Genomic DNA, 220,765 nt, shown 5'->3' with positions numbered 1-220,765 from the left:
TCGCCCTGGTGCCCCAGGATCCCGTCGTGTTCTCCGGGACCGTCACCGAGAACATCCGCTACGGCCGCCCGGAGGCCGGGGAGGCGGAGGTCCGGCGCGCGGCCGAGCTCGCCAACGCGCACGGGTTCGTCTCGGCCCTGCCGCAGGGCTACGCGACCCAGGTGGGCGAGCGCGGCGTGACCCTCTCGGGCGGCCAGCGGCAGCGCATCGCCATCGCCCGGGCGATCCTCAAGGACGCGCCGATCCTGCTCCTCGACGAGGCCACCTCGGCCCTGGACGCCGAGTCCGAGCGCGCCGTCCAGGCCGCCCTCGCCACGCTGATGCAGGGCCGCACCACCCTGGTGATCGCCCACCGGCTCGCCACGATCCGCGCCGCGGACCGCATCCTGGTCCTCGACGACGGCCGCATCGTCGAGACCGGAACCCACGAGAGCCTGCTGGCCCAGGGCGCGCTCTACGCCCAGCTCGCCAACCTGCAGTTCACCGACGCGCTGGACGAGACGGCGCGGGGCAAGGAGCCCCGCAGCCGGGGCGAGCGTCTTCCGGTCGCCGAGTAGCCGGACCGCTCCGGGAGCGGCCCGCGGCGGCGTCCGGCCGCGCGACGGATCGCCGGCGCTGACTTACCGCGCCGTGCGCGGATCAGTGCGCGGACGCGGGCGCCAGCTGGCGCGGCCCCCGGAGGCCGGTGTCCTGCGCCCGCTCCGCCGCGGCCTGGATCTGGCCGACCTGCGCCACGATCGTGTCGGTCGCCCGCGCCATCTGCCCGGCCAGGTCCCTGACCTCGGCGGCCGCGACCGCGAAGCCCCGCCCCTCCCCGCCATCGCGGGCCGCCTCGATCGCGGCCCGCAGCGCCATCAGGCTGGTCTGACCGGCGATGCCTGCGAGGAGGCCGGTCGCCGCGTCGGCCGCCGCCGCGGCCGAAGCCGCATCGTCCGCGATCAGGGCATTCGCGCGCAGACCCGCCAGCCCGTCCTCGAAGACCCGCACGGCCGCGGCGATGGCGCCGGCCTCGTCCCGGGGCTCACGGTCCGCTCCGGACCGAACCGGGTTCAGGGACAGGTTGGGCTTCGACATCGATACGGTCTCCCTGGATCGGCCGCACCATGAAGCGTCAAGGATAACGATGGGTTAATCCAGCAGAGCAGGACCGCCACCGAGAGAAACCGGCAGGCCCCTCACGCATTGCGGCCTATTCCTGCTGGACGCGGACAGTCGAAGCCGCCGAAACACATGTGGATGCTGTCTTCACCGGCGCGACAACGCGAGCGAGCGCAGCGAAATGATCGGAGGTCCGGTCCAAGGACGTCACGCGCTCCGACACGCCCCCCCGCGCGCCGCGACGGCCCGACAGCCCTAGCGCTCGGTCAGCTTCATCTCGATCCGGCGGTTGCGGGCGTAGGCCTCCTCGGTCGCGCCGGCTTCGAGGGGCTGGAACTCGCCGAAGGCGCCCGCCAGGAGGTGCTGCGGCGGGATCCCCTTGCCGGCGAGGAACTGCACCACCGCGATGGCGCGCGCCGCCGAGAGCGACCAGTTCGACGGGAACTGAGACGTGCTGATCGGGCGCGCGTCGGTGTGACCGTCGACGCGGAGCACCCAGGGCAGATCCGCCGGGATCTGCTTGGCGAGTTCCGAGACCGCGCCGGCGATGCGGTCCAGTTCCGGCCCGGCCTCGGGCTTGAGGGTCGCGGAGCCGGCCGGGAACAGCACCTCGGATTGCAGCACGAAGCGGTCGCCGACCACGCGGATGTCGGGCCGGTTGCCGAGGATCTGGCGCAGGCGGCCGAAGAAGTCGGACCGGTATCGGGCCAGTTCCTGAACCTTCTGCGCGAGGGCGACGTTCAGCCGGCTGCCCAGCTCGGCGATCCGGGCCTGGGATTCCCTGTCGCGGCTCTCAGAGGCCGCGAGGGCGTCCTCCAGGGCTGCGAGCTGCCGGCGCATGGCGCTGATCTGCTCGTTGAGCAGGTCGATCTGGGACTGCGCCCGCCGTGTCGCGCCGCGCTCCGTCTCCAGCTGCTTGTCGAGGGTGCCCGCCGCGCCCTGGCTGACCGTCGCGGCCTCGGCCTGCACCTTGGCCCGGTCGCGCTCGGCCTCGACGCCGGCGAGCGTCGTGCGGAGGTTGCGCACCTCGTCCTCCTGGTTGCGGCGGTTCGTCCGCTCCAGGGCCAGGAGGTCGGTGAGGTCGGCGATCTGGCGGTTGAGCTTGGCCAGGGTCTCGTCCCGGCCGGTCAGCTCCTGCGACAGGAAGAACTGCCCGACCACGAAGACCGTGAGCAGGAAGACCACCGAGAGGAGCAGCGTCGCCAGCGCGTCGACGTAGCCGGGCCAGACGTTGAGCGTCCGCCGGGTCCGGGTCGCCGTGGAGGCCACTAGACGCGCTCCCGGCCCAGCCGGTCGAGCACCTGCTTCAGCTCGCGCTCGCGGCTCGCCTGCGCCTCCACCCAGTCGCGGATCATCTGCTGCTCGGCGCGCATGTGCTGGACGAGGCCCTGGATGCCCTCGGCGAGGTTGGTCATCGCCTGCGTCGCCGCGCGGCTGCCGCCGCCCTCGGCCACCAGGGCACTCAGGCGGTCGACCGCCTCCTTCAGCTCTTGAGTCCCGGCGGCCGGCCTGGCACCGGCCGCCGCCGCGACCGGCGCCGCCTCCTGGGAAGCCGCGCCGGACATCAACCAGTCCTGCAGTTCGTTGTGGAACCGGGCATGAGCCTGGCCCGCCTGCAATTCCAGGAAGCCGGTGATCAGCGACGAGGCGAGGCCGAACAGCGAGGCCGAGAACGCCAGACCGATGCCCGAGAGCGGCACCGCGAGGCCGGATTTCAGCTCGTCGAACATGACGCCGGCATCGCCGCCGCCGCGCATGCCCTTGATGACGCCGCCGACCGCCGACAGCGTGTCGATGAGGCCCCAGAAGGTGCCGAGCAGGCCGAGCAGGATCAGGATCCCGGCGATGTAGCGCAGGATCTCGCGGCCCTCGTCGAGGCGCACCGCGATCGTGTCGAGATAGCCGGTCGTGCCGGGCAGGGTCGTCCCGCCGGCCCGCGCGGCGATCATCGGCGCCATCGGCGCCAGCAGGGCGGGCGGCCGCTTGACCTGCGCGCCGTTGGCGACGGCGTTGACGTAGGCGGTCTCGCGGAACAGCCGGACGACCTGCCCGAAGGCGATCAGGACGGCGATCAGCAGAACACCGAGGATCAGCCCGTTGAGCCCGGGATTGGCCAGGAAGGCCGGTGTGATCTGCCGGAACAGGATGAAGGCGAGGAAGCCTACGAGGATCAGGAAGATGACCATGCGCCCGAGATAGATCCCGGGCTGTGCCAGCGGCCCATTCTTGTCGTCGCCGGTTTGTCGGGCGGCCATCGATCGTTCTAGCCTGATCTCACCACGCGGCAGCCGGCCATCGGCGCCCCTCCGAGGCACTGTGGGGGTAGGCCCGCACGCGATCAAGTCTCGGGAAGGTCACCGCGGAGCTATGCCCAGGCCGATCGAGACCAGTCGCGCACAAAAGGCTTAGCTGCGCGCGACCGACTTACGCCGAACCGGCATCCGCCGGGCCGAACAGGGCGCTAATCCCAGAAATGCGGCGCTGTCTCCTCGAGATTCGGTCCCAGCCGGAGGGCCGCGACCCGCGTGGCGAGGCCGCGCGCGTCCGTCTCCACCGCGATGCCGCACAGGGTCCCCTCGCCGACGGCGACCTCCCAGCGGGAGCCCGGCGTCTTCTGGATCATGCGGCGGATCGGCTCGTCCTTCTGCATGCCGATCACCGAATCGTAATCGCCGCACATGCCGGCATCCGACATGTAGGCGGTGCCGCCGGGCAGGATCCGGTGATCCGCCGTGGGCGTGTGCGTGTGCGTCCCGACGACGAGGCTCGCCCGGCCGTCGAGATAGTGGCCGAAGGCCTGCTTCTCGCTCGTCGCCTCGGCGTGGACGTCGACGATGACCGCGTCCGCCGCCGCGCCGAGGGGGCAGGCGGTGAGCTCGCGCTCGACCGCCGCGAAGGGGTCATCCATCGCGTCGAGGAAGACGCGGCCCATCACGTTGACCACGAGCACGCGGGCGCCGCCCTGGGTCTCCACCACCGTGGCGCCGCGGCCCGGCGTGCCGGGCGGATAGTTCGCCGGCCGCACGAGGCGCGGCTGGCGGGCGATGAACACCATCGCCTCGCGCTGGTCGAAACTGTGGTTGCCGAGGGTGACCGCGTCGGCGCCGGCCTGGATCAGCTCGTCGCAGATGGTCTCGGAGATGCCGAAGCCTCCGGCCGCGTTCTCGCCGTTGACCACCACGCAGTCGAGGCGCCAGCGCTCCCGGAGGCGCGGCAGGTGCTCGCACACCACGGTGCGGCCCGAACGCCCGACGACGTCGCCGAGGAAGAGCAGGCGCATGGGTCAGGCGGTCCTGTCGCAGCGGATCACGCCGTCTTCGGTGATCACGAACTGGAGGGGGCGGTCGTGCGGCTCGGCCGGCACGCGCCCCACCTCCTGGGCGGCGAAGCCGATGCCGACGGTCAGGACGGGGCGTGTCCGGGACAGGCGCGCGATCGCGCCGTCGTAGTAGCCCCGGCCGTAACCGATGCGCTGCCCGGTCCGGTCGAAGGCGGCGAGCGGCACGATCAGCGCGTCGGGCTCCACCGGCGGCAGCGACGGGTCGGGCTCGCTGAGGCCGAACCGGCCGGCGACGAGGGCGTCGCCGGCGCGCCATTCCCGGAACACCAGGCCGTCCGGCGTGACGTGCGGCAGGGCCACGGCCTGGCCGCGGGCGCGTAGGCCCTCGGCGGCGGGCCGGGGATCGACCTCGCTGCGGATCGGCCAGAAGGCGCCCACCAGTCTGGCCCGGGCGAGCTCCGGCAGCGCGAGGAGCGCGTCCCCGATCGCCGTCGAGGCCGCCTGACGGGCCGCCGGATCGAGGGCGTCGCGGGCGGCGAGGGCCGCGGCGCGGAGTTCCGCCTTGCGGGCGGCGTCGGGAGCCTCGGCGCCGGTTCTGGGAGGGGTCGGGTGCGGAGCCACGTGAGCCGTTGGAGGATCGATCCCGGGAAACCTACAGCGTAGGTGGGCGCCGTGTTGGCCAGGTCCAGGGACGAGGCCAGGGACAGCTCCCGAGGGAGTCGATAAGGCCCCGGGGATAGTGCTCCTGACGAACTCTGCAGCCCCGCCCACGTCATGTAGCGGTCCCGGCGCGATCCCGCCAGGGCCGCGCGCACCAAAATCCGCGGGCTCGCCGTCAGGCCGGCTCGTCCGCGGTCCCGGCGGCCCGCGCCCGGGCCACCGCCAGGATCTCGCTGCGGCCCTCCGGGTCGGCGATCGACTGCCACAGGCCGATCAGCTCGCTGAGCTCGGCCATCGGCCGCGGTGCCGGCGCTCCGAAGAAGGCGGCGATCGGGACGCCGGTCGCGGCCGCGATCCGACGCAGGCGGGCATTGACGGCGCGCCGGCCGCCACCCCGGTCCTCGACGCTGATCGCTTCCATGGCAGAGCACCTGAACAAGAATTGAGGCCGCAGCTAGGGGCGATTGTCGCGTCTCGGACGAGCCAATACAATTTATCCAATCGGAGAATAGGGCAGCCCGAGAGCGTTATCCACGCCGATGACTCGCCGGATCCGTCGAACCCCGGGATCGGTGCGGCGCGGGCCCTCGGCAGGCCTGCGCGATGCGGCGACGCGTCCGCGTCGCGCGGTGTCGACATCCTGTAGCAACACGCCGACCTCGATGACGGACGCGTTTGCGCGGGCCCGCCGCGCGGGGGTTGTTTACCACGCTCCCAGTCATCCGGGCCGCCGCGGCGCGGATCGCGGCCTCGATACATTGTCAGCAGGCTGCGCGACTCTTGCAGTAGGGAAGGCGCCCGCGAGGGACCGACCAGGATTGAGACGACGGTGACCGATCGTGGCACAGATCGACCATAACATCGCTGTCGCGACGTGGCTCGGCCCGGTGCAGCCGGCGCATCCCGAGCGTCCGGGCCCGAACCGTCCCGACACCACGGCCGAACTGGGCGACCTGTGGCGGATCCTGTGGCGGCGCAAGCGGCTGGTCTTCGGGACGGCGCTGCTGCTCGGCCTCCTCGCCCTGGCCTACGCGCTGATCACGCCCTCGCTCTACACCGCCACGGCGCAGATCCTGATCGATCCCCGCGACCGCCAGGTCGTCTCGAACGACGTCAATCCGGCCGGACTGTCGCCGGACGGCGGCATCGCCCAGGTCGAGAGCCAGGTGAAGGTGATCGAGTCGGACGCCGTGCTGGGGCGCGCGGTCGATCAGGTCGGACTCGCGACCACGCCGGGCTTCGGCGCGCCGCGGGACGGCGTCGTGACGCGGGCCCTCGGCGAGCTCCGCGCGCTGGTGGCCGGGCCGAAGGCGGAGCGGCCCGTCGACGCCCGCGGCCGGGCGCTGGACCAGCTGCGGCGGCGCCTCGCGGTCAAGCGCGCCGACAAGGTCTTCGTCATCGACTTGGTGGTCACCACGCCGGATCCCGATCTCTCGGCGCGGATCGTCAACGCCATCGCGAACGCCTACCTGACGGACCAGACCGACGCCCGCTCGGACGCCGCCAAGCGCGCCGCGGGCGAGCTGCGCGGCCGCCTCGACGAGCTGCGGAGCGCCGTCAACGCCGCCGACAAGAAGCTCGAGGATTACAAGGCGCGCAACGGCCTGATCGCGTCGAGCGGCCGGCTCGTGAACGAGCAGCAGCTCACCGACCTGAACGCGCGGCTGGTCGCCGCGCGGGCGCGGACCGCCGACGCCAAGGCGCGTCTGCAGGGGATCCGGGAGGCCCGCGGGCAGGCGATCGGGTCCGGAGCGATGCCGGAGGCGGTCCAGTCCTCGGTGATCGAGCGCCTGCGCGGGCAGTACGCGGAGCTCGCCGCCAAGGAGGCCGACCTGCGCACCAATCTCGGCGAGCGCCACCCGTTCATCGCCGCCGTGCGCGCGCAGATGCAGGACGTCCGCCGGCTGATCGACGCCGAGCTGAACCGCATCGCGGGCGCGGCCGAGACCGAGGCCCAGCGCGCCCAGGCGAACGAGCGGACCCTCGCGGCGGAGCTGGAGCGCCTGCAGCGGCAGTCGGCGGTGAACGCACAGTCGTCGGTGCAGCAGCGCGAGCTCGAGCGCGAGGTCGACGCGGCGCGCTCCGTCTACAACGCCTTCCTCGTGCGCGCCCGGGAGATCAAGGAACAGACCAGCATCGACAGCTCGAACGCCCGGATCATCACCACGGCGCGGCCGCCGCAGGATCCGAGCTGGCCGCCGCGGCTGATCCTGGTCGCCGCCGCCCTCGCGGGCGGCCTCGGCCTCGGCGCCGGCCTCGCGCTGACGCGGGAATATCTCGCGCCGACCGTGCTCTCGCCGCGGCAGCTGGAGCGGCTGTCGAACGCCCCCGTGGTGGCCGTGCTGCCCGGGCTGCGGCCGCGGGGCGCGAGCGCGAGCGCCGCGAGCCTCACCCTCGACCACCTGGCCGCGACCTCCGGCATGAGCGGCCACGCGCTGGCGCTGCTCGTCACTTCGGGGGAATCCGACGAGGCGGAGCGCCAAGCGGTGATCGCGCTCCTCGCCGCGGTCGCCGTCGCGCGCGGCGACCGCGTCCTGCGCGTCGACGCCGACCTGCGGGCCGACGGCTCCGGCACCGGCGGCCTCCTCGACGTGCTCCGCGGCGAGCAGAGCCTCAACGCCGTGACCCGGACGGACCCGGCCTCCGGCGCCCGCCGGGTCGGGCTCGGCGACACCGAGAAGCCCCTGCGCGACGCCCTGACGCCCGCCAATGTCGAGCGCTTCATCGCGGGCGTGAAGGGACGCTTCGACCTCGTGCTCGTCGACGGCGGCGTGCTGACCGAGAACCTGCGGCTCGGCCCCCTGGCGGCGGCCGCCGACCGGCTGCTGCTCGTCGCCTGCAACGGCGCGACGCGCCAGCGCGACCTGATCGACCTCGTCGACACGTCGGAGGCGCTGGGCCGACCGATCTCCGGCTCCCTGCTCCTGACGCGGCGCAAGGCATGAGGACCCTCCGGCAGACCGGCTTCGCGCGCCGCCACGATCCGGTGGCGCGCACGGGTCCGGTGCTGCGCGCCCTGCTGCGGGCGGAATCGGTGGCCCTGTCGGTCTGGGCCCTGCTCCTCGTCGGGGTCTCGGGCGGCCTCCTGTGGGTGCTCGGCCTCAATTACGAGGGGATCACCGGCTCGGCCGCCTCGAAGATCCACCCCGCCACCTACCTGGCGGTCGTCCTGATCGGCTGGACCCTGGTGCGCGCGGGCAATCCGGTGATCCCGGTGGCCGGGGCGCTCAACCGGCGGCCGGCCAGCGTGCTCCTGGCCGCCTGCGGCGTGCTGCTCCTCGCGCTGATCGCGGCCCGGGGCGGCGCGGGCCTCGCCGGCTCCATCGACACCTTCGTGCTCGCCGGCCTCGTCCCGATCCTCCTGATGGACCGGGACGCCGCCACGCTCGGGCGGCTGGAGACGATCTTCCACCTCGTGATGCTCGCCAACGCCCTGCTCGGCCTGTTCGAGCTCGCGAGCGGCCAGCGCTTCTTCCCCTACCGGTTCGACGGCGTGGCGTTCGAGTCCGACACGCGGTCGGCGGCCCTCCAGGGCCACCCGCTGGCCAACGCGACCATGACGGCGTGCTACATCCTGGCGCTGGCCAAGGGCGGCGGTCGCCTCGCGCCGATGCCGCGCGCCGCCATGATCGTCCTCCAGCTCGTCGCCCTGGTCACGTTCGGAGGACGCTCGGCCACCGTCACGACGCTGATCCTCGGCGGCGCTGTCGGGCTGGTGGCCCTGAACCGCACCCTGCGCACCGGCCGCGTCCCGCTGGCGGCGGCGGCCTGCGCGTGCTTCGCCCTCACCCTGCTGCCGGTTCTGGTCGCCGTCCTGGCCGCGGCCGGGTTCTTCGACACCCTGCTGGACCGGTTCGTCTCGGACGGCGGCAGCGCGCAGGCCCGGGTCGACATGCTCACGGTGTTCGACGCGATCCCGTTCCGGCAGCTCCTGCTCGCGCCCGACTTCCTGCAGGTGAACACGCTGCGCCGGATCTACGGCCTGGAATGGGGCATCGAGAACTCGATCATCTCGGCCGTGCTCTACCACGGCATCCTGGTCACGGGGGTGCTGGTGATCGCGGTGGCGCTCTACCTCGCGGAGATCGCGCGGGATTGCCGGCGCGGCGTCTGGCTGCCGATCCTGGCCTTCGTGATCCTCGTGAACACCTTCGAGGGCCTCGCCGGCAAGACCACCCTGCTCGCCAAGTTCGCCCTGATGCTGATCGTCCTGTTCCCGCCTCTGCCGCGCCGCGGGCGCGGCTGAGAGCGGGCGGGCTTCGGCCCGATCGACCGCGCTCTCACGGCCGGGTCTTCAGCCCGAGGGCGGGGATCAGGGCGGGGTCGGCGACGTGCGCGTCGTCCATGAGACCGAGGCCGTCGAACAGGTTCCAGAACGACCACGCGAACCCGTTCGCCTCCGCCGCCAGCCGCACGTCCCGGATGTAGGCGGCCCGGTCCGGCGCCCGGGACGCCGTGAAGCGGGCGTCGGTGCGCAGGGCGCCGAACTCGCCCATCAGTACCTGCCCGCGCGGGATCCCGTAGAGGTCCGCCCAGGTGGCCACCGGCGCCATCGCGTCGGCGATGTAGGCCGGGCCGGGCGCGGCCTCGAAATATTCGTGCAGCTTCGCCTCGATCAGCGCGCGGTCGCGCGCCTTCTCGGCCCGGGGCACCGTGCGGTCCGCGTCCATGCGCGCTTGCACCGCCGCGAGCGCCTCGCGCAGCGTGCCGCGGCTCCCGGGCCAGGGCACGGCGGTGAGCCAGCGGTAGAACGGCTCCTCGGTGAGCCAGGTCGCCCCCTGGTGGGAGAACAGGTACGGCTCGTAGAAGTGGAACGTGTAGAGGAGCGGCGCGAACCGCGCGAGCGCGGCCGGGTCCAGGGCCGTCAGGCCGGCGACGAGGCTGCCGCAGGAGCCGGTCGCCACGAGGGTGAGCGCCGGCGCGGCCGCGCGCGCCGCCGCCAGGAGCCCGTCCTGCACCCGATTCCAGGCGCGCGCGCCGCAGGCCTGCGGCGGCTCGTTCACCGGCTCCAGGGCCAGGCGGTCCGTGCCCTTCCGCGCGCACAGGCGCGCGAGGTCTCCGACGAGGTCGCGATAGGCGGCGAAGAGCGGCGCCCGGTCCGAGTCGTAGAACGCGCCCGGCGTGTAGTGGTGGGTCGCGGCGTTCGCCTGGACATTGACCAGGACGCGCAGCCCGGCCGCCAGGGCCGCGTCGACGGCCTCCGACAGGGTGCCGAGGAGTTCGGCGCGCCGGGCCCCGGTGAAGGCCACGAACGGCCCGGGATCTAGGGGCAGCCGCACGAAGTCGAAGCCGAACCCGGCGATCCGGGCGAGGTCGTCGCGGGTGGGTATTGGCCGGCCGGCCTGGAAGGGCGGCCACGCGTAGTCGGTCCGCGGCGGCGGGTACTCGGTGGTCAGCGAGAACCAGGGCCAGAGGGCGATGCCTCGGCGCAGGGCGATCGGCGCGGGACTGCCCTGGACGGGTCGGACGCCCGCGCCCGCCGCGAGGGCGCCGGCGAGCACCGACCGCCGGCTGGGGCCTACCATCTCGGACCGGCCGGGGCGGCGACGGGCGCGACCGCGGTGGCGCGCGCCGCGCGGTCCGGTGCCGGCGGGTAGCCGCCGACACGGCGCAGCGCGTCCTCGTAGGAGGCCAGCACGGCGTCCCAGCGGAACTGCTCGGCGCGCGCCCGCGCCGCCGCGCGGGCCGCCGCGACCGCGGCCCCGTCGGAGAGCACGCGCTCGATGGCCGCCGCGCAGCTGTCCGGATCCGAGAAATAGAGTTGCGCGTCCCCGGCCGTGCCCCGGTTGAACGGATTGTCGTGGGCGACCACGGCGTTGCCCGCCCAGAGCGCCTCGACCAGCGACGGGTTGGTGCCGCCCACCGTGTGGCCGTGGAGATAGGCCCGCGCGTGGACCCGCAGGGCCTGGACCTGCTCGGGCTCGTAGATGGCGCCGGGGAACAGCACCTCCGGCGAGGCGGCCGCCTCCACGGCGCGATGGTACGGGTTGCCGACCCTCAGCGTGCCGAGCACCACGAGCCGCACGCCGCGGGCCCGGCGCGAGAAGGCCTCGACGAGCGTCAGGATGTTGTTGTCCGGCTCGATGCGGGCGATCGAGACGAGGTAGCGGTCCGGCGCGAGGCCGAGGGGCGGCGGCCCGACATCGGCCGCCGGGGGATCGCCGCCGTACGGGATGGTCGCGATGGCGCCGCGCGGCCTGCGACGGGCGAGGTGGTCGGCGATGACGGGATGGTCGGCCACCAGCCGCTGCGAGGACCACGCGGCGATCCACTCGCTGACGTAGAAGAAGGCGCGCACGGGCAGCGACCATTTCGGACGGCGCCACTCGATCCCGTCCATGTTGGTCAGGATCCGTCCGCCCCGCGCCCGCAGGTAGGGCAGGAACGCGGCACCGTTGTAGCCGAGCACGAGGCAGACGCCGCCGCGGGTCGCGGCGTCGTGGGCGCAGATGGCGTCGAAGGCGAGCGTCGCGACGGGACCGCGCAGGCCGATCTCTACGGTGATCAGCTCGACACCGTTCCAGGCGCTCCGCACGATGCGGTCCCGCACCGTCTCGACGTCCCTCTGGCAGTACACGCCGACCTGCCAGCCGCGCTCGACCAAGTAGAGCGCGAGACGTTCCGCGAAAGTCTCGAAGCCACCGTGGGCGGCCGGGATACCGCGCGTGCCGAGAATAAGTAGTTTCGGTGCGCGGTCAGGCATGAAACTTCCTTTCCAATGTGTCGGCCCTATTGTAGATCCGAAGGATACGATCCCGGCGACCGGCCTCTACAACTGCTAGTTGTTTATTTAATACAGAAATCATCTTATGGTAGATAACTTCGGACTGAGAGCGGCGCGCGACAGCGATCGTGCTGCCGCGCCCGCGCTGCGGGCCATCGGCAACGCCGCGGCGGCGCTTCGGATCACGTGTGTCCACCAGGGATTCGAGCTGTACGGCTCGGATCGCTGCTTCATCGAGACCGTCCGCACGATCCGGGCCGCCCATCCGGATGCGCGGATCGACGTCGTGCTGCCGCGAAGCGGCCCGATCGTGGCCGCCCTGGAGCCCTTCGCCAGCGAGATCGTGATCGCCCCGCTCTGGATCCTGCGGCGCAAGAACCTGGCGCGCCTCGTAACCCTGGGTCTGATGGCTCTGCCCATCGCGATGATCCGTGCGTGGCGCCGCATCCGCGCGAGCGACCTCGTCTACATCAACACCACCGTGGTGGCCGACTACCTGCTGGCCGCCCGGCTGGCCCCCGGGCGGAGCATCGTCCACGTCCACGAGATCCCCGAAGGCACCGTGCTGAAAGTCCTGCGCGGGCTGATCCGCTGGAGCGGCGCCAACGTGGTGTTCAACTCGCGCGCCACCGAGCGGGCCTACGCCCTGCCCCGCGGGGCGACCGCCCGGGTCGTCTACAACGGGATCGCGGGTCCCGCCGAGCCGAATCAGAACACCTACGACGGCTCCCGCCCGCTCCGCGTGCTGATGCTCGGCCGGATCAGCCGGATCAAGGGCCAGGACGTCCTCGTGGAGGCGCTGGCCTCCCTGCCCGAGCCCGTGCGCCGGCGGATCGCGCTGCGCATCGTCGGCAGCGCCTTCGAGGACGAGGCCCGCGAGCGGGCCCTGGTCGGGCGGATCGCCGAGGCGGGGCTCGCCGCGCAGGTCACGCTCGAGCCGTTCGTGGCCGATCCCGCCGCCCTCTACCGCTGGGCCGACGTGGTCACGATGCCGTCGCAGCGGCCCGAATCCCTCGGCCGCGTGGCGATCGAGGCGATGTCCTACGGCGTGCCGCCGCTCGTCACGGCGATCGGCGGCCTGCCCGAGGTCGTAGAGGACGGGAAGACCGGCTGGGTCGTCCCGCCGGGCGGCCCGGAACCGATCGCCGCCGTTCTCGCGGACCTGGTCGCCGACCCGGCGCGCTGGCGCGACTTCGGCCGGGCGGCCCGGGCGCGCTACCTGAGCCTGTTCTCGGAGGCCTCGGCGGCGGAGGGTATCGAGGCTGCGGTCCGGACGACGCTGCGCCGCCCGACCACGGAGGCGTCGCGCGTCGCCGACGTGCCGGCGCGACCGGCAGCCTAGGAGTCGGGGCCTTCCGGCCGGACCGCCGACGATCCGGCGGCGACGCCTGTCCGAGAGCCGGGCCCCGAGCATGACCGGGCTGACTCCCTGCGGGATCGCCCCCTCCGCGGCCGAGCGCCGCGGCCGCGCGTGCCGCCACGAGCGCGCGACGACGGGTTCATCGGCGTCCGCCTCGGCAGCCTCGGTCCGGAAGACCCCGGAGCGCCGCTCGCGACGGAGCGGAAACCGACCCGTGTCGCGGGCGTCACCCTGTGGACGATCAGCGGCGCGAGGATGCAATGCGGGCCCGCCTGACCGATGAGGCGTGCGGCGCGGGCAACCGAACCCGGGCAGGACGAGGAGCGAGGACGGGGAGCGACATGGCGGCCAAGCTCGCAGTTCAGGAGATTGCGGATGCCCTGGACTGGGACCGGCGGGTCTGGGCCTGCCCGGGCGCCAACATCTATTGCGGGACGTCCTGGGGCACCTACAAGGCGCGGCGCGGCCTCGAGGTGCGGCGCGCGGTCGTGTCCGGCGACGGCGCGGACCTCGCCTTCGTCCAGTGGCAGACGCGCCGCAAGGGGCCGGCGCGGTTCGTCCATGTCCAGGGCGGCCCGCTGCTGACCGCGGCGGGCGCGCACCGGGCGGAGGCGGTGTTCGCCGCGTTCATCGACCATCTCGCGCTCGGCCGGCTCGACGTGCTCGCGGTGGATTATGAGCAGTTCGAGAGCCGCGACGCGACGCTGGCGCTGCTGATGCACGGGTTCGCCCCGGTGATCGGCGCGCACGACCACACCCTCGAGCTCGACCTGACCCAGGATCTCGACGCCATCCAGGCCGGCATGGAGCCGCGCTGGCGCAAGGCCCTGCGCAAGGCCGAGCGCAACGTCGAGGTGACGACGCATTTCCTCGAGGACAGGGCCGAGCGCCTCGAAGCCTTCGACGACTTCACCGCGATGTTCGCGGCCCTGCGCGAGCGCAAGGGCTTCGCCACCACGCTGCAGCCGCAGGCCTACCGCGACATCGCGGCCGAGGACGAGCACCTGCTGTTCCTCGACGTCCGCGAGAAGGGACAGCGCGTCCTCGTGCGCATCGCGCACCTTTCGGACACACGCTGCACGGATTTCTACACGGCCTCGAACGACCGGGCCCGCGCGACGGGCGCCGCGACCCTCGCGGTCTGGCGCTTCGTGGAGCGGGCAAAGGCGGAGGGCTGCCGGGTCTTCGATTTCGGCGGCATCGACCCGGCGGCGAACCGCCCCGTCTTCGAGTTCAAGCGCGGCCTGTGCACCGACGTGGTCCAGCACAACCCGCTCTGGGTCTACAGCCGGACGCCGGCGCTGCGGAAACTGGCGCCGGTCCTGCTGGCGCTGCGCTGAGCGGCGGGCCGGCCGCTCACAGGGCGCCGAGGGGCCGCGCCGGTCCCGGGTGCCGCGCCAGCGTCCGGAAGGCCGAGACCGACCAGACCAGCGTCGCCACTTCGGAGGCCAGCAGGCCGACGAGCGCGGTGGCGGGCGGCAGCAGCAGCAGCGCCGGCACCATCACGGCCATGCCGAGGGCGGCGCTCGCCACCGCCCCCGCCGTGATGGTCCGGAACGCCGCCGAGGCCTCGAGGTAGGCGCGCGGGATCGCGTAGAGCAGCGACACGGTCACCACCGCCCAGACGCCGAGCCCGATCCAGCCCATCGGCTGCGCGGCGAACCGTCCCTTGAACAGGATGTCCTCGACGAGCGGCAGGGCCGCGGCCATGACCGCCCCGTAGGCGAGACAGGCGCTGCCGAGCAGGATCCCGTTGCGGACGACGAGCCGGCGGGCGGCCTCGACCTGCCCGGCCGCGAGCAGCCGGCTGATCTCCGGCAGGATCATGTTCAGCAGCGCGCTCGCGGGGATGCGCAGCGGCGCGTAGAGCACGATCGTGGCGGCGATCGGCGCGTAGGCGGCCGGACCGGCCAGGAGGGCCAGCAGCAGCGTCAGGCCCTGTCCCTGCACGGTCAGGCTGGTGACGCCGGCGAGCGACCACGCCAGCGTCCGCCAGATCGCCCGGTAGCGGGCGCGCGCCCGCGCGTGCAGCGAGAAGCGGATCCGCTCGCGCAGCGCCGCGTAGGCCACGGCGATCGCGGTCGCGTGGGCGAGCGCGATCGCCGTGAAGGCTCGATCGAGAAGGGCCGTGCCCTCTCCGTTCAGCCAGCGCGCGACGAGGAGACCGCCGCAGACCGCGTAGACCAGGTCGCTCAGGCCGGCGATCCGGGGCCGGCCGCGGGCGAGGAGAACGATCCGCAGGTAGCTGCGGAAGGCGTAGAGGCCCACGAAGGCCCCGGCCGCGAGGGCGCCGAGGCCGATCACCGGGATCAGGACGAGGCCGACGGCGGCCGCCATGATGCCGGAGACCAGCACCGCGCCCGAGCCGAACATCACGTCGTAGCCGAGCGCCGCCGGCCGGCCCAGGCTCCGGGCGACGTGGATCGTCGCCGGGACCGCCACCAGCGCGCGGATGTAGGTGATGCCGACCGCCCCGACCGCGAAGACGATGGCGAACAGGCCGTAATCGTGCGCGCCGAGCGCGCGCACCAGCAGGATGTTCAGGAGGAAGTGGAACAGGCTCTGGGTCAGCTCGCCCGACAGGATCACGGCGAACCGCCCCGAGAGGACGGCGCGCATCGGTCCGGGCAGACGGAGGCGGCCGGCGCCCGGGATCCGGAGCCGATCACCGGGACGCGGTATGGAGTCGGTCATGTGGGGGTGGACGGTCTCCGTGTGGGCGCGGGCCGTGCCCGGGCACCTGCGCCGGGGATCGGCCGGCGGCGCAGCATCCTCGTTCCTCCGGCCCGGCGCCCGTGCCGGAGCGTCCGTTTCCGGACCGTCTCAGGTGCTCCCCTGGCAGGCCTCGGACAGTGCGGCAAGGCATCGCGCGAGGTCGTCCCCGTCCGTCCACACGTGCGGACTGATGCGCAGGGCGCCGGAACGCTCGCTCACGTAGACCCGGTCCCGCTGCAGGCGATCGACCAGGCCCGTCGGCAGGCCCGCGGGCGGCCGCAGACCGAGGATGTGGGGTGCCCGCAGGGAGGCCGGCGGCGGCGTCAGGCCGAGGCCGGCGACCCCGTCCGCCAAGCGGTCGGTCAGCCCCCGCAGCCGGGCGGCGACCGCCGGCACACCCCACTCGGCGATCTGCTCCAGCCCGGTCACCGCCATGAACAGCGCCACCGGATCGTTCAGCTCGCCCCGGTCGTAGCGGCGCGCGCCGACGGCCGGCGGCCGGTTCCCGATATTCTCCTCGATGGCCGCCCCGTCCTGCCGGTGCGGCGCGGCGTACAGGAAGGCGAGGCCGTAGGGTCCGAGCGCCCATTTGTAGGTCGGGAAGGCCAGAAAGTCGGGGCGCCAGCGGGCGACGTCGACGGGCACGGCGCCCGCGGCCTGCGTGGCGTCGATCACCAGGGCCGCGCCGGCATGATGGACCAGGGGGGCGAGCCGATCGAGGTCGATCAGGCTGCCGTCGGTCCAGTGCAACGGGGTCAGGGTGGCGAGGGCGAGCGGCGGGGCGTCCGGCCGGGCGATCGCGGCCGCGACCGCCGCGGTCCAGTCGCCGTCCGGCGGGCGCGGAACCTCCTCCACCACCAGACCCTGCCGCTCGGCGAGCCGGTCGAAGGCGAAGCGCAGGGACGGGAACTCGTCGGCCACGCGGAGCAGGCGCCCGCCCGGCCTCACGGTCAGGTTGCGGGCGGCCACCGCCATGGCGTGGCTGACCGCGCCGACGATCGCGATGTCGTCCGCGGTGGCGCCGATCAATCGCGCCGCCGCCGCGCGCGCTCGCTCGGCCCAGGGCGGGATCGCCGTGCGGGGATGGTCCCAGGGGCGGCTCTTGACCAGGATCCCCGCCTCGCCCGCCGCGCGCACGGCCCGCGGCAGCGGCGACCACGCGGCGGCGTCGAGGTAGCAGACGTCGGCGGGCATCTCGAAGAGGTGGCGCTGGCACGGGAGCGCCGCGGCGACGGATTCGGTGAACGCCATGATGCGCGAGCCTAGAGGATCGGATCCGCCGGGACCACGGCCCAGGCTTGATCGCGCGGCGCCGATGCCGCAAGTCGCCGTGTCCCAGTCCGCGAGGCCGCCCGTGCCGACCCGCTCGCCTCACTCCGATCCGGCAGCGCCATGGGCCGCCTGAGCCCCGACTGCTTCGACGCCGCCACCGCGCCGATGCGGGTCGCCGACGCGGTCGCTCTGATCCGGGCGCGACTCCCGATCCTGTCCGGGACCGAGACAGTCCCGCTCGCGGATGCGGACGGCCGGGTCCTCGCGGACGATGTGATCGCGCCCCTCGATCTGCCTCCCTTCGACAACGCCGCGGTGGACGGCTACGCCCTGCGCGCCGCCGATCTCGCGGCCGGCGGCGAGACGCGCCTGCCCGTCGGCGGACGCGTGCCGGCCGGCCATCCGGCGGGCGATCCCGGTCCGGGCGCGGCCGTGCGCATCTTCACCGGGGCGCCGGTGCCCGCGGGGACCGACACCGTCGTCATGCAGGAGGACGTCCGGATCGACGACGGCAGCGTCATCCTGCCTGGAGGACTCGTGTCGGGCGCCAATCGTCGGCGGGCCGGCGAGGACGTCGCCCGCGGCAGCACGGCGCTCCGCGCCGGGACGCGCCTCGGGCCGCAGCACATCGTACTCGCGGCCGCCTGTGGCCTGGCCGCGCTGCCGCTGCGGACGCCCCTGACGGTCGCGCTCTTCTCGACCGGCGACGAGCTGACACCGCCCGGCCAGTCCCTGCCGCCGGCCGGGATTTTCGACGCCAACCGGCCGATGCTCGCCGCGCTCCTGAGACGCCTCGGCGCCGTCCCCGTCGATCTCGGCATCCTCCGCGACGAGCCCGGACCGCTGCGGGCGCGCATCGCGGAGGCGGCGGCGTCCCACGACCTGATCCTGACCTCGGGAGGCGCCTCGGTGGGCGAGGAGGACCATGTCCGCGCCGCGATCGAGGCTTCGGGGCGACTGACCTTCTGGCGGTTGGCGATCAAGCCCGGCCGCCCGGTCGCGCTCGGAACCGTGGCCGGCACGCCCGTCATCGGGCTGCCGGGCAACCCGGCCGCCGCCTACGTGACCGCCCTGGCGGTGCTCGGTCCCCTGGTGCTCCATCTCTCCGGCGCGCGCGACACGGCGCCCGAGCTGGCGATCCGCAGCGGCTTCGCCCGCGAGAAGCGCCCCGGCCGGCGCGAATACCTGCGCGTCTGCCTCCGGGCCGGCCGGGACGGCCTGCCCGAGGCCGTGCCGGCGCCCGGCGGCGCGCTGTCCAGTCTCGCGGGCAGCGACGGGCTGGTGGAACTCGCCGAGGATCTGACCGCGATCCGCCCGGGCGACGCCCTGCCCTATCGACCGCACGGTGCGGTCGGCGCCGGCAGCTGAGCTGTTGTTCCGGGCCGCGAGCCTGTAGAGCCTCGGGACACATCGCCACGACCCGACCGAGACCCCGTGACCCTGCTCGCCGATCGCGCCCCCGCCAAGGTCAACCTGACGCTCCACGTCCTCGGCCGACGCGTCGGCGACGGCTACCACGTGCTCGAGAGCCTCGTCGCCTTCGCGGGCACCGCCGACCGCCTCACCCTGGATCCCGACGCCCCGCTGGGCCTGACCGTCAGCGGCCCCACCGCCGGCCCTGCCGGTCCGACGGACGACAACCTCGTCCTGCGGGCCGCCCGGGGTCTCGCCGCACGGGTGCCGGGCTTGCGCGCGGGTGCCTTCCATCTGGTGAAGCGCCTGCCGGTCGCGGCGGGGATCGGCGGCGGCTCCTCCGACGCCGCCGCGGCCCTGCGCCTGCTGGCGCGCCTCAACGGGCTGCCCCTCGACCACGCGGCCGTCGGCGCGGTGGCGCGGGAGACCGGCGCCGACGTACCGGTCTGCCTCGACCCGCGGGCCCGGATGATGCGCGGCGCGGGCGAGGAGATCGGGGCGGCCCTCGGGCTCGAACCGCTGCCCGCGGTGCTGATCAATCCCGGCGTGCCGGTGCCCACCGCCCCGGTCTTCAGGGCTCTGGGCCTGAGCGTCGGCCAGGATCTCGCGGGCGCACCGCATCCGACGATCCCGCAGGCCACGGCGACCGACACGCTGCTCCAGGCCCTGGCCGAGGCCCGCAACGATCTGGAAGCGCCGGCCCTGACCGTGGCGCCGGTGATCGGTGACGCGCTGGCAGCCCTCCGCGCCCAGGGCTGCCGCCTCGCGCGGATGTCGGGCTCCGGCGCGACCGTGTTCGCGCTGTTCGCCGACCGGCGCGCGGCCGTCCGGGCCGCTGCCGCCCTGCGCGCCGCCCATCCGGGATGGTGGGTGGCGCCGACCTTCCTGCGCTGACCCGGCCCGCGGGCGGCGCTCAGCCGGGCGCGGCCTCGTAGACCGTGACGACGCCGCCCGCCTCCGGCACCATCACGCGCCAGCGGCTCGACCGTGGCAGGTCGCCGGGATCGATCGCGGTGGCCCGGCCGCTCCCGACAGAGAAGGTCGCGAGCCGGCCGTCCCCGTCGTGTCCGCGCAGATACGCGCGGCCGTCGCCGAGGTGGAGCGCGGCCGGAGCGGCGGTGAGGCCGAAGGCGATGACCGCGAGGGCGCCGCTCGGCGCCAGGACGGCGCCCCGCAGCGCCAGCACGTCGGCCCCGGAGGCGATCTCGGACTCGACCCGCAGGTGGCCGTCGACGGCGTGACGGCGGTTCAGCAGCAGGGCTTGCCGGCGTCCCTCACGCAGGACGACGAGGGCGAGATCCGGCCCGTCCCGGCCGGCGATCAGGTAGAAGCTGCCCGGCGCGAGCCGATCGAGGCGGGTGGTCCGGCCGGGACGGTGCGGGTCCAGGGTCATGCTTCCATCCGTGCGCGCCTTTCACCCCGCCCCTTCCGGTAGAACGCGCGGCGCTCGGCTTCGGCCCGCACCACCGTGGCGCGCACCTGGAGCAGGTCCTTGCGGGTCAGGAGCCCGACGAGGCCGCCGGTGCGCGGATCGGTGACCGGCAGGCGCCCCTGCCCGGCCGACAGCATGACGTCGAGGGCGTGCGAGACCACGTCGCCCGGATGGACGACGGCGAGATCGGCGTCCGAGACGCGCTCGCCGAGGGTGCCCTCCTCGGCCGCGCCGTCGCGCTCCTCCAGGGTCCAGCGGAGGGCGTCGTTGCGCGAGACGAGGCCGACGGGCCGGCCCGCGCCGTCGACCACCGGGTAGGCGTGGTGGGCGCCGGTCTCGATCGCCGCGAGGGCCTCGGCCAGGGGCAGGTCCGCGTCCAGGGTCTCGACCGTGCGGGTCATCACCGCCTCGACCCGGGCGAGATCGTAGGGATCGATCCCGTATTCCCGGGTCACGTGCTGCCCGCGCCGGGCGATCTTCTCGGTCAGGATCGATCGCTTGAGGAGGAGCACGGTCACCGCGTAGGCCGCCACGGTGGCGGCGAGCAGCGGCGCCAGGGCGGCGACGTCGCCGGTCACCTCGACGGCGAAGACGACGCCGGTCAGCGGCGCCGGCAGGGTGCCGCCGAGCATCGCCGCCATGCCGATGAGCGCCCAGAAACCGTGGGCGCCGGGCAGGAGGACGCCGATCAGCCAGCCGACGGCGCCGCCGAGGATCAGCAGCGGCGCGAGCACGCCTCCGGACGTGCCCGACGACAGGGCGGCGAGCCAGATCGCCGCCTTGACCACGAGGATCAGCACGACGGCGCTCGCCAGCATGTGGCCGGAGAGCAGGTCGTGGATGACGTCGTAGCCGACGCCGAGCGCCCGCGGCTCCACGAGGCCGCCCAGCCCGACCACGACGGCGCCGATGGCGGGCCACCACATCCAGTGCAGGGGAAGCCGCCCGAAGCCGTCCTCCAGCGCGTAGAGGGCCCGGGTCAGCCCCCCCGAGATGAGGCCGCAGGCTATGCCGAGCAGCGCGCAGGCGGGCAGCCCCCACCAGGGCAGGACCGGATTGTCGGCGAAGGGAAAGAGCGGGCCGGCGCCGAACAGGGCCGGCCGCCAGCAGGCCGCGGTGACAGCCCCGACGGTCACCGGTACGAGGCTCCGCGGCCGCCACTCGAACAGCAGAACCTCGACGGCGAGCAGCACGGCCGCCACGGGCGTCCCGAAGATGGCGGTCATGCCCGCCGCCGCGCCCGCCACCAGCAGCGTCTTCCGCTCGGCGGCGCTGAGATGGAAGAACTGGGCGAAGAGCGAGCCGACCGCGCCGCCCGTCACGATGATCGGCCCCTCGGCGCCGAACGGGCCGCCGGTGCCGATCGCCACCGCCGAGGAGAGCGGCTTGAGCACGGCGACCCTGGGCGACATCCGGCTGCCGCCGACCAGGATCGCCTCCATCGCCTCCGGGATCCCGTGGCCGCGGATCTTCTCCGAGCCGTAGCGCGCCATGGCGCCGACGATCAGCGCCCCGATCACCGGGATCGCCACCATCGAGGGCCCCGGCGCCGCGCCGGCCAGGGAGGTCAGGGCGGTGTCGAGCCGGCCGTACCACGCGAGGTTGGTCACGAGGCCGATCAGCGTGAGCAGGATCCAGGCGGTGCCGCTCGCGGCGGTCCCGGTGACGACCGCCATGCCGGCCAGCGTCAGGACCCGCCGGTCCGCGCTGAAATCCCCCAGTGCCCGGCGCGACGGGCTGCCCTCCCCGCTCCCGCTCCCAGTCCCGCCGATCATCGGGGCCTCCTTCCTTCGCGGCGGCTTTTATGTCGTAATCCGATATATCTTGCAACGGCGCGGCCATTGCGAGCCGGGACCAGCCCGTCGATACGGGGCACCGTCGGCGGCTCGAGGGACACACCACGGAGGCGATCATGGAGGCCGATGCCCCGGGACCGGAGGCGCTGTCGCGGGAGCAGTACGCGGCGCTCGCGGATTTCCGCTTCCGTCTCCGCCGCTTCCTGGCGTTCAGCGAGGCGGCGGCGGCCCGGGCGGGCCTGCCGCCGCAGCAGCATCAGGCCCTGCTGACGCTGGCGGGCCATGCCGGGCGCGCGCCGGCGACGGTCGGCCTGCTGGCCGAGCAGCTGCTGATCGCTCCGCACAGCGCGGCCGAGCTGGTGTCCCGCATGGTGGAGGCCGGCCTGCTGACCAAGACGCGGGCCGTCGAGGACAGGCGGCGGAGCGAGCTGTCCCTCACGCCGCGCGCCGAGGCCCTGCTGCGCACCCTGACGGACGCGCATCTCGCGGAGCTGCGCGACCTCGCCCCCGCCCTCGCCGAAGCCCTCGGGCCCGTGACGCGTTGAGGCCGACGCGGGTCGTCGGGCCGGCGCGGATCGGTGGCTGTCGACGCGGGAGCCCCGAGATCCCGCCTCAGCGCGCCCGCGCCACGCAGAACTCAACGGCCCCGATCAGCGCCGCCTTGACGGGCCCGTCCGGGAAGATGTCGAGGGCGGCCCGGGCCTCGGCGCCGTAATGGTGGGCGCGGGCCACGGTCTCCTCCAGGGCGCCGTGGCGCTGCAGGAGGTCGAGGGCGGTCTCCAGGTCGGTCTCGCCGATCTCGCCCTGCTGCAGGGTGCGCCGCCAGAAGCCGCGCTCGCCCTCGCTGGCCCGGCGATAGGCCAGGACGATCGGCAGGGTGATCTTGCCCTCGCGGAAATCGTCGCCGACGTTCTTGCCGAGCTCGGCCGAGGTGCCGCCGTAGTCGAGCACGTCGTCGATCAGCTGGAAGGCGATGCCGAGATTCATCCCGTAGGATCGGGCCGCCGCCTGCTCGGCCTCGGGTCGCCCGGCGAGCACCGGCCCGACCTCGCAGGCGGCGGCGAACAGCTCGGCGGTCTTGCCGCGGATCACCGCCAGATAGGCGGCCTCGTCGGTCTCCAGGTTCTTGGCGTTGGTGAGCTGCATCACCTCGCCCTCGGCGATCACCGTGGCGGCGGCCGAGAGGATGTCGAGCGCCCGCAGCGAGCCGACCTCGACCATCATCCGGAAGGCTTGGCCGAGCAGGAAGTCGCCGACCAGCACGGAGGCCTCGTTACCCCACTTGATCCGGGCGGCGACGCGGCCGCGGCGCATGTCGCTCTCGTCGACCACGTCGTCGTGGAGGAGCGTGGCGGTGTGCATGAACTCGACGCTGGCGGCGAGCTTGACGTCGCCGTCGGTGGCGCCCGCGTAGCCGCAGAGCCGGGCGCAGGCCAGCGTCAGGATCGGCCGCAGGCGCTTGCCGCCGGAGGCGATCAGGTGGTTGGCGACCTCGGGGATCATCGCCACGTCCGATCCCGTCCGCGACAGGATCGTGGTGTTGACCCGCGCCATGCCGTCGGCCACCAGCGCGACGAGGTCGTTGAGCCCCGCCTCCGCCTCGGGCTTCGGATTCTCGATGGAGAGGGCCATACCCAAGATCCGTGACCTCCAGACCGGTCGCCCCTCAGGGGGCGGGCGATCCCTTCGCACGCGCCCCGCGGCGCCGCAACATCGTCGCCGGCCGGATATGGGGTGTCGCCAGCGCGGATCTCACGCGACGAAACCGCCGATCCCCGCCCGTTCCGGAGCCGAGCCGCGATGATCGAGCTGATCCGCGCCAACGACGTCGTGCTGATCGGGTTCGCCCGGTCGATCCTCGAGGCGGCCGAGATCCCGGTCCTCGTGGCCGACAGCCACATGAGCCTGATGGAGGGGTCGATCGGCGTCTTCGGCCAGCGCCTCCTGGTGCCGCGCGACCACGAGGCCCAGGCCCGCCGCCTGCTGACGGATGCCGGCATCGCCCACGAGTTGCGCCAACCGTGACGGCCGAGGCCGACAGCGGCGCCGATCCCTTCCTCGGCGGGCTCCTGCGCCTGCACCAGCCGCCGCGGGGGGCGCACCGCGCCGGGACCGACGCGGTGCTGCTCGCCCGGCTGCTCGCGCCGCGGGCCGGGGACCGGCTCTGCGATGTCGGCGCCGGGACCGGCGCCGTCGGCCTCGCCTGCGCGGCCCTGGCGCCCGGCCTCCGGCCGACCCTGGTCGAGCGCGACCCGGCGCTCGCCGGGCAGGCCCGTGCCAACGCGACCCTCAACGGCATCGACGCGCGGGTCCTGGTCGCCGACGTGCTCGCGTCCGCGGCGGAACGCCGCGCCGCCGGTCTGCTGCCGGACAGTTTCGACGTCGTGCTCACCAACCCGCCGTTCTTCGCGGCCGGCGCTCACCGCGCCTCGCCGCACCCGGGCCGCGCCGCCGCCCACACCTTCGCGGGCGGCGATCTCGACAGCTGGATCCGCGCCTGCACGGCGGTCCTGCGGGCGGGCGGGCGTCTCGGGCTCATCCACCGGGCGGACACCCTCCCGGCCTGCCTCGACGCCCTCAGGGGCCGCTACGGCGGGCTGGCGATCCGCCCCGTCCATCCCCGGGGCGACGCGCCGGCGATCCGCGTCCTGATCGCGGCGACCCGCGGGAGCCGGGCCGCCCCGACCCTGCTGCCGCCCCTCGTGCTGCACGGCCCCGACGGCAGGTTCACGGACGAGGCCGAGGCGCTCCATCGCGGCGCGCCCTGGCCGACGCCCTGAGAGCGCGCCTCACGCCGCGAGGGCGACGGGCTCGGCGTCGCGGATGCCGAGGAACCGCTCGACTTCCGGAAGATCCGGGAAGGCGAGGAATTCCGGGCGCAGCGGCTCGGGCAGACCCTCGAAGTTGAGACCCGGGAACGTGTCGGGATGCGGGTAGAGCTGCCAGGCCGCGCCGGGCTCGACCGGGGGGAACAGGATCGCGACCTTCTCGGCGCCGAGGCGGACGATCCGCGTCGGGCTGTACGACAGCGTCTCGATGCTCCAGCCGTGATGGGAATCCCGGCGGGCCTTCATGGTGCGGCGGCTCGTCGCGCGATGCATGGCGGTCTCCTTCGGTGGGGGTGGAAGCGGGATCAGGCGGCGCTGCGGCGTCCGGCGCGCTTCGGCCAGCCCAGCGCCACGAGGCGGGCCTTGGCGTAGTCGCGCACCTCGTCGCGGGTGCCGGGCGGCATCGTCGCCAGGACGGCCTGGGTGGCGCCGTCCAGCATCAGGTCGGTGACCGCGTTGATGGTCTCGGCCTCGTCGATGCGGCGCTTGAGGTCGCCCTCGGCCTCGGTCACCTCGTCGAAGGCGGGCGCCTCCTCGAAATCCTCGTCGACGGCCCGGACCGGGACCTGATGGGCCCGGAACTCGTCGGCCTCCTCCTCGGAGTAGACGAGGCCGTGCAGCTCGATGAGCTTGAGGATGACGCGGTCCTTCCCGCGCTTCTCGGCCATGGCGTAGACGTAGGCCGCCTGCTTGCCCGAGACGCGGTAGTTCACGTTGACCAGCGCCTCGCCCATGGACCACTCGACCCGCTCGGTCCCGGGCTTCGCGCCGGGCAGCCGGCCGGTCACCAGGATCACGGCCTCGTCGCGCTCGGCCCGGATGACGGTCGGCGGCTCGAACACGATGCCGGCCTGGGCGGCGATGCGCTCCAGGGTCTTGTGGTAGATGACGGCGGTCCCCTGGACGCGCCAGACGTTGCCCCCGAAGGGCTCGCCGTAGCGGACGAGGATGTCGGCGATCTGCTTGTCGGCGGTTCGCATGGGGCGCTCGGTCCGTCAGGGTGAGGTCGCGTCGTCCACAGCTTTTATCGGGGACGCTCTTTCGTTCTCTTTTTGTTCACATCTATATGCGCAATCCGCCCGCGATGCGCAAGGCTCGGACGCGAAAAGCTGCGGCCGCGGACGTGCGTCATCGTCGGACATGTGCGGGCGTGGCGCGGGTCCCAACCCCTGCGGGAGAGCGGGCGCGTCGCGGATGTCTCAGGAAGACGGCTGGTCGTCGGCGCAGTCGTACAGCAGCTTCTCGGATCCGAAGGCCCGACGGGTTGCGGCCCGGCGCACGATGCCATTCCGGCGACCCCGCCGCCTGCGCCGCCGACCCGCATTGTTGCTGCACCGCACCCTAGGCTAGACCGCTTCCACGATGTCCGAGACAGCTGCCGCGATGACGCCTTCCCTCTGGACCCGCCTGTCGAACCCCAGCCACTTCATGCGGTGGTCGGGGGCGCTGGTGCCGTGGCTGACGGTCCTGTCCCTCGGCGTCCTGACGCTGGGCCTGTACCAGACCTTCTTCGTGGTGCCGCCCGACTACCAGCAGGGCGAGACCGTGCGGATCATGTACATCCACGTGCCGGCGGCGTGGCTCGGCGTGTTCTTCTACGGCGCGATGAGCGTGTCGGCGATCGGCACCCTGGTGTGGCGCCACCCGCTCGCCGACGTCGCTCAGCGGGCGGCCGCGCCGATCGGGGCCGCCTTCACGCTGATCTGCCTCGTGACCGGCTCGCTGTGGGGCAAGCCCATGTGGGGCACCTACTGGGTCTGGGACGCGCGCCTGACCTCCATGCTGATCCTGCTGCTGATCTACTGCGGCATCATCGCCCTGTGGCGGACCCTGGAGGATCCGAACCGCGCGGCGCGCGCCGTGGCGATCCTGACGCTCGTCGGCGCCGTGAACCTGCCGATCATCAAGTTCTCGGTGAACTGGTGGTCGACCCTGCACCAGCCGGCCTCGATCCTGCGCATGGGCGGCTCGACCATCGACCCCTCGATGCTCCACCCGCTGCTGGTCATGATCGGCGCCGCGACCCTCGGCGGCATGACGCTGCACCTCTACGCGATGCGCACCGAGATCATGCGCCGCCGGGTGCGGACGCTGACGATCCGCGAGGCCGAGCGCCTCGACCGCGCCCAGCCGCGCCTCACCCCGACACCGGCCGCGATGCCGGTCGGGCAGCCGGTCTAGGAGGACCGCGATGGATCTCGGGTCTCACGGCGGCTTCATCCTGGCCGCCTACGCCTTCACGGCCTTGGTGATGGTCGCCCTGGTGGGCAACGCCCTGCGCGACCGCCGCGCGCAGCGCCGCGCCCTCAAGGGGTTCGGCGAGGACCGGCGATGACCGCCCCCCTCGACGACACCGCCGGCCGGACGCCACCGGTCCGCCGCTCGCTGCTGCTGATCCTGCCGGCGCTCGTCTTCGCGGCGCTCGCCGCCGTGCTGTTCCTGCGCCTGCGCTCCGGCGCCGACCCGGCCGCCCTGCCCTCCGCGATGATCGGCAAGCCGGTGCCGCGCTTCGACCTGCCCGCCGTGCCGGGACTGACCGCCAACGGCGCGCCCGTACCCGGGCTGTCGAGCGCGGACCTCAAGGGCCAGATCACGGTGCTCAACGTCTTCGCCTCGTGGTGCGCGCCCTGCCAGGTGGAGCACCCGATGCTGATGCGGCTGGCGAAGGAACCCGGCATCCGGCTCGTCGGCATCGACTACAAGGAGCCGACGCCCGAGGCCGGCCAGCGCTTCCTGACCCGGCACGGCGTTCCGTTCAGCGCGGTGGGCGCCGATGCCGGCGGCCGCGCGGCGATCGATTTCGGCGTCTACGGCGTGCCCGAGACCTTCATCATCGGGCCCGACGGCGTGATCCGCGACAAGCTGGTCGGCATCCTCACGCCGGAGAATTTTTCCAGCGTGCTCGCGCGGATCCGCGCTGCCGGGAAGGTGGCGGCGGCGCAGTAGGCATCACGCCTCAGGCTGCGCCTTCTTGCGCTCGTAGCGGGTGAGCAGCGGCGTCTGCGCGAGGGCGAACAGCACGGTGATCGGCATGATGCCGAACACCTTGAAGTTGACCCAGAAATCCTCCGTCTGGGTCCGCCAGACCAGCTCGTTGAGCGCGGCCAGCACGAAGAAGAACACGCCCCAGCGGAAGGTGAGCTTGCGCCAGCCCTCCTCGGTGAGGCTGAACATCGAGTCGAGCACCACCGACAGCAGCGAGCGCCCGAAGACGAGGCCGCCGAGCAGCACGGTGCCGAACAGGGCGTTCACGATGGTCGGCTTGACCATGATGAAGGTCTTGTCCTGCAGCGCCAGGGTCAGGCCGCCGAACACCACCACCACCACGCCGGACACGAGTGGCATGATCGGCAGGCGCCGCACCATCACGTAGTGGATCGCCAGTGCCACCACGGTCGCCGCGATGAACACGCCCGTGGCCACGAACAGCTTCTGGTCCGGAGCGACGCCGAACTTCTCGGAATAGGCGTTGCCGAGGAAGAACAGCACCAGCGGCCCGAGTTCCAGCGCCAGCTTCACGAGCGGCGGCAGGTGGCGGTGCGGGGGGACGGATTCGATCTGCATACGCTCGGTTGGCTCGGCTGCGGCGCCCACGGTCGGCCGGGGGCGTCGGACGGGATTCGCCGGGGTGTGTGGAACGCGGAGCGCGCGATGTCCATGACATCGCGCACCCAGGAGCGGCGGCCGCCCGCGTGCTAGTCCTTCTCCAGTCCGGCGATCGCCCGGGCGAAGTCGCGGGCCGCGAAGGGCTCCAGGTCCTCCACGCCCTCGCCGACGCCGATGAAGTGCACCGGCAGGCCGAACTTCGCCGCCAGCGCCACCAGGATGCCGCCCCGGGCAGTGCCGTCGAGCTTGGTCATCACCAGCCCCGAGACCGGCGCCGCCTGCGAGAACAGCTCCACCTGGCTGAGCGCGTTCTGGCCGACCGTGGCGTCGAGGACGAGGAGCGTCGCGTGCGGCGCATCCGGATCCTGCTTGCGCAGCACGCGGACGATCTTCTCCAGCTCCGCCATCAGGCCGGCCTTGTTCTGGAGCCGGCCGGCGGTGTCGATCAGCAGCACGTCGGTGCCGGCCGCGCCCGCCTGCTTGAGGGCGTCGAAGGCGAGGCCCGCCGCGTCCGCGCCCTGCGCGCCGCTCACCACCGGCGTGCCGGTGCGCGCCCCCCAGACCTTGAGCTGGTCGATTGCCGCCGCGCGGAAGGTGTCGCCGGCCGCGAGCATCACGGTGCGCCCCTCCGCCCGCAGCTTCGAGGCGAGCTTGCCGAGCGTCGTGGTCTTGCCGGCGCCGTTCACGCCGACCGTCAGGATCACGAACGGCTTCCGGGCGGCGTCGATCGTCAGCGGCACCGCCACCGGCTCCAGCGCCCGCTCCACCTCCGCGGCCAGGATCGCCCGGACCTCGTCGGGCGAGATGCCCTTCTCGTAGCGGCCCTTGCCGACGGCCTCCGAGACCCGCATCGCGGTCTCCAGGCCGAAATCGGCCTGGATCAGCGCGTCCTCCAAGTCCTCCAGGGTCGTGGCGTCGAGCTTGCGCTTGGTGAACAGGCCGGTGACGCGGTCGGAGAGGGCCGACGAGGTCCGCTTCATCCCCGAGGTGAGACGGCTCCACCAGCCCTTGGCCTCCGGCTCGCGCTCCGGCCCGGCGCCGGCGTCGTGGGCGAGGGCCGCGGCGCTGTCGACAGGCTGGATGTCGGGCTGGACGTCGGGTTGAATCCCGGGCTGCATCGCGGCGGCCGGCTCGACCACCGGCGCCCGGTTCACGTCGCCGGTGTCGACCGGGTCGGCGCCGTGCGCGGGGTCGTCGCCGGCGGTGCCGGCCGGCGGGCGCTCCGCGTCGCCCTCCACGGGCAGCAGGTCCGCGCCCTCGACCGCGTCCGGGACCGGCTCCCCGGACTCCTCGGGCGGCAGCGGGACGTGCGCGACATCCTCGGCGGCGGTGGCGAAGTCCGGCTCCCCCTCGGAGGGCGAGGCCGCCCCGGCCGGCAGGTCGGCCTCGGGCTTGTCCTCGGGCCGGTCCTCGCCTCTGTCCTCGGGCGCGGGCTGGCCTTTGCGCCCGAACAGGCGTCCGAACCAGCCGGGCTTCTCCTCGCTCGCCATGAAATCGCGTCCTCGCCCCACCTTGCCCCGCCGACACCGACCCTCTAGCCGATCCGGATGTCCAACGCCTTCGACATAGGCGCGCGCCTCCTCTACCGCGATGCCCTGCTCCTCGTCATCGACAAGCCGGCGGGTTTGCCGGTCCATCCGGGCCCGCGGGGCGGCGAGACGCTCACCGACCACCTCGACGCCCTCCGGTTCGGCCTGCCCCGCCGCCCCGAGGCCGCGCACCGGCTCGACCGCGACACCTCCGGCTGCCTCGCGCTGGGCCGCCACGCCAAGGCGCTGGCGCGGCTGGGGAAGCTGTTCTCCGGCAGCGCCGTCGAGAAGACCTACTGGGCGATCGTGGCGGGCGGGCCCGCCGGGGAGGAAGGCAGCATCGACCTGCCGCTGGCCCGCCGCTCGGACGATCCGCGCTCGTGGTGGATGAAGGCCGACCCGGCGGGCGACCCGTCGCTGACGCACTGGCGGGTGCTCGGCCGCGCCGGGGGGCGGACCTGGCTGGAATTGAAGCCGGTCACCGGCCGGACCCACCAGCTCCGGGTCCACTGCGCCGCCTCCGGCTGGCCGATCCTGGGCGACGCGGTCTACGGCGGGGCGCCCCGCGGGAGCGCGCTGCACCTCCACGCCCGGGCGCTGTCGATCCCGCTCTACCCGAAGCGCGACGCCATCGCCGTCACGGCGCCGCCGCCCCCGCACATCGCCGAGGCCGTGGCGGCGATGCCGGCGTGAGCCGCGGGCGCTAGGCGCCGATGAGCCGCGCGCCGTCGTGCCCGGCGACGGCGACGTCGTGGAACGTCCCCGCTTCGGGGACGCCCGGAAGCCGAACCGCGGTGAAATCCGCGCTTCGCCCGACGCCGCCGCGCTCCGCCAGCACGGTGAGGCGGCGGCCGACCTGGGCGTCGAGATGCCGGCGCAGGGCGTCGGCGCCGGCCGCCCGCAGCCGCGCCGCCCGCGCGCGGATCGCCTCGGGGGCAACCGGCGGCATGCGCGCGGCCGGTGTCCCGGGGCGCGGCGAGTACGGGAAGACGTGCAGGTGCGTCAGGCCGCACGCCGCCACGAGGTCGAGGGAGCGGTCGAACTGCGCCTCGGTCTCGGTCGGGAAGCCGGCGATCAGGTCGGCGCCGAACACCGTGTCGGGCCGCAGCCGCCGCACGGTCTCGCAGAAGCGGATCGCGTCGACGCGCAGGTGCCGGCGCCTCATGCGCTTGAGGATCAGGTCGTCGCCGGCCTGCAGCGACAGGTGCAGGTGCGGCATGAGCCGCTCCTCCTCGGCGATCGCCGCGAGCAGCGCGTCGTCGGCCTCGACGGAATCGATGGAGGACAGGCGCAGGCGCGCGAGGTCGGGCACCGCCCGGAGGATCGCGCGCGCGAGGCCGCCGAGGGACGGGGCCGTGCCGGGGAGGTCGCGACCGTAGGCGGTGAGGTCGACGCCGGTCAGCACCACCTCGCGCCCGCCCCGCGCCACGATCGTCTCGACCTGCGCGATCACGTCCGCCTCCGGCACCGAGCGGGAGACGCCCCGCCCGAACGGGATCACGCAGAAGGTGCAGCGGTGGTCGCAGCCGTTCTGCACGGGCACGAAGGCGCGGGTGTGCCCGGCGACCGCCTCGACCCGCGTCGGCTCGGCCGCCCGCGCCGCCATGACGGCGCCCGGGCCGGTCGCGGCCGCCGACCAGCCCTCCGGCCGCAGCTTCTCGGCGTTGCCGACGAGGCGCGCGACCTCCGGCATGGCCGCGTAGGCCTCCGTCTCGACCTCGGCGCCGCAGCCGGTGACGACGATCTCGGCGCCGGGCCGCTCCCGGGCGATGCGCCGGATCGCCTTGCGGGCCTGCCGCCCGGCCTCGGCGGTCACCGCGCAGGTGTTCACCACCACCCGGTCGCGCCCGTCCGCCGCCGCGTGGGCCCGCAGGGCCTCGGACTCGACGGTGTTGAGGCGGCAGCCGAAGGTGAGGGTCTCGACCGCCATCAGGCCGCGCTGTCGAACAGCTCCGGCGCCAGGGTCCCCTCGGCGACGAGCGCGACCGGGCCGGTCATCAGGACGTGGTCGTCGGCCCGCCACTCGACGAACAGCTCGCCGCCCGGCAGTGCGACGCTGGCCTGCCGGCCGATCATCCGCAGGCGCGAGGCGGCCACCACGGTGGCGCAGGCGGCCGTGCCGCAGGCGAGCGTCAGCCCGGCCCCCCGCTCCCAGACGCGGAGCTTGATCGTCTCGCGGCCCGTCACCTGCGCCACCGAGATGTTGGCGCGCTCCGGGAACAGCGGGTGGTTCTCCAGCATCGGGCCGATCCGGGCGAGATCGAAGCTGTCCGGATCCTGCTCCACGAAGAACACCGCGTGCGGGTTGCCCATGTTCACGGCGCCCGGCGAGTGCAGGATCGGATCGTCGATCGGGCCGATCTGCAGCTCGATCCGCCGGGTGTCGGGGAACGGCTCGGACAGGGGGATCTCGTCCCAGGCGAGCCGCGGCCGGCCCATATCCACGGTGAAGGCCCGCTCCGAGACGCGGCGCACCCCGAGCAGGCCCGCCCGGGTCTCCAGGACGAGCCGGCCGCCCTCGGCCGGCCGGGCCATGGCCGGGTCGTCGAGCATCGCGTAGGCGACGCAGCGCGTGCCGTTGCCGCAGGCGCCCGATTCCGAGCCGTCGGTGTTGTAGATGCGCATGAACGCGTCCGTGCCCGGGCTCACGGGATCGTGCAGGACCATCAGCTGATCGAAGGTCGAGCCGGGATCCTGCGCGATCGCCCGCGCCTCCTCGGGCCGCACCTTCGCGGCGGAGCCGCGCAGGTCCAGCACCACGATCGCGTTGCCGGCGCCGTGCATCTTCAGGAAGCGTCTGTGGGCGAGTGCGCTCATGCGGTCCCGCGGTTGGAGGAAGGCGCGGGCTATATCGCAAAAGCCGCCGCCCGGCGCGAGGGGTGCCGCGGCGTGGCAGATGCGCCGCACCCGCGGCTCTCGTCCGCTGCGCCCTCGCGGGCCGTCCCGATCGCCATTAGGTTACGCCGCGGGAGCCCGCGCGATCATCCGCGGGCCTCGACCGGAGCGCCCACCGTGATCCGCCTTCGTCCGCTCGTCGCCCTCTCGGCCGCCCTCGTGCTCGCGTCGGGCGGCCCGATCGCCGCGCAGCAGCAGCCCGCGCCGCCGCCCTCCACGGCGCCCGCGCCGGCCCAGACGAACCCGCTGCCGACCACGACGGCGCCGAACCCGGTCGCCGATCCGGACAAGAGCGCGGCCCCGGCGCCCCAGCAATCGGTGGCGCCCCCGCCCGCGGGCCAGTCCGCGGTGGGAACGCCCCCGGGCACGAGCCCGGGAACGCCGGCGCGGCCGACGCTCATCGACAAGGCCGGCGAGCCCGGCGACGTCGACGAGGTCACCCTGCCGGCCAAGCCCGTCGCGATCCTGTCCGGCAAGACCAAGTGGGAGGAGGCCGTGCCGAACCTGAAGCAGGCTTTCGCGCGGATCGAGGCCGACCTCGCCAAGCTCGGCGTCGCGCCGACCGGGCGGCCGCTCGCGGTCTTCACGCGCACCGACGACGACGGCTTCGAGTTCGAGGCGATGATCCCGGTGGCGGCCGCGCCGAGCCCGGCACCCGCCGAGACCGACGGCCTGCGCTTCGGCACGACGCCCTCCGGCAAGGCGTTGCGCTTCGCCCACAAGGGGTCCTACGAGTCGATCGACAGCACCTACGAGACGCTGACCGCCTACCTCGACGCCAAGGACATCGTGGTGCAGGACCGGTTCGTGGAGGAGTACGCCACCGACCTCAAGGACAGCACCGACGACAACCTCGACGTGAACATCTACGCGCTGGTGAAGTAGGCGCGCACGAACCGGCGGCGTCCCCACGCGATTGCCACGACCGCTTCGGGACCGAGCGCGGGTCCCCTCTCCCGTGCGGGAGAGGGACAGGGTGAGGGTCATGCGGCTTCCGGACAGGGCACGCGCGTCGACGGCGCTCTCCGCCCTGAAGCGCCCGGTCCCTCACCCCAACCCTCTTCCGCACGGGAGAGGGGGCCAGGGCGCGCGCCGCTGCCGGCCCTGCTCTCCGCTGGAAGCGCGCGAACCCGACGAGGCGGACAGATCGCCGCTGCCCCGTACAGGCAGGAACAGGGGCATCGGCTGGCGGATTCGCCCGACATGCCCGCCGCCGACCTCAGAACCGCGACCGCCCCGCGCCCGCGCCGCAAGCCGGCCCCCGCCGTCACGGATCCGGCCCTCGCCGAGAAGGCGCTCGCCGTCCATGCCCGGTTGTGCCCGGTCTACGGCTGCCCGATCCCGTACTTCCACAGCCTGGATCCGGTCAGCGAACTCGTCTCCTCGCTCCTGTCGCACCGGACGCGCAACGCCGAATCCGGCCGGGCCTTCAAGGCCCTGCGGGCGCGCTTCCGCGACTGGGAGGCGGTGATCGACGCGGACGTGCCGGAGATCGAGGCTGCCATCGCGGGCGTGACTTGGCCGGAGCTGAAGGCGCCGCGCATCCGCGACGTGCTCCGGGCGCTGCGCGACCGGTGCGGCGGCCTCGACCTCGCCTTCCTGGCCGACATGGAGGTCGAGGCCGCGCGGGCGTGGCTGCAGGCAATCCCGGGCGTCGGGCCGAAGACCAGCGCGGCGGTCCTGTCCTTCTCCACCCTGCGAATGCCGGCCCTGCCGGTCGACAGCCACCATCACCGGGTGGCGCAGCGCCTCGGGCTGATCGGCAAGACGGTCGATGTCGGCCCGTCGCACCCGATCCTGCGGGCGCAGCTCCCCGCCGACTGGAGCGCGCAGGACCTCTACGACAATCACGAGATCCTGATGCTGCACGGCCAGAAGGTCTGCCATCATCACCGCCCGGCCTGCGGGCGCTGCGTCCTGGTCGACCTCTGCCCCAGCGCGAGGCTGCCCACGCGGGAGCCGTGAGCGCGTCCTTGACCATTCCGGGCTACGGGTGCGAGTAACCCCGCGCCCGGACGGCGCGGAGCCCCGGTCTTCCCTTGCTCAGGATCGGCGCCGATGGCCGCGTTCACCGAATTGGTCTTCTCGGGCGTCCAGCCCACCGGCAACCTGCACCTCGGCAACTATCTCGGGGCCGTGAAGCGCTTCGTGGAGATGCAGGATCGCGACGCGCAGTGCCTGTACTGCGTGGTCGACCTCCACGCGATCACCGTCTGGCAGGATCCCGAAGCGCTGCGCGGCCAGATCCGCGAGGTCACGGCCGCCTTCCTCGCCGCCGGCATCGATCCCAAGCGCTCGATCGTGTTCAACCAGAGCCAGGTGCCGCAGCACGCCGAGCTCGCCTGGGTGTTCAACTGCGTCGCCCGCCTCGGCTGGCTGAACCGCATGACCCAGTTCAAGGAGAAGGCCGGCAAGGACCGGGAGAACGCCTCGATCGGCCTCTACGACTACCCGGTGCTGATGGCCGCCGACATCCTGGCCTACCGGGCGACGCACGTGCCGGTCGGCGAGGACCAGAAGCAGCACCTGGAGCTGACCCGGGACATCGCCCAGAAGTTCAACACCGATTTCTCGGGGTCGATCACGGCGCACGGCCACGGCGACGCCTTCTTCCCGATCACGGAGCCGCTGATCGGCGGCCCGGCAGCCCGGGTCATGTCGCTGCGCGACGGCACCAAGAAGATGTCGAAGTCGGACCCGTCCGACAACGCCCGCATCAACCTCACGGACGATGCGGACGCCATCGCCCAGAAGATCCGCCGGGCCAAGACCGATCCCGAGCCCCTGCCTTCCGAGGTGGCGGGCCTGAAGGAGCGGCCCGAGGCCGACAACCTCGTGGGGATCTACGCGGCGCTGGCCGGCATCACCCGGGAGGACGTGCTGCGCGATTTCGGGGGAGCGCAGTTCTCGACCTTCAAGCCGGCGCTCGCCGACCTCGCGGTGACGAGCCTCGCGCCGATCGCCGGGGAGATGCGCCGCCTCACCGCCGATCCTGGCCACATCGACGCCGTGCTGGCCGACGGCGGCGCCCGGGCCGAGACCATCGCGGCGCAGACCCTCGACGCGGTCAAGGACATCGTCGGCTTCGTCCGGCGCGGTCCCAGCCTGCAGGCGGTGCGGTGACCGTCCGGGCGCTGGTCTTCGACGTCTTCGGGACGCTGGTCGACTGGCGCTCCGGCGTCGCCCGCGAGGCGGCGCGGCTGCTCGCGCCCGTCGCGCCGGACCTCGATGCCGGCGCCTTCGCGGACGCGTGGCGGGCACAGTACAATCCCTCGATGGAGACGGTGCGCTCCGGCGCCCGGCCCTACGTCGACCTCGACACGCTCCAGGCCGAGTCGCTGCCCGGCGTGCTGGCGCAGTTCGGCATCGCGGGCGTCTCCGAGGCCGTGCAGCGGGAGCTGGTCCAGGCCTGGCACCGGCTCGACGCGTGGCCCGAGGTGCCGGACGCGCTGCGGCGGCTGCGCGAGAAGCACCTCCTGGCGCCGGTCTCCAACGGGCCGGTCCGGCTGATGGCCGACCTCGCCCGCCGCAACGGCCTGGTCTTCGACGCGGTGCTCGGCGCCGGCTACTCCCGCGACTACAAGCCGAAGCCGGCGCTCTACCGCGACGCCGTCGCGGCCTTCGGCTTCGCGCCGGGGGAGACCATGATGGTCGCGGCACACTCGAACGACCTCGCGGCGGCGGCGGGCCACGGGCTCGCCACCGCCCACATCGCCCGCCCGCACGAGCACGGCCCGGCCGGCGGCGAGGCCGCGCCGACGGTGCCGGTCACCCACGCGGCGCGGGACTTGGCGGATCTCGCCGACCGGCTCGGCTGCTGAGGATTTTTTCACGGAAGGGTGCGATGGCCGACTGGAACCCCGCCCTCTACACCCGCTTCGAGGACGAGCGGACGCGCCCCGCCGCCGAGCTCCTCGCCCGCGTGCCCCTCGAAGCGCCGCGTCTGGCCATCGATCTCGGCTGCGGGCCCGGCAACTCCACCGCGCTGATCGCGGCCCGTTTCCCCGACGCCGAGGTGATCGGGCTCGACACCTCGCCGGCCATGCTGGAGAGCGCCCGCGCCCGGCTGCCCCGCCTCGCCTTCGCGCTGGCCGACGCCGCGACCTGGACACCCGAGCGGGCGCCGGACCTGATCTACGCCAACGCCGTGCTGCAATGGCTGCCGGACCACGCGACCCTGCTGCCGCGGCTGTTCGGCCTCCTCGCCCCGGGCGGCGTGCTGGCCGTGCAGATGCCCGACAACCTCGCCGAGCCCACCCACCGCCTGATGCGCGCGGTGGCGGCGTCCGGCCCCTGGGCGGCGGCGATCGGCGACCCGGCCGTGGCCGGCCGCCTCGGGCGGATGCTGGAGCCCGCGGCGTACTACGATCTGCTGGCGCCGGCGGCCGCCGAGGTCGATGTCTGGTGCACCGCCTATCATCACCGGATGGCCGATGCCGCCGCCATCGTGGACTGGGTCCGGGCCACGGGCCTGCGTCCCTTCCTCGACCCGCTGGATCCCGAGCACCGCGCCGGCTTCCTGGATGCCTACACGCGCGCGATCGACGGGGCCTACCCGCCGCGCAGCGACGGCCGGCGCCTGCTCGCCTTCCCGCGGGTGTTCGTCGTCGCCCGGAAGGCCAGCTAGCGCGCAGGCCGGTCCGGGCGCCCTCAGGCCGCGCGCACCGTACCGAGGAAGCGGCTGACCTCTGCCCGCAGATGCTCGGACTGACGCGACAGGTTCGCGGACGAATCCAGCACCTGACCGGCGGCCGAGCCGGTCATGTCGGCGGCGTCGGCCACGCGGGCGATGTTCGTGGTCACCTCGCCCGTGCCGGCGGCGGCCTGGGTCACGTTGCGGACGATCTCCTGGGTCGCGGCGCCCTGCTGCTCGACCGCGGCCGCGATCGTCGTGGCCACAGCGCTGATCTCGTCGACCCGCGTCGTGATGCTGCCGATCGCCGAGGCCGCCTGCGCGGTCGAGGCCTGAACGCGAGAGATCTGCCCCGCGATCTCGTCGGTGGCCCGCGCGGTCTGGGTGGCCAGCGCCTTCACCTCGGCGGCCACGACCGCGAAGCCCCGGCCGGCCTCGCCGGCGCGGGCCGCCTCGATGGTGGCGTTGAGGGCGAGCAGGTTGGTCTGGCCCGCGATGCCGCTGATCAGCGCCACCACGTCCCCGATCTTCATCACCGCCGCGCTCAGGTCCTCAACCAGCCGCACCGTGCGCCCGGCCTCGTCGGCCGCGGCCCGCGCGAGCTGCGCGGATCCCTGGACCTGCCGCCCGATCTCCTGCACGGAGCTGCCGAGTTCTTCGGCCGCCGAGGCCGCGGCCCGGACGTTGGAGGCGGCCTCCTCGGCCCCGGCCGCGACGGTGGTCGACTGGCCCGCGGTCTCCGAGGCCGTGGCGGCCAGCCCCTTGGCCGTGGCCTGCAGCTCGGTGGCCGCGTCCGTCACCGTCTCGACGATGCCGCCGACCGCCTGCTCGAAGGCGTTGGCCAGGTCCGCGGTCACCCGCTTGCGATCCCGGTCGGCGGCGGCCTGGGCGTCCGCCCGTGCCCGGGCGTCGGCCTGCGCCTGCGCCCGCAGGCCGTCGCGCAGCTGCAGCACCGCCCGCCCGACCAGCCCGACCTCGTCGCGGCGCCGCGCCTCGGGCACGTCCGCCCCGTAATCGCCCGCCGCCATGTCGCCGATGGTCCGGCCGAGCGCGCGGATCGGCCTCCCGACGAGGCGGTGCAGCGCGCCGAAGACGACCGCGCATCCGATCAGCACGCAGAGGACCGAGATGCCGATCAGCGTCGCGCGCGCCTGATCGGCGGCGGCCGTGAGCGTCGCCACCGGCACCGCCACGACGATGGCCCACCGGTCGGGCGTCTCGCCCGCCTGGATATGCTGCGCCATGTACCGCCACGGCGCCCCGTCCGGGCCCGGCGCGTCGGTCACCACCACGGCTCCCGCGCGGATCGCCTGCCCGGCCGCGTCGGCCGCCGCGCCGGTCGGATGCGCGACGGTCGTCCCGCTCGCCGAGATCACCGCGAGATAGCCGGTCCCGAACGGCTTCACCGCGTTGAGGGCGGCGTTCAGGGAGCCGAGATCGATGTCGACGCCGGCGGTGCCGCGGTACGTGCCGTCCACGGTGATCGGCGCGCCGAACGACATCATGACGACGTCCTTCCCGGCCACCGGGTAGATGTAGGGTTCGATGGCCACCAAGCGGTTCAGCTTCTTCGGCCGAAGGTAGTAGGCGCCGTCCGGCTCGGCCTCGTAGCCGGTGAGAACCTCCCGCTTGATCGTGCCGCTGCCGCGATTCCAGTAGGGCATGAAGCGGCCGCTCGCGTCCGAGGACGCCGTGCCGGCGAATGCGCGGTCGCGCCCGTCCAGAGCGTTCGGCTCCCAGCCGGTCCAGGTCGCGATCAGGTCGGGGTTGGCGCGCAGAAGCTCGCGCAGCATCGCGTCGTAGACCGCGCGGTCCTGGATCCCGCCGCCGCGCAGCGCCGAGGCGGCCGCCGCGAGACTCTCGGCGGTCCTGGCCGCCACGGCGAGGCGAAACCGAACCTCGCGCGCCTCGCTCGACAGCGTCTCCGACTGCATCCTGGCCGTCTGTTCCTCGAAGGAGGCGTTGATCCGGCGATCCAGGAAAGTCGTCCCGCCCGCGAAGACGGCCGCGATCAGGACACTACAGATTACCGCGACGCGCAGCGGGAGCGAGAACATGGCCTGTACGAACCGTGAGAAGGTACGATCGAGAGATATCGCACGAAATCTAACGACCTACCCTCACGGCGTCAAGAAAATTTGAAGAACGACGAAAGTAGAGGCCAATACAGTGCCGCATCATTGTGATGCGTAGGTTAAATATACTTGCGATCAACTCACGGCGTGAAAATTGGAATTCCGCCTCGTCAAGCACCGGCCGCCCTGCTCCGCGGGGCGGCCGGAACGGACCGTCAGGCCTCGCCGCGGGCGACCAGCGCCGCGTACTCGGAGACCTCGAGCTTGCCCTCCTTGGCGACGCGGGCCTTGTCGGCGTCGCTGATCACGTCGCCCGCGAGGTCGAGCCGCTTCCAGGCGGCGAGCGGGGTCTCGCGATCGGGCCGCGGCACGTACTTGTTCTGCTCGAGCTTCTTGTACTTGTGGATGTAGCGCGGGCAGTTGACCCAGATCTTGGTGACCGCGACCCTCACCAGGTACTTGGCCTCGGTATACTCGGCCATGAGGGCGTCGTCGCGCAGCAGCGACGCGTGCCCCTGCACGCGGATGCGGTGCGGCGTCTCGAAGTCGATGAACAGCAGGCCGACCTTGGCCTGCCCCTCGATATTGCCCATCGAGTAGAACATGCCGTTGCCGTCGAATCCGGGGAAGACGAGCGTCTTGTCGTCGAGCACCTTCACGAAGCCCGTGGGGCCGCCCTTGTAGGAGACGGTGGGCATCCCGTCCGGATCGACGGTCGACAGGAAGAACATGTCGCGAGAGCCGATGAACGCGGCCTCGTCCGGCTGGACGCTGTCGTGAACCCAGTCCTCGTCGAGGCGCACGGCGAGCTTGGTCGTGCCGAACTCCTCCTGGAGCGCCCGGTGCGCGTCGGAATAGAGCGATGCCATGGGTGTCCTCTCCGCTTGCCGGCCCTCGTGCAGGCGGGACCGCTGCGGGGCTTATGGCCGGGAAGCTTCGGACAGGGCAACCGGGAAGACGAAGGGCCGACCACGCTCACGCGTGACCGGCCCCTGGCGGCGCGGCCGAGCGAGGCCCGGCCGCACGGTTCGGGCTCAGTTGCGGGTCTTGTCGACGAGCGCCTTCTCGGAGATCCACGGCATCATGCCGCGGAGCTTGGCGCCGACCTCCTCGATCGGGTGGGCGGCGAGCTTGGCGCGGGTCGCCTTGAACGAGGTCTGGTTGACCTTGTTCTCCAGCATCCAGTTGCGCGTGAAGGTGCCCGACTGGATGTCGTTCAGCACGCGCTTCATCTCGGCCTTGGTCTCGGGCGTGACGATGCGCGGGCCGGTGACGTACTCGCCGTACTCGGCCGTGTTGGAGATCGAGTAGTTCATGTTGGCGATGCCGCCCTCGTAGATGAGGTCGACGATCAGCTTCACCTCGTGGAGGCACTCGAAATAGGCCATCTCGGGGGCGTAGCCCGCCTCGACCAGGGTCTCGAAGCCGGCCTTGATCAGCTCGACGAGGCCGCCGCAGAGCACGGCCTGCTCGCCGAACAGGTCGGTCTCGCACTCCTCCTTGAAGGTCGTCTCGATGATGCCGGCGCGGCCGCCGCCGTTCGCCGAGGCGTACGACAGGCCGAGATCGTGGGCGTTGCCGGAGGCGTCCTGCGCGATGGCGATCAGGGTCGGCACGCCGCCGCCGCGGAGGTACTCGGAGCGCACGGTGTGGCCCGGGCCCTTCGGGGCGACCATCAGGACGTCGAGATCCTTGCGCGGCTCGATCAGGTTGAAGTGGACGTTGAGGCCGTGGGCGAACAGGAGCGCGGCGCCCTGCTTCATGTTGCCCTCGAGGGACTCGCGGTAGATGTCGCCCTGCAGCTCGTCGGGGGTGAGCATCATCACCACGTCGGCCCACTTGGCGGCCTCGGCGACCGACAGGACCTTGAAGCCCTCGTGCTCGGCCTTCTTGGCGGTGGCGGAGCCCTCGCGCAGCGCGATGACGATGTCCTTCACGCCGGAATCGCGCAGGTTGAGCGCGTGGGCGTGGCCCTGGCTGCCGTAGCCGACGATGGCGACCTTCTTGCCCTTGATCAGGTTCAGGTCGGCGTCGCGATCGTAATACACCCGCATGTCTGTCTCCTCTTAAGCTTGGTGTTTCGGGTCGGGTTGGGCCCGGCCGTAGAGGGCCAGGAACTGCTCGACGGCGCGGCCCGCATCGCGCCGGATCTCGGCCCCGTCGAGGTCGAGGGTCTCGCCGAGCAGAAGTCGGATCTGGATATCCCGGCCGACGAGGCCGAAGAAGGTGCGGAAGGCGGCCTCGCTGTCGGCGAAGGTCAGCAGGCCGGCGGCGCGCCCCGCCTCCAGCACGGGCTTGACCCGCTCGCCGATGGCGAAGCGGCCGTTCGCGAGCACGATGCCGCCGAGGTTGCTCTTGCGCGAGCCCGCATGCGCGATGGCGATGCGGTTCAGCGCCACCGAGGTCGGGCCGGTGATGACCTCCAGCCACGTCACGGCGAAGTCCTGCAGGCGCTCCCGCAGGGTCGCGCCGTCGAGCACCTGCGCGGCGTCGTGCCCGGCATGGACCCGGGAGGCCTGCCAGCGCACCGTCGCGGTCAGCAACCCGTCGCGGTCGCCGAACCACTTGTAGAGCGTCTCCTTCGAGCAGCTCGCCCGGCGCGCGACGGCGTCCATGGTGAGCTGCTCGCCGTCCTCGACCATGAGGCCGAGCACGGCGTCCAGCACCGCCTGCTGGCGTGCCGACGGGGCTTCCTGCTCTGCTGTGGCGCTGGCCTGCATCATCTCGAATGGCGTACCGTACCGTACGGTACGCGCTCTAGGCCGATTCGACGGCCGCGGCAAGGGGGTGCCGCGGCCGAACCGGGTCAGCGCGGGAGCGGCAGTCCCTCGCGGGCGAAGACGGCTTGCACGGCCGGCCGCTCGGCGACGCGGCGGGCATGGGCGGTCCAGGCCGGGAAGCGGCCGGCCATGTCGAACCGGAGCACGGGCCCGTTGGCCCAGAACCAGAAGACCATCAGGTAGGCGTCGACGACGCTGAACCGGTCACCCACAGCCCAGCCGCCGTGCGAGAGGCGCACCTCGGTCATGGTGGCGAGATCCGCGTAGGTATTGGCGGCCTTAGCCTTGATGCCCGCGAAGGCGCTCTCGTCCTCGGTGTAGCGCTCGGGCCGGCGGACATGGGCATAAGTGACATGGTGGTTGCAGGCGAGCCAGCCGAGCCACTCGTCGGTGGCGGCCTGCTCGCGGAGATCCGTGGGCCACAGCGCCTTCTCCGGCACCTGACGGGCGACGTGGCGCAGGATGGCCGCGCACTCGGTGAGCACCCAGCCGTCCTCGGTCAGCGCCGGCACGCGGCCGCGATCGTTGATCGCGAGGTATTCCGGCCGGCGCTGGTCGCCCGCCGCGAGGTCGAGCTTGATGCCCTCGTAGGGGAGCCCGGATTCCTCCAGGATGATGTGGGCGGCGAGCGAGCAGGCGCCGGGGGCGTAGTAGAGCGTACGGGCGGTCATGGGTGGTCCTTGATCGACGAACTCAGGCGCGACGCGACGGCCTCGATCGGCTCCCCCCGGCACCGATGAGCCGCGCGTCGGAAGCTTAGAGCGGCTCCGCCCCGCGCCCCATCGCGGAGATCCCGGTCCGGCAGATCTCCACCAGCCCGATCACGCTCATCAGGCGCACGAACCGGTCGATCTCCTCGGTGGCGCCGGTCAATTCGAACACGAAGGAGTTGAGCGTGGCGTCGAGCGTCTTGGCGCCGAAGGCGGCGGCGAGCCGAAGCGCCTCGCTGCGGTGCTCGCCCTCGCCCTTCACCTTCACCAGGCAGATCTCGCGCTCGATGGCGTTGCCCTGGAGCGTCAGGTCCACCACCCGGTGCACCGGCACCAGCCGGTCGAGCTGCGCCTTGATCTGCTCGATCACGGCGTTCGTGCCCGCGGTCACGATGGTGATGCGGGAGATGTGGCGCGCCTCCTCGGTCTCGGAGACCGTCAGGCTCTCGATGTTGTAGCCGCGACCGGAGAACATGCCGGAGATGCGGGCGAGCACGCCGGGCTCGTTGTCGACGATCACCGCGAGCGTGTGCCGGTTCACCGGCTCGACGCGGACGGGCTCGGGATAGTGGGTGTTCATCGCGTTCATCGCGGGGCAAGTCCTCGTCGTTCGACCCAACGCCGCCGCAGCGGCGGATCGCGGCCCGGCACGGAGCCGGGCCGCCCTCCCTCACACCAGCATCTTGCCTTCCTCGGAGATCACGTCGCCGAGTTCGACGCCGGTCTCGCCGAGGTAATCGGACAGGAGCATCTCGTTGTGCGCCTTGCCCGACGGGATCATCGGGAAGCAGTTCTCGGTCTTGTCGACGATGCAGTCGAAGATCACCGGGCCGTCGTGGGCGAGCATCTCCGCGATGGCGCCGTCGAGGTCGCCCGGCTTCTCGCAGCGCATGCCCTTGGCGCCGTAGGCCTCCGCGAGCTTCACGAAGTCCGGCAGGCTCTCCGAGTAGCTCTGCGAGTAGCGCGAGCCGTGCAGCAGCTCCTGCCACTGGCGGACCATGCCCATGTACTCGTTGTTCAGGATGAACACCTTGATCGGCAGGCGGTACTGCACCGCCGTCGACATCTCCTGCATGTTCATCAGGATCGAGGCCTCGCCGGCGATGTCGATGACGAGCCCGTTCGGGTGCGCGAGCTGCGTGCCGATCGCCGCCGGCAGGCCGTAGCCCATCGTGCCGAGGCCCCCGGAGGTCATCCAGCGGTTCGGCTCGTCGTACTTGAAGTACTGGGCTGCCCACATCTGGTGCTGGCCGACCTCGGTGGTGATGTAGGTCTCGCGGTCCTTGCAGGCCTCGTAGAGGCGCTGCACGGCGTATTGCGGCTTGATGATCGTGCCCGACGGCCAGTAGGCGAGGCAGTCCCGCGCCTTCCAGGCGTTGATCTTCTGGAACCACGGATCGAGGTTCGACGTGTCGGGCCGCGACGGCAGGGCGCGCCACGCCTCCAGCATGTCGGCGAGCACCGACGCGCAGTCGCCGACGATCCCGACATCGACCTTGACGACCTTGTTGATCGAGGAGGCGTCGACGTCGATGTGGATCTTCTTCGAGAACGGCGAGAACGCGTCGAGCCGGCCGGTGATCCGGTCGTCGAAGCGGGCGCCGACGCAGATCATCACGTCGCACTCGTGCATCGCGAGGTTGGCCTCGTAGGTCCCGTGCATGCCGAGCATGCCCAGGAACTTCTCGTCCGTGCCCGGATAGGCGCCGAGCCCCATCAGGGTCGAGGTGATCGGGAAGCCGGTCTCGCGGACGAGCTCGCGCAGCAGGCGCGAGGCCTCAGGACCCGAGTTGATGACGCCGCCGCCGGTGTAGAAGACCGGCCGGCGCGCGGTCGCCATCAGCTCGACGGCCGCGCGGATCCGGTCGGCGTCGCCCTTGACGGCCGGGCGGTAGGTCTTGTGGCTCGCGATCTCGGGGCGCTCGTAGAGGCCGGAGGCGAACTGGATGTCCTTGGGCAGGTCGACCACGACCGGACCGGGACGGCCGTTCGCCGCGACGTAGAACGCCTCGTGCAGGATGCGCGGCAGGTCGTCGATCGATTTGACGAGGTAATTGTGCTTCGTGCAGTGGCGCGTGATGCCGACCGTGTCGCATTCCTGGAACGCGTCGGTGCCGATCAGGTGCGTCGGGACCTGCCCGGTGATGCAGACCAGCGGGATCGAGTCCAGCATCGCGTCGGTGAGTCCGGTGACGATGTTGGTCGCGCCGGGGCCCGACGTCACGAGGACGCAGCCGACCTTGCCGGAGGAGCGGGCATAGCCCTCCGCGGCGTGGACGGCGCCCTGCTCGTGGCGGACAAGGATGTGCTTGACGGCGTTCTGGTGGAAGAGCGCGTCGTAGATCGGAAGTACGGCGCCGCCCGGGTACCCGAACAGCGTGTCGACACCCTGATCCTGGAAGGCCCGGATGACCATCTCGGCCCCGGTCATGACCTCGCCGCCCATGCTCGTCTCCTCGCGCTCTCCGGAGCCACCGCGATCCCGTGATCGCCGCCCTGCCCCGTCCTCTCTCCCGGCACCCCCGTCACGCGGGGCGGTCTCCGCCTCGCCCGAAGGTGCCTCTCGCCTCGGATCTCCGTCCGTCCCAGTCCTGTCCCGCCCGGACGCGGGCAACAAAAAAGGGCCCCGAGGGACCCTGCATGCGCCACCGCCCGGATCGCGGCCCTCTCTCAGGGCCGCCCCGTCGGTGACGCTACCGCTACAATAAGGACCGTGGTCATCGGATATCCGAACCTGCCCCGCGGCGGCCCCATGATCCGGAACTGGCTCATGGTCGGCACGCGAAGTGTCGGGCCTCTTAGCGGAGAGCGCGGGGCGGGTCAACGCGTCCGGCGCTTGTTTGCGCCGGCTTGGTCGACGAGCCGCTCCCTCAGTTCAGCGGCGGCGGGTAGCGGCGGACCCAGTTGCTCGCCGCGTCGTAGGCGGCACCGAGCTGCAGGCAGGCGAGCTCGCCGTGGTTGGGACCGACGATCTGGATGCCCGCGGGCAGCCCGGCCTCCCCGAACCCGGCCGGCACGGCCAGCGCCGGCAGGCCCGACATCGTCGCGGGAATCGTGATCTGCATCCAGCGGTGGTAGGTGTCCATCGCGTGGCCGCCCACGGTCTCGGGCCAGCGCAGGCTCTTGTCGAACGGGAAGACCTGGGCGCTGGGCATGACCACGTAGTCGTAGGCCTCCATGAAGCGGCGCAGGGTCTCGTACCAGCGGGTGCGCCCCTCCAGCGCCGCGATGATCCGGTCGGCGCCGAGCGCCAGTCCCCGCTCGACCTCCCAGACCGCCTCCGGCTTGAGCAGGGCCCGGTGGCGGGGCTCGTCGTAGAGCGGGCGGAGGTTCGCCGCGACGGTGAGGGCCCGCAGCACCAGCCAGTCCTGCCAGAGCCGCTCCATGTCGTAGCGCGGCATCGCCTCCTCGACGGTGCAGCCGATCTCCGCGAAGGTCGCCAGGGCGGCGCGCCCGACGTCGAGCACGCCGGGATCGAACGGGATCTCGCCGCCGCAATCGCCGAGCCACGCGATCCGCGTCCCGCGGAAGTCGCGGGCGAGCGGGCGCGCGAAGGCGGACGGGTCCTGCCGGACGGCGTTCGGGCAGCGCGGATCGTAGCCCGCCAGCACCGAGAGCATCAGGCCGATATCGCCCGGCGTGCGCCCGATCGCCCCGAGCACGCCGAGATTCGGGCTGAACACGTCCTTGGCCTCGGCCGGGATCCGGCCCCAGCTCGGGCGCAGGCCGTAGCAGTTGTTGAAGGCGGGCGGATTCCGCAGGGAGCCGGCATGGTCGCTGCCGTCGGCCACCGGCTGCATCCGCAGCGCCACCGCCACGGCGGCGCCGCCGCTCGACCCGCCCCCGGTCATCGCCGGGTCGTAGGCGTTGCCGGTGGCGCCGTAGACCGGGTTGAAGCTGTGCGAGCCGAGGCCGAACTCGGGGATGTTGGTCTTGCCGATGAAGATCGCCCCGGCGGCGCGCAGGCGGGTGACCATGATCGAGTCCGTCTCGGCGACCCGGTCGGCGAAGATCGGCGAGCCCTGCGTGAATCGCAGGCCGCGGACCGGGTCGAGATCCTTCACCGCCAGCGGGAAGCCGTGCAGCGGGCCGACGGGCTCACCGCGCGCCAGGACGGCGTCGGCGGCCTCGGCCTCCCGCAGGAGCGCGGCGTCGTCGGCCAGGCCCACGAGGGCGTTCACCTGCGGGTTGATCCGATGGATCCGCTCCAGATAGGCGCGCATCACCTCGACGCAGGAGACGACCCGGCCGCGGATGGCGGCGGCGAGGTCCACGGCGCCCATGGCGGTGATGCCGTCCTGTCGCGCGTCCTGCATCTTACCCTCCTCCGGATCGACGGACGATCGGTAACCGGAGGTTGGATCCGGGCAAAGATGGCTTCGGCCGATTAGATGGCTGGCCGGTATCCGTCTGGGTGAGCGCGGCGAAGCAACCCCATGTCGCCCGACGGTCACCGATCTCGCGCTGCCCGGGGTCGCCTCGCCGCGCCCGCGATGACGGTGCGCGGTCCCAGCCTAGGCGGTCACGCCACCGACCAGGGCAGCGTCTCCTCGCCGCGGAACACCACCACCGCCGTGTCGTCGACCGCGACGGCCTCGGCGATGCGGCTCTCCCGGCGCTCCAGGGTGACGGTCCCGGCATTCGGCTCCAGACCGTGGAAGCGGGCGCCGTTGAGCGACGCGAAAGCCTCGAACTTGTCCAGCGCCCCCTCCTCGTCGAAGACCTGCACGTAGGTCTGGAGCGCGCTCGGGCCGCAGAACACGCCGGCGCAGCCGCAGGACGCCTCCTTGGCGCCGCGGACATGCGGGGCCGTGTCGGTGCCGAGATAGAAGCAGGCCTCGCCGGAGGTCGCGGCCCGGCGCAGGGCGAGCCGGTGCCGCTCGCGCTTGGCCACCGGCAGGCAGTACAGGTGCGGGCGCAGGCCACCCTGGAAGATGTGCGTCCGGTTGATCACTAGGTGGTGCGGCGTGATCGTCGCCGCGCACCGGCTCCGGTGCTCGCGGACCACGTCGAGGATCTCCGCGGTGGTGGCGTGCTCCACGGTGACCTTCAGCCCCTGATGGCGGCCGAGGAGCGGGATCAGGCTGCCCTCCATGAAGGCGGCCTCGCGGTCGAAGATGTCGATCTCCGGGTCGGTCGCCTCGCCGTGGATCAGGAGCGGCATGCCGATCCGCTCCATCCGCTCCAGCACGGGCGCGATGCCATTGAGGTCGGTGACGCCCGCGTGCGAGTTCGTGGTCGCGCCCGCCGGGTAGAGCTTGGCGGCGACCCAGACCTTCTCCCTGAAGCCGCGCTCGATCTCGTCCGGGTCGGTGTCGTCCCGCAGGTAGCAGGTCATCAGCGGCGTGAAGTCCTGGCCCTCGGGCAGGGCCGCCAGGATGCGCTCGCGATAGGCCTGCGCGGCCGCGACCGTGGTCACCGGCGGCACGAGGTTCGGCATGATGATGCCCCGGGCGAACTGCGCCGCCGTGTAGGGCAGCACCGCCTTCAGCATGGCGCCGTCGCGCAGGTGGATGTGCCAGTCGTCCGGCCGGCGGATCGTGATCCGGTCGACCGGCTTCGCCTCCTGGCGCTCGGCGGGGAACAGCTCGGCGACGCCCATCGCGATCCTCTCCTCAGGCCTGGCCGAAGGCGGAGATGCCGCCGTGGGCCGCCGACCACTCCGCCGGGGCGTTGAGGAAGCGCTCGACCTCCGCCAGGGTCTTCGGGTCGAAGGTGCCCATCTCCTTGGCCACCGCCAGCACGTCCCACCACGTGGTGAGGTAGTGGAGCTTGATGCCGATCTCCTCCATCAGCGCGGCGCTGTCGGGGAAGATGTCGTAGTAGAACAGCACGAAGCAGTGATCGACCTGGGCGCCGGAATCGCGCAGGGCCTTGCAGAAATTGACCTTGCTGCGCCCGTCGGTGGCGAGGTCCTCGACCAGCAGGGTCCGGGCGCCCTCGACGATCTCGCCCTCGATCTGGGCGTTGCGGCCGAAGCCCTTGGGCTTCTTCCGGATGTACTGCATCGGCAGCATCATCCGGTCGGCGATCCAGGCCGCGAAGGGGATGCCGGCGGTCTCGCCGCCCGCGATGTGGGTCAGCTTCTCGTAGCCGATCTCGCGCACGATCGTGGCGGTGGCGAAATCCATCAGCGTCGAGCGCAGGCGCGGGAACGAGATGATCTTCCGGCTGTCGGTGTAGACCGGGCTCGCCCAGCCGGAGGTGAACTTGAACGGCTCGTCCTTGTAGAAGAGGACGGCCCCGATCTCGAGGAACATCTTGGCCGCCTCGCGGGCGATCACTGTCCGGTCGAGGGGCAGGAAGGGACTGGTCATGCGGCGTGCGCGCTCCGCTCGAGACGTCCTCCGCCGGTCCGGTAGACCGGTCCGGCCGGGGAGAACGCGTTGAATAAGGGCCTGACCGCCCTCCTCCGCCCTGTCTCCGCCAGCGTCAACCCTGATCGCGGCGCTATCCGCGCCTCAAGCAGGTCTGCCGGCCCGCAGATGCGCGAGGTGCCGGATCGCCAGGGCGTAGCCGTGCGTGCCGAACCCCGCCAGCACGGACGTGGCCGCGAGGGAGATGTAGGAGTGGTGGCGGAAGGCCTCGCGCCGGTGGACATTCGAGATGTGGCACTCGATCACCGGCACCTCGCAGGTGTTCAGCGCGTCGAGGAGCGCCACCGAGGTGTGCGTGTAGGCGCCCGCGTTGATGACGATCCCGGCCGAGCCGACCCGAAATTCGTGGATCGCGTCGATCAGCGCGTGCTCGGCGTTGCTCTGCCGGAAATCGACCGCGAGGCCGAAGCCCGCGGCGGTCTCGCGGCACAGGGCCTCGACGTCGGCCAGGGTCTCGCGGCCGTAGATCTCCGGCTGGCGCTTGCCGAGCAGGTTCAGGTTCGGCCCGTTCAGGACCAGGACGGTGTCGTTCATCGTGTGCCTCGCGGGCCGAGAGGTGCGACAACCGCCGGCAAGACTCAAGTCCGGCGCGGCACGGGCCCGGCACGACACGGGTCGCGGCTGTCATCCGGCCAGAGATGTCCCGCACACGGACCTGCCGCCCGCGCCGGGCGGTTCAGATCCGGGTTCCGCGGCGCTATCCCGGTCGCGGAACCCGGATGAGGCAGGGAGGACAGGCGAATGGCAGGATCCCGGAGCGACGCACCCGTGGTGATCGCGGTGGCGATCACCGGCTCGGTGCCGCGCAAGAAGGACAACCCGGCCGTTCCGGTCACCGTGGCCGAGCAGATCGAGTCGACCCATCAGGCGTTCGAGGCGGGCGCCACGCTCTGCCACATCCACGTGCGCAACGACGACGAGTCGCCCTCCTCCGACCCGGACAAGTTCGCCGCCGTGCAGGAGGGGCTGCGCCGGCACTGCCCGGGGATGATCGTGCAGTTCTCGACCGGCGGGCGCGGGCGCGACCCGGCCGCCCGCGGCCTCTCGCTCAGGCACCGGCCCGACATGGCCTCCCTGTCCACCGGCTCGGTCAACTTCCCGACGATCGTCTACGAGAATTCGGCGAGTCTCGTGACCGACCTCGCCGGCCAGATGAAGCAGTACGGCGTCCGGCCCGAGATCGAGATCTTCGACCTCTCGCACCTGCACGGGGCCAAGCGCCTCGTGCAGGCGGGCCTGATCGACGCGCGCCCGCACGTGCAGTTCGTGATGGGCGTCCAGAACGCGATGCCGGCCGAGGAGCACCTCCTCGACATCCTGCTCGCCGAGACCCGCCGGATCCTGCCGGAGGCGACCTGGACGGCGGCCGGGATCGGCCGCAACCAGGCGATCGTGATGGACTGGGCGCTCGCCCGCGGGGCGGACGCGGTCCGCACCGGCCTGGAGGACAACATCCGGGTGACGAAGGACCGTCTGGCGGCCGGCAACGCCGAGCTCGTCGGCCTCGCCGCCGAGGCGGTGGCGCGCCACGGTCGCCGCGTCGCCACGCCCGCGGAGGCCCGCGCCGCCCTGGGCCTGGGCTGATCGCGCGCGGGTGTTCCCGCGGCCGCGCGGTGGAGACGGCGCCGGATCCATGCGCCTGACGACACGCACGCCGTCCCGACCGCGATCCCTGATCGTCGGCTGCGCCGCCGCGGCCTGCGCGTTCCTGGCGGTGTCCTCGGAGGCTCCCGGGCAGGCCGGACCGGGACCGGCGGAGGCGCTCGTGAACGGGATCCAGACCATCCGGCGCGGCGACACCGTCACGAAGGTCGACCGGACCGGCAAGGGTGCGGTGCTGTGCATGCGCGGCATCCTGCAGGCGATGCGCGCCGTCGGACAGGCGTGCCACGCCGGCGCCGACCCGGACTTCCAGCAGGAACTGCGCGCCGCGCTCGCGCGCATCGATCGGTTCATCGCCGACAACGCCCCGGACAGGGCCGTCCCGCCGCGCGACGGGACAACGGAACCGGAGCAGCGGCCCGGCGCGGTCTGCGGCCGCGACGCGGAGGCCCTGTACGAGGCCCTGCGGACCGGCGGCGCCGCGGGCCTGCGCGCCCAGGTCGACGACCTGCTCTCGATCCCGCGCGAGCCTGTCATGAACCCGTGCCTGTGAGCCGGCCGGCGACGCCGCGGATTCGGGACGTCGCCCGCGCGGCGGCGATCCCGCCCCACCTTCTCACGGCCGACCCGGCGTGCTAACGATCCGCCCGCGCGGGTGTAGCTCAATGGTAGAGCAGCAGCCTTCCAAGCTGAATACCCGGGTTCGATTCCCGGTACCCGCTCCAAGCCCGCCGCGCTCCGCGCCTTCGGGCTCACCCGTCAGACCCTGTCAGGCGACGCCCGTGAAGAAGGTCGCGTAGCCGTCGTCGTGCACCCGGGCGAGATAGGCCCGGTACGGCGCGTAGCCCGGCTCGTCCGGCCCGATCCGCCCGTACCCGTGCGCGCCAGCCTGCTCGGGCAGCAGCGCCAGGGGTGAAGCGGCCGGGGTCAGCTGCGTGCCGCGCCCCGCGTGGAGGGTGGTCAGGACCCCGTACATCTCGCCCTGGATGTTCGGGCGGCACAGCACCGCGAGGCGGTGCTGCCCGTGCCAGTTGGTCACCAGGTAGATCATGCCCGACTGGCTCGGCACGGCGACGCTGCCGGATTGCGCGAAGGGCGCGTCGAGCCGCTCGGCCTCGCGGAACACGAGGCGGGCGGCGTCCGCGTCCCAGGCGATCTCGGTGCGGTAGGCGAAGATCGCGCCCGCCGTCCCGAACGAGGGCCGCAGGGTGAGGTAGCGCCCCTCGATCCAGGCCACGCTCTCCCGCGAGTAGGAGCCGAGCTCGTCGGGCGCGTGGCGGGCCGCCTCCGGGGTCGGGCGCCCCGTTTCCTGGCGGAGGGACTGGCCCAGGGCCTCCTCCAGCCGGATCGTCGTCGCCAGGGTGAAGGGCCGGCGGCCGGCGAGCGCCTTCTCCAGGGTCGAGATGCTGATCCGGGCCTCCTCGGCCAGCGTCTGCCGGGAGATGCGCCGGCGAGCCAGCGCCTCGCGCACGGTCTGGGCAATGGCGCGGCTCTGCGCCTCGGACAGTTCGATCTCGCTCACAGGCACGGCTCGCACGGGCTTGGCCCGCACAGATCCGCACGAAACCGCACATTTGCGCAAGCGCGGCCGGGCTGGCCGTCCACGCCCACGAGTCAGGAGCGCCCCGCCTCCGAGGCCAGCTCGCTCTCGACGATCAGCCGCAGCGGGCCGGCCCGCAGCGCCTCCAGGGGCCAGCAGGTGACGAGGTCGAGGTGCCGGCCGGGGGCCTGCGGGTCGATGCCCGAGGCGTCCCAGCGCGCCACCCGCGTGCCGGTGACTCGGAAGCGCAGGGTCCGGCCGTCGCGGCCCGTCACCATGACCGGATCGCCGGGCCTGAGCTGCCCCAGCACCGCGAACTGCGTGTCGCGGTGGGCGGCGATGACCGCGGTGCCGGGCGCGCCGGCCTCCGGGGTGCCGTCCAGATGGCCGGGGCCGAAGGCCAGGGCCTGCCCGCTCCCGCCCCTCAGCACCACGAAGCCGCGGCCCGCGACGGTGAGCCGGGCGACCGGCTCGGTGTCCGCCCAGGGCCAGGGCCGGGCGGGCCGACCCTCGGCCAGGGTGCGGGCGAAGGCGCGCTCCAGCAGCAGCTGCGCCAGGGCGGCCTTGGCGGGGATCCAGGCGGCCTGCGCCGCCAGCCCGATTCCCGCGAGGGTGAGGAGGGCCGCGAGGGCCCTCCCCAGTCCGGTCCCCGGACGGCGGCTCATCGCGCGTTCCCGGTCCGCCGGCCGCCGATCGTCGGGCCGGTGCGCAGCAGGAGGCCCAACAGGGCGAGGAGCAGGCCCAGGCCGAGCTGCGCCACGATCCCGGCCCCGGTCTGCGGCAGGTCGACCGCCCCGCCGTCGGCGCGGATCGGCACGATCCGGGCCGCCCCGTCGTCGGCGGGCGCGGCGCCGGGCCGGTCCGTGCCGAACACCTTGGCGAAGTCCCAGCCCGCCGGCAGGTTCAGCGGCAGGTCGGCGGCGACGAGGGCCGTGCCCGGCGTGCGGCGCGGGGTCGCGTCGATGGCCACGAGGCTGGTCAGCCGCGTCGTCAGGCCGTGCTCCAGGGCCAGCGCCAGGATGGTGGCGTCGGCCGCGTCCGCGCCGAGCCGCCCGGTGATGCGCGCCGTCTCGGTCTCGCCGATCCGGGAGCGCGCCCAGACCTTGGAGATGCCGGCGCCCTCGCCCGCTCCGGAGAGCGGCAGCGTCCGGGTCCAGGTCCGGCCGCCCACCCGGCCCGATACGGTCACGGTCCCGTGGAGCCCTCCCTCGGCCGATCCCGGCAGCCGCGCGGCGAAGACCAGCGGCTCGCCGCGGTACAGGTCGGGCAGCGCGCCCGGCGTGACCGCGACGCCCGGGACCGAGAAGGTCGCGGTCAGGTCGGTGACGGCGGGGGATTCCAGCTTCTCGTACAGTGCCCGGGTCCGCTCGCCGACCTGCGCGAGGTCGCGGATCTCGGTGAAGCTGCCGCGGCCGATCTCGGCGGCGTGGCGCATCAGGTGGCCGTTCGGCGCCGAGCCGATGCCGACCATGAACAGGCGCGTGCGCCCGAGATCCGCGTGGATCGCCGCGAAGATCCGTTCCTCGTCGCCGACGGCGCCGTCGGTGAGGAACACGACCTGGCGGACGCGCCCGTCCTCCGGGTGCGGGTCGGCGAGCGCCGCCTTGAGCGGCGCCAGCATCTCGGTGCCGCCGCGCGCCTCCAGGGCGGCGACGAAGGCTTCAGCCTCGGCCAGGGCCGCCCGCGTCGCCGGGACCGGCTCGGGATGCAGCGCGTCCCAGGTGTCGTCGAAGCGGATGACGTTGAAGCGGTCCCGCGGGCTCAGGCGGCCGAGGCCGGCCAGCAGCCCGGCCTTGGCCTGCCGCATCGAGGCGCCCGACATCGAGCCGGAATTGTCGATGACGAAGGTGACGTCGCGCGCCGGCCGGGCGGCCGCGTCGGCCTCGATCGCCGGCGGGCTCACGGCGGCCAGCAGATAGGTCCGGCCGGCCACGGTCTCGCGGAACAGGCCGAGGCCGGGCATCCGGCTCGGGACCGGCGCCCAGGTCAGCTCGAGATCGCGGTCGGCCGGCACGACGCCCTCGGCGAGCGTGACGGTCCGCGCCTCCGGGCCGGTCTCGATCACGCGGATCGCGTGGGTCGCGCTCTGAACGGCGCCGACGGCGAAGCCCGCCCGGAGCCGCACGGTGACGGCGACCGGGTTGGTCGGCGGGGACAGGGCCGGGTCGAGCACCGGCGGGCTGATCCGGGCGCGATCCGGAACCGGGTCGCGGGCCGCCGCGGCCGTGCCGTCGAGGGAGACCGCGTCCACCGAGGCGGGGGCGGGCTTGTAGCGGGGCGCGACGACCAGGGGCAGGCGCAGCGTCCGCGTCTCGCCGGAGACGGGGATCGTCTGCTGATAGGTGATCTGGACCAGCACCGTCTCGCCGGGGCCGATATTGGCGACCGCGTTGGTGAACACGTTGGGCCGCTCCTGCGCGGTGAGCGCCGCCGCTTGCCCGGCCGCCTTCGCGGCCTCGTAGGCGCGCTTGGCCGCCGCCCGCTCGCGGATGTCGGCGACGATCACGCGGGAGCCGACGACGAGCTTCATCCCGTCGACGGCCGCGTCCTCCGGCAGGGGGTACAGGTAGGTGCCCTCGACCCACTCCGCCGTGACGTTGCGGAAGGCCTGGGTGACGGTGGCCCGGGCGGTCGGGCCGCTGACGTCGACGCTGATGTCGGTCGCGAGCTGGACGGCCTCGACCGGCGCGGTGCCGGACGGCCCGCGCAGCGTGAGGCCGCCCCGTGCCGGCCCCGGCGCCGCGTGGGCCGAGGCGAGCATGACGAGGAGCGCCAGCAGCGCGAGGAAGAGGGGTGACAGCGCGGCGTTGCGGGGGGGCTCGAACGCGGATCGTGGAGCGAAGAACGGCATCGGGGAAACCTCCTGCGCCGGCGGATCGGGGCCGGCCCGTCGCTGAAGCTCCCGCGCCCGCCGCCCCGCCGCCACGAGAAGCTTCGCCCTTTTCCCGGCTCGGGCCGTACCTGCCGGCCGCGCCCGGGCGGATCTGTCCGGCGCCGGTGCGGAGCTGTGCGCCGCGCGACGCGTCCTGACGGATCCGCTCCCGGCTTGACATATGCGCAATCCGCGTCTTAGTTATGCTCAACTTGAGTAGAAATCGGCCGATGACCGAATCCGAGTTCCTGGCAGGCTACGACCCTGAGGCCTACGAGCGGCCCGCCCTGGCGGTCGACCTCGTCCTGCTGGGGATCCGGGCGGGGCGGCTCGCCGCCCTCCTCCTGCGGCGGAGCCGGCAGCCTCAGGCCGGCCTCTGGGCGCTGCCGGGCGGGTTCGTGGACATCGCCGAGACCCTCGACGCCGCCGCGGGGCGCGTCCTGCGCGAGAAGGCCGGGATCAGGCGGGCGCGGCTCGAGCAGCTCTACAGCTTCGGCGCGGTGGACCGGGATCCGCGGATGCGCATCGTCTCGGTCGCCTATTTAGCGCTGCTGCCGGAGGCCGCCTTCACCGAGGCCCTGGCGGGCGGCGCCGCGCTGACGGCGGCGGCACTGGTCGTGCCCTGGGCGGGCGAGGCCGGCGGCCCGGTCTCGGCCGAGTCGGAGAACGGCGGCCCCCTCGCCCTCGCCTTCGACCACGCCGACATCCTGGCGCTCGCCGTGAAGCGGCTGCGCGGCAAGCTCGACTACACGGATGTCGGCTTCGCGCTGCTCCCGGAGCACTTCACCCTCCGCCAGCTCCAGGACGTGCACGCGGCGATCCGCGGCGCGCCCCTCAACAAATCCGCCTTCCGCCGCCGCATGCGCGACCGGGGCTGGATCGCGCCGACGGGCGCCCGCGAGGCCGGGACGGCGTTCCGCCCCGCCGAACTCTTCCGCTTCGACAGCTCGGGTCAGTTCTGAGGCTTTGTTTCAACGCGCTCTCTCGAGCCGAACCGGCACCCACTCCGGCGGAGAGCGCTTCGAGGAGACCATCATGGCCACGGTCCGCAACATCGGTGTGATTGCCCAGCTCCGCAGCGAGGCGAGCAGCCACATCGTCCGCTTCCGCAACGGCCGGGTCCGGCAGAGCGGGCGGGGTCTGGTCTTCTGGTTCCGGCCCGAGACCGCCAGCATCAGCGAGGTGCCGGTCGACGATCGCGAGATGACCCTGTTCGTCCGCGGCCGGAGCCGGGACTTCCAGACCGTCGTGGTCCAGGGGACGATCGGCTGGCACGTCGTCGATCCGGAGCTGCTGGCGAGCCGGGTCGACTTCTCGATCGACCTCCGCACCGGGCGCCTGCAGGGCGAGCCGATCGAGCGGATCGAGGGCCGCCTCGGCGGCATCGCCGGCCAGGCGGTGCTGCAGTATCTCGGCGCGAGCCCGATCGGCGCCCTCCTCGACGCCGGGCCGGAGCCGCTGCGCGCCGTGCTGGAGCGGGTGCTGGTCGCCGCCCCGGCGCTGGCCGAGATCGGCGTCGCGGCGGTGTCGGTGCGGCTCACCAACCTCGCGCCGACCAGCGAGCTGGAGCGCGCCCTGCAGACGCCGACCTTCGAGGCCCTGCAGCAGAAGGCCGACGAGGCGACCTTCGCCCGGCGCGCCCTCGCCGTCGAGAAGGAGCGCGCCATCGCGGAGAACGAGCTCGCGACCAAGACCGAGCTGGCCCGGCGCGAGACCGTGCTGATCGCGCAGGAAGCCGAGAACGCCCGCGACCGCGCCGCCGGCGTCGCGGAGGCGCGGGGCCTGGAGGCGGCCGCGGAGGCCGAGCGGATCCGGCTCGTCGAGGGGGCCCGGGCCGAGGCGGAGCAGCGCCGCGCCGCCGTCTACCGCGACATGCCGCCCGCCGTGCTGCTCGGGCTGGCGGCCCGGGAGCTCGCCGGCAAGCTGGAGACCATCGAGCACGTCAACGTCACGCCCGACCTGCTGGCGGCGGTCCTCGGCGAGTTCCGGGGCGCGCTTCCCGCGCGGCTCGCGCCGCGCTGAGGAGGCCCGCCGTGCCGGCCATCACCCCCCGCGCGGTCTTCGTGATCCGCGACACGGATTACGAGCTGCTCATCGCCCGGCACGCGACCCGCGGCCAAGTCCGGTTCTTCCTGGAGAGCCGGGACCAGACGCTCGCCGAGGTCGAGGCGCGCCACGCCCAGTTCCAGGCCGTGCTCGCCGAGGCCCGGGCCTGCGTGCCCCTGGACTGGCGGCAGGCCCTGGTGCGGCGCCCCGACCTCGACCGCTTCCTGTTCGCCCCCGAGGACGTGGTCGTGGCGGTGGGGCAGGACGGGCTCGTGGCCAACGTCGCCAAGTACCTCGACGGGCAGCCGGTGGTCGGCGTCAACCCGGCCCCCGACCTCTACGACGGCGTGCTGGCCCGGGCGCGGGTCGAGGCCCTGCGCGCGCTCCTGCCCGCCAGCGCCGCCGGCGCCGCGCCCCTCCAGCGGCGCACCATGGTGCAGGCGACCTTCGACGGCGGCGAGCGGCTGCTCGCCCTGAACGAGATCTTCGTCGGCCACCGCAGCCACCAATCGGCGCGCTACCGGATCGACGACGGGGCGCGGGCGGAGGACCACTCGTCGAGCGGCCTGATCGTGGCCTCGGGCACCGGCCTGACCGGCTGGGCGCGCTCGATCAGCGAGGCCACGCACCTCACCGTGGAGGTCGGCATCGAGGAGGCGGCGTTCGGCTACTGGGTGCGCGAGCCGTTCCCGAGCGTCGCCACCGGCACCGACCTGCGCGGCGGCAAGTTCGCCGGGTCGCCCCTCACCGTGGTGTCGCGGATGAACGAGGGCGGCGTGGTGTTCTCGGACGGGATCGAGCAGGATTTCGTCGCCTTCGACTGGGGGCGGCGGGTGAGCCTCGCGCCGGCCGACCGCACCTTCAACCTCGTGGCCGCGTAGCGCGGCCCCGACCGGGAGCCCCATGATCGCCATCCGGACCGACCGCCTGATCCTGCGGCGCTTCAGGCCGGACGACGCCGCCGACCTGTTCGCCTACCTGCACCGGCCGCGGGCGCGCTGCTTCCTGAGCGGCCGCCTCGACACGCCGGCGGACGCGCAGGCGGAGGCCGAGCGGCGCGGCCGCGACGACGAGCACGTGGCCGTGTGCCTGGCCGCGTCCGACCGGCTGATCGGCGACCTGTTCTGCCTCCCAGAACCGCCCGACACCTTCTCGGTCGGCTGGAACTTCAACGCCGCGTACGGCGGCGCGGGCTACGCCCGCGAGGCCGCGACCGCCCTGTTCGGACACCTGTTCTCCGAGCGGCGGGCGCGGCGGCTCTACGCCTATGTCGAGGAGGACAACGCCGCCTCGCGCCGCCTGTGCGAGGCGCTGGGGATGCGCCCCGAGGGTCTGTTCCGCGAGTTCATCTCCTTCGTGGACGACGACCGGGGCAACCCGATCTTCGAGAACACGATGCAGTACGCCGTCCTGCGCCGGGAATGGGCCGAGCGCTCCGCGCGCGGCTGAGGCCGGTCCGGCACTGTCCGAGGAGCCCGGCTGAATACGCCGGCGGCACTCAGCCGCTTTCGCGGGCGGCGGACCGGTCGAGACCCGGCGCGCCGACGGTGTCCGTCATCACGAGCGCAACGAAGTGAACCCAGGGCAGCGCGACGTCCGGAGGCGTGGCGCTGCTGGATCGCTTCGCGCCGCTCGCGAGGACGGCGGTGCGGCTCTTCGACGGCGCCGATCCCCGCGTCTGGCACGCTTCTTGGTTCGTATTCACCAGCGCAGCGTCGCCCCGGCGGCGGCTAGAGGTTGGCGTGCCGTCGATGTGGTGAGGTGCCGGGCGACCGGATCTCCGCGACTGCCTTGAGCCTGTCCCGAGCTCCGATCCCTCCGATTCAGCACCGGCACGCGCCGTCCGGCGGATCGCGCGATCCGCCCTCTGAGGAGAGTCGATATGTGCGACCGTCACGGCGATTATCGCGTCCCGGATTTCACGCGGTTCAAGCCCAGCCGCAGGCGCTTCCTCGGCGGGACCGCCGCCGCGCTGACCCTGGCGGTGGGCCCGGGACTGACGAGCCCGGCCGCGGCGGCCACCGGCATCCGGGCGACCCACGGCACCGGCTTCTGCAACCTGAACTTCTTCCTGGCCGAGGCGATGCAGCTCGCCAAGGATGACGGGCTCACCATCGACTTCGTCAACACGCCGACCTTCTCGGATCAGGTCACCTTCCTCGGGATGGGCCAGGTCGATGCCGGCGTGATGCCCTACACGAGCTTCATGGCGCTCTACGACGCCGGCGCCCCGGTGAAGATCGTGGCGGGCGGCGGCATCGAGGGCTGCGTGCTCGTGGCCCAGCCGGGCCTCGACAGCCCCGAGAAGCTCAAGGGCAAGACGCTCGGCACCTTCCAGCTCGATACGCTGGAGGTCCTGCCCTACGACTGGCTGAAGAAGAACGGCGTCGCCTTCAAGGACATCACGGTCCGCTACATGGGCTCGACCCCGGAGGCCGTGGAGGCGTTCCGCGCCGGGGCGCTGGACATCATCTCGACGATCGAGCCCTACGGCACCGCGCTGCTCACCGACGTGAAGGGCGCGGTGAAGCTCTCCGACGGCACCGACATCTACGGCAAGGGCTACACCGACTGCGTGCTGGCGGTCCGCAACGAGCTGATCGCCAAGAACCCGGCCGCCGTGAAGGCCCTGATCAAGGGCATGATGAAGGCCCAGGCCATGGCCGAGGGCGACCCCCAGGCCGCCCTGAACAAGCTCGTCGGCTCCTACTACAAGACCTCGATGAGCAACGCCCAGCTCGCCATGGGCCGGCAGCCGTCGGTGGTGGACGCCCGCAATCAGACGCAGTTCATCCTCGACCGGACCGATTCCGTGGCCGAGATGGGCTACATCAAGAAGAAGCCCGGCCGCGACGCGATCGACTGGACCCTGCTGGAGCAGGTCATCGCCGAGAACCCGGACCTCTACGGCAAGCTCAAGCTGAAGTCGGCCTGAGCGGATGGCCGTCGATCTCGCCCGCGCCGCCGTCCCGCACGTCCGGCCGCGCCTCCCGTTCGGTCAGCGCCTCGCGCTGCCCGACGGGCTCGTCCCGCTCCTGCAGCGGACCGGCTGGATGCTGGTCTCGGTCGGCTGCTTCGCCGGTCTCTGGGAGCTGCTCTGGGCGCTCGGCATCGCCGACGCCAAGCTCCTGCCGCCGCCGCACATCTTCCTCGGCAACCTCGCCGAGCAGGCGCGCTTCTTCAACACCGCGCAGCGCTGGCAGATCGGCACCGGGATGAATACCGGCCCGAGCCCCGCCATGGCGGTGCTGATCACGGTGCTCGCCTCTACCGGCCGCGTGCTGGCGGGCCTCGCCCTGGCGGCCTCCCTGTCGATCCTGGTCGGCGTCGGGATCCGCTACTTCAAGCTGTTCGAGCGTCTGACCCTGCCGACCATCACGCTCCTGGCGCCGGTCTCGCCGATCGCGTGGCTGCCGGTGGCGATCTTCATGTTCGGGATCGGCAACGCCCCGGCGATCTTCATGGTGTTCATCGCCCTGTTCTTCACGATGGTGCTCTCGACCATCCAGCAGATCGACGGGGTCAACCGGAACTACATCAACGTCGCCCGGACCATGGGGGCGACGAAGCGCCAGATCTACGCCCGGGTGATCGTGCCGGCGATCCTGCCGGGCCTGCTCGCGGTGCTGCGCCTCAACCTGTTCGGCGCCTGGATGGTGGTGCTCGTCGCCGAGGCGACGGGCGTCGGCTACGGGCTCGGCCAAGTGATCATGCTGGCGCGCAACACGTTCAACCCGTCGCTCGTCTTCTTCACCATCACGCTGATCGGCCTGCTCGGCTTCGCCTTCGACCTGCTGTTCCGGCTGGTCCAGCGGCGGCTGCTGTACTGGCTGCCGCGCGACGCGGGGTCCTCCCTTGGCCTCTGATCCTGCATCCCAGGACGCCGTCTCCTGCCGCGGCGTCGCCAAGGTCTGGGCGGCCGGCACCGCCCGCGCCCACGAGGCCCTGCGCGACATCGACCTCACCGTGCGGCCCGGCGAGTTCGTGGTGTTCCTCGGACCCTCGGGCTGCGGGAAGAGCACGCTGCTCTACCTGATCGCCGGGCTCGAACCCGCCTCCGGGGGCGAGCTCCTGGCCTTCGGCGAACCGGTCACCGGCCCGTCGCCGGAGCGCAGCCTGATCTTCCAAGAGACCTCGCTGCTGCCCTGGCTCAGCGTCTGGCAGAACGTCAGCTTCGGCCTGTCGCTGAAGGGCGTGCCGGAGGCCGAGCGCCGGAGCGTCGCCCGGGCGGCGCTCCAGCGCGTCGGCCTGGCCGAGGCCTTCGACAAGCGGCCGGACGAGCTGTCCGGCGGCATGCGCCAGCGGGTGGCCGTGGCGCGGGCGCTGGCCATGCGCCCGAAGGTGCTGCTGATGGACGAGCCCTTCGCGGCGCTCGACGTCCAGACCCGCCAGAAGATGCAGGACTTCCTGCTCGACGTCTGGCGCGACAGCGGCGCCTCGGTGCTGTTCGTGACCCACCACATCGACGAGGCGGTGGCGCTCGCCGACCGCGTGGTGGTGTTCACCGCCCGCCCCGGTCGGATCAAGACGATCGTCCGCAACGACCTCGCCCGCCCGCGCGACCCGTTCTCGCCCGAGGCCGAGGCGCTGCGGCGTCACCTCACCGAGCTCCTGCGCGACGAGGTCGACCGGGCCTTCGCCGAGCAGGAAGCGCTCGTCTGACCCCCTCCCCCAACACGGACACGACCATGGCCACATCGCTGATCCGCAGCCGGCGGATGATCACCCGTACCCTCGACCACGATCGCTGGGAGGAGATCGCCGACGGCGCGGTCCTTCAGAAGGACGGGGTCATCGCGGCGGTCGGCACCTACGCGGACCTGCACGCCCGCTACCCCGACGCCCCGGTGATCGGCTCCGGCCGCGAGATCCTGCTGCCGGGCTTCGTCAACGGCCACCACCATGTCGGCCTGACGCCGGTGCAGCTCGGCTCACCCGACATGCCCCTGGAGCTGTGGTTCGTCACCCGCATGGTGGCGCGCAACCTGAACCTCTACCTCGACACCCTCTACTCGGCCTTCGAGATGATCGGCTCCGGGATCACCACGGTCCAGCACATCCACGGCTGGATGCCGGGCAGCCTGGAGGAGGTCGAGGCGCGCTCCAACGAGGTGCTGCGCGCCTATCGCGACATCGGCATGCGGGTCTCGTACTGCTTCGCGGTCCGCGACCAGAACCGTCTCGTCTACCAGGCCGACATGGATTTCGTGGCGAGCCTGCCGGCGCCGCTGCAGGACCCGATGAAGCGCTGGTTCGAGCGCTTCCAGATGTCCCTGGAGGACAATTTCTCGCTCTTCCGCAGCCTGCATGCCGGCCAGGAGGGGGCCTCGCGCGCCAAGATCCAGCTGGCGCCCGCCAACCTGCACTGGTGCTCCGACGCGGCCCTCGAAGGGCTCGCCGGACTGTCCGAATCCTACGACGTGCCGATGCACATGCATCTCGTCGAGACCGCCTACCAGAAGGCCTACGCGGAGAAGCGCGGCGGCGGTACCGCCCTCGAGTACCTCGACCGGTTCGGGATGCTCGGTCCGCGCCTGACGCTCGGCCACGGCGTCTGGCTCAACGAATCCGACATCGACCGGGTGGCGGCCACCGGCACCTGCATCTGCCACAATTGCTCGTCGAACTTCCGGCTGCGCTCCGGCGTGGCGGCGCTCAACCGGTTCGAGGCGAAGGGCATCAACACGGCGATCGGCCTCGACGAGGCCGGCATCAACGACGACCGCGACATGCTCCAGGAGATGCGCCTCGTGCTGCGCGCCCACCGGGTGCCCGGCATGGACGAGGCCGACGTGCCGAGCATGGCGCAGGTGCTGCGGATGGCGACCGTCGGCGGCGCCCGCACCACCCCCTACGGCGACGGCCTCGGCACGATCGAGGTCGGCAAGGGCGCCGACCTCGTCCTGATCGACTGGGACCAGATCGCCTACCCGTATCTCGACCCGGAGACGCCGCTCCTCGACGCGGTGATCCAGCGGGCCAAGACCGGCGGCGTCACCGCGGTGCTGTGCGAGGGCGAGGTGCTCTACGCGGACGGGCGCTTCACGCGGGTCGACCGCGACGCCGCCCTGAAGGCGCTCCACGACGACCTGTCGCGGGCGCTCTCGGACGACGAGGTCGAGCGGCGCCAGCTCTCGAAGGCGCTGCTCCCCCACGCGCGGCGCTTCTACGCCGACTACATCGACCCGTCGCGGCACGAGCCGTTCTACCGCCCGAGCTCGCGCGTCTGACGGCGCGGGCCCGGGTCGGGCCTCAGCGGACCAGGCAGGGCTTCTTGTTGTCGAAGGTCCAGCCGGGGATCAGGAACTGCATGGCGGCCGCGTCGTCGCGGGCGCCGAGGCCGTGGTCGCGGTAGAGGGCGTGGGCCGCCTCCACCGCCGCCATGTCGAGCTCGATGCCGAGGCCCGGCCGCTCCGGCACCCGCACGAGGCCGCCGCGGATCGCCAGAGGCTCCTTGGTCAGGCGCTCGCCGTCCTGCCAGATCCAGTGGGTGTCGATCGCCGTGACGTTGCCCGGCGCCGCCGCGGCCACGTGGGTGAACATCGCGAGCGACACGTCGAAGTGGTTGTTCGAGTGCGAGCCCCAGGTCAGGCCGTGGTCGCGGCACAGCTGGGCCACCCGGACCGAGCCGGCGAGCGTCCAGAAGTGCGGGTCCGCCAGCGGGATGTCGACGGCGCCGAGCTGGATCGCGTGGTTCATCTGCCGCCAGTCGGTGGCGATCATGTTGGTCGCGGTGGGCAGGCCGGTGGCGCGGCGGAACTCGGCCATGATCTCGCGGCCCGAGAACCCGCCCTCGGCGCCGCAGGGATCCTCCGCGTAGGCCAGGACGTGGCCCTGGCCCTTGCAGAGGCGGATCGCCTCGTCGAGGGACCACGCGCCGTTCGGGTCGAGCGTCACGCGGGCCTTGGGGAACCGCTCGTGGATCGCGGTGACGGCGGCGATCTCGTCCTCGCCGCGCAGCACGCCGCCCTTCAGCTTGAAGTCGTTGAAGCCGTACTGGTCGTAGGCGGCCCCGGCGAGCCGGGCCACGGCCTCGGGGGTCAGCGCCTCCTCGTCGCGCAGGCGGAACCAGCCGTCGCGGGCACTCGGCGCCCGGTAGCCGAGATCCGTGCGGGTGCGGTCGCCGACGTAGAACAGGTAGCCCAGCATCTCGACCGCGTCGCGCTGCTGGCCCTCGCCCAGGAGCGCCGCCACCGGCACGTCGAGGTACTGGCCGAGCAGGTCGAGGAAGGCGGACTCGACCGCCGTCACCGCGTGGATGGTGATGCGCAGGTCGAAGGTCTGGAGGCCGCGGCCGCCGGCGTCGCGATCGGCGAAGCGGGTCCGCATGGCGTTGAGCACCGCGTTCCAGGCGCCGAGCGGCTGGCCGATCACGAGGTCCCGGGCATCCTCCAGGGTCCTGCGGATGCCCTCGCCGCCGGGAACCTCGCCGAGGCCGGTGGCGCCGGTGGAGTCGGTCAGGATCACGAGGTTGCGGGTGAAGTACGGCCCGTGCGCGCCCGAGAGGTTGAGCAGCATGCTGTCGTGGCCGGCCACCGGCACCACCGTCATAGCGGTCACGGTCGGCGTGTGGCGGGCGGCGTGGCGGCTCTCGTTCGACGTGACGTGATCCTTGGCGTGATCCTTGGCGTGATCCTTGGCGTGATCCTTGGCGTGATCCATGGCGTCCTCCTCGGGGGCCCCCGGCCGGTCTTCGCCGGGCGCGGGGCGGGATCGTTGCGGAGCCGGACCGGCCGGGGCCGGCCCGGCGGGCGGGTCAGTGGGCCTTGAGCTCGACGCGGCGGATCTCCCCGACCACCACGAGGTAGCAGAAGCAGGCGACGAGGGCGTTCAGGCCGACGAAGACCAGGGCGCCGTTGAACGAGCCCGTGCTCTGGACGATGTAGCCGATCGCGATCGGCGTGGTGATGCCGGCGGTGTTGCCGAAGGTGTTGAACAGGCCGCCCGAGAGGCCGCCGCTCTCCCGCGGCGAGGTGTCGGCGACGACCGCCCAGCCGAGCGCGCCGATGCCCTTGCCGAAGAAGGCCAGCGCCATCAGCCCGACCACGACCGCGTCCGCCTGGACGTAGTTGCAGCCGATGATGCTCATCGACAGCAGCATGCCGCCGACGATCGGGATCTTGCGGGCCGCCGTCAGCGAGAAGCCGCGGCGCAGGAGCAGGTCGGAGATCACGCCCCCGAGGATGCCGCCGATGAAGCCGCACAGCGCCGGCAGCACCGCCGCGAAGCCGGCCTGCAGGATCGACAGGCCGCGCTCCTTGACGAGGTAGACCGGGAACCACGTCAGGAAGAAGTAGGTCAGCACCGTGATGCAGTACTGGCCGACATAGATGCCGAGCAGCATCCGGTTGGCGAGCAGCTGGCGCAGCGTCCGGCCGGCATCGCCCTGCCTGCCCCGGCTCTGGCCGTCCATGTCGAGCAGCGCGCCGCCGGCCTCGATGTAGTCCCGCTCCGCCTGGTTCATCGCCGGGTGGTGCTTCGGGCTGTCGACGACGCGCAGCCACAGCACCGCGAAGGCGATGCCGAGCAGGCCCATGCTGGTGAAGACGTGGTGCCAGCCGAACGTGTGGACGATCCACGCCATCAGCGGCGTGAACAGCACCGTGGCGAAGTACTGCGCCGAGTTGAAGAACGCCGAGGCCATGCCGCGCTCCCGGGTCGGGAACCACGCGGCGACGATCCGGGCGTTGGCGGGGAAGACCGGCGCCTCGGTGAGGCCGACGGCGAGCCGCAGGGCGAAGAGCAGCACCACGGCGGTCAGGCCGGTGAAGAAGCCCACGGCGCCCTGGACCAGCGTGAAGGCCGACCAGAGGGCGACGGCGGCGGCGTAGACCCACTTGACGCTGTAGCGGTCGAGGAGCCAGCCGCCCGGGATCTGGGCGAGGACGTAGGACCACGCGAAGGCCGAGAAGACGTAGCCCATCTGGACCGGCGAGAGGCCGAGTTCCTTGGCCATGTCGGGCCCGGCGATCGAGATGGTCGCGCGGTCGGCGTAGTTGATCGTCGTGGCGGCGAACAGCATCGCCACGATCAGCAGGCGGACGCGGGTGCGGCGACCCGCGTCGGCGGCGGCGAGCAGGGTGCTCGGCGCGCCGGTCGAACTGGCACTCATGGACGTTCTCCCTGGCTCGTCGCCATCCGGTTGATCCGGGAAGCGGGTCGTGGCCGCCGTTGGCTCGGCGGATCCGTCTTGGGTGTCGAGGCGGGGGCTCAGCGGCGGTCGCCGATCAGGGCCGTCAGCTCGGCGCGCTCGGCCGCGTCGAGCTCGGTCAGCGGCGGCCGGACCGGGCCGGCGTGGCGGCCGACGGCGCTCATGCCCGCCTTGACGATCGAGACCGCGTAGCCGCGCTTGCGGTTGCGGATCGCGATGTAGGGGAGGACGAAGTCGCGCAGCTCCCGGTAGACCGCGTCGCGGTCCCGGCGGCGGACGCTGTCGTAGAAGGACAGCGCCCATTCCGGCAGGAAGTTGAAGATCGCCGAGGAGTAGGTGGTGACGCCCATCTCCAGGTACGGCAGCGCGAAGGTCTCGGCGGTGGGCAGGCCGCCGATATAGGTCAGGCGGTCGCCCAGCGCCGCGTAGACCCGGGTCATCAGCTCGACGTCGCCGACGCCGTCCTTGAAGCCGACGAGGTTCGGGCAGCGCTCGCACAGGCCGGCCAGCGTCCGCTCGTCGAGCTGGGCGTTGGCGCGGTTGTAGACGATGATCCCCAGGGCGGTCGCGCGGCAGACCGCCTCGATATGGGCGGCGAGACCGGCCTGCTCGGAGCCGACCAGGTAGGGCGGCAGCAGCAGGATCCCGTCCGCGCCGGCGGCCTCGGCGGCCCGGGCCATCTCGACCGCCAGGGCGGTGCCCTGGCCGGCGGGGGCGATGACCGGGGTCCGGCCGCGGGTCTCCTCGACGGCGGCGCGCAGGACGCGGTCGATCTCGGCGGGCGTCAGCGAGAAGAACTCGCCGGTGCCGCCGGCGGCGAACAGGCCCGACACCTTGTAGTCGGCGAGACGTCCGAGATTGTCCCGGTAGGCGGTCTCGTCGAAGCTGAGGTCGTCGCGGAAATGCGTGACCGGGAACGACAGCAGGCCGGAGCCCAGCACGCGCGCCATCTCGGCCGGGTTCATGCTCGCCATCGATCCTCTCCCTGGAACGCACCGTTCGGTGTCGCGTCCGGGGTTAGGCGCCGGCGTTAAATGCGTCCAACGTTGATTTTGGCTGGATTATCCCGGATCCTGCATCAATGTTCGATCTCGGCCACGCCCGCAGCTTCGTCGCCGTCGCCGAGGAGATGCATTTCGGCCGGGCCGCGACGCGGCTGAACCTGACCCAATCGCCCCTGTCGCGGCAGATCCAGATGCTGGAGCAGACGCTGGGCGTGACGCTGCTGGAGCGGACCACCCGGGCGGTGCGCCTGACCCCGGCGGGCCGCACCTTCCTGGCCGAGGCCTACCGGGTGCTGGCGGCGGCCGAGAACGCCGCCCGCATCACGCGCCGCGCCGCTCGGGGCGAGAGCGGGGTGCTGCGCCTCAGCTTCACCGCCGCCTCGGCCTACCGGACGCTGCCGCAGGTCGTCGCCCATGTCCGCCGGACGCTGCCCGAGGTCGACCTCGTGCTGGAGGAGATGGTCTCGGACGAGCAGATCCTGGCGCTGGGCGAGAACCGCACGGATCTCGCGATCCTGCGGCCGGCCCCGGTCCTGCAGGATCCGAAATCCGCGATCGCCACCGCGCCGCTGGCGCGCGAGCGGCTCCTCCTCGCGGTCCCGCGCGGGCACCGCCTCGCCGCGGCGCGCGCGCCGACCCTGAGGGACCTCGACGGCGAGGCCTTCGTGACGTGGTCGCCCCGGGGCGGCCGCTACTTCATCGACCTGCTCGACCGTCTGTTCGAGGCCGGGGGCGTGCAGCCCCGGATCGTGCAGCGGGTGAACCAGGTCCACGCGATGCTGGCCCTCGTCGGCGCCGGCATCGGCGTCGCGCTGGTGCCGGGCAGCGCCCGGGGCAACAGCATGGCCGACATCCGGCTCCGGCCGATCGCCCTGCCGGCCGCGACCGGACCGGAGCTGTGGCTCGCGTGGCGCAGCGACAACGCCAATCCGTGCCTGCCCTCGGTGCGGGCCGCGGCGCTGGAGACCGGCGAGGCGTGACCGCCGGCGCCGCCCTGGAAAGTCGCCGCCGCCGGCGATAGGCTGCCCGCTCGCCCCGCTTCCGGTCGCGCTGCCGGCCGGGGCCGCCCCTCCCGGATCAGGCAGGCACCATGAGAGTTTCGGCCGACCTCTGCATCGTGCCGATGGGCGTCGGCCCGTCGGTCTCGCCCTACGTGCGGGAAATCAAGGGGATCATCGAGTCGAGCGGGCTCACCGCCACGATGCATCCCAACGGCACGAACATCGAGGGCGAGCTGTCGGAGATCTGCTCGCTGGCGGAGCGGTGCGAGGCGAGGCTCGCCGAGCTCGGCGTCCAGCGGACCTTCTTCACGCTGATCTTCTCGACGCGCCGGGACAAGGACCAGTCGATGGCCGACAAGCTCGCCGCGGTCTCCTGACCGCGCGCCCATCGCCCGCCATCCCGGGGTCGCGCCGCGGAGCCGGTGATGCAGTGCCGGGGTCGGCAGGTCTCACACCGACGGAGCGTCGCGATTCCGGGCCCGCCTTCGGCGCCCCGAAACGAGAGCGCCTGACCCTCTGGTAGGCCTGATCTCACCGAGGTCGGGACGACGACGATCGCGGAGCCTGTCCCGAGCCAGGCGCGGGTCCCCTCTCCCGTGCGGGAGAGGGACAGGGTGAGGGATCAGGTCTGTCCGAACACAGCGCACCCTGACCGAGCCGCGACGGCGTGCGATCCGGAAACGTCGTGCCCCTCACCCCAACCCTCTCCCGGGCGGGAGAGGGGGCGCGTTGCGGCTGTCTCGACCGCAGATGCGTCGCGAGACCGTCGAGCCGCGATCGGGAGCGGCCCTAGCCGTGGCAGGCGCAGCCGGCATGCTCGCAGCCGGCGTGATCCTTGTGGCCGTCCGCGCAGTCGTCGCAGCAATAGGCCTTGCCGTCCCGCGACACGGCCTTGGCGACCGGGATCACGCAGACGCAGTCCTGGCAGGCGCACTTCACCATCTCGACGTCGACGCTGGCCATGATTTCCTCCTCCGGCGGGACAGTCCGCTTGTCGACGTTAGAGCCGCGACGGCGGCGAGGAAACCCTTCCCCGGGCGCGGTGACGCGCCCGTGATCCCATTCGCCCGCTCGCGCGTTCCCCCGGTCCGGTGATCGCTGCGCCGGGTGGGAGGGCGCTATGGCCGAGCAGAAGACCGACGACGTCCGGATCGAGCCCTATGACGGGCCGGCGGGCGGCTGGGGCTCGGCCCGCTCCCTCGTCGAGATCCTGACCCGGGAGGGCGTGCCGGTCACCGGCTCGGCGATGCTGCTGAAGCAGAACAAGCCGGACGGGTACATGTGCACGTCCTGCGCCTGGGCGAAGCCCGCCAAGCCGCTCGCCTTCGAGTACTGCGAGAACGGCGCCAAGGCGACCGCCTGGGAGCAGACGCGCCGCCGCGCGACGCCGGATTTCTTCGCCGCGCACACCGTGACGGAGCTCCTCGGCTGGAGCGACTACGCCCTGGAGGAGCAGGGCCGCCTGACCCACCCGATGCGCTACGACCCGGCGACGGACCGCTACCGGCCCGTCGCCTGGGCGGAGGCCCTCGCGGAGATCGGCCGGGAGCTGAAGGACCTGCGCGTGCAGGATCCGCGATCGGTGGTGTTCTACGCCTCGGGCCGGGCCTCGCTGGAGACGAGCTACATGTGGGCGCTGCTCGCCCGCCTCTACGGCAACAACAACCTGCCCGACTCCTCCAACATGTGCCACGAGCCGACCTCGGTGGCACTGCCGCAATCCATCGGCGCGCCGGTCGGCACGGTGCTCCTGGAGGATTTCGAGACCACCGACCTGATCTTCTTCTTCGGCCAGAACGTCGGGTCGAACGCGCCGCGGATGCTGCACCCGCTCCAGGAGGCGCGACGCCGGGGCGCGCAGATCATCACCTTCAACCCGCTGCGCGAGCGCGGGCTGGAGCGCTTCACCGACCCGCAATCGCCGGTGGAGATGCTCACCCGCTCGTCCACGAAGATCTCGACGCAGTACCACCAGGTGAAGGCCGGCGGCGACCTCGCGGCCCTCACCGGCCTGTGCAAGGCCCTGCTCGCCCTGGACCGGGCCGCGGAGGCCGCCGGCCGGCCCCGGGTGCTCGACCACGCCTTCATCGCCGAGCACACCCACGGGTTCGAGGCCTTCGTCGCCTTCTGCGACGGGCAGGACTGGGCCGCGCTGGAGCGGCGCTCCGGCCTCACCCGGACCGCGCTGGAGGCCGCAGCCGGGGTCTACGCCCGCGCGAAGGCGGTGATCGGCATCTACGGGATGGGCCTGACCCAGCACCGCAAGGGCACCGAGACCGTCCGGATGCTCGTGAACCTGCTGCTCCTGCGCGGCAATATCGGGAAGCCCGGCGCCGGGATCTGCCCGGTGCGGGGCCACTCGAACGTGCAGGGCCAGCGCACCGTCGGCATCACCGAGAAGCCCGAGCTGGCGCCGCTGGACAAGCTGCGGGAGCTCTACGGCTTCGAGCCGCCGCGGGAGAAGGGCCTCAACACCGTCGAGACCTGCGAGGGCGTCCTCGACGGGCGCGTGAAGGCCTTCGTCGGGCTCGGCGGCAACTTCCTGCGCGCCGTGCCCGACACCGCCCGGATGGAGCCGGCCTGGCGGCGGCAGCGCCTCACCGTGCAGATCTCGACCAAGCTCAACCGCTCGCACCTCGTCAACGGCGCCGTCGCCTACATCCTGCCCTGCCTCGGCCGGATCGAGATCGACCAGCAGGCGAGCGGCCGGCAGGCGGTGTCGATGGAGGATTCCACCGCGCGCTTCCACGGTTCCCGGGGCGTGGCCGAACCGGTCGGGCCGCACCTGCGCTCCGAGCCCTGGATCGTGGCGGAGATCGCCAAGGCGACGCTGCCGCCCAATCCCCGGATCGACTGGGATGCCTGGGTGGCCGATTACGGGCGGGTGCGCGACGCGATCGAGGCGACCTACCCGAGCGTGTTCCACGACCTGAACGGCCGGATGTTCCAGCCCGGCGGCCTGACGAAGCCGCTCGGCGCCCGCGACCGCAAATGGGAGACCGAGACCGGGAAGGCGAATTTCGCGGTGCCCGAGGGCCTCGAGGCCGACCCGGACCTGCCCGAGCGCGGCCCGGACGTGCTCGACCTGATCACGCTGCGGTCGAACGACCAGTTCAACACCACGGTCTACGGCTACGACGACCGCTTCCGCGGGGTGAAGGGCACCCGGGACGTGCTGTTCATGAACCGGCGCGACATCGCGCGGCTGGGGCTGAGGGACGGGATCAGCGTCGACGTGGCGACCGAGGCGGACGACCATGTGCCGCGGCGCGTGGGCGGCCTGCGGGTGATCGCCTACGACATCCCGGAGGGCAACTGCGCCGGGTACTACCCGGAGCTGAACGTCCTGCTGCCGCTCTGGCACCACGACGAGCAGTCCAAGACCCCCGCCGCCAAGGCGATCACCGTGCGGGTGACGGCCGCGACCGCCGCGCCCTGAGCGGAGCGTCTGGCGTCCGGTCGCGCCTTCCGGCAAGGAACGACGATGGACCAGGCGACTCCCCCCGACGCGCGACCGGACGCCCCGGCGGACTCGCGGCTGCGCGCGCTCGTCGGCCGGATCGCCGCCGCGGCGCCCCTGCGCGAGCCGGGCGCGGACCTGTCGCAGCTGAGCGCCGCGCCGGGCGCCCTCGCGGCCGTGCCGGATGCCGGCCTCGTCACCGACGCCGAATCCGGCGGCCTGGCGCTCGTCGTCGCGGACCTGTCCCGCGCCCGCATGGAGGAGGCCGACCTCTCCGGCGCGAACCTGCGCGGGGCGAGCCTCACCGGCGCGGTCGGGCGCTCGACCCGCTTCACCGGGGCGATCCTGGAGGCGGCCGACCTGTCCGAGGCCGATCTCTCCGGCGCGGACTTCACCGGCATCGTCGCCGGGCAGGTGAAGTTCGCCGGGGCAATGCTGGAGGATGCCCGGTTCGGCGAGGCCGCGATGCGCTTCGCCGACCTGTCCGGCGCCCTGCTCGACGGGACCGACTTCGCCGGCGCCGATCTCTGGGGCGCGGATTTCTCCGGTGCGGATGCGGACGACACGGTCTTCCGCGGGGCGCGGCTCGACGAGGCCAAGCTCGCAGACGCCAACCTGACCCACGCGGATTTCGCCGAGGCCAGCCTGACCAAGGCGAGCCTCGCCGGCTCGCGGCTGCGGGGCGCCCATTTCACCGGCGCGAAGCTCGACGGCGCCGATCTCTCCGGGGCGGATCTCTCCGACACCGACCTCGTGCGGCTCAACCTCGCCACCTGCCGGCTGCGGCACGCCCGCTTCGCCGGCGCGTGGCTCAACGGCACGCGGATGAGCGTGGAGCAGCTCGGCGGGGCGGTCGGCGAGGAGGTGGCCGGCGCCTACGAGGCCGCCCAGGCGAGCTACCTCGCCCTGGAGCAGAACTGGAAGAGCATCGGCAGCCACGACGCGGCGAGCTGGGCGTACAAGCGCGGCCGCCGGATGGGCCGTTTCCACGCCGGGCAGCAGGCCCGCGCCGCGTGGTCCGACCGGGACTGGTCCGGCGTCCTGCGGCACGGCTATCGCTGGACCGCCGACCGCTTCGTCGAGTGGTTGTGCGATTACGGCGAGAGCCTGTCGCGCATCGCGCGCGCCTTCGCGCTGCTGATCGTGCTGTTCGGCGGGCTCTTCGGCCTGACCGGCGGCCTGTACATCCTGGAGGGACCGGACGCCGGGCCGACCTACAACCCCCTCGATCTCCTGAGCTACAGCGCGCTCAACATGATGACCGCGAACCCGCCGGAGATCGGCCTGAAGCCCACCGGCCGCGTCACCAACCTTCTGGTCGGCATCGAGGGCGGCGTCGGCATCATCCTGATGGGACTCTACGGCTTCGTCCTGGGCAACCGCCTGCGACGGTGAGGCCGCCAGCTCCGGAGCGGCGCCCCGCTATCCGGGCTGTCCTCAGTCGTTCACGCTGAGCCGGTCGATCACGAGGCTCAGATCCTTGCGCAGGGCGCGGATCTCCGGCTCGCTGAGTTCGAGCTGGCACATCACGCTCTCGCGGACCGAGACCGCGTCGGCGCGCAGGGCGGCGCCCTCCGGCGTCAGGGCGATCTCGACCTCGCGCTCGTCGGACTGGCGCCGGGTCCGGAGCAGGAAGCCCGCGCTCTCCAGGCGCTTCAGCACCGGCGTGAGGGTGCCGGAATCGAGGCGCAGGCGCCGGCCGATCTCCGAGACCGTGACGCCGTCCTGCTCCCACAGCACCAGCAGAACGAGATATTGCGGATAAGTCAGTCCGAGCCGCTCGAGCAGCGGCCGGTACGACTTGGTCATCCGATGCGCGGCAGCATAGAGCGCGTAGCAGAGCTGGTTATCGAGCAGCAGCGGATCCGTCTCCGGCTGCGCCTCAGCCGTATCGGCACTGTACGCCATATCGTTCGCCCATCGCGGTCCACGCACCGCCACACTCGACCGCGACCGCGGGTTCGTCATCATACCATAACACGGGATGCCGGCGCGCAAGCTCCGAGCGTCGGGCCCGTTCTCTTAACAACCCTATGGGGTTCGTCTCCCGTCCACGACGGGCGGGAGCGCCGCCAGTGCGTCGAGGAAGCCCGGCTCGTCCTCGAGCGTCCGGAGATCCAGGCGGACGGCCTCGTCGCTGATCCGGCCGATCACCGGCACCGGGAGCCGGCGCAGATCCTCGGCGAGCCGCCGGCACCGCCCGCCCGCGCCGCGGCCGCCCGCGGAGACCGGCGTCAGGACCAGGGCGGCGCTGGGCAGGGTCTCCACCGGCAGGGCGCCGGATCCGATCTGGCTGATGCAGTCGGCGACCGCGACCGTGGCGCGGCCGGCGAGCCGCTCCGCCACCGCGGGGGCGAGGCGCTCGGCCTGCGCGGCGATCGCGTCGCGCGCGCGGGTCAGGAGCCGCAGGGTCGGCAGCTCCGCGCGCAGCCGCTCGGGGTGCAGGTAGAGCCGCAGCACGGCCTCGAGCGCCGCGTAGGTCATCTTGTCGACGCGCAGGGCCCGCTTCAGCGGGTTCTTGCGCACGCGGGCGATCAGGTCCCTCCGCCCCGCCACGATGCCGCACTGGACCGCGCCGAGCAATTTGTCGCCGCTGAAGGTGACGACGTCGGCCCGCTCCAGGGCGGCGCGGACCGTGGGCTCGGGGGGCAGCCCGTGGGCCGCGAGGTCGACGAGGCTGCCGCTTCCGAGATCGTCCGCCAGCGGCACGCCGCGCTCCCGGCAGAGGGCGTGGAGGGCGACGGGATCCGCCGCCGCGGTGAAGCCCGCGATGGCGTAGTTGCTCGGGTGCACCTTCATCACGAGGCCGGTGCGGGGCCCGAGGGCCTCCGCGTAGTCGCGCAGGTGGGTACGGTTCGTGGTGCCGACCTCGCGCAGGCGGCAACCGGCCCGCACCATCACGTCCGGCACCCGGAACGAGCCGCCGATCTCCACGAGCTCGCCGCGGGAGACCACCACCTCCCTGCGCATGGCGAGCGCGTTCAGCACCAGCAGGACGGCGGCCGCGTTGTTGTTGACGACGACCGCGGCCTCGGCGCCGGTCAGGCGGCAGATCAGGGCCTCGACATGATCGTCCCGCTCGCCGCGGGCGCCGGTCTCGAGATCGAATTCGAGGTTGCTCGCCTGCACCATCACGGCGGCCACCGCCTCCGCGGCCGAGCGGGGCAGCAGGGCGCGGCCGAGATTGGTGTGCAGAACCGTCCCGGTCAGGTTGAGGACCGGCCGCAGGGACGGGCGCCGCTCGGCGGCGAGGCGCGCCGACGCCGCCGCCCGGATCGCCGCCGCGTCCGGGACGGGACCGCCCCCCGCCCGGAGCCCGGCCACCACCGCCCGGATCGCGTCCGTGAAGGCCGTCCGCCCGTAGGTCTCGAGATCGGCGGGCGGCGCGCCGCCGACGAGGCGCTCGACCGAGGGAATCCGGCGCGGGGACGGCGCCGGGTCGACGGCCTGAGGGGTGGGGGCGGGTCCGTTCATGTCAGGCCAGAGATAACCATCCCGCTGCACGGAGCCAGCCCGTCGACGCGCGGATAATTCGCGCAGGTTGTTCCGGTCCCGGCCCGACGGTAAGGGCAGATCCTGAAATCGGCGCCCGAGAGTCCATCGCCCCCGCGCGGGGCGGGCTCGGCCACGCCAACCCCGCCGAGCCTTCTCGGGAGACGTCGCCATGTCCCGACCTTCGATCCAGATCCACCCGATGATCCTGTGCGGAGGGACGGGGACGCGGCTGTGGCCGGCGTCGCGGGAGAGCATGCCCAAGCAGTTCGCCCGGCTGGTCGACGCCGAGCGCTCGACCTTCCAGGCGACGCTGGCGCGCGTGTCGGACGCCACCGTCTTCGCGACGCCTACCGTCATCGCCTCGGCCGAGGCCCGCTTCATCGTCGCCGAGCAGCGCGACCAGCTCGGTCTCTCCGCCGACATCCTGCTCGAGCCGCAGGGCCGCGACTCCGCCGCCGCCGTGGCGGTCGCAGCCCTGCACGCCGCCGCCAGCGACCCGCAGGCCGTGGTGCTGATCATGGCCGCCGACCACGTCGTGCCCGACACGGCCGCCTTCGTGGACGCCGTGCAGCGCGCGGCCGCCGGGGCGCGCGCCGGCTACACGATGACGCTCGGCATCGAGCCCGACCGGCCGGCCACCGATTACGGCTACATCCGCCGCGGCGAGCCGATCGCCGAGGCCCCGGGCGCGGCCCGCGTCGCCCGCTTCGTCGAGAAGCCCGACCGGGCCGGCGCCGAGGCGCTGATCACCGACGGCGCCCTGTGGAACTCGGGCTACTTCCTGTTCCGCGCCGACCTGATGCTGGCCGAGCTGGAAGCGTTCGTCCCCGAGGTGCTGGCGGCCGCGCGCGCGGCCCTGGAGGCGGCGGTGACCGACCTCGACTTCGTGCGCCTCGACGCGACGGCCTTCGCTCAGGCGCCGAAGATCTCGATCGACTACGCGGTCATGGAGCGGACCGCCCGGGCCGGCGTGCTGCCGGTGTCGTTCGCGTGGTCGGATGTCGGCACCTGGGACGCGGTCTGGCAGGTGCTGGACCACGACGAGGCCGGCAACGCCGTGCGCGGCCGGGTGTCGCTGATCGGCACGAAGAACAGCCTCGTGCACAGCCAGGGCGAGGGCCTGACCGCGGTGGTGGGCCTGGAGGACGTGGTGGTGGTCTCGACCCCCGACGCGGTGCTGGTGGCCTCCAAGGCGCATTCGGGCCAAGTGAAGGAGCTGGTCGGCGCGCTGCGGGCCCGCGGGGAGCCGGAGGCGGACGCGCATCTGCGGATGTACCGGCCCTGGGGCTGGTACCAGCGGATCGACATCGGCGAGCGCTTCCAGGTGAAGCGGATCCAGGTTGTGCCGGGCGGGCGGCTGTCGCTGCAGAAGCACTACCACCGGGCGGAGCACTGGGTGGTGGTGCGCGGCACCGCCGAGGTGACGATCGACGAGCGGGTGGTGCTGGTCCACGAGAACGAGGCGGTCTACCTGCCGATCGGGTCGATGCACCGGCTGGCCAACCCGGGCAAGATCCCGCTGGAGCTGATCGAGGTCCAGGTCGGCTCCTACACCGGCGAGGACGACATCATCCGCGTCGAGGACATCTACGGACGCTGAGTGCCCGGGCGGCCAGCCTGCGACCCGATCACCCGCGGGTGCGCCCGGAACATGCGGCCGCCCCGATCGATAGCCTAGCGTGTGGCCGCTCCCGTGCGGCCGCGCCGCAGCGTCGGGGATATCGCATGAAGCACAAGCCGCTCCGCGAGCAGGTCATCGTGATCACCGGCGCCTCGTCGGGTATCGGCCTCGCCACGGCCCGGATGGCGGCCGAGCGCGGCGCCCGGGTGGTGCTGGCGGCGCGCAGCGGCGACGCCCTGGCGCGCATCCGGGCCGAGATCGAGGGCGTCGGCGGCAAGGCGATCGACGTCGTCGCCGATGTCGGCCGGCGGTCCGACGTGCAGGCCGTGGCCGACCGGGCCGAGGCGACCTTCGGCGGCTTCGACACCTGGGTGAACGTGGCCGGCGGCTCGATCTACGGCCGGCTGCGCGAGATCAGCGATGCCGACCACGAGCGCCTGATCCAGACGAATTTCTGGGGAACCGTCTACGGTTCCCTCGTGGCGACCGAGCACCTGCGCCAGCACGGCGGCGCCCTCATCAACGTCGGCAGTATCGCCTCCGACCTCGCCTTCCCGTTCCAGGGCATGTACGCGGCCTCGAAACACGCCGTGAAGGGCTTCACCGACGCCCTGCGCATGGAGCTGATGGACGAGAACGCGCCGATCTCGGTGACGCTGATCAAGCCGGCCTCGATCGACACGCCCCTGCCCCAGCGGGCGCGCAACTACATGGACCGCGAGCCGAGCCTGCCGCCGCCGATCTACCCGCCGGAGGAGGTGGCGAACGCCATCCTGCACGCGGCCGTGCACCCGCAGCGCGACATCTTCGTGGGCGGCGCCGGCAAGGCCTTCGTGGCCGGCAAGGAACTCGCCCCCGGCGCCTACGACTATCTCACCCCGGCGATCATCGCCCTGCAGAAGCGCGGGAGCGCGCCGCGCAACCCGGACGGCGCGCTGCACGCGCCGGTCGCGGCGGGGGAGACGCGGGGCGACCCGCCCGTCCCGGTCATGCGGACCAGCGCCTATACCCGCGCGACCCTGCACCCCCTCGCGGCCGCGGCCGGTCTGCTGGGCGTCGGCGCGGCCACGGCCTTCGCGGTGCTCGGCACCTCGTCCGGACGCCGACGGCGCCTGTAGGGGGAGGCGCGATGGAGACCCTGCCCGGCCCCGCCCGGGCGGCACGGGAGGCCGGGAGCGGGACCGGCGCCGAGGCCGATCCCCAGATCGTGCCGCGCCGGATCGTGTCCCTGGCCGAAGACCGGACGATCGCCTACGCGGAGACCGGCGCCGGGCCGGATCTCGTGGCGATCCACGGCACGCTGATGTGCCTGGAGGACGTCTGGCTCGGCCCCGTGCCGGCGCTGGCCGAGCATTTCCGCGTGCTGGCCGTCGACCGCCCGGGCCACGGTTTCAGCCGGCGGCCGCGCGGCGGCGCGGCCGACATCTGGGATCAGGCGGCCTGTATCCGGCGAGCGGTGCGGCACCTCGGCCTGGAGCGTCCGGTCATCCTGGGCCACTCGTTCGGGGCCGCCGTCGCCCTCGCCTACGGCATGCTCCACCCGGACGAGGTCGCCGGCATCGTCGCCGTCGCGCCGATCTGCTTCCCTGAGCCGCGGCTGGAGCAGGTGCTGTTCGGGCCGCGGGCGCTGCCGTTCGGCGGCGACGCCCTGTCGGCGCTCCTGGGCGCCAGCAGCGACCGGGCGCTGCTGCCGCTCCTGTGGAACGCGATGTTCTTCCCGGAGGCGATGCCGCCGCGCTTCGCCCGGGACTTTCCCTTCGCCCTCGCGGGCCGCCCCGCGCAGATCACCGCCGAGGGCGAGGATGCGGGCTGGCTCTGGCCGGGTCTCACGCGCAGCGTCCTCAACTACCCGGTTCTGCGCCGGCCCACCCTCATCCTGGGCGGCAGCGCCGACCTGGTGGTGAACACCGACCTGCACGGCCGGCGCGCGGCCGGCCTGATCCCCGGGGCGCGGTTCGAGCGCCTGGCGGGGGCCGGCCACATGCTGCATCACCTTCAGACCGACGCGGTCGTCCGCGCGGCGCTGGCGGTGCACGCGGCCGCCTGACGGCCCCGCGCGGGGGCCGCAACTCAGCGGATGAGCGCCTTGATCTGCTGCTTGGCGCCCGCCTTCAGCCGGGCGAGCCCGCCGCGGGCCTGCCGCTCGCGCTCCTGCCGCAGCGTGCGCTTCTCGGCGTTCCAGGGATGCTCGTGCCGGAGGGTATGCTCCGGCGCGCGGACCCCGAAGCCGAGGGCGTAGGCGCGCCGCGGTCCGGCACTGAGATTCGGCCCGGCGCAGTGCAGGGTCCGGCAATCGTGGAAGGTGGCGCCGCCCGCCGGCAGCGGACAGGGGACCGCGCGCTCCACCGGAACCCCCAGCGCCTCGAGGCCGTGGATCCGCGGGTCGCCGCCGATGCTGCGATGGGTGAGGAGCGGCCCCCTGTGGCTCCCCGGGACGTAGAGCATGCAGCCGTTCTCCGGCGACACGTCCTGCAGGGGCATCCAGACCGTGATCGCCCGGTAGTTCGTGTAGGCGGCGTAGAAGGCCTCGTCCTGATGCCACGCGGTCGCCGCACCGATCTTCGGCGGCTTGCGGATCGCGTGCTCGAAGACGAGGGCCGCGCGGCTTCCCAGGAGCTGGCGCGACATGGCCAAGGCGTTGGCCCGGAACAGGATGTCCCGGAGAAGCGGCTCGAAGCGGGACGGATTGAGAAGTTGCGGGGAGCGCGCCTCGCCGGCGCCGCGGTCGATGTCGACGAGGTCGAACAGGCTCCCGTCCTTCCAGCCGCGCGCCTCCTCGAACAGGCGGTCGTAGGCGCCGCGCAGCGTGTCGAGCTCCTCCGCGGTGGTGATCGCCGGGACGGTGACGAAGCCGTCGCGCCGGAACGCGGCGATCTCGTCCTCGGTCAGGAGCCGGCTCGGGACGCGCCCGGCCGCCCGGCTGCCCGCGATCCAGCGGACGAGCCGCGACCGCGCCACGGCCACGCGGGCGGAGAGGCCGTTCCCGGCATCGGGGACGCCGAGACCCAGGCGATCCGGAATCGTTGCTCGCATCGCACCCTCCGCTTCGAGATGATCCCGCGAGGATGCCCGCGTTTAGTCCGATGCCTACAGTACCTATTCCTAGGTATGACTGCCCATTCCAGTCTCATGCATTTGTCTTCATCTTTGCCGCCCACCACCTCCAGTTGAGATTTCCGGCGGCACGTCTTGCTCGTACCGGGCGGGCGCCGCGGTCGGCCGCGCGGCTTCCTCGCGCCGGTGCATCGCATTGACGGCATTCCCGAAACTGTTTCCTTTCATGTCCAATATTTAATGCGTCTCACAGGAATCTTTACGCGTTCAATGCGCGATGACGACGATAAATACGCATCGGTTGCTCGGAGAGAGATCATGAATATTTTAATGAAAGCTGCTGCGGTCGCGATCGTGTCGGCGTTGCCGGGGTCAATGTGCGTGACGGGCGCGCAGGCGATGCCGCTCCCGGCCGATCCGGGCCTCGCGGCGCCGATCACCCTGGTGGCGGGAGGATGCGGGCCGGGAGCTTGGCGCGGCCCCTGGGGCCACTGCCGCCGCACGCCCTATGTCGGGCCGCTGCCCGGCGGCTGGTACCAAGTGCGGGCGGGGAACGGCTGCCCGCCCGGCTACTGGCGCGGACCGTGGGGCCATTGCCGCAACACGCCGTATCACGGCCGACTGCCGAACGGCGGTTACCGGTAGCCGGTTACCCTTACCGTCGACGGTGCGCGGCGCCGGAGCGCTGGTGGGCGGTGAGGGACTCGAACCCCCGACCCTCTCCGTGTAAAGCCGAGACCCGGTGTGATCATAAGGCATCAACTGGCGGCATAAGCCGTTATAAGACAGAGATTTCTGCGTCTGACCCTCTTCCGGCTGGGATCATAAAAGCGCATTGGGAAGCGGGATCGTGCTTCCCAACCGCTTCCCAGCCGAGCACCCATGCGCCTCACCAAAGCGACTATCGGAGCACTGGAGATCGCGCCTGGAAAAACCGAACGGATCGTTTTCGATGACGCTCTGCCAGGGTTCGGAATTCGCCTCCGAGCAGGCGGAAAGCGAACCTGGATCGTCCAGTATCGGGTTGGGACGAAACATCGCCGGGTCACACTGGCGAACGCCGCGGCTTTAGATCCGGAGGAGGCTCGCAAGCGCGCCCGGGAAATTCTCGCCAAGGTGCAGCTCGGCGGCGACCCGCAGACAGAAAAAGTTCAAGCCCGCGCGCGGGCGGCCATCACGCTATCTGGCGTAACCGCCGACTACCTGCGGCTGGTCGAAACCCGCCTTAAGCCAACCTCCTACGCTGAAGCCGCACGATACCTGGGTCGCTACCTGGCCCCGCTCCACGATTCGCCGGTCCACTCAGTCGGGCGCCGAGAAGTAGCAAGTTGGTTGAACGGCGTAGCTGCGCAACACGGTCCCCATGCGGCGAATCGGGGCCGGACGTGTCTTTCCGCTCTTTTCACATGGGCAATGCGCCAAGGCCTCGTGGAAACCAATCCTGTTACCGCCACCGGAAAAGCGGTTGAGGAAACCAGCCGCACGCGTGTGCTAACCGCGAGCGAAATTGCCGAGATATGGCGAGCTTGTCGAGATGATGACTACGGGCGAATCGTCAAACTGCTGCTTCTAACGGGCCAGCGACGAAACGAAGTCGGGGGCATGCGCTGGTGCGAGATAGACAGCGCAGCTAGGGTTTGGCGGCTTCCGGCCGAGCGTACCAAAAACGGGCTTCCGCACGACGTGCCGCTTTCACTCGCTGTTCGCGAAATCCTCGAAACCGTACCGCGTCGCGCAGGCCGCGAGTTTCTATTCGGGGACTCGGGTGGACCATATCAGGGCTGGTCTCGTTCGAAAGCCTCACTCGACAAACGCATAACCGAAACACGCATTTGGCTGCATGGTAGAAACGCGCAAGGTATTGCCCCTTGGCGCCTCCACGACTTACGACGCACCGTCGTAACCCACATGAACGAAAACCTGCGGGTTTTACCCCATGTGGTGGAAGCTGTCGTGAACCACATAACTGGACCAGCCAGAATGGGCGTTGCAGGAGTTTATAACCGGGCAACCTATACGTCGGAGAAAACCTCGGCCCTCGATAAATGGTCAGAATATGTCGATCTGATTATTTCCGCAGATAGACAGGCATGACATTCCAAACCAGCGGGATACATTAGAGACGAGAATTTTCTGACTTGCCAGATCCAATAAGATCGCTCATGCTTACTCGTGCTTCGCTCGTATGCGGGGTCTTGGAGCGAGCGTATGGCTCAGACTTACCTTGAGGGCTTGCCGCCCGAAGTGGCCGCCCAGATCGTCCTCAACCGCGTGGTGGGCGCAGCCGAAGCTGCCGCGTTCTGCAACTTCTCTCTACCGCACTGGCGCCGGCTGTACCGTGCTGGAAAAGTGCCAAAGCCCGTCAAGCTAGGCGGTCGCAAGCTCGGCTGGAGACAGGGCGCGCTCATCGAATTCAACGCTCAGCGCGCCGGCTGAAGGCCTCGGTACAGCGATTACCCTTGCAGATTTCAGCTTGGGCATAGGGATGGCCCTTCCCCTACGCATCGGGCGAGTCGCGGCACTTGGTAAGGCGCCGAAAAGCGCGGCGTGACCGCTGTCCTCTTACGGCGACCGGTGCGCACTCATTCATAGCCGCAGTAGCGATGATGGATTCAGCTAAGAGGCTAGCCTGCCCCATGGAACAACGTGAGCGTGCAAAGGAAAAACCTCGGACCCGTGCTCCGGGGTTCGAGACAGCCACGGTACTGACCAAGCGAGGGCGGGGGCTGGCAGCAGATATCGCGATCGGCACGGCCCACCCGGATATGCCGCTTGAGCACATCGTCCGGGGGCTCGCCAAAATCGTTCAGAATGGCGTCCGTACCGTCGTCGCGCGGGAATGGGCCGGGTTTCCGGCCGTCTTAAGCCGAGACATTCCCGCCGGAACAATTGCATTGCGCACATCCGGTGGCATCACGGCCTATTCCCTCGAAACCATGCAGCCCGTTGCAGCCGTACCCTGCTAGGCGCGTGTCCCGATCGTAACCGCAAATAACCGAGAAGGGTTTTTCGCGGGCGCCAGCCGGTGCCCCTTTTCTGTCTGCGTGGCGTTTTGAGTTCGACAGATTTCGTTCGTTTTTGTGCACCTCGTTTGCTCAACAAGTCATTCATAGTTTGGCTTTAATCGGCCAACAGCTTGGTGTAAGCAATTGGGCCGGCCGCCTAATTTTGGTATAAAAGCGTATACAATGGCCCGGCTGGGTGTTTCAGCGCGATGGCCCTTCCGCGCGATGCCTCCCCCACCCCTGAGCTAATCTGCGGAGTGTAGTCGCGTGCCTGATATTTGTAGCCGAGACCTAGACCAGGAGCTTGTCGCAGTTTCTGTTCGATTAAATGAAATTGATTCTGTGCCATACGAAGCCTCGTTACCGAAAATGACTGAGGCTGAGGAAGAAATAGCCAAAGGTGTTGCAAGATTTGCGTTAAAGGCGCTGCATACAAGACGGTCTGAACCGGAGAATGCGGGAAAATTCCAGAACTGGATAGAGCATTTCAGTCTTGATCACATCTGCATTTGGGCAATGTCTGGCAAGTACGATGTATTCGTGGACCTATTAGGCCCATTCAAGCAAAATAGGTACTCAGAAACTCCGTTCAAGCGGCCTTGCCTTCACGGCGTTTCTCTCTTGGATGTTGAGAATCGGAAGGCTTTGCTTTCGAAGGCGATCGAGACCTACGCGGCCGAGGTCCGATCGCAGAACGCGAAACGGGAGCGTGGTCGGTAAACCTGCACTCCCGTTCCCCAAGGCTGGAATAGCAGGCGTCGCCAAAACGCTGCAACTCATAGCAAGAGAGATTGTAATGAAAGGCCGAGCTAAGTCAACACCGGTTTTCCACGACGCGACGAAAACTTTCCGCGACGCCGGTATCTCGATTAGTTACCTTCTACCGATCGCCCCACCCGATGGTCACATCGGTGCGACGGGCACCCTCAAACCAAAAAGTATGGGGAAAAGCCCTGGCCGGTATGACCCTCGCCGCAATGAGTGGCGGGGGTTGTGCGGCTCTTTCATCAAAGACGGCGTGCCCGAGCGCGACGCCGTGGAGTTTGAGGAGTGGCCCACGGAAAGCGTTGGCCTCCTCGGGCGGTATGTGCCGGCAATCGACAGCGACGCGGAGAGTGCCGCCGCCCGCGAACTGATGGAAACCGTCCTGTCCATCGTGTTCGGCGCCAATGCCGGATACGCGGAACGTCTGCGCGGCGATGGCCACCGCCGGCTGTACGCTTTCGAGTGCCCCAATCCGGACGATATGGAGAGCGTGGTTCGGGGCCGCCACCTGTCCTACCGCCTCAACGGGGTAGACAGCAAAATCGACGTAATCGGGTATGGAAACCAGTTCCTCGCGGCTGGCCTCCACCAAAACCGTCGCGATCGGTACGACTGGCACCCGGATCGGGACCTATTCGAGCTTTGGGACCGCCAGGAAATCGCCCTCCTCGATAACGCCACCGTCAACCGCCTCCTCGATACCTTCGTTGAGCAGCTGGAGCGGGCCGGCGGTGAGGTCATTCGCCAATCGGGCGGCGCGGCGATCGGCGAGGACCGGGACTTCCGGTACGAGGAACCCACGATGCCCCTCAGGGCCGTCCTAGACGGCCTGGACCGCCTCCCGAACACGGAAGCCAACTTCCCCCACCGGGACGACTTGGTGGGCGTCCTGGCGGCGATCCGCGCCGCGCTCGGGTCCGAGGCCGAGGCAGCAGCCGACGATATCGAGGAATGGGCCACTCGCGACGGTTGGTGCGATGGAGAGTATTTCCGGAAGTGCTGGGACAGCCTCCACCGCGGTGTGCGTGTCGGCCGGAATACCCTCTCTCACATGTTCCGGCAGAACAAGATTTTCCCAGACATGCGGAGCGTGTTCCCCGACGATGAGGTTTCGCAAGGCGCTCGCAAGCGCTTGTCTGCGGCGAAAGACGAGCTGGCCGAGCTGTTGGAGAACGTGGGCCGGAGCTACGTTTTCGGCCGGGTAAACATGCGGACCGACAATGGCACGCTCCGGATGCGCAACGTGTTTGAGCCGGGCGTGGAGTTTCGCGGGCTCGACTGGTGGCAGTCCCGGACGGAGGATCCGCGGCTGTCGCTGGTGGACAAGCTGCGCGGCCACTTCGGCGGGAACGAGGACGGATTTTGGAATTTCGTTCGCGCGATGCGAGAATGGGAAAGGGACCTCCCCCAGGATGCGCCCCGGTGCTTCTACGTCGGCGAGACGCGAAACCCGCTCTATGAGCGCGGCGCCGTCGTCCCCGAGCCGCAGCCGGACGGAAACCCGGCGTTCCTGCTCAACATGCGGTTTCAGTCTCCCGTCATCCGCTACGGGGAGCGCGCGCCGAAAAATGCCGCTCGGGCTGCGGCCGACCTGGAAACCCTCCTGGAGTTTATGGAGCGGGTTTTTGGGCCGGAACACGTCAAATACGAGCTGGATACCCTGGCGTACATGGCCCAAACCGGGAAGCGCCCCGGCCATATGCTGTTCCTCCAAGGGGACCACGGCGTGGGCAAATCGATCTATGTTGCCATGCTGGTTTCCATGTTCGACGGCACCGGCCGGGACCAGGGCGGCCAGATCGATGGTACGAAGATGATGAACGAGGCCTCCCGGCGCTTCGCAATGGCGAACGTTGAGGGGTGCCGCATCATCAGTATTAAGGAACTGCCGGACGGTTCCACTCTCGCGAACCAAAAGGCGGTAACTGCTGCCCTGAAACAGCTTGTCGATCCGGGGCCCGATGGCGACTTTTTCCAGATTGAGGAAAAACGGGTCAATGCCCGAATGGTTCGAAATTTCGCCCGTGTGGTGAGTACGTCGAATTACAACCGTGCGCTTGAGGTCGAAACTCAGGACCGGCGCATTTTCTATGTGGCCTGCGGGATCACACAGGAGAACAAACCCGAAGAACAGTATTACGCGGACCTAACCGCCGTAACCCTGGACCCGGAGCGGTTGGCGACACTGTGGCGGTTCCTGTCCAAGCGGGACGTGAGGGGGTACAACGCCGCTAAGGCCCCACCGGTTACTCGGGAAAAACGGGAAGTGCAGATTGCTGGCCTGGACGCGTGGGACCGGCATATGCAGGCGGCCGTGGAGGTTTTCCGGAACGCTGGACGGTGTATTTTCGATATGAAGGAATTCGCAGCGATCATGTCTCAAATGAGCGTAAACGAGCGCGAGAACACAAACGGCGACGTAGACGATACCCAAACCTATGACTTCGGAAAGACACCTGCTCTGGCGAAGCGCCTCAGTAAATACGCCCAAAAGATAAGTGAAGTCAGATCCAATGGAGCGCGCATCGCGACCGTTTACGGCCTGAGGACGGCCCGACCACTCATTCAGAAACTCGCAGAGGCAAATGGCCCGGAGGTTTTGGACGAGCTGGACCAGGACCAAGCTGAAAACCGGCTGTCGTCGGACCATGTGTGGCCGACGTTCTCAGGGCCGCCTAAACCTGCCGATCGGCGACAGTAGGATAGAGCGTCGCGAGACCCGAAACCGGTCTACGGGCCGGGTCTCGCGACCAAGAGTCCTTCTAGAAGGGAGCGTGCCCGAGCCAGCTCTCTACGTGGCGCCGAGTTTTGGCACTGGTCGCCATGGCACCGGGCTCTTGGTACCGTCCCCTACCGACCCAACCTCGCCGTTGCGCCTGCATTCTTCCGATCCGGCAAGCGGACGCTCAGCAAGCGTTATGCATCGGCTTCATCCTCGCCCGCATTGCTGGCAGCCAGTCTGCTGCGCAACACGCTGAGGACCCGAACGGCCGTCGCTAAATCGTCTAAGGACAGACCTGTCGCGAGATCGTCGGCAGCTGGGTCCCAGGCCCGGATCGCGTCATCGTAGGCACGCTTGCCCGCCGTCGTCAGAAGCACTAGTTGCGCCCGCTTGTGGTGCGGATTGTTCTCGAACCGCACTAAGCCTTCCTGTGCAAGCTCGTTGACGATGCGCTGGACGTTCTGCCGGTTCGCCCCGAGGTCGCGGGCGAGCCATGCCACCGGTTGCGGTCGGTCGGCGTAGGCGATGGCTCCCATGATCTGCCAGCGGGCGCTGGTCAGGCCGAAAGGTCGAACCAACCGGTCGCCCCAGACAAGGGACGCGTTGTTCACCCGGAAAAGCGTGAGGACGAGATCGGTCAGCGTCTCGGCCGAAGGCGATCTGCCGGGCATGTGGGCATCCTGTTGACATCATGGTGTCGATTTCATAAGTTGACACCATGATGTCATATCGGCACCATAAAGCCAAGGGACTGACATGCCCAGGTTTCTGGAAATGGACGCGACCGTCACGCTCGCCGACCAGCTTCGCGAGGACACGCACGGTCCTGTGGTGCTGGTCAACACATTCGTCGTCCCACCCGAGGACGCCGACGCGCTGCTGAACGCCTGGAGCCGCGATGCAGCGATTATGAAGCGCCAGCCAGGTTTCATCTCCACCCAGCTTCATCGCGGTACTGCGGGTAGCGGTACCTTCCTGAACTACGCGGTCTGGCAGTCCGCCGCGCACTTCCGCGAAGCCTTCGCAAACCCGGAGTTCAGGGCGCAGCTGGGAGCTTATCCGGACAGCGCGACGGCGACCCCACACCTGTTCCGCAGGGTTGAGGTTCCGGGCATCTGTGTGGCGTAAGCAGCAGAAGTATCCTGCCCCCATCCCACGCCTGAGGCCGGCGGCTATCAACTGCGCTCGCTTTCCAGCCAGCTCTGCAGGAAATTAATCTTCTTGTTCCCACCCCAAGTCGCTAATCCGATAGCGAGCCAACCCAGCCGCCGTGAATGCCGATGGCGCTTCTCCAAAGCGGCCGTTCGTCAGCACTCCGGCAAATTCGGCTCGGGGTGGTTTTCCGCCGGTCCGCTTTCGGACGGCAAATGCATCCAAGCGGACATAGCCGTGGGGATCGCTCTCGACCCATCCTAGCCGCCCGAACCTCCGTTCGCGCTTCCCCAAAGCGGCGGATCGTCTATCGGCCAGCGACGTCGGCTCAGGGCAGAACGCAGGCCATCCGTTAGATGTGAGTTCAGGGTTGCGAGGCGACAGCAGGAACGCTTTGCCGTAGACTCAGAAGAAGTAGGAACTTCGTTTCGGCTTCGTGAGGAAACATGTCGCAACAGCAAGACGGACAAAAGAAGGGTCAGGATGGAAAAGCAAAGTCGGTCGAGGAGGTGTTCATCCTTGAGCGCAGTTTTCCGAACCTGGATGCGATATTTAGCCCACTAAGGCCCGTGCATGTTGCGGCGGCTAGTACGCTAGTGGCGCTTGATACGAACATTTTGCTATTACCGTATCAAGTAATGAAACAAGATCTTGCTGCAATCACCAAAGTTCTTCATGGCCTTGCGGCAGATGAGCGTATTTTCGTTCCGGCTCGGGCTATCAGGGAGTTCGCACGACTAAGGGAAACTAAATTTGCTGAGATGGTAAGTGGCCTGAACGCGATGAAGTCGCGCTACAACGACATTGATCCCGTCCCCAATCTATTCAAGTCAGTGCCCGGTTTCGAGGAGCTTGAAGCCCAACATAAAGACGCTCGACAATCGCGCAGACTATACTTAGAGACCCTTGGAAAAATGGTTGAGACGGTGAAGTCCTGGCGCCAGGACGATCCTGTAACCAAGCTTTACAGATCAGTATTTCTAAAAGAGCGCATTATCGACAGCGAAGAGACGGACGAAGCGAAAATTCTTGAGTCTTGGCGGTTAAGAGTTAAGACGAGAACGCCTCCGGGATACAAAGATGCGTCGAAAGACGACGAAGGTATTGGGGATTATCTTATTTGGCTCTCATTGCTGCATCTTGGAAAGAAATACAAGAAAGATTTACTATTTGTGACTGGGGACGGAAAACCTGACTGGGCAGTAAGGGACGATAAGAAGGTGCTATATACACGGCCAGAGCTGATTTCGGAGTACGCGGAGGCGTCAAGCGGGGCAGTACTGCGCGTGTGCAATATGGAAGATTTTCTTCGCGAGATGGATGTTGACCCTGCGATCGTCGCAGATGTTGCGCACGCGGAGAGCGTCAATTTAGAAGGTACGGCGGAAGGGCATAGCTTTGCTACGGGCGCATTGAGCGTCGAAAGCTCACATCAGTCACTGACAGAGATACAGATCAGCTTTGATTATTCGAAGAATGATGGGTTCTTCGTCGTCGGCGAAGGAGTGATGCAGTTTGTTTTAAGATTTTCGAAGGCCAGCGACACATCTATTCATCTTTATAAGGACGGCACTAATCTTCAGAGAATTTCTCGCTTGAAGGGTGTGGGACCCGAAGAAATAGTCGATATGCGAATGCATGATTCAAGCTCACGTGCTTACACAATCATGATCAATGAGTATTTTTACGCGGAAAACACCCACGGCAATCAGCTTATCGGGAGGATAACCGGCATATCCGACGATACTAGAGGGGCCGATCGTGATAATCTGACCGCTCTATGCACACTATATGGGTCGAATGTAACATTATTTACTTCATAAACTAAATATCGAATGGTGATTCTGGTTTCCTCGTATCAGGGTCGCCATGGTTAGTGATCGGGAGCGGAAGCGATGTCTGCTCCCACGCTTTTCGGCCAGATAGCGGACTGACTGAAAGCCACCCTCTGCGGAAGTTGCTGCACGGCCGACGAGCGGCCGCCTTGGAGAAGCTCTGACGGGGATCCGGACGGCTGGGTTGGGTCGAAACCGGAATGGCTGCTTCGGAGAAGGTCTGCCGAAAAAGGCGGACGGCCTCCTAACGACCCAACCCGGCCGCCGGAAGCAATGTCGGCGCTCCCCCGAGGCGAACATTCGTCAGCCGTCCGGCAACTTCAGCTCGGGTGGGGAGCGGACCCTGGGCATCCGCCTCAAAGCGGAGATTCTGGTTCAGACCTAACCCGGTCAGCTGGAAAGCCCGCGGCGCTTCTCCAAAGCGGCTGCTCGTCAGGCCTCCGGTAACTTTGCCTTGGTGTAGTAAGCCGAAGCTGGCAACGCGACCAAAACCGGACATCCGATTTGGGCTCATGGAGACAGCCTCAGGCAATAAGTGAATGGCGGCGCCAAGTAATCACTTTAAACTTTTAAATATTGATGAAATGACTTGCGAATTAGCAGCGGATGATGAAGTCGGACCCCAATAAAGAACATAAAGTATCTTGTTGTTCTCTGGCGGTATATACCAAAGACTTACAAATGTCGGCTCCCCATCTTCTTTGGCATTCCAAGTTATCCGCGTTCCATCCCTCCCAGCTAACACGGCTTTTGCCTCCGCTTTCGTATTCTCGCTAAGAATCACCGATTCGCGTGCAAGATAACTCCTAACTTCTGCCAGCACCGCATTCGGCGAAGATGCATCAATCGCTTCGATAGCGATATACGTTGAACCGTCCGGAGAAGTAACGTCAACTCCTTCCTCGGTGGCTTCCGGTTTCCATATGTCAGGTATTTCAACAGTATATTGAGCTTGATCGTCGCTAGGTATTCGAAACTCGGCCGCCAATACTCCGGAAGATAATCCGGATACCAGGGAAGCTACCGCGATTAATATAAGTGAACATGATGAAACATCAAACACAATGTCTTGTTTGTTTCGGATATTGGCGGCGGTCTGTAGCAGTCGGAATAGGCGACGTGATGACATGATCCGCTCCCGCACAAAGAGAAAATTATAAACTTATCATCATTGCCGCTTTAAGAACAGTTATGAGTGCGACATCTTTGATTGTGATTTACCGTGAACCAGTCTGGTATTTTGGACCAGTGCAGATGATGAGGGTTCCCCGGATTTTGGTCCGGCCGGAAGGTGAGCCTCCGGGTCTCATTCGGCGGCCTGGATGGCCGCCAGGGCGAATTCCTGGGGCGCTCGCCACCCCAGGGCGGTGTGAGGACGGCTCTCGTTGTAGTACCGCCGCTACGTCTCGATCTTGCTCCTCGCATCGGCCAACGACAAGAACCAGTTCGCGTTCAGGCACTCATCGCGCAGCCGGCCGTTGAACGACTCGACCAGCGCGTTGTCGGTCGGCTTACCGGGCCGTGAGAAGTCTGACGTGAAACCGTTCTCGTAGGCCCAGCGGTCGAGTGCTTTTGAGACGAGCTCAGGCCCGTTATCGACCTGAATCGCGCACGGGGCTCCACGCAGCAGCGTCAAGCGGCCGACGACAGCCACGACCCGCTCGCCTTTGATGCCCTGGTCGACCGCGATCGCCAGAGCCTCGCGCGTGAACAACTCGACGACCATCAGCGCCCTTAGCCGTCGGCCGTCGAACAGCGCGTCGGAAAGAAGTCCATCGGCCAGACTGGCAATCAGCACGTCGCGAACGCAGCCTGAACCGTCCCGCTTGTCGAGACCGGCATGCCCACAAACCAGGCCGGATGCTTACGGCCATCTGGTTGAGTGAGAGAACAAGCTCGCTGCCATCTCGCTCGGACGGCCTGCGTGGCCGCGCGAGATCGGGCGGTTGATCGTGTACCTCGTGAGTGCCGACGTGGACTACGTCACCGCGCAGAGCTTCGTCGTGAACGGCGGCCTAAGAACCCGTCCGATAAGGGTCTGAGGCGGGGTTGAGTGGCCGGGATGGCGATGGTTCCAGGCGGGTGCTGAAGCCTGACCTGGACCTGCCATGTGGACCCCGACCACCCGGCGGCAGCATAGCCGCGCGGGCCTTCGCTATGAAACCGACCTGACCGATGCCGAGTGGGCGGTGATCAAGCCGCTGATGCCGAGGCCTGAGCCGCGCGGGCGGCCTCCGGTCTGGACGACGCGGGAGATCCTGAACGCGATCTTCTACGTTCTGCGCGGCGGTATCGCATGGCGGCTGATCCCCAAGGATCTACCGCCGCGTTCGACCACGTTCGGCTACTTCAGCCGCTGGCGCGACACAGGGCTGTTCGGCCGGATCAACCACCACCTCGTCATGGCTGATCGCGAGCGTGTCGGACGAGAAGCTTCGCCGTCCGCCGCAGTGCTCGACAGCCAGACCGTCAAAACGATGGAGAGCAGCGGGCCGCGCGGCTACGACGCCGGCAAGAAGGTCAAAGGCCGCAAACGCCAAGCGCTGGTCGACACGGACGGGCGTGCGCTCGTCCTCGATCCGCAGCCTGCCGACGTACAGGACCGGGACGGAGCCGTTCCGGTGCTGCGCCTGTCGCGCCGAAGCTTCCCGTTCATTACCAAGGCCTTCGCCGACGCCGGCTATGCCGGCGACAAGCCAGCGAGCGCGACGATCATCGCCGTCGAGATCGTGCGCAAGCCGCCGGATCAGGTCGGCTTTGCCGTGCATCCACGCCGGTGGGTCGTTGAACGGTTCTTCGCCTGGATCAGCCGCAACCGACACCTCTGGAAGGATCCGGAAGCGACCCTCGCCTCCGCCAGAGCCTTCCTCTACGCCGCAGCCGTCATGATCCTCGTCAGACGCCTCGCCCGATCAACCTGACTTCTCGGACGGACTCTAAGCATCAACGTCGGGCAGCGCGCGTGAGCGGCGAGACGAGATCGGCCGGGACGCAATTGGCGGAGCCGCAAAGTTTCTTACTGCCTGAGCAGGGCTTCGTGCCGGACAACCCAACTCTGCCGGCTCTTCTCTACCGGCGCGCGGTCATGGCGGAGGACGCAGAGGGGACTACTGCTGTGATGGAGACGCTTTTCGCGAGCAACGGCTGGCCGGCGCAGTGATGAGACGGCGTGTTCGGCCATCACCCCTACCACTCGACTGCCCATTCAGGAGTAAGCGTTGGCGGAACGGACGAACCCGACAACGAACCCTCTTCAACCGGAATAGACTTAGTCTTTCCTACTCCGCCCGCCACCAGGAATGGCCGTATCAAATCATGCTCTTCCAGCGCTTGCTGGTGGGTACAGGCACATGCATTTTGCGGCGGTGCCGGTTGCCGATGGGCGCTGATCGCTTGTACCGTGAGCAGCCAACGCACCTGTCGCCGACAGGTTGTACTCCCGGGAGGGTCGATCATGCTGGAGGCCGATTTTCGCCCGGTCAGACGCCCGAAGCGAAGTGCCATTCTGTTGTTCGCCGGCGCAACAATATCGTTTGCACCGACGCAATCGAGCGCGACGATCAGGGTCTGGCACTGCGGCGTCGACTCGGCTGCTTGCAGCGCACTAACTCACAGCAGTGTCCCACTTATTCAGATTCAGGCCAGCCCTGCATCAGCCCTGATCGACGCAGCGAAACGGTGGTTAGAAGTAGCTGAGCGGATCCGAAGCTCTGGCGCTCTCCTATCTCGAGGCACGCTCCCTCCCGATCTGACGACAGCCCGGACCGCATTCGAGCAGGCTTGGTACAATGCAGGGCTGCAAGACCGCCGTGAGGCCGGCCACCAGACGCTCGGCAAAGCCTTCTCAATGTTGATTCGATCCTACCGCACACAAGAGAAGGGCAATCCAGATCCCAGCATCGCTTATACCTGGTCGGACGAGATGATCAATTTTTTCCGCCAAACGGCCAGTCGGCGCGAGCTCGCTGACGCCATGCTTGAGAAGGCCGCGATCTATCTCGAAGTATCTCAGCTAAATCACACAGATCGAATTAGATTTGACCGCATATCAAGCGACGGGGATCGACTGCTCCAAGACTGCATGTCGATTTTCGAGGAAGATCAAAAGACAGAAGTACTTCGCTACTGGAGCCGTTTCTATTATAATCTTGCTAGACCTGCGTCGGGGAGGCTATCCGATCGCTGGGACGACCGATTTCTTATGCTAGCCGACGAAAGAATAGATAGCGCGCTGGATCGAGAGCCAGAGTTGCTCAAGAACTTGAACCAGAAGGCACGAGTGACCCAGCGTCGCGCTCGTAACACCCTTCAAGCCCCCTCCAAGCATTGGGCTGATGCGCTCTGGAAAGCTCAGCGAGCATACTCCGGCGCCTGGAGAAAGGTAGATTCCTCAATTCAACGAGCGGAAGATCGCATTTCACCGCTGAACGTGCTTGCAATGGTCACGCTCGACGCAGCAATGTACACACTTACAGTATCCGACGAAGACAGTAAACGGGTTGTGACTCCAAACCTTCTCAAAGAGCTGGATGACACTGGACTAAAGGCGCAGCTCAACGCGTGGGCCTTGATCCGAAACACCGAGCTTTCTAGAGCATATGGTTTTGACACTGCTTACGATCTTGCTCGAATATATGCGCTCCGCGGTATCCTCGCAGGTATCCAGGGAAGCGGCCGTCAGAACGAGGACGTCGACGCTGCTGCACTCTATCTACGCGAGGCGCGTCAGCTTGCAACTGTGGTTCAACTAGACGCTGCAAAGGCGAGCGTTGGAGGGGACCCAGTTTATGCCGGCCTTCCAAGCCACGCCACCCAAAGGCTGTTGCGAGTCTTGAATGGAGAAGAGCAATAGCCAGTCTACTTAGGTATTTGGCTGCTGATTAACAATGAGTTTAAGATCGATCCAGCCTCGGTAGCGATCAAAGAAAGGACCGCTTTTTAGGGAATAGGATACTTGCGCTTTCGTGCCATCCGGGGCGATTGTGATACTTGGTCCGGAGCTATTGTTCGCCGACCGGGTTTCCGGATTGACTGAAACAATCCGGCAGCCCTTGTCTGCCTCAATTAATTCGTAATAGTCCCTGGCCGTAGGTGCCGCTTCGTTCTGCGAAGGCTGCGTGCGGCTAACAATTTGTTCTTTGGTGCCGCAAGCCGGCGAATTTGCAACGGGAGGTACGCGAACGATCTCGTTAGTGGGTAGCGAGGCAGGACCTATTTGCGGGGGCTTTGCCCCACTCGGACATTGCTGACCCGAGCTCCTCATTAGGCTTTCACCGTAAAACAATGGTTGTAAAAAAGTGAAAGTCGGAAAGCCCGTCGCTGCCCCCGCGTTGACCGCGACAACATCGCCGTGCCCATCAACGACCGGGCCGCCGCTCATCCCCGGAACAATTTGGACGTTCGAGGGATACTTGTTGTCTGTGGCAAGCGGCCCGGTAATATCACCAGGAACTCTGATTGCAGGGTTCTGCTGGCCGAATGGAAAACCGAGGGCAACAACCCGCTCGGTATCGCCAAGTGGGCGACACACTGGCTGAAACACCGATTTCACATTGGCTGCATCAACGCTAGCCCGCTGAATACGAATCAGGCAAAGGTCTACGCTGTCGGTTTCGCACCTTACAACCTGAGCGTTGACTGGGAAGGACCCACGATCACGAAGAGCAACACGGATCCACCTAGGGCCGGGAATCTCCTTTTCTTTGAATAGCACCACGTGCTTCGCAGTGACGATATGACCCTCTCTATCAATGAGGAAACCCGAGCCTTGCGTAAGCTCTTTCTCCGCTTGTGTGATAGGATCAGTTACCCCGACCCGAATATACGCAAGCGCCTCCATCGGTTGAGCGTTGGCCTGAATAGACAATCCGCATACAGCTACGCCGGCAGCAAGCACATACAGCGCGAATTTCATCTGCCCCCCTTACGCGCTGTAGATGCCAACTGCGCAGGCGCGATCGTCTGGGGAAATCGAAGTGTTAGTGCCGGTACTATAACCGTCAAGTGTCCAACGACTTGGGATCGGATAAAGCATGATTGACGTTGGATCGAAATTTGGGCTGCCGACGCAGGCGTACTTCTGACCATAGCGAGCGAAGATGTTTGTCTCGCACATTTGTGGAGACCAGCCCTGAGCGGCCATTTCGGCAACAACGGCAGGTTTGTTCCACTTGATCGCTACAGTCGGGCTCTGGTGCTCATGCTGCAAGCCGATAGCATGTCCAAATTCATGAGCCGCAACGTACTCCACGACATCCTGTATGTTCATTGTAGGTTGCGCCTGCGCGTAATCTCCACTAGCGCGACCTACGATAGAATTATTTCCTTCCGATCCAAACAAGACTGTTATTTGCGCTTTATCTCTGGGAACATCAAACCGGAAATCTAACTTGTTAGCCAGCTCGCCGGTCCGCCAACGGTTTGCACCGCGCTCGACCACTGCACGCTGCTGACCGTCGCCGTTGAGAAAGTGGACGCCTAGGGTTATTATCCCTGTGTTCGGCGTTAGGCCGTCAGACCGGCGCCAGCGATGAGCGAGGTTCGCTGTTCCGAACGGGGTAAGACTGAATTGTCGAACCACGTTGTCGAGGTTCTGCCGTTCGAAGCCACCCTCGACGGAATAGAGGTCGAGTTCTGATTTCTGATCGATTCCTGCACCGCGATCGACGCTACCGCAAGCGAATTGTCGTTGCGGAGTTTGCGCGAATGCTGGGCTTGCGTGGGCTGCGCAACAAGCTGCCAAGAAGGTGCGACGGCTGAGCATCCAAAGCCTCCCTCTGCTATTAGGGAAAGTAGATCAGAGAAGCGCTCTCTCGTCCAGAGCTCAGTTTCGCAAAGCAAGTCTTCGAGCGGAATGTACCTCCGCCGGGTCATAGAACGCCCTCTCCGGCGAACTCGAAGGGCGGGATCGTGCGTAAGCTGCATCCCGTAGCTCCCCGAGGCTGCGCGGGCAGAATAGGGCGAGACGGTGCTGACCGTGGACCACGAGCCGTCCGCACGCATGCTGGTGACGGAGGTACTGGAGGGCCTCGGCTACACGGCGATCGAGGAGGGCGACAGCGCCGCGGGGCTATATGTGCACCAGACTGGATGGCCGACAAGCCGCGGCGGCTGGAAGCAATCCGCGCCGCCAAGGCCGCGCTGGAGGCGGAGGCGGCTGATCCGCCTGATCCCGAGGACGAGAGCGGGCCGGGCGCCTCGTCGGGCATGCGTTGGCAGGGCCGGCCACTGCGCGGCGAAGACGGGCGTCCGCCCGACCGGGCGCAGCGCAACTTCACCGACCCAGACAGCCGGATCCTGCCCACGCGTGATGGCTTCGTACAGGGCTACAACGGCCAGGTCGCAGTCGACGCGGCGCATCAGGTGATCGTCGCGTATCGGCTCGTGACCAACTCGGCCGATCACCGCGCGCTCGTGCCGCTTGTAGACGGGCTCCGCGCCCATCTTGGGCGCCAGCCGCGGGAGGTCTCGGGCGATGCCGGCTTTGCCAACGAGGCGAACCTCGCCGCGCTGCAGGAGCGCGGCATCACGGGCTACCTCGCTCCGGGCCGGGCACGTCATGGCGAGGCGGACGCAGCCGGCCGCCGGAGGCTGACCAAGATGCCATTGATGAGCGCGATGGCCGCCCGGCTGAAGCGGGTTGGGCGCCGCAGTCGGTACCGTCTCAGGAAGCAGGTCGTCGAGCCGGTGTTCGGACAGATCAAGCAGGCCCGAGGCTTCCGACAGTTCCTGATGAGAGGGCTCGATCAGGTCCGGGGCGAGTGGGCGATGATCTGCACCGCCCACAACCTGCTGAAGCTGGCACAGGCAGGCCGCTGAAGCCGCTGATCCGCCCTCATTGGCTCCCCTCTCGCCCCCCTCTACCGGGCTTCAAACCCCGTTACTCGGACAGGCTCCTGGGTATCTGCCTTTTGTAGCTTTGCGCCGGTTTGTAGGGAATCCGGACATGATGACTGGCAGGCCGGCAGCCTGACGTACCGCATAGCACGGTGACCGAGGGACCGAAGGGTAAGCGCGATCCCGGTAGAGCCTGCGCGGCGGCCAACCCTTCGGGACCATCGAGCTAATTTAGTGCCCATGGCGTGGGGCGCTGATTAATTTCGGTTCGGCCCCTTCGGGCTAACTAAGCCGGTCAAGCCGGGCGGTGGGCAGGAGAGGCGATAATTACGCGGCTCCAGCCAGATCGTGCGCAGTGACGCTATCAGGCCCGCAGTGACGCTACAGGGACGCTGTAGGGACGCATCCAGTGACGCATTTAGTGACCCTATTTCACGACCAAGATATTGATTTTATTGAAAGTGCCTTTTCTGAGCAAAACTCTCACGTATGCGCGATCCCCGGCAGACAGTGCCACCGTGCTCCTGCCAGGCCCCCGCCGCCAACTTGGAAAACGGCGCAAAGCGTTCCTGTCGAGGGCGAAAGCGTCACTGAATGCGTCACTGGAAGCGGCACTGAGGGCCCGATAGTGGCGCTGCCGGAAATAACGGTGCCAATAATTCGGCCGCGAGCGTGCGACCGCTCGTCGGATTCTCGAACCGAATCATTCCGGCTGCACCTCGGTGGGGTTTAGTATGTCAATTCGCAGAGGCTTCTGAGATCAGGCCAACCGCGGGCCGGCGCCGAATTAGCGGGCTCGGGTGCCGCCCTGGTTCGCCGCAGCCCGGCGCGCTCGGGCCGCGGCGCGAAATTCCAGCGTGCCAGCCGTGGTCTCAATTCAGCGCGGAAACCTCCTTGGGGGGGGGGCCTGTGTAACAACTCAATACGGACGTATAAGGATGTTACACAAGCCCGAGACGCCCCCATGTCGGACACCATTCGCCCCCTGGTCGCCTATCTCCGGGTCTCGACCGATCGGCAGGGCAAGAGCGGGCTCGGCCTGGAGGCGCAGCGCGCCGCGGTGACGGCCTTCGCGGAGGTCGGCGGCTTCACGATCGTTGGCGAGCATATCGAGGTCGAGACGGGCAAGGGAAGCGACGCCCTGGACCGCCGGCCGGAGCTGGCGGCGGCGCTGGCTGCGGCCCGTCGGCTGAAATGCGCCGTGGTGGTCGCCAAGCTCGACCGCCTGTCCCGCGATGTGGCGTTCATTGCCGGCCTGATGGCGCAGCGGGTGCCGTTCCTGGTGGCCGAGTTGGGCGAGGGCGTGGACCCCTTCGTCCTGCACCTGTACGCCGCGCTGGCCGAGAAAGAGCGGGCCATGATTTCCGCCCGCACTAAGGCCGCGCTGGCGGCCAAGAAAGCGCAGGGCGTGCAGCTCGGCAACCGCACCAATCTGGCCGCTGCCGCGGCTAAGGGCCGGGAGGTCCGGGAGGACAAGGCCGACGCCTTCGCGGCCAACGTCCTGCCCGTCATCGCCAGCCTGCAGGCGGCGGGCGTATCATCCCTGCGCGCCATCGCGGCCGAGTTGAACGCCCGGCGGATCGAGACGCCACGCAAGGGAGAATGGTCGGCCATGCAGGTCAAGCGCGTGCTGGACCGGGCGGCCTGAAACCTGGGGCTGCCCCCTACCGAATTCCAGGCCGATTTCCCGCGCGAGCCCCCCGCCCCCGGCAAGAGGCTCAGGCCCGTCTCTGAAACGGTGGTCACGCGACACGTACCCGCCAACCCAGCCGAGAAACCCTTTTGGCCCCCGCCCCAGGGCTTTTTCTTGAAAAGGGCTGCCGCCGCAAAAATCGCAGGCAAATTTTTATTGCCAACGATTCAGCCAGTTTAACGACAAACTAAAGCTGTTTTTCGGCGAGAAGAATTGAGTGTCCGACGTGATTATATATCCAATTTGTCAGCCAGAATGTTGGACTGACTTTCCTCGTTTCTGGCGAAACGAAGGGCTTCCCTAATTTTTTCCAGAACGTATTCTGTGCCGGAACTCTCCCTACTCGCAAATCCAGGGTGTGCCATCATCTCCTTCTGCTGTTTAGTCAGGTACCCCAAAAAACTTTCGGCTAACTGTCGTTGCTGATGAATGTGCAGTTGCCCAAATCGATTCTCCAGTTGCATGCCCTCGAAAACGCGCGCAGCGAGTTGCTTGTCGTTAATTGGCGTAGTCGGCATCACCGATGCAATGTATTCCACGCGAGAAGAAAGGATCCTCATGTGAGCCCAAGCGCTTGCTGTGGCCTTCAAACTGTCGTGCGCTCTTATGGTATCTGGTGAGGACGTTTCTACCTCAATGAGACCTTTCTTTAGACAGAACGTAGCAGCATCACGAACATCTTCCTCCACAAAGCCTAGCGCTTCCATTTCAAAGACGAGCCGAGCCACCGCCATAAAGCCAACTTGACCGTTGTCTCCCTTATCTTTTCTCTTCCTCAGCACATAGAATAAGATTTCCGGTATTATGAGGTTCGAGGGCCGAGCCCATTTGCTATCGCAGTTGAAAATATTAGCGACAAATCCACTGTAGTTGTTAAAATAACGATAGTCCTGCCTCATCAGAGCTCGAAGAATCCGGTACTCAGGGAAAGCCTGAAAGCCAGAGCCCTGTGCAACAGACGCAATTACATCCTCAGGCATATGGCCAGAGGTAATAATAGCCATGAACATATCTAGGGCGTTACGAACATTTCGCCCAGCTAACGCTTCTAAAATTCGAGATACATTGTTCGGTTTCTGAAAAAGCTCGATGTAAATTCCTTTGAGAAACTCGCCCGCGCGCGTGCTGGGATAGGAAATGGTAATGCCCGATCGAGTTTGGAATTTAACTTGTTCGGGGGCATGCTCAGATAAGGAGTCTAAGCAAAGTTCAAGTCTTTTACGAACAACATCGACAAACCTAGGGGGACTTATATGGAAAATTTGACCAGACTTATATGTGTCCAGAGGAGGTCTATCTTTATACGCCTCGAAAGTTGAGTCCCTCATCTGCAAAACAACTAAGCACCTTGTTTGATCCATAAACCATAGGGCAGTCTGAAATGCGGCGAGCTGCGTATTGACATCCAGTTTATCGACGTTATCGAAAACCACGATCAGGTTTTCGCCGCGGTCGCCTTGCAGATACCGCGCTATTCCTAGCGCAAGGCGGGAATGATCGGTTCGCCATTGCTCCAAATCACGAGCGCGCTCAAGCTCGCCGCGATCTACTTGTATTTTCTCCATTCTTTTGTAGTATGAGCTGCGATCAGCCAGATCTTTTGCGAAAATTCGCTCTTGATCGTCGCCGTCTCTAAGGTCAAAGGGGGCACCTTCTTCGACAATGCTCTCCGTGAATTGTTCGCAGACCCATTCGTTCCACTTAGTTAAGTCGTCTGGAGCATTTACGAAATCGAGAAATGCCCAGTGATTCTTCTCCTCCATCTGCTTCGGCTGCAGGAATTCCTTGTACCGCCTCGCGAAAAGCGACTTTCCTACGCCAACGCTGCCTGTAACAAGCTGAAGGTCGCCACCGATAGGTTTGGCCTCACCGAAAGTGGAAATTGCCTTAGTTATTTTGTCTGACTTGCGACGAGTTGTGGTAAGCTCAGTGCGTCTTCTAGCACGAGACAACCTGTCCTTCAGAAAAAATTCGAGTATCCTATCGTAGCTACTCACTTCATTTGAAGAGACATATGCTTTGCTATATATCTCAGGGTCGGTCGTCTGATCCCGGGAGGAAAAATATCTGCGAAGCACGGGAGACAGATCGGCGGCAAATGTGTTTGGCTCAAGCCGAGAAATTATCTGTGCTTGCCCGGCCCCTTGATTAAACGGGCGCCGAAAATCCTTTGCGCGCAACGCAACGCTGATAGGCTCAATTACACGCGCGAGCTGCTCCCGACCAGCTATCTTTATCAACTGATCCATGGCGGGCGTTGCTGGGTTTAGAGCAGCGACGGAAACAGAAACCTCGGGCTCAGCGTCCCAATAACCAGCAAGGAGGTGAGTGCCGTCAGTCGATATAATCCTGGAGCACGGATTAAGGTTATGCGGGAAGGAGCGATTTATTTCCGTCGCATAAAGTCTTGCTTCCCCATATGCTACGTGAACATCCCTGTGAGGCTTTTTGGCCTCAACGATAAGGACTGGAAGAGACTGAAGATATACACAATAATCGGGGATATATCCTATTTTCTGCTTGTTTCCTTTGCCGATATCGCGGGCTGATATGCCCTCCTTGCTGCGGATTCGCTCGTTTGGAATACCCAGGCACTCCGGGCGGGTCAGAAGCGGCAGCACGACGAGGGTTTCCACATCCCCTTCGCCAGCGTCAGCAGGAATTGGCCCCATCAGACCGAATCACTCCCACGGATCAAACGCCAGGAGCCGCTTCCCATACGCTTCCCAAACTGACTCTCTGGGAAGCTAAGATCGAGCAAGTCCCGGCTAACCCCTTAGAAAACATGGTGGGCGGTGAGGGACTCGAACCCCCGACCCTCTCCGTGTAAAGGATTGGCGTTCCCAAGCCTTAGAGCGCTGGCAGAGGGGGAAAGAGCCTTAGAGGGTCTTCCGAGACCCTTTCGGGCCCTCGTTTCCGGAGAATAACCGGAGAACTGTTCCGGGCTCGTTCGCCGGATGCCCCCTCCGTCGAATGCGCGGCCTTCAGGCGCCATGTGCGCCATGGGTGAAGAGGCAGACCGGCTCGCCGGCACGCATCGCCAAATCTATGGAAACGTCGGTGGCGGCCGATACCTCGGGTGGCCCTCGGTGCGTTCGCTCCGCGCAGCTTCCCAAAACAGCTCGGCGTAGAACTTGTACACGTTCGCCGTCTCCCGCGGGTTGTAGGCGGTGCTGAGCACCGCGTGGAACAATTCGCTGACCAGGGTTGCCATGTCCTCGTAGAGGGCCTCGATGTCCGCGTCGATCTGTTCTGGGGCGTCCGGTTGGGCCTGATTTTTCGCGCGATGAGCAAGGTGCTCGTGCCGCAGTCTGCGCAGGTACACCATAGTCGGCTCCCCCGCGCCGCCCTTCGAGTACCTGTCGATAATCTGAAAAGCCTTGTCGACGTGGACCTGTAGGCTCTCGCGTAGCCCCTCCTCGTCGAACGGCCAGGTCTGCATTCGGTCAGCGACGAGGGCATCGAACACCTGGGACTTCCGCAGTTGACGAGCGATTTCCTCCAGCCGCAGTTCGTCTTTGCGCGATCCCCAGAGCCTCATCAGACCGAGGTAGACCTCCCGCCGAAGTGCAATACGGATGAGGTGGTAGGCGTGTCCGGCAAACGAGGACTGCATTCTCGCCTGCAGGTCGGCATCGAAGACCGCCGGGCGCCATACCTCATGGAACGCAACTACGATATTGAACTCATCCCCAGCGGCCCGCACTTGATTTCTGAGATCTTCAATGACCGTGCTCATACGATCTCACTGTGCATTGGCCACCGACCGACTGCTTGGACTTCTCTCAGCTCCGCCTATCGTCCGCCACGCGACACAGTCTCGACGACGCCGCGCAGATGCTCTGGCAGGTGGTGGCCATAGACCTGCTCCACGACCTGCTCGGTGGTGCCGAGCGCGCGGGCGACCTTGCCGAACGGCACGCCGGCCATCACGGCCCACGTCGCGAAGGTGTGGCGCAGGACGTGCGGCGTGATCTCCTCGCCGAGGTCGGCGCCCTTCCGCGCCGTAGTCCAAGCGCGCCGGAGACGCAGGATCGGCTTGCCCTCGAACTCGATCACGTAGGCGCCGTTCTTCCGCCAGCGCCGCATGTGCGCGGCGAGCCGCTTCGACATCGGGATCGGGGTCCGCCGCTTCGAGGACTCGCCCTCGGCGGTACCGCGCCGGTAGATGATGCCGGAGCGCAGGTCGACGAAGCCGCCGTCGGTGCTCTCGATCCACTTCAGGCGCAGGATCGCCTCGTGCCGGGTGCCGGTATAGAGGCCGGCCAGGATGAACCGGGCGACGTGGCGCTGGACGAACAGCGCGCGGCCCCTGTCCTCGCCCGGCCGCGCCTTCTCGCGCGGCCGCCGCCAGATCTCCTTCCCCTTCGCATCGTGCCGCCCGGTCGGCCGGAAGCCCAGCGCGGCGAGCAGCAGTGCGGCCGCCTGCGAGCGGCTGAGCCACCGATCGCGCGCCGGCGCCCGGTCCGGCATCGTCACGGGGACCGGGTAGAGCAGCTTGTGCTCGCTGTGGGCGTAGCCGAAGGCGGCCGAGAGCACGCCCAGCTCGCGGCGCGCGGTCTGATCGCCGACCCGGGGCACCTCGGCCTCGGTCGCGTACCGGTAGCCAGGCCCGAACTTGAACCGCGCCTGCGGCTGCGAGGTCCGCCACTTCGCGTAGGCCCGGCACAGGTTCGGCGTGGCGTGTGCGACCTTCTTCCCGTCGAAGAAGGTGATCAGGTGCGGGAGCGCCGACCACGCGACGTCGGGCCGCTTCGTGCCGGCCGCGTGCTCGTCGGCGTAGAGCTTCAGGACGTCCGCGATCTCGACTGTAGCGGGATCACCGCGGCCGAAATCGGGGGTGTGCTTCTCGGAGAGGTAGGCTTGCAGCGCTCTTTCAGCCGCCTCACGCTCTCCATAGCTGCAGCCCGTGCCGCGTTCGATGCCACCGGTGTCTCGGATGACCCAGCGGTCGTCGGCGGCCTTGTAGTAGAGGCGGGCACCCTTGGCTGGACGCGGCATCGCTTCACCATCTTCTTGATGTCGCCGAGGGTCGTGTGCAGGCGCCCGAATACCTCGTAGGTCGTTAGCCGATCATGCTCGGCCTCGCGCCGCAAGGCCTTCGCCGACGCGCTCGTGACGACGCCATGGGTGACCGCGACCTCGGCCGCCACGCTGAGCGGCATCATGGTCTCGTCCGTGACCTCGTTCGGGGCGGGGATCCTGGCGCTACGCGGCACTGCCCCCTCCTCGCTCCGCCAGGCCGGCTGCTTCGGACTCGGCCACCCTCCGTAGACCACCCATCCCCGGATCGCCGTAGTGCTGCTCCCGGAGCCAGGACCGGACCTCCCAGTCCATGACCTGATCCGCCGGCCAATCCACCTTCGCCAGCCTGGTCAGCGCTCTGGCGGTCGAAACGCGCGCCGCCTCGAACTTGGCGCCGCCCGGCTCCCATTCTGGTCCGACGAGGCCGAGGGGCATATGCTCGAGGTGATGGAGGCGCGCGGGATCTGTCAGACGGCTCACGCTGCCCTCCCGCTCGTGTCCTCGGTCGGCCGAATGATGCCGTCGACCGGCTTCCCGGCCTTGGCCCGGATCACCTCAATGTCCGCAACCATCTTGGTGCGCCCGCGCTGCTGCGCGTCGAAGTAGCTGGCCCCGTAGCGGTCGGTCTCCAGCGCGCCGGCCTGGATCGCCAGGGCGCGCTTGCCCTTCGCGATGTCGAAGTGGACCCACGAGGCGTTGCGGTGCTTCCCGAACGAGAGATCCGGGTGGCCCTGGATCCACTTCCGGTCGACACCGATGCGGTCCACCATCGCCAGCAGCTCATTGAGGCTGTCGGCCCAGAGGTGGCACATCATCATGCGCCCGAACGGGAAGATGGGCTGGTCGACGTAGCAGCTCATTCCGCGGCCTCGGCGATCGGCGCGAACTGGTCGATGTTGCGCGCGTGGACGGAGAAGCTCACCGCACAAATCCACGGATTTTCACCCCAGAGACCGTCACCTTTCAGGTTCCAGCGCGGATCGTGCAGCTCGTTGATGAAGCTGCCGAACGCACTCCGCGGGTCGGAGAAGCAAATGTCCTCCTCGGAGAGCGTCTTGCCGTCGGCAGCCCACCGGCTCGCCCTGCCGACTGGTGACCAATCCATGCACCAGCCATCGCCACCGCGGTATGCGCGCGGCCTCATGGTGGCGCCCTCGGCGACCGCGTCCTCTCGGCTGATGTCCTGGAGGCGCTCGACCCGGACGTCCGTCACCAGCAACGTGAGGCGGGATCGGAAGCGAGGCAGGAAGAGCGACGAGAACCACTTGATGCCCGGATCTCGCCGTTCATCGTCGGCTCGGTAGATCACCCGGCCGTCGAGGGCGGTATGGCTATCCCGGACGGACCAGACGCCCTCGCCTGTGTGGCACCAGGTCTCCTTCACCCAGAGGCGATCCCCCGGGACGAACGGCACCCGGAAGGTCGGCAGGCACTGACGATCGTCGCGCGTCCACCAGCACCACTGATCCGACATGCCGCGCGGGTTGAGCGGCGAGCGCGGCCCGCTGCAGTAGGAGTCGAGGTACGGCGCCGGATGCTTGATCGTGTTCTTCGGGTGGACAGCATCCATGCCCGGAGCCTCGCGGATCTCGTCCTTCAGGACGCGCCGCGTCTGCGTCTTGCCGGCGCCGGGCTGGCGCGCCTCGCGGAGCAGGGCGAGCACCATCGGCGCGCTGAACAGGATGGGACGGTCAGCCACGGGCCACCTCCGGCTCAATCGTGAAGACGAAATCCGGGCTGTCGCCGAGCACGAGGAAGCGCGCGTCGGGGCGGCAGTACGCCTTGCTCCGGATGAACTCGACGAGCGCCGTGCGATCCTCGTCGGCTGGGCACTCGAACCAGTCGACGTTGGTGAAGGTGATCGGCACGCCGTCGCCGAAGCAGTAGCCCTCGGTCAGCTTCGCCGGCAGGCGGTAGACCCGGACGAAGACGCGCTTGGCGTCGAGGAAGCGGGACAGGGGATCGTCAGCCATGACGCACCTCCCCGCCGAACAGGTCCCCCTTCGCGCCCTCGGCATCGGCCTCCGCCCGGAGCTTGCGCGCGATCGCCTCCATAAGCGCGGTCTGACGGTCGGCCAGGGCCTGGGTCATGCGCTTGGCCTCGACCCATCGCGGGTAGGCACGCCGGCGCTGGGCAAGCTCACGCTCGGCGCAGGCGGCGAGGTCTGCGGCTGTGAAGGTCTCAGCCACGGGCGCCTCCCGTCGCGAGGGCGTCGAGCACGTCCTTCCGCCCCTGCTCACGCGCGGCGGCCATGAGCTTCCGCACCTCGTCCTCGGTGGCGAGGTAGGCGGGCGGGTCGAAGGCGGGCAGCTCCTCCTCGCCGTTGGTGCTCTCGAAGCCGTGCTGCTCGGCCGCCTCCAGCCAGAAGTGGCGCTCCTCGGTGCCGGGCGCGGGCACGGTGACGTTCACGGGCGGCGCCACGCCATGCCCCGCGCTGATCTCGGCCTCGGACGCCGGCAGGAAGTCGATCAGCCACTGCCGGAGCGCGAGGACCTCGGACGCCTCGATGTGCGCCACGTGGAGGTCGTCGCCTTCCTCCCTCACGAGATCCAGCTGCTCGTCCTTGAAGACGAGTTCCAGCGAGCCGTCGCGGAGGTGCAGGGTCGCGCACATGCCCTCTACGCCGGCGCAGGCGTGGGTATAGTACGGCCGGCGCTTGTCCCCGTAGGCAGCGGGAGCGAGGTCGCGTTCGCACATGTCGGCCGCAATGTTGCGAGCCAGCGAGTCCAGGACCGGAGCGTCGGCTCCAAGCCCGGCGAGCCCGAGCCAGTCGCGGACGAGGGTGAAGACGGACGAGTAGGCGGTGCTCGTCGGGGGCACGAAGGGTGTCTCGGCCATGCTGCTACTCCGCGGCTTCAAGAACGGTGGTGGTGAGGGCGTGTCCGATCCGCCGCCCGAGCCAGGCGAGCACCGGCCGCGGGTAGGCGTTGCCGAGCGCGCGGTATCGCGGGCCGTCCGGACACAGCTCTTCCGGCTGGCCGCGCCACGGGATGCGGGTGAAGTTGCGCGGGACGCCCTGGAGCGCCTCGCACTCGGTCGGCATCAGGCGGCGGACGCCGCTCGCCTGCGCCACGGCCGCGTGGCCGCCGCCATGCCCTTCGCCGCGCAGCGCGCCCGGCAGGTCTCCGATGGAGAAGCTCGTCTCGCCCCCGGCTTTGCAGTCGAAGGCGATTGCGGGCGGGTGCGCCTGCGCGGACAGCGGATGGCACGGCGCGCCCGGCTGCGGATTGCTCCGGTTGTGCGGGTTCGTGATCTGCGTCGTGTCGAACGCGATCAGCGCGGGTTGCCGGCCGGAGCCGTCCTCGCTGGCGTCGAACCCTTCCGCTCGGAGCGCACCGGCTGTCCGCGGCGCTACGATGAAGGTCTCGGTCTCGAAGTCGAGGCGCCCGTGCGGGCCACCGTGCGCGTTCAGGGCCGTCGCGACGTCGACCGGTCCGCTCTGCCGGTTGCCGCCGAAGGCGAGGATAGCCTCGCTGCCTCCACCCGCATCGCCGCCAGCCGCCCGCAGGGTCGGCAGGTCACCATCGTAGCTGCCGACGCCGTTCAGGCAGGCCGCTACCAGCCCCTCGGGGTTCACCCCGGCGCCGCGCGCCCGCGCTCCATGAGCAGTCAGTGTACCCGCGACAACCCGGCCAGCGATATCATCCTTGCCGCTGACGCCTCCAACGCTGCCCGTAAGAGTGGCGGCAACGTCTTCCGGCGCTTCTCGGCCCGCCGCAGGATCCCCAAACAGGCCTTCGGGCTCAAAAAGTATTTCGGCGGGATCGGGCCCGTCTCCAAGACTTGCGACAACGAACACGCGCTCGCGTCGTTGGGCGAGGCCGAAGTGTTGAGCGTCGAGAACACGCCATGCCGCCCGCCCCCGTGGCCCGGCAACCATACCTGCACTTGGCCAGCGGGGGATGTGGCCCTCGGTTCGCTCGACGAACCGCCCGGTCTCGTTTCCCTCGTCGTCGAGGACCGGGACGCGTCCGGCCGCGCGCCACCGCCAGAGCTGATTGCTCTTGCCTCGCGGAGGACGGGCGCCCGGTAGGACGGCATCGTCTGCCCCGACAATGCCTGCCAGGAAACAGCCGAAGGCGTTGTCCTCCGTCGTGAAGGCGCCGGGGACGTTCTCCCAGACGACGACGAGGCCGGGCTTCCCGGCGTGGGCGCGAGCAGACTGAATTGCATGGGCCAGCATGATGAAGGTGAGGGACAGCTCCCCGCGGGGGTCGGAGAGCGAGCCGCGTAGGCCGGCGACGGAGAACCCCTGGCAGGGCGTCCCGCCGACCAACACGTCGATGTCGGCAGGGTTGATGCCGAGGCGGCGAAGGAAGCGCATGCGCAACGCGGTGAAGTCGCCCCACAGCGCGAGGCTGTCGGCCGGGCGGGTGAACCGCGCGTCGAAGGCGCCGTGCCGGATCCGCAGGACCTCGCGTGGGAACGCCTCAATCTCGGAGACGAGGACCGGCTGCCACCCGAGGGGCACCCACGCGAGCGAGGCGACGTCGATCCCGGAGCAGACGGACAGGTAGCGAACGGGCGCGTTCATGCCGCCGCTCCCGGTGCGGGATCTGCGAACAGGTGCGCCTGGGCGAGGACGGACCCGAAGGCCTGCAGGCGGGCGGCCGCGCGCGGGTTAATCCAGAGGACCTCGGTGCGGGCGCGGGCGCCGTCGGCGTGGGCGGCCCGCTCGACACGGGTCCATCTCGCTAGCGCAGCGTCGTAGGTGGGCGCCGGGTAACCGGACAGCACCACCATGCCCTTGAGGCCGAGCAGAACCTCCAGCAGCCGGGCATGGTCCGCGTCGGTCAGCTCGTGGCGGTAGCAGCCGCCCCGGCCCCGCCCGCCGCCTCGGTTCTTCTGCGAGCGCGTCTCGAACAGGTATGGCGGGTCGACGTAGTGGAGCGTGTCCGGTGCGTCGTGCTGGGCGAACACGCCGGTCGCGTCGCGGTGCTCGATCACCACGCCGCGCAACCGCTCGACGGTGAAGGTGAGCGCGTCGGGCAGGTTGGCCCAGTCCTGCGCCGGCGTGGTGCCGGACCGGTGCGCGTTCGCGCGGAAGCCGGTCGTCACCTCGCGGTTGAAGCCGTCCGAGCCAAAGCCCATGAACGAGCGGATCACGAGGCGACGCGCCTCCTCCACCGGGTCGGCGGAGATCTCGTAGGCCCGCTCGAACTCGGCCCGAGCGAAGGGTGTGGCGCGCAGCGCGGCCAGCAGCTCGGGCGCGCGCTCCGAACGCAGGACCTGGAACAGGCCGACCACGTCGTCGTCGAGGTCGTTGTAGACCTCGGCATAGGACCGGGGCTTGCGCAGTAGGACGCTCGCCGCGCCGCCGAACGCCTCGGTGTATAGTCGATGGGCCGGAAAGTGCTGCACGATCCAGGGCGCGAGGCGCCACTTCCCGCCGTGCCAGCGGAGGACGGGGCGGGTTGGCGTCATGCCGCTACCCCTTCGCCGCTCGCCGGGGCGCGCCGCTTCCGACCGGTCGGTTTCCGCCCCTCGCCGAACTTCGCCCAGTCGCGGATCTCGCCGTACGAGACGCCCTTCAGCGCGGTCCAAGCTTCGCGGCACTGCTCCAGCGTGAACATCGCCGTGTGGCAGGTCTCGCGGGTGAGTCCCATGCGGGCGGCGAGGAAGCCGTAGACGCGGACTCGGGCGGCGCGCTGGACGGTCTTGATGCCCTCGGCGTCGAGGCGGCCATATCCACCGGTCCGCGGGGCATCCTTCCAGAGCGGGTCGATCCTGCGGTGATGCAGGAGGATCCGCGCCTCGCGCAGCGCGGCGTCGGCCGGGAACCCGAGCGGCTCCTCGGTGCCGGGATGGCAGCCGACGTACGTGTCCTCGCAGACCGTGCAGGCCCAGATCGGCTTGTCCGCGAGGTCGGGGCGGTGCGGGTAGATTTCGCGGCCGTCGGTGAGGCGCGCGGCGGTCCCGCAGGTCGGGCAGATAGGGGCGGCCATCAGCGGTCGCCCTCCCCGCGCTGGGAGGCGGCGCGCGCGGCGTCCTCGGCCTGGAGGGCGCGGTGCGAGGACACGAGCGACCAGACGGCGCCGGCCAGGGCGAGACCGATGGCGATCCCGATGAAGAGGCTGGGCCAGGACATCAGGCGGCCTCGTCCGAACCGCTGATCGGCCGGACCTGGAAGCACGTCGCCGTGCTCGCCTCTGCCTCGGAGATCAGGGAGCCGTAGCCGAGGAGCGTCTCGACCTTCTCGCCGCGGCGGACCGGGCGGACGGACAGCTCCAGCAGGGTGCCATCCGTGAACCGGACCGCGAACAAGCGGCCGCGTCCCTCGTACCTGGCGCGGCGGCGCTCGTTGATCGTCTCGCGGTGGACGACGCGGCGCTGGGACGATGAGTAGCCGGACCATTCGCCTTCGAGGACGTAGCGGGCCATCAGGCGATGCCCTCCCGCTCGCGCTCGGCCTTCGCCTCGGCCGCCCACGCATCGCGGCGGCGCTGCATCTCGTGGCGGACCGTGAACAGCACGTCCTCGTCGAAGTCGCGATCGGCGACCCACTGGAGGAAGCTGAAGTCGACCTCGGACCAGAGCAGGCCGCGGTTCTTGCCGATGTGGCAGCGGACCTGAAGCGCCGGCTCGCTCGACCAGCGGATGAGGTCCTCCATCGGCGCGAGGGCGAGGAGGTCGCGCAGGTGGTGCGCGGTGACGTAGGCGTCTGGGTAGGCCCGGTGCGCGAGCGCGGCCTGGGCCCGGTCCAAGCCCTCCGGCCGGCGCCAGTAGCGCAGGCCCATGTTCGAGTGCAGCGGCGCGTCCGGCCAGAGCCGAAGGGCGCACTTGTACGTGCAGATCCAGGGCAGGCCGCCGGTCACCTCGTCGGTGAACCACTGCCGCTCGAACTTCGCCGAGTGCGCGGCCAGGGCGACGATCGGCGCGGCCGTCGTCAGAACGCCCGGGAGAACCCGCTCCCACGGGCGCGCGTCCGCCACGTCCTCGTCGACGATGTGGTGCACGGCCGACGTGGCGGGCGTGATCGGGTGGCCCGGGTTCACGAAGGACCACAGGCCGCCCTCGACGCGCCAGCCGGTCGGAGCACCGGCCTCGTCCCGGCCCGCCGCGGCGAGGTCGCACCAGCCCACCTCGCAGACACCGGCCTCGGGCGGCTCGAAACCGGTGGTTTCGAGATCAACGACACGGATCAGCATCACGCGGCCTCCGCCGTTCCGATGGCCAGGAGGGACGCGACGCGGGCGTCGACCTCGCCGAGGAAGGCGCGCACGGCCGCCTCGTCCTTCGCGATCTGCTCGTCGTCGCGGTGGAGGCGCTTCACCCAGAGGCGCAGGGCCGGGGGCACGCTCGGGTGCCAGGAGGCGAAGTCGCACCACTTCCGGCCCGTGCAGGCCATCTGCCAGCGCATCTGCGGCAGGTACTGCTCCGGGATCGTGCCGGAGAGCAGCGTGTCGAGGTGCGTGCGCAGGGTCGGGCACTTGATCTCGACGAGGCCGAGATCGCCCACCAGCCGGTCCGGGCTGGCGCCGGCCATGGCGATGCTCGGGTGCTCGACGAAGCCGATCTGGTCGACGTCGACACCGTGCAGGAAGGCATAGGCGTCGGCGGCCTGCGGCTCACGCTCGGAGCCCTCCAGCATCGGGCCGGTGAGGTAGTGCTGGGTCGTGAGCCCCGTCAGCCGCTCGCCGACGAGCTCCATCAGGTACCGCTCGCGCTCCGCGGTCGGCTTGCCGTCCTTCTTCACGGCGAGGACGTCGTAGATGCGCGAGGCCGTGGCCTTACCGGCCCTCGCATCCAACCATTCGGGAGACCCTTGGATCATCTCAGGCATAGGTCGCGCCCTCCAGCTTTCCACGACGAAGGCGCATCAGAGCTGCGCCGCCACTGATCCCGAGTGCTCTGGCGTATTCGATGACGGGCACGATCCCGGCGTCAGTTTTCACCAAGACTAGACTGGCGCGATTGTGTGCCTGCACTTTCGGCGTTGCCCAGCGCACGTTCCCGGGCTCGTACCCGCGATTCCCGTCGATCCTGTCGAGCGTTGTGCCCGGCGGCCGCTCGCCGATGTGCGCGAAGAACGCCTGGAATGAGTTGATCCACTCGGGATGGACCGTGATCCCCTTCGCTCCGTATCGAGCGAAATCTTTATGGGATGCGTCCAAGCAGCGCCGCTTCATGGATGTCCATGAGCTATACTCAGGCGAGCCGTGCCTGCCGTGTTTCAGGGTGTTCGGAGGGATCTCCCGACGAAGGCAGCCGCAGGACTTGGTCGTGCCAGCCTTCACCCGACCGATGGCGACCTCGGTCTCGGCACCGCACGAGCAGCGGAACAGCCCCATCAGGCGCCCGTCGCTGGAGCGACGCTCGATCTGGCGCACGAAGGTCAGCCGCATATCGGCCATGTCAGCGGCCCTCCTGCTGGCGGGCGCGGTTGGCCACGGTGGTCTTGATGGAGGCGAGGACCTCGTCGAACCGATTGGCCGGCAGGTCTGGCACGCTCTCGACGCCGAAGAAGCGCAGCAGCCGGTCCGGCGGGATCTTGTGCTCGGTGAGCTGCTTGCGGATCTGCTCCGCCTGCTCGTCGCTGATGACGTCGTCGTTGCCGCCGGCCGGCACCCCGTCCGTGTCGTGCGGGTCGTTCGTCAGCGCGATGTTGAACACCTGCAGGACGAGGTAGCGCCGGGCATAGGTGATCGTGGAGCCGATCCCCTGGATGGGGGTCTTGTTGGCCTTGCCCTGGGCGCCGGCGGTGTCGGGCGGGAGGTCGAGGTGATAGGCGCGCTCGTGCCCGGCCTCGTGGGCACAGGTGCAGGTGACCCGGAGGTTGCCCTGGATCGGCGACGGCTCGGTGTCGAACGAGAGCGAGAAGCCGTGCCGGGCGATGATCGGCGCCGTAGCCTTGGCGATGCTCTCCAGGCGGGCGTAGGCGGCGCCGGAATGCGTATTGCGGGCGTCCCGCAGGACGCGTGGCAACTCGGCCTGACAGGCGGACATCGCGGCGTTGAATGCGATGCGCGCGCGCTCGGCCCGGTCCTCGCGCGCCATGACGAGGAACCGCTCGACGCGGTCCGGGTCGATGTTCGGGTCCCGGGCCATCCGCTCGATGATGGACAGGACGGCGGCGCCCTCGGCCGGATGAGCGGCCGGCACCTGCGCAGTGTCGGCGACGGCGATCTCTTGGCGTGCTGCTGACATGGTGCTCACTCTGCGGGGACGGTGACTGGCAGGCCGGCGACGCCGAGCCCGGCGTTGATGGCGGAGGCGAGCATCTCGGCCCGCTCGCGGTCGAGGCTCACTGAGCCGGTCGACAGGATCAGCGCGAACACCGTCCCATCGGCGTCGGCGAGGCCGCGCAGGGTGCTCTCACAGGCGCGGACCGGCGGGCGGATGCCGAGGAAGGTCGCACGGTGCGCCGGCGTCACGGCGCGGGGCTCGCGCATCTCGAAGGGGAGCACGGAGCGGGTCATCACGGCCTCGGTTTGGGTGAAGGGCGGGAGAGTCACAGGCGCCTCCCGGCAGCCCGGAGCCGCGTGCGCGCGTCGGCGAGCACGGTGACGTCGTCGCGCCCGTCGAGGTCGACGCGGGTCTCGGCGGTGAAGAGCGCGACGCCGGCGGCCATGCTGGCGGCCGCGGCCTTCTCCAGCGCCTCCTCCAGGATGAGCTCGACGACCTCGCGCGGCTGGTCGAGGCCGGTCCGGGCGAGGAGGACCTGCAGTTCGCCGACCTGGCCCTCGAGGGTGCGCAGGACGGCGTAAAGCTCGGCGCTGTTGCGCTCGGCCATCCCGTGGGCCGCGACGTGCCGCGGGAGCGCGTGGGCGATCTCGCTGTAGGTCGGCAGGCCGAGCAGGGCGGCCCGCTCGTCCACCGCCGCGATGAAGACCTCCTGGTTGAAGGTCAGAGGCTGGGTCACGCTCAACGGACGCCTCCATCCTGCAGGTTGCCGACGAGGGCGCGGTCCGCACGGAAGGCGGCGAGCTGCTCGCGCATGTCGGCGATCCAGGCGCTGTCCTCGCCCCCGCAGCGCCCGAACGAGCCGAGGTGGCCGTGGTCGAAGGCGCGCAGGAAGCTGGCGACGGCGTCGGCCAGTGCGACGCCGCTCGGAAAGGCGACGGGCTCATGCGCGTCGAGGCTCGCGGCCGGCAGGGCGTGCCGGTGCGCTTCACGGAAGGCGTTCACAGCAGGGCTCCGGTCGGCGACCGGACAGCGGCCGGCGCGAGGGACAGGTCGAGGCGGGTGTCGCGGGCCGGCGGCTCGGTGCAGCCGGTGGCGACGAGAGCCTCGGCGCGCGCGGCGTCCCACCGGCGGCGGTGGTCCTCCATCTCGGCGATCGCCGCGTTGAGGGCCGGGCTCTGGCTCGGGCGGAAGCGGGGGTCGGGCAGGTTCTTGCGACCGGCTTCGCAGCGAGCGGCGAAGCGGGCGAGGCTGGCGGCGCGCGCCTTGGCGGAGTGGGTCGCCATGGTCAGCGGGCGGCTCGGTAAGCGCGGACGTGATCGGCAACGAAGCCGGGCACGAACGGGCCGAGGCCGAGAGCCATGAAGCTCAGGACGCAGCCGGCGATCTGGGCTCCGGCCGAGGCGTGCTGGAGATTGTCGAGGTAGGCGGTGAGCATCTGGGGCTCCATCGGCTCGGTGAGCGGCGATGGGTATAACGTGCCCTATGTGGGCACGAACTACAAGCCCATAATGGGCACAATCGGGATTTTGTTATCCACCTTCATCCACAGGCTGTGCCCAGGCTCCTTGACCTGTTCACGTTCCGTTCTCAACCTGAGGGCGAGCCAACTGGAGGGACCCTGTGGCGCTTACATCCGAGCATGCAGTCCAACCCTATGTCCGCACGAAGAAGGGACGCGTAGGGCCCGACCACATCCGTGCCTGCTCAAGCGCAGATGCCGCGCGGGCGCTGGCTGAGAGGCTGGTGGCCGATGGGATCGCGATAGGCGCAGTCGCGCTGACCCGCACCTGCGATCCGGCGATGGGCGAATACGAGGAGCCGGAAATTCTGGTGACTGTCGGCGCCGTGCCCGGTGGAGAGACGGACCTGCCGTTCTAGTTCAGCGCTGCTGCGTGAAGCGGACGATCGCCGAATATGCGACCTCCTCATCTCTCATCGGGTCGTAAGACCCGGTGGAGACCAGGTCGAACGTTCCGGGGTCGCGCCCGCGATAGATCCTCTTCACGAAAACTCGATCGTCGGGCAGCCACACGACGCAAACCTTGCCCAGCCACTCGTCCGGTACGCCGCGCACGCGCTCGTCGTAGTAGATCAGCCACTGGTCCTCGGCGACGCCCGGCATGGAATCACCCTGAACGCGCACCGCGACGAGGCCGCCAGAGGACCGCGGAGGCCGTTCCGCGCGGTCGATGCCGCCCTGCTCCTCCCCGTGGTAGATGACCCGGCCGCCGGCGCCGACGTCCCCCACGACGGTCACGTCATCGAGCGTGGTGACCAGCGCGCCAGCATCCACGCCGAGCGCCTTTGCTGCGCGCTCGATCCAGACGTCGGACAGACGCCGCGATCCGCCCTCAAGCTTTGCGAGCTGGTTGCGTGTCGTGCCCATGAGGCCGGCGAGATGATCCTGCGACCACCCGCGATCCTGCCTCAGCCGTGCGAGATTATTCGCCATACGGCGATGAGTGCCCAAAGTGGGCTTCTCAGAACAGAGCACAAGGTGGGCACACTTCTCGATTGACCGTGTGCCCATCATGGGCATATACCTTCGGGCATGCAGCTCGACGCCTTCATTCGCGAGAGATCGCTGTCCGACGAGGGGTTCGCCCAGATCCTCGGGGATGACGTGTCGGAGTGGGCGGTTCGGAAGTGGCGATACGGCCAGCGCATTCCGCGCCCCGCCATGCAGCAGCGCATCGCGAAGGCGACCGAAGGCAAGGTCACGCCCAACGACTTCCTCGAAGCCGTCATGGCCTCGGACCAGCGCCGCGAGGAGGCCGCTGCGAAGCGCGCCGCCCAGACCGCGAGCGCCGCGTGATGGGCGCCGATCTCACTGCCGTCCTCGGCACCGATCGTGCGGTCCACACGCACGACGAGGCATGCCGCGTGATCGAAGTCGCGCTTGAGCGCCATGGTGGCCCGTGCCCGCGGGCCTACGCCGACGTTCTGAGCGCCTTCGTCGCGGCTACCGACCACGGCCGCGCCAACCTCTTCCTGGAGATGGCGTACCGGGCCGTCGGAGGCGAGCCGCAGCCGGCCGCTTCCGCTCCGGCTCGCTTCCGCCCGGATCTGACCGAGTGGATGGGTCGAGCTTATGCGCGGCCGCCGCGGCGCCCTGCGGAGGCCCGGCGCTGATGCTCGCGGCACTGTTCTTCCTCCTCAAGCTGATGGTCGTGGTCTCGGTCGGAACGGTCGTCGGCGGCCTGCTCGGCTTCCGGCCGATCATCGCGGCGATCACCGTGCTGCCGGCCCTGCTGATCGGCTGTCGCGCCCTGGCGGTGCTGTGATGAGCGCCGCCCCTCGTCTTTCGCCGCGTGCCCCTGCCGTCGCCAGCGTCGAGGCCTCTGCCTCGGTGGCGGTCTCCTGCCTGGAGCCCACCGTGACCGACGCGAAGAACCTACTGGCCCTTGGCTGTGCCTGCCGCCGCGCTGCGGGCGCGTTCGCGATCCTGGCGTCGCGTCTCGCCATCGAGGTCGAGCGCGGCGAGCATCCGGACACCGGCGCGCCGGCCGAGATGGCGCAGCAGGCCCTCGACCTGGAGCGCGCCGCGCAGCACCTCCAGGCCGAAGCCCAGGACGCCGAGCTTCTCGCGCTGCTCCCGCACCGAGACCGGTTCGCCGACCTGGTGCGCATCGCCCAGGCCATGGACCGCGGCATCAGCTTCGTTCCGGTTGAGCCGGTCGCGGCCCGGTCGGCCAGCCCCGCGGACGTTGTCGTTGTCGGGCAGGACAACGCCGCCTCGCTTCGCGAGCGCGTGAGCCGTGGCATGGCGCGTCTGAAGAGGCGCGCCTGAGATGTCGTTGCCGATCGCCATGGCCGGTTCTACCGTTCTCTTCCGCGAGAACTGTAACGCGTCGGCCGTGCCCTCGTCTTTACTGGCTGTCGCGCGGCTGTGCACAGCTTTCCCCCATCGCAGCGGTCGCAGGCTCACGCCTCCCGCCAGCGAGCGACCCGGCCGAGACCATCGCAAACTCGGACCCTCGGCCGGGTCGTCCCCTCTCCTGCGCGCCCGTCATCGCCTGCAAGCCGGCGGTCGCGCTGTGTGTCGTGCGTACCCTCAAGAACTCCCTCTGCATGTCGGCTCCCTCCGTCCGTGGTCGCAAGTAACCACGGGTGGATTTGCTGATGTGCAAAAGGTTTTTGCGGAAAGCTCAAATGCCAGACGCTGACGTGATCCGGGCGCGTAGCGCCTTCGACGAGCTGTTGCGCCTCGAGATCCGCGGACCAGGCGACACGGCCAACGCCATGCGCCGGATCGCGACGCGCGCCGCCATCCCGTTCGGGAAGCTGTGGGCGCTCCGCTACCGGCCCCCCAAGGAAATCGCCTCGCACATCCTGGCGCGGATCGAGGCCGCCCACGCCGCCGAATGCGAGCGGCAACTCAGGAGGCTCGCCCATGACGTCCAGGTCACCGCCGCCGTCGCTGGCCCTGCGCACCCTGCTGTGCGCGCGGGTGAAGCTCTTCTTCGCGCTGCAGACCGCCCGGCTGAAGGCGCAGCTGCGCGCGTGGCGCGTCCGCTTCGCCAGCCGGTTCAAGCGCTTCCGATGGAACTGAACGACCTGCCGCTGTGGCGGGCCGCGAACGAGGAGGAGTGAACATGGAGCCCTTCAAGCCGACCCACGTCTCTCACAAGCAGGTCGAGGCCCACCCGATCGCGGCGGCCGAGTTCCGGTCGGACGGCTCGGGTCGGATCGCGCTCAAGAGCGGCGCTCTCATCGACGTGCCGGCCGGCTTCGCCTCACGCGGCGCGCCGGCCGAGGGCGACATGCTGGTGCGGTACGAGCCGATCCCGGGCCAGACCGACGGCTACCTCTCGCACTCGCCGCGGATGGTGTTCGAGGCCGGATACGCACCGCTGTCACAGGAGGCTGATGCCCGCGGCGAGCCGGCGCTCACGCTCGGCGAAACGCAGGCGATCGTCGAGACGAAGACGGCGCCCCGCGTCACCGAGGCGTCGATCAAGGCCAAGATCGCGGATGTCGAGTACTTCCGCGTCCGGCACCTGACGATCTGCATCATCACGCTGCGGAACGGCTTCTTCGTCGAGGGGCACAGCGCACCGGCCGCGCCGGAGAACTACGACCAGCAGGTCGGCGAGCGCTACGCCTACGAGAACGCCTTCCGGCAGCTCTGGCCGCTGGAGGGCTATCTGCTCCGCGAGCAGCTCGCGGCGTCCGAGGCTGACCCGGTCCGGGCGGCTTGACCATGTCTGCCGGCGCCTTCGTCACCACCCTGCCGGCGCACTTCGCGACCCTACGCGAGGGCGTCGAGAAGCACGTGCCGTCGACCGCGGCGAACGTGCTGGTGCGGAACGGGCTGATCACGCTCCTCGTGTGGGCCGAGCGGATGGCGGAGATGCTGTCCGAGAAGACGCCGGCGGCAGCGCAGCAGCAGTTCCACGCGCCGCTCGGCGACCGCTCGCCCGTCGTCGAGGAGCCGCGTGTGCCTCGCCACGCCGGCCGCGACCCGCGCCTGCCGGGCAACCGCCCGCACCCCTGAAACGAGAACCGCCCGGCCTGCTGTGGGAGCGGGTGCCGGGCGGTCTGAACCGAATGGGCGTGGTGCCCATCCATGGAGAGAGCAATGGAAGCCACAACAGACGCCGTCGCGCAAGCCGAAGCCGCTGTAGAGCTCGGCATCGAGACCTTGCGCGGCGATATCCGCGACCGGATCCTCGACAACATCTGCCGGCAGATGCCGTGCTGGACCAAGATGTCCGAGCACGAGCAGCGGGTGATGATCAGCCGCTGCGAGGAGATCGCCGGGAAGACGGTGCGCGAGGCCATCGCGGTCGTGGCGCATCAGGGCTTCGACCACCTGGTGGTCTCGACCGGCAAGTGGACCGTGAAGGACGGCCTCAAGCTCGAGGTCGGCGCCTCCGGCTCGGTCGACGACATCACCAAGCTGGCCGAGCACGGCGCAAAGCCGGCGGTCCTCGTCCTGGCCGAGCCAAGCGTCTTCTTCGGCCAGCGCGCCGATGCGGTCGCGGACAAGGACCAGCCCGCCCTCCCGATCGACGAGGATGAGGCCGAGGGGGATGACGAGGACGGCGAGGAAGCCGTCGATCGCTCGCCCCTGCCGGAGCAGCCCGCCCGCGAGACCCGGTCGCGCCGCACGCGCGAACCCGCGGACGCTTGAGCCTGGAGGCGCGCGGTGTCCGAGACCGTCATCATCCGCCTGCCCGGCGCCCCTCGCGGGAAGGGCCGGCACCGCGCGCAGCTCGTCCATCGGGGAGGAGTGGCCCGCATTCACTCCCATCCCGATCAGAAGACCGAGGCCTACGAGAGCGCCCTGCGCCTCGCGGCCGGCGCCGTCATGCGCGGGCGCGCCCTCCTCGCCGGACCGCTGGAGGTCCGGATCTTCGCGACCATGCCGATTCCGGCGAGCTGGTCGAAGCGGAAGCGGCTGGACGCGATCGAGCGCCGCCTGCGGCCCACGACCAAGCCGGACTGGGACAACATCGCCAAGGTCATCGACGCGCTGAACCACGTCGTCTGGGCCGACGACGCGTCCGTGGTCGATGGCCTGGTCCGCAAGTTCTACGGCGAGACGCCCGAGCTGGTGATCCAGGTCACGGCGCTGGAGCCGCAAGCCGTGAGGGCGGCGGCATGACATGGCTCCTGATGAGCGCCAGCCGCATCCTCTACCGCGGCTCCTACGGGCAGGCGCTCGACGCCGCTGAATCCTTCTCGCTCTGCGCGCGGTCGTTCCACCTGGACGGCACCGAGATGGCGCCCCGCCTCGCGCCCGGCGTGCGCCTCGTCCCGGAAGACATGATGCCGGTTCGCCGCCGGAGGGCTGCATGAGCACGCTTCTCGACCTCGACTCGCTCATCGCCGACAAGGTGTTCGAGGCGCAGGGCGATCTCGCCCGCCTTCAGGACCTCTGCGCCGCGCTGACTGCCGGCGCCGGCCTCGCCATCGCGATCGCCGCCGAGGGCGACACCAAGGCTGCGAACGTCCTCTGCGAGGCTGTGGCCGCGCAGGTGTTCGAGTGCGCTGCGACCCACGCCGGACTGGCCCTCACCGCCCGGGGGCTCGCATGACAGTCCGCATCCACGTCGGCGACGTGCGCGAGCAACTCCGCTCGATGCCGGACGCCTTCTTCGACAGCGTCGTGACCAGCCCGCCGTACTGGGGGCTCCGCGACTATGGCGTCGCCGGCCAGATCGGGCTCGAGCGGACGCTGGGCGAGCACCTCGCCGTCATGGTCGACGTGTTCCGCGAGGTCCGGCGCGTGCTCAAGCCGCGCGGCACCCTCTGGCTGAACTACGGCGACTGCTACGCCGCGACGCCGAACGGGCGCGCTGCGGCCGACGTCGTCGGTGACGATCGCACCTTCCGGGACAAGCCCTTCTCGACGGTCGGGCCGGTCTACGAGGCTTCCTACAATCGCTCCCCACGCGGCCACTTCCAGGTCAGCGATCGCCAGTCGCGGATGGAGACGGGCGGTCGCGTGGTCGCTGGCGGCTTCCTGAAGCCGAAGGACCTCTGCATGATCCCGAACCGGCTGGCGATCGCCCTGCAGGACGATGGCTGGTGGGTCCGCTCGGAGATCATCTGGCACAAGCCGAACCCGATGCCGGAGTCGGTCTATGACCGGCCTACGACCGCGCACGAGAAGGTCTGGCTCCTCACCAAGAGCGAGGACTACTTCTACAACCACGAGGCCATCCGCGAGCCGGTGACCGGCGGCGCGCATGTCCGCGCGGCTGCCCGCGGGACCGACACGGGTGTGGGCTGGGGGCGCCTCGACCGCCTGGACCCCGACCAGCAGGACCGCGGGCGGGATCGCGTGAAGCGGCCCGGGCCAAATAGTCGGCAGAACGTCGACCGTACGCCGCGCTCGCGGAAGGGTCCGAAGGACCTCACCCGCGACGAGGCTGGCCTGAAGACCTCAGATCGATTCGGACGCGGCGCAGGATGGCGTGACCAGCCCGGCGTCACGCCGAAGCACGCGGGCGAGGACACGAACGTCAAGGCGAAGGGCTCCTTCCTCGCCTCGGTCACTCAGCTCGTCGAGACCCGCAACGCCCGGAACGTCTGGACGATCGCGCCGAAGGCCTATCGGGAGGCTCACTTCGCCACGTTCCCGCCGGCCCTGGCCGAGCGCTGCATCAAGGCCGGCGTCCCGGTGCAGGCCTGCGGCCTTTGCGGCGCCGCACTTCCGCATCCGCAGTGCGAGGGCCTGTGCCGCTTCGCTGAGCCGGTCGCGGGCCGCGTGCTCGACCCTTTCGGCGGCGCTGGCACGGTTGGCCTCGTCGCCGCCGGTCTCGGCCTGGACGCCACGCTGATCGAGCTCAACCCCGAATACGCGGCGATGTCCGCGCGCCGGATCGGTGCAGCGGCCGAGATCATCGGTCCGCCGGCACCTGTCCCGATGGCGGCGGAGTAGCTGCCATGGCCGTCACCGCAGAGATGATCGACGCCATGGTCGCCGCCGGCATCAGCCCGGAGCAGATCCTCGTCGTCGTTCGCTCCGAACTGGCCCGTGAGCATGTCACGGCCGCCGAGGCGGAGCGGGCGCGCATCGAGGCGAACCGCGAGGGCAACCGCCTCCGGCAGGCCGCCTTCCGGGCCCGGCGTAACGCGCGTAACGGCGAACGTAACGGAAGTAACGCCGATAACGCGAGTAACGGCGTTACGCCCCCTAAAAGGTCCCCCGCACCCCCTAAAACTACACCCCCAGGGGATTCCCCCTCGGACCCTAAAGGGTCCTCTGCCCCCAAGGGGGCGGACCGGCATCGGGGCACCCGCATCCCGGTCGATTTCGGTCTCCGTCCGGAAGCCCGGCAGGCCTGCCTCGATGCTGGCCTCGCCGGCCGAGACGTCGAGGAGGCGCTGGCCGAGTTTCAGGATTTCTGGGTCGGCGTTCCCGGCGCCCGCGGCATGAAGCTCGACTGGCTCGCCACGCTTCGAAACCGCCTCCGCGAATCCACCCGCCGCCAGGTCCGTCCCCGAGACGCCCCGACCCGCCGCGGCACCGGCAACGGCTTCCTCGACGCTCTCCTCGACGACCACGGGGGTTCCCATGACCCAGGTTCCAGCCAGCATCGCGCCGAACACGGAAACGTCCATCGCCTCGCGGCCGGCGGCCGCAACGCGGGCCGGTGACGTGGTGGTCGCGATCTACCGCAACCGCCTAGACCGCAGCGGCGGCTATGGCGTGCCGCCTGCGATCCGGGCGGACCAAGCCCCGACCGCGACGGACCGCGGCGTGATGACGGATCGCCTCGCCGCGCTCCGGGCCGGCCTCTCCGACGGTGAGGATCCGAGGCCTGGACAGGTGGCGAAACGCGACGTCGTCCTGGCGCTGCTGGCCGCGTTCCCGACCTTCGGCGTGGCTGCCGACGGTGCCCGGGCCACGGCGAACCTCTATGTCCGAGCCCTCGCCGAGCTGCCCACGTGGGCCGTTCGTGAGGCGGCCGCTCGCTTCCTCGGGGGCAAGACCCTGCTCCCGTGGACCGGTGAGCGCTGCCCGACGCCGCCGCAGCTCGCCGCGGAGACGAGGCGGTCGCTCGACGAGATCCACGCCGAGATCGCCGGGCTGGTGGAGGTCCTCAACGCGGTGCCGTACCGGCCAATCTCGGATGCCGAGCGCCAGAAGGTGCTCGACGACATCGCGGCTGCGCCGAACAGCCTGCTCATCGCCGGCGGGACGGAGCGCGGCACCTCACCGCCGATCCCCCGCCCCTCCGACGCCGAGATCGTGGCGCCGCTCCGCACCCTGGACGTCTCGCACCTCATGGCAAGCCTCGACCGCAAGCGGGTGCTGGCATGAGCAAGCGCCCCGACATCTGGAAGGCGGAGCTTCATCGCCGCGAGGCGGAGCGGCGCGCGGCTGAGGAGGCTGCGGAGCGAGCGGCGAAGGGAGGTGTCGACCGGACCTGCGCGTCCTGCGGGGTGTTCGGCGCCTCGTTCGGCTTCGGCGTCTTCCGGAATCGCAGCGACGGCATGTGGTCGTGCGCCGATCCGGACTGCCGCGCGATCGTCGAGGCGCGCGTGGCGGTGCCTCCGATGCCGGCCGCGCCCGCCCGGGCCAATCCGCCGGCGGCTGACCTGTTCGGCCGCTCGGCCGCGTAGGGAGAGCGCGTACCCGGTGCTGATGGCGAACCCGCTGAGGATCGAAGGCCCGGACCCGCCGGCCATGACGTGCGCGGAAGAATGAGGTCAGCCCATGAATCGTATCGCCGTCAGCCCAGGAGACCGCTTTGGCTTGTTCACGGCCGTCGCTCCTCGGCCTCGTGATCCAAAATCCAGCCTTCAGCGGTTCTTGTTCCGGTGCACCTGCGGCGTCGAGAAAGACCTGCGCGTGCGCGATGTCGTGCGAGGCATGACGAAGAGTTGCGGCTGTTCACGCCGCGGATCCGGCAACGGCAAGTTCCGCCACGGGCTCTCAAGAACATCCGAGTACGGCATCTGGCGCCATATGATCCAGCGCTGCACCGACCCTGAGGATGCTGCGTACTGCAACTATGGCGCCCGCGGCATTTGCGTATGCGAGCGTTGGGCCGCATCGGTGGACAACTTCATTGCTGATATGGGGCTGCGACCGTCTTCTGATCATAGTCTGGAGCGCGTGAACAACGACGGGAACTATGAGCCGGGCAACTGCCGGTGGGCCACGTGGTCAGAGCAGATGCGCAACACGCGCGCTAACAGGTTCGTCGACCACAACGGCGAGCACATGCTTCTTCTGGACGCCTGCGAACAGGCGCCCGTTTCGACCGCCACCGTCCGCCAGCGTCTGGTCGCCGGGTGGGATCCTCATCGGGCGCTCACGACTCCACGAGATGAATCGAAGGTCAGAGAGCGTTCCGTTCGCGCCGGCTGATGTGGAGCGGTGGCTGGTGGCGGCGTTCATGGCCTTCACCAGCTCGGGCATCTTCAGCGTCCGCCCGAACCGGCTGCAGCCGAACGACCCGCAGGAGATGCGGGCGACCTTCGATTGGATCGTGTTCTCCGCCGAGATCCTGGGCGCGGCCAGCCCGGAGCGGATCGCGCTCCTCACCTGGGCCCGGGCCAAGGCGCGGCGCCGGATCCGGCGACACCGTCGGCTCCGGCTGCTGCGGGAGGTCCCCGGGGGCACCGTCACCGATTACTGCAGCGAGGTCGGCGTCCAGCGGCGCACCTTCGACCGGCGCCGGAAGCGCGCCTGCCACCGCCTCGCCGATGCCTGGAACGCAAAGGTCACGGGCAAGCAGGAGTGACGCAGGCATAGATCACGCTTGCGTGTGTCCAAAAACGGGACGCAGATCAGGTGTCACGGATCGACGGAAGGTCGACCGCCTCAAGGGGCACCACCGTGGCAGCGTCCAGGACCAAGGCCATCACCCTCGCCGGCTCGCCGGCCACCCACACCCACGTGCGCGCGGCCAAGCCGGAGCGGCGCCGGGATCCGCGCGGCGATCGGTACGACCACGCCGGCGCCTTCGACCCGCGCACCGACCTGTCGAAGCCGGTCCGGGGCAAGCGGGGCCCGATCGAGACCGCGGCCGTCGCGGTCGACGATCCCTGGACCCCGGGCGGCCGTAGCCTCGCCGCTGTCAACCGCCGGGTCGACGTGCTGGAGATGGAACGCTCGCACGGGCGCCTCACCGTCTCGCAGTACGAGGTCGGGCGCCAGGTCCAAGCGATCTTCGAGCGCGCCTCCGGCGCCAGGCTCGGCTCCATGGACTTCGGGGTGCGCGGCTCGAAGGACATGACCATCGCTCACGAGCTGTCGGTCATCTACGCGATCGACGACGCCCGGCTGGTGGCGAAGCTGAAGGACAAGGTCGTCCGCGCCGTCGGCGTCCCCGGGGCGCGATTCCTCCACGAGGTCCTCACCGGCCGGCAGACCTTCGCGCAGTTCGCCGAGGCCCGCGGCAAGGGCGGCGACCGCGGCACCGCGTACATCGCGGAGCACTTCCGGATCCTGATGGAGAACCTCGACGAGGACTTCGCGGCCGAGGGCGTGGCGAATGTGCAGGAGCGGTTCTTCCAGGGCCAGAAGACCGGCGAGGAGACCGACGCGCGCGGGCGAGCTGTCCCGGCCGGCCACGGGCAGTACTGGGGCGCCGAGGAAGCGCGCTACGCCCCGCAGGCCAAGCCGGACGTCCAGCGAGCCATCGCGGGTCGCGGGCGGGTGCGGGACATCGTGGCGGCGCGCTGCCGGGTCGGCGGGGAGGCCTGACAGCGTGTGCAGCGGCCACCTCACGGTCTATCCGCCGCTCGGGATGCGGCGGGTGGAACGGCCGCGCGTCCGGTACGAGCGCCTCAACCGCTTCGCGGCCGACCGGATGCTGGCCGCGCGGTCGCCGGCCGCGCACCGCTTCTGGAAGCGCGTCTCCGATTCCACGGTGACCGTCGAGGCGACCTGGGTACGAGACGAGGCGTTCTATGCCGCGTGGCGACGGGCGAACGGGATGGATCCTTGACCCGTCGGGCGAAAACCGGCATTCCGTTCAAGTCGCGAGACGCACGCCCGGGGCTGAAAAGCCGCCGGGCGTTTGCATGTCCGCGTTGGAATGTAGCTCAGTCGGTAGAGCGCCCCGCTGTTAACGGGGTGGTCGCAGGTTCGAGCCCTGCCGTTCCAGCCATCTCTTCGAACCCGCTCAACAGCTTAGGCGTTGCCCCGTGAGACGCGGGCGGTGTTCCATGTCATGATCGGTCCCCGATGAGCGCCCACGCTATCGTCACCGCGATCGAGGAGGAGAGCCTCGCGCTCTGCCGCCTGCGCGCGACCGGGCGCCAGGACGTCGACCTCGCCGCGCGCGACCATCACTGCCGGCGCATCCGGTCGTTGATCCGCCAGCTTCGGCCGCTGATCGGGACCGTCGAGAAGCGTACCTTCGGCCTGTCCGGACAGAGCGAGAAGGGCAAGCCGTTCACCGTCGCGAGGCGGCGCCGGGCGGCCTGATTTCGAGGCCATTTCCAAGGTCTCCTGAGATCTTGGAAATATCGGCCATTTAGACGCTAAAACGTCAACAAATACAGAGGCTTGCAGGTGGTTTCGGGCTCACGCCGTGTGGGCCGCCAGCGGGCCCGGAATAAAATCCAGACCGAGACGAAGGCAGCCAGCGCCGTCCGGGCGCTCGGTTACCTGCGGGTCTCGACGGAAGAGCAGGCCGCGACCGGCCACGGGCTTGAGGCGCAGGAGAAGGCGGTCCGCTCCTTCGCCGAGAGCCAGGGCTACGAGCTGATCGAGGTCCTCACCGACCCAGGCGTCTCGGGCGCAACCCGGCCGGCAGATCGCCCCGCCTTCGGGCAGGCGCTGGAGCTCGCCGCGGCCAAGGCCTTCGACGTGCTGCTGGTGGCGAAGATCGACCGGCTGTCCCGCGACATCCGCCACGCCATGACGACGGTCTCGGATCTCGCCGAGCAGCACGAGGTCGCCTTCCGGTCGGTCACGGAATCGGTGATCGACACCTCGAACCCGATGGGGCGGACCTTCTTCGCGATCTTCGCCGGCATGGCGGAGAACGAGCGGTTCGTGATCCGGGACCGGACCGCCGGCGGCCGGGTGGCCAAGGCGGGCAAGGGCGGCTTTGCCGGGGGCCAGGCGCCCTACGGCTACACGAAGGATCTGGAAGGCGGCCTCCGGGTCGTCCCGGAGCAGGCGCGCATCGTCCGCCGGATCTACCAGGAGCGCCGCCGGAAGCGGACGCTCCAGGCCATCGCCGACGGCTTGAACGCCGAGGGCATCCCGGCGCCGAAGGGCGGCCGCTGGGCCGTCTCCACGGTCGCGTACGTGACCGACAACCCGAAATATCGCGGCGCGATCGAGTATCTGTTCCGCTGGAACGGGACCGAGACGCACGTCCTGCAGCCGGGCGCCCACGCCGCGATCATCGGCTGACGAAAGACCCACATGAACGTGCACTTCCAGGCCGCCGCTCACCGCGCGCGGGTCGACGCCCTGTGGAACCTGATCGCGCCGAAGCGCATCGCGGCCATCCGCTACCTGCCGAACGCCATCGAGATCCTGCACCCGACCAAGGGCTGGCGCCGCATCTCGCACAAGCGCCTCGGCATCGCGTGACCGCGCGCCCGGACTTCACCCCGGCCGACGCGGACCGGGCGCTCCGCCACGCGCAGCGCCTCCAGCGCGACCCGGCGGCCCAGGCCTACGGCGACCATCTCCGCCGCCAGGGCCTGATCCCGGCGCCGGTCCAGCTCCCAGCCGAGACCCCGTTCGACGAGGCCCGGGCCGGCGAGTTCGAGGTCCGCCGCTCCATGGCGATGCTGCGGGCCCGGTCATGCTGAAGCGCCTCGTCCTCCGTTGGCTGCTCCGCGGCGAGCCGGCCGCGCCCGCGCCGATCGTCCACCGCGGCGAGCGCGTTCTGTCGACCGGCTCCGACCTCGGCGCGCCGGCCGGCCCAGTCCCGAAGCTGTCCTACGACGAGGCGCTCCGGTGCTTCGGCGTCCACCAGGGGAGATGAGCATGTCCGTCGTTGCCGGTGTCATCGGCGGCATCGCCGCCCTCGTCGCGCTCGCGGCCGCCGCCGGTGTGGCGATCCTGATCCTGTCCGTGATCGCGAAGGGCTACGAGCACTGATGCCCCGCCTCTGCGCGGCCATCCTGCTCGCCGGGATCGCTGCGGCGGCCCTTCGCCCCCGGCGCCCGGCCGCCTTCGTGATGATCCGGCCCGCCCTCCCCGATGACGTCCGCGTGTCGGCCGAGCGCCTCACGCTCCTGTTCGGCGACATGCCGTCCCGGGCGGTGCACTGATGCTGCGGCTCTGCTCGCTCGTCTGGCTGGCGATGGCCGGCTGGGTGCTGTTCGACGGCGGCCAGCACGCCGATTTCCAGTTCGACCTCCTGATGTCCGGCCTCTTCACGGTCGGCGCCGAGGTCCGAGAGGCCCGGTCGTGAAGGGCGTCGTCGGCTTCCGGCACCTCGCCGGCATCGTCCTGGTGCTCGTCGCCGGCTGGGCCTGGGTGTGGGTGTTCGACCGCCCCGCGCAGGCCGCCTCCTCCGGCTTCCTGGCTGGCGCCCTCGCCTGCCCGGCCGGTGTCGAGGGCCCGGACTGCACCCGCGAGACCGCGCTCGACGTGCTCACCCAGCCGGTGGCGCTGGTCACCGAGTGCCCGATGGTCGGCACGCTGCTGGCCACGCATCTGAGCCTGCCCGCCGGTGGGACGCACAAGACGTTCTGCGAGCGGCGGAAGGGCTGATGCTGGCTCGCCCTCGCCCGCCGGAGCGGCTGCTCGGACAGGAAGGCGCGCTCACGGCGCTCCCGTTCGAGCCCGCCCCCGAGTTGGAGACCTGGGCCCGGGCCGCCTTCATCAGCGAGGACGCGGTGGTGCTGAACGAGGAGCACGCGCACCTCCGCGAGGCGACGCTCGGCTTCATGTGGACGTCCGTGCCGAACGCGCGCGGCGGGAACGGTGTCGTCGGACAGGCCGAGATCCCGTCCATCCAGGGCGGGAAGTGGGCCCGGGCCCGGTTCTTCCAGCAGGTCGAGGCGTGGTTCGGCCTCGTCCCGGACTTCATGATCACGCTCGACGCCGGCTTCGCGGACCAGGCCGACGACGCCACGTTCTGCTCCCTCGTCGAGCACGAGCTCTACCACTGCGCCCAGGCGAAGGACGCGTTCGGCGCCCCGCGGTTCTCGAAGGCGTCGGGCCGGCCGATCTTCACGATGCGCGGCCACGACGTCGAGGAGTTCGTCGGCGTCGTCGCCCGCTACGGCGTCGGCGCGGCGGCGGGCCAGACCGCGGCGCTGGTCGAGGCGGCCAACCGGCCCCCGATCGTGTGCGAGGCGGACATCGTCGGCGCGTGCGGCACCTGCGGCCGGCGCGTCTGAGATTGACCCAGCGTTGACGGATTCGCGGCCGTGACCACGCTCCCGGATGAGGTGAAAACCTTCATCGTCCAACAGCTTGCGTGCTTCGACGCCCCCTCGGCGGTGGTGTCGGCCGTCAAGGACGAGTTCGCCGTGTCCGTAACGCGGCAGGCGGTCGAGGCCTACGACCCGAACAAGGTCCAGGGGCAGCGGCTCTCGGAGGAGCTGAAGGCTCTCTTCGCCGCGACGCGCGAGCGCTTCCTCGCAGACCAGGCCGCGATCGGCGTGTCGCACCGGATGGTGCGGCTCCGGCGCCTGGATCGCATGGTCAACAAGGCCGAGGCGCAGGGCAACATGAGCTTGGCGGCGAACCTCCTGGAGCAGGCTGCTCGGGAGTGCGGCGACGCCTTCACCAACAAGCGCCAGAACGAGGTCAGCGGGAAGGATGGCCAGCCCCTCCTCGCCGGCGGCATCGCCGTCACCTTCATCGACGGCCCCGGCAAACCAAGCTGAGTTCCCGCGCAAGCTGGCGTTCCTGTTCCAGCCGAAGCGGTACAAGATCGCGAAGGGCGGTCGCGGCGGAGGGAAATCCTGGGCGTTTGCCCGTGCGCTCCTGATCCTCGGAGCCTCGAAGAAGCTCCGCATCCTCTGTGCCCGCGAGTTCCAGAATTCGACCGCGGACAGCGTGCACGCGCTGCTGAAGGACCAGGCGGACAAGCTGGGACTCGGCGCCTTCTACGAGGTGCAGCAAACCCGGATCATCGGGGCGAACGGCACCGAGTTCTCGTTCGAAGGGCTCCGGCACAACGTCACGAAGATCAAGTCCTACGAGGGCGTCGACATCTGCTGGGTCGAGGAGGCCCGCACGGTGTCGAAGTCGTCGTGGGACACACTCATCCCGACGATCCGCAAGCCGGGCTCCGAGATCTGGATCAGCTTCAACCCGGAGCTGGCCGAGGACGAGACGTACAAGCGGTTCGTCACGCACCCGCCGACGAACTCGGAAGTCGCGACCATCAACTGGTACGACAATCCGTGGTTTCCGGAGGAGCTGCAGCAGGAGGCGAAGGACCTCCTGGCCCGGGACCCGGTCGGTTACGAGACCGTCTGGGAGGGCCACTGCAAGCAGGTCCTCGACGGCGCGATCTACACCCACGAGATCCTGGCCGCGACGCGGGCAGGCCGGTTCCGGAAGGTCCCCTTCGACCCGTCGAAACGGGTGCACACGTTCTGGGATCTGGGCCGGGCCGACAAGACGAGCATCTGGTTCGCCCAGATCGTCGGCTTCGAGTTCCGGCTGATCGACTTCTACGAGAACCGCGGCTTCGCGCTCGGTCACTACCTGGAGATGCTCACGCAGCGGGCCGCAGACTGCGGGTACGTCTACGGGGAGCACTGGCTCCCGCACGACGCGCAGAACGAGCTCCTCGCCTCGGAGCGCACGATCGAGCAGCAGATGTGGGCCGCCGGGCACGAGGTGCGGATCACACCGAAGCTCTCGGTCGCCGCCGGCATCGACGCGGCTCGGCAGGTGTTCGCGCGGTGCTTCTTCGACGAGGACCGCTGCGCTGACGGGCTCCAGGCGCTCCGGAACTACCGGTACGACGTCGACCCCGACACGCAGGCCTTCTCGAAGAACCCACTGCACGACTGGGCGAGCCACGCGGCCGACGCCTTCCGCTACTTCGCCGTCGCGATCGCCGAGCCTCGCCCGGACGACCCGCCGCCGGAAACCCCGAACGACCGCTACGACCGGCGCCGCCGACGCGAGCGTGCTGAGACCACCGAAGGCTCCGGATGGGCGCAATGACCGATACCGACGACGCTCCGCTGTCGCCGGAGGAGCAGGCGCGCCATCAGGCCGACCTCGACGCGGCCGCGCTGTTCCGGAAGCTTCGCACGTGGTTCCGGGCCGACCGCGAGGCCTCCTCGGAGTGGCGCGCGGAGGCCCGCGAGGACTTCGACTTCGTCGCCGGCCATCAGTGGTCTGCGCAGGATGAGGCCGCGCTTCGCGAGCAGGGCCGTCCGCCGATCTCCTTCAACCGCATCCTGCCGGTGATCCGGGCTGTCGCCGGTTCCGAGGTCAGCACCCGCCAGGACATCCAGTACCTGCCCCGCCAGATCGGCGATGCGGCGCTGAACGAGGTGCTCACCGAGGCCTCCCGCTACCTCGCCGACGAGGCGGACGCGGAGGACGAGGAGAGCGATGCCTTCATCGACGCGGTGACCTGCGGCGTCGGCGTCGTAGAGATGCGCCTCGATTACGAGACCAACCCGGACGGCGATTACGTCGAGGACCGGGTGAACCCCCTGGAGATGTTCTGGGACGCCTCGGCCACGAAGCGCAACCTGTCGGACGCACGGCGCGTCTGGCGGGCGAAGTCGATGGACCGGGCCGAGGCCGAGAGCCTGTTCCCGGACGTCGACCCGGCCGACCTGGATGCAGCCTGGGCCGAGGACCGCGACGGAGGCGAGCCGCACCATCAGATCCAGCCGGGTGAGCGACGCTCGGACCGGCTCGGCGATACCGACCAGACCGGCGGCACGAAGCGCGTCACCATCGTCGAGTGCCAGTGGTGGGAGCGGGTGCGGGTCGCGGTGGTGATCGACCCGCAGAGCCAGCAGCTGATCGAGATGGATCCGGCCAAGGCGAAGGTGCTTATGGAGCGTGCCGAGCTGGTCGGCATGCCGGTGCAGGTGTTCCACCGGATGACGCGGAAGTACCGCCGCGCCTTCCTCGGCAACATCATCCTGGGATCGGTCGGTGACGCGCCGGCGGGCGACCGCTTCAGCTACGCCTTCCTGACCGGCGACCGGGACCAGAACCGCGGCTCCTGGTTCGGCATCGTGCGGCCGATGCGCGACCCGCAGCGCTTCGCCAACAAGTGGCTGTCGCAGACCATCGACATGCTGAACCGGCAGGCTAAGGGCGGCTACTTCGCCGAGACCTCGGCCGTGAAGGATCAGGCGGCTTTCGAGCGCACCGCGGCCAAGTCCGGCGCGGTCACCTTCGTGAACCCGGGTTCGCTCCGCACCGGCGCGATCAAGGAGAAGCCGCTGCCCGTGATGCCCGCCGGTCACTGGCAGCTCATGGAGTTCGCGATCAACTCCATCCGGGACTCCTCCGGCGTGAACATGGAGCTGCTCGGCCAGCAGCAGAACCAGCAGGCCGGCGTGCTGGAGTACCAGCGCAAGCAGGCGGCGATGAACATCCTCGCCACCATGTTCAACGCCCTGCGCCGGGCCCGGAAGCACATCGGCCGGGTGCGGCTCCACTTCATCCAGACCTACCTTTCGGACGGGCGCCTCGTGCGCATCACGGGACAGGCCGGCCAACAGGTGATCCCGCTCCTCCGCGACAAGACCGCGGGTGATTACGACGTGGTGATCGACGAGGCGCCGTCCTCGCCGAACCAGCAGCAGGTGGTGTGGCAGACCTTCGTGTCAGTGCTCCCGATCGTCCGAGACATGATCACGCCGCAGGTGCTCCTCGAGGTGCTGCCATACTCGCCGTTCCCGGACAGCTTCGTCGCGAAGATGCGCGAGCTGCTCGCGAGCCAGCAGCAGGATCCGGAGGCTCAGCAGCGGCAGCAGATCGCCCTGCAGGAGGCCCTCACGAAGATCGAGGAGACCGCGGCCGGCGCCGACCTGAAGCGCGCGCAGGCCCAGCACCAGCGTTCGCTCAGCCAGTACGACCAGGTCGACACGGTCGGGCGCACGCTGGAGATCGCGCACGGCCACGCGCAGGTGATGCAGGAGCGTCGGAACACCGCCGCGCCGCATCAGCACGGCGGCCCAGCCCCGACGCCGATTCCCGTCGACCGGCCGCCGTTCAACGCCTTGCCCGCGGCCGCCGCGCCGGGACCCCTGCTCTATCCGGTCCAGCCGAGCTTCTAAGCCATGCGCCTCGTCGAGCTTCGTACCTTTACCGGCGATCCGGCGGTGAAGGGCGACCCCGTGTTCGTGGCCCCCGACAACGTGGGCATGATCGCGATTGCGATGACCGACCCGCCCGCCGCCGAGGTGTGGCTGAAGGTCGGCACCCCGATGCTGATGGTCGACGGCTCGGCGCGGGCCGTCTCCGAGCTGCTCGCCGAGGGCAAGGTCGACCGCCTGCCCGCCCCGCTCAAGCCGATCGCCGAACCGCGGCGCCCCCGCGCCGACGGGATGACCTGGCGCACCTGACCCCTTCCGCCCGGCCGGCGCGTCAGACCGGCCTTCCGTCCCATCACGTCACGAGGACCTGGACCACATGATCGACAGCGATTTCTCCGCCCCCATCGACTCCGACGACGCCTTCTCCGCCGAGGAGCAGGCCGCATGGGATGCCATGCGCAGCGGCGCGACCGATCTGGAGCCTCTGGCTGGCTCGACGGTCGCCCCCGCTCCTGCCGCCGCTCCCGAGGGTGCCCCGGCCCCAGCCGGTGAGGCTGCCGCGCCCGGCGAGGTCGTGGATCCGGATGCCGAGGATGCCGACGATCCCGAGAAGAACCGCGGCCGGTTCGTACGGCATGGTGCGTTCCATAAGGAGCGTGAGGCTCGCAAGACGGCCCAGCGCCAACTCAGCGAGCTGCAGGAGAAGTTCGCCCGCGGCGACGAGCGCCTGCGCATCCTGTCCGAGGCGATGCAGCGCCCCGCCGCCCCGGCCCAGCCGGCGGCCGCCGCTGAGCCCGCCAAGGTACCGGATCCGAACGAGGATATCTTCGGCTACGCGAAGTACCTCGAGGAGCAAATCCAGGCGATCCGCACCGGCCAGACCCAGCTTACCGAGACCCAGAAGAAGGCCGAGGAGGACCGTAGGGCCGCGGACGAGCGAAACGACGTGATCGGCTTCTACCGCCAGGACCTCCAGCGCGCCGTCACCGCCGACGCGACGATCTCGGACGCCTACCAGCACCTGTTCTCGGGTCGCGTGGCCGAGCTGCAGCTCGTCGGCATGTCGGAGGCCGAGGCGGTTCAGACCGTGCGGGAGGAGGAGTTCAACCTCGCCCAGACGGCCCGTCAGCGCGGCCAGTCGCCGGCCGCCCTGATCGCCGCGCTGGCCAAGAGCCGTGGGTTCGCCCCGAAGGCTGCGGAGGCCGCTCCTGCCGCCGCGCCGTCCGAGACCGCAGCGGAGAAGGCTGCCCGCGTCGAGGCTGGCCAGAAGGGCCCCGGCATGTCGCTGTCGGCTGCCGGCGGGTCGCCGGCGGGTGAGGTCACAGCCGAGATGCTGGCCAACATGTCCGACGAGGAGTTCTCGGCCTTCCAGAAGGCCAATGGGCGGAAGCTCCGCCAGCTCATGGGCGCCTGATCAAACCGCGGCGCGCGGGACCGCTCGCGCGCCGCACCTTTACTGTTGACCCGACGGGCGAACACGCTCAAAGGACTACCGCCGCGAGACGCGCGGGCCTAGCCGGCCCCGTCTGCGAGCATCCCCAGTTTCCGACAGGTCGACGCGCTGCACCCTGCTGTTCTCCAGCGGGGCGCTTCCGCACGTCAGCCTGTCGTCCGCCTGATCGCACGTCACGCGATCCGCACGGCCGCGTCACAGCCTCCGTCCGCGCCACGTCACGGCGCCCGTCCGACCACCGTCCCCAGCGGTCACCCGGGGCCCGGCTTTCGTCTGCCCGCGACGTGACGCGCGGCACGAACCTTCCCGTATCCCCCGATTTCAAGGATCCCCGTCATGGGTGTGACCGCTTATGCGCTGAACGACGCGCTGGCGGCGAAGCTCTGGTCGAAGAGCCTCTCCGTCGAAGCCACCAAGGCCCTCGATATCGCCCCGCTGTTCGGCGAGTCGGCCAAGTCCGTCATCCAGATCAAGACCGAGACCCAGAAGGGTGTCGGCGACAAGGTCACGTTCGGCCTGCGCATGCAGCTCGCCGGCAACGGCTTCACCTCGTCCGACCGCGCCGAGGGCAATGGCGAGCAGCTCTCGACCATGTCCGACGCGATCACCATCGACGAGCTCGGCAACGTCGTGGGCATCCGCTCGAAGTTCACGATCGACCAGCAGCGCGTGCCGTTCAACCTGCGCGACGAGGCCAAGGACGGCCTGTCCGACTGGTTCCAGCTCCGCACCTCGGTGTCGTTCTTCAACCACGCCTGCGGCTTCACCCCGGCGAACGTGGTGCAGGTCGACGGCTCCGGTGGCGTGAAGTTCACCGGCAACAACGTCGTGACCGCGGCCACCCGGGTGATCCGTCCGAACGGCAAGGCCAACGACGGTGCCCTCGGTGCCGGTGACGGCCTCACCCTGGCGCAGATCGACGCCGCGGTGGAGATCGCCAAGACCGGCGGCGCCGCCGGTGCGCCGAAGATGCGTCCGGTCAAGATCGACGGCATGGGCGAGATGTGGGTGATGTACATCCACCCGACCCAGGTGACCCAGCTCCGGATCAACGCCGGTGCGGGCCAGTGGCTCGACATCCAGAAGGCCGCGATGCAGGGCGGCGAGATCACCAAGAACCCGATCTTCGACGGGTCGCTCGGTGTCTACAACAACGTCATCCTGCGCGAGTCCCAGCAGGTCACCCTCGGCGTCGCTCCCGACGGCAAGACCATCCTGCCGAACGTCCGGCGCGCGGTCCTGCTCGGCGCCCAGGCCGTCACGGCGGCCTTCGGCAAGGGTGGCGGCCCCGAGAAGTTCCGCTGGAACGAGGAGCTGTACGACCACAAGCGCGAGCTCGAGGTCTCGGCCTGGGCGATCTGGGGCATCAAGAAGACGACCTACAACGGCGTCGACTTCGCCGTGATCGTCATCCCGACCTACGCCGTCAACGCCGGCTGATCGGCCTCCCTCCCCGCATGAACCCCGCCCGCGGCCCTGACCGGCTGCGGGCTCCTCTGCCCATGCGCGTGAGCCGTCCGGCTGCGCGTCCATCTTCGAGAGGGGCCTGACATGGCCACCAACACCAGCCCGACCAAGCCGGCGGTGCGCTCGCTCCTGCACGGGCAGGTCGGCGAGATCCGCACCACCGTCACGTTCAACGACGTCAGCCGCCCGATGTCCGCCGCCTTCCCGGCCGGCGCGCAGATCCTGTCCACGGTCATCACCGTGACGCAGGCCTTCAACGGCGGCACCAACGCCCTCACCGTCGGCTCCGCGCCGGGCGGCAACGACCTCGTCGCCGCGGCCGATTCCGCGGTCGGCGCGGCCGGCGTGAAGCGCCCCGACACCGCCACCGCCCTCGGCCGCCTGGCCGCCGACACGGTGCCGTACGTCGGCTACGCCCAGACCGGCGCCGCTGCGACGCAGGGCTCGGCCGAGGTCGTCTTCACGTACGCCGCGCCGCGCGCCTGATGCGCGGCTCGATGCTGCTGCACCTCGCTGCGGCGGCCTTGGCGGCGGAGGCAGAGCAGCCCCCGCCGTCGCCCTCGAAGACGGAGACGATGCCCGATGCCGACACAGGACGGGCGGCCGACGCTCGCCGATCTGTACGCGGAGATCGCGGACGACATCGAGCGCGCGGACCTCGGCCCGCAGATCGCGACCGCCGTTGACCGGGCGATCCGGTTCTTCCAGCCGGACCGCTTCTTCTTCAACGACGGCTACGTGACGTTCCAGACTATCCCGGGGTCGGACGTCTACGCATCCGGCGATGCCAGCGGCATCCCCGACCTGCTGGCGATCGACAGCGTGGTGATGCTCGACGGTTCAACCCCGACCGTCCTGCGGCGCATCGACGAGGCCTCGATCGAGGGGGCGGACCAGCCCGAGAGCCAGTCTCAGCCCTGCGCCTACTCGTATTTCGAGCGGTCCCTGCGCCTGTGGCCAATGCCGTCCGACATCTGGACGATCCGGCTCATGGCGCATGTCCGCCTGCCGGCGCCAGCGCTCGACGAGGCCAACGCCTGGACGGACGAGGCCTCTGGCCTGATCGCGGCCCGGGCGAAGTGGCACCTCGCGCTGAACAGCCTGCGCAGCGCGCCGATGGCGCAGATGCAGGCCCAGATCGTCGACGACGAGCTGCGGGCGCTCCGCGGGCGATCGAACGCCATCGCCTCCACCGGCCAGATCCAGGCCTACGACCTCTGAGGCGCCCATGGCCGTCGAGATCACAGACTACCCGAGCCTGTCGGCCGCGTTCGAGAACTACCTCGCCCGCACCGATCTGACCGAGTTCCTGCCCTACTTCGTGCGCGTCACGGAGGCGTGGCTGAACCGGCAGCTCCGCACCCGGGAGATGATGGCCACCGCCGGCCTGCTCGGGGTCGACGGCACGCCTGGGTACGCGATCCCGGCCGACTATCTGGAGTGGATCGCGCTCCAGTGGTCCTCGGCCGACCTCTCGCGGGTGCAGATGCTGCGCTACGTCGAGCCGGACAGCCCGGAGTTCCGGCACCGGTTCCGGCCGAACGGCGACCCGCAGTACTTCACCGTGCTCGGCGACCAGGTGCAGACCCGCTCACTCCAGCCGGGCAAGGTCAGCCTGACCTATTACCGGCAGATCCCGGCGCTCTCCGCCGCGGCGCCGACGAACTGGCTCCTGACCAAGGCGCCGGAGCTGTACCTCTACGGCGTTATGGCCGAGGCCTACCGCTTCCAGAAGGACGAGGCCCGGAACCAGAAGTGGCTCGCTGACGGCATGGCGTTCCTCCAGGCGCTGATGGGCCAGGGCGACTCCCAGAAGACGGGCGGGCGCCCACGCCGCGCGGCCGAGGATCAGGCCGAGGCCACCGCCCGCGACACGCCGAACTAAGCCGTGCCCGATCCGATCAAGCTGGCGCCGTTCGCGCCTGACACGGCCTCGGTCGACGCCGCGGTCTCGGCGGTCGCGACCAACGTGGTGCCGCGCTCGGACGGCTACGGCCCGGTGCTGGCGCCGGTACCGCTGTCGCTCGCCCTGCCGGCGGAGTGCCGCGGCGCGATCGCGGTGTTCTCCCCGACCTACAACTTCCCGATCTACGTGGCCGGCACGTCGAAGGGCCTGTTCGTCTACAAGACGACGGATCAGGCGTGGCACGAGGTGACGAACCCGAGCACCTCCTACAGCGTGCCGCCCGGGGACTACTGGTCCTTCGCCGTCTACGGCACCCTGCTGCTCGCCTGCTCAGCCGGTACCCCGGTGCAGAAGGCGACGATTGACGTGCTCCAGGCCGGCACGCAGCCGTTCGCGGACCTCGGCGGCGGCCCGCCCCGGGCCCGGCACATGGGCGTCGTCGGCGACTTCCTGGTGCTCGCCGGCCTGCCCGACACGCCGCAGACGGTGCGCTGGTCGAACAGCGGCAACATCGAGCAGTGGCCGCTCGGTCAGCTCGACCAGACCGGCGACGAGCAGCAGCTCCCCGACGGTGGCGCCGTGACCGGCTTCGCGGGCGGCGAGTATGGCGTGATCTTCCAGGAGCGGGCGATCCGGCGCATGACGCTGAGCCCGGATTCCGGGAACGTGTTCGACTGCTCCGTGCTCGAGGAGAACCGCGGCGCGGTGGCGCCCTGGTGCATCGCCAAGGTCGGGCCGCGCATCTTCTTCCTCGACCGCGACGGGTTCTATGCCCTCGTGATCGGTGGCGGCCCGTCCACGCCGATCGGTGCCGAGCGGGTGAACCGGTTCTTCCAGGGCCGTGTCGATCCGGAGCGGGTCGGCATGACGGTGGCGTTCCGCGACCCGACCGGTGAGCGCATCCTGTTCGCCTACCGGCTGGCCGGCACCGATGCGGCGGACCCGTCGCTGCTGGGCGAGGCGCTGCTGTACGACTGGCTGCTCGACCGCTGGTCGTTCATCAACACCCCGATCCGCTTCGGCATGTCGGCGGCGACGCCCGACGTCTCGGTCGACAGCATCGAGGGGTCGATCGACGACCCGGCGCAGCCCTCACTCGACGACCCGATGTACCAGGGCGGTGCCACGCTGCTCGCGGTGATGACGACCGACAATCGCCTCGCCGTGCTCAACGGGGCGCCGCTTGAGGCGGTCGTGCAGACCCCCGACGCCATGCTGGCCCGGCCGAACCGAGCCTTCGTGCGCGGCGTCCGGCTCGACACCGATGCCGACGACTGGCGCGTGACGATGGGCGTCCGCGAGAGCCTCGGCGCCTCGACCCCGGTGCGCTGGCTCAGCGAGTCCGCGCCGACCGTCGAGCGGTTCGCCCCGGCGCGCGCCTCGGGCCGCTACCACCGCGCCCGGGTGCGGATCCCGGCCGGCACGACCTGGTCCTACGTCTCGGCCATTGAGCCGGACGCCACGGCGGAGGGGGCCCGATGAACGTCCCCGGCCGGAACGAGAAGGACCTGTCGCTCTTCAGCCGCGCGATCGACGACCTCGCGCGCGGTGCCACGAACGCGATCGCGTCCAGCACCTTCACCCTGGCCAACGGGGTCTCGCGCACCACCGTGCCCTGCGAGAACTGCGGACCCGGCGCCCTGCCGCGCTGGGTCCCGGTCACGGAATCCGCGTCGAAGGCGACGGTGTGGCTGATCTCGGCCGACCGCCGGAGCTTCACGGTCGGCCACGATCTGAACCCGGCGACCGACCGCACCTTCCGCTTCGAGATGCGCCGGGCCTGATGCGCCTCCAGCCCCTGTCGATGCCGCTCGCGCCTGACCTCGCCGAGCGCGTTGAGGCATGCCTGGGCGCAGCCTGTGCGCTGCCCCGTTGCGACCTGACCGTGGCCGGCCTGCTCGCGTCCTGCGCGGCCGGGCAGGCGCAGCTCGTCGGGATCTTCGATGGCGACCGCTTCGTGGCTGCGGGCGTGACGCAGGTCCGCCAGCACCGCGGCGGCCGCCTGTCCTGCTGGGTCCTGTCCCTCGGCGGGCGCGCAGCGGGCCCGTGGAGCGCCGTCATCGCCGCCGTCGAGCGCGGCGCCGCCCGGCTCGGCTGCACCACCGTCGAGTTCGTCGGCCGCCGCGGCTGGGCCCGCGTGCTGCCGGATTACACCGCCGCGCCCTGCGAGCTCGGCCACCACTTCACCAAGCGCATCGGGGCCTGACATGGGCGGCGGCACCAAGACCCAGACCACGGTCCAGCAGCAGAACAACGACCCGTGGGCGCCGGCACAGCCCGCGCTTCAGGGCGTGCTCGCCGGCGCGACCGCGGCGTACAACTCGGGCGTCGGCTCGCAGGTCTACACTGGCCCGCGCTACGCCGGTCTGGGCGACACCTCGCTCGCCGCGCTCGACACGATCGCCGGCAGCGCCAACGCGGGCCAGGGCGCGGCCAAGGCCGGCGACAGCTACCTGACCGGCCTACTCCAGAACGGCGGCACGACCTCCGGCATCCAGGCCGCGCTCTCCGGCCTCGACACCATCGGCAAGATCGACACGTCGCGGGTCAGCCAGCTCGCCGACCAGATGGCGGACCCGAACAACCTCGCCTACTCGACGGCGCGCGCGCTCACCCGGGGCGACTATAACCTCTCGACCGACGGCTACACCGGCCTGCTCAACGGGCTGTCCGGCCAGACGCAGACGGAGAAGTCGCTGCAGGATGCCGCCGACGGCAAGTTCCTGGGCGGGGCGAACCCCTACCTCGACGCGGTGATCGGCCGGAGCCAGGGCGAGGCGGCCTCGAAGATCGCCCAGCAGATGGGCGCGGCGGGCCGCACCGGCTCGGGCCGGTACGCCGCGACGATCGCCGACTCCCTCGGCGCGATCGGGACGCAGGCGCGGTACACGGACTACGACAACGAGCGCACCCGCCAGATGCAGGCGGCCACGGCGATCGACAGCTCGCGCAACGCCCGCACCAGCCTCCAGCAGGGGCTCTACGGCAGCATCAACAACGCCGAGCAGGTCAACGCCGGCCTCGCCCTGTCCGGAGCTGGCCTCTACAACGACACGAACTCGACGGCGCTCACGGGCGCGAACTCGCTGGCGAGCCTGGATAACCAGAACATCCAGAACGCCATGCAGAAGTCGACGATCAAGCTGTCGGCCGCGCAGGCGGACCGGGCCGCGGCGCTTCAGGGTCTCGGCATGGTCGGGACGAACATCGACAACCTCCAGCGTCCCGGGCTGACCCTGGCCGGTGTCGGTGCCGCCCTCGATGCGGACCGGCAGGCACAGCTCGACGCCGCGCAGGAGCAGTTCGCCGAGCAGCAGGCGTCGCCTTGGAAGCAACTCGGCCTCTACGCCGGCATCGTCGACCCGATCGCGGGCCTCGGCGGCTCCTCGAGCGGCACGTCGGTCCAGAAGATCCCGCAGCCGGGCGTGCTCCAGCAGCTGCTCGGCGGCGGGCTGGCCATCGCCGGCACGGCCTCGAAGTTCATCGGCAAGTAGGAGCGCGTCGTGTCCGCAGGTCTCTCGCCGTTCGGCGCCCTCTCCCCGGCCGACATCGCCCGCCTGATGCAGCAGGCGCGGCCGCAGATGGACGTCTCGGCCGACGACGTGCCGGCGGCCATCCCGCCGGGCTTCACCGGCTTCGTGCCGCCGACCGCGCCGACCATGCAGCCGCAGGTCGCCGCGGCGGCGCCGGCCGTCGAGCCCGAGGCACCGGCCCGCGCCCCGCTGCGCATGTTCGGCGCCCTGCCCCCGCAGATGTCGGCGCCGCTGGCCGCGGAGCCGGAGCGGTCGCCGCTGCCCAGCCTCGTCGGTTCGCGCGCGCCTGCCCTGCCGGTCAGCGCGCCAGCCGCGCCGCGTGGTGATGAGGCGCCGGCCGCCGCTGCGCCGCCGCGCCCGCTGAGTTTTGGCAGCCTGCCGGCGCCCACTGCTCCGGCGACGACCGGGTCGACGAACGCCGCCCCGGCTCCTGCGCCATCCTCTCCCGCAGCGGAGCCGTCTCTCCTCGACCGGATCGGCGACGGACTGCGAAATCTCAACGCGAACGGTGGCGGCGACCTGCTGACCTCGCTCGGCATCGGCCTCATGTCGACGCCCGGCTTCGGGCGCGGCGCGGCGGCCGGCCTGAAGGCCTACCAGGATAACGAAGGGAAGCGCGCCGCCTCCGATCTCGCCCGGGCCGAGTTCGGCCTGAAGGTGCGGAAGGACGCGCAGGAGCAGCGCCAGCTATCCGGGAATGCCCAGTACGTGGCAAGCAAGATCCCCGGCATCAGCCCGGAGCAGGCGCTCACCCTGGGCGGCAACAGCACCTTCATGAACGAGCTGTTCAAGGGCGTCCTGCCACCGTCGGAACTCTACAAGCAGTACACCGATGCCGACGGCAACCGCTGGAACCGGAACGAGCGCACCGGCCAGGAGACCGTCGCCCTGCAGGCGAGGGACGATTCCACGGCCGATCAGAAGAACTACGAGGCGGCGAAGAAGGGCGGCTACGAAGGCTCGTTCACCGACTTCATCAACTTCAAGGGCAACGCCTCGCGCGCCCAGACCGTGGTGAACAACTCCATCAACCCGATCCTGAAGGGGCTGGGCGACCAGTTCGTCGCGAGCGCCGACAATGCGCGCGCGGGCGCGGATCAGATCCGCGCCATCCAGAATGCGCGGGCCCAGCTCGACGGCTCCGGCGGCATCATCTCCGGGTTCCGAGCCGGCGACCGCTTGGCGCTTCAGAAGGTCGGCGCACTCCTTGGTGTGACCGATCCGGATGCCATCCAGAACACGGAGTCCCTCCGGGCCGCGCTGAAGCCGATGGTGTTGGCGGCGGTGAAGGGCCTCGGCAGCAATCCGTCGAACGGCGACCGCACCTTCGCGGAGGACTTCTCGGGCGACAACATCGCGCTCGACGAGGGCTCGATCCGGCGCATCCTGGATCTGAACGAACGCTCGGCACGCGCGACGATCAGCCGGCACAACGCCCTGGCTGATCAGATGCTGGCGACTCAGCCTGATCTCAAGCAGGTCGGCCCCATGATGCAGGTCCAGGCTCCTGAGGCTCAAAGCGCCGTGGGCCAGCGCCCGGGCACCCCTCAGGGCTCGGAGACACCCGCTATGGGGCCGCTGGATCAGGCGCGTGCAGCGATCAAGGCCGGTGCGGATCCGAACAAGGTCAAGACGCGGCTGCTGAAGTTCGGCATCGACCCGCGGGGGCTGTGACGTGGCGGACATCGACTTCAGCGATCTGATCCCGGCCAAGCAGCAGCAGGCCCCGACCGCCCAGGCCGCCCAGGCGCCGCAGATCGACTTCTCTGACCTGGTCCCAACTGGGAAGGTGCAAGCCTCGGTCGGTTTCGGCGACCTCGTGCCGGAGAAGCCCCAGGCAGGAACCGCGGCGGCCGCAGTCGGCCGCGGCTTGGTTGATGGGGTGCCCGTGATCGGGCCGTACCTGCTGGGTGGTCTAAACCGAGTGGCGGCGGGCGTCCGCGCCCTGAAGAACGACAGCCGGTACAGCGACGAGCTGAAGGCGGTCGAGGACTTCGGGCAGCGGACTGCGGCCGAGCATCCTTATGCGAGCGGTGCCGGTGAAATCCTCGGTGGCGTGCTCGGCACTGCTCCTCTGGTCACCGCTGCTCCGGCTGCGTTCGGCGCCTCTGGCGCTGCTCTGCCGGCCCGAATGGTGGCCTCTGGCTTCTCCGGTGCAGCGCTGGGCGGTGCCGATGCGGCTGTCCGTTCGGGGGGTGATGTCGGCGCCATTGAGGTCGGGGCAGGTCTCGGCGCGGGCCTCGGCGCGGCTGGCCCTGCTGCTGGCCGCCTAGCCGGCAAGGTCGTCACGGCCGTCACCGGCGGCGGCCGCGGCCAGGGCGTCGTACGTGAGGCCCTGGAGGGGCTCGACGAGAAGGACCTGGAAGCCGCGCAGCATCTGATCCAGCAAGCCCGGGGCCTCCCTGGCGGCGGCGTGCCGCTGTCGCTCGACGAGGCGCTGAACGCCGTGACGGGCGGCCGGGCCGTGCGGGCGTCGCAGCTCGCCCGCAACGTCGCCAATTCTGGTGGCGAGGGTGGGCGCGTCTTGAACGAGTTCTACGCGGCGCGTCCGGCGGCGATCGACAACGTGGGCCGGGAGGCTTTCGAGCGGCTCGCTCCGATACCGGAGGCACCCTCGACGCTCGGCCCTCAGATCCAGGAAGCCGCCCGGGCGGGCATGGCCCAGACGCCAGAGGGGATGGCGTTCTCGGCCGCGCGTGCGGCGACGGGGCCGCGGGTGACACCCGAGCAGGCCGGCCAGACGATCCAGGGCGAGTTGTCCGGGATCCGTGGCGGCCTCGAGGCGGCGCGGAAGACGGCGAGCGACCCGCTGTACGAGGCCGCGCGCAACGCCCCCGAGCGCGCCGGTATCGAGCGGATGATCACTGTTGAGCGCCCGGGCGATCCCATCGTGACGCCGCAGGCCTACTCGCGCCCGCAGTTCACCGATGCGGCTCCGCGTCCGCTGGAGGCCTTCGTGCGTCCGGATGCCGAGGCCGCCGCTGCGGGGCCCGAGAGCCTCGCGCGCTTCATCGCGCGCAACGGCGGCATCCGCCTCGACGGCGACGCCGCGGCGACGGATCTCCAGCGCTTCAACATCCCCGGCCACGGCAACGTCGCGCGGCCGACCGGCAAGGGGATCGACGACTTCTGGCGCGAGCGGCTGATCGAGGAGGGCTACTTCCGGCCAGACGCCGATGGTGGCATGGCGCGGGACATTTCCTCCGAGCTCCTGCGCAAGCTCCAGAACGAGCAGCGCGGCTTCCCCTCGTACCCGCTCGGCACGAGCCGGGGCGCGGGCGGCGCGCCGACGGCGGGACAGCTCGGCGACGATTACAGCCAAGCGGTGTCGCTGGCGAACAGCCGCCTCCGCGAGGACCTGGGCAAGGTCGGCATCGACGCGAGCACGCTTCACCCCGACGTCCGCGACCGGGTGGTCGGTTCGCTGGTGCGTGGCCAGCACGCCGACCCGCTCGACGCCTACGAGGCCGTCATCGGTGCGATGCGCGAGCCGCCCGCGCCCCTCGTGAAGTCAACGACCATCCAGGAGCAGATCCCGGATGTGCGGTTCGGGCAGGTGAACCCGCAGCCCGGCATCGCTGCGATCGACGACCTGTTGCAGACCGCGAAGGGTGATGTGCGCTCCGGCCTCCAGTCCGCGCGCCGCAACCTGTTCGAGGGGGCGAACCCGGACAGCCCGGTCGACATGACCGTGGCGGGCAATCTCCGCGCCCGCGAGCGGCTCGACCAGGACGTGCGGTCCGCGATCGAGATCGGTGACGGCACGAAGGCCCGCGATCTGACGATCGCGCGCCAGGGGATCGACCGCGGGCTCAAGGAAGTGCCTGAGGTGGCGGCGGCCGACGAGGTGTTCGCGCGCCATTCCGTGCCGCTCGAGCCCTACACCCGCCCGAACGCACCGCTCGGGCGCGCCACGGATCGGTTCGAGACGCCGGCCGGCGATGGCCCATTCCGGATGCCGGCCGAACAGGTGCCCGGCACCTTCACGGGCGCGACCGCCGCCCGCGAGCTGCTCGCGCAGCCTGCGCCCCTCTCGCGCGAGGCTCTGGAGCGGTACGTCACGACCCAGATCTTGGACCGTGCGGCGGGCGCCGAGGGCAACCTGTCTGCCGAGGCGATGCGCACCGCGATGCGCAAGCATGCCGACGTCCTGGATCAGCTCCCGGGCGCTCGCGATCGTCTCTCGAACATCGTGCTCGCTCGCGAAGGCTTAGCGCGGGTCGAGGCGTCGCCGCTCGGCCAGCTCGCGCGGTCTCCCGATGTCGGCAACGCCGTGCGGACGCTGTTCAACCCGAACCCGGCGCCCGGCAGCCACACCGAGGTGGCCGCGGCCATGCAGGCGCTGGCGGCCAATCGCCCGCAGCAGGCACGCGAGCTGTCGCGGACCTACCTGGAAACCGTGTTCAACGAAGCGACTCAGCAGACCAAGGGCCTCGCCTCGCAGTACGGGGGCGCCGGGTTCGCCTCGGCGATCCGAGGCAACGCCCAGCAGCGGCACAACCTCGAAGCCGTGATGCGCGCCCTTCCGGAGGGCGAGACCCGGTGGGTGGCGCTCGACAAGCTGCTCACCACCCTGGAGGCGACCGGCTATCGCCCGAACAAGGGCAGCGACACGACCTTCAACACTGCGATCCAGGAGCGCCTCAAGAACGGGACACCCCTTGCAGCGGCAATCTCCGATGCGGTGACCGGTGCCGCGGCGGGCGGCGTGGCGGCTGGCCCGGCCGGCGCGGCAGCCGGCGGCTTGGTCGGGATCCGGAAGGCAGCTTCACACGCTCTGGGCGAGCGGTCTCGGGATCTGAACAACGCCGCGATCGCCCGCATCTTCACCGATCCGCAGGCGGTGCCGGACCTGCGCGCGCTGGCGAAGTCAGCTCCGGGCAGCAAGAACGCGGAGCTGTTCACCCATCGGCTCCTGACGCTTGCGAATGGCGGCGCTGCTCCGCTGCGACAGTCAGCGGCGGCGCGGTAAAAGCGGCTTCATCCGGCCAGCTCGGTCGCGCGGCCAAAAGCCGAAGGCCCCGCAGAGAACGAGGAATCCGACTAGCAGAACCACGTGCGCCGTGTGCCCCACGGTCTTGTCCATCCACGCGGTGAAGTCTGGAACCGTGGCGTGAAGCCCAACGACCAACGCCGCCCGCACGGCAAGCATGATCCCAGCGAACAGAACGAGCGTGAAAATGATCTGGAGCCAGCGGGGCATTTGCTCAGCGTAGCACGGATCAGTTGCAGGTCGTGCTTACAAGCGTGCCGGTTCGCATTGAGGTGCAGTTCGCCTGCACGTTCACGGTCTGTGGCTGCGTCGCCTGGAGCGATGCCCCAGCAGCGATCAGCGCATCGGCAGCTCGTTCACGGCGCGCCGCCGCGTCAGCGTTCTCGCGATCTCGCAGGTTTCCGGTTGCCGACAAAGCCACTTGCTGAATGTTGGCAGCGCACGCTTCGAACTCGGGCGTCTTGGCCTTGAACCCTCGGGAGAGGCACGACAGTCCACCTGCGACCTGCGAGGCCTCCAGCTCGTTCGCCTCCTTCACCAAGACATCGCCTCGATAGACGGCATACTTCGCTTGATCGCCCTCGCCGCAGCGCCAGACCGATAAGTCACCCGCTCCCGCCATCGGCCGATCCTTGCCGTGACAGGCGTCCTTCAGCGCAGTCATCTGGGTTGGGATCGTCACGGCTTGGATGCAGCCGCCAAGCGCCAGCAGCCCCGCCAGCGCGCACACCGATCTCAACCGCATCGTCGTCCCCTCGTCGCGGCGATCAACCTACGCGGGTGGCTGGCTTGCTGGATATGACGTGCCAGCCACACACTTGACCCGACGGGCGAACCGCGGGAATAAGCCACCGTCCGCAGCGCTGCGCGCCGGACCCTGAAAGCCGCTCCGCAAGGGCGGCTTTTGTCGTTTCGGGACCTTCAACATGCCGACTGCCGCAGACCGCGACGCGCTGATCGCCAGCGCGCAGCGCATCGGCGCGGACCCGCTCGACCTCGCGACCGTGATGTCGTTCGAGAGCGGGTTCAGCCCTTCGATCCGGGGCGGCTCGGGCAACCGGCACATCGGCCTGATCCAGTTCGGGCCGACGGAGCAGCAGCAGTACGGCGCGAGCCAGGATCAGAGCTTCTCCGACCAGCTCCCCGCCGTCGAGCGCTACCTGACCGACCGCGGCTTCAAGCCCGGCATGGGGATGCTGGACCTCTACTCGACCGTGAATGCCGGGCGGCCCGGGCTCTATGACCGGAGCGACACGGCGAACGGCGGCACCCCCGGCACCGTCGCCGACAAGGTCAACACCCAGATGGCCGGGCACCGCGCGAAGGCAGCGGCCTTCCTCGGCGGGGCGTTCTCGCCCGGCTCGGCCGCGCCCCGCGGCGCCTTCGGCCTGTCCGGGCCGGTCGCAGCCGGTACCGAGGGCTCGGTGACCCCGGCGGGCGGCGCGGCGATGCAGTCACCCGAGGCTGACCGCACCCTCCAGGTCGCCTCGCTGCTGCGCACACTCACCGCCGCCGATGCGCCGGCTGCCTCACCGGTTGCGCAGGCCGCCGCGGCGCCCGCTCCGGCCCCGGTCCAGATGCACCCGGCTCGCCGGCAAGCCCCCGCGTTCGATGCCCAGCGCTTCTTCGCGCTGCTGCCCGGCGCCACGACCCGCTAACCCGAGGACGGCTCTATGCCCGGCGCCATCAACTGGGACGTCGCGCCCTCGGGCAACGACGTCTCGGATCCCCCGATCATCTTCAACGAGGGGCAGCCGGCCAAAACCATCAACGACGCCATGCGCGCGCTGATGGCTTCCATGAAGCTCTGGATGCTCGACAACGCGGGCGTGAACCAAGCCTACGGCTCGGACGCCTACACGGTCATCACCCGCCAGGGCGTCTCTGCAAAGGCCGCGGGTCAAGCGCACACGCTCAAGTTCCGGACCACGACGACCAACCTCAACCCCTGCACGCTGTGCGCCGACGGCAACACCCCGAAGCCGTGGCTGCGCTCGGACGGGAGCCAGTTCGGACCGGGCGACATCTACCCGACGGTCTGGTCGGTCGTGTTCGACCCCGACGCGCAGGTCTACCGTACCCTGTCGCCGACCACGCTGCCGGCTGGGATAATCCAGGCCTTCGGCGGCCCCAACGTGCCCTCGGGCTGGGAGATCTGCGACGGCCGGCCGGTCTCGCGCGCCTCCTATGCCGCCCTGTTCGCCGCGATCAGCAGCCTGTGGGGCGTGGGTGACGGATTCCAGACCTTCAACCTGCCCGATCTGCGCGGCCGGTCGCTGTTTGGCGCGAACCGCGGGCTGAACCTGCTCACCTCGGCCGGCGGCCTCGTCGGCTCGCTGGGCTTCCTCGGCGGTAGCGAGGTGGTGGCGATGCTACCGAACCAGATGCCGCGGCACATGCACACCTCGACCATGTCGCCGGCCGGCTTCTTCCAGCCGGAGATCCAGTCCGCCGGATCGCACAACCACGGCGGCACGAATATCGACGGTGCCCACGACCATACCGGCTCGACGAACCTGACCGGCAACCACGCCCACACCGGCACGACCGACATCAGCGGCGATCACGCCCACGTCGTCCAGTACGGCTACGGCCTGGTGAGCACGGCGACGCCGAACAACGCCCAGGTCGTCACCGGCATCAACCTGGGCTCGCAGGGCAACGGCCAGACCACCCAGAGCGGCCCGCACTCGCACACCTTCACGAGCAACGCGGCCGGCAACCACGCGCATAGCTTCGCGACCGATCCGGGCGGCACGCACAGCCACGGCATCTCGATCGACGGCGACCACGCCCACACGATCGATCCGACGCCGAACCACGTCCACACGCTGGTGATCGACACGGCCGGTTCGGGCGATCCGCACCCAAACGTGCCGCCGGGCGCGGTGGTGACCTGGGCCATCAAGACCTGAGGACCCGATGAGCGCTTTCGACTGGTCCACCAACGCGGGGCTCAACGCCATCGCGGACAAAGCCATGCCCGTTCCAGACGGCGTGTCGGCGCGCGCCTACGCGAGCCTGGTGCGCGGGCTCATGGCCGGCGTGGCGCAGCTCATCGCCGACACGTCGGGCGCGCTGGTCTCGGTCGGGCTCGGCGACCTCTACGCGGTGAACACCTTCTCGGGGCTGAAGCCGAAGCCCGGGACGATGATCGCCTTCTGGGCGCACCGCACGAACGAGGCCGAGCCATCCCTGATGGTCGATGGCTACGGGCCGGTCGCGTTCCTGTCGGCCGACGGCAACGAGCTCGCCCCCGGCGCGGTCGTGCAGGGCCAGCTCCAGATGGTCGTCTGGGATGAGGCCGTGTCGCCGGAGAAGCCGGCGTGGCGCAAGATCAACCCGGCCACCACCGACCTCCAGGTGCTGAACGCGCAGACCGCGCTCGAGGCGCTGGCCGCCTTCCTGCCGAAGGAGGCGCCCGACGGCGCCGGCAAGCTCTGGTACTCGAACGGCTCCTTCCAGGTCACGACCGGGGCGCAGTCGTGAGCGTCTTCGACTGGTCGACGCGGCCCGCCGCCAACGCGGTCTCGGATGCCGGCGTGCCGGCGCTCGACGGTGCCTCCGCCCGTGAGCTGCCCGGCCTCATCCGAGACCTGATGTCGGCCCTCGCCGGCTACGTCGGCGACCAGGGCGGGGCGGTCCGCACGGGCGGCATGTTCAACGCCTACGTGGCGCGCACCGCCTCGGGCGTGCGGGTGCTCCGCCCCGGTGTCGCCGTCCTCGTCCAGGTCGACCGCGACAACACCGAGGCCCCGACGCTGAACGTCGACGGCACCGGCGCCCGGCCCTGGCTCGACATGGACGGTACCCCGCCGCCGTACGGGGCCGTGCGGGCGGGCGCCTTCTACCTCGCCATCGCGTCGGGCCCGGGTTGGGTCAGCGACTTCGGCGGCATCGCGCGCAGCGATGCCGAGGATGCGGCGATCACCGCGGCCCTGGTCTTCGGCGGGATCTGAGCATGAAGCAGATCGACCTCACCGGCGTGGTGCTGAACCCCGCCGCGGGCACGCTCGACTTCTCGGGCGTGAACATCGACCCGCGGACCGTGCTGGCGGTTCTGCACGAGCCGACGAACCAGTGGATCTATGCCGTCGGGCGCCGCGGGCTCGGCCGGAAGTCGATCAACGGCCAGGTCCTGACGCTGGCCTTCAGCACCAAGCTTCTGTCGCCCGGACCGATCATCGGGTTCCGCGACGACGGCGTGGACGTCGCGAGCGATGTCAGGCTGGAGGCGTGCCGGGCGCTGCTCGCCACCGGCAACGTGACGCTGTCGAATATCTCGACCGGCATCGGCACGCCCGCGGACGCGGCGCCCGGCTCGGATGCCGGTGCGGGCTCACTGATCGCCAAGCTGACCCGCCTGCTCGGGACGCAGACTGGCATCGCCACGGTGCTCGCCGCGATCCGCGATCGGTTACCCGCCGCGCTCGTCGGCGGCCGGCTGTCGGTCGACGGGTCGGGGGTGACGCAGCCGGTTTCGGCCGTCGCCCTCCCCTTGCCCGCGGGCGCCGCGACCTCAGCGCTCCAGGGCACGGGCAACGCCAGCCTCTCGAACCTCGCGACCGGCCTCGGAACGCCGTCGGACACGGACCCCGGCTCGGACACGGCGCCGGGCTCGGTCCTGGCGCTGCTCCGCCGCGGCCTTGGGAACTGGACCACCCTGCTCGCCCGGGTGCCGGCCCTCGTCGCCGGGCGCATTCCGGTGGATGGATCCGGGGTCACTCAGCCGATCTCGGCCGCAGCCCTCCCCCTCCCGGCGGGCGCGGCCACCGACGCGAAGTCCGAGGCGATCCGCGCCCTCCTCGCTGGCACGCTGAAGGTCGCCACACCGACGCCGGCCGGCATCGTCACCGGCCAGGTGAAGATCGCCACCACCGGTACCGCCGTGGCGCTGCCGAACGTGTCGCTGGTCAACGGCATCGTCGTGAAGGCCAAGACGTCGAACGCGGCGCAGACCTCGGCCTCGCCCGGCGTGGTCGGGCCCGCCGGCGTGACGACGGTGATCGACGGCACCGGCTCCGGCTACCCGCTCGCGCCGGGCGAGGCCGCCTCCTTCGCCTGCTCGAACGCCAACGCCGTCTCTGTCAACGGCACGGCCGGCGACGTCTTCTTCTACGAGGGGAACTGACGATGGCCGCGCCCGCGATCCCGCCGCCGACCCCGCTGCAGTTCGCCACCACCGGCCAGGCGCAGGCAGCCCTCGACGCCGGCACGGTGATCAGCCCGGCGCTCGCCCTGGCGCTGCTCAAGGCTCAGCCCGGCGCGGTCCTGCGCGCCGCCTACGACCTCCTGCCGAAGTCGCCGGACGGTCTCAGCGTCGGGGATCCCTGGATCTCCGGCAACACCCTCCAGTTCGTCGCCTCCTGAGGACCGCCATGCGCTTCCGTCTCCTCGCGGCGCTCGCCGCGGCCATGATCGCCGGGCCGGCCGTCGCCTACGATGCTTCGAGGGCGCCGCGGTACGCATCACCGGACATGTACCGGCCGAACGTCGAGGGCCTGACCATCAACGGTTCGGGCCTGACCTGCGCGCCCGGCGCGGCCTGCGACATCTCCGGGATGAAGGTGACGCTGCCGGGCGGCGCGCCGTCGCCGCTGCCGAGCGCCTTCATCCCCAGCGCCTCCAACCTGCCGGCCTGCGTGCCCGGCAGCACCGCAGCCCCGGTTCCGGCCGGGCAGCCGTTCGCCTGCGGCGGCTTCGTCCTGATCGCACAGTGAGGCCGTTAGCGATGCCGCTGCTCAACTCCCTCCTGACCCGGACGAAGATCCGGGAGCCCAAGCCCCTTCCGGCCGAGCCGGTGGCCGATCGCAGGCGGTTCGCCCCGCTGTTGCTCGGCCTGGCCGGGGCCACCGTGCTGACGCCGCGCGCCATGGCGCAGACCGCGGCGAACGGGACCGTGCCGAAGCTGCCGATCACGGCGGGCGGTACGGGCGCGGCCACCCCCAGCGATGCCTTGAACGCGCTGGGCGGCGTGCCGTCGACCAACTCGCTCAGCAGAAGTGGCGCCATCGCGCGACCGTATCTCGCCCGCTCGCAGGATCAGCCCTGGTCGATCCCGGAGTTCGGCAGCTACGGATCGACCAGCACGGATCACACGACCCTCGTGCAGAAGGCGCTGTCGAGCGGCGAGGTCGACCTGCTCGTCCCGCAGATGACCTTCAACCTCTCGGATGTCGTCTCGCTCGCGGCCGTGGGCACGCGCCTGGTCGGGAAGGGCGCGGGGTCGGTCTTCGTGAACCGACGCGTGACGGGATCGGCCGCGGGGCCCTTGATCCTCGTGCCCGCCACGGCGACGGACTGCCTGCTCCAGGGTCTGACGGTGCAAGCGGTCGGGGCCGACAAGGTCAACCCGACCATCGGCGCCGGCGACACTTACAGCGTGCCGTATGGCTCGGCAGTGATCGTCTGCGCGGACCGGACCACGGCGCGCGACCTGACCATCTACGATGCGTGGGACAACGGCCTCTCGGTCGCGGCGCAGGCGTACGGCCCCGGGGGCGCGGCCGGAAAGCCGGTCGATTTCCTGGCCGAGATGATCCGCACCAGCAATTGCGGCTGCGGCACCCACGTGGCCGGTGGTCCCGGTCGGATCGGCTCCGGCATCAACCTCGTCTCGGCGGCCAACTTCACGGTTGTGGCCTGCATCGACCGCAAGTCGAACGGGGCCGTCACCGTCGACGATGGCGGCGGCGCCACGGGCCGCATCATCGGCTGCTCCAGCTTCGAGTCGGCGCAGAACGGGACCAGCGGCAACCCGATCCAGAGCGCGGCCTTCTACACGGGAACCAACGAAGTCGAGTTCGACGGCTGCCAGGTCTTCTTCCCGGCCGGCGGCGGGTTCTGGCTGGCGGGCGCGGCGACGGTCAAGGGCGGCCTCGTGGTGGGCGCCAACGACTTCGGCATCCTGATCACCCGCAACCACTGCATCATTGACGGTGTGCGGTTCAAGGAGATCGGCTTCCGCAGCGCGACGAACACGGCGGACGTCATCAGGGTCCAGCCGATCGAGAACATCGACGACCTCGGCATCGAGAACGTGCGGTCGTGGTCGACCCAGGCGAACCTCCCGCGCTACGGCTATTACGAGGTGCCCACCTCCTATGCGATCAGCGCCGACGTGTCGGGCCGGCTGCGCGGGCGGACGGCGAACTACCTGACGCAGGGCTTGAGCCGGGCGAGCGATCCCCGGCGCATCGTCAGCCAGCAGCTCGGTCCGACGGGCTACATCGTCTGGTCCACCGGCGAGATCGAGCAGTGGGGCACCGTCGGCTCCTCGGGATCGGATCCGGTCGTTACGTTCCCGAAGGCGTTCCCGAACGCCGTGTGGTTCCTGCAGGCGATGATCCAGGGCGCCTCGTCGAGCGCGAGCACCCTGGAAGGCGTCTCCGCCAGCACCGCGTCGCTGACCGGCTTCACGGCATACCCGCGCTACAACAACGGCACGACGACGGCCCGCGCGGGCGAGCCCTTCACCTGGTATGCGCGGGGCAACTGACGTGCAGGCGCTCGTGACCCGGGCGCGCGCGCTGAGCGCCTAAGCTCTCCTCTCAAGCTCCCCTCCTCCGAGATCCTGATGACCCTGCGCTTCCCGGCGCTGGCCGCCCTCGCGTGCCTCGTGCTCGCGGGATCGGCCCCGTGCGCCCTGGCCGAGACCGCATCCTGGTACGGCACCGGCCACCGCACGGCGAACGGCGAGCGGTTCGTGCCCGACGGCCTGACCGCGGCGCACCGCACGCTCCCGTTCGGGACCCTGGTGCGGGTGACCTACGGCGCCCGCTCGGTGGTCGTGCGCATCAACGACCGCGGCCCGTTCATCGCCGGCCGGGCGATCGACCTCTCGCGCGGCGCGGCCCGGGCCATCGGCCTGTCGGGCGTCGGCCGCGTCCACCTCGCCATCCTCGGCTGACCCGGAGACCACCATGGACGTCTCGCCCATCGGACGCGCCGCCCTTGAGGGGCGCGAAGGCACTCGGCTGACCGCCTACAAGGATTCCGTCGGCGTCTGGACGATCGGGACCGGGATCACGACCGCCTCCGGGCTGATCAAGGTGGTGCCGGGCCTCACGATCACGCCGCTCCAGTCCGACGCGCTCTTCGCCGCCGCGCTGGAAAAGTACGCGGCCCCCGTCCGTGCCGCCCTGGCCAAGCCAGTCCCGCAGCCGTTCTTCGATGCCTGCGTGAGCCTCGCCTACAACATCGGGCCGGTCGGCTTCGCGCACTCGACCGTGGTCCGCCGCGCCAACGCCGGAGATCTTCCGGGCGCCGTCGAGGCGTTCCTGATGTGGAACAAGCCGGCCGCGATCATCTCGCGCCGGCAGGGTGAGCGCGATCAGGCCGCCCTCGCCTCCTACGCCGGCGCCAAGGTCTACGCGCGCCGCGGCGACCGCTCGCCGGTCAAGGCGATGGCCGGGACGCTGCCGGCGCCGGCGACCGCGCCCGATCCGCTCGCGCCGATGACGGGCGCGAAGCCGGCCGCCGCGGCGCGGCCCAGCCTCTTCACCCGCCTCGTCGACCTCTTCCTCGGACGAAAGGCCGCCTGATGCCCCGCTCTCGCTTCCACCGAGCCCGCGTGTTGTGGCGCCGCCTCAGCGGCTGGCGCACCTTCATCTTCTTCACCCCGGCCTTCCTGCTGGCGCTGCTCGACGCGCTGCACGCCGTCGACTTCCGGCAGCTGCTCATCGACATGGGCGCGCCAGAGGGGACCGCGAAGGCGATCGTGGCCGGGTGCTTCCTGATGGGCCTCGTGATGCGAGCCTACACGACCACGCCGCCCATGCGCGCGCCGGACCGTGACGCGCCCGGAGGGTCCCGCTGATGATCGCTGCTCTCCTGACCCTCGTCCCCGGCCTGCTCGGCAAGATCCTCGACTTCGCGAACAAGCGGGCTGACACGGATCTCGCCAAGCACCAGGTCGATGTCGGTGCCGACGTCTCGACCAACGCGCAGATGTTCCAGGCCTGGATCGTGGCCCAGCAGCAGGTCGCGGCCGCCCGCAACGCCGACCGGGCTTCCCTGCTGACCGCCTGGATGATGCCGGTCGCGTTCGCGATCGCGATCATCCATTTCGGCGCCGTGACCTTCGATTGCTTCCCCTGGGACGGTCACACGGTCGGCTCCTGGAAGATCGCCGCGATGCCGGGCGAGTACCTTGAGATCCAGAAGACGATCATCTGGGCCGGCGTCGGGCTGATCGGCCTGCTCGGCGTCAAGAAGACCTTCACCCGCTAACCCTCTCCCGCCCCGGAGAGGGGTAGGGCCGCGAAAGACCGCCGCCATGGACACGTCCTTCCTGTCGCCCGGGCCGATCACCTGGGCGCAGCTCATCGCGCTCGCGCTGTTCCTGTTCTCGGTCGGCAAGGGCGTCGACTGGGTCGTGGGGAAGCTGCGCACCGGCACGAAGGAGGCGGTCTCGCCGCTCACGATCGACATGGCCGCGGCCAAGATCGAGATCAGGTCCATCGAGGAGAAGCTGAACGCCTTCAAGATCGAGGTGGCGCGGACCTACGTGACCGGCGACGTCATCACCCGCCTGGAGCGGCGCATCGACGACATGGTCATCTCGGTGCGGGACGAGATGAAGGAGACGCGCGAGGCGATGCTGAAGGCCTTCATGCGACGGCCGCCCGACTGATCGGCCGTATCCACATCGTGCATACGCGCGGGCGCCCTGGCTTCGGCCGGGGCGCCTTTTGTGCGTTTGTAATTGCCTGCCTACCGAGGCTCTTCTCTCAACTTAACGGAATGCCTTTTCTTTTATCTAAGTGGCATCATTTTGCGGGCCCATAACGTGTGTCGCGTAATTAGGCGAAGAACTTCCATTCTCTCCGGTTCGGAACCCATCATAACTTATGCGTAAAGTGACCTCGGTTTCGCAAATACGACTTCTATTGAACGTAGTTGCATATTTGACCGATGACCACGCTACAATATCAATATTTCCCTCTGCAAAACTTTCCCAAATATCAGGAGGGAGCCAAAAAAATGAAGTAATAACAGTTCGCCCTGGACCAATTGTTCCTGATCTAAATTCTTCTTTTATATTATTTTCGAAAAATGGGATTTCATCGTTCTTTCCTATGTATTGTATATTGCTAGTGATGCCGTTTTTAATCGATGGGCTACGGCCGGTGTTTTTCCATTGTATCGCAATTCCATATATTTTTGGCTCAATTTTACCATTTCCAATTGGAGCATTTAACATCGTCGCTGGCTGTATGCCTTCGAATGTCATCCATGCTCGCTCAGCGCCTACAGCATCTACTGCTGCTTGAGCTGCGATGCTTGCGGCCTTGCCTGTCCAAGCCGTGACCCCTAGGGTTGCCAGAACGAGTACAAGGCCTACGAGCGCGCCGCCGGTCTGGATCCGAGTCCAATGCAAAGCGCTTTCGGCAGCATCTGCAACGCGCCTCTGTACACACAGATCGGCTTCGGGCTGGCTCTTGGGCTTCCCGCAATCGGGCTCATACACCTTGGTCTCAGCCAGGCTCTCGTCGGAACGCTGCGGCTGAACGGTGACAGCCCCAATCTCCGGTTGCGGCGGAGAGGGTTCAGCCTTTTTGGAGTTGGCGTCTTGCTGTTGGCTTTCAGTCTTTTGGGGGTTCCCTGGGGATTGAGCTTCTGCAGTCCCAGCCATCGCCAGCAAACATATCGTGATAACGCGCAGATTTTTCAGTATCATCCCACATCCATCGGTTGAGTCGCATCTCCGAGGATGACCGGGCCGGGCCGCTGTCACAAGCGCCCGGCCCAGCTTTTATTAACCTCAAGTGAGTAGCGCGGCGGGCATGTCTGCAAGCGCCGCCCCAGCCGACCTCCCGCCCGCTGTCGCTTCTTGGCGCGACCAGATCGAGCGCCTGTCCGAGCACGCCTCGCCGTGCCGGTACCTGACCCCGACGCGATGGGCGGCGATGCGCGCGAACGCTCTGGCCTTCCTCGACCAGCACGGCGCCGAGGCGCACCGGCTGGGCTGGACCGCGCCGCAGCTGTTCGGCGTCCACCTGGAGCACGGCTTCCTGCGCGTCGAGTATGCCGGCGCGCTGATGGTCAACGACAGCCGGGTCGTCGGCGTGGAACCGGACCGGATCGTGTTCGACCGCTTCTCCGGCTACCGGACGAAGCCCGGGCAGACCTGGGGGCCGCCGGTCTGGGAGTTCGCTGCTCGGGTCAGCCGAAGCGCCTGACGGGTCTCGGCTTTCCGAGCGCCATCCACACCGCTCCACCATGATCTCGCGCGCCTCGGCTGCCGCCGGTTGAAGCGCGCCCACACCTCAGGCTTGTTCCGTATTCGTTCGCGAGCGGAGGGCCACCAGAATGGCGCGCCTGAGGGATGCGGGGCCCGGTCGGGTGTACGTCGACTGCGCGACCTGCAAGCGCTCGGGCCGGTACACCGTGGCCAGCCTGATCAATCGCCATGGGGCCGACATCTCGACGCTCGACCTGCTGCGGCATCTGACGGCTTCGTGCCGCTACCAGCGCGCGCCCGGGGCGCCACCCGCGCGGAAGTACGAGCACCTCTGCCTCGCCGCGATCACGCTGCCGCCGGCCGCCAAGCAGATCCCGCCGGTGCCGCCGGGCGTCCCATACACGATCGAGATCTGGCGGGAGACCGGCGGCAACGTCGAACTGCACCTCGCGACGATCTACCCGCTGTCGATGGCCAAGGCGGCGTTCGATGCCGCGTGCCTGGAATGGCCGACGCACGAGGTTACCCTGCGAGATCGAGCGCGGATCATCGATAGGCGGGAGCGGCCGCCGCGGCGCGCCACCGGATCCGCGTCCGGCGGATGACGCTGTAAGCCAGTCCCTCAGCCTCCAGCTGCTCCAGCGCGCGGGTCGCCTGCACGGCGCGCTCTCGGCCCGGAATGCCGGCGCGCTCGGCGATTTCGGTGGCAGTGGACGGCTCGGACGTCAGCGCCGCCAGTACGCGTGGCCGGATGTCCTGGCGCGGTCGGGCGCCGGTGCGTTCGACAGGCACAGCTACTGCAGCCGGCCGACGCCGCCGTTCAGGCCGAGCACGATAGCCCACGCCAGCAGGTCGCCCGTGCTGAGCCAGTCGCCTCCGTCGACGCGCCAATTCTCGAAGTCGTCGTCGGGCTCGACGGTGTGCCCGCGCGAGATGAGGACCGTGACGGCCTCGGCCACGGGATCCTCTTCGAGAATCATGCCTTCACCGGGTGCGCCAGCAGGATGGAGGTCCGGACCATGTTGCGCTTCCAGGCCGGCTTGTCGGTGGTGAGCGCCTCAGCCGCTCGGGTGTTCGTGCGGAGCGTCTCGACGAGGTCGAGGGACCAACCCTTCGCGAGCGGATAGGCCTCGGTCGCCAGATCCGCGAGCACCGCGTCGACCGCGGCGTCGATCTCTTGGTCGGTGATCTCGGCGGCCTTGCGCAGCTCGGAAACCGTCGGGGGTTCTTTGGCCATGGTGCAGCGCAAAATCCGGGGTTCTTGGAGAATAACCGGAGACTTGAGCTGCCAAGTCGTCGGAAATCCGCGCTAAGTCATTGCAAACAATGGTGGGCGGTGAGGGACTCGAACCCCCGACCCTCTCCGTGTAAAGGAGACGCTCTACCAACTGAGCTAACCGCCCGGCCGGCGACCGTTACGGCATGGCGCTGGTCCGGTGCAAGGGTCCGCGCCCCGGATCCGCGTCAGAGATCGATGAGCCGCGCCGCCAGGGCCGGTCCGAGGCCGACGCTCTCCACGGGATCGGGCCTGGATCGAATCGACGCGGACGCGCCCGAAGCGAGAACCGCGCGGGTCCCGGCCTCGACCGAGCAGATCACCGGAACGGGAACCTGCGGGGCGATCCGCGCCGCGAGCCCCGCCAGACCGGCACCGCCCAGGATGACCGTCTCCGCGCCGGACGCCGCGCAGGCACGGCAGGCCTCGGCCAGGATCGCCAGGGCCGCGTCGGGGTCCCGGGCGATGGCGCCGCCGCTCGGAGCCACCGTACGGAGCGCCGCGAGGGCGTCGGACAGCCCGAGCGCCGCCACGAATTCCCGCAACATCCCCTCCCAGGCCGCCCCACCGGTGACGATGCCGAAGCGGCCGGCCGCGGCGGCCTCGTGGCAGGCCGCCTCCGCCATGCCGATCACCGGCACCCGCGACAGCTCGCGCAGCGCGAGAAGACCCGGATCGCCGAAGCAGGCCAGGTAGACCGCGTCGCACGCGCCCCCGTGCTCCGCGAGGGCATCGAGGGCCGCGTGGCCGGCGATCGCCGCCGCCGCCCGGCTCGCGATGTAGCGCGCGCCGAAACGGCCGGTGACGGCGCGCAGCTCCGCCCGGCCGCCGAGCTGCCGGCCGACATGATCGGCGACGAGGTCGGTGACGTGCGCGCTGGTGTTCGGGTTGATCAGCAGGATACGCATCCGGTCCTCCGTGCCTGGATCCGCGCACGAAGAAGCCCCCGGGGCTCAGGGCGCCGGGGGCTCGTCTCACTCAGTCAGGACGCTCAGTGGGCCACGAAGGCCGCGCCGTCCTCTTCGGTGCGGGCGGGCTTGGCCACCGGCAGCGGCTCCTCCCACTCGATCGCCTCCGGTTGGCGGACCAGCGCCTTCTCCAAGACCTGATCCATCCGCGAGACCGGGATGATCTCCAGGCCGTTCTTCACGCTGTCGGGCACCTCGGCGATGTCCTTGGCGTTCTCCTCGGGGATCAGCACCGTCTTGATGCCGCCGCGGAGCGCGGCGAGCAGCTTCTCCTTCAGGCCGCCGATCGGCAGGACCCGGCCGCGGAGCGTCACCTCGCCGGTCATCGCGACGTCTCGGCGGACCGGGATCCCGGTCAGCGTCGAGATGATCGCGGTGGCCATGGCGATGCCGGCCGACGGACCGTCCTTCGGGGTCGCCCCCTCCGGAACGTGGACGTGGATGTCGCGCCGGTCGAAGAGCGGCGGCTCGATGCCGAAGTCCAGGGCCCGGGAGCGGACGTAGCTCGCCGCCGCCGAGATCGACTCCTTCATCACGTCCTTCAGGTTGCCGGTGACCGTCATCTTGCCCTTGCCGGGCATCATGACGCCCTCGATCGTCAGCAGCTCGCCGCCGACCTCGGTCCAGGCCAGACCCGTCACCACACCGACCTGATCGTCCGCGTCGATCTCGCCGTAGCGGAACTTCGGCGGGCCGAGGAAGACCGGAAGGGTCTCCGGGGTCACCGCGACCGACTTGGTCTTGGTGATCAGGATCTCCTTCACCGCCTTGCGGATCAGGTTGGACAGCTCGCGCTCCAGGTTGCGGACGCCGGCTTCCCGCGTGTAGCGGCGGACCAGCATCATCAGCCCGTCGGCATCGATCGACCACTCGTGCGTCCCGAGGCCATGCTTCTTCAGGGCGTTCGGGATCAGGTGCTTGCGCGCGATCTCGACCTTCTCCTCCTCGGTGTAACCGGCGATGCGGATCACCTCCATCCGGTCCATGAGCGGGCCCGGGATGTTGAGGGTGTTGGCCGTGGTCACGAACATCACGTTCGAGAGGTCGTAATCCACCTCCAGGTAGTGGTCGTTGAAGGTGCTGTTCTGCTCAGGGTCGAGAACCTCGAGGAGCGCCGCCGACGGATCGCCGCGGAAGTCCATGCCCATCTTGTCGATCTCGTCGAGCAGGATGAGCGGGTTCGAGGTTTTGGCCTTGCGCATCGACTGCACGATCTTGCCGGGCATCGAACCGATATAGGTCCGGCGGTGACCGCGGATCTCGGCCTCATCGCGCACGCCGCCGAGCGACATCCGGACGAACTCGCGACCCGTCGCCTTGGCGATGGACTTGCCGAGCGAGGTCTTGCCGACGCCGGGGGGACCGACGAGGCACAGGATCGGGCCGGTGAGCTTGTTCGCCCGCTGCTGCACGGCGAGGTACTCGACGATCCGCTCCTTGACCTTGTCGAGGCCGAAATGGTCCTCGTCGAGCAGCGCCTGGGCGCCGAGCAGGTCCTTCTTGATCTTCGAGCGCTTGCCCCACGGGATGCCGAGCATCCAGTCGAGGTAGTTGCGCACGACGGTCGCCTCGGCCGACATCGGCGACATCTGCCGCAGCTTCTTCAGCTCGGCGGTGGCCTTGTCTCGGGCCTCCTTGGAGAGCTTGGTCTTCTCGATCTTCTCTTCCAGCTCGGCCAGCTCGTCGCGGCCATCCTCGGAGTCGCCCAGCTCCTTCTGGATCGCCTTCATCTGCTCGTTCAGGTAGTACTCGCGCTGGGTCTTCTCCATCTGCCGCTTGACGCGGGTCCGGATGCGCTTCTCCACCTGGAGCACGGAGATCTCGCTCTCCATCAGCGACAGCACGCGCTCGAGGCGCTGCGCCACCGTCGGAGTCTCCAAGATGCCCTGCTTGTCGGAGATCTTGACGAGCAGGTGCGAGCCGATCGTGTCGGCGAGCTTCGACGGCTCGTCGATCTGCGTCACGGCGGAGACGACCTCGGGGGAGATCTTCTTGTTGAGCTTGACGTAGTTCTCGAACTCCGAGAGCACGGAGCGCGCGAGCGCCTCGGCCTCGACGCGGTCGCCGAGCTCGTCGTGGAGCGCCTCGGCGGTCGCCTCGTAGAACTCGTCCGAGCGGGTGAAGTCCACGACCTTCGCGCGGCCGACGCCCTCGACCAGCACCTTTACGGTGCCGTCGGGCAGCTTCAGCAGCTGGAGCACCGAGGCGAGGGTACCGATCTTGTAGATCGCGTCGGTCGCCGGGTCGTCGTCGCCCGCGTTGATCTGGGTGGCGAGCAGGATGTGGCGGTCGGTGCGGACGGCCTCCTCGAGGGCGCGGATCGACTTCTCGCGGCCCACGAACAGGGGCACGATCATGTGCGGGAAGACGACGATGTCGCGCAGGGGGAGGACGGCGTAGGAGCCCGTCGAACCCGGGACCACCGGCTGGCGCGATTTCGACTGTGACATGCTGACTTCCTCTCAGGGACGCCCGGTTCGGCGCCCCCATGCACGGAGCGCGCCTACAGCCAGGTGCCGACCGGGCCGCGAGGGTCGGATTTCGCTAACTTTGCGGCTGGCGACGCGGACCGGACCTCGAAGGAGCGTGCGGCCACCGCGCTGAGCCTGAGGTGGCTGCGGGGGGGAGCGTTTTCAAGGCGGCCCCCGCAGCGCGCCCGGCCAGAGCCGGGCGCCTCATGCAACCCTACCGAGCGCCTACGCGCTGACGCTGGCGGGCGCGTCCTTGTTGCGGTCGCCGTGGATGTAGAGGGGGCGCGACTTGCCCTCGACCACCTCCGGGCCGATGACCACCTGCTCCACGGACTCGAGGCCCGGCAGGTCGTACATCGTGTCCAGCAGGATCGTCTCCAGGATGGAGCGCAGGCCGCGGGCGCCGGTCTTCCGCTCGATCGCCTTGCGGGCGACGAGCGACAGGGCCTCGTCCTGGAAGGTCAGGTCGACGTTCTCCATCTCGAACAGCCGCTGGTACTGCTTCACCAGGGCGTTCTTCGGCTCCTGCAGGATCTTCTTCAGCGCGGCCTCGTCGAGGTCCTCCAGCGTCGCCAGGACCGGCAGGCGGCCGACGAACTCGGGGATGAGGCCGAACTTCAGCAGGTCCTCTGGCTCGACCGAGCGGAAGATCTCGCCGGTGCGGCGGTCGTCCGGGGCCTGGACGGTCGCGCCGAAGCCGATCGAGGTACCCTTGCCGCGCTGGGAGATGATCCGCTCCAGCCCCGCGAAGGCGCCGCCGCAGATGAACAGGATGTTGGTCGTGTCGACCTGCAGGAATTCCTGCTGCGGGTGCTTCCGTCCGCCCTGGGGCGGGACGGAGGCGACCGTACCCTCCATGATCTTCAGGAGCGCCTGCTGCACGCCCTCGCCCGACACGTCGCGGGTGATCGACGGGTTGTCGGACTTGCGGGAGATCTTGTCGATCTCGTCGATGTAGACGATGCCGCGCTGCGCCCGCTCGACGTTGTAGTCCGAGGCCTGGAGCAGCTTGAGGATGATGTTCTCGACGTCCTCACCGACGTAGCCGGCCTCGGTCAGCGTCGTGGCGTCCGCCATGGTGAACGGCACGTCCAGGATGCGGGCGAGCGTCTGCGCGAGCAGGGTCTTGCCCGAGCCGGTCGGCCCGATCAGCATGATGTTGGACTTGGCCAGCTCGACGTCGTTGTGCTTCGTCGCGTGGGCGAGCCGCTTGTAGTGGTTGTGCACCGCGACCGAGAGGACCTTCTTGGCGAAGTCCTGGCCGATGACGTAGTCGTCGAGGACGCGGCGGATCTCCTTGGGGGTCGGCACGCCGTCGCGGCTCTTCACCAGCGAGGATTTCGATTCCTCGCGGATGATGTCCATGCACAGCTCGACGCACTCGTCGCAGATGAACACCGTGGGGCCGGCGATCAGCTTGCGGACCTCGTGCTGGCTCTTGCCGCAGAACGAGCAATACAGCGTGCTCTTCGAGTCGTTGCCGCCAGTCTTGCTCATATCGGTCTCCGATTCCTCGCGTCCGCAGCCGGCAAGGGGCGGACGCGCATCGCATGAATGTAGGGGGCCCGTTTAAAGAAACAGTGTGCTGCGCGCCTTTGACCGAAGGGCCCGAACCTCGATGCAAACACGCTGCCGCGGCGGGATCAAGGCCGCGCCGCGGCGGTCAGGCGACGCGGGGCGGTCAGGCGGCCGCCGGCTCGGGACGCTTCTCGATCACCTCGTCGATGAGCCCGAACTCCTTGGCCGCGTCGGCGGTCATGAAGTTGTCGCGCTCCAGCGCCGTGTGGATCGTGTCGTAGTCGCGCCCGGTGTGCTTCACGTAGATCTCGTTCAGGCGCCGCTTCAGCGCCTCGATCTCGCGGGCGTGGATCAGGATGTCGGTCGCCTGGCCCTGGAAGCCGCCGGACGGCTGGTGGACCATGATCCGGGCGTTCGGCAGGGCGAAGCGGTGGCCCGGCTCGCCGGCTGTGAGCAGCAGGGAGCCCATCGAGGCGGCCTGGCCGACGCAGAGGGTCGTCACCGGGCAGCGGATGAACTGCATCGTGTCGTAGATCGACAGGCCGGAGGTGACCACGCCGCCGGGGGAGTTGATGTAGAAGGAGATCTCCTTCTTCGGGTTCTCCGCCTCGAGGAACAGCAGCTGCGCCACGATCAGCGACGCGCCGTAATCCTCCACGGGGCCGGTGAGGAAGATGATGCGCTCGCGGAGCAGGCGGGAGTAGATGTCGAAGGCGCGCTCGCCGCGGCTCGACTGCTCGACGACCATCGGCACGAGCGCGTTGTTGTAGACGTCGATCGGATCTCTCATCTCGTCCTGCCCCGGAGTGAGGCCCGGGGCTGCCGCGAATCAGGGCAGCCCCGGGCATGTCAGCGAACACCGGCGATGCTTAACCATCGCCTAACCCTTGCCCGCCGTCCTGGGACAGAGCGGGACTCAGTCGGCCTTGGCTTCGGTCTTGGACTCGTCCTTGGCCTCGGCCTTGTCTGCCGGCTTCCCGCCGGTCGTGTCGTCGTCATCTTCGTCGGCGAAAAGCGCCTCTTTCGAGACGGGCTCCTCGACGAGCTTGACCTGCCCGAGGACGTGGTCGACGACCTTCTCCTCGAACAGGGGCGCGCGGAGTTCCGCGAGCGCCTGCGCATTCTTCCGGTAGAAGTCCCAGACCTGCTGCTCCTGGCCCGGGAACTGCCGGACCCGGGCGATGAGGGCCTGGTTCACCTCCTCGTCCGAGACCTTGATATCGGCGCTCTCGCCGACCTGCGCAAGCACGAGACCGAGACGGACGCGCCGTTCCGCGATCTTCCGGTACTCGGCCTGGGCCTTCTCCTCGGTGGTGTCCTCGTCCTCGAAGGTCTTGCCGCGGGTCTTGAGGTCCTGCTCGACCTGCGCCCACACCGCGGCGAATTCCTGCGCCACCAGCGACGGGGGCAGCTCGAAGGCGTACTTGCCGTCCAGCGCGTCGAGGAGCTCCTTCTTGAGCCGGCGGCGCGAGGCGGCCTCGAAGTCCCGGCCGATCGCCTCGGACACGGCCTCGCGGAGCTTCTCCAGCGACTCCATGCCCATCGACTTGGCGAACTCGTCGTCGATCTTGGCTTCGCCCGCCGCCTGGATCTTCGTGACGGTCACGTCGAACTCGGCGTCCTTGCCGGCGAGGTGCTCGGCCCCGTACGACTCGGGGAAGGTGACCTTCACGAGGCGCTTGTCGCCGACCTTGGCGCCGACGAGCTGATCCTCGAAGCCCGGGATGAACGAGCCGGAGCCCAGCTCGAGGTCGATGCCCTCGCCCTTGCCGCCCTGGAACTCCTCGCCGTCGATGCGGCCGACGAAGTCGATCGTGACGCGGTCGCCGCTCTGGGCCTCGGCGCCCTCTTCGCGCTCGGTGAACGGGCGGCTCTGGCCGGCCATGCGGTCGAGGGCCTCGTCGACCTCCGCGTCCGACGGCTTGGCGACGAGCTTGGTCAGGCTGACGTCGGAGAGGTCGGCGAGCTCGAAGCTCGGCATCACCTCGAGGGCGACCTTGAAGGCGAGGTCGCCCTTGGCGTCCAGCGCCTTCTCGACCTCGGCCTGGTCGGTCGGGAACTCGACCTGCGGCTCCAGGGCGAGCTTGAGGCCGTTATCGGTGACGATCTGGCGGTTCGCCTCGTTGACGGCGTTCTGCACCACCTCGGCCATCACGGAGCGGCCGTAGACCTTGCGCAGGTGCGCGACCGGCACCTTGCCGGGACGGAAGCCCTTGAGCTGCACCTTGTCCTTCATGCCGGACAGCTCGTTGGTCAGGCGCTCCTCGAGTTCCTGGGCGGCCAGCAGAACCTGAAACTCGCGCTTCAGCCCCTGGGCGTTGATCTCGGTCACCTGCATCGTCGTCGTCGCTCTTCAAAGAAACCTGGGGTCGCCGGCCGGGCCGGCGTCGTGCTCGCGCGGACCGGGATGCCGAGATGTCGGGTACGGGGCGGAGGGTCCCGAGGGGACCGCAACCTCAGCAGAGGTCCTGGTGCGGGCGGAGGGGCTCGAACCCCCACGTCTTGCGACACTGGAACCTAAATCCAGCGCGTCTACCAGTTCCGCCACGCCCGCGCGCGCCGACATCCGGCGCATCGCCGGCCGCCGGAAGCGCGCCCTATAGCATGGGCCGGCGGGCCCGCAGCAAAAAACTTGCCCCTGTGGCGCGGCAGCCCGCGCGCCGCTAAGGAGCGGGCCCACCGCGAGCCGCAGCCGAGATCCCATGCCGCCATCCCGCACCGTGCCGCCGACCGATTCGCGTGCCGGCACGCCGTCGCGCCGGACCCTGCTCGCCGCCGCGGCGGCCTTCGGCTCGCGCCGGAGGCCGCGCGGGCCCAGGCGCCGGCCGCCGCGCCAGGGGCGCGGCGCCGTCCTCCGCGCAGCCGGAGCCCGCGGCGGCGCCGGCGGCCTGCCGGCGGCGCCCGGCAGGACGCGGTTCAGGCCGGAACCGGCGCCAGAGACGCCGGTCTGGTGCTTCGACGGCAAGGCCCTGCCGCCCGTCATCCGCGTGAAGCTCGGGCAGGCGGTACGCCTCAAGGTGGAGAACCGGACCGACAGGGCGCTGTCGCTGCACTGGCACGGGGTGCGCAACGTCAACGCCATGGACGGCGTCGGCGGGGTGACCCAGGCGCCGATCCCGCCGGGCGGCGACTTCCTCTACACTTTCACGCCGCCGGATGCCGGCTCCTACCTGATCCGGCCCCTGGTCGTCGGCGGGGCGAGCGAGCCGTCGGGCCGCGGGCTCGCGGGCATGCTGGTCGTCGAGGAGACGAACCCGCCCGCGGTCGACGCCGACGTCAGCGTCGTGCTGCAGGACTGGCGGCTCCAGGACGACGGCACCCTGATGCCGTTCGGGCAGACGGCGCTCGCCGCCGCGCACGGCCGCCTCGGCAACCTCGTGACCGTCAACGGCAAGCCGGTGCCGGGCGCCTTCGAGGCCCGGCCGGGGTCACGTATCCGCCTGCGCCTCGGCAATGCCTGCAACGCCCGGGCGACGCGCATCAAGTTCGAGGGCGTGAAGGTCTACGTGGCGGCGGTCGACGGCCAGCCCACCGACACGTTCGAGCCCCTGCGGGCCACCCTCCCCTTCCCGCCCGGCACCCGCTACGACCTGCTCGTCGACCTGCCGGAGGAGGAAGGCGCCACCTGCGAGATCCACGCGCTGATCGGCAAGGGCCTGGTCCTGGCGAGCGTCGTCACCAAGGGTGCCAGGATCACCGAGAAGCGGCCCCCGATCGGGCCGATCGGCGAGAACAAGCGCCTGCCGGCCGAGATCAAGCTCCAGAACGCCCTGCGCCGCGACGTGGTGATCACCGGCGGCGCCTTCGTGCCGAAGGGTAAGGACGGGGCCAAGGACGGCCCCGCGCCCGACCCCGTCTACACGGGCGACCCGCAGAAGATCTGGTCGGTGAACGGCGCGAGCGGCGCCGCCGGCCTCGCGCCGATCTTCTCGGTGAAGCGCGGCCAGGTGGTGGTGCTGGCCCTGCGCAACGAGACCGCCTTCCCGCAGGCCCTGCACCTGCACGGCCACTGCTTCCGCCTGCTCCACCCCCTGGACGACGGCTGGGAGCCCTACTGGCTCGACACCTTTCAGCTGCTGGAGGGCCGCACAGCCCGGATCGGGTTCCTGGCGGACAATCCGGGGCGCTGGCTGATCAGCGCCACGGTGCTGGAGCGGTTCGACACCGGCCTCTGGACGATGTTCGAGGTCACCTGAGCGGTCAGCCGCCGGTCGACGCGACGAGGTCGCGCAGCACCGCCGGCATCAGCTCGGGGATGTCCTCGGCAATCAGGCCCGGCCCGTGGCGCAGGCCGGCATCCCCGTGGAGCCAGACGCCGGCCGCGGCGGCCGCGAAGGGCTCCATGCCCTGCGCCAGCAGGCCGGCGATCAGGCCCCCGAGGACGTCCCCGGACCCGGCCGTCCCGAGATAGGGGCTGCCGTGGTCGTTGATGGCCGCACGGCCGTCGGGGGCCGCGATCACCGTATCGGCCCCCTTGAAGACCACCACGGCGCCGGTGAGCGCGGCCGCCGCGCGGGCCCGCGCCACCTTGTCGGCCCCCTCCACCACCGCGTCCGTCCCGTCGAAGAGCCGCGCGAACTCGCCGGCATGCGGTGTCAGCACGGCCCGCGCATCGCCGTCGGCGAGATGGGCGGCGAGCAGGGGCGCCTTCCCGGCGAAGCTCGTCAGCGCGTCGGCGTCGAGGACGAGGCCGCGCCCGGCCGCCGCCGCCACGGCAACGCGCTCCCGGGTCGGCTCGCCGGTGCCGAGCCCGGGTCCGGCCAGGATCACGTTCAGCCGCTCGTCGGTGAGCAGGTCGTCGAGGTCGTCGGCGCTCTCGCAGGGCCGCAGCATGATCGCCGTGAGGTGGGCGGCGTTCTCAGCCAGCGCGGCGACCGGGGACGCGACGGTGACGAGCCCGGCGCCGACCCGCAGGGCACCGCGGGCGGCGAGCCGGGCGGCGCCGGTCTTGGTGGCGGGCCCGGACAGGACCAGGGCGTGGCCGCGGGTGTACTTGTGGCTCGCGCCGGTGAGGTGCGGGAAGTCCCGGCCCCACAGGGCGGGCCCGTTCCGGTCGAGGGGCGCGCAGGCGGCCAGGCCGGCCTCCAGCGCCGCCGGGCCGGTCCCGATATCGGCGAGGCTGAGCTGGCCGCAGAGGCTCCGCCCGGGCTGGAGCAGGTGTCCCGGCTTGAAGGTCACGAAGGTCACGGTCTCCACTGCCCGGATGGCGGCGCCGCGCACCGCGCCGGTGTCGCCGTCGACCCCGCTCGGCACATCGACCGCGAGCACCGGCACCCCGGCGCGGTTCACCGTCTCGACGAGGGCGCGGGCGGCACCGTCGAGGTCGCGCGACAGGCCGGCCCCGAACAGGGCGTCGATCACGAGGTCGCAGGACGGCAGCGCGCCGCCCTCGGCCGCGCGCACCGGCCCCGTCCAGGCCTCGGCCGCCAGCGCGGCGTCGCCTGTCAGCGCCGACACCGCGCCGAGGCAGAGGAGGTCGACGGCGTAGCCGGCTTCGGCCAGCAGGCGCGCGGCCACGAAGCCGTCGCCGCCGTTGTTGCCCGGCCCGCACAGGACGACGACCCGGCCGCCCGCCGGCAGGCGGGCCCGGGCGCGGGTGGCCACGGCGGCCCCGGCCGCCTCCATCAGGGTCAGGCCCGGGACGCCGCCGTCGATTGCCGCCGCATCGACCCGCCTCATTGCCGCGACCGTCAGCAAGCGCATGTCCGCCTCCGAGTGTGCCCGTGCACCGATCAGACATGACCAAAACCGCGCCAGATTCCGGCGAGGCGCCCTAAGGATGTGCGTGAAACGCACAGCAAATAGGCACTAAGGTCGGACACGCCGCGAAAACGGCATGGCGAAGGCGTCACGAGGATGTTAGAAATGCCAGGCACCGCAGCGCAGGCCCGAGCGGCATGAAGAAGATCGAAGCGATCATCAAGCCTTTCAAGCTCGACGAAGTGAAGGAGGCGCTCCAGGAGGTCGGTCTCCAGGGCATCACCGTCATCGAGGCGAAGGGGTTCGGCCGTCAGAAGGGCCACACGGAGCTCTACCGGGGCGCCGAGTACGTGGTCGACTTCCTGCCCAAGGTGAAGCTGGAGATCGTCCTGTCCGACGCTCTGGTCGAGGGCGCCGTCGAGGCGATCCGCAAGTCGGCCCAGACCGGCCGCATCGGCGACGGCAAGATCTTCGTCTCGACGATCGAGGAAGCGATCCGCATCCGCACCGGCGAGACCGGCACGGACGCGATCTGACAGATCCCCGCGCGGTCCCGGGACTGCCGGCGACCCGTTATTCCACGACACCTGCCCAAGATTTCGCACTGCGCGAATGTCCGGCATCGGCGCTTCCGACTCTGGAGCGCCGTCTTCCGCACCCCACATCATCGGGAACGGTCGGCCCGATCGGCCGCTTGAACCCGATGCAGGAGGAAGTGCGATGGCCGCCACGGACCCGCGCGAGACCGCCAAGATCTACGATCTGTCCGCGTTCCGACGCGCGCGCGAGACCGCCCGGGCGGTTCCGAACGCGAAACCCGCGTCCGTGCCGAGCTTCGGTGGGGGCGCCTGGTACCACGAAGCCGCCATCCGCGAGGACGAGCGCCCGCGACGTCCCTGAGGCGGAGGCGTGGGGCGCGATGGCGCCGCCCTCCCCCGCAACCCTCGAACAAGCTCGACCGGGCCGCCTGCCCCAGCTCCCCATCCTGAGGTGCCCGCGCCAGGGGGCCGCGAAGGAGCACTCTGCCGAGCAGTCCGGCCCCTGAGGCCTCGTTCGAGGCCTGGGGCGCGCTCAGGCAGCTCGGGATGAGGGCGCTTGCCCGGGAGTCCATCGCCCCGGAAACGGCGAAGCCGGACCCGAGGGCCCGGCTTCGCTAGCTCTGTCGGGAGACTGGGCGCCTCCCCCCGCGTCTTACGCGGCTGCGGCGGCCTCGGTCGGCACGGAAGCGATCGTCTTCAGCACCTGCGAGGCGATCTGGTAGGGGTCGCCCTGCGAGTTCGGACGGCGGTCTTCCAGGTAGCCCTTGTAGCCGTTGTTGACGAAGGAGTGCGGCACGCGGATCGAGGCGCCGCGGTCGGCCACGCCGTACGAGAACTCGTGGATCGAGGCGGTCTCGTGCTTGCCGGTCAGGCGCATGTGGTTGTCCGGACCGTAGACGGCGATGTGCTCCTCGCGGGCGTTCTTGAATGCCTCCATGAGCTTCTCGAAATAGGCCTTGCCGCCGTGCTCGCGCATGAACGCGGTCGAGAAGTTGCAGTGCATGCCCGACCCGTTCCAGTCGGTGTCGCCGAGCGGCTTGCAGTGGTACTCGACGTCGATGCCGTACTTCTCGCAGAGGCGCTGCAGGAGGTAGCGGGCCATCCACATCTCGTCGGCGGCCTTCTTGGAGCCCTTGCCGAAGATCTGGAATTCCCACTGGCCCTTGGCCACCTCGGCGTTGATGCCCTCGTGGTTGATGCCGGCATCGAGGCAGAGGTCGAGGTGCTCCTCGACGATCTTGCGGGCGACGTCGCCGACGTTCGAGTAGCCGACGCCGGTGTAGTACGGGCCCTGCGGCGCCGGGTAGCCGGAGGCCGGGAAGCCGAGCGGGCGGCCGTCCTTGTACAGGAAGTACTCCTGCTCGAAGCCGAACCAGGCGCCGGCATCGTCCAGGATGGTGGCGCGCTTGTTGGACTCGTGCGGGGTCACGCCGTCCGGCATCATCACTTCGCACATCACCAGCACGCCGTTCTTGCGGGCCGGGTCGGGGAAGTGGCGCACGGGCTTCAGCATGCAGTCGGAGCTGCCGCCCTCGGCCTGCTTGGTGGACGAGCCGTCGAAGCCCCACATCGGGAGCTGCTCGAGGGTCGGGAAGCTGTCGAATTCCTTGATCTGCGTCTTACCGCGGAGATTCGGGGTCGGCGTGTACCCGTCGAGCCATATGTACTCGAGCTTATATTTGGTCATTCCGGTTCTCTCGTCCGTATCGATGCGCGACCGGGGTAACCCTGGGCAACGCGAACGGCTTGCCGCCTCTCAGACGGCCGCAGCCGCCTTTGCATGGATCGTGCCAGGAAGGCCATTGCCGGAGAACAACGGTGCCCTAGAAACGGTGCGGCCCGATCACGCTTGCGAGATCGGGCGCGAGAACAGACTGATCGCTCTATCCGGCAACCGATTCCGATCCCCGGCGGGTGGCAAGGCACGCCCGCGCCGGATATCAAGCGCCGCCGGCCGGCGCGCGCGACCGCGTTCGGGTGCGCCACGAGAGACGGTTCAGAGATCCCTGGAGGATGCCCACGATGACCACTGCGGCCGAGGTGCTGAAGACGATCCGGGACAACGACGTGCGTTACGTGGACTTCCGGTTCACCGACCCGCGCGGCAAGTGGCAGCACGTCACGTTCGACGTGTCGCTCATCGACGAGGAGATCTTCGACGAAGGCACCATGTTCGACGGCTCCTCGATCGCCGGCTGGAAGGCGATCAACGAGTCCGACATGTTGCTGATGCCGGATCCGGTGACCGCCACGCTGGACCCGTTCTTCTCGGCCGCGACCATGTCGATCGTCTGCGACGTGCTCGAGCCGGCGACCGGCGAGCCCTACGGCCGCGATCCGCGCGGCACCGCCAAGCGCGCCGAGGCCTACCTGCAGCAGACCGGCATCGGCGACACGATCTATGTCGGCCCCGAGGCCGAGTTCTTCGTGTTCGACGACGTCAAGTTCGGCGCCGACCCGTACCGCACCGGCTTCGAGCTCGACTCCACCGAGCTGCCGACCAACGGCTTCACCGACTATGAGGGCGGCAACCTCGGCCACCGGGTGCAGACCAAGGGCGGCTATTTCCCGGTGCCGCCGCAGGATTCGGCGCAGGACATGCGCGGCGAGATGCTCGCGGCCATGCAGTCCATGGGCGTGAAGGTCGAGAAGCACCACCACGAGGTGGCTTCGGCCCAGCACGAGCTCGGCATGAAGTTCGACACGCTGACCCTGCTCGCCGACCACATGCAGATCTACAAGTACTGCATCCACAACGTCGCGCAGAGCTACGGCAAGTCGGCGACGTTCATGCCGAAGCCCGTCTACGGCGACAACGGCTCGGGCATGCACGTCCACCAGTCGATCTGGAAGGACGGCAAGCCGGTCTTCGCCGGCGACAAGTATGCCGGCCTGTCCCAGGAGTGCCTCTGGTACATCGGCGGCATCATCAAGCACGCCAAGGCGCTCAACGCCTTCACCAATCCGTCGACCAACTCGTACAAGCGGCTCGTGCCGGGCTACGAGGCGCCGGTGCTGCTCGCCTACTCGGCGCGCAACCGCTCGGCCTCCTGCCGCATCCCGTGGACCAAGAGCCCGAAGGCCAAGCGCGTCGAGGTCCGCTTCCCCGACCCGATGGCCAACCCCTACCTCGCCTTCTCGGCGCTGCTGATGGCCGGCCTCGACGGTATCCGGAACAAGATCGACCCGGGCCCGGCCATGGACAAGGACCTGTACGAGCTGCCGCCGCGGGAGCTCAAGAAGATCCCGACCGTGTGCGGCTCGCTGCGCGAGGCCCTGAACAGCCTCGACAAGGACCGGGCCTTCCTCAAGGAGGGCGGCGTGTTCTCGGACGACCAGATCGACTCGTTCATCGAGCTGAAGATGACCGAGGTGCTGCGCTACGAGATGACCCCGCACCCGATCGAGTTCGTGCAGTACTACTCGCTGTGAGGTGACAAGGGGCCGGGCGCGACGCCCGGCCCGGCACCCTCTCCCGGGCCGGGGCCTCTCGCGGGGCTCCGGCCTTCTTCTTGCGGCCGCTCCGGCGTTATCCATCCCCGGCCGATCCCGATGCGCCCGTCAGCGCGAAGACCGGGTCGGGACCCGCGCGGCCCGGGGGAAGGTCCGGCGACCGCGCCGACGCCGGCGGTCACGCGGAGCCCGCCCGATGCTCACCCTCGACCACCTCGTCGTCGTCGCGCCCGATCTCGCGGAGGGCGTGGCGTATGTCGTGAACTGCCTCGGCCTCGCCATGCCGGAGGGCGGCCGCCACCGCGAGATGGGCACGCGCAATCACCTCCTGCGCCTCGGCGACGCCCTGTTCCTGGAGGTGATCGCCGTCGATCCCGAGGCGCCGCCGCCGTCGGGCGCCCGCTGGTTCGGCCTCGGCGACGCCGCGCGGGTGCGGGCGGACTGGGACGCGGGCCGGCGGCTGCGCGGCTTCGTCGCCCGCGCGGACGATCTCGACGGCGTTCTCGCCGCCCACGGCGCGCTCCTCGGCGCGGCGGCGACGATGACCCGCGGCGACCTGTCCTGGCGCTTCGCGGTCCCTCCAGGCGGGGCGTGGCCGGCGGACGGCGCCGCGCCCTGCGCGATGGATTGGGGGCCGCGCGGCAACCCCGCCACGACGATGCCGGATCTCGGCGCCGATCTGGAGGCGCTCGTCCTGACGCACCCGGATCCCGACGCCGTCGCGGGGCTTCACGCCGCGCTCGGCCTCGTCGACCCGCCGCGGGTCGTGGTGGGCCCGGGCCCGCGCTGGACCGCCCGGATGACGACGCCGTCGGGCCCGCGGAGCCTGACCTGACGGCGACGGACCCTCCTCGCCGGCCTGATCGGGTGGGTGACCGGCGAGGAGGGCCTGGCCGGGGCTCGCAAGCCCAGGCAGCCACAACCTACCAGCGACACATCGCGGTGCGGTGACAGGAAAGTCTCACCCCGCACAGGAAGTGTGCGGGATCCTCGCGACTCTCAGGTGTGCGCGAAGATGTCGGTCTCGGGCCAGCCGTCGAGGTCGAGGCGCGCCCGCGTCGGCAGGAAGCCGAAACAGGCGGCCGCGAGATCGGTGCGGCCTTCCCGGGCCAGCATGGCGTCGAGCCGCTCCCGGGCCGCGTGGAGGTGGAGGACATCCGAGGCCGCGTAGTCGAGCTGGGCCTGCGACAGGGTCTCGGCGCCCCAGTCCGAGGATTGCTGCTGCTTCGACAGGTCGACGCCGACCAGCTCGCGGACCACGTCCTTCAGCCCGTGGCGGTCCGTGTAGGTGCGCGCGAGCTTCGAGGCGATCTTGGTGCAGTAGACCGGGCTCGGCATCACGCCGAGGGCCCTGTACAGGACCGCCACGTCGAACCGCGCGAAGTGGAAGATCTTCAGGATCCCGGGATCGGCCAGGACCCGCTTGAGCACGACCGGCTCCGGCCCGGCTTGCGGGATCTGGACCACGTCGGCGGTGCCGTCGCCGGTGGAGAGCTGCACCACGCAGAGGCGGTCCCGATGCGGGTTGAGCCCGAGCGTCTCGGTGTCGATGGCCACCGCCCGGCCCGCGTCGTAGCTGGCGGGCAGGTCGCCGCGGTGAAGACGGACGGTCGGGCTCGGCATCGTTCTCGGACCTTGCGGGGTTTTCGGCCGGTAGCATCGGTGCCAAGTGCCGGCAAGCCGCGGACGATTCGCGCGGCCGGGACCGACAGGGAGCTGGACATGACGGCAGCCGAGGTGATCGCGACCCTGGGGTTGAAGCCCCATCCCGAGGGCGGCCATTATCGCGAGACGTTCCGCGATCCCCGCACCGTCGACGGGCGCTCGGTCGGCACAGCGATCTACTTCCTGCTCGATCTCGGCGAGGTCTCCGCGTGGCACCGGGTCGACGCCGCGGAGATCTGGCACTGGCATGCCGGCGCGCCGCTCGTGATCACCACCAGCCCGAACGGTCACGACGCGGCGGCGCAGCATCTCGGGCCGGACCTCGCCGCCGGGCAGCGCCCGCAATGCGTCGTGCCGGCCGGCCACTGGCAGACCGCCACCAGCCTGGGCGCCTGGACCCTCGTCGGCTGCACGGTCTCGCCGGGGTTCGACTTCGCCGGCTTCGAGATGGCGCCGCCCGACTGGCGGCCGACGCCGCGGGGCTAGACCGGCTTCGGCGACGCCCGCGAGGCGCGCACCGCCGTCAGCGCGCCGGCCACGATCAGCAGGCAGGCGAGCGCGAGGCCCGGTCCGGGGCTGGCATAGCCGGTCACCACCAGGATCAGCGTCGAGAGGACCGGCGCGGCGTAGGCGATGACGCCGAGCAGCCGGACGTCGCCGTGCTTGCAGCCGATATCCCAGAGGTAGAAGGCGGCGCCGACCGGCCCCAGTCCGAGCAGCAGCACGGCGCCCCATTGCGCGGCGTCGGCGGGCCAGATCGTCGTCTCGAAAGCCAGGTGGCAGGCGAGGCTCAGCGCCGCGGTGACCAGGCAGAAGCCCGCGACGGCGTCGGTCGGGACCTGCCCGACGCGGGCCGAAAGGACCGAGTAACCGGCCCAGACGAACGCCGCCGCCAGGGCGACGGCGTAGCCCGGCAGGGCTCCCGCGGCGAAGCCGAGATCGCCCCGGCCGGCGAACAGCACCGCGATCCCGGCGAGGCCGAGGAGCGCACCGATCAGATGACCCGGGCGCAGCCCGCCGGCCTCGGGCAGGCGCGCCGAGAACAGGACGATGAGCAGGGGCCACAGGTAGCTGATCAGCCCGGCCTCGGCCGGTGGCGCGAGGCGCAGGGCGCTGAAATAGAGGGCGTGGTAGCCGAACAGGCCGCCGACCCCGAGGATCCAGACCGGCCAGGGCTGGATCAGCGCGCGGGCGCGGGCGGGCCGGGCGATCCAGGCAACGCATCCGCAGACCGCGCCGATCAGGAAGGTCGTGGCGGCGAGCTGGAAGGGCGGCATCGCGCCCGAGGCGGCGGTGAAGAGGGCGAGCAGCGACCAAAGCGCGATCGCGCCGACGCCCGCGATCGTCGCGGCGGAACGGGGCGTCGGTCGGGACGGGATTCCTGCAGGCGCGGTCATCGGCGTCCGCTACCATGCGGCCGCCCGAGTCGGCGAGGTCGAGGGTCACGCCCCTGTCACCGTCCCCCTCTACCGGCGGCCTGAAACGGGAGGTTCGCGATGCGTGCGATGATGTTGGGGCTGGGGCTGCTTCTGGGGGCGGGCCCCGCGCTCGCCGGCGAGGCCGCCCAGCTCGGTCCCCGGCCCTTCTACCTCGTCGACCAGCTGAAGCCCGGGCCGCTCAAGGACAGGCTCGCCGCCTGCGGCGTCGACCGGACCTACACGCCCCGGACCTTCTCGATCTCGCACCGCGGCGCGCCGCTGATGTTCCCCGAACACACACGGGAGGGCCTGCTCGCCGCGTACCGGATGGGTGCCGGGATCATCGAGTGCGACGTGGCCTTCACCAGGGACCGCCAGCTCGTCTGCCGCCACAGCCAGTGCGACCTGCACACGACCACCGATATCCTGGCCCGACCCGACCTCGCGGCGAAGTGCACGCAGGGCTTCACGCCGGCCGATCCGGCCACCGGGCGGAAGGCCTCGGCCAAGTGCTGCACCAGCGACCTGACGCTGAACGAGTTCAAGTCGCTGAACGGGAAGATGGACGCGTCCGACCCGGACGCCACCACGGTGGCGGCCTACATGAACGCGACGCCGCGCTGGCGCACCGACCTCTACGCCGGCAGCGGCACGCTGATGTCGCACAGGGAGTACATCGCGCTGGTGAAGGGGATGGGGCGGAAGTTCACCCCCGAGCTGAAGGCGCCCCAGGTCCCGATGCCGTTCCAGGGCACCTACACGCAGGACATGTACGCCCAGCAGCTGGTCGACGAGTACAAAGAGGCCGGGATCCCGGCCTCCGACGTCTACCCGCAGAGCTTCCAGCTGCGCGACATCCTCTACTGGCTGGAGAAGGATCCGGAGTTCGGCCGTCAGGCGGTCTTCCTCGACGACCGGGACGAGACCGCGAAGGGCTTCGACCCGGAGAAGCCCGCAACGTGGCAGCCCGGCATGGCCGAACTCGCCCGGAAGGGCGTGAAGATCCTGGCGCCGCCGCTGTGGATGCTGGTCCGGCCGGGGCCGGACGGGACGATCGAGCCCTCGACCTACGCCCGGGAGGCCAAGGCGGCCGGGCTGGGGCTGATCGCGTGGTCGCTGGAGCGCTCCGGCCCGCTGAAGGGCGGCGGCGGGTACTATTACCAGTCGATCAAGCCGGTGGTCACCGGCGACGGCGACATCCTGCGGCTGCTCGACGTCCTGCACGGACAGGTCGGCGTGCTGGGGGTCTTCTCCGACTGGCCCGCGACCACGACCTTCTACGCCAACTGCGTCGGCGCGCCGTAGCGACGCGGCTCAGTCGGCCCACAGGGCCACGAGGGAGAAGAAGCCGGCCATCGCGAAGTTCACGATCAGGAAGCCGGTGATGATGAGGGCGAGCGTCATGGCGGCCTCGGAGGCGGAGCGGTCTGGGGGATGGGGGCGCGGCGCGGCCAGGCCTTCGTGGACCTGCGCCGCCCGCCGACGGACCCCGCGGCGCGTCCGCGGGGCGTGCGCGGTGTCCGCCTAGTACGGGATCAGCACGTAGATGAGGTTGGACAGGTACTCGCCGCTCAGCGGCTTCCAGCCGAGCCGCCGCCGGATCAGGCCGTAGCCCGCGCAGGTCAGCGCGGCGGAGCCGAGGACAGCCAGCGTGAACCAGGCCAGGCTGGCGGTCGCGAACCCGACGGCGCTGCCGAACAGGGCCACCATCACGAAGATGATCCGGCTCGGGTTGCGCGGGCCGCGCGTCGTCATGTCGGACATGGGGACCTCCCTCGATCCGGATCAGCGGGCGCGGCAGTTCGGGCCGTACCAAGTCATGGTCCGGCGATCCATGCCGCCGTCCGAGGAGGCGCCGCAGACGGGGAAGCGCGGGTCGCCGGTGCGCTGCAGGCTCATCACCTTGTAGAGGTCCTGCTGGGCCTCGCGGCGGCGGTTCTGCTCGGCGAGCTGAGCCTGCCAGTACAGGTTGCTGTTGGACTGGGCGACGGCGCGCTGCTGGTGAAGGCCCATCATGCACTCGGCGAAGCCGTCGGTGCCGGGCTCGAAGCCGAAGGTGTAGCACTGGTTCTGATCCAGCGCGTGGCGCTCCTGCGGCGTGACGCAGGCCGCCAGCCCCAGGGCACAGGCCGCAGCGAGCCCCAGCTTCGCGATCGCGGGCAGCGCGGGGCTGCGGCGGGCGGCGGAGCGGTCGTCACGCATCGCGATCGTGCGGGAAGAACAATTCTGGCTCGCGCCGATAAACTGAACGCCGAATTTACCGTGAAACCAGTTGTTCATGATCCTCGGGACCTCGATTTCTATCGGCGGGACCATCCGTGAGCCGATGGAAGGAGATCTATACGAGGCCGCTCGAATTGTTCGTGTCTCAGAACACGCGGGCCGTCGCGCCGATCGTTGCCCGCAATGCCCGTTATCCCGGCCGACGCGCGCTTCCGCACGCGGCGAAGGACTTTCGTCACGCTTGATGGTTCGGATGGTGCGGGCCCGCGGCCGGCGGCACGCGCGGCGCGTGGGCCGGAGCGGCGCGGCCCGGGACGGTCGCCGGCAGGCGGGGCCCGGCGCGGGGAGCGCCGTCGTCGGGCTCGGCCGCGCGGAGTGTGGGAAGGAACGCTCTTCGGACGGAGAGATGCGCGCCCGACGCGGTGGGGCTACTTGCCCACAGGGCAGGCGCGCCGGTTCGATCCGGCGCGCCCGCGGCGATCAGACGAAGTGCTGGCCGCCGTTGATGGTCAGTGTCGAGCCGTTCACGAAGCCGGCCTCGTCGCTGGCGAGATACTCGACCGCGTGGGCGATCTCGTCGGACTCGCCGAGGCGGCCGGTCGGGATCGTCGAGATGATCTTGTTGCGGATGTCCTCGGGCACCGCCATCACCATCTCGGTGGCGATGTAGCCCGGCGCCACCACGTTGACGGTGATGCCCTTCGAGGCGCTCTCCTGCGCCAGGGCCTTGGCGAAACCGATCACGCCGGCCTTGGCGGCCGAGTAGTTGGTCTGCCCGGCCTGGCCCTTCTGGCCGTTGATCGACGAGATGATGATGATGCGGCCGAAGTTGCGGCTGCGCATGCCCTCGATCAGCGGACGGGTGCAGGTGAACATCGAGTCGAGGTTGGTCTTGATGACCGCCTGCCACTTCTCGAACGTCATCTTGTGGAAGGCGCCGTCCCGGGTGATGCCGGCGTTGTTCACCAGGATGTCCACCGGGCCGAGTTCGGCCTCGATCGCCTTGATGCCGGCCTCGCAGCTCGCGAGATCACCCACGTCGAACTTGAAGACCGGGATGCCGGTCTCGGCCTTGAAGGCGTTGGCCGCCTCGTCGTTGCCGGCGTAGTTGGCGGCGACCTTGTAGCCCTTGTCCTTGAGCCGCTTCGAGATCGCCGCGCCGATGCCGCGGGTGCCGCCCGTCACGAGGGCGACGCGTCCTTGAGCCATTGTTTCCTCCTGTTCGCATCACTTGATGCCGCGTGCGGATGGCGTCCGCACGCGATTTTTTCTGACTTCGGCCTTAAGTCTATGTTGTGAGCCGATACTGTCGTGACAGACCGATCAGGTCCGCTCGACGCACATCGCCACGCCCATGCCACCGCCGATGCAGAGCGTGGCGAGGCCCTTCTTGGCGTCGCGGCGCTTCATCTCGTGCAGCAGGGTGACGAGCACGCGGGCGCCCGAGGCGCCGATCGGGTGACCGATGGCGATGGCGCCGCCGTTGACGTTCACCTTCGCGTCGTCCCAGCCCATGTCCTTGTTCACGGCCAGCGCCTGGGCCGCGAAGGCCTCGTTGGCCTCGATCAGGTCGAGGTCGGACGGCTTCCAGCCGGCCTTCTCCAGGGCCTTGCGGGAGGCCGGGATCGGGCCGGTGCCCATGACCTTCGGATCGACGCCGGCGGTCGCCCAGGACTTGATCCGGGCGAGCGGGGTCAGGCCGCGGCGCTCGGCCTCCGAGGCCGACATCAGCACCAGGGCGGCGGCGCCGTCGTTGAGGCCCGAGGCGTTGGCGGCCGTGACGGTGCCGTCCTTGGTGAAGGCCGGCTTCAGCTTGGCCATCGCCTCGATGGTGGCGCCGTCGCGGATGTACTCGTCGGTGTCGACGACCGTGTCGCCCTTCTTGCCCGGCACGGTGACGGGGACAATCTCGTCCTTGAACCGGCCCTCCTTGCGGGCTGCCTCGGCCTTGTTCTGCGAGCGGGTCGCGAACTGGTCCTGCTGCTCGCGGGTGAGCTGGAAGGCCTGGGCGACGTTCTCGGCGGTCTGACCCATGTGGTAGCCGTTGAAGGCGTCCCAGAGCCCGTCCTTGATCATGGTGTCGACGAGCTTCACGTCGCCCATCTTCTGGCCGCCGCGCAGGTACTGCGCGTGGGGCGACAGGGACATCGATTCCTGACCGCCGGCCACGATGACCTTGGCGTCGCCGTTGGCGATCTGCTGCATGCCGATCGCGACCGTGCGCAGACCCGAGCCGCAGACCTGGTTGAGGCCCCACGCGGTGGCCTTCTCGGGGATGCCGGCCTTGATGGCGGCCTGCCGGGCGGGGTTCTGGCCGGCGCCCGCGGTGAGGACCTGCCCGAAGATCACCTCGTCCACCTCATCGGGCGAGACCTTGGCCCGCTCCAGGGCGGCCTTGATCGCCGTCGCGCCGAGCTCGTGGGCCGGCACCGCCCCGAAGGCGCCGCCGAACGAGCCGACCGGCGTGCGCGCCGCCCCGACGATGACGATCTCTTCGCTGCCTGCCATGTGAACGTTCTCCTCTCGCGAGCCGGCGCGCCTCCACGTCCCGGGGCGCGCTCTGTGCCGGCCCTGGGATGAAGGGCTTGAGGTCGGCGAAGTCAAGGTTGTGCATCGATGCGCCAAACGCGCCGATGACGCGACCGCGAGACTGAAATGGCGCGACCGCCCCGACCACTCTGCATTATTCTGCGTTGAAGAGCTGCAGTTTGCTGTTTTCTGCGCCCGGGGAAGGCTTTAAGGATCGTGTTGCGGGCGCGAAGACAGCCCCCGCCAGACAGCACCGCGCGTCTGCAACGCCCCCCGGTCCCGAGTCCAGAAAGGCCGTTCCCGATGGCGGATACCGTCAAGGCCACCCAGACCGTCATCAAGAAGTACGCCAACCGGCGCCTCTATCACACCGGCACCTCGACCTACGTGACGCTGGAGGACCTCGCCACGATGGTGCAGAACGGCGAGGATTTCGTCGTCTACGACGCGCGCACGGGCGACGACATCACCCGCTCGGTCCTCACGCAGATCATCTTCGAGCAGGAGAACAAGGCCGGCGCCGAGAACCTGCTCCCGGTGGCGTTCCTGCGCCAGCTGATCCGCTTCTACGGCGACAGCATGCGCACGATGGTGCCGAGCTTCCTCGAATTCTCGATGGCGAATTTCGCCAAGGACCAGGACGGCCTGCGCGAGAAGTTCGCCCAGAGCTTCGGTCCGGCAGCGTTCCAGAACGCCATCGAGCAGCAGGTGCGCACCAACATGAACTTCTTCGGCGACGCCATGAAGATGTTCACGGGCTTCGCGCCGCCCGCGCCCGGAGCCCAGCCGACGGCGCCGGCCCCGACACAGTCCGCGCAATACGGGGGCGGCGAGCTGGACGATCTCAAGCGCCAGATGCTGGAGATGCAGCAGCGCCTGGAGGCGCTCGCGAAAAAGTAATTCGGCCGGACCGGCCGGACGAAGGGTTGACGATCCGTAAACGTCGGCCCCACCTTTGCGACATGGGCACGGAAACGTGCGGAGAATGTGCGCATGGTGCGGATCGGAACAGTCAGCCGTCTCGGCCCGACACAGGTCCGGTCCACCCGGCGCGCGCCGGTCCCGGACGCGGACGGATCCCCCGAGGCGGCGCGGACGGAGGTCCAGGCTCTCGCCCTGATCGACGGGGGCCGGTCCGACGAGTCGCCCGCCCCCCGGACAGCAGAACGCGCGGCCGCGGGGAGACCCCGCGCCGGCTTCATCGCGCAATTGCTGACGGCGGGTGATCCGACGCTGCTGCCGTCGCGCCTGGAACGGACCCGGATGGCCGCCGCGCGCTACGCGGAGGCGGCGCGGCGCCTCGCCTGAGGCGCCGCCCTCGCGAAGGCTCAGGCCTCGGCGGACTTCACCTTCAGCACCTGACGGCCGCGGTACATGCCGGTCTTCAGGTCGATGTGGTGCGGGCGGCGCAGCTCGCCGGAATCCTTGTCCTCGACGTAGGTCGGCGCCTTGAGGGCGTCGGCCGAGCGGCGCATGCCGCGGCGGGAGGGGGAGGTCTTTCGCTTCGGAACGGCCATGGCTGGATCCTTCGTGACGCCGCGGACAAAGCGGCGCGCGGGCGGCTCCTCGATCGAGGATCGCCACGCACACCGCGGGATACGGATGAGGGCCGGCTTATAGCTCCGGCGCCGGCCCGTGACTAGGGGTGCCGGACCACAACCGTTAAGCGCGGGTTCAATCGGGGCGGCGCAGTTCTGACGCGACGGCACCGCGGTGCGGGCCGCGCCTCTCGGGAGAACGCCATGGCCTCCTCCACCAAGACCCTCGCCCTCCTCGCCCTCCTGTCGAGCCTCGTCGCGGCTCCCGCCCTGGCGCAGGCGCCCCAGGCGCCGACGACCGCGGCCCCCGTGGCCCCCGCGAAGCCCGCGGCGCCGAGCGCACCGGTCGCCGGATCGCCGAACGCCGCCAAGGGGGCACTCATCGACCTCAACAGCGCCAGCGCCGAGGAGCTCGACGCCCTGCCCGGCATCGGCGCGGCCCGCGCGGCCGCGATCATCAAGGGGCGGCCGTATCGCGGGAAGGACGACCTCGTCTCCAAGAAGATCATCCCGAAGAATGTCTACGACGGCATCAAGGACAAGGTCATCGCCAAGCAGAAGTAGCCGCTACTCGGCGATCGCCCCCTGAGGCATGGAGAAGCCGGGGGGCGTCTTCGGGGCCGCGGCGGCTTTCGGCGCCGCGTGCCGGGGCGCCTTCTTGCGGGCCTCGGCCTTCGGCACCTTCGGCGCCTTGACGGCGGGCGGCGCCTCGCAGGCGCGGAACGTGAGCTGCGCCAGGGGCGTCCCCTCCTCGGTGACGATCGCGATCGGATCGGGGAAGGTCGGCAGCGTCGGCTCCCACTGGATCGGGCTGCCCAGCATCGCCTCGACGCCCGACGCGGCGCCGCCGCGCCGCAGCGTCGTGAAGTCCGGCCCGTAGGCGGTGGCGACCTTGCCGGCGATCACGACCTGGAGAACCTCGTTCACCTCGGTCGTCAGCGGCCTGAGCGGGTTCGTCGTGCGGACCTGCCCGGCCCGCGTGATCACCATCTTGAACCCCTTGGCGCTCTCGAACCGGGCCGCCTGCGTGCCGCAGGGCTGCTCGAGAGTCGGACCGGCGGCCGGCGTGGGGCTCGCCGCCCGAGGGTCGATCTGACCGGGCGTTGCTGGCGCCGCCGCCGCGGGCGCCGCAGGGACAGGCGGGACTTGGGCAGGCGGGACTTGCGCAGGCGCGACCTGGGCAGGCGCGACCTGGGCAGGCGCGGCCGGCTTGCCGGCGGGCGCCGCCGGAACGCTCTGCATCATCGACAGGCAGAGAGGGCCGGCGAGCAGCAGCCCGGCCACCCCGCGCGCGCGCAGCCTCATCGCGCGGCTCCCGGCGGATCCCCGCGGAGCGGCTGGTTGCGCTGCGTCCGGTCGAGAGCTCGGATCGGCTCCAATTCAATCGCTTCCAGATCGAGCACCCGCGGGTCGAGCACCTGTGCGCTGCGGTCGATCGGGCTCTTGCGCGGTCCGACCGAGCCGATGAGCAGGTCCTCGTCCTCGATGTCGAGTTCGGAACCCATGCGCAGGGGCTCGCGCCGGCCGCGCGCCGCCATCGCGGCGACCGCGACGATGGCGACGGCGAAGACCAGAATAGCCAGGATGATGAACAGGCGCTCCATCAGGAGGCCAGCTCTAACCTGCGGTTCGGGCCACCGCCACCCCATCCAGGCCTCGATGTCTCCCCGCCGCGTCGCGGCCGTGTCCCCGATCGCGCGCGGAACGCTCCTTGCGTGGGCCGTCGGACCGGGTAGATGCGGGCAGACCGGAGCCGGGACCGACCGATGCAGCACGAGCCGAGCCGCGAGCCCGAGGAACTGGAGGCGCACCTCCTCGGCCTGATCGAGGCCGCCCGGGAGCAGGCCCGGGAGGATCCGTTCCGCAATCCCGTCCTGGCGGTGACCTTGGCGATCACCCGGCGCTTCGACCGGGACGAGATCTCGACCGGCGACCTGGACGGGCTGTTCGTGCGCCTGCGTGCCGCGGCCCTGGCGGCGCGGGCGGAGCGGCTGCGCGCCTATGTCGGGCTCGACGCCGGCCCGGACGACCCGCAGGCGGGAATTCCCGCCCGGCTCGTGGCGGCGGCCCCCGACCGGGCGGACAGCGTCGAGACCTTCGCGGCCCTGATCCACCGCACCGCCTTCGCGGTGGTGTTCACGGCCCACCCTACCTTCGGCATGCCCCGGGCCGTCGCCGGCCTCCTCGCCGAGGCCGCGAGCCTGCCCGACGCCAAGGACCGCGCCGGGCTGATCGCGCGCGCGGCGGCCCTGTCGACGCGGCCGGACGCGCCGATCACCCTGGATGTCGAGTTCGAGCAGGCCTGCGCGGCGGCCAATAACGGCCGGCTCGCCCTCGACGCCTTCAACGGCGCCCTGCTCGACGCCGCCCGCGCCCGCTGGCCGGACCGCTGGACGGAGCTGACGCCACGCCCCTTCGCCATCGCCAGCTGGGTCGGCTGCGACACCGACGGGCGGACCGATATCGGCTGGTGGGACACCCTGCGCTACCGGCTGATCTCGAAGCGCATGCAGTTCGACCGGGTGATGCGCGACCTGCCGGAGATCCCCGCCTGCCGGGAGGTCCGGGCCCTCGCCGAGAACGCCCTGGCGGCGGTGAACCGCCAGCTCACCGTGGCGCCGCGCCTCGGTGACCAGCCGTCCCTCGAGGCGGTGCACCGCTTCGCCCTGGCGCTCATCATCGAGCGCGAGCGCGCCCAGACCGATGCCGGCGCCCTCGTCGCCGGGCTGACCCAGGCCCTCGAGGCCGCCGACGACGCGGGCGACCAGCGCCGGATCGCCATCCTGCGCGCGGGGGTCGAGACGCACGGCCTGTCGAACGCCCTGCCGCATTTCCGGCTGAACGCGAGCCAGATCCACAACGCGGTGCGGCGGGTGATCGACCTGGAGGGCGAGCCCACCGACGCGGCCCGGCGCCGCTCGCACCTCGCGACGATCCACACCCTGCTGAACGACGTCCGCCCGGTGGCCGTCGATTTCGGGGCGCTCGCGGCCGAGCGGGCCTCGGCGGCGCGGCTGATGATGACGATCGCCCAGATCCTCAAGCACGTGGACGGCACCCATCCGGTGCGCTTCCTCATCGCTGAGACCGAGACCGGCTACACCCTGCTCGCGGCCCTCTGGCTCGCGCGCCACTACGGCATCGCCGACAAGCTCGAGATCACGCCGCTGTTCGAGACGGCGAGCGCCCTCGAGCAGGGTATCCGGGTGCTCGACGACGCCCTGCGCAACCCGCACTGGCGGCAGTATCTGAAGCGCATCGGCCGGCTCACCGTGCAGTTCGGCTACTCCGATTCGGGCCGCTACGTCGGCCAGCTGGCGGCGACCTTTTGGATCGAGCGGCTGCGGCTGCGCATCACCGAGATGCTGGTCCAGAACGGCCTGTCCGACGTCGAGCTCGCGATCTTCGACACGCACGGCGAGTCGATCGGGCGCGGCGCCCATCCGACCTCCCTGCGCGACCGCCTCGCCTACCTCGCCCCGGAGGATGCGCGGGACCGGGCCCGCAAGGCCGGCATCCGGGTCCGGCTCGAATCGAGCTTCCAGGGCACCGACGGCTACCTGCTGTACGGCACCGAGGCGCTGGCGCGCGCCAGCGTCGCCCGCATCGCCGAGCACGTCTACGCGCTCGACGTGACGGAGGAGGATTCGTTCCCGGACTACGCCTTGAACGACCGGCCGAAGGCCTCCGACGGCAGGGTCGATCCGATCTACGCCGAGCCGGATTTCGCCCTCGAGTTCTTCACCGCCGCCCGCCAGGACATGGAGGCGCTGGTCGACGACCCGGGCTACGCCGCCCTGCTCGGCACCTTCGGCCCGAGCCTGATCGACCGGACCGGGTCGCGCCCGGTGGCGCGCCAGACCGACAACGGCGGCCCGGCGCGGATCACCCATCCGCGCCAGATGCGGGCGATCCCCAACAACGCGATCCTGCACCAGCTCGGCTTCCTGGCGAATTCCCTCCACGGGATCGGACGGGCCGCCCAGCGCGGCCCGGACCTGTTCCGCGACATGCGGCGCGATTCGGTGCGCTTCTCCCGGGCCTTCCGGCTGGTCCAGCACGCCGCCTCGGTCGGCGACCTCGACGTGCTGCGGGCCTATATCGACACCCTCGACCCGGCCGTGTGGCTGGAGCGGGCGCGGCGCACCCAGAAGGATTTCCGCCGGGACGAGCTCGTGGTGATCTCGGGCGCGCTGGAGCGCCTCGACCTCGCCCCCGCGCTGCGGAACCTGTTCGGACGCCTGACCCGGGACTGGCTCGCCCTGAGCGCGGCCGCCCCGGACCTGCCCGCCATGTCGGCCCGGCTGACGCTGCTCCACGCCCTGCGCCTCGCGCTGATCCACCGGATCTGGTTCCTGGCGGTGCACATCCCGGGCTTCCGGCCGCAGGCGGGCATCTCCCGCGAGCAGCTGCTGGAGCGCTTCCTGCGGCTGGACATCGACGGCTGCCTGAAGCTCCTCGACGCGATCTTCCCGGTCACGCCGGACCCGACGCTCGGCCTCAATTTCGGCGAGCCGGCCGGCCCGCGCGACGTCGGCACCTACGAGTCCGAGCACGCCAACCTGTTCCAGCCGATTCGCCGGATGTTCGATCAGGTGCGGGAAATCTCGGGGATGATCCAGCACGAGGTCGGGGCGTTCGGGTAGGCGCGGCCCTCAGGCCGCCTCCACGCGCAGGACCGTGCCGCCGATCCCGGTGACGCGCACCCGCCGGCCCGCCGGCAGGTCGGGCCCCTCGACCCGCCACAGCGTGTCGTCGAAGCGGATCCGGCCCGCGCCCCGCACGATCGGCTCGTCGAGCACCCCCTCGCGCCCGATCAGGCCCCGGTCGGCCCGGTTCAGCTCCGGCCCGGTACCCTTGCCGCGCCGCTGGAGGCGCGTCGCGAGCGCCACCAGGGCGACGGCGAGACCGGCGAACAGCAGGGTCTGGCCCTGCCAGGGCATGGGGAGCGCCGCCGCCGCGAGGCCGGTCGCGACGGCGGCGAGCCCGAGCCAGATCAGGAACACGCCGGGCAGCAGGATCTCGGCACCGGCCAGCACGAGGCCGGCGATCACCCAGCTCCAGGCCGCCCCGAGGGCCTCGAAGGTTCCGGCGAGGGAGGCGATCGTCACCGGCGTCAGGCCCGCGGCGCAGCGACGTTCGGCGGGGTCCCGGTGCGCCGGGGCGCGGCGGCGCCGTCGCCGAAGACCGAGCGGGTGAGTTCGCCGATGCCACCGAGGGTGCCGGCGAGCGCCGCCGCCTCGATCGGCACCACCACGACCCGCTGGTTCGGCGCGGTGGCGATCGCCCGCACGGCGTCGACGTACTTCTCGGCCACGAGGAAGTTCGCCGCCGCGATGTCGCCCTCGGCGATCGCCCGGCTGACCATGCCGGTCGCCGTCGCCTCGGCCTCGGCGGAGCGCTCCCGCGCCTCCGCGTCGCGGAAGGCGGCCTCGCGCCGGCCCTCCGCCTCCAGGATCGCCGACTGCTTGCGCCCCTCGGCCCGCAGGATCTCGGCGGCGCGCTGCCCTTCCGCCTCCAAGATCGAGGCGCGCTTCTCGCGCTCGGCCTTCATCTGCCGGGCCATCGCCCCGGCGAGATCGGCCGGGAGCACGATGTCCTTGATCTCGATCCGGTTGATCTTGACGCCCCAGGGCGAGGCCGCCGCGTCCATCACCCGGAGCAGGCGCTCGTTGATCTCGTCGCGGTGGGCGAGGAGCTGGTCGAGATCCATCGAGCCGACCACGGTGCGGATATTGGTCATGGTCAGCGTCGTGGCGGCGAGGTCGAGGCTCGAGACCTCATAGGATGCGCGCGCCGCGTCGAGGACCTGGTAGAACACGACCGCGTCGATGGTGACGCCGGCATTGTCGCGGGTGAAGGCCTGCTGGCTCGGCACGTCGATGACCTGCTCCATCACGTTGACCTTGCGGCCGACGCGCTCGACGAAGGGCGTGATCAGGCCGAGGCCGGCGTCGAGGCTGCGGGCGTAGCGGCCGAAGCGCTCCACCGTGTAGACGTAGCCCTGGGGCACGATCTTCACGCCCGCGGCCAGGGTGACGATCACCAGCGCCGCCACGCCCACGGCGAACACGCTGAGCCCGAACGGAAGCCCCATCGACACCCCTCCCCTGCCGACGCCACGGCCGGCGCGGCCGGCGCGGCCCGCAGCCTAACAGGCCGCTCCGGGCTCCGCGACCGCGGACGCAGGGGCGCCCGGGGGCGTGCCGCGCCGCGGCGTGAACGGCCACCCGCTCATCTCGATCATCAATGGTTCAGGCCGCCGCGCTTACGAAGCCGGCAAGCGTCGCGTTCGTCGTCGCTCAGACCCCGTCGAAGCAACGCTTGTTGAAGAAACATTCGGCATGATCCCCGCCACCCTCGCCGCGGAAAGAAGTCCTTTCACGTCGCTGCGGGCGGCAGAAATCCCCACCCAACCGGACTCGGTGCGCGCGTGAAGATCGCTGTCCTCGCACATCTGAAATACCCGATCGGCCAGCCCTATGCCGGCGGCCTGGAGATGCACACGCACCTCCTGACCGTCGCGCTGAAGCGGCACGGGCACGACGTCACGCTGTTCGCCAGCCGCGGGTCGGACCCGGCGCTCGATCCCGTGACGCTCTGCGATCCGACCGGGGACGCGCTCCTCGATCCCGAGCGCGAGGAGGTGATCGACCGCACCGAGGAGGACGCCTACCGGCGCATGATGGAGATGGTCGCGGCCGGCGGCTTCGATCTCGTCCACAACAATTCCCTGCACGCGCTGCCGCTGCGCGAGAGCGCCCGGCTAGGCCTGCCCTGGGTGACCGTGCTGCACACGCCGCCCTTCGAGTCCCTGGTCAGCGGCGTGGTCCAGGCCGATCCCGACATGGCCTTCCTGGCGGTCTCGCCGTCCCTGGCGCAGGAATGGGCGCATCTCGTGCCCGGCGCCCAGGTGGTCGACAACGGGGTGGACCTCTCGACCTTCGCGTTCTCACACGCTGCCGACGATCCGCCCTTCGCCTTCTGGTCGGGCCGGATCGTGCCCGAGAAGGGGCTGCACCTCGCGATCGACGCGGCCCGGGCCGCCGGGCTGCCGCTGACCTTCGCGGGTCCCAAGCTCAATCCCGGCTACTGGGCCGCCGAGATCGCCCCGCGCCTCGGTCCGGACCTGACGCATCTCGGTCATCTCTCCCACCGGGACCTCGCCCACCATCTCGGCCGGGCCCGCGTGGCGATCGTCTCGCCGCGCTGGGAGGAGCCCTTCGGCCTCGTCGTGGCGGAGGCGCTCGCCTGCGGCACCCCGGTGGCAGCCTTCCGCCGCGGCGCCATGCCCGACATCCTGGACGCGTCCTGCGGCCGCCTCGGGCGCCCGGACGATCCGCAGGATCTCTCGGTGGCGATCCGGGAAGCCGCCGGCCTGTCGCGCCGGGCCTGCCGCGACCGCGCCGAGGCGCTCTACGACGCCGCCGCCATGACCGGGCGCTATCTGGAAGCCTACGACGCCGTGATCGCGCGCTGCGCCGAGCGGGCGCGGCCGGCCCTGCGCGTCGCCGGAGGACGCGGCTGAACGGCGCGGATCCGCGCGCCGCAATTCGCACCCGAGCCCGGAGCCCGGCGGCATGACGGGCCGCCCTCGACCTCCGCGGCGCACGAGGGTGCCACGGGAGACCTGTCATGACCACCGACGCCGATCACCCGGCCCCACCGCCCTGCGTCGTCTGCATTCCCGCCCGGAACGAGGCCGAGCGCCTGCCCCGCCTGCTCGCCTCCCTGGCGGCGCAGAACGGCGTCTCGGCGCGGGCGCCGCTGCGCGTCGTGGTGCTGGCCAACAATTGCACGGACGGGACCGTCCAGGCGGTGCGGGACGTCGAGGCCTCGGGCATCCTCGCGACGCTGACCCTCCGGCTGATCGCGGTCGACCTCGTCGGCGCGGACGCCCATGTCGGCACGGCCCGGCGGATGGCGCTCGATGCCGGTGCCGACTGGCTGGAGGCCGACGGTGAGCCGGACGGCATCCTTCTCACCACCGACGCGGATGCCCGCCTGCCGGCCGAGTGGGTGGCGGCCAATCTCCGCGCGCTGGAGGCCGCGGACATCGTGGGCGGCCGGCTGGTGATCGACGACGACGGCACCCCGGACCCCGCCCTCGCAGACCTGCACGCACGCATCGAGCGCTACTGGTCCGGCGTCCGCCGCCTGGAGGACCTGCTCGACCCGCCGCCCTACGACCCGCCCCCCCGCCACGGCGACCATACCGGCGCGAGCCTCGCCGTTCCCGCGATCCTGTACCGGGCTGTGGGCGGACTGCCGGCGCTGCCCTGCGGCGAGGACAACGCCCTCGTCGGGCTGCTGCGCGCCAACGGTGCGCGCCTGCGCCACTGCCCGGACGTGCAGGTCCTGGTCTCGTCCCGCCATCAGGGACGGGTCTCGGGCGGCATGGCCACCGAGATGCTCCGCCGGACCCGCGTCCTCGACGGAGAGGCCTACCTGCTGCCGGAGGCGGCCCACTGGCAGGCGCTGATCCTGCGCCGCGCGGCCCTGCGCCGGGCCTTCCACCTCGACCCCCAGGCCCGCGCCGCGGCCTGCGCGCGGCTCGGGCTCGACGCGGAGGATCTCGCCGCCGTCGGGGCCTGCCCGAACGACATCGCCTTCGTGGAGCGGGCCGACCGGATCCTCGAGTCGCGCAGCCCGCCCGCGCGGGAATGCGCCCTCGATCTGGCGGTCGCCGATCTCGACGCCCTCGCCCTGTCCCTGAGGGACGCCGCGTGACCCGCGGCATCGGCTGGTACGTCCACCACCAGGGCGCCGGCCATCTCCAGCGGGCCCGGGCGGTCGCGGGCGCCCTGAACCGGCCCTGCACCGTCCTCGGCACCCTTGCCGGGTTCGACACCGCAGGCCTCGACATCGTCGACCTGCCCGACGACCGCCCCCTCGGCGACGCGGCCTTCGACGGCCGGGACGGCGCCATCGAGCGGCCCGAGGCCCTGCACTACGCGCCGCTCGACCATCCGGGGGTCCGCGCGCGGATGGCGCGCATCGCCGCCTGGGCGGAGCGGGCCGACCCGGCCCTCCTGGTCGTCGACGTCTCGGTGGAGGTGGCGATCCTGGCGCGTCTCCTGTCGGTGCCGACCCTGGTGGTGCGCCTCGCGGGGACACGGACCGACCGGCCGCATCTGGAAGCCTTCCGCAGCGCAACGCGGCTGCTCGCCCCGTTCCCCGCCGCGCTCGACGGCGCGGCCGTGCCGGACTGGGTCCGGGCCAAGACGCTCTACGCGGGGTTCCTCGGCGCGCCGGCGCAGGCCCCGACCGAATCGGGGCGCGAGATCGTGGTGGTGTTCGGCCGGGGCGGCGCGGGCGGCAGCCTCGCGGAGCTCGCCGCGGCGGCGCGGGCGGTACCGGACCGGCCGTGGCACGTCCTGGGACCGGTCTCGGGCTCGGGCCCCGTGCCAGACAACCTGCACCTGCACGGCTGGGTCCCCGACGTCGAGGCGCGGGTCGCGCGGGCGGCTTTGCTGGTGGGCGGCGGCGGCGACGGCGTCGTTGCCCTGGCCGCCGCGCAGCGGAAACGCTTCCTCTGCCTGCCGGAGGAGCGGGCCTATGGCGAGCAGACCGAGAAGGCCGAGGCGCTGGCCCGGCTCGGGGCCGCGATCGTGCATCCCGGCTGGCCCTCGCCCGCGGCGTGGCCGGGCCTGATCGCGGCGGGCCTCGCCCTCGACCCCGCGTTTATCGGCGGCCTGCACGATCCGGACGCGGTCCGGACCTGCGCCGCGACGATCGACGACCTAGTGCGGCGCCTCTGATCGGTCGGCCAGCGAAGATCCGAACGTCGGCAGCGCCGAAGCGGGATCCGCTCCGGCGCGGGTAGCGCAGTCCGAGATCAGGAGATCAGGTCGAGCTTCGCCGCCTCGATCCCGTCGGCGCGGATCGCGTCCGGCAGGGACGAGAAATCGCGATATCCCGCCTCGCGCGCCATAGCGTCGAGGGCCGTCTGCTCATCGGCAGCCGCGCCAGTCCAGAGCACCGCGCCGCTCTTTTTCTGTCTAATCTGGAAAATGCTCATCGATCCCTCCCCGGTCCCGAGAAGACCATCGATCTATTAACGTCGCTATTCGTGGCGGGTTGCAGCTGGATCGATCTAAACCGCCGCGCTCCGGCCGCCACGATGACCTGCGGCGCGAGGCCCGGCGACGGCCTCGCGCGACGGCGCTATGCTCGGCACCGTCCAGGATGGCTCGCCATGAAAACGCCGACCTGCCCAGCGAGGGAGAGGCAATACCCGTCCAGCGCCGACTGCGAGGTCCCCGCCGTGAACTCCGTCCGTTGGCGCGCGTCTCGCCTCAGTCTCCTGTGCGGGCTCGCGATGCTCGCGGCGGCGCCGGCCCGGGCGGTCGAGACCGCCGCCGTTCCCGACGCCGCCGCCATCGCGCCCGCGGTCACGGTCGTGCCGGCCGAGAGCCGCGAGATCGTCGAGCGGGCCGTCGTCACCGGCACGCTGGTCCCCCGGGACGAGATCCTCGTTTCCCCCGAGGTCGAGGGTCTGCGCATCACCGATCTCCTCGTCGAGGAGGGTGACCGCGTCACCAAGGGACAGGTTCTCGCCAAGCTGTCGCTGGAGATGATCGTCACCCAGGAGGCCTCGAACGCGGCGGCGATCGCCCGCGCCGAGGCGGCCATCGTCCAGGCCCGGAGCCAGATCGTCCAGGCGGAGGCCGCCAACCTGGAGGCCAAGCAGGCGCTCGAGCGGGCCCAGGCGCTCGCCAAGACCGGCAACGCCACCGCGGCCGTGCTGGAACAGCGCGTCTCGGCGGCGCAGGGGGCGGAAGGCCGCCTCGCCGCCGCCAGGGGCGGCCTGCAATCGGCCCAGGCCGACCTCGCCACGGCGCGGGCCGCCGGGGCCGAGATCGCCCTGCGGCGCGCCCGCACCGACATCCGCGCCCCCGAAGCCGGGATCGTCAACCGCCGCACCGCCCGGATCGGCGCCACCGCCACGGCGGCGGGCGAGCCGCTGTTCCGGCTGATCGCCCGGGGCGAGATCGAATTGGAGGGCGAGGTGCCCGAGACGTCGCTGGCGCGCATCCACGTCGGCAATCCGGCGAGCCTCGACCTCGATGACGGTCGCCGCCTCGCCGGCAAGGTGCGCCGGGTCTACCCGGAGGTCGACCGGGCGACGCGGCTCGGCAAGGTGCGCATCCGCCTCGGCGATGATCCGGCCCTGCGCATCGGCGCCTTCGCGCGCGGCAGCGTGGAGATCGCGCGCCGCACCGGCGTCGCCGTCCCGGTCTCCAGCCTGCTCTACGCGGCCGACGGCCGCGCCAGCGTGCTCGTGGCGAGGGACGGGCGCGTCGAGGCGCGGCCCGTGACCACGGGCCTCTCCGCCGACGGCTTCACGGAACTCCGCTCCGGCGTCGCGGCCGGCGAGAGCGTCGTGGCCCGCGCCGGAAGCTTCCTGCGCGACGGCGACCGCGTGCGCCCCGTCCCGGCCGCCACCAGCACGCCGATCGCCGACGCGGCGCCGCGGTAGGACGAGTCGAAGGATCCGGCCATGCGCCTCAACGTCTCCGCCTGGGCGATCCGCAAACCCCTGCCCTCGGTGGTCCTGTTCCTGGTCCTGATGATCCTCGGGCTGGTGAGCTTCCGCTCGCTGCCGATCACCCGGTTCCCCAACATCGACATCCCGATCGTGTCGGTGACGATCACCCAGTCGGGTGCCGCGCCCGCGGAGCTTCAGACCCAGGTCACCAAGTGGGTCGAGGACTCGGTCGCCGGCGTGAAGGGCGTCAAGCACATCCTCTCGACGATCACGGAGGGCACCTCCACCACCACGATCGAGTTCCGCCTGGAGGTGAACCAGGATCGGGCGACCAACGACGTCAAGGACGCCATCGCCAAGATCCGGCAGAACCTGCCGCGGACGATCGACGAGCCGATCGTCTCGCGCGTGGAGATCGCCGGCCTGCCCATCATGGTCTACGGCGCCTCCGCGCCCGCCATGACGCCCGAGGACCTGTCGTGGTTCGTGGACGACGTCGTCGCCCGCGGCCTGCAGAGCGTGAAGGGCGTCGGCGGCGTCGAGCGGCTCGGCGGCGTCGCCCGCGAGATCCGCGTCACCTTGAAGCCCGACCGCCTGCTCGCGCTCGGCATCACCGCCGCTGACGTGAACCGGCAGCTGCGCCTGACCTCGGCCGACATGGCGGGCGGCCGCGCCGAGGTCGGCGGCCAGGAGCAGTCGATCCGGGCGCTCGCCGCCTCGGCGAGCCTCGAGACGCTGGCCAAGACCTCCATCGTGGTGCCGGGCAACCGCAAGGTCCGCCTCGACGAGCTCGCGACCCTGTCGGACACCGCCGAGGAGCCCCGCACCTTCGCGCGCTTCAACGGCGAGCCGGTGGTCGCCTTCGCGATCTCCCGCGCCAACGGCGCCAGCGACGCGGACGTGTCGGTGGGCGTCGCCAAGAAGATCGCGGCGCTCCACGCGGCCAACCCCAACGTGCGGTTCGACCTGATCGACACCAGCGTCGACAACACGATCGGCAACTACCACTCCGCCATGATGGGCCTGATCGAGGGCGCCATCCTCGCCGTCGTGGTGGTGCTGCTGTTCCTGCGGGACTGGCGCGCGACCCTGATCGCCGCGGTGGCGCTGCCCCTCTCGGTGCTGCCGACCTTCTGGGTGATGAGCGCGCTGGGCTTCTCGCTCAACGCCGTCAGCCTCCTGGCGATCACGCTGGTCACCGGCATCCTGGTGGACGACGCGATCGTCGAGATCGAGAACATCGTCCGGCACATGCGGATGGGGAAATCGCCCTACCGCGCCGCCCTGGAGGCCGCGGACGAGATCGGCCTCGCGGTCATCGCCATCACGGCGACGATCATCGCGATCTTCTCGCCGGTGTCGTTCATGGGCGGCATCGCCGGCCAGTACTTCAAGCAGTTCGGCCTGACGATCGCGGCGGCGGTGTTCATGTCGCTGCTCGTGGCGCGCCTGATCACGCCGCTGCTCGCGGCCTACTTCCTGCGCGATCACGGGCCGGACCACGAGCGGGACGGCCTCGTGATGCGCGGCTACACCCGCCTGGTGGCGTGGTCGGTCCGGCACAAGTTCATCACGCTGGTGCTCGGCATCGCGTGCTTCGCCGCCTCGATCGCCTCCACGGGCCTGCTGCCCGCGGGCTTCCTGCCGGCGGAGGACCAGGCCCGCACCCTGTTCGTGGTCGAGCTGCCGCCGGGAGCCCGCCTCGCCGACACGGTCCGGGTCACCGACCGCATCGAGGAGAAGATCCGCGCGCTGCCCGAGGTGAAGAGCGTGTTCGTGGACGGCGGCCGCCAGCTTCCGGCGAAGAAGGAGGTGCGGCTCGCGAGCCTCACCATCAACCTCGTCCCGAAGAACACCCGCCACAGGACCCAGAAGCAGCTCGACGCCGAGGTCGCGGCGATCCTGCGGGAGGAGCCGGACCTGCGCTTCTGGGCGCTGCGCGAGGGCGGCCAGCGCGACCTCGCGCTGATCATCGCCGGTCCCGACAAGGCGGTGGTGGCCGAGGTCGCCGCAAAGCTCCAGCGCGAGGCCCAGCAGGTCCCGCACCTCGTCAACGTCATGTCGACGGCGCCCCTCGACCGGACCGAGGTCCGGATCCGGCCGAAGCCCGCCGTGGCGGCCGATCTCGGCGTCAGCACCGACACCATCGCCGAGACCGTGCGGGTCGGGACGATCGGCGACATCGGCATGAACCTCGCCAAGTTCAACGCCACCGACCGGCAGATCCCGATCCGCGTGCAGCTCCCCGAGAGCGTGCGCGGGCGGCTCTCCGACCTCGAGACCCTGAAGGTGCCGGTGAAGGGCGGGACGGCCGTGCCGCTCGCGACGGTGGCCGACATCAGTCTGGGCCAGGGCCCGACCGGCATCGACCGCTACGACCGCGCCGTGCGCGTCGCTCTGGAGGGCGACATGCAGGGCAGCGACGCGCTGGCCGAGCTGATCGGCCAGGTGATGAACCTGCCGACCGCCAAGAACCTGCCGCCCGGGGTCACGATCAGCCAGACCGGCGACGCCGAGGTGATGGGCGAGGTCTTCGAGGGCTTCGCGCTGGCCATGGGCGCCGGCCTGATGATGGTGTTCGGCGTGCTGATCCTGCTGTTCGGCAACTTCCTGCAGCCGCTGACCATCCTGTTCTCGCTGCCGCTCTCCATCGGCGGCGCGATCCTGGCACTGCTGATCTGCCACATGCCGATCTCGATGCCGGTGGTGATCGGCATCCTGATGCTGATGGGCGTCGTGACCAAGAACGCCATCATGCTGGTGGATTTCGCCGTCGAGCAGATCCGGGCCGGCGTCGACCGGAACGTCGCGATCGTCGATGCCGGCCGCAAGCGCGCCCGGCCGATCGTCATGACCACGATCGCCATGGCGGCCGGCATGGTCCCGTCCGCGATGGCCTACGGGATCGGCGGCGAGTTCCGCGCGCCCATGGCGGTGGCGGTGATCGGCGGGCTGATCGTCTCGACGGTGCTGTCGCTCGTCTTCGTGCCGGCGATCTTCGTGCTGATGGACGACCTGTCCCGCCTGCTGACGCGGCTGTTCGGCCGCTTCGTGGGCGAGCGCGACGATCCGGAGGATGCCCCCGTCTACGATCCGGCCCATCCGGCCAACGACGGGCACCCGCCGCCACGGATCGCCGCGGAGTAGAGCGGTTCAGCGCGGGACGCGCACGCTGTCCCGGAGGAGCGCCGCGCGGGAACCCGGATCCGGGCCCCTGTCGACCGGCGGCGCATTGCGTCGCGCGCCGCGATGGGCTGTGACTCGGCCCCGCCGAATCAACGGAGACGAGCGAGACGATGTCGGGTGGTCACGGGGCGATCGAGGGGTCGAACAAGCGCGTGGCGCTGCTGATCTCGGTGCTGGCGCTGTTCCTCGCGTTCAGCGAGACGCTGGGCAAGGCGTCCCAGACGGATTCGATCGGCGCCAACGTCGAGGCCGCGAACCAGTGGGCCTATTTCCAGGCCCGCACGATCCGCGCGACGGTGCTCAAGACCGCCGACGAGGCCCTGGCGCTGGTGCCCCCGGGGCCGAACCAGGACGCGATCGCCGCCAAGCGCGCCGAGTGGTCCAAGACCCTGGCGCGCTGGGATTCCGAGCCGTCGACCGGCGAGGGCCGCAAGGAACTGTCCGAGAAGGCCCGCGCGTCCGAAGGCCGGCGCGACCTCGCGCTGCTGCGCTACCACCATTACGAATTGGCTTCGGCGGCCTTCCAGATCGGCATCGTGCTGGCGTCGGCCGAGGTGATCACCGGGATCAGCCTGCTGGTCTTCGCCGGCGGATTCCTGGGCCTCGCCGGGGCGGCGCTGCTCGGCTTCGGCTACCTCGCGCCGCACGCCCTGCCGTTCTTCCACTGATCGGCGTCGGCCACCGGCAGCGACGTAACGCCACTCCCGTTCCCGATCGATTGAACCCGCGCGCCGCCGGGCTGGACGCGCGGTGCGGAAGCTGATCGTCTCGGCACATTCCAGGGGGGAATGATGTCCGAACACTCAGAAGATCAGGGCCGCCTGACGAAGATCGCCAGCGCGATCTTCCTGCACACCGAGCACGCCATCTACGCGGCGCTCGGCATCCTGTTGGCGCTCACCGCCCTCGTGGCGCTGATCGAGGCCGCCGGCATGACTTGGGAGGCGATGCGGGCGCTCGGCGGCGCGCAGCAGATCCTGGAGGTGATCGACCGGCTCCTCTTCCTGCTGATGCTGATCGAGATCCTGCACACGGTGCGGGTCTCGATGCGGTCGGGGACGCTGACCTGCGAGCCGTTCCTGATCGTCGGGCTGATCGCCTCGATCCGGCGGGTGCTGGTCATCACCCTGCAATCGTCGGAGATCATGCACGCCAAGGACTGGTCGCCGGAGAAGCAGGCGCTGTTCCAGGCCTCGATGATCGAGCTCGGCGTGCTGGCGGGCCTGATCCTCACGATGGTGTTCGCGATCTTCCTGCTGCACCGCGCCCGCGACGACGGCAGGCCCGCGGGCGAGGAGAAGCCCGAACACGTGTCCTGACAGCCGTGCCGGCGCGCGGTCGGGCGCCGGCGGGATGGGCGGTCAGTTCATCCGCAGGATCGCGGCGTTGAGGAGCGTCGCGAACGCGACCCAGGCCGCGTAGGGGACGAGGAGCCAGGCCGCGAGCCGGTCGAAGCGCCAGGTCAGCCGGATCGTCCAGAGCACCATCACCAGCAGCATCGCGACGACGATTAGCCCGGCGCCGATCGCGTGCGCGGTGAAGAAGACCGGGGTCCAGGCGGCGTTGAGGGCGATCTGCACCAGGAACGCCGCGAGGGCGAGCCACCAGCCCTCGCGGCTCGGCCCGGTGCGCGGCATGGCGCCGAGCAGCCGCCAGAGGGAGACCGCGATCATCGTGTAGAGGATCGTCCAGGCGACCGGGAACACCCAGTTCGGCGGGTTGAAGGCCGGCTTGTTCAGGCTCGCGTACCAGCCCGGGATCTCGGCCTGGGTCGCCATCGAGCCGACGGCCGCGGTGGCCGCCACCGGCAGGATCGCGGCGGCGAGGCGCAGCCAGCGCGGCAGGGGCGATCCTCCGGGGACGTGTGTGGCGGCGGTCATGATCGTCGGTCTCCACCGGGCGCGGCGTGTGGCGCGGCTTGCCGGGGGCCACGCGCCGTGGCACGCGCCCGTCTCCATCCGCCGAGAATCGCCAGATGTCACAGCCTTACGCGCCGCAGGGTCGGTCGGATACCCGGAGCGACGCCGAGCCGGACTTCACGCGCCGGAGCCTCGCGGCCCAGGCCATGGGCCGGATCGAGCCGGAGACGCGGGCGGTGGTCATGCCGCTCCACGTCGCCACCACCTTCATCCGCGATCCCGACAACGGCTACAGCTCCGGCTACAGCTACGCGCGGCCCGACAACGCCACGGTGCGCGAGGCGGAGTCGGTCCTGGCGATGCTGGAGGGCGCCGGCGCCGGCGCGCTGCTGTTCGGCTCCGGGATGGCGGCGGCGACCGCGGTGTTCGGCGCGCTGGAGCCCGGCGACCACGTGGTCGCCGGCACGGTCATGTACTGGGCGCTGAAGCGCTGGCTGCGCGAGGAGGCGCCCCGGCGCGGCCTCACACTGACCTTCGCGGACACGGACGATCCGGACGCCCTGCGCGCCGCGATCGAGCCCGGCCGGACCAAGCTCGTCTGGATCGAGACACCCGGCAACCCGCTCTGGACGGTCACCGACATCGCCGCGGCGGCCGAGATCGCCCACGCGGCGGGGGCGCGGCTCGCCGTGGATTCCACGGCCGCCTCGCCGGTCCACACCCGGCCCCTGGAACTCGGCGCCGACATCGTGATGCACTCGGCCACCAAGATCCTCAACGGCCATTCCGACGTGGTGGCGGGCGTGCTGGCGGGCGCGCGGGCCGACGCGTTCTGGGAGCGGATCCGGGGGATCCGCGCCGGCAGCGGCGGCATCCTCGGGCCCTTCGAGGCCTACCTGCTGATGCGCTCGCTCCGGACCCTGCATCTCCGGGCAGCCGCGCAGGCGGCGGGCGCCCTGCGCCTCGCCGGGCGCCTGAGCGGACACCCCCACGTGACCCGCGTCCTCTACCCGGGTCTCCCGGACGATCCCGGCCACGCGGTCGCCTGCCGGCAGATGCGGGACGGGTTCGGCTTCATGCTGTCGATCCGGGTGGCCGGCGGCGAGGCCGGCGCCATCGCCACGGCGGCGCGGGTGCGGCTCTGGAAGCGGGCGACCTCGCTCGGCGGCGTCGAGAGTCTCATTGAGCACCGCGCCTCGGTGGAAGGCCCGGGCAGTCCCTGCCCGCCGGACCTGCTGCGCCTGTCCGCCGGCATCGAGGACACGGACGACCTGTACGGCGATCTCGATCAGGCCCTGCGCGGCGCCCACGCGGGGTGATCGTCGCGGGCGCTTGGTGCCGAACGGGTTCCTGGCGCGTTGTGCCGGCAGTTCCGGCGGCGCGAACCGCCACAGATCGCGAGTCTGACGACATGACGACCCGTTTCCGCACGATGGTCCCCGGCACCTTCGCGCTGCTCACCCTGGCGCTCGCGTCGGCCTCCGCCCGGGCCGACGCGGTGCCCGATCTCGACGTCGAGCACACCTGCCAGTCGGCCCAGGTCACGAACACGACCATCAGCGACAAGGCGAATTACGACGGCTGCATCCGCTCCGAGCGCGACGCCAAGAAGGAGGCCGAGCGGCACTGGAGCAGCTACACGCCCGCCGCCAAGCGCCAGTGCCAGAACCAGTTCAAGGCGGGCGGCTTCCCATCCTACGTCGAGATGGTGACCTGTCTGGAACTCGCCTCCGGCACCGTGCCGACGCAGAGCACCGAGGGCGGCCGCGCCGTCGGCGGGCCGGGCGCGCCGCAGGACGTCAAGGTGCAGCGGGAGGGCGGCGCCAATCTGACCAAGGAGCCGCCCGCGAGTCAGCGCACGGATCCGATCAAGGTGCTGGAGAACAAGTAAGCCGACCTCGACGCCGTCAGGCGCGCACGCTGCTGTAGGCCGTCGTCACGTAGGGGAAGTCGAGCGTCGCTCGGCCGGCGAGTTCGGGCGTGTCGGCGATGAGGGCCCGCACCGCTGCGGCGACGCGGGCGCGCTCGGCGCTGGGAAGCGCCGCGATGAAGCTGACCGAGAGCGTGCGATCGAGGATCACGGCCTCGGGGGTGCCGCTGTGCGCGTGCCGCCAGCACCGCTCGCGCAGCGGCCCGAAATCCGGCGCGGGAAACGGGGCCCGCCACGCGCCGGTGCGGTAGCGCGGCGCGCCGCCCTCGTGCGGATCGGTGATCCGCGACAGGGCGGCGACCCAGGGCACGGTCTCGTCGCGCACGTTCCAGATCAGCCCGAGCCGGCCGCCGGGACGCAGCACCCGGGCGATCTCGGTGAGCGCGGCGGCCGTGGCGAACCAGTGGAAGGACTGGGCGCAGACCACCGCGTCGAGGCTCGCCGCGTCCAGCGGGATCGCCTCCGCGGTCCCGGCGAGGGCCTCGACCTCCGGATGCGCGCCCGCGATCCGCGCGCGCATGGCGTCGACGGGCTCCACCGCGACGACGGAGGCTCCGGTCGCGCGCAGGGTGGGCAGGAACTTGCCGGTGCCCGAGCCCAGGTCGAGCACCCGCCGCCCCGGCCCGAGACCGAGATCCGCCGCGAGCCAGCCGGTCACGGCCGCCGGATAATCGGGGCGGCCCGTCACGTAGGTGTCCGCCTCGGCACCGTAGCCCTGCGCGGCGGCGCGGTGAATCGCCGATCCCCTCTCGTCCGACATGCCAGCACAGCTCCCGACGGTGCGCGACGCGGCGCGCCGGCGTGCTATGGGCCGAGTCGCCCCCCGCGCACCAGACCCTTCTCCCGCCGGCCCCGTGAACGCCCTCGCCATCATCGCCCCGATCTTCGGGATCGTCCTGATCGGCTGGGCGGCCGCCCTCGCGGGGCTCCTCTCCGACAAGGTCAGCGACGGGCTGTCGGAATACGTCTTCGCCGTCGCGGTCCCGGCGCTGATCATCGCCACGCTGACCAAGCCCGGGATGAGCGGGACCGTCGCGTGGTCCTACTGGGTCGCGTATTTCGGCGGCGCGGCGATCTCGTGGTTCGTCGGCACGCTGATTGCCCGGCGGCGCGCCGGGATCGAGCGGCGCGGCGCGATCCTCCACGGCTTCGCGGCGAGCCAGTCGAACACGGTGTTCGTGGGCGTCCCGATGATCCTGCAGGCCTACGGCGAGGAGGGTGCCTTCCCGCTGTTCATGCTGCTCGCCGTCCACCTGCCGCTCATGATGGGCAGCGCCACCTTCCTGATCGAGTCCGATTCCGGCCTGCCGGTCCTGGCGCGGATCCGCGGTCTCGCCCTGGTGCTCCTGCGCAACCCGATCTTCGTGGCGCTGCTGATCGGCATGGCCATGAAGGCCCTCGGCCTCGCGCCGGCCGGCATCGCCCGGTCGCTGATCGACGCCTTCGCGGGCACCGCCTCCACCTGCGCGCTGGTGGCGCTCGGCGCCGGCCTGAAGCGCTACCGGGTACTGTTCGACCTCAAGGGTGCCCTGGTGATCGCGCTCCTGAAGAATCTCCTCCACCCGCTCGCGGTCTGGGTCCTGGCCTTCCACGTCTTCGCCATGCCGGCCGCCTACGCGGGCGTCGCCACCCTGTTTGCCGCCATGCCGGTGGGGATCAACGCCTACCTGCTGGCGGCGCGCTACCGGACCGAGACCGGCATGGTCGCGGCCTCGGTCCTGGTCTCGACCCTCCTGGCGCCGCTCACCACGCTGGCCTGGCTCACGCTCCTCGGCCGGGCGTGACGGCAACGCCCCGGCGTCACCGCGCGCGTTGGACCGGGCGCCGCGCGGGTCTAGGGTAGGCCCAAGCGCGCGGGCCGCGAGGACCCGCGCTTCCCTGCAGGCGAGGAATTTCGATGAACGCTCCGATGCGCCCTCCGGGCAGCGCCTCACCGTCGGCCCCGGCCTCGGCCCGCTTCGTCTGGGACGATCCCTTCCTGCTGGAGGATCAGCTCACCGAGGACGAGCGGGCGATCCGCGACGTCGCCCAGAGCTTCGCGCAGGAGCAGCTTCTCCCGGGGATCGTCGAGGCCTACGCCACCGAGAAGACCGATCCCGGCCTGTTCCGGAAGATGGGCGAACTCGGTCTCCTCGGCGTGACCCTCCCCGAGGAGTACGGCTGCGCGGGCGCCTCCTACGTGGCCTACGGGCTGGTGGCGCGGGCGGTCGAGGCGGTGGATTCCGGCTACCGCTCGATGATGAGCGTGCAGTCCTCCCTCGTCATGTACCCGATCCACGCCTACGGCTCGGAGGAGCAGCGGCAGAAGTTCCTGCCGAAGCTCGCCTCGGGCGAGTGGATCGGCTGCTTCGGCCTGACCGAGCCCGATGCCGGCTCGGACCCGGCCGGGATGAAGACCAAGGCCGAGAAGATCGACGGCGGCTACCGGATCTCCGGCGCCAAGATGTGGATCTCGAACGCGCCCTTCGCGGACGTGTTCGTGGTCTGGGCGAAGTCCGACGCGCACGAGGGCGCAATCCGCGGCTTCGTCCTCGAGAAGGGCATGAAGGGCCTGTCCGCACCGACGCTCAAGGGCAAGCTGTCCCTGCGCGCCTCGACCACCGGCGAGATCGTCATGGAGGGCATCGAGGTCGGCGAGGACGCGCTCTTGCCGAACGTCTCGGGGCTCAAGGGGCCGTTCGGCTGCCTCAACCGGGCGCGCTACGGCATCTCGTGGGGCGCGATGGGCGCCGCCGAGGATTGCTGGTACCGCGCCCGCAGCTACACCCTGGAGCGCAAGCAGTTCGGCCGGCCCCTGGCGCAGACGCAGCTCGTCCAGAAGAAGCTCGCCGACATGCAGACCGAGATCGCGCTGGGCCTGCAGGCCTCGCTCCGGGTCGGGCGGCTGATGGACGAGGGCCGGATGGCCCCGGAGATGATCTCGCTGGTCAAGCGCAACAATTGCGGCAAGGCGCTGGACATCGCCCGCACCGCCCGGGACATGCACGGCGGCAACGGCATCATGGGCGAGTACCACGTGATGCGCCACGCCCAGAACCTCGAGACGGTGAACACCTACGAGGGCACCCACGACGTCCACGCCCTGATCCTGGGCCGGGCGCAGACGGGGCTGCAGGCGTTCTTCTGAGATCCAGGAACGCGCCTCCCACCCGCACCCACATCCTGAGGTGCGGGCGGGATATCACCGCAGCGCTGGGGTGGGCTTACTCCCCGCCCTCGTCGCCGGCGAGCGACCATTCGAGCACCCGGGCCAGGTGATCGTAGGCGCCGTACTTGCTGGCATATTGCGGGTAGGGCCGCGCCGTGTAGGCCGCCTCGCCGGTCATGAACCGGGCCACCAGCCCCTTGAGCCGCGCGGCGTGCTCGGCCACGATCGCCTCCACGCCGCGCTCCTCGCCCCGGGGCGGCTTCACCGGGATCGGGACGAAGGGCTTCCGCCCGCCCGAGGCGTGGACGTAGAGCAGGTCCGGCGTCGTCTTCGCGGCCGGGAGGTCCGCGAAGGCGCCGTGCATCAGCATCGCCGCCTCCAGGGTGAGCTGCGGCGAGAACCCGGTGAAGATCATCTTCGCCGAGGGCGGCGTCCCGGTCTTGTAGTCGACGATGCAGGCGGTGCCGTCCGGCCGCAGCTCGATCCGGTCGGCCCGGGCGCGCAGCGTGAAGGTCTCGCGCCCCATCGGGATCACCCAGCGCCCGGAGACCTCCGGGTAGACCCGGGTCAGGCCGGGCCGGCGCTGCGCCTCCCAATCGAGATAGGCCGAGGCCATGCGCTCGTAGCGCGGCCACCACTCGGCGTAGAGGTTCGGGTACTCCGCCTCGATCTCGCCGAAGGCGTTCACCGCGAGGTTCAGCAGACGCTCCGCCGCGTCCGGCGGCAGGTCCGCCGGGTGGCGTGCGGCGAACTCCGCGAAGACGTCGTGCACCAGGGAGCCGCGGGTGGCGACGCCCGGCGCCGCCGCCAGGGGATCGAGGGGATCGAGCCCGAGAACGTGGCGGGCGAAGATGCTGTAGGGATCGCGCACCAGCGTCTCGATCTCGGTGACGCTGAGCGAGCGCGGGAACAGGGCCGGGTCCGGCTTCGGCGCGGGGCGCTTCAGCCGCGGCTCCGGCGGCGCCGCGTCGAGCCGCGCGGCGAGGCCCGTGATCCGGCGCCCCGCGCGCAGGACGGCGTCCCAGCGGGCATCGCCCGAGAGGGCGCGCAGGCGCTGGATCAGGCGCGACGGCACGGTCGGCGCGCCCTCCCGCTTCAGCGCCCGGGTGATCACCGCGTCGCGGCAGCCGAGCGCCTGCACGAAGTCGTGGGCCATCTGCCCGATCCGCCGCTCGGGCGGATTGAGGCCGACCCGCTCGCGCATCGGCCGGTTGAGGAACGAGTCGGTCAGCGTGCGCACCGGCCAGACGCCCTCGTCCAGCCCGCCGAGCACCACGCGGTCCACCGAGAGCAGGCGCGCCTCCAGCAGCCCGAGGATGCGCAGGCGCGGATGCGGCGCCTCGCCCGAGCAAGCGACCTTGCGCTCCCGGGCCAGCGACGTGAAGAAGGTGGCGTAATCGTCGAACCGCCCCGGCATCAGGCCGGGTTCGGCCATCTCCAAGTCGTCGAACAGCGCGTCGAGGCAGGACAGGGATCCGTCCGTCTCCGCCGGGGAAGCGTCCTCCGGCCCGGCGATCAGGCGGTCGCACGCCTCCCGGTGCCCCGTGGCGGTGGTGACGAGGTCGCAATCCCCGGCCCCGTCCGGGCCCGGAAAATCCCGGAACACCACATCCAGCCGGTCCAGCAGGTCCGCCGCCAGCTCCCAGTCGACGTCCTTCAGGCGGCGCTTGGCCCGGGGCCGGTGCTCGGGCGGTCCGGCGCGCTCGGCGGCGAGGGCCTTGCGCAGGCCGTCGAAGCCCGGGGCCGGGACCGGGCCGCGCAGCAACCCGATCTCCAGGGCCGCGGCGCCCCGGACCACGTCGGGGCGCGGCAGCCCGAGATGGACCATCGGATGGGAGAGCAGTGCGATCAGCCGGGCGGGGATCGCGTCGGCCTGATCGCGCGCGAGGTCGGCGGCGAGTTCCGCCGCGAGCCGGGCGAGCCGCCCGGCGGCGCTTCCGGCGAGGGACAATCCGGCGGAATCCTCCGCCACGATGCCCCAGCGCAGCAGTTCGACGGCGACCCGGCCGGCGAGCCCGCGGTCGGGCGTGATGAGGGCCGCGGTGGCGCCGGGGGTCTGGAGGGTCTCGCGCAGCGCCAGCGCCGCGACCAGCGCCTCCTCGCGCTCGTCGGCCGCCTCGGCGAGCGCGAGCCCGTCGAGGCCCAGGCGGGCAACGGTGTCGCGCTCGGCCGGGTCGAGGGCGGCCCACGCATCGGTGGTGTCGGCCGGACGGAGGGCCTGCGACAGGAGCGCGGCCCGCGCCGCCTGGCCGGCATCGGGCTCGCCGAGGGCGACGACCTCCGCGCGGCCGATGTTGAGGTTCTCCGGCCCGAGCAGCCGGTGCAGCACCGCCTGCGGGTGGCCGTGCGCGATCACGCGGGAGAAGCCCTCGCCGGTGTCGATGCCGTCCCATCCGGCCGCGTCGAGGTCGAGATCGAGCCCGGGCAGGACCACGGCGCCGTGGGGCAGCTTGGCCACGGCGGCGATGAGCCGGGCCGTGGCCGGCACGGAGCCCAGCGACCCGGCGACGATCACCGGGTCCTGGGTCGCGCTGCGCGACAGGCGCCGCTCCTCCGCGAGGACGAGCCCGCGGGCGCGGGCGACCGGATCGGCGAGTCCCCGCTCGGCCAGGAGCTTCGGCCAGTTCTCGGCGGCGATCTTCACGAAGTCGAGGGTCAGGCCGAAATAGCGGGAATACTCGGCCTCGACGGCCGCGCCGATCTCCGACCAGGGCAGGCCCTCGACGGTGAGCGCGTCCATCAGGCGCTCGAGATCGCCGGCGAGCCCGACGGCGTCGGCGGGGGAGGACGGCACGAGGAACGGCACCTCGGCATCCAGCGGCAGCAGCGTCCGGTCGACGGTCTTGGCCCAGGCCTGGACGAGGCGGGCCAGGATCAGACGACGCTCCAGCGGCGGCATCGGGATGCTCAGGGGGTCGGCGTTCTCCTCCAGCAGCGGCTCGGCGGCGAGGTCGAGTTCGGCCTCGTCGGCCTCGCCGAGGGGTATCATCCGCGGCAGCAGCGTCGCCTGGCCGGGCGCGTCCCGGCCGAGCCTCTCGGCCAGGATCGCGCCGAGGGCCCGGGCCGCGCGGCGGGTCGGCAGGTAGATCGTGACCGCGGCGAGGGCCAGCGGATCGCCCGCCACCGGACCGACGAGGCGGCCGGAGAGCAGCGCCTCGGCGAGCGTCGGCAGGAACGGAACGCCGCGGGAGATGGTGAAGACGGCCTGTCGGGCGGGCATGGGGGCTTCTACGCCCCCGCCGGGCTCGCGGACAGGGGGCGATGGGCCGCTGGGGAAACGATCGCGCGGCTCCCCCCACCCCGCGTAGGTCAGGGATCCGGGCGCGTTCCGCCGCGGACCTCAGCCCTTCGCCCTCGCGGCGGCGCCGTAGCCGGCGCGGCGGCCGAACACGACGCCGGAGGTCAGCCCCGAACCGCCGGGATAGCCGTTGAAGAAGACGCCGCCGACCATCTCGCCGCAGGCGTAGAGGCCGGGAATCGCGCCGCCGTCCGCGCGCTCCACGCCGCCGTCGTCGCCGACCTCGACGCCGCCGTAGGTGAAGGTGATGCCGCCCGTGACCGGGTAGGCCTTGAACGGCCCGGTCTCGATCTTCTGCGCCCAGTTCGACTTCGGCAGGGCGAGCCCCCGTGTGCCGCGCCCGTCCTTCACGGTCGGATCGAACGGCACGCTCTCGTCCACGGCGGCGTTGAACGCCGCGATGGTCCGCCGCGCCGCCGCCCGGTCGATGCCCTCGAGCCGCTCGAGGAGCCCGTCCAGCGTGTCGGCCTCGACGTAGTGCGCGTCGTGGAACCGGTACTCGCTGTAGAGCAGGTGATCGACCTTGGCGTCGAAGATCTGCCACGCCACGTGCCCGGGCTGCTCCATGATCGAGCGGCCGAACTGGGCGTAGGTGTAGTTGCGGAAATTCTTGCCCTCGTCGACGAAGCGCTCGCCGTTCGCGTTCAGCATCAGACCCAGGAAGTAGCAGATCTTCCGGTAGTGCTTGCGCTCGCCGTGCGGCAGGTCGAGGTTGCCGTAAGCGGGGGTGTGCAGGTCCATCGGCGTGGCGTGGCAGCCGCCGTAGAAGCCGTGGGCCTTCGCGCCGAGGTCCAGGGCCATCTGGAGCCCGTCGCCCTGGTTGTGGGGCGTGCCGCGCACCCGCGCCCTGTCCCAGCCCGCGCCGATGAAGCGCGTGCGGAGGGCGGCGTTCGACTCGAAGCCGCCGCAGGCCAGCACCACGGACGCCGCCCGGACCGGCCCCTGCGGCGTCTCCACGCCGACGACGCGCCCGTCCTCCACGATCAGCCCCCGGGCCGGGCAGCCGTAGCGGATCTCGCCGCCGGCCCTCGTGAAGGCCTCAAGCTCGGCCCGTGCGAGCCCGAAGCCCTCGTCGTGCGTGGCGAGCGTCAGGCCGCCCCAGAACACGAAGCGCCCGTCCTTCTCGAAGGATTGGCGGGAATAGATCGGCTCGAACTTCACCCCCTGCGTGGCGAGCCAGCGCAGAGCCGCGCCGCTCTCGTCGATCAGGATGCGCTGCTCGCGCGAGAGCGGCCGCCCGTCGTTGAAGCCGAGCAGGTCCTCCTCGAACTTCTGCGCCGTGTAGGCGCCGAAATCGGTCCGCGGCAGGCGCGGATCCTCGGGATCGACCAGCAGCGGAATCAGGTCGTCGTTGCCCGCGTAGACGAAGCGCATGGCGCCGGCCGTGTAGGCGGTGTTGCCGCCGGCGAGGTCCCGCTCGGCCTTCTCGATCATCAGCACCGAGGCGCCGCGCTCCAGGGCGGCGAGACCGGCGCTCATGGCGGCATTGCCCGACCCGACCACGACCACATCCCACCGCGCATCGTCCGGACGCTGCATCCCTGCCTCCTCTCACCGGCCTCTCTCGCCTCATTGTATACGACTGCATGCAATTGGCGGCAAGCGTTTCGGCCCCCTCGGTTTCGCGCTATGGCCGAGCGAGGAGAGCCGGACATGAAGGCCAGCGAAGCGGAGCGCTCCAGCGGCGCCGGCGCCTATGAGCGGCTGCTGCGGGCGATCGAGGAGGGCGAACTCGCGCCCGGCAGCCGCCTGCGCGAGGCCGAACTCGCCGAGCGGTTCCAGATCAGCCGCACGCCGGTGCGGGAAGCCCTCGGCCGGCTGGAGGCGCAGGGACTCGTCGCCCACGAGCCGCATCGCGGCGCCAGCGTGGCGCAGCTCGACTACGGCCAGGTGAGCGAGCTCTACGACCTGCGCGAGGTGCTGGAGGGGACGGCCGCGCGCCTCGCGGCGATCCACGCCAGCGCGGTCGAGACCGAGATCCTGGAGGAGATGGTCGCCCGGGACCGGACGCTGCTCGGGGACGCGCCCGCGCTGGCCCGGACCAACCGGCTGTTCCACCGGCAGATCCACGGGGCGGCGCGCAACCGCTTCCTGCAGAGCACGCTGGAGACGATGCGGCTGTCGCTGGTGCTGCTGCCGGGCGCCACAACCCTGGCGGCCCCGGATCGCGCCGCGGAGTCGCTCGCCGAGCACGCCGCCATCGTGGCGGCGATCCGGGTCCACGACGGGGATGCCGCCGAGGCCGCCGCCCGGGCCCATATCCGCGCCGCCTTCAAGGCGCGGATCCGGATCTGGCAGGAGAGCTGAGCGGCCCCGGCCCTCAGGCGTGGGCGGGCACGCGCTCCAGTCCCGCCCGGCCCCGGAACAGGGCGAGCGTCGCGACGATGCCGCAGGCGGCCGCCGCCATCAGCCAGTAGCTCGGCGCCGCCCGGTCGCCGGTCTTCTCGATCAGGAAGGTCGAGACCATCGGCGTGGCCGTGCCGAACAGCGCGGTGGCGAGGCTGTAGGCCAGCGAGAAGCCGCTCGCGCGGACGTGCGGCGGCACCACCTCGGAGAGGGAGACCACCATCGCGCCGTTGTAGACGCCGAAGAAGAACGAGAACCACAGCTCGACGGCGAGCATCTTGCCGAAGGTCGGGTCGGCCACGAGCCAGTGCAGGGCCGGGTAGGTCGTCAGCAGCGACAGGGTCGAGATCGTCAGCAGCACCGGCTTCCGGCCGACGGCGTCCGACAGGGCCCCGCCCACGGGCAGCCAGATGAAGTTCGTGATCGCCACGAACAGCGTGACGATCAGGCTGTCGGTCTCGGTGAGCTTGAGGACGTTCCTGCCGAAGGTCGGGGTGTAGACGGTGATCATGTAGAAGGTCACCGTCGTCATCGTGGTCAGCATCATGCCGAGCAGGACGATCCGCCAGTTGGCCGCCACCGTGGTCAGGATCTCGCGGGTGCTCGGATGGTGGGTCCGCTTGGCGAAGTCCTGCGTCTCCTGGAGCGAGCGCCGGATGAAGAAGATGAACGGCACGATCAGGCAGCCGATCAGGAACGGGATGCGCCAGCCGAAATCGCCGATCTGCTGCTTGGTCAGGAAGGCGTTCAGCCCGTAGCCGATCAGGGCGGCGAACATGATCGCCACCTGCTGGCTCGCCGACTGGAACGACGTGTAGAAGCCGCGCCGACCGGGCGTGGCGATCTCGAACAGGTAGATCGAGACGCCGCCGATCTCGACGCCCGCCGAGAAGCCCTGCAGCAGGCGCCCGGCGAGGACGATCAGCGGGGCCGCGACGCCGATCGTGTCGTAGCTCGGGCAGAAGGCGATGAGCACCGTGCCGCTCGCCATGATGGCGAGCGTGATGATCAGGCCCTTCCGGCGACCGATCCGGTCGATATAGGCGCCCAGCACGATCGCCCCGAGCGGCCGCATCAGCGCCCCGAGCCAGAACGTGCCGAAGGTTAGGAGCAGCTCGGTGGTCTCGTTGCCCGAGGGGAAGAACGCCCGCGCGATGTAGGTGGCGTAGAACCCGAACAGAAAGAAGTCGAACATCTCCAGGAAGTTGCCGCTCGTCGAGCGGAGGATCGCGCCGATCCTCGACTGGAGCGTGGCCCCGACGGCCCCGGGATCACCGGCCATGACGACGTCCTTTCCGGGTGCCCATCAGGCACCGATCCACTTCATGGCGACGATCGTGCCGGTCACGGTCAGCGCGCCGCCGATGCGGGTGGCGATCTGCGCGAAGGGCATCAGCGCCATGCGGTTCGCCGCCGTGAGGATCGCCACGTCGCCGGTGCCGCCCTGACCGCTGTGACAGGCGTTCACGATGGCGGTCTCGATCGGGTACATCCCGAGCCAGCGGCCGACGAAGAAGCCGACTGCCATCAGCGTCACGACGGTCGACACGATCGTGATCAGATTGACCAGGGTGAAGGCGGCCATCAGCTCGTGCCAGGGGGTGAGCGCCACGCCGATGGCGAAGAGCAGCGGGTAGGTCATCGAGACCTGCACGAACTTGTAGACGACGAAGCCGCCGGCCTGGAGGTGGGGCGACACCGCGCTGGCGAGCTTCGCCAGAACGGCGAGGAACAGCATCGCCACCGGCGCCGGCAGGCCGACGAGGTGATGGGCCATGACACCGAGCAGGTAGAGGGTGATCGCCGTGAGCCCGGCCGCGCCGATCGTCGCGGGGTCGATCTGGCCCTTGGCGGCCTCGGCCCTGGCCTGGGCGTCGCTCGACTTGATGCCGTCGGAATCGGGCTGGAGACGGCCCTCGCCGGTGAGGTGCGGGTAGCGCTTGCCGACGGAGTTCAGGGCTCCCGACAGGATGATCGCGGTCAGGGAGCCCAGCATCACCGGCGGCAGCACCTGGGCGAAGACCACGCCCTGCTGCAGGCCGAGGATCGCCGCGTAGCCGATGGAGAGCGGAATCGCCCCCTCCCCGACGCCGCCGGCCATGATCGGCACGACGATGAAGAAGAACGTCTTGTAGGGGCCGAGGCCGAGCAGCGTGCCGACCAGCGTGCCGACCAGGGCCGCCGCCACCGAGCCGAGGGCGAGCGGCGCGAAGATCTTGAGGAAGCCCTTGATCAGGACCTCGCGGTCCATGCCGAGGATCGAGCCGACGATGATCGTGGCGATGTAGATGTAGAGGAAGTTGGTGAACTTGGTGAAATCGGTGATCGCCTTCACCATCTGCGGCGGCACCAGCGCGTAGTAGACCAGCGCCGACGGGATGAAGGTCGCGAAGATCGCGCCGGCACCGATGTTCTTCAAGATGGGGATCCGCTTGCCGATCTCCGCGCAGGTGAAGCCGCCCATCACCAGCACGGCGATCATGGTCGGCCCGTCGGGCTTGATCTCGCCCTCCTGAACCAGGACGGTGAGGAGGATCGCCAGAATGACGAAGATCGGGAGCGGTATGATGCCGATCTTAAAGTCGATCAGGCGCCACCAAACGTCCGGCCAGAACCGGGCCGCGCGCCCGTTCTCCACCCGCCCCTCTGCCGGCGAGGGGATCGGGCTCGGTGATGCGGTGCTGGTCATGGCGTCCCCCCGGATCTCTGACCGCTTGCGGGCCGTTTCGCCGCGCCCTCGCGACCGCGGCCTGAACCGCGATTCGTCGAGTCCCGCACGATTGGCGGCGGATTGAGTGATCTCCGGCGTAGCAGCGCGGATAAGGGGCGGCAACGCGATCCAGGGAACAAAGGACGCGACCTGTCCCGTCGGCCGGGATTAAGACCCCGGCTCCGTCGTGGTCACCGGGCACGGAGATGGCCCGGCGTCGACCGGGCCATGACGGCATCGCGCGGGGACAGGCGACGGGACCGAGGCCCCGCCGCCGGGATCGTCGATCAGAAGTCGCGCTGGACGCGGAAGCGGACCTGCGAGACCGAGTCCTGCGTCACGGTGCGCGGGACGAAGGTGCCGTTGTTGATGCCGGCGACGTTGGCGTAGGCGGTGGGGCTCTTATCGGAGTCGATGGCGCGTCCGTGCTTCACGCCGATCTGGGTGTAGAAGGCCTCGACGCCGATATCGAGATCGCGCATGGGCGACCAGATGATGCTGCCGCCTGCGACGAACTGGTAGGTGTCGCGCAGAGCTTGGCTCAACTGGTAGAAGCGCGTTCCGGGCGCGCCGACCGCGTTGGAGCCGAAATTGGCGGCGCCGTTGAAGTTCAGGACGTTGTAGAGCGCGCCCTGGGCGAGGCGGGCATTGCGGGAGAAATCCTGCTCTCCGTAGGAGCCGAAGACCGCCGAGCGCCATTCCGGCGTCCAGTAATGCAGGAACGACGCGACCGCCGAGAAGGATTGCGATGTCTGCAGCTGGCCGGTGAACGGGTTGACCGTCGCGTCCGAGAAGCTCTGGTAGATCTTCTGGCCATGGAAGCCGTTGTTGAGCTGCGTGTAGCAGCCGGTGAAGGCGCAGTACCCCGTGTACATCTGCGCCCCGTCGGCGTAGGCGCCCTGGAGATAGAGGGCATCCCCCAGCGCGACGAAGGGTGCGTTGATCTTCAGGCCGCCCTGCACGGCCCAGCCCTCGACGCTCTTGGTGTGCGCGACGCTGACATTGGCGCCCGGCGCGGGCGTCGCCGCGATGTTGCCCACGTTCAGCTCGTGCACCGCGGCGGAGAGCTGCGCCGAGCCCCAACCCTGATCGACGCGCAGGACGCCGACGACGTCGGGCAACCGCTCGCGCTGGACGCTGTCGATGCTGCCGACCCCGATCGGGGCACCTCCGAAGTAGCCGACGAAGACCGGGCTCGCCGGCGACGCGGTGCCGGCCGGCGCGTAGATCGGGCTGCGCCGGAAGACCGGGTCCTCGACCGACAGCGTCGCCGACAGGCCGTAGCCGGCCGACACCGTGTAGGCGAGAAGGTTGGTGGAGGAGACATCCGAGCCGGAGGTCGCGCCGTAGATCTCGAAGTCGTGGGCGTAGAAGTCGAAGAAGGACGACGCGCGACCGGCCGTGAGGCCGGCGAACTGGATGAACGCCTTGTCCACATTCATGAATTGCTGCGCGTGCCCGGCCTCGTCGACGCCCGTGGCGTCGTAGGCCTGCCCGATGCGGGCCTGGGTCCCCGAGCGCGCGTACCCGGTGCGGGACCCGGCATCGAGGCGAACGAAGGCGCGCAGCGTGCCGTAGGCGGTCTGCGTGCGGGCATCGAGGTTGATGCGCAGACGGCCCTGATAGCCCGCACTGTCACCGGCGTTCGTTCCGGCCTGCCGCGTCGACGCTGTCATGTATCCGCCCTCGAACCGGGCACGGCCGGAGATGCGAAGGCAGGTATCGGTGCCGGGAATGTAGAAGAAGCCTGCGCCGTACGCGCCGCAGACGCGGACGTACTCGACCGGCACACCCTTCCTGATCGGCAAGTCGGCGGCGTGTGCAGCGCCCACGGCCGCGAACGCGGCAGCAGACCCCAACAGCGATGATCTCAGTAACGGCATCGACGTCTCCGGATTTTGAAGCTCAAATCTCGCAAACGGATGAGCAAGACCGGAAATTCCAAGTATAATCTGTGATTATCTCACGGACTTATGGGTAGTTCTAGCTTGCTACGACGGTTCTGTGGCCCATTTGCCGGGATACACTGTGCATCGGCCGTCGTACGCGCAACAAAGATTCGATCTTTTCTCCGATCTTCCAAGATAATGTTGTACGATCGCAACAAGACGCGCCAAAATAATACAAGAAAGATCGATCATTACTGATTTTATCAGCCGACCCGAAGATTAAAGGCGCAGGTCAGATAGTGTTATTTCAAGTTCTCTCGCGCGATCCCCACCAATCGACGGGCGCCGGTCCGGAAGGCGGGTCAGGGCTGTCGCGCGGGCCGCATCCGGCCAGTGAGTCATCGCGGCCGCGGTCGAAACCGGCTCGGCGTCCCGCAGCGGACCTGCGGCCGCCGGCAATCGATTCGAAGCGCGTGCCGCGCTTGTCCGGCTCGTCGGCCTGAAGACCGGATTGTCCGTCGGATGGCGTGCGCCGCACGACGCGGCGGCACCGTTTCGGCTGGATAGAAGCGGAGCACGCTCGGACAGTGGAACCGGTCAAACGAGGCCGCGCAGCGTCAGCTGCCCGCGCGCGGCGCGGAGCAGCGCCGGCGCTCCTCACCGGCAGGTCATCGACCGGGGCACGCGCAGCGAGTCGCCCGGCGGGACGCCGGACTGTGCCCGCCCGGGAACGGCGGTTCCGTCAGCGGACCCGCGCCCGGTCACCGCTCCGCGCGACGCCACGACGGCGCGGCGGCGGTCGCGCCGGATCGCGTCGGCGACCTCGTCCGCGGGCAGACCGCCTCACGGGCCGGGAGCGGCCCGACACAACGAAAAAGGCCCGGCCGAAGCCGAGCCTTGAGGTTTCTGAAGCACGGGGACCGGCGCGGAGGCCGAAGCCCCGGCGCCGGTGGAGTGGCTTAGAAGTCGCGCTGGACGCGGAAGCGGAAGGTGGAGACGCTGTCCGCCGTCGTGGTCCGCGGCACGAAGGTGCCGTTGTTGATGCCGGCGACGTTCGCGTAGGCCGTCGGGCTCTTGTCGCGGTCGATCACGCGGCCGTTCTTCACGCCGATCTGGGTGTAGAAGCCCTCGACACCGATATCGAGGTCCTTCACCGGCGACCAGATGATGCTGCCGCCCGCCACGAACTGGTAGGTGTCGCGCAGCGCCTCGCTGAGCTGGAAGAACCGGGTGCCCGGCACGCCGACGCCGTTCACGCCGAAGGAGTTACCGGTCGGGTTGGCGAGCGCGAAGGCCGCGCCTTGGGCAAGACGGGCACCGCTGCTGTAGCTCATCTCACCGTACGACCCGAAGAAGGCCGAGCGCCACTCCGGCGACCAGTAGTGGAGGTACGAGGCCGTCGCGGTGAAGCTCGTGGACTACTCCAGCTGCCCCGTGAACGGGTTGAGCGTCGCGTCGTTCATGTACTGCGCGAACTTCTGGCCCTGGATGGTGGCCGGGTTCTGCGAGTAGCAGCCGCTGAAGGCGCAGTAGCCGGTGTACATCTGCGCACCGGAGCCGTAGGCGCCCTGCAGGTAGAGGGCGTCGCCCGGCGCGATGAACGGCGTGTTGATCTTCAGGCCGCCCTGCACCGCCCAGCCGTACGAGTTGCTGGTGTGCGGGATGCTGACGTTCGAGCCGGTGCCGGTGCCGGCGCCGTTCGCCACGTTGCCGACGTTCAGCTCGTGGACGGCGGCCGAGACCTGAGCGGAGCCCCAGGCCTGGTCGAGGCGCAGGGCGCCGACGAAGTCGGGCATGCGCGAGCGCTGGATCACGTCGACGAAGCTGTACCGGGTCGGCACGCCGTTGGTGTAGCCGATGAACACCTCGGCCGGCGACTGGGACTGTGCGAAGTTCGCGATGTTGGCGTTGACCGTCACGCCGCCCGGGTTGTTCGTCTGCGAGAAGATCACGCTGCGGCGGAAGACCGGATCTTCGGCCGAGATCGTCGCGGACAGGCCGTTGCCGAGCGTGGCCGTGTAGGCGAGCAGGTTGGTCGAGGCGATGTCGGAGCCGAGCGTGGCGCCGGCGAACTCGAAGTCGTGGGCGTAGAAGTCGAAGAACGACGAGGCGCGACCGGCGGTCATGCCGGCGAACTGGATGAACGCCTTGTCGACGTTCACGAACTGCTGGGCGCGGCCGAACTGATCGATGCCGAGGCCCGGGAAGGCCTGGCCGATACGCTGCTGGGTGCCGGAGGTGCCGACGCCGGAGTAGCCCGTGCGTGAGCCGGCATCGAGGCGGACGAAGGCGCGCAGCGTGCCGTAGGCGGTCTGGGTGCGGGCATCGAGGTTGATGCGCATCCGGCCCTGGTAGCCCGACGTGTCGCCGTTGCTGCCCTGACGCGAGTAGCTGGTCATGTAGCCGCCCTCGAACCGGGCGCGGCCGGAGAGACGCAGGCAGGTGTCGGTGCCGGGAATGTAGAAGAAGCCTGCGCCGTAGGCGCCGCAGACGCGGACGTACTCGATCGGGACCGCCTTCTTGACCGGCAGGTCGGCGGCATGAGCAGCACCCACCGCCGCGAACGCAGCAGCAGACCCGAGCAATGAGCTCTTCAAGAGCTTCATAGACATCTCCAAAGCTTCGAGACCCAATGATGCGGACGTGCCCGGTTATCCGGGTCTAGCCGCACGTTCTGTAGGTTTGGCCCGCGTCTTAAGTGGCAGGCTCCTGCGGGCTCTCGCTTGGCGATGCCCCCGTGCACGATCACCATGTGCGAACGGGTTTCTGCGAGCAACGAGGATTCGCGGCCGCCTCGGCAGTTCCAGCGCGATGTTGCGGCCTGGCAACATTCTCGGGGTGCTTTAGTCGGCAATGGTTCGCCGAATGTGCACGAATGCTGTCCTGAGCGGCTGACCTGCCGCTCCGACGGGCAGCGGCCCGCCCGGACCCGATCCGGGTCCGGGCGGGCTCTCGCCGTCTCAGGCGATTCGCCGGCGCGGCGGCACCGGAAGGCCGCCGCTCGTGGATGTGTCGGGCGGCGGCCTCACCATGGACCGACTCACATGGGCGGCGTCAGTCCATCCTTGCCGACGGCGACGCGCCGGGCGGTGATGCGCCCGTCATCCCCGCGCGCGGCGATCACGAAGACCTTGGCGCCGGGCGTCACGGCCGAGGCGCTGGCGGGCTCGAAGCTGACGACCGGCGCCTGCGGCGGCACCAGGATCTGCAGGGACTGGCCCTGGCCGTAATCGACCGTGAGGGTCCGCTCCGCCCCGCCGCCGCTCGCCTTCACCGTCCCGTTGGTCATCGCACTCTTCACGCGGGGCGCGTCCGGCGCGGTCGAGCGCATGTCCGTCTTCACCGTCCCGTTGGTCATGGCGCTCTTCACCGGCGCGCCGCCCGCGGTGCGGTCGGGGATCATGTCCCAGTCGTAGTGTCCCTCGCCGGTGCCGCGCATCGCCTCGGGAAACAGCACCACCTCCAGGGCCACCGGCGGCTCGCCCTTCGTGGCGGTGCCGATGAAGACGCCGTCCTTGATCGCGTCGAGGCTCGACGGAACGACCCAGGAGACCTTCGCGTCGGGGGCGAGCCCCACGGTTTCCGACGCGCCGTCGATCGTCTTCAGCGTGAAGCCGCCGCCCGCGACCGCCTCGACGGTGCCGCGCAGGCGCTCGACCTTCGGCGCCGCCTGCGCAGCGGTGGTGACGGCCAGCAAGCCCATCAGTGCGAGCGTCGTGAGTTTTGCCATGGGTATTATCTCTTCTCGCTGCCGGGATCGTCGCGACCGGCGGGACGTGGGGCGGGATCGCGTGACGACAGCCCTGGAGGGCCTGTGACATCGCACCCGGGTTTCGCGCCCGCGCCCGGCCCGGTTACGCGTCCCCGGCCTCTCCCAGGCGACTCAGGAACGGCGCGGCCGCCGCCTCCGCGGCCGCCTCCACAGCGCGGTACCGGCGCACCACGTCGGCGCCCAGGGCGGAGAGGCGCGCGCCCCCGCCGGCCCGGCCGCCGGTCTGCGCCTCGACCACGGGCCGGCCGAAGCCGGTGTTCATCGCCTCCACCAGCAGCCACGCCCGGCGGTACGACATGCCGAGCGCGCGGCCCGCGCCGGCGATGGAGCCGTGCTCGGCGATCATCTCGAGAAGCCGCACCTTGCCGGGACCGAGGCGGTGTCCCGGTCCGAGATCGATGCGGATGCTGAGCCGGGGCGCCTCGCCCGCGGCCGGGGCGGGGCTCCGGAGCGGGCCGGGTGAGGCGCTCAGGCGGGGAGCGCCAGCAGCGCGAGGCCGGCCGCGGCGAGGCCGGCGCCGAGGGCCGGGGCGGCCCGCGTCGCTCCGATCCGCGACGCCGCGACGCCGACGCCGATCCCCGCGGCGTGCAGGAGCGCGGTGGCCGCGAGGAAACCGAGGCCGAAGGAGAGGCCGGAAGCGGTCTCCGGCATCTCGGCCCCGTGGGCGTAGCCGTGGAACACCGCGAAGACGCCGACCAGAGCGGCCAGCAGGGCGACCGGCGCGCGGAGGCCGACGACGGCGGCGAGACCGAACACGACGATGGACAGCGCGATCGCGATCTCGACATGCGGCAGCACCACGCCGGCCAGGCCCAGGCCCGCCCCCACGCTCATCAGCGCCAGGAACGACAGGGGCAGCGCCCAGAGCGCCCGCCCGCCGCGCAGGCTGGCGAGGAGGCCGACCGCGACCATCGCGAGCACGTGGTCGGCGCCCAGAAGCGGATGGAGGAAGCCCGCCTCCGCGCCCGTCGCGGCGCCGTGGCCCGGGTGGGCGAGCGCCGCCTGGGGCAGCAGGATGAGTGCCGCCGGCAGGAGCGCCAGGGATGCGGCGGGTCGGGAGGAGAGCAGGCGCTTCATCGAGGATCCTTCGCTGGACCCGCGAAGATGTAGCGCCCTTCCGCCGCCGCTGCGAGGGGCCGGCGAACGATGATGCGGCCGCGCGGCGGCGCCGCGAGCCGGGGCCTCAGAGCGACATCGCCTCGTGGACCGCGGATGGGGCGAACGGCTCCGAGAAGGCGGCCCCGACGCCGTGGGTGAAGTGGCGCATCACCGTGGCGGTCTTTCGCCCGACGCGGATCATCGCTCCGATCTCCAGCTCGTGGTCGACGAGCAGGGCGACGCCGGAGGCCGAGACATTGAGGACGTGGCCCTGGAAGGCCTCGCCCGTCGCGGTCGTGACCTGGACGATCTTCTGCCTCGGTACGATTCGCCGGTGAGCCCGGACCGGCTCGGGCTGCAGATCCTGGGCGCGCGCCAGCGTCACGAACTGCCGGGCGAGATCGGTGAGGATCGCGCGCCCGCCCCGGACACAGACGATGAATTCCTGGCCGGCCACGCGGGCGATGCGGGCCTCGAGCGTCCCGATATGGCGGATGCTGCAGGTGAGATCCTCACCCGGCGCCAGGAGCGAGGAGGATCGGAACCGGATACCCTCGGTCGAGACGTCGGCGGTCACGGCGTAGAAATCGCGACGCCGCTGGTTCCAGCACAGAGCAGGCAACATGACGATGTGCCGCCGAACCATCGCACCCGTATCATCATGAAGAAGACATCGGTGACCTTCTGGGGCCCGAGATTTTTCCGGGCTGTTCAGGCAAACCGTAAAATTGGCCTGATCCCGATCTCCGGCGGGCCGCGTTCCCGATGCCGGGCCGCACGGCGCGGAACCAACCTTTCCGTCCCACCTCGGCGCTCGGCGCGGGGTGCGCGAACGTCGCGCTCCGAGGGCCGCCGACCGCGGCGGTGCGATCGCGCCACCAACTGAATACAAGATGCATCTTGACCCTATGGCACGGATGCTGCCTTGGGATTGTGCATGCCACACGGCCGCGCAACACTGCCGGTCGCTCCTGGAACGGACGCGGCCGATCCGCACCGCTCCTCCCGCCGCCATCCGGACCGGTCTCATGTTGCGTCTCGCCGCTTGTCTCCTCGCCGGGTTCGTCCTCGCCGGCCCCGCCGCCGCGCAGACCCTGCGCTACGGCATGATGGAGGATCCGGACGCCCTCGACCCGACGCTCGCCCGGACCTTCGCGAGCCGGATGGTGTTCGCGGCGCTCTGCGACAAGCTCGTGGATATCGGGCCCGATCTGAAGCCGGTGCCGCAGCTCGCCACCTCCTGGGAGCTGTCGCCCGACGAGAAGGCGCTGACCATGCACCTGCGCCCGGGTGTCCTGTTCCACGACGGCGAGAAGCTCGACGCCGCGGCGGCCAAGTTCTCGATCGAGCGGCACATGAAGATGCCGGGCTCG

At 70.2% G+C, this 220,765-nt stretch carries 232 protein-coding genes, 4 tRNA genes, 1 other RNA gene and 4 pseudogenes (2 of these 241 cut by a window edge); 134 read left to right on the top strand and 107 right to left on the bottom strand.

All coding sequences use genetic code 11. The annotated features are described in order from the left end of the window. A protein-coding gene (locus BKE41_RS28495) for an ABC transporter transmembrane domain-containing protein (protein ID WP_071000542.1) crosses the window boundary here: on the top strand, window positions 1–557 show its 3' end. Its footprint begins 1,288 nt before the window's first position; only the last 557 of its 1,845 coding nucleotides appear in the window; its start codon lies off the left edge, out of view; its stop codon occupies window positions 555–557. A gap of 151 nt (window positions 558–708) precedes the next feature. Here the strand turns inward: BKE41_RS28495 and BKE41_RS32635 are convergent. The 7 genes and pseudogenes from BKE41_RS32635 to BKE41_RS28460 form a co-directional block, all read right to left on the bottom strand. Further along, window positions 709–891, bottom strand: a pseudogene (locus BKE41_RS32635) (methyl-accepting chemotaxis protein); the annotation flags it as partial. 462 nt (window positions 892–1,353) lie between these two features. Continuing rightward, window positions 1,354–2,367, bottom strand: coding sequence for a peptidoglycan -binding protein (locus tag BKE41_RS28485; protein ID WP_024828124.1), 1,014 nt, complete (start codon window positions 2,365–2,367; stop codon window positions 1,354–1,356). Beyond that, entirely contained in the window at window positions 2,367–3,353 is a 987-nt protein-coding gene (locus BKE41_RS28480; RefSeq protein ID WP_024828125.1) for a MotA/TolQ/ExbB proton channel family protein, read from the bottom strand. The genes BKE41_RS28485 and BKE41_RS28480 overlap by 1 nt, the downstream gene beginning before the upstream one ends. A gap of 206 nt (window positions 3,354–3,559) precedes the next feature. Beyond that, window positions 3,560–4,378 carry a TIGR00282 family metallophosphoesterase gene (locus BKE41_RS28475; RefSeq protein WP_012322254.1) on the bottom strand — a complete coding sequence of 273 codons (819 nt, stop codon included), beginning with the start codon at window positions 4,376–4,378 and terminating at the stop codon, window positions 3,560–3,562. Window positions 4,379–4,381: 3 nt separating this feature from the next. Continuing rightward, window positions 4,382–4,999 carry a 5-formyltetrahydrofolate cyclo-ligase gene (locus BKE41_RS28470; RefSeq protein WP_012322253.1) on the bottom strand — a complete coding sequence of 206 codons (618 nt, stop codon included), beginning with the start codon at window positions 4,997–4,999 and terminating at the stop codon, window positions 4,382–4,384. After that, window positions 4,989–5,145: non-coding RNA, 6S RNA (gene ssrS / locus BKE41_RS28465), on the bottom strand. The genes BKE41_RS28470 and ssrS overlap by 11 nt, the downstream gene beginning before the upstream one ends. 68 nt (window positions 5,146–5,213) lie before the next feature. Then, a complete protein-coding gene (locus BKE41_RS28460; protein WP_071000541.1) occupies window positions 5,214–5,459 on the bottom strand; it encodes a hypothetical protein in 246 nt (81 codons plus the stop codon). Between the two features lie 418 nt (window positions 5,460–5,877). Here BKE41_RS28460 and BKE41_RS28455 point away from each other — a divergent pair, with 418 nt between their 5' ends. Together BKE41_RS28455 and BKE41_RS28450 are read left to right on the top strand one after the other, a co-directional pair. Further along, window positions 5,878–7,983, top strand: a complete 2,106-nt coding sequence (locus BKE41_RS28455; protein ID WP_071000540.1) for an exopolysaccharide transport family protein — start codon at window positions 5,878–5,880, stop codon at window positions 7,981–7,983. Continuing rightward, window positions 7,980–9,284 (top strand): VpsF family polysaccharide biosynthesis protein, encoded by a 1,305-nt coding sequence (locus tag BKE41_RS28450; protein WP_053621202.1) that lies wholly within the window; start codon window positions 7,980–7,982, stop codon window positions 9,282–9,284. The genes BKE41_RS28455 and BKE41_RS28450 overlap by 4 nt, the downstream gene beginning before the upstream one ends. Before the next feature lie 34 nt (window positions 9,285–9,318). Here the strand turns inward: BKE41_RS28450 and BKE41_RS28445 are convergent, their stop codons facing one another. Beyond that, window positions 9,319–10,563 (bottom strand): cellulase family glycosylhydrolase, encoded by a 1,245-nt coding sequence (locus BKE41_RS28445; protein ID WP_071000539.1) that lies wholly within the window; start codon window positions 10,561–10,563, stop codon window positions 9,319–9,321. Beyond that, the gene (locus BKE41_RS28440) at window positions 10,557–11,741 is read right to left on the bottom strand and encodes a DUF1972 domain-containing protein (protein WP_024828131.1); all 1,185 of its coding nucleotides are present in this window, start codon (window positions 11,739–11,741) and stop codon (window positions 10,557–10,559) included. Before BKE41_RS28440 ends, BKE41_RS28445 begins: the two co-directional genes overlap by 7 nt. A 106-nt stretch (window positions 11,742–11,847) precedes the next feature. Here BKE41_RS28440 and BKE41_RS28435 point away from each other — a divergent pair, with 106 nt between their 5' ends. Both BKE41_RS28435 and BKE41_RS28430 read left to right on the top strand, forming a co-directional pair. Then, on the top strand, window positions 11,848–13,104 hold the full coding sequence (locus BKE41_RS28435) for a glycosyltransferase family 4 protein (protein ID WP_071000538.1): 1,257 nt from the start codon (window positions 11,848–11,850) through the stop codon (window positions 13,102–13,104). A 359-nt stretch (window positions 13,105–13,463) separates the two neighbouring features. After that, the gene (locus BKE41_RS28430) at window positions 13,464–14,462 is read left to right on the top strand and encodes a GNAT family N-acetyltransferase (protein WP_071000537.1); all 999 of its coding nucleotides are present in this window, start codon (window positions 13,464–13,466) and stop codon (window positions 14,460–14,462) included. 16 nt (window positions 14,463–14,478) lie between these two features. Here the strand turns inward: BKE41_RS28430 and BKE41_RS28425 are convergent, their stop codons facing one another. Both BKE41_RS28425 and BKE41_RS28420 read right to left on the bottom strand, forming a co-directional pair. Further along, window positions 14,479–15,741 carry a membrane protein gene (locus tag BKE41_RS28425; protein ID WP_029360334.1) on the bottom strand — a complete coding sequence of 421 codons (1,263 nt, stop codon included), beginning with the start codon at window positions 15,739–15,741 and terminating at the stop codon, window positions 14,479–14,481. A 204-nt stretch (window positions 15,742–15,945) separates the two neighbouring features. Continuing rightward, a complete protein-coding gene (locus BKE41_RS28420) occupies window positions 15,946–17,088 on the bottom strand; it encodes an aminotransferase class V-fold PLP-dependent enzyme (protein ID WP_071000536.1) in 1,143 nt (380 codons plus the stop codon). 141 nt (window positions 17,089–17,229) lie between these two features. Here BKE41_RS28420 and glp point away from each other — a divergent pair, with 141 nt between their 5' ends. Both glp and BKE41_RS28410 read left to right on the top strand, forming a co-directional pair. Continuing rightward, on the top strand, window positions 17,230–18,477 hold the full coding sequence (gene glp / locus BKE41_RS28415; protein ID WP_058607204.1) for a gephyrin-like molybdotransferase Glp: 1,248 nt from the start codon (window positions 17,230–17,232) through the stop codon (window positions 18,475–18,477). A 66-nt stretch (window positions 18,478–18,543) separates the two neighbouring features. Next, window positions 18,544–19,416, top strand: coding sequence for a 4-(cytidine 5'-diphospho)-2-C-methyl-D-erythritol kinase (locus tag BKE41_RS28410; protein WP_058607203.1), 873 nt, complete (start codon window positions 18,544–18,546; stop codon window positions 19,414–19,416). A gap of 19 nt (window positions 19,417–19,435) precedes the next feature. Here the strand turns inward: BKE41_RS28410 and BKE41_RS28405 are convergent, their stop codons facing one another. Continuing rightward, window positions 19,436–19,915, bottom strand: coding sequence for a hypothetical protein (locus tag BKE41_RS28405; protein ID WP_071000535.1), 480 nt, complete (start codon window positions 19,913–19,915; stop codon window positions 19,436–19,438). After that, window positions 19,912–21,729 (bottom strand): chloride channel protein, encoded by a 1,818-nt coding sequence (locus BKE41_RS28400; protein WP_071000534.1) that lies wholly within the window; start codon window positions 21,727–21,729, stop codon window positions 19,912–19,914. Before BKE41_RS28400 ends, BKE41_RS28405 begins: the two co-directional genes overlap by 4 nt. A gap of 137 nt (window positions 21,730–21,866) precedes the next feature. On the opposite strand from BKE41_RS28400, the gene BKE41_RS28395 reads away from it, so the two are divergent. Continuing rightward, window positions 21,867–22,295 (top strand): helix-turn-helix domain-containing protein, encoded by a 429-nt coding sequence (locus BKE41_RS28395; RefSeq protein WP_012322239.1) that lies wholly within the window; start codon window positions 21,867–21,869, stop codon window positions 22,293–22,295. Between the two features lie 67 nt (window positions 22,296–22,362). Here the strand turns inward: BKE41_RS28395 and BKE41_RS28390 are convergent, their stop codons facing one another. Continuing rightward, a complete protein-coding gene (locus BKE41_RS28390; protein WP_043342815.1) occupies window positions 22,363–23,382 on the bottom strand; it encodes a polyprenyl synthetase family protein in 1,020 nt (339 codons plus the stop codon). 168 nt (window positions 23,383–23,550) lie between these two features. Between BKE41_RS28390 and BKE41_RS28385 the strand changes: the two genes are divergently transcribed. Both BKE41_RS28385 and BKE41_RS28380 read left to right on the top strand, forming a co-directional pair. Then, complete coding sequence (locus tag BKE41_RS28385) at window positions 23,551–23,775, top strand: DUF2007 domain-containing protein (protein WP_024828142.1); 225 nt, start codon at window positions 23,551–23,553, stop codon at window positions 23,773–23,775. Further along, window positions 23,772–24,530: a methyltransferase gene (locus BKE41_RS28380; protein WP_071000533.1), complete on the top strand. Its 759-nt coding sequence runs from the start codon at window positions 23,772–23,774 to the stop codon at window positions 24,528–24,530. Before BKE41_RS28385 ends, BKE41_RS28380 begins: the two co-directional genes overlap by 4 nt. A gap of 9 nt (window positions 24,531–24,539) precedes the next feature. On the opposite strand, the gene BKE41_RS28375 is transcribed toward BKE41_RS28380, so the two are convergent. Continuing rightward, complete coding sequence (locus BKE41_RS28375; protein WP_058607199.1) at window positions 24,540–24,851, bottom strand: hypothetical protein; 312 nt, start codon at window positions 24,849–24,851, stop codon at window positions 24,540–24,542. Window positions 24,852–24,883: 32 nt separating this feature from the next. After that, window positions 24,884–25,558, bottom strand: coding sequence for a hypothetical protein (locus tag BKE41_RS28370; protein WP_056531636.1), 675 nt, complete (start codon window positions 25,556–25,558; stop codon window positions 24,884–24,886). A 403-nt stretch (window positions 25,559–25,961) separates the two neighbouring features. On the opposite strand from BKE41_RS28370, the gene BKE41_RS28365 reads away from it, so the two are divergent. Genes BKE41_RS28365 through BKE41_RS28355 form a run of 3 tightly spaced genes read left to right on the top strand, consistent with a single transcriptional unit; the run spans window position 25,962 to window position 27,524 of the window. Next, window positions 25,962–26,759, top strand: coding sequence for a heme ABC transporter permease (locus BKE41_RS28365; RefSeq protein WP_012322233.1), 798 nt, complete (start codon window positions 25,962–25,964; stop codon window positions 26,757–26,759). A 10-nt stretch (window positions 26,760–26,769) separates the two neighbouring features. Then, the gene (gene ccmD / locus BKE41_RS28360; RefSeq protein ID WP_012322232.1) at window positions 26,770–26,913 is read left to right on the top strand and encodes a heme exporter protein CcmD; all 144 of its coding nucleotides are present in this window, start codon (window positions 26,770–26,772) and stop codon (window positions 26,911–26,913) included. Further along, window positions 26,910–27,524, top strand: coding sequence for a DsbE family thiol:disulfide interchange protein (locus BKE41_RS28355; protein ID WP_043075020.1), 615 nt, complete (start codon window positions 26,910–26,912; stop codon window positions 27,522–27,524). The genes ccmD and BKE41_RS28355 overlap by 4 nt, the downstream gene beginning before the upstream one ends. Before the next feature lie 3 nt (window positions 27,525–27,527). Here BKE41_RS28355 and BKE41_RS28350 read toward each other — a convergent pair whose 3' ends face one another. Then, entirely contained in the window at window positions 27,528–28,142 is a 615-nt protein-coding gene (locus BKE41_RS28350) for a septation protein A (protein ID WP_012322230.1), read from the bottom strand. Between the two features lie 131 nt (window positions 28,143–28,273). Next, window positions 28,274–29,674 carry a signal recognition particle-docking protein FtsY gene (gene ftsY, locus BKE41_RS28345; protein ID WP_012322229.1) on the bottom strand — a complete coding sequence of 467 codons (1,401 nt, stop codon included), beginning with the start codon at window positions 29,672–29,674 and terminating at the stop codon, window positions 28,274–28,276. 57 nt (window positions 29,675–29,731) lie between these two features. Here ftsY and BKE41_RS28340 point away from each other — a divergent pair, with 57 nt between their 5' ends. Further along, window positions 29,732–30,406: an RNA pseudouridine synthase gene (locus BKE41_RS28340; protein WP_012322228.1), complete on the top strand. Its 675-nt coding sequence runs from the start codon at window positions 29,732–29,734 to the stop codon at window positions 30,404–30,406. Window positions 30,407–30,416: 10 nt separating this feature from the next. On the opposite strand, the gene mtaB is transcribed toward BKE41_RS28340, so the two are convergent. Further along, a complete protein-coding gene (gene mtaB, locus BKE41_RS28335; protein ID WP_071000532.1) occupies window positions 30,417–31,643 on the bottom strand; it encodes a tRNA (N(6)-L-threonylcarbamoyladenosine(37)-C(2))-methylthiotransferase MtaB in 1,227 nt (408 codons plus the stop codon). Next, the gene (gene dapF / locus BKE41_RS28330; RefSeq protein WP_024828145.1) at window positions 31,643–32,530 is read right to left on the bottom strand and encodes a diaminopimelate epimerase; all 888 of its coding nucleotides are present in this window, start codon (window positions 32,528–32,530) and stop codon (window positions 31,643–31,645) included. The genes mtaB and dapF overlap by 1 nt, the downstream gene beginning before the upstream one ends. Before the next feature lie 195 nt (window positions 32,531–32,725). Between dapF and BKE41_RS28325 the strand changes: the two genes are divergently transcribed. The 5 genes from BKE41_RS28325 to tam all read left to right on the top strand — a co-directional run bounded on the left by BKE41_RS28325 (window position 32,726) and on the right by tam (window position 37,235). Continuing rightward, window positions 32,726–33,493: a GyrI-like domain-containing protein gene (locus tag BKE41_RS28325; RefSeq protein WP_071000531.1), complete on the top strand. Its 768-nt coding sequence runs from the start codon at window positions 32,726–32,728 to the stop codon at window positions 33,491–33,493. 318 nt (window positions 33,494–33,811) lie between these two features. After that, on the top strand, window positions 33,812–34,573 hold the full coding sequence (locus BKE41_RS28320; protein ID WP_071000530.1) for a Fe-S cluster assembly protein HesB: 762 nt from the start codon (window positions 33,812–33,814) through the stop codon (window positions 34,571–34,573). Window positions 34,574–34,666: 93 nt separating this feature from the next. Beyond that, entirely contained in the window at window positions 34,667–35,731 is a 1,065-nt protein-coding gene (gene trpS / locus BKE41_RS28315) for a tryptophan--tRNA ligase (RefSeq protein ID WP_012322223.1), read from the top strand. Beyond that, entirely contained in the window at window positions 35,728–36,429 is a 702-nt protein-coding gene (locus tag BKE41_RS28310; RefSeq protein ID WP_012322222.1) for a haloacid dehalogenase type II, read from the top strand. Before trpS ends, BKE41_RS28310 begins: the two co-directional genes overlap by 4 nt. A gap of 23 nt (window positions 36,430–36,452) precedes the next feature. Continuing rightward, entirely contained in the window at window positions 36,453–37,235 is a 783-nt protein-coding gene (gene tam / locus BKE41_RS28305; RefSeq protein ID WP_029361013.1) for a trans-aconitate 2-methyltransferase, read from the top strand. A gap of 23 nt (window positions 37,236–37,258) precedes the next feature. On the opposite strand, the gene BKE41_RS28300 is transcribed toward tam, so the two are convergent. From BKE41_RS28300 to aroQ, 11 genes are all read right to left on the bottom strand, one after another. Next, window positions 37,259–39,298, bottom strand: coding sequence for a methyl-accepting chemotaxis protein (locus tag BKE41_RS28300; RefSeq protein WP_071000529.1), 2,040 nt, complete (start codon window positions 39,296–39,298; stop codon window positions 37,259–37,261). Window positions 39,299–39,531: 233 nt separating this feature from the next. Next, a complete protein-coding gene (locus BKE41_RS28295; RefSeq protein ID WP_012322219.1) occupies window positions 39,532–40,185 on the bottom strand; it encodes a pyridoxamine 5'-phosphate oxidase family protein in 654 nt (217 codons plus the stop codon). 165 nt (window positions 40,186–40,350) lie between these two features. Further along, the gene (gene ilvC, locus BKE41_RS28290; protein WP_012322218.1) at window positions 40,351–41,370 is read right to left on the bottom strand and encodes a ketol-acid reductoisomerase; all 1,020 of its coding nucleotides are present in this window, start codon (window positions 41,368–41,370) and stop codon (window positions 40,351–40,353) included. 12 nt (window positions 41,371–41,382) lie between these two features. After that, window positions 41,383–42,039 carry a TetR/AcrR family transcriptional regulator C-terminal domain-containing protein gene (locus tag BKE41_RS28285; protein WP_043342820.1) on the bottom strand — a complete coding sequence of 219 codons (657 nt, stop codon included), beginning with the start codon at window positions 42,037–42,039 and terminating at the stop codon, window positions 41,383–41,385. A gap of 83 nt (window positions 42,040–42,122) precedes the next feature. Beyond that, window positions 42,123–42,767, bottom strand: coding sequence for a glutathione S-transferase N-terminal domain-containing protein (locus tag BKE41_RS28280; RefSeq protein WP_024828151.1), 645 nt, complete (start codon window positions 42,765–42,767; stop codon window positions 42,123–42,125). Window positions 42,768–42,852: 85 nt separating this feature from the next. Further along, window positions 42,853–43,395, bottom strand: a complete 543-nt coding sequence (gene ilvN / locus BKE41_RS28275) for an acetolactate synthase small subunit (protein WP_012322215.1) — start codon at window positions 43,393–43,395, stop codon at window positions 42,853–42,855. 81 nt (window positions 43,396–43,476) lie between these two features. Continuing rightward, complete coding sequence (locus tag BKE41_RS28270; protein WP_012322214.1) at window positions 43,477–45,252, bottom strand: acetolactate synthase 3 large subunit; 1,776 nt, start codon at window positions 45,250–45,252, stop codon at window positions 43,477–43,479. Window positions 45,253–45,676: 424 nt separating this feature from the next. Further along, entirely contained in the window at window positions 45,677–47,122 is a 1,446-nt protein-coding gene (locus BKE41_RS28265) for an amidase (RefSeq protein WP_012322213.1), read from the bottom strand. Between the two features lie 206 nt (window positions 47,123–47,328). Beyond that, entirely contained in the window at window positions 47,329–48,408 is a 1,080-nt protein-coding gene (pyrC, locus tag BKE41_RS28260) for a dihydroorotase (protein WP_029361017.1), read from the bottom strand. A 13-nt stretch (window positions 48,409–48,421) separates the two neighbouring features. Then, window positions 48,422–49,123, bottom strand: coding sequence for an orotate phosphoribosyltransferase (locus BKE41_RS28255; protein ID WP_012322211.1), 702 nt, complete (start codon window positions 49,121–49,123; stop codon window positions 48,422–48,424). A gap of 144 nt (window positions 49,124–49,267) precedes the next feature. Continuing rightward, window positions 49,268–49,717 carry a type II 3-dehydroquinate dehydratase gene (gene aroQ / locus BKE41_RS28250; RefSeq protein WP_012322210.1) on the bottom strand — a complete coding sequence of 150 codons (450 nt, stop codon included), beginning with the start codon at window positions 49,715–49,717 and terminating at the stop codon, window positions 49,268–49,270. A 207-nt stretch (window positions 49,718–49,924) separates the two neighbouring features. Between aroQ and BKE41_RS28245 the strand changes: the two genes are divergently transcribed. The 3 genes from BKE41_RS28245 to BKE41_RS28235 all read left to right on the top strand — a co-directional run bounded on the left by BKE41_RS28245 (window position 49,925) and on the right by BKE41_RS28235 (window position 51,510). Further along, window positions 49,925–50,767 carry a 3-keto-5-aminohexanoate cleavage protein gene (locus BKE41_RS28245; protein WP_058608045.1) on the top strand — a complete coding sequence of 281 codons (843 nt, stop codon included), beginning with the start codon at window positions 49,925–49,927 and terminating at the stop codon, window positions 50,765–50,767. A 49-nt stretch (window positions 50,768–50,816) separates the two neighbouring features. Further along, window positions 50,817–51,338, top strand: a complete 522-nt coding sequence (locus BKE41_RS28240) for a hypothetical protein (RefSeq protein ID WP_071000528.1) — start codon at window positions 50,817–50,819, stop codon at window positions 51,336–51,338. A gap of 98 nt (window positions 51,339–51,436) precedes the next feature. Continuing rightward, a tRNA-Gly gene (locus tag BKE41_RS28235) sits at window positions 51,437–51,510 on the top strand. Window positions 51,511–51,554: 44 nt separating this feature from the next. Here BKE41_RS28235 and BKE41_RS28230 read toward each other — a convergent pair. From BKE41_RS28230 to BKE41_RS28220, 3 genes are all read right to left on the bottom strand, one after another. After that, the gene (locus BKE41_RS28230; protein ID WP_071000527.1) at window positions 51,555–52,307 is read right to left on the bottom strand and encodes a helix-turn-helix transcriptional regulator; all 753 of its coding nucleotides are present in this window, start codon (window positions 52,305–52,307) and stop codon (window positions 51,555–51,557) included. Between the two features lie 92 nt (window positions 52,308–52,399). Next, entirely contained in the window at window positions 52,400–52,990 is a 591-nt protein-coding gene (locus BKE41_RS28225; protein ID WP_071000526.1) for a class GN sortase, read from the bottom strand. Then, complete coding sequence (locus BKE41_RS28220) at window positions 52,987–55,176, bottom strand: marine proteobacterial sortase target protein (RefSeq protein ID WP_071000525.1); 2,190 nt, start codon at window positions 55,174–55,176, stop codon at window positions 52,987–52,989. The genes BKE41_RS28225 and BKE41_RS28220 overlap by 4 nt, the downstream gene beginning before the upstream one ends. Window positions 55,177–55,427: 251 nt before the next feature. Here BKE41_RS28220 and BKE41_RS28215 point away from each other — a divergent pair, with 251 nt between their 5' ends. From BKE41_RS28215 to BKE41_RS28200, 4 genes are all read left to right on the top strand, one after another. Further along, window positions 55,428–56,159 (top strand): NUDIX domain-containing protein, encoded by a 732-nt coding sequence (locus BKE41_RS28215; RefSeq protein ID WP_063111516.1) that lies wholly within the window; start codon window positions 55,428–55,430, stop codon window positions 56,157–56,159. A gap of 73 nt (window positions 56,160–56,232) precedes the next feature. Then, on the top strand, window positions 56,233–57,219 hold the full coding sequence (locus BKE41_RS28210) for an SPFH domain-containing protein (protein ID WP_071000524.1): 987 nt from the start codon (window positions 56,233–56,235) through the stop codon (window positions 57,217–57,219). Window positions 57,220–57,230: 11 nt separating this feature from the next. Then, window positions 57,231–58,124, top strand: a complete 894-nt coding sequence (locus BKE41_RS28205; RefSeq protein ID WP_012322059.1) for an NAD(+)/NADH kinase — start codon at window positions 57,231–57,233, stop codon at window positions 58,122–58,124. A 22-nt stretch (window positions 58,125–58,146) separates the two neighbouring features. Then, window positions 58,147–58,692 (top strand): GNAT family N-acetyltransferase, encoded by a 546-nt coding sequence (locus BKE41_RS28200; RefSeq protein ID WP_029358250.1) that lies wholly within the window; start codon window positions 58,147–58,149, stop codon window positions 58,690–58,692. Between the two features lie 49 nt (window positions 58,693–58,741). On the opposite strand, the gene BKE41_RS31470 is transcribed toward BKE41_RS28200, so the two are convergent. After that, on the bottom strand, window positions 58,742–58,948 hold the full coding sequence (locus tag BKE41_RS31470; protein WP_159392829.1) for a hypothetical protein: 207 nt from the start codon (window positions 58,946–58,948) through the stop codon (window positions 58,742–58,744). Between the two features lie 177 nt (window positions 58,949–59,125). Between BKE41_RS31470 and BKE41_RS28195 the strand changes: the two genes are divergently transcribed. The 4 genes from BKE41_RS28195 to BKE41_RS28180 are packed head-to-tail and all read left to right on the top strand — an operon-like array spanning window position 59,126 to window position 63,473. Beyond that, on the top strand, window positions 59,126–60,178 hold the full coding sequence (locus BKE41_RS28195) for an ABC transporter substrate-binding protein (RefSeq protein ID WP_012322057.1): 1,053 nt from the start codon (window positions 59,126–59,128) through the stop codon (window positions 60,176–60,178). A gap of 4 nt (window positions 60,179–60,182) precedes the next feature. Continuing rightward, entirely contained in the window at window positions 60,183–61,109 is a 927-nt protein-coding gene (locus BKE41_RS28190; RefSeq protein ID WP_012322056.1) for an ABC transporter permease, read from the top strand. Then, window positions 61,099–61,905 carry an ABC transporter ATP-binding protein gene (locus tag BKE41_RS28185; RefSeq protein WP_012322055.1) on the top strand — a complete coding sequence of 269 codons (807 nt, stop codon included), beginning with the start codon at window positions 61,099–61,101 and terminating at the stop codon, window positions 61,903–61,905. The genes BKE41_RS28190 and BKE41_RS28185 overlap by 11 nt, the downstream gene beginning before the upstream one ends. Window positions 61,906–61,931: 26 nt before the next feature. Then, window positions 61,932–63,473 (top strand): amidohydrolase family protein, encoded by a 1,542-nt coding sequence (locus BKE41_RS28180; protein ID WP_071000523.1) that lies wholly within the window; start codon window positions 61,932–61,934, stop codon window positions 63,471–63,473. A 22-nt stretch (window positions 63,474–63,495) separates the two neighbouring features. On the opposite strand, the gene gudD is transcribed toward BKE41_RS28180, so the two are convergent. The 3 genes from gudD to kdgD all read right to left on the bottom strand — a co-directional run bounded on the left by gudD (window position 63,496) and on the right by kdgD (window position 67,368). Further along, complete coding sequence (gene gudD / locus BKE41_RS28175) at window positions 63,496–64,794, bottom strand: glucarate dehydratase (RefSeq protein ID WP_071000793.1); 1,299 nt, start codon at window positions 64,792–64,794, stop codon at window positions 63,496–63,498. 205 nt (window positions 64,795–64,999) lie between these two features. After that, window positions 65,000–66,355 (bottom strand): MFS transporter, encoded by a 1,356-nt coding sequence (locus BKE41_RS28170; protein ID WP_024828163.1) that lies wholly within the window; start codon window positions 66,353–66,355, stop codon window positions 65,000–65,002. Window positions 66,356–66,453: 98 nt separating this feature from the next. Beyond that, window positions 66,454–67,368 carry a 5-dehydro-4-deoxyglucarate dehydratase gene (kdgD, locus tag BKE41_RS28165; protein ID WP_071000522.1) on the bottom strand — a complete coding sequence of 305 codons (915 nt, stop codon included), beginning with the start codon at window positions 67,366–67,368 and terminating at the stop codon, window positions 66,454–66,456. A gap of 107 nt (window positions 67,369–67,475) precedes the next feature. On the opposite strand from kdgD, the gene BKE41_RS28160 reads away from it, so the two are divergent. Together BKE41_RS28160 and BKE41_RS28155 are read left to right on the top strand one after the other, a co-directional pair. Continuing rightward, window positions 67,476–68,378 (top strand): LysR substrate-binding domain-containing protein, encoded by a 903-nt coding sequence (locus BKE41_RS28160; RefSeq protein ID WP_012322050.1) that lies wholly within the window; start codon window positions 67,476–67,478, stop codon window positions 68,376–68,378. Window positions 68,379–68,488: 110 nt separating this feature from the next. Further along, a complete protein-coding gene (locus BKE41_RS28155; RefSeq protein WP_071000521.1) occupies window positions 68,489–68,776 on the top strand; it encodes an MTH1187 family thiamine-binding protein in 288 nt (95 codons plus the stop codon). Window positions 68,777–69,188: 412 nt separating this feature from the next. On the opposite strand, the gene BKE41_RS28150 is transcribed toward BKE41_RS28155, so the two are convergent. Beyond that, window positions 69,189–69,362, bottom strand: coding sequence for a metallothionein (locus BKE41_RS28150; RefSeq protein ID WP_012322048.1), 174 nt, complete (start codon window positions 69,360–69,362; stop codon window positions 69,189–69,191). Between the two features lie 157 nt (window positions 69,363–69,519). Here BKE41_RS28150 and BKE41_RS28145 point away from each other — a divergent pair, with 157 nt between their 5' ends. Together BKE41_RS28145 and BKE41_RS28140 are read left to right on the top strand one after the other, a co-directional pair. Further along, a complete protein-coding gene (locus tag BKE41_RS28145; protein ID WP_024828165.1) occupies window positions 69,520–71,838 on the top strand; it encodes an FdhF/YdeP family oxidoreductase in 2,319 nt (772 codons plus the stop codon). A gap of 45 nt (window positions 71,839–71,883) precedes the next feature. Then, the gene (locus BKE41_RS28140) at window positions 71,884–73,254 is read left to right on the top strand and encodes a pentapeptide repeat-containing protein (protein ID WP_071000520.1); all 1,371 of its coding nucleotides are present in this window, start codon (window positions 71,884–71,886) and stop codon (window positions 73,252–73,254) included. Window positions 73,255–73,296: 42 nt separating this feature from the next. On the opposite strand, the gene BKE41_RS28135 is transcribed toward BKE41_RS28140, so the two are convergent. Then, window positions 73,297–73,767, bottom strand: a complete 471-nt coding sequence (locus BKE41_RS28135; RefSeq protein WP_012322045.1) for a MarR family transcriptional regulator — start codon at window positions 73,765–73,767, stop codon at window positions 73,297–73,299. A 123-nt stretch (window positions 73,768–73,890) separates the two neighbouring features. Further along, on the bottom strand, window positions 73,891–75,333 hold the full coding sequence (gene selA / locus BKE41_RS28130) for an L-seryl-tRNA(Sec) selenium transferase (protein WP_071000519.1): 1,443 nt from the start codon (window positions 75,331–75,333) through the stop codon (window positions 73,891–73,893). 190 nt (window positions 75,334–75,523) lie between these two features. Between selA and BKE41_RS28125 the strand changes: the two genes are divergently transcribed. From BKE41_RS28125 to BKE41_RS28115, 3 genes are all read left to right on the top strand, one after another. Beyond that, the gene (locus BKE41_RS28125; protein ID WP_012322043.1) at window positions 75,524–76,954 is read left to right on the top strand and encodes a mannose-1-phosphate guanylyltransferase/mannose-6-phosphate isomerase; all 1,431 of its coding nucleotides are present in this window, start codon (window positions 75,524–75,526) and stop codon (window positions 76,952–76,954) included. Window positions 76,955–77,079: 125 nt separating this feature from the next. Then, window positions 77,080–78,093 (top strand): SDR family oxidoreductase, encoded by a 1,014-nt coding sequence (locus tag BKE41_RS28120; protein ID WP_043075006.1) that lies wholly within the window; start codon window positions 77,080–77,082, stop codon window positions 78,091–78,093. 11 nt (window positions 78,094–78,104) lie between these two features. Further along, window positions 78,105–79,022 carry an alpha/beta hydrolase gene (locus tag BKE41_RS28115; protein ID WP_071000518.1) on the top strand — a complete coding sequence of 306 codons (918 nt, stop codon included), beginning with the start codon at window positions 78,105–78,107 and terminating at the stop codon, window positions 79,020–79,022. Window positions 79,023–79,045: 23 nt separating this feature from the next. Here the strand turns inward: BKE41_RS28115 and BKE41_RS28110 are convergent, their stop codons facing one another. After that, complete coding sequence (locus BKE41_RS28110; protein WP_053622301.1) at window positions 79,046–80,008, bottom strand: phytanoyl-CoA dioxygenase family protein; 963 nt, start codon at window positions 80,006–80,008, stop codon at window positions 79,046–79,048. Between the two features lie 339 nt (window positions 80,009–80,347). Between BKE41_RS28110 and BKE41_RS30680 the strand changes: the two genes are divergently transcribed. The 5 genes from BKE41_RS30680 to BKE41_RS28105 all read left to right on the top strand — a co-directional run bounded on the left by BKE41_RS30680 (window position 80,348) and on the right by BKE41_RS28105 (window position 86,500). After that, complete coding sequence (locus BKE41_RS30680) at window positions 80,348–80,674, top strand: hypothetical protein (RefSeq protein WP_182177899.1); 327 nt, start codon at window positions 80,348–80,350, stop codon at window positions 80,672–80,674. A 237-nt stretch (window positions 80,675–80,911) separates the two neighbouring features. Further along, entirely contained in the window at window positions 80,912–82,123 is a 1,212-nt protein-coding gene (locus BKE41_RS30675; RefSeq protein ID WP_083374470.1) for a site-specific integrase, read from the top strand. 114 nt (window positions 82,124–82,237) lie between these two features. After that, a complete protein-coding gene (locus BKE41_RS31465; protein WP_159392828.1) occupies window positions 82,238–82,465 on the top strand; it encodes a hypothetical protein in 228 nt (75 codons plus the stop codon). A gap of 200 nt (window positions 82,466–82,665) precedes the next feature. Further along, entirely contained in the window at window positions 82,666–82,995 is a 330-nt protein-coding gene (locus BKE41_RS31460; protein ID WP_159392827.1) for a hypothetical protein, read from the top strand. Window positions 82,996–83,830: 835 nt separating this feature from the next. Continuing rightward, window positions 83,831–86,500: a DUF5906 domain-containing protein gene (locus tag BKE41_RS28105; protein ID WP_159392826.1), complete on the top strand. Its 2,670-nt coding sequence runs from the start codon at window positions 83,831–83,833 to the stop codon at window positions 86,498–86,500. A 215-nt stretch (window positions 86,501–86,715) separates the two neighbouring features. Here the strand turns inward: BKE41_RS28105 and BKE41_RS28100 are convergent, their stop codons facing one another. Then, a complete protein-coding gene (locus BKE41_RS28100) occupies window positions 86,716–87,192 on the bottom strand; it encodes a MarR family winged helix-turn-helix transcriptional regulator (protein WP_071000516.1) in 477 nt (158 codons plus the stop codon). A gap of 103 nt (window positions 87,193–87,295) precedes the next feature. Here BKE41_RS28100 and BKE41_RS28095 point away from each other — a divergent pair, with 103 nt between their 5' ends. Beyond that, window positions 87,296–87,649, top strand: coding sequence for an antibiotic biosynthesis monooxygenase family protein (locus BKE41_RS28095; protein ID WP_245295863.1), 354 nt, complete (start codon window positions 87,296–87,298; stop codon window positions 87,647–87,649). Window positions 87,650–88,119: 470 nt separating this feature from the next. Further along, window positions 88,120–89,496, top strand: a complete 1,377-nt coding sequence (locus tag BKE41_RS31455) for a PIN domain-containing protein (RefSeq protein ID WP_159392825.1) — start codon at window positions 88,120–88,122, stop codon at window positions 89,494–89,496. A 568-nt stretch (window positions 89,497–90,064) separates the two neighbouring features. Here the strand turns inward: BKE41_RS31455 and BKE41_RS31450 are convergent. Further along, on the bottom strand, window positions 90,065–90,637 hold the full coding sequence (locus tag BKE41_RS31450) for a hypothetical protein (RefSeq protein ID WP_159392824.1): 573 nt from the start codon (window positions 90,635–90,637) through the stop codon (window positions 90,065–90,067). A 177-nt stretch (window positions 90,638–90,814) separates the two neighbouring features. Further along, window positions 90,815–91,290 (bottom strand): annotated as a pseudogene (locus BKE41_RS28090) (integrase core domain-containing protein); the annotation flags it as partial. Window positions 91,291–91,616: 326 nt separating this feature from the next. On the opposite strand from BKE41_RS28090, the gene BKE41_RS28085 reads away from it, so the two are divergent. Further along, window positions 91,617–92,429, top strand: coding sequence for an IS5 family transposase (locus BKE41_RS28085; RefSeq protein ID WP_071000514.1), 813 nt, complete (start codon window positions 91,617–91,619; stop codon window positions 92,427–92,429). Between the two features lie 533 nt (window positions 92,430–92,962). Next, the gene (locus BKE41_RS31445; protein WP_159392823.1) at window positions 92,963–94,360 is read left to right on the top strand and encodes a hypothetical protein; all 1,398 of its coding nucleotides are present in this window, start codon (window positions 92,963–92,965) and stop codon (window positions 94,358–94,360) included. 9 nt (window positions 94,361–94,369) lie between these two features. On the opposite strand, the gene BKE41_RS30670 is transcribed toward BKE41_RS31445, so the two are convergent. Both BKE41_RS30670 and BKE41_RS31440 read right to left on the bottom strand, forming a co-directional pair. Then, on the bottom strand, window positions 94,370–95,422 hold the full coding sequence (locus tag BKE41_RS30670; protein ID WP_083374469.1) for a serine protease: 1,053 nt from the start codon (window positions 95,420–95,422) through the stop codon (window positions 94,370–94,372). A 9-nt stretch (window positions 95,423–95,431) separates the two neighbouring features. Next, the gene (locus BKE41_RS31440; RefSeq protein ID WP_159392822.1) at window positions 95,432–96,271 is read right to left on the bottom strand and encodes a hypothetical protein; all 840 of its coding nucleotides are present in this window, start codon (window positions 96,269–96,271) and stop codon (window positions 95,432–95,434) included. A 317-nt stretch (window positions 96,272–96,588) separates the two neighbouring features. Here BKE41_RS31440 and BKE41_RS28080 point away from each other — a divergent pair. Beyond that, window positions 96,589–97,326 (top strand): annotated as a pseudogene (locus tag BKE41_RS28080) (transposase); the annotation flags it as partial. Between the two features lie 982 nt (window positions 97,327–98,308). Then, window positions 98,309–98,992, top strand: coding sequence for a recombinase family protein (locus BKE41_RS28075; protein WP_071000513.1), 684 nt, complete (start codon window positions 98,309–98,311; stop codon window positions 98,990–98,992). Between the two features lie 275 nt (window positions 98,993–99,267). On the opposite strand, the gene BKE41_RS31435 is transcribed toward BKE41_RS28075, so the two are convergent. The 3 genes from BKE41_RS31435 to BKE41_RS28065 all read right to left on the bottom strand — a co-directional run bounded on the left by BKE41_RS31435 (window position 99,268) and on the right by BKE41_RS28065 (window position 104,038). Then, window positions 99,268–101,673 carry a hypothetical protein gene (locus BKE41_RS31435; protein ID WP_159392821.1) on the bottom strand — a complete coding sequence of 802 codons (2,406 nt, stop codon included), beginning with the start codon at window positions 101,671–101,673 and terminating at the stop codon, window positions 99,268–99,270. A 410-nt stretch (window positions 101,674–102,083) separates the two neighbouring features. After that, complete coding sequence (locus BKE41_RS28070) at window positions 102,084–102,776, bottom strand: hypothetical protein (protein ID WP_083374468.1); 693 nt, start codon at window positions 102,774–102,776, stop codon at window positions 102,084–102,086. A 56-nt stretch (window positions 102,777–102,832) separates the two neighbouring features. Then, window positions 102,833–104,038 carry a site-specific integrase gene (locus BKE41_RS28065; RefSeq protein ID WP_071000512.1) on the bottom strand — a complete coding sequence of 402 codons (1,206 nt, stop codon included), beginning with the start codon at window positions 104,036–104,038 and terminating at the stop codon, window positions 102,833–102,835. A gap of 129 nt (window positions 104,039–104,167) precedes the next feature. On the opposite strand from BKE41_RS28065, the gene BKE41_RS31430 reads away from it, so the two are divergent. Then, window positions 104,168–104,311, top strand: a complete 144-nt coding sequence (locus BKE41_RS31430) for a hypothetical protein (protein ID WP_159392820.1) — start codon at window positions 104,168–104,170, stop codon at window positions 104,309–104,311. Window positions 104,312–104,538: 227 nt separating this feature from the next. Here the strand turns inward: BKE41_RS31430 and BKE41_RS28055 are convergent, their stop codons facing one another. The 19 genes from BKE41_RS28055 to BKE41_RS31420 are packed head-to-tail and all read right to left on the bottom strand — an operon-like array spanning window position 104,539 to window position 114,624. Then, a complete protein-coding gene (locus BKE41_RS28055) occupies window positions 104,539–104,922 on the bottom strand; it encodes a DUF4031 domain-containing protein (RefSeq protein ID WP_083374467.1) in 384 nt (127 codons plus the stop codon). Continuing rightward, the gene (locus tag BKE41_RS28050) at window positions 104,919–105,728 is read right to left on the bottom strand and encodes a hypothetical protein (protein ID WP_159392819.1); all 810 of its coding nucleotides are present in this window, start codon (window positions 105,726–105,728) and stop codon (window positions 104,919–104,921) included. Before BKE41_RS28050 ends, BKE41_RS28055 begins: the two co-directional genes overlap by 4 nt. Before the next feature lie 25 nt (window positions 105,729–105,753). Next, window positions 105,754–106,035, bottom strand: coding sequence for a hypothetical protein (locus tag BKE41_RS28045; protein WP_071000509.1), 282 nt, complete (start codon window positions 106,033–106,035; stop codon window positions 105,754–105,756). Next, window positions 106,028–106,252 carry a hypothetical protein gene (locus BKE41_RS28040; RefSeq protein ID WP_071000508.1) on the bottom strand — a complete coding sequence of 75 codons (225 nt, stop codon included), beginning with the start codon at window positions 106,250–106,252 and terminating at the stop codon, window positions 106,028–106,030. Before BKE41_RS28040 ends, BKE41_RS28045 begins: the two co-directional genes overlap by 8 nt. Continuing rightward, entirely contained in the window at window positions 106,245–106,901 is a 657-nt protein-coding gene (locus tag BKE41_RS28035; protein WP_071000507.1) for a hypothetical protein, read from the bottom strand. The genes BKE41_RS28040 and BKE41_RS28035 overlap by 8 nt, the downstream gene beginning before the upstream one ends. Before the next feature lie 4 nt (window positions 106,902–106,905). Then, on the bottom strand, window positions 106,906–108,597 hold the full coding sequence (locus BKE41_RS28030; protein ID WP_071000506.1) for a DNA cytosine methyltransferase: 1,692 nt from the start codon (window positions 108,595–108,597) through the stop codon (window positions 106,906–106,908). Next, entirely contained in the window at window positions 108,594–109,487 is an 894-nt protein-coding gene (locus BKE41_RS28025; RefSeq protein ID WP_071000505.1) for a DNA adenine methylase, read from the bottom strand. Before BKE41_RS28025 ends, BKE41_RS28030 begins: the two co-directional genes overlap by 4 nt. Then, a complete protein-coding gene (locus BKE41_RS28020; protein ID WP_071000504.1) occupies window positions 109,484–110,008 on the bottom strand; it encodes a zinc-finger-containing protein in 525 nt (174 codons plus the stop codon). Before BKE41_RS28020 ends, BKE41_RS28025 begins: the two co-directional genes overlap by 4 nt. After that, window positions 110,008–110,151: a hypothetical protein gene (locus BKE41_RS31425; protein ID WP_159392818.1), complete on the bottom strand. Its 144-nt coding sequence runs from the start codon at window positions 110,149–110,151 to the stop codon at window positions 110,008–110,010. The genes BKE41_RS28020 and BKE41_RS31425 overlap by 1 nt, the downstream gene beginning before the upstream one ends. Beyond that, entirely contained in the window at window positions 110,151–110,444 is a 294-nt protein-coding gene (locus BKE41_RS28015) for a hypothetical protein (protein ID WP_071000503.1), read from the bottom strand. The genes BKE41_RS31425 and BKE41_RS28015 overlap by 1 nt, the downstream gene beginning before the upstream one ends. Continuing rightward, the gene (locus BKE41_RS28010; RefSeq protein ID WP_071000502.1) at window positions 110,444–111,211 is read right to left on the bottom strand and encodes a hypothetical protein; all 768 of its coding nucleotides are present in this window, start codon (window positions 111,209–111,211) and stop codon (window positions 110,444–110,446) included. The genes BKE41_RS28015 and BKE41_RS28010 overlap by 1 nt, the downstream gene beginning before the upstream one ends. Then, window positions 111,211–111,846 (bottom strand): lambda exonuclease family protein, encoded by a 636-nt coding sequence (locus BKE41_RS28005; protein ID WP_071000501.1) that lies wholly within the window; start codon window positions 111,844–111,846, stop codon window positions 111,211–111,213. Before BKE41_RS28005 ends, BKE41_RS28010 begins: the two co-directional genes overlap by 1 nt. Continuing rightward, window positions 111,839–112,417 (bottom strand): hypothetical protein, encoded by a 579-nt coding sequence (locus tag BKE41_RS28000; RefSeq protein ID WP_071000500.1) that lies wholly within the window; start codon window positions 112,415–112,417, stop codon window positions 111,839–111,841. Before BKE41_RS28000 ends, BKE41_RS28005 begins: the two co-directional genes overlap by 8 nt. 1 nt (window position 112,418) lies before the next feature. Continuing rightward, entirely contained in the window at window positions 112,419–113,210 is a 792-nt protein-coding gene (locus tag BKE41_RS27995; protein WP_083374466.1) for an ERF family protein, read from the bottom strand. Between the two features lie 5 nt (window positions 113,211–113,215). Then, the gene (locus tag BKE41_RS27990) at window positions 113,216–113,482 is read right to left on the bottom strand and encodes a hypothetical protein (RefSeq protein ID WP_245295862.1); all 267 of its coding nucleotides are present in this window, start codon (window positions 113,480–113,482) and stop codon (window positions 113,216–113,218) included. A gap of 32 nt (window positions 113,483–113,514) precedes the next feature. Then, the gene (locus BKE41_RS27985; RefSeq protein ID WP_245295861.1) at window positions 113,515–113,925 is read right to left on the bottom strand and encodes a hypothetical protein; all 411 of its coding nucleotides are present in this window, start codon (window positions 113,923–113,925) and stop codon (window positions 113,515–113,517) included. Between the two features lie 2 nt (window positions 113,926–113,927). Beyond that, window positions 113,928–114,191, bottom strand: a complete 264-nt coding sequence (locus BKE41_RS27980) for a hypothetical protein (RefSeq protein ID WP_071000496.1) — start codon at window positions 114,189–114,191, stop codon at window positions 113,928–113,930. Then, window positions 114,188–114,472, bottom strand: a complete 285-nt coding sequence (locus BKE41_RS27975) for a hypothetical protein (RefSeq protein ID WP_071000495.1) — start codon at window positions 114,470–114,472, stop codon at window positions 114,188–114,190. The genes BKE41_RS27980 and BKE41_RS27975 overlap by 4 nt, the downstream gene beginning before the upstream one ends. 2 nt (window positions 114,473–114,474) lie before the next feature. Continuing rightward, a complete protein-coding gene (locus BKE41_RS31420) occupies window positions 114,475–114,624 on the bottom strand; it encodes a hypothetical protein (RefSeq protein ID WP_159392817.1) in 150 nt (49 codons plus the stop codon). 308 nt (window positions 114,625–114,932) lie between these two features. On the opposite strand from BKE41_RS31420, the gene BKE41_RS32515 reads away from it, so the two are divergent. Then, entirely contained in the window at window positions 114,933–115,067 is a 135-nt protein-coding gene (locus tag BKE41_RS32515; protein WP_280944445.1) for a hypothetical protein, read from the top strand. Between the two features lies 1 nt (window position 115,068). Here the strand turns inward: BKE41_RS32515 and BKE41_RS27970 are convergent, their stop codons facing one another. Then, complete coding sequence (locus BKE41_RS27970) at window positions 115,069–115,641, bottom strand: helix-turn-helix domain-containing protein (protein ID WP_199825820.1); 573 nt, start codon at window positions 115,639–115,641, stop codon at window positions 115,069–115,071. A 99-nt stretch (window positions 115,642–115,740) separates the two neighbouring features. Between BKE41_RS27970 and BKE41_RS27965 the strand changes: the two genes are divergently transcribed. From BKE41_RS27965 to BKE41_RS27775, 44 genes are all read left to right on the top strand, one after another. Next, window positions 115,741–116,004, top strand: a complete 264-nt coding sequence (locus BKE41_RS27965) for a hypothetical protein (protein WP_071000493.1) — start codon at window positions 115,741–115,743, stop codon at window positions 116,002–116,004. Beyond that, a complete protein-coding gene (locus BKE41_RS27960) occupies window positions 116,004–116,321 on the top strand; it encodes a hypothetical protein (RefSeq protein ID WP_071000492.1) in 318 nt (105 codons plus the stop codon). Before BKE41_RS27965 ends, BKE41_RS27960 begins: the two co-directional genes overlap by 1 nt. After that, entirely contained in the window at window positions 116,321–116,473 is a 153-nt protein-coding gene (locus BKE41_RS31415) for a hypothetical protein (protein ID WP_159392816.1), read from the top strand. Before BKE41_RS27960 ends, BKE41_RS31415 begins: the two co-directional genes overlap by 1 nt. Window positions 116,474–116,565: 92 nt before the next feature. Further along, window positions 116,566–116,979, top strand: coding sequence for a hypothetical protein (locus tag BKE41_RS27955; protein ID WP_159392815.1), 414 nt, complete (start codon window positions 116,566–116,568; stop codon window positions 116,977–116,979). 362 nt (window positions 116,980–117,341) lie between these two features. Continuing rightward, window positions 117,342–117,782 carry a hypothetical protein gene (locus tag BKE41_RS27945; protein ID WP_071000489.1) on the top strand — a complete coding sequence of 147 codons (441 nt, stop codon included), beginning with the start codon at window positions 117,342–117,344 and terminating at the stop codon, window positions 117,780–117,782. A 2-nt stretch (window positions 117,783–117,784) separates the two neighbouring features. Beyond that, window positions 117,785–118,390 (top strand): Gp49 family protein, encoded by a 606-nt coding sequence (locus BKE41_RS32350; protein ID WP_245295860.1) that lies wholly within the window; start codon window positions 117,785–117,787, stop codon window positions 118,388–118,390. Between the two features lie 2 nt (window positions 118,391–118,392). Continuing rightward, window positions 118,393–118,686 (top strand): hypothetical protein, encoded by a 294-nt coding sequence (locus BKE41_RS27935; protein ID WP_071000488.1) that lies wholly within the window; start codon window positions 118,393–118,395, stop codon window positions 118,684–118,686. An 84-nt stretch (window positions 118,687–118,770) separates the two neighbouring features. Further along, on the top strand, window positions 118,771–119,325 hold the full coding sequence (locus tag BKE41_RS27930) for a hypothetical protein (protein ID WP_071000487.1): 555 nt from the start codon (window positions 118,771–118,773) through the stop codon (window positions 119,323–119,325). 15 nt (window positions 119,326–119,340) lie between these two features. Then, entirely contained in the window at window positions 119,341–119,799 is a 459-nt protein-coding gene (locus BKE41_RS27925) for a RusA family crossover junction endodeoxyribonuclease (RefSeq protein ID WP_071000486.1), read from the top strand. Further along, a complete protein-coding gene (locus BKE41_RS27920) occupies window positions 119,796–119,993 on the top strand; it encodes a hypothetical protein (protein ID WP_071000485.1) in 198 nt (65 codons plus the stop codon). Before BKE41_RS27925 ends, BKE41_RS27920 begins: the two co-directional genes overlap by 4 nt. Next, complete coding sequence (locus BKE41_RS27915) at window positions 119,990–120,232, top strand: hypothetical protein (RefSeq protein WP_071000484.1); 243 nt, start codon at window positions 119,990–119,992, stop codon at window positions 120,230–120,232. Before BKE41_RS27920 ends, BKE41_RS27915 begins: the two co-directional genes overlap by 4 nt. After that, complete coding sequence (locus BKE41_RS27910) at window positions 120,229–121,581, top strand: site-specific DNA-methyltransferase (RefSeq protein ID WP_071000483.1); 1,353 nt, start codon at window positions 120,229–120,231, stop codon at window positions 121,579–121,581. Before BKE41_RS27915 ends, BKE41_RS27910 begins: the two co-directional genes overlap by 4 nt. Before the next feature lie 23 nt (window positions 121,582–121,604). Then, on the top strand, window positions 121,605–122,300 hold the full coding sequence (locus BKE41_RS31410; RefSeq protein WP_159392814.1) for a hypothetical protein: 696 nt from the start codon (window positions 121,605–121,607) through the stop codon (window positions 122,298–122,300). A 106-nt stretch (window positions 122,301–122,406) separates the two neighbouring features. Beyond that, window positions 122,407–122,967: a hypothetical protein gene (locus tag BKE41_RS27905; protein ID WP_159392813.1), complete on the top strand. Its 561-nt coding sequence runs from the start codon at window positions 122,407–122,409 to the stop codon at window positions 122,965–122,967. Continuing rightward, a complete protein-coding gene (locus BKE41_RS27900) occupies window positions 122,964–123,269 on the top strand; it encodes a hypothetical protein (protein WP_071000481.1) in 306 nt (101 codons plus the stop codon). Before BKE41_RS27905 ends, BKE41_RS27900 begins: the two co-directional genes overlap by 4 nt. 94 nt (window positions 123,270–123,363) lie before the next feature. Further along, complete coding sequence (locus BKE41_RS31405; RefSeq protein WP_159392812.1) at window positions 123,364–124,020, top strand: hypothetical protein; 657 nt, start codon at window positions 123,364–123,366, stop codon at window positions 124,018–124,020. 16 nt (window positions 124,021–124,036) lie between these two features. Continuing rightward, window positions 124,037–124,396 (top strand): hypothetical protein, encoded by a 360-nt coding sequence (locus BKE41_RS27895; protein WP_245295859.1) that lies wholly within the window; start codon window positions 124,037–124,039, stop codon window positions 124,394–124,396. 95 nt (window positions 124,397–124,491) lie between these two features. After that, window positions 124,492–125,361 (top strand): hypothetical protein, encoded by an 870-nt coding sequence (locus BKE41_RS27890; protein ID WP_071000479.1) that lies wholly within the window; start codon window positions 124,492–124,494, stop codon window positions 125,359–125,361. 4 nt (window positions 125,362–125,365) lie between these two features. After that, window positions 125,366–125,605: a hypothetical protein gene (locus tag BKE41_RS27885; protein ID WP_071000478.1), complete on the top strand. Its 240-nt coding sequence runs from the start codon at window positions 125,366–125,368 to the stop codon at window positions 125,603–125,605. 86 nt (window positions 125,606–125,691) lie between these two features. After that, window positions 125,692–125,767, top strand: a tRNA-Asn gene (locus BKE41_RS27880). Between the two features lie 77 nt (window positions 125,768–125,844). Beyond that, on the top strand, window positions 125,845–126,087 hold the full coding sequence (locus BKE41_RS27875) for a hypothetical protein (RefSeq protein WP_071000477.1): 243 nt from the start codon (window positions 125,845–125,847) through the stop codon (window positions 126,085–126,087). 108 nt (window positions 126,088–126,195) lie between these two features. Continuing rightward, complete coding sequence (locus BKE41_RS27870) at window positions 126,196–127,026, top strand: recombinase family protein (RefSeq protein WP_244413172.1); 831 nt, start codon at window positions 126,196–126,198, stop codon at window positions 127,024–127,026. 12 nt (window positions 127,027–127,038) lie between these two features. Beyond that, window positions 127,039–127,209, top strand: a complete 171-nt coding sequence (locus BKE41_RS31400) for a hypothetical protein (protein ID WP_159392811.1) — start codon at window positions 127,039–127,041, stop codon at window positions 127,207–127,209. Further along, window positions 127,206–127,433, top strand: a complete 228-nt coding sequence (locus BKE41_RS27865) for a hypothetical protein (protein WP_071000476.1) — start codon at window positions 127,206–127,208, stop codon at window positions 127,431–127,433. Before BKE41_RS31400 ends, BKE41_RS27865 begins: the two co-directional genes overlap by 4 nt. Then, window positions 127,427–127,609, top strand: a complete 183-nt coding sequence (locus tag BKE41_RS27860; RefSeq protein WP_071000475.1) for a hypothetical protein — start codon at window positions 127,427–127,429, stop codon at window positions 127,607–127,609. Before BKE41_RS27865 ends, BKE41_RS27860 begins: the two co-directional genes overlap by 7 nt. 115 nt (window positions 127,610–127,724) lie before the next feature. Beyond that, window positions 127,725–127,898: a hypothetical protein gene (locus BKE41_RS31825; protein ID WP_199825819.1), complete on the top strand. Its 174-nt coding sequence runs from the start codon at window positions 127,725–127,727 to the stop codon at window positions 127,896–127,898. Continuing rightward, the gene (locus BKE41_RS31395) at window positions 127,898–128,041 is read left to right on the top strand and encodes a hypothetical protein (RefSeq protein ID WP_159392810.1); all 144 of its coding nucleotides are present in this window, start codon (window positions 127,898–127,900) and stop codon (window positions 128,039–128,041) included. Before BKE41_RS31825 ends, BKE41_RS31395 begins: the two co-directional genes overlap by 1 nt. Next, window positions 128,038–128,343, top strand: coding sequence for a hypothetical protein (locus BKE41_RS30665; protein ID WP_083374464.1), 306 nt, complete (start codon window positions 128,038–128,040; stop codon window positions 128,341–128,343). Before BKE41_RS31395 ends, BKE41_RS30665 begins: the two co-directional genes overlap by 4 nt. Beyond that, on the top strand, window positions 128,343–128,975 hold the full coding sequence (locus BKE41_RS27850) for a putative metallopeptidase (protein WP_071000474.1): 633 nt from the start codon (window positions 128,343–128,345) through the stop codon (window positions 128,973–128,975). Before BKE41_RS30665 ends, BKE41_RS27850 begins: the two co-directional genes overlap by 1 nt. Before the next feature lie 30 nt (window positions 128,976–129,005). Then, on the top strand, window positions 129,006–129,467 hold the full coding sequence (locus BKE41_RS27845) for a DUF2280 domain-containing protein (protein WP_071000473.1): 462 nt from the start codon (window positions 129,006–129,008) through the stop codon (window positions 129,465–129,467). Continuing rightward, window positions 129,400–130,764 (top strand): PBSX family phage terminase large subunit, encoded by a 1,365-nt coding sequence (locus tag BKE41_RS27840; protein WP_071000472.1) that lies wholly within the window; start codon window positions 129,400–129,402, stop codon window positions 130,762–130,764. The genes BKE41_RS27845 and BKE41_RS27840 overlap by 68 nt, the downstream gene beginning before the upstream one ends. Then, window positions 130,761–132,851, top strand: coding sequence for a portal protein (locus tag BKE41_RS27835; RefSeq protein ID WP_107645326.1), 2,091 nt, complete (start codon window positions 130,761–130,763; stop codon window positions 132,849–132,851). The genes BKE41_RS27840 and BKE41_RS27835 overlap by 4 nt, the downstream gene beginning before the upstream one ends. Before the next feature lie 3 nt (window positions 132,852–132,854). Further along, a complete protein-coding gene (locus BKE41_RS27830; RefSeq protein WP_071000471.1) occupies window positions 132,855–133,139 on the top strand; it encodes a hypothetical protein in 285 nt (94 codons plus the stop codon). Between the two features lie 67 nt (window positions 133,140–133,206). Then, window positions 133,207–134,244 carry a hypothetical protein gene (locus BKE41_RS27825; RefSeq protein ID WP_071000470.1) on the top strand — a complete coding sequence of 346 codons (1,038 nt, stop codon included), beginning with the start codon at window positions 133,207–133,209 and terminating at the stop codon, window positions 134,242–134,244. A gap of 375 nt (window positions 134,245–134,619) precedes the next feature. Then, entirely contained in the window at window positions 134,620–135,723 is a 1,104-nt protein-coding gene (locus tag BKE41_RS27820; RefSeq protein ID WP_043387847.1) for a N4-gp56 family major capsid protein, read from the top strand. A 111-nt stretch (window positions 135,724–135,834) separates the two neighbouring features. Beyond that, a complete protein-coding gene (locus BKE41_RS27815) occupies window positions 135,835–136,236 on the top strand; it encodes a hypothetical protein (RefSeq protein WP_071000469.1) in 402 nt (133 codons plus the stop codon). A gap of 96 nt (window positions 136,237–136,332) precedes the next feature. Beyond that, entirely contained in the window at window positions 136,333–136,971 is a 639-nt protein-coding gene (locus BKE41_RS27810; RefSeq protein ID WP_071000468.1) for a hypothetical protein, read from the top strand. Window positions 136,972–136,978: 7 nt separating this feature from the next. Beyond that, entirely contained in the window at window positions 136,979–137,635 is a 657-nt protein-coding gene (locus BKE41_RS27805; protein WP_071000467.1) for a hypothetical protein, read from the top strand. Window positions 137,636–137,638: 3 nt separating this feature from the next. Next, window positions 137,639–139,138: a hypothetical protein gene (locus BKE41_RS27800; RefSeq protein ID WP_071000466.1), complete on the top strand. Its 1,500-nt coding sequence runs from the start codon at window positions 137,639–137,641 to the stop codon at window positions 139,136–139,138. Then, a complete protein-coding gene (locus BKE41_RS27795; RefSeq protein WP_071000465.1) occupies window positions 139,135–139,440 on the top strand; it encodes a hypothetical protein in 306 nt (101 codons plus the stop codon). Before BKE41_RS27800 ends, BKE41_RS27795 begins: the two co-directional genes overlap by 4 nt. Continuing rightward, complete coding sequence (locus BKE41_RS27790; RefSeq protein ID WP_071000464.1) at window positions 139,440–139,862, top strand: hypothetical protein; 423 nt, start codon at window positions 139,440–139,442, stop codon at window positions 139,860–139,862. Before BKE41_RS27795 ends, BKE41_RS27790 begins: the two co-directional genes overlap by 1 nt. 1 nt (window position 139,863) lies before the next feature. Further along, entirely contained in the window at window positions 139,864–141,150 is a 1,287-nt protein-coding gene (locus BKE41_RS27785; protein ID WP_071000463.1) for a hypothetical protein, read from the top strand. Window positions 141,151–141,216: 66 nt separating this feature from the next. Then, on the top strand, window positions 141,217–142,863 hold the full coding sequence (locus tag BKE41_RS27780) for a hypothetical protein (RefSeq protein WP_159392809.1): 1,647 nt from the start codon (window positions 141,217–141,219) through the stop codon (window positions 142,861–142,863). 1 nt (window position 142,864) lies between these two features. After that, window positions 142,865–146,161 (top strand): hypothetical protein, encoded by a 3,297-nt coding sequence (locus BKE41_RS27775; RefSeq protein WP_071000461.1) that lies wholly within the window; start codon window positions 142,865–142,867, stop codon window positions 146,159–146,161. Between the two features lie 250 nt (window positions 146,162–146,411). Here BKE41_RS27775 and BKE41_RS27765 read toward each other — a convergent pair whose 3' ends face one another. After that, window positions 146,412–146,927, bottom strand: coding sequence for a hypothetical protein (locus tag BKE41_RS27765; RefSeq protein ID WP_071000459.1), 516 nt, complete (start codon window positions 146,925–146,927; stop codon window positions 146,412–146,414). Between the two features lie 181 nt (window positions 146,928–147,108). On the opposite strand from BKE41_RS27765, the gene BKE41_RS27760 reads away from it, so the two are divergent. From BKE41_RS27760 to BKE41_RS27700, 13 genes are all read left to right on the top strand, one after another. After that, on the top strand, window positions 147,109–147,840 hold the full coding sequence (locus BKE41_RS27760) for a hypothetical protein (protein WP_071000458.1): 732 nt from the start codon (window positions 147,109–147,111) through the stop codon (window positions 147,838–147,840). Between the two features lie 15 nt (window positions 147,841–147,855). Beyond that, window positions 147,856–149,097 (top strand): tail fiber protein, encoded by a 1,242-nt coding sequence (locus BKE41_RS27755; protein WP_071000457.1) that lies wholly within the window; start codon window positions 147,856–147,858, stop codon window positions 149,095–149,097. 7 nt (window positions 149,098–149,104) lie between these two features. Next, window positions 149,105–149,671 carry a hypothetical protein gene (locus tag BKE41_RS27750; RefSeq protein WP_071000456.1) on the top strand — a complete coding sequence of 189 codons (567 nt, stop codon included), beginning with the start codon at window positions 149,105–149,107 and terminating at the stop codon, window positions 149,669–149,671. Beyond that, window positions 149,668–150,141, top strand: a complete 474-nt coding sequence (locus tag BKE41_RS27745) for a hypothetical protein (RefSeq protein WP_071000455.1) — start codon at window positions 149,668–149,670, stop codon at window positions 150,139–150,141. The genes BKE41_RS27750 and BKE41_RS27745 overlap by 4 nt, the downstream gene beginning before the upstream one ends. 2 nt (window positions 150,142–150,143) lie before the next feature. Further along, a complete protein-coding gene (locus BKE41_RS27740) occupies window positions 150,144–151,313 on the top strand; it encodes a hypothetical protein (RefSeq protein ID WP_071000454.1) in 1,170 nt (389 codons plus the stop codon). 2 nt (window positions 151,314–151,315) lie between these two features. After that, window positions 151,316–151,552, top strand: coding sequence for a hypothetical protein (locus BKE41_RS27735; protein WP_071000453.1), 237 nt, complete (start codon window positions 151,316–151,318; stop codon window positions 151,550–151,552). A gap of 8 nt (window positions 151,553–151,560) precedes the next feature. Next, window positions 151,561–151,902 carry a hypothetical protein gene (locus tag BKE41_RS27730; RefSeq protein WP_071000452.1) on the top strand — a complete coding sequence of 114 codons (342 nt, stop codon included), beginning with the start codon at window positions 151,561–151,563 and terminating at the stop codon, window positions 151,900–151,902. A gap of 11 nt (window positions 151,903–151,913) precedes the next feature. Next, complete coding sequence (locus BKE41_RS27725; RefSeq protein ID WP_071000451.1) at window positions 151,914–153,680, top strand: hypothetical protein; 1,767 nt, start codon at window positions 151,914–151,916, stop codon at window positions 153,678–153,680. 78 nt (window positions 153,681–153,758) lie between these two features. Then, window positions 153,759–154,091, top strand: a complete 333-nt coding sequence (locus tag BKE41_RS27720; protein ID WP_083374463.1) for a septal ring lytic transglycosylase RlpA family protein — start codon at window positions 153,759–153,761, stop codon at window positions 154,089–154,091. Window positions 154,092–154,104: 13 nt separating this feature from the next. Then, window positions 154,105–154,725 carry a lysozyme gene (locus BKE41_RS27715; protein ID WP_071000450.1) on the top strand — a complete coding sequence of 207 codons (621 nt, stop codon included), beginning with the start codon at window positions 154,105–154,107 and terminating at the stop codon, window positions 154,723–154,725. Then, window positions 154,725–155,000, top strand: coding sequence for a hypothetical protein (locus tag BKE41_RS27710; RefSeq protein ID WP_159392808.1), 276 nt, complete (start codon window positions 154,725–154,727; stop codon window positions 154,998–155,000). The genes BKE41_RS27715 and BKE41_RS27710 overlap by 1 nt, the downstream gene beginning before the upstream one ends. Next, entirely contained in the window at window positions 155,000–155,413 is a 414-nt protein-coding gene (locus BKE41_RS27705) for a hypothetical protein (RefSeq protein ID WP_071000448.1), read from the top strand. The genes BKE41_RS27710 and BKE41_RS27705 overlap by 1 nt, the downstream gene beginning before the upstream one ends. Window positions 155,414–155,459: 46 nt before the next feature. After that, window positions 155,460–155,816 carry a hypothetical protein gene (locus BKE41_RS27700; protein WP_071000447.1) on the top strand — a complete coding sequence of 119 codons (357 nt, stop codon included), beginning with the start codon at window positions 155,460–155,462 and terminating at the stop codon, window positions 155,814–155,816. A 126-nt stretch (window positions 155,817–155,942) separates the two neighbouring features. Here the strand turns inward: BKE41_RS27700 and BKE41_RS31390 are convergent, their stop codons facing one another. After that, on the bottom strand, window positions 155,943–156,863 hold the full coding sequence (locus BKE41_RS31390; protein ID WP_159392807.1) for a hypothetical protein: 921 nt from the start codon (window positions 156,861–156,863) through the stop codon (window positions 155,943–155,945). Between the two features lie 229 nt (window positions 156,864–157,092). Between BKE41_RS31390 and BKE41_RS27695 the strand changes: the two genes are divergently transcribed. Beyond that, window positions 157,093–157,365: a hypothetical protein gene (locus BKE41_RS27695; protein WP_245295858.1), complete on the top strand. Its 273-nt coding sequence runs from the start codon at window positions 157,093–157,095 to the stop codon at window positions 157,363–157,365. A 208-nt stretch (window positions 157,366–157,573) separates the two neighbouring features. Continuing rightward, on the top strand, window positions 157,574–157,972 hold the full coding sequence (locus tag BKE41_RS27690; protein WP_245295857.1) for a hypothetical protein: 399 nt from the start codon (window positions 157,574–157,576) through the stop codon (window positions 157,970–157,972). 189 nt (window positions 157,973–158,161) lie between these two features. Here BKE41_RS27690 and BKE41_RS27685 read toward each other — a convergent pair whose 3' ends face one another. The 9 genes from BKE41_RS27685 to BKE41_RS27645 all read right to left on the bottom strand — a co-directional run bounded on the left by BKE41_RS27685 (window position 158,162) and on the right by BKE41_RS27645 (window position 166,154). Further along, the gene (locus tag BKE41_RS27685; protein ID WP_071000444.1) at window positions 158,162–158,347 is read right to left on the bottom strand and encodes a hypothetical protein; all 186 of its coding nucleotides are present in this window, start codon (window positions 158,345–158,347) and stop codon (window positions 158,162–158,164) included. Further along, complete coding sequence (locus tag BKE41_RS27680; protein WP_071000443.1) at window positions 158,344–158,604, bottom strand: hypothetical protein; 261 nt, start codon at window positions 158,602–158,604, stop codon at window positions 158,344–158,346. Before BKE41_RS27680 ends, BKE41_RS27685 begins: the two co-directional genes overlap by 4 nt. Window positions 158,605–158,694: 90 nt before the next feature. Beyond that, window positions 158,695–158,770: transfer RNA gene (locus BKE41_RS27675), tRNA-Val, on the bottom strand. 61 nt (window positions 158,771–158,831) lie between these two features. Further along, window positions 158,832–159,551 carry an aspartate/glutamate racemase family protein gene (locus BKE41_RS27670; protein ID WP_071000442.1) on the bottom strand — a complete coding sequence of 240 codons (720 nt, stop codon included), beginning with the start codon at window positions 159,549–159,551 and terminating at the stop codon, window positions 158,832–158,834. Between the two features lie 83 nt (window positions 159,552–159,634). Continuing rightward, complete coding sequence (gene lon, locus BKE41_RS27665; RefSeq protein ID WP_071000441.1) at window positions 159,635–162,061, bottom strand: endopeptidase La; 2,427 nt, start codon at window positions 162,059–162,061, stop codon at window positions 159,635–159,637. A gap of 246 nt (window positions 162,062–162,307) precedes the next feature. After that, window positions 162,308–163,579: an ATP-dependent Clp protease ATP-binding subunit ClpX gene (clpX, locus tag BKE41_RS27660; RefSeq protein ID WP_010684321.1), complete on the bottom strand. Its 1,272-nt coding sequence runs from the start codon at window positions 163,577–163,579 to the stop codon at window positions 162,308–162,310. A gap of 184 nt (window positions 163,580–163,763) precedes the next feature. Continuing rightward, window positions 163,764–164,390, bottom strand: a complete 627-nt coding sequence (locus tag BKE41_RS27655) for an ATP-dependent Clp protease proteolytic subunit (RefSeq protein WP_012322036.1) — start codon at window positions 164,388–164,390, stop codon at window positions 163,764–163,766. 126 nt (window positions 164,391–164,516) lie between these two features. Further along, complete coding sequence (gene tig / locus BKE41_RS27650; RefSeq protein ID WP_024828280.1) at window positions 164,517–165,938, bottom strand: trigger factor; 1,422 nt, start codon at window positions 165,936–165,938, stop codon at window positions 164,517–164,519. Between the two features lie 131 nt (window positions 165,939–166,069). Further along, a tRNA-Leu gene (locus BKE41_RS27645) sits at window positions 166,070–166,154 on the bottom strand. A 148-nt stretch (window positions 166,155–166,302) separates the two neighbouring features. On the opposite strand from BKE41_RS27645, the gene BKE41_RS27640 reads away from it, so the two are divergent. Further along, window positions 166,303–167,796 (top strand): multicopper oxidase family protein, encoded by a 1,494-nt coding sequence (locus BKE41_RS27640; RefSeq protein WP_107645325.1) that lies wholly within the window; start codon window positions 166,303–166,305, stop codon window positions 167,794–167,796. A gap of 4 nt (window positions 167,797–167,800) precedes the next feature. Here the strand turns inward: BKE41_RS27640 and BKE41_RS27635 are convergent, their stop codons facing one another. Further along, window positions 167,801–169,303, bottom strand: coding sequence for a bifunctional ADP-dependent NAD(P)H-hydrate dehydratase/NAD(P)H-hydrate epimerase (locus BKE41_RS27635; RefSeq protein WP_059410222.1), 1,503 nt, complete (start codon window positions 169,301–169,303; stop codon window positions 167,801–167,803). A gap of 194 nt (window positions 169,304–169,497) precedes the next feature. Between BKE41_RS27635 and BKE41_RS27630 the strand changes: the two genes are divergently transcribed. Next, entirely contained in the window at window positions 169,498–169,836 is a 339-nt protein-coding gene (locus tag BKE41_RS27630) for a P-II family nitrogen regulator (protein WP_003600526.1), read from the top strand. A gap of 184 nt (window positions 169,837–170,020) precedes the next feature. Next, window positions 170,021–170,200, top strand: coding sequence for a DUF2735 domain-containing protein (locus BKE41_RS27625; RefSeq protein WP_024828283.1), 180 nt, complete (start codon window positions 170,021–170,023; stop codon window positions 170,198–170,200). 291 nt (window positions 170,201–170,491) lie between these two features. Here the strand turns inward: BKE41_RS27625 and BKE41_RS27620 are convergent, their stop codons facing one another. Beyond that, on the bottom strand, window positions 170,492–171,526 hold the full coding sequence (locus BKE41_RS27620) for a glutamine synthetase beta-grasp domain-containing protein (RefSeq protein ID WP_012322031.1): 1,035 nt from the start codon (window positions 171,524–171,526) through the stop codon (window positions 170,492–170,494). Between the two features lie 335 nt (window positions 171,527–171,861). Between BKE41_RS27620 and glnA the strand changes: the two genes are divergently transcribed. Next, complete coding sequence (gene glnA / locus BKE41_RS27615; RefSeq protein WP_012322030.1) at window positions 171,862–173,271, top strand: type I glutamate--ammonia ligase; 1,410 nt, start codon at window positions 171,862–171,864, stop codon at window positions 173,269–173,271. Between the two features lie 217 nt (window positions 173,272–173,488). Continuing rightward, window positions 173,489–174,127: a VOC family protein gene (locus BKE41_RS27610; protein WP_071000440.1), complete on the top strand. Its 639-nt coding sequence runs from the start codon at window positions 173,489–173,491 to the stop codon at window positions 174,125–174,127. A gap of 164 nt (window positions 174,128–174,291) precedes the next feature. On the opposite strand, the gene BKE41_RS27605 is transcribed toward BKE41_RS27610, so the two are convergent. Continuing rightward, window positions 174,292–174,915 (bottom strand): ribonuclease D, encoded by a 624-nt coding sequence (locus tag BKE41_RS27605; protein WP_012322028.1) that lies wholly within the window; start codon window positions 174,913–174,915, stop codon window positions 174,292–174,294. A 99-nt stretch (window positions 174,916–175,014) separates the two neighbouring features. Here BKE41_RS27605 and BKE41_RS27600 point away from each other — a divergent pair, with 99 nt between their 5' ends. Then, complete coding sequence (locus tag BKE41_RS27600) at window positions 175,015–175,443, top strand: cupin domain-containing protein (protein ID WP_012322027.1); 429 nt, start codon at window positions 175,015–175,017, stop codon at window positions 175,441–175,443. Here BKE41_RS27600 and BKE41_RS27595 read toward each other — a convergent pair. After that, window positions 175,440–176,354: an EamA family transporter gene (locus BKE41_RS27595; RefSeq protein WP_012322026.1), complete on the bottom strand. Its 915-nt coding sequence runs from the start codon at window positions 176,352–176,354 to the stop codon at window positions 175,440–175,442. The genes BKE41_RS27600 and BKE41_RS27595 overlap by 4 nt on opposite strands. Window positions 176,355–176,453: 99 nt before the next feature. On the opposite strand from BKE41_RS27595, the gene BKE41_RS27590 reads away from it, so the two are divergent. After that, complete coding sequence (locus tag BKE41_RS27590) at window positions 176,454–177,680, top strand: glycerophosphodiester phosphodiesterase family protein (protein WP_071000439.1); 1,227 nt, start codon at window positions 176,454–176,456, stop codon at window positions 177,678–177,680. 219 nt (window positions 177,681–177,899) lie between these two features. On the opposite strand, the gene BKE41_RS27585 is transcribed toward BKE41_RS27590, so the two are convergent. From BKE41_RS27585 to BKE41_RS27570, 4 genes are all read right to left on the bottom strand, one after another. Beyond that, on the bottom strand, window positions 177,900–178,139 hold the full coding sequence (locus BKE41_RS27585) for a hypothetical protein (protein WP_071000438.1): 240 nt from the start codon (window positions 178,137–178,139) through the stop codon (window positions 177,900–177,902). A gap of 21 nt (window positions 178,140–178,160) precedes the next feature. After that, window positions 178,161–178,577, bottom strand: a complete 417-nt coding sequence (locus tag BKE41_RS27580; protein WP_106427874.1) for a hypothetical protein — start codon at window positions 178,575–178,577, stop codon at window positions 178,161–178,163. A gap of 501 nt (window positions 178,578–179,078) precedes the next feature. Further along, complete coding sequence (gene phbB, locus BKE41_RS27575; protein WP_012322022.1) at window positions 179,079–179,807, bottom strand: acetoacetyl-CoA reductase; 729 nt, start codon at window positions 179,805–179,807, stop codon at window positions 179,079–179,081. Between the two features lie 114 nt (window positions 179,808–179,921). Continuing rightward, window positions 179,922–181,106, bottom strand: coding sequence for an acetyl-CoA C-acetyltransferase (locus BKE41_RS27570; RefSeq protein WP_012322021.1), 1,185 nt, complete (start codon window positions 181,104–181,106; stop codon window positions 179,922–179,924). A 324-nt stretch (window positions 181,107–181,430) separates the two neighbouring features. On the opposite strand from BKE41_RS27570, the gene phaR reads away from it, so the two are divergent. Together phaR and BKE41_RS27560 are read left to right on the top strand one after the other, a co-directional pair. Beyond that, window positions 181,431–182,027: a polyhydroxyalkanoate synthesis repressor PhaR gene (gene phaR / locus BKE41_RS27565; RefSeq protein ID WP_012322020.1), complete on the top strand. Its 597-nt coding sequence runs from the start codon at window positions 181,431–181,433 to the stop codon at window positions 182,025–182,027. Between the two features lie 93 nt (window positions 182,028–182,120). Next, on the top strand, window positions 182,121–182,435 hold the full coding sequence (locus tag BKE41_RS27560; RefSeq protein ID WP_071000437.1) for a hypothetical protein: 315 nt from the start codon (window positions 182,121–182,123) through the stop codon (window positions 182,433–182,435). 20 nt (window positions 182,436–182,455) lie between these two features. On the opposite strand, the gene rpmF is transcribed toward BKE41_RS27560, so the two are convergent. After that, window positions 182,456–182,644 carry a 50S ribosomal protein L32 gene (gene rpmF / locus BKE41_RS27555; protein WP_003601373.1) on the bottom strand — a complete coding sequence of 63 codons (189 nt, stop codon included), beginning with the start codon at window positions 182,642–182,644 and terminating at the stop codon, window positions 182,456–182,458. Window positions 182,645–182,869: 225 nt separating this feature from the next. Between rpmF and BKE41_RS27550 the strand changes: the two genes are divergently transcribed. Continuing rightward, window positions 182,870–183,229 (top strand): helix-hairpin-helix domain-containing protein, encoded by a 360-nt coding sequence (locus BKE41_RS27550; protein ID WP_012322018.1) that lies wholly within the window; start codon window positions 182,870–182,872, stop codon window positions 183,227–183,229. A gap of 3 nt (window positions 183,230–183,232) precedes the next feature. On the opposite strand, the gene BKE41_RS27545 is transcribed toward BKE41_RS27550, so the two are convergent. Beyond that, window positions 183,233–183,970, bottom strand: coding sequence for a hypothetical protein (locus tag BKE41_RS27545; RefSeq protein ID WP_071000436.1), 738 nt, complete (start codon window positions 183,968–183,970; stop codon window positions 183,233–183,235). Continuing rightward, window positions 183,967–184,269, bottom strand: a complete 303-nt coding sequence (locus tag BKE41_RS27540; RefSeq protein ID WP_024828288.1) for a hypothetical protein — start codon at window positions 184,267–184,269, stop codon at window positions 183,967–183,969. The genes BKE41_RS27545 and BKE41_RS27540 overlap by 4 nt, the downstream gene beginning before the upstream one ends. Before the next feature lie 162 nt (window positions 184,270–184,431). Here BKE41_RS27540 and BKE41_RS27535 point away from each other — a divergent pair, with 162 nt between their 5' ends. After that, on the top strand, window positions 184,432–187,311 hold the full coding sequence (locus tag BKE41_RS27535; RefSeq protein WP_071000435.1) for a phosphoenolpyruvate carboxylase: 2,880 nt from the start codon (window positions 184,432–184,434) through the stop codon (window positions 187,309–187,311). 9 nt (window positions 187,312–187,320) lie between these two features. Here the strand turns inward: BKE41_RS27535 and BKE41_RS27530 are convergent, their stop codons facing one another. Both BKE41_RS27530 and BKE41_RS27525 read right to left on the bottom strand, forming a co-directional pair. Beyond that, window positions 187,321–187,776, bottom strand: coding sequence for an NfeD family protein (locus BKE41_RS27530; protein WP_012322014.1), 456 nt, complete (start codon window positions 187,774–187,776; stop codon window positions 187,321–187,323). 5 nt (window positions 187,777–187,781) lie between these two features. Further along, window positions 187,782–188,762, bottom strand: a complete 981-nt coding sequence (locus tag BKE41_RS27525) for an SPFH domain-containing protein (RefSeq protein ID WP_012322013.1) — start codon at window positions 188,760–188,762, stop codon at window positions 187,782–187,784. A 121-nt stretch (window positions 188,763–188,883) separates the two neighbouring features. Between BKE41_RS27525 and BKE41_RS31385 the strand changes: the two genes are divergently transcribed. From BKE41_RS31385 to BKE41_RS27510, 4 genes are all read left to right on the top strand, one after another. Continuing rightward, a complete protein-coding gene (locus BKE41_RS31385) occupies window positions 188,884–189,102 on the top strand; it encodes a hypothetical protein (protein ID WP_159392806.1) in 219 nt (72 codons plus the stop codon). Beyond that, on the top strand, window positions 189,099–190,193 hold the full coding sequence (locus tag BKE41_RS27520) for a glycosyltransferase family 4 protein (protein WP_012322012.1): 1,095 nt from the start codon (window positions 189,099–189,101) through the stop codon (window positions 190,191–190,193). The genes BKE41_RS31385 and BKE41_RS27520 overlap by 4 nt, the downstream gene beginning before the upstream one ends. Before the next feature lie 107 nt (window positions 190,194–190,300). Beyond that, the gene (locus tag BKE41_RS27515) at window positions 190,301–191,395 is read left to right on the top strand and encodes a glycosyltransferase (RefSeq protein ID WP_071000434.1); all 1,095 of its coding nucleotides are present in this window, start codon (window positions 190,301–190,303) and stop codon (window positions 191,393–191,395) included. Further along, entirely contained in the window at window positions 191,392–192,426 is a 1,035-nt protein-coding gene (locus tag BKE41_RS27510) for a glycosyltransferase (RefSeq protein ID WP_071000433.1), read from the top strand. The genes BKE41_RS27515 and BKE41_RS27510 overlap by 4 nt, the downstream gene beginning before the upstream one ends. Before the next feature lie 77 nt (window positions 192,427–192,503). Here the strand turns inward: BKE41_RS27510 and BKE41_RS27505 are convergent, their stop codons facing one another. Beyond that, window positions 192,504–192,686 carry a hypothetical protein gene (locus BKE41_RS27505; RefSeq protein ID WP_012322009.1) on the bottom strand — a complete coding sequence of 61 codons (183 nt, stop codon included), beginning with the start codon at window positions 192,684–192,686 and terminating at the stop codon, window positions 192,504–192,506. Between the two features lie 300 nt (window positions 192,687–192,986). Here BKE41_RS27505 and BKE41_RS27500 point away from each other — a divergent pair, with 300 nt between their 5' ends. The 4 genes from BKE41_RS27500 to BKE41_RS27485 all read left to right on the top strand — a co-directional run bounded on the left by BKE41_RS27500 (window position 192,987) and on the right by BKE41_RS27485 (window position 198,661). Then, on the top strand, window positions 192,987–194,147 hold the full coding sequence (locus BKE41_RS27500; protein ID WP_174805112.1) for an efflux RND transporter periplasmic adaptor subunit: 1,161 nt from the start codon (window positions 192,987–192,989) through the stop codon (window positions 194,145–194,147). A gap of 21 nt (window positions 194,148–194,168) precedes the next feature. Then, complete coding sequence (locus BKE41_RS27495; RefSeq protein ID WP_012322007.1) at window positions 194,169–197,303, top strand: efflux RND transporter permease subunit; 3,135 nt, start codon at window positions 194,169–194,171, stop codon at window positions 197,301–197,303. 149 nt (window positions 197,304–197,452) lie between these two features. After that, window positions 197,453–198,010 carry a DUF4337 domain-containing protein gene (locus BKE41_RS27490; protein ID WP_012322006.1) on the top strand — a complete coding sequence of 186 codons (558 nt, stop codon included), beginning with the start codon at window positions 197,453–197,455 and terminating at the stop codon, window positions 198,008–198,010. A 123-nt stretch (window positions 198,011–198,133) separates the two neighbouring features. Next, a complete protein-coding gene (locus BKE41_RS27485; protein WP_012322005.1) occupies window positions 198,134–198,661 on the top strand; it encodes a phosphate-starvation-inducible PsiE family protein in 528 nt (175 codons plus the stop codon). A 42-nt stretch (window positions 198,662–198,703) separates the two neighbouring features. Here BKE41_RS27485 and BKE41_RS27480 read toward each other — a convergent pair whose 3' ends face one another. After that, on the bottom strand, window positions 198,704–199,222 hold the full coding sequence (locus tag BKE41_RS27480) for a TspO/MBR family protein (RefSeq protein ID WP_012322004.1): 519 nt from the start codon (window positions 199,220–199,222) through the stop codon (window positions 198,704–198,706). A gap of 95 nt (window positions 199,223–199,317) precedes the next feature. Here BKE41_RS27480 and BKE41_RS27475 point away from each other — a divergent pair, with 95 nt between their 5' ends. Both BKE41_RS27475 and BKE41_RS27470 read left to right on the top strand, forming a co-directional pair. Further along, complete coding sequence (locus tag BKE41_RS27475; RefSeq protein WP_059408849.1) at window positions 199,318–200,520, top strand: aminotransferase class V-fold PLP-dependent enzyme; 1,203 nt, start codon at window positions 199,318–199,320, stop codon at window positions 200,518–200,520. 92 nt (window positions 200,521–200,612) lie between these two features. After that, a complete protein-coding gene (locus BKE41_RS27470; protein ID WP_071000432.1) occupies window positions 200,613–201,092 on the top strand; it encodes a hypothetical protein in 480 nt (159 codons plus the stop codon). Window positions 201,093–201,108: 16 nt separating this feature from the next. On the opposite strand, the gene BKE41_RS27465 is transcribed toward BKE41_RS27470, so the two are convergent. Then, entirely contained in the window at window positions 201,109–201,891 is a 783-nt protein-coding gene (locus tag BKE41_RS27465; protein ID WP_059408848.1) for a class I SAM-dependent methyltransferase, read from the bottom strand. 94 nt (window positions 201,892–201,985) lie between these two features. Between BKE41_RS27465 and BKE41_RS27460 the strand changes: the two genes are divergently transcribed. Next, a complete protein-coding gene (locus BKE41_RS27460; protein ID WP_043074922.1) occupies window positions 201,986–202,915 on the top strand; it encodes an AEC family transporter in 930 nt (309 codons plus the stop codon). A 113-nt stretch (window positions 202,916–203,028) separates the two neighbouring features. Beyond that, window positions 203,029–204,258 carry an acyl-CoA dehydrogenase gene (locus BKE41_RS27455; protein ID WP_043074921.1) on the top strand — a complete coding sequence of 410 codons (1,230 nt, stop codon included), beginning with the start codon at window positions 203,029–203,031 and terminating at the stop codon, window positions 204,256–204,258. A 76-nt stretch (window positions 204,259–204,334) separates the two neighbouring features. On the opposite strand, the gene addB is transcribed toward BKE41_RS27455, so the two are convergent. Together addB and tcuA are read right to left on the bottom strand one after the other, a co-directional pair. After that, the gene (gene addB, locus BKE41_RS27450) at window positions 204,335–207,499 is read right to left on the bottom strand and encodes a double-strand break repair protein AddB (RefSeq protein WP_071000431.1); all 3,165 of its coding nucleotides are present in this window, start codon (window positions 207,497–207,499) and stop codon (window positions 204,335–204,337) included. 120 nt (window positions 207,500–207,619) lie between these two features. Beyond that, on the bottom strand, window positions 207,620–209,116 hold the full coding sequence (gene tcuA, locus BKE41_RS27445) for an FAD-dependent tricarballylate dehydrogenase TcuA (RefSeq protein ID WP_071000430.1): 1,497 nt from the start codon (window positions 209,114–209,116) through the stop codon (window positions 207,620–207,622). A gap of 114 nt (window positions 209,117–209,230) precedes the next feature. On the opposite strand from tcuA, the gene BKE41_RS27440 reads away from it, so the two are divergent. Beyond that, entirely contained in the window at window positions 209,231–209,884 is a 654-nt protein-coding gene (locus BKE41_RS27440) for a GntR family transcriptional regulator (RefSeq protein WP_012321996.1), read from the top strand. A 13-nt stretch (window positions 209,885–209,897) separates the two neighbouring features. Here the strand turns inward: BKE41_RS27440 and BKE41_RS27435 are convergent, their stop codons facing one another. The 8 genes and pseudogenes from BKE41_RS27435 to BKE41_RS27400 form a co-directional block, all read right to left on the bottom strand. Next, window positions 209,898–211,205, bottom strand: a complete 1,308-nt coding sequence (locus BKE41_RS27435) for an MFS transporter (RefSeq protein ID WP_024828298.1) — start codon at window positions 211,203–211,205, stop codon at window positions 209,898–209,900. A 24-nt stretch (window positions 211,206–211,229) separates the two neighbouring features. Continuing rightward, window positions 211,230–212,612: a 2-hydroxycarboxylate transporter family protein gene (locus tag BKE41_RS27430; protein ID WP_024828299.1), complete on the bottom strand. Its 1,383-nt coding sequence runs from the start codon at window positions 212,610–212,612 to the stop codon at window positions 211,230–211,232. Between the two features lie 308 nt (window positions 212,613–212,920). Next, window positions 212,921–214,516: a porin gene (locus tag BKE41_RS27425; RefSeq protein ID WP_071000429.1), complete on the bottom strand. Its 1,596-nt coding sequence runs from the start codon at window positions 214,514–214,516 to the stop codon at window positions 212,921–212,923. A 965-nt stretch (window positions 214,517–215,481) separates the two neighbouring features. Beyond that, window positions 215,482–217,128, bottom strand: a pseudogene (locus tag BKE41_RS27420) (porin). 434 nt (window positions 217,129–217,562) lie between these two features. Continuing rightward, complete coding sequence (locus tag BKE41_RS27415; protein WP_024828302.1) at window positions 217,563–218,252, bottom strand: hypothetical protein; 690 nt, start codon at window positions 218,250–218,252, stop codon at window positions 217,563–217,565. A gap of 124 nt (window positions 218,253–218,376) precedes the next feature. Next, the gene (locus tag BKE41_RS27410; RefSeq protein ID WP_024828303.1) at window positions 218,377–218,655 is read right to left on the bottom strand and encodes a LysR family transcriptional regulator; all 279 of its coding nucleotides are present in this window, start codon (window positions 218,653–218,655) and stop codon (window positions 218,377–218,379) included. A 107-nt stretch (window positions 218,656–218,762) separates the two neighbouring features. Beyond that, window positions 218,763–219,371: a HupE/UreJ family protein gene (locus tag BKE41_RS27405; RefSeq protein WP_024828304.1), complete on the bottom strand. Its 609-nt coding sequence runs from the start codon at window positions 219,369–219,371 to the stop codon at window positions 218,763–218,765. Window positions 219,372–219,477: 106 nt separating this feature from the next. Beyond that, a complete protein-coding gene (locus BKE41_RS27400) occupies window positions 219,478–220,017 on the bottom strand; it encodes a PilZ domain-containing protein (RefSeq protein ID WP_012321989.1) in 540 nt (179 codons plus the stop codon). A 403-nt stretch (window positions 220,018–220,420) separates the two neighbouring features. Between BKE41_RS27400 and BKE41_RS27395 the strand changes: the two genes are divergently transcribed. Beyond that, window positions 220,421–220,765, top strand: partial view of an ABC transporter substrate-binding protein gene (locus BKE41_RS27395; RefSeq protein WP_063111952.1) — the 5' portion only. The gene runs 1,143 nt beyond the window's last position; the window shows 345 of its 1,488 coding nt (coding positions 1–345); its start codon is at window positions 220,421–220,423; the stop codon falls past the right edge of the window.

Origin of the sequence: Methylobacterium sp. C1 (genome assembly GCF_001854385.1) — a bacterium.
Taxonomy (GTDB): domain Bacteria; phylum Pseudomonadota; class Alphaproteobacteria; order Rhizobiales; family Beijerinckiaceae; genus Methylobacterium; species Methylobacterium radiotolerans.
Note: the sequence above shows the minus strand (reverse complement) of the source record. Positions and strands in the feature narration are given on the sequence as shown.

Coding starts and splice junctions, on each gene's coding strand:
- BKE41_RS28000 (WP_071000500.1), bottom strand. CDS start 112,417: ATGGCCGATATGCGGCTGACCTTCGTGCGCCAGATCGAGCGTCGCTCC.
- BKE41_RS27765 (WP_071000459.1), bottom strand. CDS start 146,927: ATGCGGTTGAGATCGGTGTGCGCGCTGGCGGGGCTGCTGGCGCTTGGC.
- BKE41_RS27935 (WP_071000488.1), top strand. CDS start 118,393: ATGTCTGCCGGCGCCTTCGTCACCACCCTGCCGGCGCACTTCGCGACC.
- BKE41_RS27425 (WP_071000429.1), bottom strand. CDS start 214,516: ATGCCGTTACTGAGATCATCGCTGTTGGGGTCTGCTGCCGCGTTCGCG.
- selA (WP_071000519.1), bottom strand. CDS start 75,333: ATGAACGGACCCGCCCCCACCCCTCAGGCCGTCGACCCGGCGCCGTCC.
- BKE41_RS27560 (WP_071000437.1), top strand. CDS start 182,121: ATGGTGCGGATCGGAACAGTCAGCCGTCTCGGCCCGACACAGGTCCGG.
- tam (WP_029361013.1), top strand. CDS start 36,453: ATGGCCGACTGGAACCCCGCCCTCTACACCCGCTTCGAGGACGAGCGG.
- BKE41_RS28295 (WP_012322219.1), bottom strand. CDS start 40,185: ATGGCATCGCTCTATTCCGACGCGCACCGGGCGCTCCAGGAGGAGTTC.
- BKE41_RS28035 (WP_071000507.1), bottom strand. CDS start 106,901: ATGGCCGAGACACCCTTCGTGCCCCCGACGAGCACCGCCTACTCGTCC.
- BKE41_RS28430 (WP_071000537.1), top strand. CDS start 13,464: ATGGCGGCCAAGCTCGCAGTTCAGGAGATTGCGGATGCCCTGGACTGG.
- mtaB (WP_071000532.1), bottom strand. CDS start 31,643: ATGGCGGTCGAGACCCTCACCTTCGGCTGCCGCCTCAACACCGTCGAG.
- BKE41_RS28445 (WP_071000539.1), bottom strand. CDS start 10,563: ATGGTAGGCCCCAGCCGGCGGTCGGTGCTCGCCGGCGCCCTCGCGGCG.
- BKE41_RS28370 (WP_056531636.1), bottom strand. CDS start 25,558: ATGCGAACCGCCGACAAGCAGATCGCCGACATCCTCGTCCGCTACGGC.
- BKE41_RS27640 (WP_107645325.1), top strand. CDS start 166,303: ATGCCGCCATCCCGCACCGTGCCGCCGACCGATTCGCGTGCCGGCACG.
- BKE41_RS31405 (WP_159392812.1), top strand. CDS start 123,364: ATGAATCGTATCGCCGTCAGCCCAGGAGACCGCTTTGGCTTGTTCACG.
- BKE41_RS31825 (WP_199825819.1), top strand. CDS start 127,725: ATGCCCCGCCTCTGCGCGGCCATCCTGCTCGCCGGGATCGCTGCGGCG.
- BKE41_RS28400 (WP_071000534.1), bottom strand. CDS start 21,729: ATGATCGGCGGGACTGGGAGCGGGAGCGGGGAGGGCAGCCCGTCGCGC.
- BKE41_RS27755 (WP_071000457.1), top strand. CDS start 147,856: ATGCCCGGCGCCATCAACTGGGACGTCGCGCCCTCGGGCAACGACGTC.
- BKE41_RS27550 (WP_012322018.1), top strand. CDS start 182,870: ATGGCCTCCTCCACCAAGACCCTCGCCCTCCTCGCCCTCCTGTCGAGC.
- BKE41_RS31390 (WP_159392807.1), bottom strand. CDS start 156,863: ATGATACTGAAAAATCTGCGCGTTATCACGATATGTTTGCTGGCGATG.
- BKE41_RS30675 (WP_083374470.1), top strand. CDS start 80,912: ATGCGCCTCACCAAAGCGACTATCGGAGCACTGGAGATCGCGCCTGGA.
- BKE41_RS28280 (WP_024828151.1), bottom strand. CDS start 42,767: ATGACCGCCCGTACGCTCTACTACGCCCCCGGCGCCTGCTCGCTCGCC.
- BKE41_RS28155 (WP_071000521.1), top strand. CDS start 68,489: ATGAGAGTTTCGGCCGACCTCTGCATCGTGCCGATGGGCGTCGGCCCG.
- BKE41_RS27680 (WP_071000443.1), bottom strand. CDS start 158,604: ATGGCCAAAGAACCCCCGACGGTTTCCGAGCTGCGCAAGGCCGCCGAG.
- BKE41_RS27910 (WP_071000483.1), top strand. CDS start 120,229: ATGACAGTCCGCATCCACGTCGGCGACGTGCGCGAGCAACTCCGCTCG.
- lon (WP_071000441.1), bottom strand. CDS start 162,061: ATGTCACAGTCGAAATCGCGCCAGCCGGTGGTCCCGGGTTCGACGGGC.
- BKE41_RS28100 (WP_071000516.1), bottom strand. CDS start 87,192: ATGCCCGGCAGATCGCCTTCGGCCGAGACGCTGACCGATCTCGTCCTC.
- BKE41_RS27440 (WP_012321996.1), top strand. CDS start 209,231: ATGAAGGCCAGCGAAGCGGAGCGCTCCAGCGGCGCCGGCGCCTATGAG.
- BKE41_RS30670 (WP_083374469.1), bottom strand. CDS start 95,422: ATGAAATTCGCGCTGTATGTGCTTGCTGCCGGCGTAGCTGTATGCGGA.
- BKE41_RS31410 (WP_159392814.1), top strand. CDS start 121,605: ATGATCGACGCCATGGTCGCCGCCGGCATCAGCCCGGAGCAGATCCTC.
- BKE41_RS31460 (WP_159392827.1), top strand. CDS start 82,666: ATGGAACAACGTGAGCGTGCAAAGGAAAAACCTCGGACCCGTGCTCCG.
- BKE41_RS28440 (WP_024828131.1), bottom strand. CDS start 11,741: ATGCCTGACCGCGCACCGAAACTACTTATTCTCGGCACGCGCGGTATC.
- BKE41_RS28140 (WP_071000520.1), top strand. CDS start 71,884: ATGGACCAGGCGACTCCCCCCGACGCGCGACCGGACGCCCCGGCGGAC.
- BKE41_RS28195 (WP_012322057.1), top strand. CDS start 59,126: ATGTGCGACCGTCACGGCGATTATCGCGTCCCGGATTTCACGCGGTTC.
- BKE41_RS31395 (WP_159392810.1), top strand. CDS start 127,898: ATGCTGCGGCTCTGCTCGCTCGTCTGGCTGGCGATGGCCGGCTGGGTG.
- BKE41_RS27480 (WP_012322004.1), bottom strand. CDS start 199,222: ATGACCGCCGCCACACACGTCCCCGGAGGATCGCCCCTGCCGCGCTGG.
- BKE41_RS27620 (WP_012322031.1), bottom strand. CDS start 171,526: ATGACCAAATATAAGCTCGAGTACATATGGCTCGACGGGTACACGCCG.
- BKE41_RS32350 (WP_245295860.1), top strand. CDS start 117,785: ATGGAGCCCTTCAAGCCGACCCACGTCTCTCACAAGCAGGTCGAGGCC.
- BKE41_RS28475 (WP_012322254.1), bottom strand. CDS start 4,378: ATGCGCCTGCTCTTCCTCGGCGACGTCGTCGGGCGTTCGGGCCGCACC.
- BKE41_RS27590 (WP_071000439.1), top strand. CDS start 176,454: ATGCGTGCGATGATGTTGGGGCTGGGGCTGCTTCTGGGGGCGGGCCCC.
- BKE41_RS27720 (WP_083374463.1), top strand. CDS start 153,759: ATGACCCTGCGCTTCCCGGCGCTGGCCGCCCTCGCGTGCCTCGTGCTC.
- BKE41_RS28170 (WP_024828163.1), bottom strand. CDS start 66,355: ATGAGTGCCAGTTCGACCGGCGCGCCGAGCACCCTGCTCGCCGCCGCC.
- BKE41_RS28350 (WP_012322230.1), bottom strand. CDS start 28,142: ATGCAGATCGAATCCGTCCCCCCGCACCGCCACCTGCCGCCGCTCGTG.
- BKE41_RS27860 (WP_071000475.1), top strand. CDS start 127,427: ATGCTGAAGCGCCTCGTCCTCCGTTGGCTGCTCCGCGGCGAGCCGGCC.
- tig (WP_024828280.1), bottom strand. CDS start 165,938: ATGCAGGTGACCGAGATCAACGCCCAGGGGCTGAAGCGCGAGTTTCAG.
- ilvN (WP_012322215.1), bottom strand. CDS start 43,395: ATGAACGCGATGAACACCCACTATCCCGAGCCCGTCCGCGTCGAGCCG.
- BKE41_RS28365 (WP_012322233.1), top strand. CDS start 25,962: ATGACGCCTTCCCTCTGGACCCGCCTGTCGAACCCCAGCCACTTCATG.
- BKE41_RS28150 (WP_012322048.1), bottom strand. CDS start 69,362: ATGGCCAGCGTCGACGTCGAGATGGTGAAGTGCGCCTGCCAGGACTGC.
- phbB (WP_012322022.1), bottom strand. CDS start 179,807: ATGGCTCAAGGACGCGTCGCCCTCGTGACGGGCGGCACCCGCGGCATC.
- BKE41_RS27965 (WP_071000493.1), top strand. CDS start 115,741: ATGCAGCTCGACGCCTTCATTCGCGAGAGATCGCTGTCCGACGAGGGG.
- BKE41_RS28375 (WP_058607199.1), bottom strand. CDS start 24,851: ATGCATCGCGCGACGAGCCGCCGCACCATGAAGGCCCGCCGGGATTCC.
- BKE41_RS28480 (WP_024828125.1), bottom strand. CDS start 3,353: ATGGCCGCCCGACAAACCGGCGACGACAAGAATGGGCCGCTGGCACAG.
- BKE41_RS27405 (WP_024828304.1), bottom strand. CDS start 219,371: ATGAAGCGCCTGCTCTCCTCCCGACCCGCCGCATCCCTGGCGCTCCTG.
- BKE41_RS27400 (WP_012321989.1), bottom strand. CDS start 220,017: ATGTTGCCTGCTCTGTGCTGGAACCAGCGGCGTCGCGATTTCTACGCC.
- BKE41_RS27580 (WP_106427874.1), bottom strand. CDS start 178,577: ATGCGTGACGACCGCTCCGCCGCCCGCCGCAGCCCCGCGCTGCCCGCG.
- BKE41_RS27500 (WP_174805112.1), top strand. CDS start 192,987: ATGCTCGCGGCGGCGCCGGCCCGGGCGGTCGAGACCGCCGCCGTTCCC.
- BKE41_RS31450 (WP_159392824.1), bottom strand. CDS start 90,637: ATGTCATCACGTCGCCTATTCCGACTGCTACAGACCGCCGCCAATATC.
- ilvC (WP_012322218.1), bottom strand. CDS start 41,370: ATGCGGGTGTATTACGATCGCGACGCCGACCTGAACCTGATCAAGGGC.
- BKE41_RS27495 (WP_012322007.1), top strand. CDS start 194,169: ATGCGCCTCAACGTCTCCGCCTGGGCGATCCGCAAACCCCTGCCCTCG.
- kdgD (WP_071000522.1), bottom strand. CDS start 67,368: ATGGCGAGCATGAACCCGGCCGAGATGGCGCGCGTGCTGGGCTCCGGC.
- BKE41_RS27740 (WP_071000454.1), top strand. CDS start 150,144: ATGAAGCAGATCGACCTCACCGGCGTGGTGCTGAACCCCGCCGCGGGC.
- BKE41_RS28355 (WP_043075020.1), top strand. CDS start 26,910: ATGACCGCCCCCCTCGACGACACCGCCGGCCGGACGCCACCGGTCCGC.
- BKE41_RS27670 (WP_071000442.1), bottom strand. CDS start 159,551: ATGCGTATCCTGCTGATCAACCCGAACACCAGCGCGCACGTCACCGAC.
- BKE41_RS27825 (WP_071000470.1), top strand. CDS start 133,207: ATGATCGACAGCGATTTCTCCGCCCCCATCGACTCCGACGACGCCTTC.
- BKE41_RS27725 (WP_071000451.1), top strand. CDS start 151,914: ATGCCGCTGCTCAACTCCCTCCTGACCCGGACGAAGATCCGGGAGCCC.
- BKE41_RS28095 (WP_245295863.1), top strand. CDS start 87,296: ATGGACGCGACCGTCACGCTCGCCGACCAGCTTCGCGAGGACACGCAC.
- BKE41_RS27505 (WP_012322009.1), bottom strand. CDS start 192,686: ATGAGCATTTTCCAGATTAGACAGAAAAAGAGCGGCGCGGTGCTCTGG.
- BKE41_RS27470 (WP_071000432.1), top strand. CDS start 200,613: ATGACGACCCGTTTCCGCACGATGGTCCCCGGCACCTTCGCGCTGCTC.
- BKE41_RS27715 (WP_071000450.1), top strand. CDS start 154,105: ATGGACGTCTCGCCCATCGGACGCGCCGCCCTTGAGGGGCGCGAAGGC.
- BKE41_RS28255 (WP_012322211.1), bottom strand. CDS start 49,123: ATGACCAGTCCCTTCCTGCCCCTCGACCGGACAGTGATCGCCCGCGAG.
- BKE41_RS28015 (WP_071000503.1), bottom strand. CDS start 110,444: ATGGCCCGCTACGTCCTCGAAGGCGAATGGTCCGGCTACTCATCGTCC.
- BKE41_RS31400 (WP_159392811.1), top strand. CDS start 127,039: ATGAACGTGCACTTCCAGGCCGCCGCTCACCGCGCGCGGGTCGACGCC.
- BKE41_RS28160 (WP_012322050.1), top strand. CDS start 67,476: ATGTTCGATCTCGGCCACGCCCGCAGCTTCGTCGCCGTCGCCGAGGAG.
- BKE41_RS27625 (WP_024828283.1), top strand. CDS start 170,021: ATGGCCGCCACGGACCCGCGCGAGACCGCCAAGATCTACGATCTGTCC.
- BKE41_RS27695 (WP_245295858.1), top strand. CDS start 157,093: ATGCGCGCGAACGCTCTGGCCTTCCTCGACCAGCACGGCGCCGAGGCG.
- BKE41_RS28020 (WP_071000504.1), bottom strand. CDS start 110,008: ATGGCCGCCCCTATCTGCCCGACCTGCGGGACCGCCGCGCGCCTCACC.
- BKE41_RS27900 (WP_071000481.1), top strand. CDS start 122,964: ATGAGCAAGCGCCCCGACATCTGGAAGGCGGAGCTTCATCGCCGCGAG.
- BKE41_RS27585 (WP_071000438.1), bottom strand. CDS start 178,139: ATGTCCGACATGACGACGCGCGGCCCGCGCAACCCGAGCCGGATCATC.
- BKE41_RS27735 (WP_071000453.1), top strand. CDS start 151,316: ATGGCCGCGCCCGCGATCCCGCCGCCGACCCCGCTGCAGTTCGCCACC.
- BKE41_RS28105 (WP_159392826.1), top strand. CDS start 83,831: ATGAAAGGCCGAGCTAAGTCAACACCGGTTTTCCACGACGCGACGAAA.
- BKE41_RS28180 (WP_071000523.1), top strand. CDS start 61,932: ATGGCCACATCGCTGATCCGCAGCCGGCGGATGATCACCCGTACCCTC.
- BKE41_RS28245 (WP_058608045.1), top strand. CDS start 49,925: ATGGCAGGATCCCGGAGCGACGCACCCGTGGTGATCGCGGTGGCGATC.
- BKE41_RS27995 (WP_083374466.1), bottom strand. CDS start 113,210: ATGTCAGCAGCACGCCAAGAGATCGCCGTCGCCGACACTGCGCAGGTG.
- phaR (WP_012322020.1), top strand. CDS start 181,431: ATGGCGGATACCGTCAAGGCCACCCAGACCGTCATCAAGAAGTACGCC.
- BKE41_RS27700 (WP_071000447.1), top strand. CDS start 155,460: ATGGACACGTCCTTCCTGTCGCCCGGGCCGATCACCTGGGCGCAGCTC.
- BKE41_RS28005 (WP_071000501.1), bottom strand. CDS start 111,846: ATGCCTGAGATGATCCAAGGGTCTCCCGAATGGTTGGATGCGAGGGCC.
- BKE41_RS28405 (WP_071000535.1), bottom strand. CDS start 19,915: ATGACCCTGGACCCGCACCGTCCCGGCCGGACCACCCGCCTCGATCGG.
- dapF (WP_024828145.1), bottom strand. CDS start 32,530: ATGAGCGCACTCGCCCACAGACGCTTCCTGAAGATGCACGGCGCCGGC.
- addB (WP_071000431.1), bottom strand. CDS start 207,499: ATGCCCGCCCGACAGGCCGTCTTCACCATCTCCCGCGGCGTTCCGTTC.
- BKE41_RS27960 (WP_071000492.1), top strand. CDS start 116,004: ATGGGCGCCGATCTCACTGCCGTCCTCGGCACCGATCGTGCGGTCCAC.
- BKE41_RS28075 (WP_071000513.1), top strand. CDS start 98,309: ATGTCGGACACCATTCGCCCCCTGGTCGCCTATCTCCGGGTCTCGACC.
- BKE41_RS27610 (WP_071000440.1), top strand. CDS start 173,489: ATGCTCACCCTCGACCACCTCGTCGTCGTCGCGCCCGATCTCGCGGAG.
- gudD (WP_071000793.1), bottom strand. CDS start 64,794: ATGACGGTGGTGCCGGTGGCCGGCCACGACAGCATGCTGCTCAACCTC.
- BKE41_RS27525 (WP_012322013.1), bottom strand. CDS start 188,762: ATGGGGCTTCCGTTCGGGCTCAGCGTGTTCGCCGTGGGCGTGGCGGCG.
- BKE41_RS27970 (WP_199825820.1), bottom strand. CDS start 115,641: ATGGCGAATAATCTCGCACGGCTGAGGCAGGATCGCGGGTGGTCGCAG.
- BKE41_RS27790 (WP_071000464.1), top strand. CDS start 139,440: ATGCGCCTCCAGCCCCTGTCGATGCCGCTCGCGCCTGACCTCGCCGAG.
- BKE41_RS27840 (WP_071000472.1), top strand. CDS start 129,400: ATGGCCAGCCCCTCCTCGCCGGCGGCATCGCCGTCACCTTCATCGACG.
- BKE41_RS28145 (WP_024828165.1), top strand. CDS start 69,520: ATGGCCGAGCAGAAGACCGACGACGTCCGGATCGAGCCCTATGACGGG.
- BKE41_RS27820 (WP_043387847.1), top strand. CDS start 134,620: ATGGGTGTGACCGCTTATGCGCTGAACGACGCGCTGGCGGCGAAGCTC.
- BKE41_RS28435 (WP_071000538.1), top strand. CDS start 11,848: ATGGTAGATAACTTCGGACTGAGAGCGGCGCGCGACAGCGATCGTGCT.
- BKE41_RS28045 (WP_071000509.1), bottom strand. CDS start 106,035: ATGGCTGACGATCCCCTGTCCCGCTTCCTCGACGCCAAGCGCGTCTTC.
- BKE41_RS31445 (WP_159392823.1), top strand. CDS start 92,963: ATGCTGGAGGCCGATTTTCGCCCGGTCAGACGCCCGAAGCGAAGTGCC.
- BKE41_RS28385 (WP_024828142.1), top strand. CDS start 23,551: ATGATCGAGCTGATCCGCGCCAACGACGTCGTGCTGATCGGGTTCGCC.
- BKE41_RS27710 (WP_159392808.1), top strand. CDS start 154,725: ATGCCCCGCTCTCGCTTCCACCGAGCCCGCGTGTTGTGGCGCCGCCTC.
- BKE41_RS27805 (WP_071000467.1), top strand. CDS start 136,979: ATGGCCGTCGAGATCACAGACTACCCGAGCCTGTCGGCCGCGTTCGAG.
- BKE41_RS27635 (WP_059410222.1), bottom strand. CDS start 169,303: ATGCGCTTGCTGACGGTCGCGGCAATGAGGCGGGTCGATGCGGCGGCA.
- rpmF (WP_003601373.1), bottom strand. CDS start 182,644: ATGGCCGTTCCGAAGCGAAAGACCTCCCCCTCCCGCCGCGGCATGCGC.
- BKE41_RS27795 (WP_071000465.1), top strand. CDS start 139,135: ATGAACGTCCCCGGCCGGAACGAGAAGGACCTGTCGCTCTTCAGCCGC.
- BKE41_RS27485 (WP_012322005.1), top strand. CDS start 198,134: ATGTCCGAACACTCAGAAGATCAGGGCCGCCTGACGAAGATCGCCAGC.
- BKE41_RS27815 (WP_071000469.1), top strand. CDS start 135,835: ATGGCCACCAACACCAGCCCGACCAAGCCGGCGGTGCGCTCGCTCCTG.
- BKE41_RS28190 (WP_012322056.1), top strand. CDS start 60,183: ATGGCCGTCGATCTCGCCCGCGCCGCCGTCCCGCACGTCCGGCCGCGC.
- BKE41_RS28125 (WP_012322043.1), top strand. CDS start 75,524: ATGTCCCGACCTTCGATCCAGATCCACCCGATGATCCTGTGCGGAGGG.
- BKE41_RS27850 (WP_071000474.1), top strand. CDS start 128,343: ATGCTGGCTCGCCCTCGCCCGCCGGAGCGGCTGCTCGGACAGGAAGGC.
- BKE41_RS27465 (WP_059408848.1), bottom strand. CDS start 201,891: ATGTCGGACGAGAGGGGATCGGCGATTCACCGCGCCGCCGCGCAGGGC.
- BKE41_RS27515 (WP_071000434.1), top strand. CDS start 190,301: ATGACCACCGACGCCGATCACCCGGCCCCACCGCCCTGCGTCGTCTGC.
- BKE41_RS28055 (WP_083374467.1), bottom strand. CDS start 104,922: ATGAGCTGCTACGTCGACCAGCCCATCTTCCCGTTCGGGCGCATGATG.
- BKE41_RS28420 (WP_071000536.1), bottom strand. CDS start 17,088: ATGGCGTTCACCGAATCCGTCGCCGCGGCGCTCCCGTGCCAGCGCCAC.
- BKE41_RS28285 (WP_043342820.1), bottom strand. CDS start 42,039: ATGATGCAGGCCAGCGCCACAGCAGAGCAGGAAGCCCCGTCGGCACGC.
- BKE41_RS31455 (WP_159392825.1), top strand. CDS start 88,120: ATGTCGCAACAGCAAGACGGACAAAAGAAGGGTCAGGATGGAAAAGCA.
- ccmD (WP_012322232.1), top strand. CDS start 26,770: ATGGATCTCGGGTCTCACGGCGGCTTCATCCTGGCCGCCTACGCCTTC.
- BKE41_RS27915 (WP_071000484.1), top strand. CDS start 119,990: ATGAGCACGCTTCTCGACCTCGACTCGCTCATCGCCGACAAGGTGTTC.
- BKE41_RS28200 (WP_029358250.1), top strand. CDS start 58,147: ATGATCGCCATCCGGACCGACCGCCTGATCCTGCGGCGCTTCAGGCCG.
- BKE41_RS27875 (WP_071000477.1), top strand. CDS start 125,845: ATGAGCGCCCACGCTATCGTCACCGCGATCGAGGAGGAGAGCCTCGCG.
- BKE41_RS27630 (WP_003600526.1), top strand. CDS start 169,498: ATGAAGAAGATCGAAGCGATCATCAAGCCTTTCAAGCTCGACGAAGTG.
- BKE41_RS28265 (WP_012322213.1), bottom strand. CDS start 47,122: ATGCAGGACGCGCGACAGGACGGCATCACCGCCATGGGCGCCGTGGAC.
- BKE41_RS27655 (WP_012322036.1), bottom strand. CDS start 164,390: ATGAGAGATCCGATCGACGTCTACAACAACGCGCTCGTGCCGATGGTC.
- BKE41_RS27490 (WP_012322006.1), top strand. CDS start 197,453: ATGTCGGGTGGTCACGGGGCGATCGAGGGGTCGAACAAGCGCGTGGCG.
- tcuA (WP_071000430.1), bottom strand. CDS start 209,116: ATGCAGCGTCCGGACGATGCGCGGTGGGATGTGGTCGTGGTCGGGTCG.
- BKE41_RS28010 (WP_071000502.1), bottom strand. CDS start 111,211: ATGCTGATCCGTGTCGTTGATCTCGAAACCACCGGTTTCGAGCCGCCC.
- BKE41_RS28115 (WP_071000518.1), top strand. CDS start 78,105: ATGGAGACCCTGCCCGGCCCCGCCCGGGCGGCACGGGAGGCCGGGAGC.
- BKE41_RS28030 (WP_071000506.1), bottom strand. CDS start 108,597: ATGAACGCGCCCGTTCGCTACCTGTCCGTCTGCTCCGGGATCGACGTC.
- BKE41_RS28110 (WP_053622301.1), bottom strand. CDS start 80,008: ATGCGAGCAACGATTCCGGATCGCCTGGGTCTCGGCGTCCCCGATGCC.
- aroQ (WP_012322210.1), bottom strand. CDS start 49,717: ATGAACGACACCGTCCTGGTCCTGAACGGGCCGAACCTGAACCTGCTC.
- BKE41_RS27750 (WP_071000456.1), top strand. CDS start 149,105: ATGAGCGCTTTCGACTGGTCCACCAACGCGGGGCTCAACGCCATCGCG.
- BKE41_RS31425 (WP_159392818.1), bottom strand. CDS start 110,151: ATGTCCTGGCCCAGCCTCTTCATCGGGATCGCCATCGGTCTCGCCCTG.
- BKE41_RS28270 (WP_012322214.1), bottom strand. CDS start 45,252: ATGGGCGGCGAGGTCATGACCGGGGCCGAGATGGTCATCCGGGCCTTC.
- trpS (WP_012322223.1), top strand. CDS start 34,667: ATGGCCGCGTTCACCGAATTGGTCTTCTCGGGCGTCCAGCCCACCGGC.
- BKE41_RS27535 (WP_071000435.1), top strand. CDS start 184,432: ATGCAGCACGAGCCGAGCCGCGAGCCCGAGGAACTGGAGGCGCACCTC.
- BKE41_RS28425 (WP_029360334.1), bottom strand. CDS start 15,741: ATGCGCGCCGTCCTCTCGGGGCGGTTCGCCGTGATCCTGTCGGGCGAG.
- ftsY (WP_012322229.1), bottom strand. CDS start 29,674: ATGGCGAGCGAGGAGAAGCCCGGCTGGTTCGGACGCCTGTTCGGGCGC.
- BKE41_RS27455 (WP_043074921.1), top strand. CDS start 203,029: ATGAACGCTCCGATGCGCCCTCCGGGCAGCGCCTCACCGTCGGCCCCG.
- BKE41_RS31465 (WP_159392828.1), top strand. CDS start 82,238: ATGGCTCAGACTTACCTTGAGGGCTTGCCGCCCGAAGTGGCCGCCCAG.
- BKE41_RS28300 (WP_071000529.1), bottom strand. CDS start 39,298: ATGTTCTCGCTCCCGCTGCGCGTCGCGGTAATCTGTAGTGTCCTGATC.
- BKE41_RS27760 (WP_071000458.1), top strand. CDS start 147,109: ATGCCGACTGCCGCAGACCGCGACGCGCTGATCGCCAGCGCGCAGCGC.
- BKE41_RS27920 (WP_071000485.1), top strand. CDS start 119,796: ATGACATGGCTCCTGATGAGCGCCAGCCGCATCCTCTACCGCGGCTCC.
- BKE41_RS27945 (WP_071000489.1), top strand. CDS start 117,342: ATGCCAGACGCTGACGTGATCCGGGCGCGTAGCGCCTTCGACGAGCTG.
- BKE41_RS27835 (WP_107645326.1), top strand. CDS start 130,761: ATGACCGATACCGACGACGCTCCGCTGTCGCCGGAGGAGCAGGCGCGC.
- BKE41_RS27830 (WP_071000471.1), top strand. CDS start 132,855: ATGCGCCTCGTCGAGCTTCGTACCTTTACCGGCGATCCGGCGGTGAAG.
- BKE41_RS27810 (WP_071000468.1), top strand. CDS start 136,333: ATGCCGACACAGGACGGGCGGCCGACGCTCGCCGATCTGTACGCGGAG.
- BKE41_RS27930 (WP_071000487.1), top strand. CDS start 118,771: ATGGAAGCCACAACAGACGCCGTCGCGCAAGCCGAAGCCGCTGTAGAG.
- BKE41_RS28085 (WP_071000514.1), top strand. CDS start 91,617: ATGTGGACCCCGACCACCCGGCGGCAGCATAGCCGCGCGGGCCTTCGC.
- glnA (WP_012322030.1), top strand. CDS start 171,862: ATGACCACTGCGGCCGAGGTGCTGAAGACGATCCGGGACAACGACGTG.
- BKE41_RS27905 (WP_159392813.1), top strand. CDS start 122,407: ATGACGGATCGCCTCGCCGCGCTCCGGGCCGGCCTCTCCGACGGTGAG.
- BKE41_RS28460 (WP_071000541.1), bottom strand. CDS start 5,459: ATGGAAGCGATCAGCGTCGAGGACCGGGGTGGCGGCCGGCGCGCCGTC.
- BKE41_RS30680 (WP_182177899.1), top strand. CDS start 80,348: ATGAATATTTTAATGAAAGCTGCTGCGGTCGCGATCGTGTCGGCGTTG.
- BKE41_RS28135 (WP_012322045.1), bottom strand. CDS start 73,767: ATGGCGTACAGTGCCGATACGGCTGAGGCGCAGCCGGAGACGGATCCG.
- BKE41_RS28215 (WP_063111516.1), top strand. CDS start 55,428: ATGACCGAATCCGAGTTCCTGGCAGGCTACGACCCTGAGGCCTACGAG.
- BKE41_RS28065 (WP_071000512.1), bottom strand. CDS start 104,038: ATGCCGCGTCCAGCCAAGGGTGCCCGCCTCTACTACAAGGCCGCCGAC.
- BKE41_RS27570 (WP_012322021.1), bottom strand. CDS start 181,106: ATGGCAGGCAGCGAAGAGATCGTCATCGTCGGGGCGGCGCGCACGCCG.
- BKE41_RS27730 (WP_071000452.1), top strand. CDS start 151,561: ATGCGCTTCCGTCTCCTCGCGGCGCTCGCCGCGGCCATGATCGCCGGG.
- BKE41_RS28210 (WP_071000524.1), top strand. CDS start 56,233: ATGGCCACGGTCCGCAACATCGGTGTGATTGCCCAGCTCCGCAGCGAG.
- BKE41_RS28240 (WP_071000528.1), top strand. CDS start 50,817: ATGCGCCTGACGACACGCACGCCGTCCCGACCGCGATCCCTGATCGTC.
- BKE41_RS28070 (WP_083374468.1), bottom strand. CDS start 102,776: ATGAGCACGGTCATTGAAGATCTCAGAAATCAAGTGCGGGCCGCTGGG.
- clpX (WP_010684321.1), bottom strand. CDS start 163,579: ATGAGCAAGACTGGCGGCAACGACTCGAAGAGCACGCTGTATTGCTCG.
- BKE41_RS28220 (WP_071000525.1), bottom strand. CDS start 55,176: ATGCCGTTCTTCGCTCCACGATCCGCGTTCGAGCCCCCCCGCAACGCC.
- BKE41_RS27595 (WP_012322026.1), bottom strand. CDS start 176,354: ATGACCGCGCCTGCAGGAATCCCGTCCCGACCGACGCCCCGTTCCGCC.
- BKE41_RS27990 (WP_245295862.1), bottom strand. CDS start 113,482: ATGACCCGCTCCGTGCTCCCCTTCGAGATGCGCGAGCCCCGCGCCGTG.
- BKE41_RS31420 (WP_159392817.1), bottom strand. CDS start 114,624: ATGCTCACCGCCTACCTCGACAATCTCCAGCACGCCTCGGCCGGAGCC.
- BKE41_RS28050 (WP_159392819.1), bottom strand. CDS start 105,728: ATGGTGCTCGCCCTGCTCCGCGAGGCGCGCCAGCCCGGCGCCGGCAAG.
- BKE41_RS27600 (WP_012322027.1), top strand. CDS start 175,015: ATGACGGCAGCCGAGGTGATCGCGACCCTGGGGTTGAAGCCCCATCCC.
- glp (WP_058607204.1), top strand. CDS start 17,230: ATGGGCCGCCTGAGCCCCGACTGCTTCGACGCCGCCACCGCGCCGATG.
- BKE41_RS31440 (WP_159392822.1), bottom strand. CDS start 96,271: ATGCTCAGCCGTCGCACCTTCTTGGCAGCTTGTTGCGCAGCCCACGCA.
- BKE41_RS27780 (WP_159392809.1), top strand. CDS start 141,217: ATGCAGCAGGCGCGGCCGCAGATGGACGTCTCGGCCGACGACGTGCCG.
- BKE41_RS27975 (WP_071000495.1), bottom strand. CDS start 114,472: ATGGCGACCCACTCCGCCAAGGCGCGCGCCGCCAGCCTCGCCCGCTTC.
- BKE41_RS28340 (WP_012322228.1), top strand. CDS start 29,732: ATGTCCAACGCCTTCGACATAGGCGCGCGCCTCCTCTACCGCGATGCC.
- BKE41_RS28320 (WP_071000530.1), top strand. CDS start 33,812: ATGCCCGCCGCCGACCTCAGAACCGCGACCGCCCCGCGCCCGCGCCGC.
- BKE41_RS27540 (WP_024828288.1), bottom strand. CDS start 184,269: ATGGAGCGCCTGTTCATCATCCTGGCTATTCTGGTCTTCGCCGTCGCC.
- pyrC (WP_029361017.1), bottom strand. CDS start 48,408: ATGGGCGTCGCCGAGCTGTTCCCCGCCGAGCGCCAGGAGGCGAAGCCG.
- BKE41_RS28225 (WP_071000526.1), bottom strand. CDS start 52,990: ATGAGCCGCCGTCCGGGGACCGGACTGGGGAGGGCCCTCGCGGCCCTC.
- BKE41_RS27415 (WP_024828302.1), bottom strand. CDS start 218,252: ATGGCAAAACTCACGACGCTCGCACTGATGGGCTTGCTGGCCGTCACC.
- BKE41_RS27605 (WP_012322028.1), bottom strand. CDS start 174,915: ATGCCGAGCCCGACCGTCCGTCTTCACCGCGGCGACCTGCCCGCCAGC.
- BKE41_RS27475 (WP_059408849.1), top strand. CDS start 199,318: ATGTCACAGCCTTACGCGCCGCAGGGTCGGTCGGATACCCGGAGCGAC.
- BKE41_RS28120 (WP_043075006.1), top strand. CDS start 77,080: ATGAAGCACAAGCCGCTCCGCGAGCAGGTCATCGTGATCACCGGCGCC.
- BKE41_RS28390 (WP_043342815.1), bottom strand. CDS start 23,382: ATGGCCCTCTCCATCGAGAATCCGAAGCCCGAGGCGGAGGCGGGGCTC.
- BKE41_RS31415 (WP_159392816.1), top strand. CDS start 116,321: ATGCTCGCGGCACTGTTCTTCCTCCTCAAGCTGATGGTCGTGGTCTCG.
- BKE41_RS27785 (WP_071000463.1), top strand. CDS start 139,864: ATGGGCGGCGGCACCAAGACCCAGACCACGGTCCAGCAGCAGAACAAC.
- BKE41_RS28025 (WP_071000505.1), bottom strand. CDS start 109,487: ATGACGCCAACCCGCCCCGTCCTCCGCTGGCACGGCGGGAAGTGGCGC.
- BKE41_RS28450 (WP_053621202.1), top strand. CDS start 7,980: ATGAGGACCCTCCGGCAGACCGGCTTCGCGCGCCGCCACGATCCGGTG.
- BKE41_RS27705 (WP_071000448.1), top strand. CDS start 155,000: ATGATCGCTGCTCTCCTGACCCTCGTCCCCGGCCTGCTCGGCAAGATC.
- BKE41_RS27435 (WP_024828298.1), bottom strand. CDS start 211,205: ATGGCCGGTGATCCCGGGGCCGTCGGGGCCACGCTCCAGTCGAGGATC.
- BKE41_RS27545 (WP_071000436.1), bottom strand. CDS start 183,970: ATGAGGCTGCGCGCGCGCGGGGTGGCCGGGCTGCTGCTCGCCGGCCCT.
- BKE41_RS28395 (WP_012322239.1), top strand. CDS start 21,867: ATGGAGGCCGATGCCCCGGGACCGGAGGCGCTGTCGCGGGAGCAGTAC.
- BKE41_RS27685 (WP_071000444.1), bottom strand. CDS start 158,347: ATGATTCTCGAAGAGGATCCCGTGGCCGAGGCCGTCACGGTCCTCATC.
- BKE41_RS27430 (WP_024828299.1), bottom strand. CDS start 212,612: ATGACCAGCACCGCATCACCGAGCCCGATCCCCTCGCCGGCAGAGGGG.